General features: G+C 29.9%; 153 protein-coding genes and 2 tRNA genes. 83 read left to right on the top strand and 72 right to left on the bottom strand.

The annotated features are described in order from the left end of the window. The 6 genes from ACXLDF_RS01330 to ACXLDF_RS01305 all read left to right on the top strand — a co-directional run. Positions 1-2364, top strand: a 2364-nt coding sequence (locus tag ACXLDF_RS01330) for a PKD domain-containing protein (protein ID WP_457556686.1), incomplete at its 5' end; no start/stop codon positions are given. Between the two features lie 401 nt (positions 2365-2765). Next, entirely contained in the window at positions 2766-2939 is a 174-nt protein-coding gene (locus ACXLDF_RS01325; RefSeq protein ID WP_457556685.1) for a hypothetical protein, read from the top strand. A gap of 84 nt (positions 2940-3023) precedes the next feature. Then, entirely contained in the window at positions 3024-4229 is a 1206-nt protein-coding gene (locus ACXLDF_RS01320; protein WP_457556684.1) for a Cdc6/Cdc18 family protein, read from the top strand. 9 nt (positions 4230-4238) lie between these two features. Further along, entirely contained in the window at positions 4239-4535 is a 297-nt protein-coding gene (locus tag ACXLDF_RS01315; RefSeq protein WP_457556683.1) for a hypothetical protein, read from the top strand. Positions 4536-5041: 506 nt separating this feature from the next. Beyond that, complete coding sequence (locus tag ACXLDF_RS01310) at positions 5042-7105, top strand: ATPase, T2SS/T4P/T4SS family (protein ID WP_457556682.1); 2064 nt, start codon at positions 5042-5044, stop codon at positions 7103-7105. 1 nt (position 7106) lies between these two features. Beyond that, positions 7107-7535, top strand: coding sequence for a hypothetical protein (locus ACXLDF_RS01305; protein WP_457556681.1), 429 nt, complete (start codon positions 7107-7109; stop codon positions 7533-7535). Between the two features lie 1650 nt (positions 7536-9185). Here ACXLDF_RS01305 and ACXLDF_RS01300 read toward each other — a convergent pair. From ACXLDF_RS01300 to ACXLDF_RS01285, 4 genes are all read right to left on the bottom strand, one after another. Next, entirely contained in the window at positions 9186-9452 is a 267-nt protein-coding gene (locus ACXLDF_RS01300) for a 50S ribosomal protein L23 (RefSeq protein WP_457556680.1), read from the bottom strand. A gap of 2 nt (positions 9453-9454) precedes the next feature. Next, positions 9455-10252, bottom strand: coding sequence for a 50S ribosomal protein L4 (gene rpl4p / locus ACXLDF_RS01295; protein WP_457556679.1), 798 nt, complete (start codon positions 10250-10252; stop codon positions 9455-9457). A gap of 10 nt (positions 10253-10262) precedes the next feature. Further along, positions 10263-11288 carry a 50S ribosomal protein L3 gene (locus tag ACXLDF_RS01290; protein WP_457556678.1) on the bottom strand — a complete coding sequence of 342 codons (1026 nt, stop codon included), beginning with the start codon at positions 11286-11288 and terminating at the stop codon, positions 10263-10265. Between the two features lie 208 nt (positions 11289-11496). Beyond that, positions 11497-13320 carry a ribosome biogenesis/translation initiation ATPase RLI gene (locus ACXLDF_RS01285; RefSeq protein WP_457556677.1) on the bottom strand — a complete coding sequence of 608 codons (1824 nt, stop codon included), beginning with the start codon at positions 13318-13320 and terminating at the stop codon, positions 11497-11499. 103 nt (positions 13321-13423) lie between these two features. Here ACXLDF_RS01285 and lysS point away from each other — a divergent pair, with 103 nt between their 5' ends. Next, positions 13424-15169 (top strand): lysine--tRNA ligase, encoded by a 1746-nt coding sequence (gene lysS, locus ACXLDF_RS01280; RefSeq protein WP_457556676.1) that lies wholly within the window; start codon positions 13424-13426, stop codon positions 15167-15169. A 124-nt stretch (positions 15170-15293) separates the two neighbouring features. Here the strand turns inward: lysS and ACXLDF_RS01275 are convergent, their stop codons facing one another. Together ACXLDF_RS01275 and ACXLDF_RS01270 are read right to left on the bottom strand one after the other, a co-directional pair. Then, complete coding sequence (locus tag ACXLDF_RS01275) at positions 15294-15530, bottom strand: DUF2116 family Zn-ribbon domain-containing protein (protein WP_457556675.1); 237 nt, start codon at positions 15528-15530, stop codon at positions 15294-15296. 47 nt (positions 15531-15577) lie between these two features. Then, positions 15578-19390 carry a S8 family peptidase gene (locus ACXLDF_RS01270; RefSeq protein WP_457556674.1) on the bottom strand — a complete coding sequence of 1271 codons (3813 nt, stop codon included), beginning with the start codon at positions 19388-19390 and terminating at the stop codon, positions 15578-15580. Between the two features lie 117 nt (positions 19391-19507). Between ACXLDF_RS01270 and ACXLDF_RS01265 the strand changes: the two genes are divergently transcribed. Further along, positions 19508-19696, top strand: coding sequence for a hypothetical protein (locus ACXLDF_RS01265; RefSeq protein ID WP_457556673.1), 189 nt, complete (start codon positions 19508-19510; stop codon positions 19694-19696). Positions 19697-19737: 41 nt separating this feature from the next. Continuing rightward, a complete protein-coding gene (locus tag ACXLDF_RS01260; protein ID WP_457556672.1) occupies positions 19738-20130 on the top strand; it encodes a YkgJ family cysteine cluster protein in 393 nt (130 codons plus the stop codon). Here ACXLDF_RS01260 and ACXLDF_RS01255 read toward each other — a convergent pair. Continuing rightward, positions 20077-20901: a hypothetical protein gene (locus ACXLDF_RS01255; RefSeq protein WP_457556671.1), complete on the bottom strand. Its 825-nt coding sequence runs from the start codon at positions 20899-20901 to the stop codon at positions 20077-20079. The two genes, ACXLDF_RS01260 and ACXLDF_RS01255, sit on opposite strands and share 54 nt — an antisense overlap. Before the next feature lie 138 nt (positions 20902-21039). On the opposite strand from ACXLDF_RS01255, the gene pyrI reads away from it, so the two are divergent. The 3 genes from pyrI (at position 21040) to rqcH (ending at position 25216) form a co-directional block, all read left to right on the top strand. Further along, positions 21040-21537 carry an aspartate carbamoyltransferase regulatory subunit gene (gene pyrI, locus ACXLDF_RS01250; RefSeq protein ID WP_457556670.1) on the top strand — a complete coding sequence of 166 codons (498 nt, stop codon included), beginning with the start codon at positions 21040-21042 and terminating at the stop codon, positions 21535-21537. 73 nt (positions 21538-21610) lie between these two features. Beyond that, positions 21611-22999, top strand: a complete 1389-nt coding sequence (locus tag ACXLDF_RS01245; protein ID WP_457556669.1) for an LVIVD repeat-containing protein — start codon at positions 21611-21613, stop codon at positions 22997-22999. A gap of 72 nt (positions 23000-23071) precedes the next feature. Beyond that, complete coding sequence (gene rqcH, locus ACXLDF_RS01240; RefSeq protein ID WP_457556668.1) at positions 23072-25216, top strand: ribosome rescue protein RqcH; 2145 nt, start codon at positions 23072-23074, stop codon at positions 25214-25216. 149 nt (positions 25217-25365) lie between these two features. Here rqcH and ACXLDF_RS01235 read toward each other — a convergent pair whose 3' ends face one another. Beyond that, positions 25366-25536 (bottom strand): hypothetical protein, encoded by a 171-nt coding sequence (locus tag ACXLDF_RS01235; RefSeq protein WP_457556667.1) that lies wholly within the window; start codon positions 25534-25536, stop codon positions 25366-25368. Between the two features lie 99 nt (positions 25537-25635). Here ACXLDF_RS01235 and ACXLDF_RS01230 point away from each other — a divergent pair, with 99 nt between their 5' ends. After that, entirely contained in the window at positions 25636-25800 is a 165-nt protein-coding gene (locus tag ACXLDF_RS01230) for a ribbon-helix-helix domain-containing protein (protein ID WP_457556666.1), read from the top strand. Positions 25801-25835: 35 nt separating this feature from the next. Here the strand turns inward: ACXLDF_RS01230 and ACXLDF_RS01225 are convergent, their stop codons facing one another. Both ACXLDF_RS01225 and ACXLDF_RS01220 read right to left on the bottom strand, forming a co-directional pair. Continuing rightward, positions 25836-26303, bottom strand: a complete 468-nt coding sequence (locus ACXLDF_RS01225; protein WP_457556665.1) for a hypothetical protein — start codon at positions 26301-26303, stop codon at positions 25836-25838. A 2-nt stretch (positions 26304-26305) separates the two neighbouring features. Then, the gene (locus ACXLDF_RS01220; RefSeq protein ID WP_457556664.1) at positions 26306-27130 is read right to left on the bottom strand and encodes a hypothetical protein; all 825 of its coding nucleotides are present in this window, start codon (positions 27128-27130) and stop codon (positions 26306-26308) included. A gap of 203 nt (positions 27131-27333) precedes the next feature. On the opposite strand from ACXLDF_RS01220, the gene ACXLDF_RS01215 reads away from it, so the two are divergent. Then, positions 27334-27516, top strand: coding sequence for a ribbon-helix-helix domain-containing protein (locus ACXLDF_RS01215; protein ID WP_457556663.1), 183 nt, complete (start codon positions 27334-27336; stop codon positions 27514-27516). Positions 27517-27621: 105 nt separating this feature from the next. Further along, on the top strand, positions 27622-28068 hold the full coding sequence (locus tag ACXLDF_RS01210) for a hypothetical protein (RefSeq protein WP_457556662.1): 447 nt from the start codon (positions 27622-27624) through the stop codon (positions 28066-28068). Between the two features lie 44 nt (positions 28069-28112). Here the strand turns inward: ACXLDF_RS01210 and ACXLDF_RS01205 are convergent, their stop codons facing one another. The 3 genes from ACXLDF_RS01205 to ACXLDF_RS01195 are packed head-to-tail and all read right to left on the bottom strand — an operon-like array spanning position 28113 to position 30246. Beyond that, positions 28113-28490: a DUF2095 family protein gene (locus ACXLDF_RS01205; RefSeq protein WP_457556661.1), complete on the bottom strand. Its 378-nt coding sequence runs from the start codon at positions 28488-28490 to the stop codon at positions 28113-28115. A 28-nt stretch (positions 28491-28518) separates the two neighbouring features. Beyond that, complete coding sequence (gene thyX, locus ACXLDF_RS01200) at positions 28519-29412, bottom strand: FAD-dependent thymidylate synthase (RefSeq protein ID WP_457556660.1); 894 nt, start codon at positions 29410-29412, stop codon at positions 28519-28521. 39 nt (positions 29413-29451) lie between these two features. Then, entirely contained in the window at positions 29452-30246 is a 795-nt protein-coding gene (locus ACXLDF_RS01195) for a Nif3-like dinuclear metal center hexameric protein (RefSeq protein ID WP_457556659.1), read from the bottom strand. A gap of 110 nt (positions 30247-30356) precedes the next feature. Between ACXLDF_RS01195 and ACXLDF_RS01190 the strand changes: the two genes are divergently transcribed. Further along, positions 30357-30764 (top strand): HIT family protein, encoded by a 408-nt coding sequence (locus ACXLDF_RS01190; protein ID WP_457556658.1) that lies wholly within the window; start codon positions 30357-30359, stop codon positions 30762-30764. Here ACXLDF_RS01190 and ACXLDF_RS01185 read toward each other — a convergent pair. Then, positions 30757-31005: a hypothetical protein gene (locus ACXLDF_RS01185; protein ID WP_457556657.1), complete on the bottom strand. Its 249-nt coding sequence runs from the start codon at positions 31003-31005 to the stop codon at positions 30757-30759. The two genes, ACXLDF_RS01190 and ACXLDF_RS01185, sit on opposite strands and share 8 nt — an antisense overlap. Positions 31006-31299: 294 nt before the next feature. Here ACXLDF_RS01185 and ACXLDF_RS01180 point away from each other — a divergent pair, with 294 nt between their 5' ends. Next, complete coding sequence (locus tag ACXLDF_RS01180) at positions 31300-32256, top strand: hypothetical protein (RefSeq protein WP_457556656.1); 957 nt, start codon at positions 31300-31302, stop codon at positions 32254-32256. A gap of 3 nt (positions 32257-32259) precedes the next feature. On the opposite strand, the gene ACXLDF_RS01175 is transcribed toward ACXLDF_RS01180, so the two are convergent. Further along, complete coding sequence (locus tag ACXLDF_RS01175; RefSeq protein ID WP_457556655.1) at positions 32260-32748, bottom strand: DUF4430 domain-containing protein; 489 nt, start codon at positions 32746-32748, stop codon at positions 32260-32262. 11 nt (positions 32749-32759) lie between these two features. Next, the gene (locus tag ACXLDF_RS01170) at positions 32760-33674 is read right to left on the bottom strand and encodes a hypothetical protein (protein ID WP_457556654.1); all 915 of its coding nucleotides are present in this window, start codon (positions 33672-33674) and stop codon (positions 32760-32762) included. Between the two features lie 128 nt (positions 33675-33802). Here ACXLDF_RS01170 and ACXLDF_RS01165 point away from each other — a divergent pair, with 128 nt between their 5' ends. Continuing rightward, a complete protein-coding gene (locus ACXLDF_RS01165; protein ID WP_457556653.1) occupies positions 33803-34219 on the top strand; it encodes a roadblock/LC7 domain-containing protein in 417 nt (138 codons plus the stop codon). On the opposite strand, the gene selB is transcribed toward ACXLDF_RS01165, so the two are convergent. Then, positions 34216-35691: a selenocysteine-specific translation elongation factor gene (gene selB, locus ACXLDF_RS01160; protein ID WP_457556652.1), complete on the bottom strand. Its 1476-nt coding sequence runs from the start codon at positions 35689-35691 to the stop codon at positions 34216-34218. The genes ACXLDF_RS01165 and selB overlap by 4 nt on opposite strands. Before the next feature lie 109 nt (positions 35692-35800). Between selB and ACXLDF_RS01155 the strand changes: the two genes are divergently transcribed. Next, a complete protein-coding gene (locus ACXLDF_RS01155; protein ID WP_457556651.1) occupies positions 35801-36718 on the top strand; it encodes a zinc ribbon domain-containing protein in 918 nt (305 codons plus the stop codon). Positions 36719-36792: 74 nt separating this feature from the next. Further along, positions 36793-36939 (top strand): hypothetical protein, encoded by a 147-nt coding sequence (locus ACXLDF_RS01150; protein ID WP_457556650.1) that lies wholly within the window; start codon positions 36793-36795, stop codon positions 36937-36939. A gap of 27 nt (positions 36940-36966) precedes the next feature. Here the strand turns inward: ACXLDF_RS01150 and ACXLDF_RS01145 are convergent, their stop codons facing one another. Further along, positions 36967-37293 (bottom strand): hypothetical protein, encoded by a 327-nt coding sequence (locus tag ACXLDF_RS01145; RefSeq protein ID WP_457556649.1) that lies wholly within the window; start codon positions 37291-37293, stop codon positions 36967-36969. 43 nt (positions 37294-37336) lie between these two features. Here ACXLDF_RS01145 and ACXLDF_RS01140 point away from each other — a divergent pair, with 43 nt between their 5' ends. After that, the gene (locus ACXLDF_RS01140) at positions 37337-38041 is read left to right on the top strand and encodes an NUDIX hydrolase (RefSeq protein ID WP_457556648.1); all 705 of its coding nucleotides are present in this window, start codon (positions 37337-37339) and stop codon (positions 38039-38041) included. Between the two features lie 71 nt (positions 38042-38112). Here the strand turns inward: ACXLDF_RS01140 and ACXLDF_RS01135 are convergent, their stop codons facing one another. After that, positions 38113-39411: an MBL fold metallo-hydrolase gene (locus tag ACXLDF_RS01135; RefSeq protein ID WP_457556647.1), complete on the bottom strand. Its 1299-nt coding sequence runs from the start codon at positions 39409-39411 to the stop codon at positions 38113-38115. A gap of 161 nt (positions 39412-39572) precedes the next feature. On the opposite strand from ACXLDF_RS01135, the gene mtnP reads away from it, so the two are divergent. From mtnP to ACXLDF_RS01090, 9 genes are all read left to right on the top strand, one after another. After that, positions 39573-40436, top strand: a complete 864-nt coding sequence (mtnP, locus tag ACXLDF_RS01130; protein WP_457556646.1) for an S-methyl-5'-thioadenosine phosphorylase — start codon at positions 39573-39575, stop codon at positions 40434-40436. A 27-nt stretch (positions 40437-40463) separates the two neighbouring features. Continuing rightward, positions 40464-41177 (top strand): phosphoribosyltransferase, encoded by a 714-nt coding sequence (locus tag ACXLDF_RS01125; protein ID WP_457556645.1) that lies wholly within the window; start codon positions 40464-40466, stop codon positions 41175-41177. A 6-nt stretch (positions 41178-41183) separates the two neighbouring features. After that, positions 41184-42971, top strand: coding sequence for an adenine deaminase (gene ade / locus ACXLDF_RS01120; RefSeq protein ID WP_457556644.1), 1788 nt, complete (start codon positions 41184-41186; stop codon positions 42969-42971). A 313-nt stretch (positions 42972-43284) separates the two neighbouring features. Continuing rightward, entirely contained in the window at positions 43285-44472 is a 1188-nt protein-coding gene (locus tag ACXLDF_RS01115; RefSeq protein WP_457556643.1) for a substrate-binding domain-containing protein, read from the top strand. Between the two features lie 18 nt (positions 44473-44490). Next, positions 44491-46170 carry an ABC transporter permease gene (locus ACXLDF_RS01110; RefSeq protein ID WP_457556642.1) on the top strand — a complete coding sequence of 560 codons (1680 nt, stop codon included), beginning with the start codon at positions 44491-44493 and terminating at the stop codon, positions 46168-46170. Beyond that, positions 46170-47312: an ABC transporter ATP-binding protein gene (locus ACXLDF_RS01105; protein WP_457556641.1), complete on the top strand. Its 1143-nt coding sequence runs from the start codon at positions 46170-46172 to the stop codon at positions 47310-47312. The genes ACXLDF_RS01110 and ACXLDF_RS01105 overlap by 1 nt, the downstream gene beginning before the upstream one ends. Before the next feature lie 31 nt (positions 47313-47343). Further along, entirely contained in the window at positions 47344-48585 is a 1242-nt protein-coding gene (locus ACXLDF_RS01100) for an ABC transporter ATP-binding protein (RefSeq protein WP_457556640.1), read from the top strand. A 132-nt stretch (positions 48586-48717) separates the two neighbouring features. Continuing rightward, the gene (locus tag ACXLDF_RS01095; protein WP_457556639.1) at positions 48718-49407 is read left to right on the top strand and encodes a DUF47 domain-containing protein; all 690 of its coding nucleotides are present in this window, start codon (positions 48718-48720) and stop codon (positions 49405-49407) included. Positions 49408-49719: 312 nt separating this feature from the next. Next, positions 49720-52017 carry a right-handed parallel beta-helix repeat-containing protein gene (locus ACXLDF_RS01090; RefSeq protein ID WP_457556638.1) on the top strand — a complete coding sequence of 766 codons (2298 nt, stop codon included), beginning with the start codon at positions 49720-49722 and terminating at the stop codon, positions 52015-52017. A gap of 375 nt (positions 52018-52392) precedes the next feature. On the opposite strand, the gene ACXLDF_RS01085 is transcribed toward ACXLDF_RS01090, so the two are convergent. Continuing rightward, positions 52393-52522, bottom strand: a tRNA-Ile gene (locus tag ACXLDF_RS01085). Between the two features lie 52 nt (positions 52523-52574). Next, positions 52575-52736, bottom strand: a complete 162-nt coding sequence (locus ACXLDF_RS01080; RefSeq protein ID WP_457556637.1) for a hypothetical protein — start codon at positions 52734-52736, stop codon at positions 52575-52577. Positions 52737-52994: 258 nt separating this feature from the next. On the opposite strand from ACXLDF_RS01080, the gene ACXLDF_RS01075 reads away from it, so the two are divergent. The 5 genes from ACXLDF_RS01075 to ACXLDF_RS01055 all read left to right on the top strand — a co-directional run bounded on the left by ACXLDF_RS01075 (position 52995) and on the right by ACXLDF_RS01055 (position 57338). Next, positions 52995-53348 carry a hypothetical protein gene (locus tag ACXLDF_RS01075; RefSeq protein WP_457556636.1) on the top strand — a complete coding sequence of 118 codons (354 nt, stop codon included), beginning with the start codon at positions 52995-52997 and terminating at the stop codon, positions 53346-53348. Between the two features lie 129 nt (positions 53349-53477). Beyond that, positions 53478-54104 carry a hypothetical protein gene (locus tag ACXLDF_RS01070; protein ID WP_457556635.1) on the top strand — a complete coding sequence of 209 codons (627 nt, stop codon included), beginning with the start codon at positions 53478-53480 and terminating at the stop codon, positions 54102-54104. A 278-nt stretch (positions 54105-54382) separates the two neighbouring features. Further along, the gene (locus ACXLDF_RS01065; RefSeq protein ID WP_457556634.1) at positions 54383-55297 is read left to right on the top strand and encodes a TraB domain-containing protein; all 915 of its coding nucleotides are present in this window, start codon (positions 54383-54385) and stop codon (positions 55295-55297) included. Between the two features lie 130 nt (positions 55298-55427). Further along, positions 55428-55787, top strand: a complete 360-nt coding sequence (locus ACXLDF_RS01060; RefSeq protein WP_457556633.1) for a hypothetical protein — start codon at positions 55428-55430, stop codon at positions 55785-55787. 126 nt (positions 55788-55913) lie between these two features. Next, positions 55914-57338: a C69 family dipeptidase gene (locus ACXLDF_RS01055; protein WP_457556632.1), complete on the top strand. Its 1425-nt coding sequence runs from the start codon at positions 55914-55916 to the stop codon at positions 57336-57338. 155 nt (positions 57339-57493) lie between these two features. Here the strand turns inward: ACXLDF_RS01055 and ACXLDF_RS01050 are convergent, their stop codons facing one another. After that, positions 57494-57943 carry a hypothetical protein gene (locus ACXLDF_RS01050; RefSeq protein WP_457556631.1) on the bottom strand — a complete coding sequence of 150 codons (450 nt, stop codon included), beginning with the start codon at positions 57941-57943 and terminating at the stop codon, positions 57494-57496. Positions 57944-58082: 139 nt separating this feature from the next. On the opposite strand from ACXLDF_RS01050, the gene ACXLDF_RS01045 reads away from it, so the two are divergent. Beyond that, complete coding sequence (locus tag ACXLDF_RS01045) at positions 58083-58583, top strand: flavodoxin family protein (RefSeq protein WP_457556630.1); 501 nt, start codon at positions 58083-58085, stop codon at positions 58581-58583. 60 nt (positions 58584-58643) lie between these two features. Here the strand turns inward: ACXLDF_RS01045 and ACXLDF_RS01040 are convergent, their stop codons facing one another. Continuing rightward, positions 58644-59987, bottom strand: coding sequence for a tetratricopeptide repeat protein (locus ACXLDF_RS01040; RefSeq protein WP_457556629.1), 1344 nt, complete (start codon positions 59985-59987; stop codon positions 58644-58646). A gap of 167 nt (positions 59988-60154) precedes the next feature. On the opposite strand from ACXLDF_RS01040, the gene ACXLDF_RS01035 reads away from it, so the two are divergent. The 15 genes from ACXLDF_RS01035 to ACXLDF_RS00965 all read left to right on the top strand — a co-directional run bounded on the left by ACXLDF_RS01035 (position 60155) and on the right by ACXLDF_RS00965 (position 77006). Further along, the gene (locus tag ACXLDF_RS01035; RefSeq protein ID WP_457556628.1) at positions 60155-61642 is read left to right on the top strand and encodes a hypothetical protein; all 1488 of its coding nucleotides are present in this window, start codon (positions 60155-60157) and stop codon (positions 61640-61642) included. A gap of 112 nt (positions 61643-61754) precedes the next feature. Then, complete coding sequence (locus ACXLDF_RS01030) at positions 61755-62360, top strand: adenylate kinase family protein (protein WP_457556627.1); 606 nt, start codon at positions 61755-61757, stop codon at positions 62358-62360. A gap of 20 nt (positions 62361-62380) precedes the next feature. Further along, entirely contained in the window at positions 62381-62917 is a 537-nt protein-coding gene (locus ACXLDF_RS01025; protein WP_457556626.1) for a gamma carbonic anhydrase family protein, read from the top strand. Between the two features lie 77 nt (positions 62918-62994). Next, the gene (locus ACXLDF_RS01020) at positions 62995-64152 is read left to right on the top strand and encodes a vWA domain-containing protein (protein ID WP_457556625.1); all 1158 of its coding nucleotides are present in this window, start codon (positions 62995-62997) and stop codon (positions 64150-64152) included. A gap of 105 nt (positions 64153-64257) precedes the next feature. Continuing rightward, complete coding sequence (locus ACXLDF_RS01015) at positions 64258-65037, top strand: FHA domain-containing protein (RefSeq protein WP_457556624.1); 780 nt, start codon at positions 64258-64260, stop codon at positions 65035-65037. Positions 65038-65106: 69 nt separating this feature from the next. Then, the gene (locus ACXLDF_RS01010) at positions 65107-66408 is read left to right on the top strand and encodes a hypothetical protein (RefSeq protein WP_457556623.1); all 1302 of its coding nucleotides are present in this window, start codon (positions 65107-65109) and stop codon (positions 66406-66408) included. A 33-nt stretch (positions 66409-66441) separates the two neighbouring features. Continuing rightward, positions 66442-68073, top strand: a complete 1632-nt coding sequence (locus ACXLDF_RS01005; RefSeq protein WP_457556622.1) for a hypothetical protein — start codon at positions 66442-66444, stop codon at positions 68071-68073. A gap of 66 nt (positions 68074-68139) precedes the next feature. Continuing rightward, on the top strand, positions 68140-69015 hold the full coding sequence (locus ACXLDF_RS01000; RefSeq protein WP_457556621.1) for a hypothetical protein: 876 nt from the start codon (positions 68140-68142) through the stop codon (positions 69013-69015). Positions 69016-69030: 15 nt separating this feature from the next. Beyond that, positions 69031-70362: a serine/threonine-protein kinase gene (locus ACXLDF_RS00995; protein WP_457556620.1), complete on the top strand. Its 1332-nt coding sequence runs from the start codon at positions 69031-69033 to the stop codon at positions 70360-70362. 40 nt (positions 70363-70402) lie between these two features. Next, a complete protein-coding gene (locus tag ACXLDF_RS00990; RefSeq protein ID WP_457556619.1) occupies positions 70403-71236 on the top strand; it encodes a PP2C family serine/threonine-protein phosphatase in 834 nt (277 codons plus the stop codon). A gap of 12 nt (positions 71237-71248) precedes the next feature. After that, positions 71249-72370: a metallophosphoesterase family protein gene (locus ACXLDF_RS00985; RefSeq protein ID WP_457556618.1), complete on the top strand. Its 1122-nt coding sequence runs from the start codon at positions 71249-71251 to the stop codon at positions 72368-72370. A gap of 42 nt (positions 72371-72412) precedes the next feature. Beyond that, on the top strand, positions 72413-73618 hold the full coding sequence (locus ACXLDF_RS00980; protein WP_457556617.1) for a metallophosphoesterase family protein: 1206 nt from the start codon (positions 72413-72415) through the stop codon (positions 73616-73618). Positions 73619-73711: 93 nt separating this feature from the next. Next, positions 73712-75337, top strand: a complete 1626-nt coding sequence (gene tgtA, locus ACXLDF_RS00975) for a tRNA guanosine(15) transglycosylase TgtA (protein ID WP_457556616.1) — start codon at positions 73712-73714, stop codon at positions 75335-75337. A gap of 15 nt (positions 75338-75352) precedes the next feature. Continuing rightward, entirely contained in the window at positions 75353-75874 is a 522-nt protein-coding gene (locus tag ACXLDF_RS00970) for a DUF371 domain-containing protein (protein ID WP_457556615.1), read from the top strand. Beyond that, entirely contained in the window at positions 75864-77006 is a 1143-nt protein-coding gene (locus tag ACXLDF_RS00965; RefSeq protein ID WP_457556614.1) for a class I SAM-dependent methyltransferase, read from the top strand. Before ACXLDF_RS00970 ends, ACXLDF_RS00965 begins: the two co-directional genes overlap by 11 nt. 73 nt (positions 77007-77079) lie before the next feature. Here ACXLDF_RS00965 and ACXLDF_RS00960 read toward each other — a convergent pair whose 3' ends face one another. Continuing rightward, the gene (locus tag ACXLDF_RS00960; RefSeq protein WP_457556613.1) at positions 77080-77910 is read right to left on the bottom strand and encodes a phospholipase D-like domain-containing protein; all 831 of its coding nucleotides are present in this window, start codon (positions 77908-77910) and stop codon (positions 77080-77082) included. Positions 77911-77973: 63 nt separating this feature from the next. Then, complete coding sequence (locus ACXLDF_RS00955; RefSeq protein ID WP_457556612.1) at positions 77974-79311, bottom strand: coiled-coil domain-containing protein; 1338 nt, start codon at positions 79309-79311, stop codon at positions 77974-77976. A 197-nt stretch (positions 79312-79508) separates the two neighbouring features. On the opposite strand from ACXLDF_RS00955, the gene ACXLDF_RS00950 reads away from it, so the two are divergent. Continuing rightward, positions 79509-79919, top strand: a complete 411-nt coding sequence (locus tag ACXLDF_RS00950) for a roadblock/LC7 domain-containing protein (RefSeq protein WP_457556611.1) — start codon at positions 79509-79511, stop codon at positions 79917-79919. 92 nt (positions 79920-80011) lie between these two features. On the opposite strand, the gene ACXLDF_RS00945 is transcribed toward ACXLDF_RS00950, so the two are convergent. Further along, the gene (locus tag ACXLDF_RS00945; protein ID WP_457556610.1) at positions 80012-80560 is read right to left on the bottom strand and encodes a hypothetical protein; all 549 of its coding nucleotides are present in this window, start codon (positions 80558-80560) and stop codon (positions 80012-80014) included. A 152-nt stretch (positions 80561-80712) separates the two neighbouring features. On the opposite strand from ACXLDF_RS00945, the gene ACXLDF_RS00940 reads away from it, so the two are divergent. Next, positions 80713-80818, top strand: a tRNA-Arg gene (locus ACXLDF_RS00940). A 136-nt stretch (positions 80819-80954) separates the two neighbouring features. Here ACXLDF_RS00940 and ACXLDF_RS00935 read toward each other — a convergent pair. The 5 genes from ACXLDF_RS00935 to ACXLDF_RS00915 form a co-directional block, all read right to left on the bottom strand. Beyond that, on the bottom strand, positions 80955-81893 hold the full coding sequence (locus ACXLDF_RS00935) for a transcription initiation factor IIB (RefSeq protein WP_457556609.1): 939 nt from the start codon (positions 81891-81893) through the stop codon (positions 80955-80957). A gap of 257 nt (positions 81894-82150) precedes the next feature. Beyond that, positions 82151-82471, bottom strand: a complete 321-nt coding sequence (locus ACXLDF_RS00930; RefSeq protein WP_457556608.1) for a peptidylprolyl isomerase — start codon at positions 82469-82471, stop codon at positions 82151-82153. A gap of 42 nt (positions 82472-82513) precedes the next feature. Then, on the bottom strand, positions 82514-83236 hold the full coding sequence (locus ACXLDF_RS00925) for a TIGR02253 family HAD-type hydrolase (protein ID WP_457556607.1): 723 nt from the start codon (positions 83234-83236) through the stop codon (positions 82514-82516). Between the two features lie 156 nt (positions 83237-83392). Further along, positions 83393-84565, bottom strand: a complete 1173-nt coding sequence (locus ACXLDF_RS00920; RefSeq protein WP_457556606.1) for a hypothetical protein — start codon at positions 84563-84565, stop codon at positions 83393-83395. A gap of 174 nt (positions 84566-84739) precedes the next feature. Next, positions 84740-85939 carry an inositol-3-phosphate synthase gene (locus ACXLDF_RS00915; RefSeq protein ID WP_457556605.1) on the bottom strand — a complete coding sequence of 400 codons (1200 nt, stop codon included), beginning with the start codon at positions 85937-85939 and terminating at the stop codon, positions 84740-84742. A gap of 148 nt (positions 85940-86087) precedes the next feature. On the opposite strand from ACXLDF_RS00915, the gene ACXLDF_RS00910 reads away from it, so the two are divergent. After that, complete coding sequence (locus ACXLDF_RS00910; RefSeq protein ID WP_457556604.1) at positions 86088-86594, top strand: hypothetical protein; 507 nt, start codon at positions 86088-86090, stop codon at positions 86592-86594. A gap of 257 nt (positions 86595-86851) precedes the next feature. Here ACXLDF_RS00910 and ACXLDF_RS00905 read toward each other — a convergent pair whose 3' ends face one another. The 7 genes from ACXLDF_RS00905 to ACXLDF_RS00875 form a co-directional block, all read right to left on the bottom strand. Continuing rightward, positions 86852-87148 (bottom strand): hypothetical protein, encoded by a 297-nt coding sequence (locus tag ACXLDF_RS00905; RefSeq protein WP_457556603.1) that lies wholly within the window; start codon positions 87146-87148, stop codon positions 86852-86854. Positions 87149-87215: 67 nt separating this feature from the next. Further along, positions 87216-87677 (bottom strand): hypothetical protein, encoded by a 462-nt coding sequence (locus ACXLDF_RS00900; RefSeq protein ID WP_457556602.1) that lies wholly within the window; start codon positions 87675-87677, stop codon positions 87216-87218. An 81-nt stretch (positions 87678-87758) separates the two neighbouring features. Next, positions 87759-88124 (bottom strand): Rpp14/Pop5 family protein, encoded by a 366-nt coding sequence (locus ACXLDF_RS00895; protein ID WP_457556601.1) that lies wholly within the window; start codon positions 88122-88124, stop codon positions 87759-87761. A 20-nt stretch (positions 88125-88144) separates the two neighbouring features. Further along, the gene (locus tag ACXLDF_RS00890; protein WP_457556600.1) at positions 88145-88960 is read right to left on the bottom strand and encodes an RNase P subunit p30 family protein; all 816 of its coding nucleotides are present in this window, start codon (positions 88958-88960) and stop codon (positions 88145-88147) included. A 6-nt stretch (positions 88961-88966) separates the two neighbouring features. Then, positions 88967-89473, bottom strand: a complete 507-nt coding sequence (locus ACXLDF_RS00885; RefSeq protein WP_457556599.1) for an RNA-binding domain-containing protein — start codon at positions 89471-89473, stop codon at positions 88967-88969. Positions 89474-89581: 108 nt separating this feature from the next. Further along, positions 89582-90166, bottom strand: a complete 585-nt coding sequence (locus tag ACXLDF_RS00880) for a 50S ribosomal protein L15e (RefSeq protein WP_457556598.1) — start codon at positions 90164-90166, stop codon at positions 89582-89584. Positions 90167-90326: 160 nt separating this feature from the next. After that, the gene (locus tag ACXLDF_RS00875) at positions 90327-91019 is read right to left on the bottom strand and encodes an ADP-ribosylation factor-like protein (RefSeq protein WP_457556597.1); all 693 of its coding nucleotides are present in this window, start codon (positions 91017-91019) and stop codon (positions 90327-90329) included. Positions 91020-91196: 177 nt separating this feature from the next. On the opposite strand from ACXLDF_RS00875, the gene ACXLDF_RS00870 reads away from it, so the two are divergent. Then, complete coding sequence (locus tag ACXLDF_RS00870) at positions 91197-91424, top strand: hypothetical protein (RefSeq protein WP_457556596.1); 228 nt, start codon at positions 91197-91199, stop codon at positions 91422-91424. Here the strand turns inward: ACXLDF_RS00870 and serS are convergent. Together serS and ACXLDF_RS00860 are read right to left on the bottom strand one after the other, a co-directional pair. Beyond that, positions 91413-92690, bottom strand: a complete 1278-nt coding sequence (gene serS / locus ACXLDF_RS00865; RefSeq protein WP_457556595.1) for a serine--tRNA ligase — start codon at positions 92688-92690, stop codon at positions 91413-91415. The genes ACXLDF_RS00870 and serS overlap by 12 nt on opposite strands. Before the next feature lie 70 nt (positions 92691-92760). Beyond that, a complete protein-coding gene (locus ACXLDF_RS00860; protein WP_457556594.1) occupies positions 92761-94473 on the bottom strand; it encodes a B12-binding domain-containing radical SAM protein in 1713 nt (570 codons plus the stop codon). A gap of 77 nt (positions 94474-94550) precedes the next feature. Between ACXLDF_RS00860 and ACXLDF_RS00855 the strand changes: the two genes are divergently transcribed. Both ACXLDF_RS00855 and ACXLDF_RS00850 read left to right on the top strand, forming a co-directional pair. Further along, on the top strand, positions 94551-95312 hold the full coding sequence (locus tag ACXLDF_RS00855; protein WP_457556593.1) for a hypothetical protein: 762 nt from the start codon (positions 94551-94553) through the stop codon (positions 95310-95312). Between the two features lie 149 nt (positions 95313-95461). Continuing rightward, on the top strand, positions 95462-96118 hold the full coding sequence (locus ACXLDF_RS00850; RefSeq protein WP_457556592.1) for a YkgJ family cysteine cluster protein: 657 nt from the start codon (positions 95462-95464) through the stop codon (positions 96116-96118). Positions 96119-96204: 86 nt separating this feature from the next. Here the strand turns inward: ACXLDF_RS00850 and ACXLDF_RS00845 are convergent, their stop codons facing one another. Continuing rightward, positions 96205-97314: an L-threonylcarbamoyladenylate synthase gene (locus ACXLDF_RS00845; protein WP_457556591.1), complete on the bottom strand. Its 1110-nt coding sequence runs from the start codon at positions 97312-97314 to the stop codon at positions 96205-96207. Between the two features lie 435 nt (positions 97315-97749). Next, the gene (locus ACXLDF_RS00840) at positions 97750-98211 is read right to left on the bottom strand and encodes a hypothetical protein (RefSeq protein ID WP_457556590.1); all 462 of its coding nucleotides are present in this window, start codon (positions 98209-98211) and stop codon (positions 97750-97752) included. 210 nt (positions 98212-98421) lie between these two features. Here ACXLDF_RS00840 and ACXLDF_RS00835 point away from each other — a divergent pair, with 210 nt between their 5' ends. Both ACXLDF_RS00835 and ACXLDF_RS00830 read left to right on the top strand, forming a co-directional pair. After that, positions 98422-98697, top strand: a complete 276-nt coding sequence (locus ACXLDF_RS00835) for a hypothetical protein (protein ID WP_457556589.1) — start codon at positions 98422-98424, stop codon at positions 98695-98697. Between the two features lie 65 nt (positions 98698-98762). After that, positions 98763-98984: a hypothetical protein gene (locus ACXLDF_RS00830; protein ID WP_457556588.1), complete on the top strand. Its 222-nt coding sequence runs from the start codon at positions 98763-98765 to the stop codon at positions 98982-98984. A 416-nt stretch (positions 98985-99400) separates the two neighbouring features. On the opposite strand, the gene ACXLDF_RS00825 is transcribed toward ACXLDF_RS00830, so the two are convergent. Both ACXLDF_RS00825 and ACXLDF_RS00820 read right to left on the bottom strand, forming a co-directional pair. Beyond that, entirely contained in the window at positions 99401-99727 is a 327-nt protein-coding gene (locus ACXLDF_RS00825) for a hypothetical protein (protein ID WP_457556587.1), read from the bottom strand. 48 nt (positions 99728-99775) lie between these two features. Then, positions 99776-100774, bottom strand: a complete 999-nt coding sequence (locus ACXLDF_RS00820; protein ID WP_457556586.1) for a hypothetical protein — start codon at positions 100772-100774, stop codon at positions 99776-99778. 134 nt (positions 100775-100908) lie between these two features. Here ACXLDF_RS00820 and ACXLDF_RS00815 point away from each other — a divergent pair, with 134 nt between their 5' ends. The 3 genes from ACXLDF_RS00815 (at position 100909) to ACXLDF_RS00805 (ending at position 106110) form a co-directional block, all read left to right on the top strand. Further along, positions 100909-103278, top strand: coding sequence for a hypothetical protein (locus ACXLDF_RS00815; protein WP_457556585.1), 2370 nt, complete (start codon positions 100909-100911; stop codon positions 103276-103278). After that, positions 103271-105718: a hypothetical protein gene (locus tag ACXLDF_RS00810; protein ID WP_457556584.1), complete on the top strand. Its 2448-nt coding sequence runs from the start codon at positions 103271-103273 to the stop codon at positions 105716-105718. Before ACXLDF_RS00815 ends, ACXLDF_RS00810 begins: the two co-directional genes overlap by 8 nt. A 113-nt stretch (positions 105719-105831) precedes the next feature. Beyond that, positions 105832-106110, top strand: coding sequence for a hypothetical protein (locus ACXLDF_RS00805; RefSeq protein WP_457556583.1), 279 nt, complete (start codon positions 105832-105834; stop codon positions 106108-106110). Positions 106111-106247: 137 nt separating this feature from the next. Here ACXLDF_RS00805 and ACXLDF_RS00800 read toward each other — a convergent pair whose 3' ends face one another. The 12 genes from ACXLDF_RS00800 to ACXLDF_RS00745 form a co-directional block, all read right to left on the bottom strand. After that, complete coding sequence (locus ACXLDF_RS00800) at positions 106248-107129, bottom strand: hypothetical protein (RefSeq protein WP_457556582.1); 882 nt, start codon at positions 107127-107129, stop codon at positions 106248-106250. Between the two features lie 24 nt (positions 107130-107153). Continuing rightward, complete coding sequence (locus ACXLDF_RS00795) at positions 107154-107912, bottom strand: PD-(D/E)XK nuclease family protein (protein WP_457556581.1); 759 nt, start codon at positions 107910-107912, stop codon at positions 107154-107156. A gap of 222 nt (positions 107913-108134) precedes the next feature. After that, on the bottom strand, positions 108135-108389 hold the full coding sequence (locus tag ACXLDF_RS00790) for a histone-like protein (RefSeq protein WP_457556580.1): 255 nt from the start codon (positions 108387-108389) through the stop codon (positions 108135-108137). A 480-nt stretch (positions 108390-108869) separates the two neighbouring features. Beyond that, positions 108870-110321: a TrpB-like pyridoxal phosphate-dependent enzyme gene (locus tag ACXLDF_RS00785; RefSeq protein WP_457556579.1), complete on the bottom strand. Its 1452-nt coding sequence runs from the start codon at positions 110319-110321 to the stop codon at positions 108870-108872. A gap of 701 nt (positions 110322-111022) precedes the next feature. Beyond that, the gene (locus tag ACXLDF_RS00780) at positions 111023-112129 is read right to left on the bottom strand and encodes a hypothetical protein (RefSeq protein ID WP_457556578.1); all 1107 of its coding nucleotides are present in this window, start codon (positions 112127-112129) and stop codon (positions 111023-111025) included. Between the two features lie 15 nt (positions 112130-112144). Next, a complete protein-coding gene (porA, locus tag ACXLDF_RS00775; RefSeq protein WP_457556577.1) occupies positions 112145-113371 on the bottom strand; it encodes a pyruvate ferredoxin oxidoreductase in 1227 nt (408 codons plus the stop codon). A gap of 14 nt (positions 113372-113385) precedes the next feature. Further along, positions 113386-114366 (bottom strand): 2-oxoacid:acceptor oxidoreductase family protein, encoded by a 981-nt coding sequence (locus ACXLDF_RS00770; RefSeq protein ID WP_457556576.1) that lies wholly within the window; start codon positions 114364-114366, stop codon positions 113386-113388. 245 nt (positions 114367-114611) lie between these two features. Further along, positions 114612-115796, bottom strand: a complete 1185-nt coding sequence (locus ACXLDF_RS00765; protein WP_457556575.1) for a hypothetical protein — start codon at positions 115794-115796, stop codon at positions 114612-114614. A gap of 10 nt (positions 115797-115806) precedes the next feature. Then, the gene (locus ACXLDF_RS00760; protein WP_457556574.1) at positions 115807-116613 is read right to left on the bottom strand and encodes an MPN domain-containing protein; all 807 of its coding nucleotides are present in this window, start codon (positions 116611-116613) and stop codon (positions 115807-115809) included. A 44-nt stretch (positions 116614-116657) separates the two neighbouring features. Continuing rightward, positions 116658-117188: a ubiquitin-conjugating enzyme E2 gene (locus tag ACXLDF_RS00755; RefSeq protein WP_457556573.1), complete on the bottom strand. Its 531-nt coding sequence runs from the start codon at positions 117186-117188 to the stop codon at positions 116658-116660. Between the two features lie 44 nt (positions 117189-117232). Beyond that, the gene (locus tag ACXLDF_RS00750) at positions 117233-118489 is read right to left on the bottom strand and encodes a HesA/MoeB/ThiF family protein (RefSeq protein WP_457556572.1); all 1257 of its coding nucleotides are present in this window, start codon (positions 118487-118489) and stop codon (positions 117233-117235) included. 134 nt (positions 118490-118623) lie between these two features. Further along, on the bottom strand, positions 118624-118992 hold the full coding sequence (locus ACXLDF_RS00745; protein ID WP_457556571.1) for a ubiquitin-like domain-containing protein: 369 nt from the start codon (positions 118990-118992) through the stop codon (positions 118624-118626). A gap of 450 nt (positions 118993-119442) precedes the next feature. On the opposite strand from ACXLDF_RS00745, the gene ACXLDF_RS00740 reads away from it, so the two are divergent. After that, entirely contained in the window at positions 119443-120657 is a 1215-nt protein-coding gene (locus ACXLDF_RS00740) for a coiled-coil domain-containing protein (RefSeq protein WP_457556570.1), read from the top strand. A gap of 669 nt (positions 120658-121326) precedes the next feature. Here ACXLDF_RS00740 and ACXLDF_RS00735 read toward each other — a convergent pair. Next, on the bottom strand, positions 121327-122835 hold the full coding sequence (locus tag ACXLDF_RS00735; protein ID WP_457556569.1) for a carboxypeptidase M32: 1509 nt from the start codon (positions 122833-122835) through the stop codon (positions 121327-121329). A 189-nt stretch (positions 122836-123024) separates the two neighbouring features. Here ACXLDF_RS00735 and ACXLDF_RS00730 point away from each other — a divergent pair, with 189 nt between their 5' ends. Both ACXLDF_RS00730 and ACXLDF_RS00725 read left to right on the top strand, forming a co-directional pair. Beyond that, a complete protein-coding gene (locus ACXLDF_RS00730) occupies positions 123025-124716 on the top strand; it encodes a tetratricopeptide repeat protein (protein ID WP_457556568.1) in 1692 nt (563 codons plus the stop codon). A gap of 23 nt (positions 124717-124739) precedes the next feature. Further along, the gene (locus ACXLDF_RS00725) at positions 124740-126161 is read left to right on the top strand and encodes a hypothetical protein (protein WP_457556567.1); all 1422 of its coding nucleotides are present in this window, start codon (positions 124740-124742) and stop codon (positions 126159-126161) included. Between the two features lie 65 nt (positions 126162-126226). Here the strand turns inward: ACXLDF_RS00725 and ACXLDF_RS00720 are convergent, their stop codons facing one another. The 3 genes from ACXLDF_RS00720 to ACXLDF_RS00710 form a co-directional block, all read right to left on the bottom strand. Further along, complete coding sequence (locus ACXLDF_RS00720) at positions 126227-126571, bottom strand: glutaredoxin domain-containing protein (RefSeq protein ID WP_457556566.1); 345 nt, start codon at positions 126569-126571, stop codon at positions 126227-126229. A 35-nt stretch (positions 126572-126606) separates the two neighbouring features. Next, positions 126607-127581, bottom strand: coding sequence for a hypothetical protein (locus ACXLDF_RS00715; protein WP_457556565.1), 975 nt, complete (start codon positions 127579-127581; stop codon positions 126607-126609). Positions 127582-127718: 137 nt separating this feature from the next. Further along, positions 127719-129716, bottom strand: coding sequence for a tetratricopeptide repeat protein (locus ACXLDF_RS00710; RefSeq protein WP_457556564.1), 1998 nt, complete (start codon positions 129714-129716; stop codon positions 127719-127721). Between the two features lie 137 nt (positions 129717-129853). On the opposite strand from ACXLDF_RS00710, the gene ACXLDF_RS00705 reads away from it, so the two are divergent. Further along, positions 129854-130402 carry a Rab family GTPase gene (locus tag ACXLDF_RS00705; RefSeq protein ID WP_457556563.1) on the top strand — a complete coding sequence of 183 codons (549 nt, stop codon included), beginning with the start codon at positions 129854-129856 and terminating at the stop codon, positions 130400-130402. A gap of 122 nt (positions 130403-130524) precedes the next feature. On the opposite strand, the gene hutU is transcribed toward ACXLDF_RS00705, so the two are convergent. Beyond that, complete coding sequence (gene hutU / locus ACXLDF_RS00700) at positions 130525-132525, bottom strand: urocanate hydratase (protein ID WP_457556562.1); 2001 nt, start codon at positions 132523-132525, stop codon at positions 130525-130527. 123 nt (positions 132526-132648) lie between these two features. Between hutU and hutH the strand changes: the two genes are divergently transcribed. From hutH to ACXLDF_RS00685, 3 genes are all read left to right on the top strand, one after another. Then, complete coding sequence (gene hutH, locus ACXLDF_RS00695; protein ID WP_457556561.1) at positions 132649-134187, top strand: histidine ammonia-lyase; 1539 nt, start codon at positions 132649-132651, stop codon at positions 134185-134187. A gap of 175 nt (positions 134188-134362) precedes the next feature. After that, a complete protein-coding gene (ftcD, locus tag ACXLDF_RS00690; RefSeq protein ID WP_457556560.1) occupies positions 134363-135895 on the top strand; it encodes a glutamate formimidoyltransferase in 1533 nt (510 codons plus the stop codon). Positions 135896-136115: 220 nt separating this feature from the next. Beyond that, positions 136116-136355, top strand: coding sequence for a hypothetical protein (locus ACXLDF_RS00685; RefSeq protein WP_457556559.1), 240 nt, complete (start codon positions 136116-136118; stop codon positions 136353-136355). A 48-nt stretch (positions 136356-136403) separates the two neighbouring features. Here the strand turns inward: ACXLDF_RS00685 and ACXLDF_RS00680 are convergent, their stop codons facing one another. Continuing rightward, on the bottom strand, positions 136404-138287 hold the full coding sequence (locus tag ACXLDF_RS00680) for a radical SAM protein (protein WP_457556558.1): 1884 nt from the start codon (positions 138285-138287) through the stop codon (positions 136404-136406). A 102-nt stretch (positions 138288-138389) separates the two neighbouring features. Between ACXLDF_RS00680 and ACXLDF_RS00675 the strand changes: the two genes are divergently transcribed. Continuing rightward, positions 138390-139535: a Gfo/Idh/MocA family protein gene (locus ACXLDF_RS00675; protein ID WP_457556557.1), complete on the top strand. Its 1146-nt coding sequence runs from the start codon at positions 138390-138392 to the stop codon at positions 139533-139535. Positions 139536-139592: 57 nt separating this feature from the next. Here ACXLDF_RS00675 and scpB read toward each other — a convergent pair whose 3' ends face one another. Genes scpB through ACXLDF_RS00660 form a run of 3 tightly spaced genes read right to left on the bottom strand, consistent with a single transcriptional unit; the run spans position 139593 to position 146274 of the window. Beyond that, positions 139593-140633, bottom strand: coding sequence for an SMC-Scp complex subunit ScpB (gene scpB / locus ACXLDF_RS00670; RefSeq protein WP_457556556.1), 1041 nt, complete (start codon positions 140631-140633; stop codon positions 139593-139595). Between the two features lie 25 nt (positions 140634-140658). After that, entirely contained in the window at positions 140659-141759 is a 1101-nt protein-coding gene (locus tag ACXLDF_RS00665) for a hypothetical protein (protein WP_457556555.1), read from the bottom strand. Positions 141760-141813: 54 nt separating this feature from the next. After that, entirely contained in the window at positions 141814-146274 is a 4461-nt protein-coding gene (locus ACXLDF_RS00660) for an AAA family ATPase (protein WP_457556554.1), read from the bottom strand. Positions 146275-146413: 139 nt separating this feature from the next. Here ACXLDF_RS00660 and ACXLDF_RS00655 point away from each other — a divergent pair, with 139 nt between their 5' ends. From ACXLDF_RS00655 to ACXLDF_RS00645, 3 genes are all read left to right on the top strand, one after another. Next, positions 146414-149158, top strand: a complete 2745-nt coding sequence (locus ACXLDF_RS00655; protein ID WP_457556553.1) for a hypothetical protein — start codon at positions 146414-146416, stop codon at positions 149156-149158. 74 nt (positions 149159-149232) lie between these two features. After that, on the top strand, positions 149233-151314 hold the full coding sequence (locus ACXLDF_RS00650; protein ID WP_457556552.1) for a tetratricopeptide repeat protein: 2082 nt from the start codon (positions 149233-149235) through the stop codon (positions 151312-151314). A 39-nt stretch (positions 151315-151353) separates the two neighbouring features. Beyond that, entirely contained in the window at positions 151354-152151 is a 798-nt protein-coding gene (locus ACXLDF_RS00645; protein WP_457556551.1) for a hypothetical protein, read from the top strand. Positions 152152-152188: 37 nt separating this feature from the next. On the opposite strand, the gene ACXLDF_RS00640 is transcribed toward ACXLDF_RS00645, so the two are convergent. Beyond that, complete coding sequence (locus ACXLDF_RS00640) at positions 152189-154909, bottom strand: tetratricopeptide repeat protein (RefSeq protein ID WP_457556550.1); 2721 nt, start codon at positions 154907-154909, stop codon at positions 152189-152191. 433 nt (positions 154910-155342) lie between these two features. Further along, a complete protein-coding gene (locus ACXLDF_RS00635; protein ID WP_457556549.1) occupies positions 155343-156410 on the bottom strand; it encodes a two-component system sensor histidine kinase NtrB in 1068 nt (355 codons plus the stop codon). Between the two features lie 601 nt (positions 156411-157011). Between ACXLDF_RS00635 and ACXLDF_RS00630 the strand changes: the two genes are divergently transcribed. Continuing rightward, entirely contained in the window at positions 157012-157245 is a 234-nt protein-coding gene (locus tag ACXLDF_RS00630; protein WP_457556548.1) for a hypothetical protein, read from the top strand. A gap of 209 nt (positions 157246-157454) precedes the next feature. Continuing rightward, the gene (locus ACXLDF_RS00625; RefSeq protein WP_457556547.1) at positions 157455-158474 is read left to right on the top strand and encodes a hypothetical protein; all 1020 of its coding nucleotides are present in this window, start codon (positions 157455-157457) and stop codon (positions 158472-158474) included. Between the two features lie 19 nt (positions 158475-158493). On the opposite strand, the gene ACXLDF_RS00620 is transcribed toward ACXLDF_RS00625, so the two are convergent. Further along, positions 158494-159009, bottom strand: coding sequence for a hypothetical protein (locus tag ACXLDF_RS00620; protein WP_457556546.1), 516 nt, complete (start codon positions 159007-159009; stop codon positions 158494-158496). Positions 159010-159232: 223 nt separating this feature from the next. Here ACXLDF_RS00620 and ACXLDF_RS00615 point away from each other — a divergent pair, with 223 nt between their 5' ends. Beyond that, complete coding sequence (locus ACXLDF_RS00615; RefSeq protein ID WP_457556545.1) at positions 159233-160717, top strand: MFS transporter; 1485 nt, start codon at positions 159233-159235, stop codon at positions 160715-160717. Between the two features lie 39 nt (positions 160718-160756). On the opposite strand, the gene ACXLDF_RS00610 is transcribed toward ACXLDF_RS00615, so the two are convergent. Together ACXLDF_RS00610 and ACXLDF_RS00605 are read right to left on the bottom strand one after the other, a co-directional pair. Beyond that, the gene (locus tag ACXLDF_RS00610; protein WP_457556544.1) at positions 160757-163192 is read right to left on the bottom strand and encodes an N-6 DNA methylase; all 2436 of its coding nucleotides are present in this window, start codon (positions 163190-163192) and stop codon (positions 160757-160759) included. Positions 163193-163259: 67 nt separating this feature from the next. Continuing rightward, entirely contained in the window at positions 163260-163904 is a 645-nt protein-coding gene (locus tag ACXLDF_RS00605) for a hypothetical protein (RefSeq protein WP_457556543.1), read from the bottom strand. A 186-nt stretch (positions 163905-164090) separates the two neighbouring features. On the opposite strand from ACXLDF_RS00605, the gene ACXLDF_RS00600 reads away from it, so the two are divergent. Next, positions 164091-166190, top strand: coding sequence for a molybdopterin-dependent oxidoreductase (locus tag ACXLDF_RS00600; protein WP_457556542.1), 2100 nt, complete (start codon positions 164091-164093; stop codon positions 166188-166190). Positions 166191-166222: 32 nt separating this feature from the next. On the opposite strand, the gene ACXLDF_RS00595 is transcribed toward ACXLDF_RS00600, so the two are convergent. Further along, positions 166223-166789, bottom strand: coding sequence for a DNA replication complex GINS family protein (locus ACXLDF_RS00595; RefSeq protein ID WP_457556541.1), 567 nt, complete (start codon positions 166787-166789; stop codon positions 166223-166225). A 91-nt stretch (positions 166790-166880) separates the two neighbouring features. On the opposite strand from ACXLDF_RS00595, the gene ACXLDF_RS00590 reads away from it, so the two are divergent. Next, a complete protein-coding gene (locus ACXLDF_RS00590) occupies positions 166881-170318 on the top strand; it encodes an MFS transporter (protein ID WP_457556540.1) in 3438 nt (1145 codons plus the stop codon). Positions 170319-170362: 44 nt separating this feature from the next. On the opposite strand, the gene ACXLDF_RS00585 is transcribed toward ACXLDF_RS00590, so the two are convergent. Continuing rightward, positions 170363-171955 carry a hypothetical protein gene (locus tag ACXLDF_RS00585; RefSeq protein WP_457556539.1) on the bottom strand — a complete coding sequence of 531 codons (1593 nt, stop codon included), beginning with the start codon at positions 171953-171955 and terminating at the stop codon, positions 170363-170365. Positions 171956-172041: 86 nt separating this feature from the next. Here ACXLDF_RS00585 and ACXLDF_RS00580 point away from each other — a divergent pair, with 86 nt between their 5' ends. The 5 genes from ACXLDF_RS00580 (at position 172042) to ACXLDF_RS00560 (ending at position 179678) form a co-directional block, all read left to right on the top strand. Beyond that, entirely contained in the window at positions 172042-172893 is an 852-nt protein-coding gene (locus ACXLDF_RS00580; protein WP_457556538.1) for a hypothetical protein, read from the top strand. A gap of 99 nt (positions 172894-172992) precedes the next feature. Beyond that, on the top strand, positions 172993-173949 hold the full coding sequence (locus tag ACXLDF_RS00575; RefSeq protein ID WP_457556537.1) for a tetratricopeptide repeat protein: 957 nt from the start codon (positions 172993-172995) through the stop codon (positions 173947-173949). Positions 173950-173990: 41 nt separating this feature from the next. Beyond that, complete coding sequence (amrS, locus tag ACXLDF_RS00570) at positions 173991-175103, top strand: AmmeMemoRadiSam system radical SAM enzyme (protein ID WP_457556536.1); 1113 nt, start codon at positions 173991-173993, stop codon at positions 175101-175103. Between the two features lie 164 nt (positions 175104-175267). Next, entirely contained in the window at positions 175268-177928 is a 2661-nt protein-coding gene (locus tag ACXLDF_RS00565; RefSeq protein WP_457556535.1) for a hypothetical protein, read from the top strand. Between the two features lie 25 nt (positions 177929-177953). Continuing rightward, positions 177954-179678, top strand: coding sequence for a hypothetical protein (locus tag ACXLDF_RS00560; RefSeq protein ID WP_457556534.1), 1725 nt, complete (start codon positions 177954-177956; stop codon positions 179676-179678). Positions 179679-179807 lie beyond the last annotated feature (129 nt).

Below are 179807 nucleotides of genomic sequence, written 5' to 3'. Positions count from 1 at the left end.
GGTAATGATCCAACTCAGTTCTTATGGGAATTTGGAGATAATACGAACTCAACTGAAGCTAACCCCGTGCACGTTTATCTTGTTGAAGGATGTTATAATGTAAGTCTTACTCTTAAAGACAATGATGGAGATATTTCAATTTATTCATCAATTCTAATAATTGAAAAGGATTTACCACCTCAAGCAAACTTCACCATAAACCAAGATTTCTTGTTTTCCAACCAAGAAATTCAATTTAATTTTACTGGAACACTCGGTAATGATCCTACTCAATTCTTATGGAACTTTGGAGATGATACGAACTCAACTGAAACTAACCCTATGCATGTTTATCTTGTTGAAGGACGTTATAATGTAAGTCTTATTCTTCATGATAAAGATGGTGATATCTCAATATATTTAAATACTGTTATAATTGAAATAGATTTACACCCTCAAGCAAATTTCACAATAAACCAAGATTTTTTATTTGCAAATCAAGAAGTTCAATTTAATTTTACTGGAACACTCGGTAATGATCCTACTCAATTCTTATGGAACTTTGGAGATGGAAGCAATTCATCAAAAGAAAATCCAATGCATAATTTTACTGATATTGGAGTATATCAAGTGACATTGGTTTTAAAAGATAAAGATGATCAGATAGATATTTTTTCTACAAATATTTCAATTCAAGAAGATAAAAAACCTCATGGAATAATCTCATTTATTCAAAAAGATTATTTTAATGAAGATATGATTACATTTGATTTTATTGGTAATATTGGAAATGAACCAGTTAAAATCCTATGGGATTTTGGGGATGGCAATTTTTCAAAAGAACTTAATCCTATCCATTCTTTTAAGAAATCAGGTATATATAATGTTTCGATTGAAATTGTTGATGAAAATGGTGATTTCTTTTTAATTTATACAGTAATAAACATAAAAGAAAATAAAATTCCTCAAGCACAATTTTTCATTAGTTCTGAAGCAATTATAGCAGGTCAAATGATATTTTTTTGGTTCAACGGAACTAAAGGCAATGGAAATGCATCTTTTTTTTGGGATTTTGGAGATGGTTTTAATTCAACTTTAGAAAACCCATCCCACATTTATCAGAATCCTGGAATTTATTCAGTATTTCTTTCAGTTATGGATATTAATTTCGATATCGACACATATACTGAGTATAATCTCATTTTAGTTAATGAAGATTTTGATCCATTAGTAAGTATTCAGTTAAATACAAGTTGTATAATTGAAAACTCCCCCATTTTTATTGGAGTGGATATATTACAAGGAAATTTACCTTTCTCATATAATTGGAAAGTAAATGATATAAATAAATCATTTAATGAAAATTTTTTATTTATATTTGAGTCATCAGGAAATTATACTATTTCATTATTAGTCATTGATGCTGATGGTGATAAATTTCAGACTCAATGTTCAATATTTGTAGAAGAAGATTTATTTCCTAAAATTTCTTGTATTCTTAACTCCAGTATTATAATTCTAGGACAATTAATCAATTTTACAACAACAGGAGTATATGGAAATGAACCATATCATTTTTTTTGGGATTTTGGAGATGGTTTTAATTCAAGTAAAGAAACTCCAGTGCATCTTTATCAAACTGTAGGAAATTTCTCAATATTCTTATTAGTAAAAGATTGGGATGGAGATATTCAAATAATTGAGAATATAAGTATAGTTGTATTACAAGATTTATTCCCCACTGCCAAATTTAAAATAAATAAGACTATAGCAGTAGAAAAGCAAGAAATCATATTCTATTTTTGCGGAAATGAAGGGAATGGAGGTTTACAATACAATTGGGACTTTGGGGATGGAAGTAGATCTAATGAAAGAAACCCAAAACATTTTTATAAAACTCCAGGAAACTATACTATTTCATTAAATGTGTCTGATTTTGATGGTGATAAAGATCATTGTCTTTTTAAAAATTTATCTATTGTTCAAGATTTATTCCCAATTTCATCATTTTTCGTAAATACTTCAAAAATAAAAAGTCAAACCTATGTAAAGTTTATATTTAATGGATTTTTTGGAAATTTACCTGGAAAAATTATTTGGTTTATTGATTCTAAAATTTATTCAATCAATACAAGGGAAATTATTCTTTACATTCCAAATCAAAAAAAAAATATTAATATTTCATTGCGAATATTAGATTTAAATGGAGATATTGATGAATATTCTGAAATTTATCATATAGATTTCAATTTTAATACAATTAAGGAACCTATCTCTATATTCATTGGTTTTGGGTCCGCATTATTCGGAGTTTATTTTTTAAAAAAGAGAAAAATAATCAAATGTAAACCAAAAAGAAGAAGAATAAAAAAAATAAAAATATAATTCGTTTATGGATTTAATACCCGCTTTTTTGTGTATATTATTATACTAAGATATCCAACTAGTCGGGACACTCAAAGCAAACTCTTGACAAGTTTTACGCTATTTTTCCCTTTCTTCGAGGATCTTAGTCGTTTCAATTTGATAATTACAGTTCATTTGAAAAATCATTACTATGTAATCTCAAAGTCGTTTCTATTCTAAGATTAGATTCTCATCTATTAATTTCCTCGGTCAAGAATAAGAAGCGAGGTTCCTCATTGTTATAAAACAACGTAAATCTTTAAATCCTAAACAATATTTTTAATGGAAAATTAATTTTAAAATTTCGGAATTTTTATTTTTCTTTAAAATTAATGATTATGATAAAAAAAAAACTTCTTAAGAGATTCGAAAAAATAAGGATGAAAATCAAATTTCTATTAATTGATAATTCAGGAGGATCTATGCTTGAATCTGGATTGTTAATTGCACTGTCTTTAATATTATTTTTGATGTTAATTGGAATTGTAACAAATATATATAATTGGATTGAAGAACAGTTTGTTTCTGTTATTTCTTATTTTGAAGGGATATAGATAATTAAGAAAACTGCCATCCATTTTTTCTTTAATTACTCTCCGACAAATTTCTTAATATTTGTAATTTGGTGAACAAAATAAATGGAGATTAATTATTTAGAAGATCAATTTCTTTCAAAAACACTATTTTTACATGAAGAGTTTTTAGAGATTAATTATATTCCTGATATTTTAATTCATCGAGAGGCAGAATTGATTTTACTTTCCAAAATATTTGTTAAACTTTTAGAAGACCCTTTTTTAATTTCAAGGAAAGTTACAATTCAAGGGGAAATTGGAATTGGAAAAACAGTTATTGCTAAAACATTTGGAAAAATGTTATTAATGTCTTCAGAAAAAAGAAATTTAAGCATTAAATATATTCATATTAATTGTAGAAAAGAAAGAACGCCTTATAACATTCTTAACCGTATCTTTTTTCACCTTAATTGCAATTTTCCCTCACGTGGTTACTCAGTTCAAGAACTTATCACATTTTTAGAAGATTATTTAAAAAAATCGCAAATTTATTTAGTATTAACACTAGATGAACTTAATTATCTGCAGTTTTCTAATTTCAATTTAGTTTATAGCCTTTCTCGTTTAAATGAGACAAATTACGATAGAAAAAATTTCATTTCACTTATTGTTATTGTAAGAAATTTAATCCTTTTAGGGAATTTAGATGATTCAACAAAAAGTACTCTACAAGGCAATATTATTTCATTAAAAAAATATACAAAAAAACAAATTATTGATATTCTTTCAGCAAGAATAAAAATATCAATAAAACAAGATGTATTTTCACCAGAATTAATAGAGTATATTGCATCACAAATTGAAAGTTCAGGAGACATAAGAAAGGGCTTGAATATTATCAGAAATGCAACAAAAATTGCAGAATCTAAAGAATTAGATAAAGTATCAAGGAAAGAAATTGATAGTTCTTTAAGTAATATTATACCAAATTTACAAATTGATATTATCGATTCACTAAATTTACATGAAAATATTTTGTTGTTCTCAATTTTAGATTCTGTTATTAACAAAAGTGAATCAAAAATTACTTTTGTTGAGATAAAAGAGAATTATAGAAAAATTTGTTTAAATTTGCAAAAAGTTCCAAGAAAAAATACTCAATTATGGATATATCTTCAACATTTTGCAAATTTTGGATTAATATCAATTAATACAATTTCAAAAAATATCAAGGGGAGAAAATCATTTATCTCAATTAGCGATCTACCTATTGATACTATATATAAGAAATTAGGCAATAAAATTCGAAGTTTTAATTCCCAAATGTGATTGTTTATCATGCAAACCATAATAAAAGAACCAAGACTTAATATCGAGGATATTTTTGCTTCTAAGGGAAGAACAAAAATAATAAAAATTCTTGTAATTACCCATGAGACAAATATTTCAAATATTGTAAATTTATCCGGTTTAAACCATAATAGTGTAAAAAATCATTTAGAATTTCTAATAAAAGCTAAATTAATAGAAGAGAAATGTTTTGGAAGAATTAAAATATATCGATTTCGCGATGAAAATATAAAAGCACGTGCAATAAAAAACCTAATAGAATTTTGGGATGAGTATGACGATTAATGATATTTTTTTTCTTCTTAATACATCTACTTTTATTTTTTTTATTATATTCAGCGTTGAAGATCTCCTTTTTCAAAAAGTAGATCAGATTATTATTTCAGAAGCTTTTATTGTAAATTCGATTTTATCCCTTTTTTTTATATATCTTCACGATTTTAAAATAGATGTTTCAATAATTATATTTAAAATAATCTTTTTTTTGATTTTTCTTCGATCAAATATAAAAGGAAAATTAGGAGGTGCTGATGTTAAAATAATTCTTTTATATTTAATAAATCCAACTCAAAAATACGATATTTTTTTACTTTTTCCTTTATTTTTATATTCTTTACCTGATTTATTCATCTTCTTTTTCTTTTTTCTATTTATTCTTTTTTTTTTCAAATTATTTTTTATACACAAGAAAATAAAAAGAAAAAAACCATTAATTCCATTTTTTTTGCTTTCTTTAATCTTATCATTCTTATTTTAATTTCGAAATTTTTAAATAATAATAAAGAAGATCCATGATGGATTATTTTAAAATTGATAAATCTGATTTTTCGTTGAAAAATCACGCTTTATGTAAATTAATCCCAAAAGAATCTTCATTTTCTGGAATGTGTTCCGAAAAAGATTGTTTTTATTGTATTTTTACTCAATTTGTTAAATATCATCAAAAAGATTTTGAAGAGGTACAATGTCCATTTGGATTAAATTTATCAAAAGATGATATTGAAATTTTCACTTTACTTAAAAAATTATATAAAAAAATGCAAAAAGTCTATAACAATATGGTAAAATCATATTTTAAACAAAAACGCAGAATTATAAAGATAAATCATTTTAGTAATCGATTTTCAATATCCTTTTTTTTTGAAATTATAAATAAAAAATCAAGTTTGCAATCCCATAATCAAATTTTAGATAATCAATCAAAAACTGAAAATTGTTCACTCAACCAAAATAATATTAGGAAATTTGTAAAACTACTTGAACAATCAAGAATTTCAGAATATTTAAGATCAAACTATGCAATATTTTCTTGGAATATTCAATCTTTAAAAGATATCATTCCGAATTTGAAAAAAAAAGATAATTTGCAATTACATAAAGAAATTTGTTCTAACTCTCAAAATGTAATTGAAAAATATTTGATTTTTCAGGATATGATTATCATTAATATAATCAGAGATGAAGAATATCAAAATAATAAAATATATTATGAAATTAATTTAGGACAATCATTACTGGCAAAATTTGATCAATTTTATCAATTTTTAGAATCTAAAATAAGCAAGTTTAACTTTTTAAATAATAATCATGATTTAACAGAAAGAATTATTGTTATTTCTTCAAAATTTAATCATTTATTAGATGGATATTATAAATCAATAAAGGAAATTTCTCGAAATAAAATTGCTTTTCTTTTGACATTAAAATTTTTAAAAATTGAATCAATATTCATTTTTCTTCAAGATGAAAATATTGAAGAAATATTTTTAGATGAACAGGATAATTCTTTATATTTTAATCACCAAATTTACGGCCGATTAGAGAGCAATATTAAGCTTAATCGAGCAGAACTTGAGGCAATTCAAACATATGTTTGCTTGGAGAGCAAAAAACGGCTAGATTTTGAAAACCCAAGCATTACACATGTTTTTCAATCACAATTCTTTTATGCAAGAATTAGTATTGATATCTACCCTTCTCATTGGAAAAATATTAGTATAGATATTCGCAATCTAAAAAAAAAAACATTAACGTTAATGGATTTACTTCGATTAAATACATTAAATCATGAAATTGCAAGTTTTCTAGTATTTTTAGTTTATTTTAGGATAAATATTACAATTTTTGGCGAGGTCAATTCAGGAAAAACAACACTATTAAATGCAATTGATCTTTTTGTTCCTTCAACATTTAGAAAAATATATTTAGAAGAAAATATTGAAACATTAGAAATTTTCGAGAAAGTCACCCATCAACTTAAATTTAAAGTTGAACCAGAAACTTCAAAAAAGGACAATAAACAAAAACAAATATATAATTTATTGCATAGGTCCGGAGATTTTATTATATTAGGTGAGATTCTTAGTAAATTAGAAACAAAGGCAATGTTTCATTGCTTAAGTGCAGGATTAAAAGGTCTTCAAACCACTCATGCTTCTTCAATTAATGGTTTATTAAACCGATGGATTATACATTATAATATTAATCCATCTTGCTTAAACGACTTAGGTATAATAGTTTTTATGAAAAAGCTCGATTCAAAAAGAATTATTCAATCAATTTATCAAGTTGTATATAACTCAAAAATTAAGGAGATAAAAATCAGTCCAATATTTAATTATAATTTTGAAATGAAAAAATGGATTAAAAATACCAATGAATTTCATTCACTTCTAACAAATAACTATAATTTTCTATTCACATTAGATTTAAGAAAATTAGAATATATTTTTAATGAATTTTTAAAATTTTTTAAATCATTAAGTAAAAACCAGGAATATGATAAATTTCTAATATTTAAGGGAATCAATAAAATTTATCGTAATATTAATAATTATATGATAAAAGAACTTTGATATGAGTGAATTTATTGAGAAAAATCTATTAATAGTTATTGGATTACTTTTAAACTTGGTTTTATTTCCATTTTTTATTCCACTTTTTAACACTTCATACTTGAGAATAAAATTAAACTCTGATCTTGAAATAATTTATTCAGATATTGAAAATTTGAGTCAAAACTATGAAAAGATATCAAAATTATCATTTTCCTCAAATTACAGCCAATTAGTCCAATTTCAATACAGTCAAAAAGGAAAAATTGAAGGTTTTTTTGAAAACAAAAATAGAAACATTACTCTTTTTTTTTATAATAATAATTTAAGTATTTTTATTCAATTTGAATTAAAAATTTCAAAAGATATTCAAATTAGTGGTTTAAATCAAACAATATCTCGATATGCTGTAGAAGTATCTAATAATTCAAAATTCATTCAATTTTATTAGGAAGAGAATATTTTGATTGAAGTTAATGAATATTTCCTCAAACTATACATAAATTTGTGCCAAAAATTCAAATCAAAGCCAATTCTTTTTAAAAATAAAAATCAGAAATTAGAACTAAAAAGAATCGGATTTATTTATGGAATAACAAATGAACAGATCAAAAAAGCTAATTTCTTAATTCTTTTTTGTTTAACATTATTTTTTTTTATTCTTTTTATTTTTTTGCCAAAGAGTACTGGATTTTTATTCTTTTCATTAACATCTTATTTCATTTTATATTTCGATATTAATAATATATTGTTAATTGAGATAAAAAAACAAGAAAATAAAAATATTGATTCTTATCGCTTTTTTCTTTTGTATATCACAATATATTCGCAAATTATTCATAAATCTGAAAATTTTTTAGTTCATATTATTAATTTTTTTGGCTATTTTCCGACATTAGGAATAAATACTTCAAAAAAAATCCAAGAAATTCTTTTTGGAGCAAGTATAAAAGAAAAATTAATGGAAATCAAATTTTTTTCTCAAGAATTTAATTATTTATTTCATCACCTCATTTCAGCAAATAACATTAATAAAAACCATTCTTTAATAGATGAATTTGAAGAAAAGCTTTTATATCGCTTTGAGGTTTTTTTATCAAAATTCGAAACTCATCTGCAGATCCTGACATTTATCACAATTTTCTACCCAATTCTCTTTTTCTTTGCAAACCTCTTCTATATTCAATCCACTCTTGATCGACTTTCGTTTTTGTCAATTTTTCTAATGATACTAGTATTTCTTGAAAAAAGATGGATTATTTCTTTTCCAGTAATAATAACAGAAAATAATAGCAGGCATCATGAGTTAACTCTACTTGAAATTATTAAGTTTCTTGAAAAAATGAGTTATTACCTTCAATTCTCCTCAGCTCAATTTGCATTACTTGAATCGATTCAAAATTCGACTTTTAAGAATATTTCAGAGAGAAATTTAGTAAAAATTTACTTAAGTTTTAATCCTATATCAAAATTTTTTGATCTTCTAAAAAAAAAAGGCAAAGATCAAAAAATTTCAATTATATTAGAAACGTTTCTTCAAATTTTAAATCGAAATAGTGAGAGAAGCATTGATTTTTATTATATACTTAACCATATCTTTAAACAACATTTAAAAATCGAAAAAAAGAAGAATTTAATACAAAAAGAAATAAAGATAAAATCGAATACATTTAAATTTATTTCAACAATAATTTTGAGTATATTAAGCGTATTTATTTTCATTTTCAGATCAATTTTGTCAAAAAGTGAGTTATATTTGCAAAATACACTTAATTTTAGCGCAGTTCGGACAAATTACTTAGGGATTGAGGGTATTTTTCTGATTTCACTCTATTTTTTAATAGTAATTCTTTTTTCTTTCAATAGAATGACATCACAAAATAAATTTCAGAAAATTGATCTTTTCTTTATTATTTTCTTTATTATTTTATTTTTTTCTACAAAATCGTTGATATTTATAAATATATTATAAAAAATATATATTTAAAGAAAATTCTACAGTATAATTCAATTTTAGATGTTCTATTTATTATGAAATGACTTATATTGTAGTTCAGAAAGAAATTAGATTTAATAGGAAAAAAAAGACTAAAAAATAAAATTAGAAAATACCTAATTTAATTGCTAAATCAGCTGCAGAATAATCAGGGTGAAGTTTAACAAATGCTTTTTTAGTTCCTTCTGTATTTATTAAGGTATTCACTTTGGCAACTTGAACATTATAAAGTTTTTCAATTGCTTCTTTAATTTGATATTTATTAGCTTTTCTATCAACAATAAAAACAATTTTATTTTGATCTTCAATTAAATCAAATGTGTTTTCAGTAACCAAAGGTTTCTTAATTATTGTAAAATAGTTGTTAACCATTTTTAATTCACCTCAAATTTCTTTAAACTCTGAAAAGCAGATTGAGTCCAAATTACTAATCTCCCAGGATGTGTTCCAGGTGCTAAATTCTTACTGCTTAAATTCTTGATATTTACTACATCTACTCCTGGAATATTTCGAGCTGCTTTAAAAATGCCAAAATCATCTTTAATTACAATTAAAGGGCCTACTTTCCTTCGGTATTTTCTTCCGCGTCTCTTTCCTTTTCCAGCTCGAATCTGTCGCCCTTCTTTCACACGATCAATTTCAGGAATTAATCCTAAATTGTTAAAAACTTCAATGACTTGATTGGTTTTCTTTAATGTTTGAAGTTTATCATCAATGACTAAAGGTAATTCCATTTCATCGTTTATTTTATGACCGCGGTTTTTAACTAAATCATTTCTAGCAGTAGCAGAAATAGCTGAAAGCAAAGAAAGGATTTTCTCTTTTTTATTTATTCGTTTTACAATTACTTTTTCAGCTCGAGGAGGATGTGCTAATCGTCCACCAACTACACCAGGGGCAAAAGCCGCATTTCTCGAAGAAGGATAACCAGAGCCAGTTAAACGAGGAACTCTTGCTGAAGCATATCCAGTTCCCCAACTTTCAGCAGTATTTCTTTTTCCTGCTAAAGGATCGCGCCCTTGAGGTTGCTTTTGAGCAGATTCAGAAGCAACTACTGCTCTTTGGATGAGATCAAATCTTGGAAAAAGGTTAAACACATCTGGTAATTCAATATTTCCTTTTTCAGTCCCATCTAAACCGAGAATTTTAACAGATTTGGATTTTGTTGCCATATTATTTCACCTATTTCCCCTGTTGACTGAGTTTACTAATATAAGTAATTTCAGGTACTGAAACCTTGAAATTCCCCCGAGGTCTCATGCAATCTCTCAATCTTATTAATCGCTTCTTTGGACCTGGAATTGAACCGAGTATGATTAAATAATCACTTTTTACAAGACCATATCGTAGAAATCCACCTTTAGGATTAATTTCATCACTATCTTCAGAGATTTTTATAATGCGTTTGTTATATTCAACACGTTGGTGATATCCCATTTGACCAGATCTAGCAATAGTATAAAGTAGTTTTGGGGGTTTCCATGGACCAATACATCCAACTCTCCGCTTTCCTTTTCGATTCTTTCGAGACATTAATTTAATTCCAAATTTTTTAACGGCACCTTGAAATCCTTTTCCTTTAGTAACACCAATTGTGTCAATTAAAGTACCTTCTTCAATAACATCCCGAACTCTAATTTCCTGCCCTAAGCGCTCCAATACAAAATTAAATTGAGCTTTTGCACTGCCATTGCCGCCTGTCACATTAATTTCAAGGATGTCGGGTTTTATTCGGGGAACACTAGATTTCCATGGTTGAGTATGGAATAGTCCTCGAATTTCATCATGATCTTGAATTTTAGATTCTAGATCTTTTAATTTTTCCTCGAAATTATAGGTTTCTGGATTTGGAATCTGGATTTTTCGACCTAATTCAGGTTTTAAATCTTTTGCATATAGTTCACCAATAGCATTTAATCCATATTCATCTCGGTGATATACTTTTACTCCAAATAAAACGAGTGGAGGTGTTTCAAGAACAGTTACCGCTTTAACTAATTCTTTACCAAAGAAAGGGCTATGTTCTTGATCTTCTATATATGCAACATGTGTCATTCCTGCTTTAAATCCAGCGAATCCTTGAAATCTAACTTCCTTATCATTATAGTGAAGCCAGTGACGGACACGTCCCTTCCCATATCTTGCTCGTTTTCGTGGTAGATATGCTAAAGATCCATGTCGAGGGGCGGATTGCCTTCTATGTCCCATTTAGTTCACACTCAATAATTATATTCTAATAGATACAAAAATATCTTGCATCTACCTTAGAAAATTGAAAATAAAAGTTAAATTTTTCGATTAATGTCGATAAATTTAAATAATATGAAGTTAAAAAAGGAGTTTTTAAAAAATGTCTTGCTACAATTGTATCTTGAAATCTAAATAAAGAAAACCAAATTATACGCTATATAATTTACTATAAATATGCTTCTTCATCTTTTGTAGGAATATAGTAGTATTCACCAATTTTTCTTTGCATTTTATCAATATTTGATCCAAGTTTATTTACTCTTGGTCGTCCGGTTGATAAATCTCGTCTAAATGTAATGTTCATCATTTTCAGAAAATCATTCATCCCAGATCTTAAATCTTGTGGGGGAGTGCAAAAACAATTACTACCAGGTTCACCTTTAAAGACAATTAGAGAATCACTGATAAAATCTTGAGTAATGATATCATGTTCGACAACGAAAGCGGATTTTTTATTACTTTCTATGGATTTACGAATAATCATAGCCATTGCAAGCCTCATTTCAACATCCAGAAACGCAGAAGGTTCATCAATAAGATAAAGATCAGCTTCTTCAGTTAGACAGTCAGCAATTGCAACTCTTTGCAATTCTCCTCCTGAAAGTTCTTCAATTGTTCGATTTTCGAGAGGCTCAATTTTTAAACCTCGTAATATTCGTTTTTTATACTGAATATCAAAATGTGGAGAGCCTTTAATTTTTTGAATGATATCAAATACTGGTTTTTCTGGATCATATTCAATATACTGAGATTTAACAGCTATTTTTAATTCTTCTGTTTGTAAAGTCTTTCCTTTGGTAGGCTGAATTATACCTGCAATCAAATTTATAAAAGTACTTTTTCCACTACCATTTGGACCTAAAATGCCAATTACTTCACCTGCATGAATTTCTCCAGCACTAATTCTTAAATGAAAGTCACCAAGTTGTGTTTCCATGTCATTATATTCACATACTACTTTTGAAGCATAAAATAATGTATCGGCTGGAGGTCTATCATGAAATTGGATAGGTTCTTCTCGAAATCGCATATTTTCACTTTTAATATATCCATTCAAAAATGTATTTATTCCAACTCGGACTCCAGCAACATTTGAAATAATACCATAAGCACCAGGTTCTCCGTATAATAAGCAAACTTGATCGCTTAAAAAATCGAGAATAGCCAAATCATGTTCAATTACAATTACTCTTTTAGAATCTTGGGGGAGTTTTCGAATTAATCTTGCCATCCTTAACCTTTGGGACACATCCAAATAGGATGACGGCTCATCGATAAGATAACATTCACCATCGCGTAATAAAGCAGCAGCAATGGCAACCCTTTGTAATTCTCCACCACTTAATACACTAATATCTCGATTAAGTAAAATATCTAAATCCAATTCTTTGGAAAGAAATTCTATTTTAGGAGAATCATTAATCTTTTTTAATATATCAATTACTTTACCATTAACAAATTTTGGAATATCTGTGATTTCTTGTGGTTTATGAATAATCCTTATTTTCTTATCTTTTAACAATGTTAAATAATCTTGGAGGATTGAACCTTTAAAATTTGAAATGATTTCATCCCATTCGGGTTCTTCTTCACCAAATTTTCCTAAATTCATCTTTAATGATCCGGAAAGAATTTTTAGAGCAGTAGATTTACCTATTCCATTTTGACCTACAACTCCTAATACTCTTCCTTTTGTTGGTAATAACATTCGAAATAAACTGAAACCATCTGGTGAATATTTGTGAACAACTTCTGTTTCTAACTTTTCTGGAATATTTATTATTGTATAGCAGTGAAAGGGACATTTTTTGACACAAATGCCACATCCAGAACATAATAATGGATTTACATGAGGAAATCCATCATCCCAAAGTTTTATTGTTTCATCGCCAGTGCGATTTCGTGGACAATATTTAATACATGGTTTATTTGGCCCTGAAGCACAGTCGTTAGGCTTACAACTATCGCGGTTAATCACAGCAATTCGCATTTTCTTGTCACTATAAGAAATTTGACTTAACTCTTATCTTTTTTGCTTTTATATTAATTGGCAAAATTCATAATCATGTAATTATTTTTCTAATTGAAGCGAAATGAATCAAACTAATGAAGTTAAAAGCCAAACTCATTTTCCAGATCATTGGCTTGAATCAATTGTAAAAGAAATTGGATCAAGAGATCCAAAAGAAATCAATTTGGCAACAGGAAAAACACCCAGTGGACATATTCATATGGGAATTATGCGTGAGTTACTAATTTGTGAAGCAATTCGGAGAATTTACTCTGAAAAAGGATTTTCTGTTAAGTTTAGGTTATTTATTGACAGTTTAGATGCAGCTAAACGATTTCCATCATATATTTCATCTGATTATGCAAAAAAACATTTAGGGAAACCCTTTGCCTTAATACCAAACCCTTTTAATACAAAAGACACACAAAGTTATGCAGAATTCTTTGGAAATGAACTACAAAATACATTTATAGAGATGGGAATAAATGCTGAAATTATTTGGACACATAATCTATATAAAACAGCCGAAATGAAAGAAAAAATCAGAATTGGATTAAAAAAAAATGAATTAGTCAAAGAAATTGTTGCAAAATATTTAACTAAATCAATGTCTCCAGAACAAAAACAAGATTATATTGAACAACAAAAATCTTGGATGGGAGCCATGGTAATTTGTGAAAAATGCCAATCAACACAAAAGAAACAAAAAGATGGAACAATTAGTCCTAACAGGGTATTAGAATATATAGAACAAACAGATGAATGCATCTACAAATGCCCCAGTTGTGGTTATAATGGTAGAGTCACTGTAGAAAGTGGATTAGTTAAATTAAATTGGCGATTAGATTGGCCTGCAAAATGGACTATTTTTAATACAATTTGTGAACCAGCGGGAAAAGATCACTGCACTCCGGGAGGTTCTTATGATACAGGATTAGAACTATGTCAAAAAGTATATGGATATCAAGGACCAATAAAAGTTGCTTATGAATGGTTGCGACTAGGGGATCGTGACATGAAAACTTCAAAAGGAATAGTTTTTACTCCTTCAAAATTCCTTGAAATGGCAGAAGCGAAAATCCTTCGAATGTTAATCTATCAAACAAATCCAAATAAGCACATCTCAATTCGAATTGAAGAAATGGAGCAGTATTACAATGAATTTCAACGAATTGAACGAATTTATTATGGATTAGAAGAACCTACATCAGAAAGTGAGAAAAGAGAAATAGAATATATTTATCCTCTTATAATTCCTGATGAAATTCCAAAAACATTAAAATATCAAATTCCATTTCGTTTTATAACGATTCTTGCTCAACTTAAACCAATCTTGAAAGAACAAGGTATAATCAATAGAACAAGAAAATATTTGCTAAAAGAATATGAAATTGAAGATTTTAATATTGATTCATTGAATATTCAACTAAAAAAGGCATCAAATTGGATTCAAGAAATAAATGCTTTGATTGAAAGTGAAAAAAATCCTCAAATTAAAAAAAAAATATCGCAGAAAATAATTAGATTTTCTATAATTGAAGAATTGAAACCAGAAATAATTTCACGATTAAATTCAGACCAATTGATGATACTTAAAAAATTTTTCTCAAAAATTCAAGAAGAAAAGGAACTTTCTGAAGAAAAAATCAAGGATATCATGATAAATATAAAAGAAGAATTAAATGTTAAACCTATGAAAATTTTTCAAGCATTTTATTTAATTTTCTTAGGAAATAAGAAGGGCCCAAGATTGGGTCCTTTAATGGCAATGATGGATATAAATTGGATAAAAAACCGAATTCAATCAGTATTATCAAAAAAATCATGACCTTTCACATTAATCTTCACCATCTAAATGAGTGATATTATGTCAGAGTGCTAGATGAGGGAGAAAGATTATCGTGAAACTTCATGAAAAAATAAAAGAAATAACCCCAATTTCATCTTTTTTATTACTTATTTGATAGAATCATCATCACCACAAAAATAACTATCATAATTCCGTAGGATGAAAACATAATAATATAACGTTTTCTTTTACTCTTTTTTTCAATTTTCTTCGTTTCTGCACATTCAGCAGAACAATATTCGCCAAATTCAGTCCCTTCTTCAGGAACGATATTAAAACAAATAGGACAATGTTTATGAGGAAAAATATTATTATCCTTATACTTATCATATTTCGACATAAGTTTCTCAAAAATTCTAAGTATTCATAAAAAAAAAATGAAATGCATTATATATACATTATTTGCTTTTGTTCTTTTTTTGATTTTTCAAAAATTTTTCTAAAAATAGATGTTTTCTTTTGTATTACAATAATTATAATTCCAATAATCCCGTATAAAAGAATTACAGGGGAATAATTAGTCAATTGAATCGGTTTATTGTAAGGAATAAGAAAAAGAGGATAATAATTAACCCCTCCACTAGGATCTATTATTGAAATTAAAGCCATTGTATAAAATATGTAGTAATCAGATTCGCTTGTATATTTTTCTATTCTGTTTATTGAAGGAAACTGATATTCTGAATAAACAACTATATTTCCAGTATAAGCATCTATTGATTGATCAAAAACTAAATTATATTGCCATATTTCTGAAGGAAACATAGGATTAAAAATTCCATGATAAATAATACCTGGAAAGATCGAACATGTAATAACAAAATTATTTCTATTAATTATCGAATCATCATCATCTTTTATATCCACTTTTAAAGGAATCTCTTGTCCAATTGCTATTTGAACTGGAGATACATATTTTCCATCAGAAATATCATTAAATCGAATATCTCCAATATATGATGACATTGGGATTATTTCTGGAAGATAATCTATTAAATTAAACATGATTCGATTTGGAAATAAATCAATTCGATCAATTGTTTCATTTATATCATAATTTGGTGTTAGAATTATTTTACCCGCAGTTTCCAATTTATTAAAATAAAATGAAATCAATGACTTTGTCCCACTTTCTGTTATATTAGAAAAAAGCTCAATTAGATTATTTTTTGAGAAATAAGAATTGGGAAAAATAATTGCGCGCATATTAGCTTTTCCAATCAAATCTGTTGAATTAATTGAAAAACTAGTAAATTGTGGATATATTCGATCAATATTTTTAATTGAACTTAAAATTTTATAAGATGATATGAAATTGGGAGTTTCATAAATATAATAATATTGATCTTCATAAATTCGATCATTTACGAGTAATTTAATTTTAATGATAAGAGGATTTTTACTATAATTCAAATTATTTACCGAAATTGACACCATATACCCAAAGTTGGAAGAGTCCTTAATTGGAATTAACGATATTTCTGTTCCGTTTGGATATATCAGAGAGCAATTTAAAGAAGTTCCAATAGAGAAATTGGAGAGAATGTCTCTAGAAGTGGAATTAACAATATAAAATTTAATTGGGACAATTTCAACATTGGCGCGATTTTGCGTTTTAAATGCAAAATCTACATGAATACTTCGATTCGGTATCAAATAATCAAAAAGATTTTCTGCTAATAAAGAAAAATTAGAATAATATGAATCTGAGGTAAATATTGATGTCGTTAAAAAATGATAATCACCAAAAAGAATACATTTTCCTGATGAATTTATGGATTCTGTTTCTACTGCAACATTTTTTCCATTTACTTCAACTAAAGGAGTTAAATTTGATTGATTGAGAAAAGTAGTTCCAAATCCATAATAAAACTCTGAAATATTTGAAAAAATGGATGAATCTTTATTGATACTGATATTGTTAAAATTAATTGCTTGTGAAAAGAAGCCGTAATTTTTAAGATTTATCATGTTTTCTCCCAAACTGACATTAATTCCTAGTGTTTGAAAGAGTAAATTTATAGAATCGGAGCACATTAAATTGTTTACTGTTCCTAAAAATAAGATTGATCCACCTTTTCTATAGAAATTCGATATCTCTTTAATTTCATACGAGCTGAAAGGGATAACAGGTCTTTGTAAGACTAAAATATCGATATTACTTAGAATTTCACTAGATAGAATTGGAGAATCCTTAGATGCATTATAGAAAGGAGTCCAATGTTCCATATTGAATATTACTTGAAATCCTTGGGAATATAATAAATAAAATAGGTGATACAAATCTATTTGGGAATATGTGCTAATATTATTCGGGAAAAAATCATTCAATCCGTGGTAGGAATCAAAAAAAATCTTAGCCTTGGGAATTTCAACAGAAATATTGAAAAAAATCTGATCTAAAATCATTCCAGATTCAGAGTCCTTAATTGTAAAATTCCCAAAATAAGTACCAGGAATCGCATTATATAGAATTTTAGCATAAATTGGTATACTTATAACTTTTTCATGAAGTGAAGAAACATCCGAAAGAATACTGAAATTAATTCCAGAAATTTGGGGGAGCTCCAATTCTATCGATTTAGCTGAACCCATAATTAAGGTATAATTTAAAAGTACTGCTTCTCCAGGATATTTAAAAAAGTCAAATGGAGAATATGGAAAAATCCGAGGAAATAAACGGGCATTATTATTGACTCCATTGATAGAAGAATTCCATTCATTTAAAATTTGTAAAGACTTACTTATATTGATTAATCCAGCACCATCTCTCACCATCTCACCCTCAAGAGTCTTAGTCTCTAAAGAAGATGCTCCCAAAATCAAGGCGTTTCTTATAGTTTCAGGAGAAGCATCAGGAAAAGCTTCGACTAAAAGAGCAGCAGCACCAGCAGCCATTGGACTAGCCATACTTGTTCCAGATAATGGAATATATCCAAAATTTGAGGACAAACCAACAATTTTATCTCTAATTGTGAATTCAAGATCTAAAATAGATGATTTTGATAAAGGAGCAATAATATAAACCCCCGGAGCACAAATTTCAGGATTTAATTGATTCGAAAATGTTGGACCCCAACTACTAAAGTAAGATACATGATTGTTTTTATCTGTAGCTCCAACAGCTATTGAGTATAATCCACTTGCAGGAGTTCCAGAAGTAAAAAAACCAGGACCACTATTACCAGCTGAAGAAAATGCAAGAATTCCTTTTTTTACTGCCTTTTGAATTGCAAGAGTCTGAACGGTCCAAACATCGGGATTTACATCTCCAAAACTCATACTCATAATATCTACTTGCTCATCTATGCACCATTCAATTGCTGCGACTACATCATCTTCTTGAATAAATCCAGAAGAATTTGAAATTTTTGCATTGTAAAGAAGAGCCTGAGGGGCAACGCCACGATATTCGCCATTTGAAAGATATCCACTCCCAGCAGCAATTCCAGCAACGTGAGTTCCATGACCATAATCATCAAAATAATAATTTTTTTCTAAAACCCCTGCTTCACTGCTAAAATTGACGTTAGCAACTATTCGTGAAAATTTGGGATTTCCATTTTCAAAGAAATCAGGATGAACAGAAATTCCAGTATCAATGATTGCAATTTTTACTCCTTTCCCTGTAAATGGAACATTTTCAGCACCTATTGCATTCAACCACCAGTTTTCCAAATTTTCATCTGAATTCTCTTGATCATCAAGAATTACTGTTTGATTCTCATTTAAATTACTTAAATCATATGCCTCAAACTGTGTTTGATGAACATTAGTTATTTTTTTTATTCCATAAATAAAATTTTGATTATTTACATATATATTGTTGATATCTTGGGAAAATTTAACAGATACTACAGGAAGATATTTATAATTATATTTAATTTCAGCATTTCTATCAATCTTTTCAATAAGAGAGACTCGTTGATCAAATTGTATTGATTCATCAAAAATGATAAAAACGTAATTAGATAAATCTTGATCAACTAAAACTTGGTTTTTTTCTTGGGCAACTATTGATGAAGGAAAAAAATCTTTTAAAAGAGTTGATTGTTTTGATGTATAAGAAATTTTATCAGAAGTATTCTCTGAAATATTATAATTAGAAAAATAACTTAGTTTATAGAATGAAGTTGGAACGAATACAAGAATGAATATTATGATTATAGTAATTTTTACTTTTTTTTGTTTTTTTTCCATATAAGATCGATCCAGATTATTTCCTTGTGTGATTAAAAAATACACCCAAAAAAGTTAAAATTTATGTACAATTTAATTTCTTATAAAATTATAAATACTTGATCAAAGCTGAATATTATGGGTCTTTACAATTTAATTGAACAATTATTACCAGAAAACTTCTCAATTTATCAATTTATGGCTGTACTCGATATGGAAAGAGAAGATGCACGGGAAGCACGAAATATTTTGAAACAATTTTATAAACGTGGATATATTCATAGAATATCTAAAAATATGTATCAAAAAATCATTTCTAAACAATAAATTCTTTTTTAAGGTATTTTTCCCATTTTTTCTTACTAATCATGAAAATTTGTCAATCTTGTGGAATTTGTTGTACACACACTGAAATGATACTTTCTTCTGATGATGTTCAGCGAATTTTAGATTATTTTTCTAAAAAGTCTCAAAATATAGATTTTTTTGAATTTGATGGTCGATTTTATCGATTAAAAAATATAGATGAACATTGTGTATTTTACATTCCAAACGAAAAGAAGTGTTTGATTTATTCCATTCGACCAATGGGATGTCGTTTTTATCCAATGATCTTTGATCAATCAAGAAATAAATGTATATTAGATGATGAATGCCCTCACAACAGAATTTTTTATAGTAATCCTTCTCGATTTAAAGCAATTTGTTTATCTCTTCAGAAATGGATTTTTTCTCATATACTCAATCAAACAAGAAGTTAAAAGAGATTCCATTTTTGTAAAGTATTCTTGATTTAATTTTAGATTTCTACGAGTAGCAATTTTCTTTAGACTTTGCGTAAAAATATTTATCCAAAACAAAGAAAATTCGTAAATTTTTGATGATACGGCCTCTTTTGGAAGAATATTCTTATTTGAATTAAGATTTGTGTAATACTGTAAGAATAAGATCATTTTAGAAAATGCATAAGGATTGAGATATCCTTCGAATATTCCTGGTGTTAAAGTTATAAATGAACATAAAATTTCTCCAAGATTGGAAAGAAATTCAGAATTTAGGGAGATTTCTTCAAGATCAATTATGTATAAATTGTTATGATTATCACTTAAGAAATTAATCAAACGAGCATCTTTGAATATAAGTTTTTGCTGGTGAAGATATGAAAACCATCTAGATAGAGATTCTATTAAATAATTATTCAAGTTTTGCTCGATAAGCAAATTTTGTAAATTTTTTCCTGGAATATATCGAAGAAATAAGAGAAAAGGATGTGAATATAATAGTTGAGCTGTTTTAATTTTTAAATCATAAGGATTTTTTAAAAAATAACTATACCACCACAATTCATTCCTCCATCTTGATTCTGAATCTGGAATGGAACGATCAAAATATTTTATAATTATATTTTTAACATGGAATTTTTCTTCTAAATTTCTTGGTAAATTAAAGATTTTCAAAACATAATTTTTTTTGCTCTTTTGAAATTCTACATTTTCTATTTTTATTTGTAGATTCCAATTCATTTTTTCCATTAAAGAATTAATTTCCTCAATTATTTCATTTCGATTCTTGCGAATAATAACATCCACCAACGTATTAATTTTGAAATAAAAGAATTAATATTTTTAGAATATTTTGATATTACAGATATTATTAATTAGTTGAGAAAAATGAATTCAGATAAATTAAGTAAAGATGGAAAAAGGCTTTATGTTGAGAAAATTCAGCGAGGGACAGTAATAGATCATATTAAAGAAGGATTTGCATTTTCAGTGTTGAAAATTCTTGGATTAGAAGGAAAAGATGGTAGTTTAATTACAGTTGGAATAAATGTTAAATCAAATTCATCTCAAAGTGGTAAAAAGGATATCGTAAAAGTCGAAAATATTATGCTAGATCAAAAGCAGATCCACCAGATTGCAATTATTTCGCCTAAATGTAAAGTTTCTTTTATCGAGGATTATAAAGTGGTAAAAAAATTTGTTGTAAAAATTCCTGATATCATTCAAGGAATAATTAAATGCCCAAATGAAAAATGTATTACAAATGTTGAAAGAGAACCAGTTATGACAAAATTTAGGGTAATTTCTGATGATCCTCTTAAAATTGCGTGTACTTATTGTGAACGTATTGTATATCAAGATGAAATTTTACGAACAAGCTTTTAAGAAAGTAAAAATTAGAATTTCCTACATTTAAGAAAGCAACAAATTTTTTTGATATTTTCTATTTTTATAATGTATGGTAAGAAAAAGAAAACCCAAATATCTTGTTAAAACAAAAAAGAAAGCAATTGAAGAAGAAAAAAATAAAAAACGAACAATAGAAGAGAAATTTTATTGGGTTAAAGTAATTGTTGCTGTAGTTTCTGCATTATTTGGTGTTCTTGTTTTCGATCTACGTGGATGGTGGATGTTTCTTTATTTAGTTGGATTTATATTAATATGGCCATTTATTCAGAGTTTTCTAATTTTTCGCCTTCCTTATAAAAAAGATCAATGGGATTGGAAACAAATACTTAAAACTGGAATTGGCGCTTTCTTTTTTATATTTATGCTTATTTCAACTGCATGTTTCACTTTAGTTACTTATAGTGACTATAAAGACCGAGTTACTAATCCTGCAGATACATATGATATCATTATTGAAAATAATACTGCTTATGTTGCTGATGGAGAAAATGGATTGTTAATTATTAATATTCAAAATTATAATCATCGGGAATTATTAGGAAAATATTATATTAAAGATATTGACGCACGTTTGATTGAGAAAAGCGGAACTACGCTATATTTGGCAGATTATAATTATGGAATTCGAATTCTTGATGTTTCAAATCCTTCTGTAATTATTGATTTAGGAAGTATTCCAACAAATAACTCTATAACTCAAATGCAATTTAATAATTCAAACCTAATATTTGGAACTGAAAATTCAGGATTATTTGTTTATAATTGTTCAAGTTCATTAAATCCTTCACAGATTATTCATATTGAGTCGAATAAAACAATTTCAAGTATAGAAATATCAACAAATCTTTTAATCTATTCTGTTCCATCTGAACATGCTTTGAGATTTCTGAATATCTCGAATATTGATTCATCTGAAATTATTTCTACTATTTCATTAACAAACGATACATTTAATGATATTGAAATAAAAAATAATTATATCTTTCTTTCAACAAGCTATAATGGATTACTTATTTACAATATTTCAAATATAGTCTCTCCGCAGTTAGTTAATGCAGTAAATTTCACATTGAATCCAGGTCAACAATTATTATTACATGATAATATTCTTTTCTATAACACACCTGATAATGGAACCTTTTTTATAAATATTGATAATCCCTTAGATCTCACTAATAAAACAAATGTTGTCTATAATTCTTTAGGAAATGCATATAATCTTCAAGTTGTAGGAGATTATTTATATATAGCAGATGGTGTTCGAGGGATTGATAGAGTATATATTCCAGATCCAGGTCCTTCCCCAGTTGCAAATGATACTACAAGTAAAAGAACAGTTCCTTTCGGTTGGGAAGGTATTATATTTGCGGGATTACTGATTCCAATAATTGCTGGAATTACTGGAAAATATCAAAAAAAGAGCTCTAATCAATATTAATTTCAAAGTTTACAACTATTTTTTATATCAATAATTTTTATTTTTATTTTTAATTTATTCTATTTGAGTTAAATGAATCAAAATGGAAAACAAATACCCAAAAATATAATTAAAAAGAATATTAGTAATATTGATCTCACAATCCTTGCACATGAATTGAATGAGATTCTACTAGATGGTTTTATATCAAATATCTACGAAATTGAGACAGATCGACGTATTTTACTTTTAAAATGTCGATCAAAATCAGGTCCTCAAAAAATAATTATTGATACAACCCAAAGAATCAATATAACACATTACGATTATCCTGTACCAAAATTTCCTTCTCAATTTATACTTTCCCTTCGAAAATTTATGAAAGGACGCCGAATCACGAAGATCTATCAATACCATTTAGATCGAATATTAATTATAGAATTGGGTTCAAAAGAAGGAAGCGCCTGGAAATTTATAATTGAGTTTTTTGGAGGAGGGAATTTTATTTTAGTTAATGGTGAAAATCAAGTAATTATTGCCCAACATTATAAAAAATACCGAAATCGGGAAATTCTTCCAAAAAGGGATTATTCTTTTCCAGAATCACGTGGTATTGATGTTATAAACTTAGATGAAAATCAATTTTTAGAAATAATTCGAAAACAATCAGGTCAAATTGTACGAAATTTAGCACGCTCATTCAATATGGGAGGATATTTGGCTGAAGAAATTTGCTTGAGAGCAAATATTGATAAAAAGGAAGATATTTCGAAATTACCAGATTCAGCATTAAATGAAATTTATCAGAGTATTAGAGAAATTATTGAAAATTTGAAAAATTTCAAAATCACACCGTATGTTGTTAAAAGTAATACTAACGAGGATGTTCTTATAAGATTTGAACCTTTTAAAATGAAATTATTCTCTGAATTTTCAATCCAACCAACCGAATCATTTAATGAAGCACTGGATTTGTTTTTCTCTGCAATTGATTCAAATGTTTTATTTTCTGGAGAAATTGAAAAAGTAAAAAATCAATTATCGAAATCAGAGAAAATTTTATTACAACAACAGAAAAAAATTAAAGAATCTGCAGAATTACGCCAAAAATCATTAGAATATGGCCATTTAATTTACCAATATTTACCACAGATTGATAATTTAATCTCGATCATCATGAATAAAAAAAGAGAAGAAGATTATTCATGGGATTTAATCCATGAAAAACTTATTCAAGGAAAAAAAATGGGAATTGCAGAGTGTCAAATTTATGAGAGAATTTTTCCTAAAGAAGTAAAGCTTCTGGTTAATTTAGAAGGACATGAATTTAAATTGGACCTAAAAAAGAATGCAGTTGAAAATGCCGATGAAATTTATCAAAGAGCGAAAAAGGCAAAAAAGAAAATAATTGGTGCAAAAAAAGCCTTAGAAAATACGAAAAGGAAGGTAGAACAACAAAAAGAAGAGCGCGTAATTACAGAATCTCAGAAAGCAATGTTGATCAAACGCCCTAAATTAAGATGGTACGAAAAATTTCGATGGTTCATATCCTCAGATAATTTTTTAATTGTTGGAGGTCGAGACGCTTCTTCTAATGAAAAATTATTCAATTCTCATATGAATAAAAATGATCTTTTCTTTCACACAGATGTTAGAGGCGCTGCAGTTTGCTTAATAAAAAATGATGAAAATATGGAAATTCCACAAACTACAATTAAGGAAACGGGACAATTTGCAGCATGTTATTCATCTGCATGGAAACAAGGATGGGGAAATGCTGATATCTATTATGTTTTTCCAGAACAAGTATCAAAGACACCAAAATCAGGAGAATATTTAAAAAAGGGATCATTTGTAATTAATGGAAAAAAAAACTATTTAGAAAAACCTTTTTTGGAAATATCAATAGGTGTAAAACTAGTTCCTATTGAAAATTCAACTCAAAATAAGGATGAAGATGTCTCATTTGAAAATTCTGATGAAAACAAAGAAGAAAAACAATATTTTCCTCAAGTTGTGTCAGCACCTGAATCTGCATTTAAAAATAAAGGTATTTTATACGTTAAAATCAGACCAGATAAAGGAGGGAAAAAAGTTAGTGATTTAGCAAAAGAGATTCGATCCATATTTATATCAAAAGCTGATGATAAATTCAAACCTTGGATTCGATTAACATCATTGAATGATTTAATTCGCACGATTCCTCCAGGAAATGCAGTAATTGTAAAAAAGAACTAGGATTTATGATTACTTCTTTTTTTTCATGAGGTTTCATAATTATCTTTCTCACTTCTCTATCACTCTGATATAATACCATTCATTTAGATCTGATATAATACCATTCATTTAGATGGAAAATTAATGTGAAAAATCATGTTTTTTTAATTTTAATCATTTGATTCGTTTACATTTTTTTCAAGAGCATCTAAACGTGATTCTAAAGATTTTAATGTCTTAGATAAAAGAAGCATAGTACTTTTTAAATTTTCGGCGATTTTTTCAAAGTTTTCGATTTTTTCAATAATATCTTGTTCATTTTCGATTTTTTTTGATTTCATATATATTCCCCTTAAGACTTACATCCAGATATCATCATTATATATTTCAAGTGTTGCCCTCATATAGATAGCTGTTCCTTTTCTTCTTTCTTGATAACAATGAAATTAATTACATTAAATCTTCCAGAGGCATATATTGACGGAATCGAAAAGTTAGTTCAAGCAGAAATCTACCCAAATAGATCTGAAACAATTAGGCATGCAGTTCGAGATTTAATTATTAAAGAAAAGGCATTTATTCCAATAAAAAATAAGAAAAATTAAAAAAACTAGAGCTCTATAAAACCACAATTTGTTATTTAATAATCATCAGAGATTTTTGCTTGAATGAAATAGAAATAAACTAAAATAATGATAACGCCAATCGTGGAAATTAAAAAAACAGTTCCATTAATTGTTGCTTGAATTAAGGTCAATATAATCAAAACAACCATTTCTTTCCAAGTCATAATATATCCACGCAATTCTTGGAGATTTCCCCAAGAAATAAAAGCGAAAAGAAAGAAAAGAATTATAGAAACAGATTTAATTGCAATATCAACCACTCCCAATACAGTTGGTCCTTCAGCAGAACTTGTAGCATTTTGTACTAAATCATTCCAAGATGTAATAATTAATCCATTAAAAAGAAAGGAAATAATAAAGAAAATCAAAGCAAGAATATATGAAATCTTTGCTGAGTTAAACATTTGTAGTTTAAGGTTCATTCTTTGATTTTCATGAATTTGTTTCCTGGAAATTTCTGCAGTATTACTGTTATTTGACACTATTATACATCCTCCTCTTGTTCAATATATTGAATTCCTTGTTTTTTCTTCGTTGCTAATAACAATCCTCCGTAGCTAAGAACGAAAACAGAAACAATAATTAAAACAATTAAAATAAATAATTCTGAATCAAAATTATATTCTCCAATTTCACCTTCAGTACTTGCAGAACTTTTAGGTCCTATTTGAACTAATAAAGGATCAGAAATCTTTACTTCATCACTATTAGAATTATTATACCCAAGTTCAATTGCATAGTTCTTATAAACATTCAAAGTTACGTCTTCAGTTGTACTATTTTCTTCAGGTTGTAATAGAATTTTAAATTCAAAAATTCGATACCCGTTCTCTCCTATTCCAGCAGCACCATTAAATCCTAAATCAAATTGATCTACCACATAAGAGTCTGAATTCAGGTAATAATCAGAAAATGTTGACGATTCATTCCCAGATTCTGAAGCATTAAAAATAGTAATTTGCTTTTTATCTAGAAAACTAATTGTTTGATTGGATTGAGATAAAAATAAAGACACTGTTTCATTCTGGACCTCTGTAGTAAATCGTGCTTCAACTAAGAAATAAATATACTGATTATAATGTTGTACAAATACTTTAAACTGAAGTCCATCTAAGACATACGAAGATGAATTTACTTTAAATCCCCAGCTTTCTTCTTTAACTCCGTCAATCACCGCTTCAAATCCCGGATTAGAAGTAACTTCCGGACGACTCCACGTTTCATCCTGAGCTGAGACGACTTGGATTAAAGCACCAAGAAAAAGTGAGAAAATTATCAGAACGAAGAAAGAATTGCGTTTTCTCATCATTATGCCCACACTTCAATTTCAATCTTCCACTTTTTTAATATTTTGTTGTGCATTTGTTTTTGTGAACTAGCAGAGAATTAGGTGGATGCAGTTTTTAGAGACTTCATTAATAACATATATATCCAGATCATATAATTAATTAATAGGAAATCTACTTGAATCTTATTTAGGTATTATCTAAAACTATATGTTGGTAATTAAAAATGCGATTAATCACAGTACACTTACCGGAAGCCTATTTGGCAGGAATTGATAAATTAGTAACCAATGAAGCATATCCAAATCGATCAGAGGCAATTAGAGTAGCAGTAAGAGATTTACTGAAAACAGAATTGGGAGGATTTATTCGTTATCAATCCAAAGAAGTCCCAGACTTGCTAAACTAAATTCTATCAAAATACTATCATGTATTTTGATAATATTTTTTACTTTCTTTTCCTAATATCATACATATCGAGAGAATATTATAGTTTTTACTCGGAGTAATAAATATGAAAAAATGGAGAATTTCGCTTAAATTAGAAGAAAATAAAGAAGATCTTGTTGAATTAACAGATGTTAAAGAAGTGATGGATGGATATTTGAATATCAATCGGAATTTCTACGTTGAATTACTAAATATTACAAAAATATTGAATCGCTATATGATTGGAAAAGGAATTGAATCAGTAGTTGATCCAAATGGAAAAGACTGGTCCCTAAATCCATGGATATTATTAATGATTAAAGATAATGAAAGCGATATTCCCTTTCGATTTTTGATGAAACGTGAAAAAGATTTATCCGGATTCCTTGTAGCGGTAGGACCCGATAACTTTATTTCATACTTAAAAGATTCAAAAGAAGAAGAAGATGAAATAAAAAGATTATTGGAATATATTATTGCATATCCTCAAAAATTTCGGATTTCAATGATAATCCCCAATTTTATTCAGTAATTACTAATGTATGTTCAATAACGATTTGTTTTTTCTATATTGTTCTATTGGTAATTACGGAAATTTCTTTCATAATGACCATATGTCTTTAAAGGTCCAAAGGATCGAATTCCATTTTTTTTTATCTGAATGATTAGATTATTTGCTTTCTTATGATCAATTTCTCCCTGTTTTTCAAGAAAATTGATTATTTCAAAGGCTTCTTCTACGGTTTTACATCTTTGGATAAAATCAATTACTCCTGGATCATTTGGTTTTTCTTCTTTACGAATTCCTTCAATAATTATCTCAGATGATTCTCTTTTTTCGTACAATTCCTTAGCTAAATTTGGTAGAGATTTGTTAAAATCATTGAGATCATATTCTATTGTTAGTTTATCTTCAGAAATTTGAGCAAAATCTTTAGTTCGTTTTTCCTGCATTAATTAAATAAAAAAATTTTAAAATTTATTAATTTCCTTTTCCTAAATAGTTTAAATCTAATTCTTCATCTAAGAGCAATCGAATCTTATCCATAAATTCTATTTGTTCTAATTTTGCAAGTTGAATGGAATTTTGTTTTTTTTCGATATAATCATGAACTTTCTTTTTAATATCCATATTTTCTTGCAAAATTTCTTTTAATATTTTCAATTCAGGTTTTGAAAAATTTAGAGCATTTTTTTGATAATCCCGCCATGCTTCTATTACTAAAGGAAAATATTTCTCAACCATCTTCTCCATTATCAAAGCATATTGGCGAATCTCAAATTGTGCGTGTGGATCTGTTCGTAATGTAAGAAAATGTAAAAGATTTCTTATATCCATTTTAAAAGCAAAAGTAGTGTATAATGATAAAGGTAAATTAATTCGTGCGATCTCGCGGGCAACACCCATATTTAGATAAGAATTATAGTGTTCTAGTAAAAGATTTGCATCATTTTGTAGCATTTTTTGAATTCTTTGAGCATCTTCAATTTCATTTTGTGTCCTAGCTTGGCGATTTCTTCTATCTTGAGTTGTAATCCACTCATGATGTGGAATATAAAATTCTTCTTGAGCTTCAGAATAGCGCAGACTTATTTCATTATATGATGCAGTTCTATGACGAAACCACTGACGCGCGACAAAAAGTGGACAACGAATACGAAATACACAAACACCAAACTCAAATGGACCAGAATGATTGTGACGAAGTAAATATCTCATTAATTGTCTGGTTGAAGATACTTTTTTTGTTCCCTTATCATAAGATGTACGCGCAGCATTTACTATTGATTGATCTGAGCCTAATACATCAACTAATTCCACAAAACCATGATTAAATATTAATTCCCGCATCAAAACTTCAGATTTTTCTTCCATAATAATTTTAATATATTTGAGACATAAAGAAAGAATTTATTATTCGATTACTAAATTTCCAAATTTTGGAGATAAAAATTCGATTTTAATGCGAGGTAACAATAAATTAAGCTGCTTATGAAAATTTTGAAGAGCATTTGACAAACAATAATAACTATTTAAATTTATTACATTAACTCCAATATTAAAGTATCTCCAAATCAAATTTAATGGTAGATCATATGAGATTACTAAATCAATTTGTTCTAATGATAAGAGATCTATATCAAGTTTTTCTAAAGATTTAGGCTCAAAAATACCAATGTTCCTCACAAATGTGAGAGGATCTCCCCAAAGACTGATATTTTTAACTTTAAAATTTTTTTTTAAGTTTTGAGTAATAATTTTTAAATTAGTCTTTTCCTGTAGAGTAGTGCACTTTCTACCTATTGGAATTGCGGTAGTATCTCCATCAAGATAAATATTCTTTACCCTATTTAATGAAGCATTTCGAATAATTAAATCTAATACTCCACCTTCAATGTAATTAATAAGATCACCTATTACAAAAACTGAAATATCTGCTAATGTCATAATTTTTACAAGTAATATATAAGAATCACTAATTTTCTGAATTGGATTAAGAAAAGGAGAAAAATATGTAATTAAAAGGTGAATATTTCTTTTTTTCGCTGATAAAAGAATATCTTTTGATGGATAAAGCGAGATTCCCAAAGTGCGATAGACTTTATTACTGTTTTTTTGCCCAAATACGAAATGTGCATGAGAATTATTAAAAGTCCAATCAAATGGAAAATTCTTTTTTAATACAGTCTCAATTTGATTGAAAAACATTAATTTTCTTTATATTAAAATACTCATAAAATATGACACCTTGAATGATTATTATAAAATTTAAAAGGTAATAAAATGGTATTTAATTGATAATACGTGGTGATTTATTGATGGAAACAGATTGTATTTTTTGTAAAATTGTTAAAAAAGAAATTCCTGCAAGAATTATATATGAATCAAATTTTTCTGTAGCAATATTGGATATAGCCCCTGCTACAAGAGGACATACAGTTGTTATTCCTAAAAAACACTTCTACAACTTAATAGATATGCCAAAAGATATAATGGGTGGTTTTTTTGAGGATATTCAAAAGGTTTCTAAACTTATTATGGAAAAACTTAAGGTAAAAGGTTTCAATTTAATCCAAAATAACTTTGAAGTTGCAGGGCAAATTGTTCCTCATGCACATTTTCATATTGTTCCAAGATATGAAAATGATAATTTCCCCCATTTCAAGAAAGATCCTATTCAAGCATCTTCTGATAAATTAGATGCAATTTTCCAGTTTTTTACGTAATTTTTCCTAATTTTTTAATTCTTTGTTTACGAACAAACCATTCAGGCACAAAAATCTTATTGAAATCACCTACTTTTATTACCTCATTATTTTTTAGGAAAAAAATAGGGATAAAAATGTATCTTTTAGAATTTTCAATTCGAATTTTAATAAAATTATTTCCGATTGATTCTATATACCCGCTGATTTCAATAAAATGATCTCCATAAAAAATCATATTTAAAAGATTATTTTCCGACAAAAATAAAGGAACACCTCATGAGTTTATTGAATTTTTGTAAAAAATTAAAAAGAAAAATCCTATTTCTTGAATTTCTGTGGTCTAATCTCGGTGTAACTATAACTTTGATTTCATTAATCATTATGTAAATGATTTCATTTTATTTTTTTTCGTCCTAGAAAAGAACCATTTCAGATCAGTGAAAATAGGATATATTAATAATCAAGAGAGGTGAGTGAAAGTAAAAAATTTTTTCCATTGTTTTTCTGGATGCAACTTTTTTAAGGAATCATGTAAGATTTGAATTGGGCAAAAATGGTTGAAAAAAAAAAAAATTTTCTAAAAGAAAAAACTGAAGAAAAAATGTGGGAATCAATCTATTCTCAGACAGAAAATGAAATTCAACAAAAAAATCTTGAAAATTTAAACTCAAAAATAATAAATGAGGACATAGTTTTTTGCAAAATTTGTGGAAATCCAATTTCACCTTTGCAAATTATAAATAAATGCATTCATTGCGGTCTTCCCACATGTAAAGAATGCAGATCTAATTTACTTTGCGTATATTGTTTCTTAAATTTGGAGCCTTTTGCTCAAAAAAGCCTAAAAAGCACTAGAGCCTTTATTTTCTTAGGACCCTTACTCTTCTTTCTCAGTACAATACTATTTCTTAACTACTCAATAATATTAAAATGGAGTGCAATAATATTTATTCTTTTTACAATTCTTTATATCTTTATTTTATTCAGCATAGTCTATCTGCCAAATAGATTCTTCGATCCAAAATGGGAGAAAATCATTGGGTCTAATAAATTTAAAGCGGTAATTAAAGACAAACAACCAAATAAATTTATTTCTGAAGCACTTTATCAAGATTTTCAGATTTTACACCAAAAAAGAATAAATAAATTGCAAAATTGGATAAATCAAGCAAATTTAAACTTTGAAGCACCTATTCCTCTATATTTGCAAGATGAAAAAGGAAAATTAGGTGAAAATGCAGAAAAGGAGCTAATTAAAAAGGCAAAAATAATTGAATCAAAAGAACCAGCAGTAAAACCTAAAAAATCCTTTAGTTCCTTAGAAAATAATTTTAATTTTTGTCCCAAATGCAAAAACAAATTTAGTTTCGGAACATTTTGTGTAAAATGTAATAAAAAATTTTGTCCTGAATGTCAAATTGATACTGATCCATTTTCTACTCGCTGTATTTGTGGATATCAATATCCTGATATACTTGTTCAATTTAAAAACAAAATTAATCAGGATTAATTTCTAAAATTTGAAATCTTGAACTTCATTTGCATTTCTATACGCCCAAAAAACAGAATCAGAATCATTTAAATAAACTGAAGAAGCCCCTAACATTGAATATTCTTCATTTACCCAGAAAAACCAAAATGTATTTGTATTCACATCATTTTTTTTTCCTTCAATTGAGGTTATTATAATCCCAAATGAATAACTATCATAACCTACTTTATAAAATAGAGTTAGTAAATCATAAACAGTGCTGGAGTTTTTCCAAATAGTTATATTCTTATGAATATCAATAGTCCCATTATTAAAATCAACTGTAAGACTAATATTTCGAAAATGTAGTAAAGGATCATATTTAATAATTGAATCTTCAGATTTTTCTTCGATATTCTCATCCTTTTGTAAAATAGATGGAAGAATAAATGAAAGACTGATGACAATAAAGAAAAAAAAACTTAAAATTAATATATTTCTTATATTTTTAGATTTTCCTTTTGAATCCATAAAGATATCCCTTAATCTTTCTTATTAACGGCTTGTTTTTTTAGCATTATAATAGTAAATAATGCGATTATAAAAATTCCTGTAGTTGAGAATGAAGGGATTCCATAAGGTTTTTCTTGATCAATATCATCATTATCTGAAGTTGTATCATCTGAAGTTGTATCATCTGAAGTTGAATCATCTGTAGTTGTATCATCTGTAGTTGTATCATCTGTAGTATTATTATCGTCAGATGTAGTATTTATTTGCAAATTTAGATGGGAATTTAAATATGGAGGTTGAGACTCAAAATAAAGAATTCCATCAAGAGAATAATTTGCAAATTTAGATGAAAATTCATATAGTAAACCAGAAGACTCTTCATAAACCAATCGAGTTTCTTGTGTTCCATTTGCAGGATTCTGTTGATATTCATAAACATGTCTTCCATATTCAGAAGTAATGTTTAAAGTTCCATTTAATCCAGGCCATGGTGCGCTTGAAGGTGCATTAGCAACAGAAAGCGCTAAATTATCTTGAGCATCCCAATCCGTATCACTTAAAATATTGGGAGAAAATCCACCAAAACCCAAGATTAAATTCATTCCGATAGTAGATTGTGAAACATTCGCAACTGTTGAATTCAAACGACCATCACTATAATAAAAACTCACATTATAAAATGGTTGTTCTGTTCCCCACTCATTGTAGAATCCAGTAAAATCTAACCGAATTTTACCACCTACTTGAGTAGAAACCATACCAAATGGGTAAAAATAGACTTCACCATTTGATGAAGTAATGATATAACTAAAATTATATTCCACATCCTCTACTCTTAGATTGTTTTCTTTATCAATGGCCAACGATGCTGGTAATTGATGAACAACGTTCATCATTACTAAACAAATTAGAAAAATATAGCCAAATTTATGCATGTTCTTCATTATTCAAGATCTTTTGATAAAGATCATTTAAAAATATTGGGTAACTTATCCTATATTATTTAAGAAAAGATCAAAATTTTTTTGTAGGGAAAAATAATTAAAGTATGAATTAACCTAGTGGATTATAGATGTCGGAAATTGATCTGGATAAAGATTTACAAATTGATCTTCATCGTATGCTTGAGGCGTTAGAAAGTTCTACGGATTTAGAAGGGACTGCTTTAGTTACAAAAACAGGTTTACGGATTGCAAGTTCTACTCATGCACGAACAGATGTCGATCAACATTCTGCATCCCCAGCGACATTAGTTTCCTTAGCATCTAAAGTTTCTGAAGGTTTAAGGTATGGAAAATTAAGTCAAATTGTCATTACTGGTGAAGATGGTTATACAATAATAACTACTTCAGATGATAGTAAATTTATGTTATTGTCTCATAGTAAGCGTATTTCTAAATTAGGTTACTATTTTCATAGATTAAGCAAATATTATACAAAATTAACAGAATTATTAAGTAATATTGCTATTGGTGAAGCAAATTATTAAAAACGATAGGATTTCTTGAAATCAAGATTAAAAGGTTTTAATATCTTTAACATAACAGGTAATTCAGTTAAATTTTCTTCTTTATTTGATGTTTGGGAGAAGTAATTAGAATCATAGGTAACTTCAACATAACCTTTTGTCCCAAATGGTGCCTTTATTTTAATAAAAGGATATTCAAGTTTGTGATTTATAATTGTTTGAGCACCAATTAGAGATTGTGCTAATCCAGATACAATAACACTATTCAATGAATAATCTGGTTTTATTACTTTTCCAATTTTTATTTTTTCTCTGAAAAGTTCAATTGGCGGATTAAGACTTAAATGAAATTCAGCAACTCCAACGATTCGAAGTTGTTTAGGAGGAAGGTCCATCCTCATCAATAAAAGTTTATCATTTTCTTGAAAAAAGGCTTCATTTTCAAACCAAATTATTGCTTGAAAGTGTTTTTTTTCTGCAGAGTGTGGGAGATATTTTAATAACACAGAATCTTCTGTACGAATTTGAGCAACTGGATAAATTTTAGCATTATGAACTCTCATATTATGAACAATTGTCAAATGTTGACCAAATCTGCATATCTGAATAAAGAAATCATTAATAAGAACATCAACTAATATAATTCTAGTACAAATAAAATGACTAATATCATCAACAGCGATGGCACCTCTATGAACTGAATCAGGATTTAACCCTTTAACGGCAATTCCACATCGATCTCCCGCTTTAATTTCATTTACTGGAGTTTTCCATTTTTGTATCGATTTAATTCTATACGTTTGATTTGAAGGTAAAATTGTTATGTCTTCACCAACTTTTCGTGAACCAGTAATTACAGTTCCTGTTAAAATTGTTCCTTTTCCTTTAATGTAAAAATGATGATCAAATAGAAATTTAAAAGGAGGTGAATTGTCTCGAAAAATGGGGTTTTGATGTAAATATTCTAAAAGATAATCCTTTACTGCTTCAAAACCTCTATTTTGCTTTGCAGATACAGGAAAAACGGAAATTTTATTATGATATCGAGTTTTTTGAAAAATTTTTAGTACTTTTTCTTCTAATTCAGCAAATCTTGCCTGATTAATTTGATCAATTTTATTTATCAAAACAAATACATGTGGAATCCTCAACATATCAAGAATTAATAAGTGTTCTCCTGTCTGCACTTGGGGCCCTTTATTGGCATCTATCACAAGTATCGCCATATCGATAATTTTTGCAGCACTCACAACACTTCTAATTAAATCAGCATGACCTGGAGCATCTACTAGAGTAATCATGTATTTTTCTAATTGAAAAAAAGTAAATCCTAAATCAATTGTGATCCCTCTCACTTGTGATTGAGAATGCTTATCCAGTCCAGCAGTTGAAATAATTTCTGTAAAACAACGAGCAATTGCGGTTTTACCAGCATCAATATGACCCATTAATCCTATATGAATTGGAATTAAATTTTTGTTAGGTATACTCATTTTTTTCAGTATCCACTTACATAATTATCGGTTCCTAAAAATATTAAATATTCAATCACCTATTAGCTCACATTGAGAAATTAATTTAGTATAATTGGTGGAAAGAATATTGGCGAAATATCAAGAAATTCAATGTCCATTTTGTGGCCGTATGATAAGGAATACAGATAAATTCTGTATCTTTTGTGGTTCAAAAGTTCAAAAATCTGAGCCGAAAATAAAATATACTGCTGAAGAGCGCGATGAACTAGAAAAAGATCTTGACTCTTCCAAGAGCAAGGCAATTAAAAGATCGATTTCATCTTCCAATCTCTCAGAGTTTCAAGTAAAAGATATATCTAAAATTGGAGAAAAAGATCAAAATAAAGCTAAAACAGAAAATTTTCAGACAAAAATCGATTTACCACAAAATATTATAGAACAACTTGAAGCTAAAATGGAATTGGCAGTTATTGAAAGTAAAAAGAAAAAACTTAAAATAAAACTCCAAGATTTGAAGGAAGAACTGGATTCATTTCGATTTGAAAATGATATAGATTATGCAAAAAAGATGAATGCGAAATTTCAAGCATTTAAATCAATCAAAGAGGAATTATTGAGTAAAGAAGAAGAAATCCGTCAAAAATTAGGACCAAAAGGACAATTTCGAATGGATGAATTGGAAGATCAAATGGAAATTCAACGAGAACAATTAATTGAATTAAAACGACAGTATAAACGACGAAAAGTAAAAAAAGAGATCTATGAGCAACTTAAACTGGAATATTCTTCAGAATATCGAAAATGTGAAGAAGAATTGCAACAATTAAGGGATAATGTAATTATTTGGATTTCCAAAGAGAAAGCTGAGAAAAAAAGGCTCCGTAATAAACTTCAAATGATTCAAGCTCGATTCAAAGCAAGAGAGATTGATGAAAACGAATATAATGAACAAAAAAAGAAAATTGAAAAAGATCTTGAAAAAAAAGAGGATAGACTTAAAATTTTAAACAATTATGCTCAACCCCGAAAGTCACGTTGGATTTAAAAATCATTTTTTTTATTATTTTTCAAGAATCGCTAAATAAAAAATATAAATCTTCGTAAACAAATAGGATTGATATGCGTAAAATTGGTATGAGTATCATTGCATTGTTGATTGTTACAACCTTCATTGCGATTGGTTTACGAAACGGTCAAGTATCATTAATATCAAAATATTTTGAAGAAATGGCCGCAAATGGATTTATTTTTCCAGTGTTTGGATAATAAAGCAGAAAAAAATAAAAAATTCGATTATTCAAGAAAAACATTAGATTTATATTTAGAAGGCTTTTTTTCTAGGCCGAAATCACGTGGTCGAGTAAATTTTTCTTCTTTCTTCTGAATCTTACGGTATTGTTTATAGTGTTCTTTGCATAATCCAATTTTTCGAGTCTTCTTTACACTCCCTTTCAATTCCCATTTCAATTGAGAAGAGTATTTATCAATATTAGCTTTCGCAACATGCTGCTTTATCTGATTGCTACATTTATCTACTCCACAAGTGCCAGTGGATTTCTTTATTCCCATTTTAGGAAGATCTGTGATGGGTTTTCGATGCTTAGGATTTTGTTTCGGCATAATTTTCCACATGGTAATAAAGCAAAAACACCTATTATAGTTGATGAGTAAAAATTTTTCAGACACTTCTGATTTAATTTTGAGAATTAAAAATCAAATTCAAAAGTATAAAGCAAACAGTATGGAATTCCCATATTTAACTCCTGCTGCTGTATTAATTTTAGTATTTAAGAAAAAAGAAGATCTATTTCTCATCATGACTGCAAGATCTAAGCGATTACACCACCATAATGGTGAAATGAGCTTTCCAGGGGGAAAATTTGATAAAAAAAAAGATCTTAATTTTCTAGAAACTGCATTACGAGAGACTCAAGAAGAAATCGGAATCTCTCCAAAAAACATTGAAATATGGGGCAAAATTGATAACCTTCCCACTTTAACTGGCTATAACATATACCCCTTTGTCGGTTTTATAAAAAAGAATGTTCAAAAGGGAGATTTTGTTTTAAACCATAATGAAGTAGATGAAATTGTCAATATACCTCTAAAATTCTTAATTCACCTCCCAAAATTTGATGAAATTCCTTTTAAAACCCATAATGGAAAAGAATATTATGTTTTAAGTTTTAATTTTCAAGATCAGAATTCAGGTCGTGAATATAATATTTGGGGGGCTTCTGCGCATATACTAGCAAATTTCTTAAAAATTACTATAAATCAGCAGAAATATTCAACCCATTATGGACGCCCTAAATTATCAGAAATACAGGAATTTATTAATTCAAATAGACAAAAAGGTAATTTTTAAACAAATAAGTATCATTAAATTAAAAAAAAATGTGATCAATTATGAATAATCATTTTTTTTGTAATTTACAGTTAAAGGGAATATTTCTGATTTATATAGGGACAATAAACATTGCATCCATGATTTTCCACTTCTTTTGCAAATCCTAATAGAGTCTCTTCGTCCCCATGCACACAAAATACATCTCTCTGGTTTTGGTTTATAAATTTGATTCCATCAATAAATTGCAACAATTCAGTTTGTCCTGAATGAGAACTAAAATCTAAATGATATACTTTAGCTGCAATATCAATCATATTTTCATGCTTATTTAATTGATATTTATTAGTGTCTAAAAGAATTTGACCAGGAGTGTTTTCAACTTGGTATGAAACCAAGAAAATTGCATTTTTAGGATCATTAATTATATTTTCAGCATAATATCTTGCAGTTCCACCTTTTAACATCCCAGATGGTGCAACAATTACTCCAGAACGACTTGCAGCATTTGATCGTTCGATTTTTTTCCGGTATTGATTTATAATATGAGCGTTTTCAAAAGCTTGTATTAATTCTTCAAAATTTCTAAACATTGAAGGGTAATTAGAATATTGAGAAATAATAGCTCTTGCCATACCATCTACTGTAATATTATAATCAACATGATTTTGTTTGTTTAACACCATTAGAATTTCTTGACTTCGTGCGACACCAAATGCAGGAATTAAAGCAATTCCACCGTTAGTGATAACTTCATTTACTTTTGATATTAATTTATTTTCAGTATCAACACGAGGTGGATGTGAAGTTAAACCATATGTTGTTTCAATTATAAGGGCATCAATTGAAGGGATTTCAGATGGATTAACTGGATTTAATAATTGTGTCTGAATTAAATTAAAATCACCAGTATATAATATACTTTTTCCATCCATCTCAACTAAAATCATTGCAGAACCAGGGATATGTCCAGCATTATAGAGAGTTATCCATGAATTTTTTCCAATTTTTTTTCGTTTTTTATAAGATAGGTATTGAACATATTGATGCATTTTTTTAATTTCTCTTTTTCCAAAAGGAAGATATTGTTGATTTATTCGGAGCATATCATTAAGTAGAATTTCTGAAACCTTATATGTTAATTCTGTACAATAAAGAGGAACAGAGCCAGAAATATAAAAGAGAGGAATTCCCCCACAATGATCAATATGTGAGTGGGAAAGAACGATAGCACTTAAATCACGACCGCTCACATGCTCTGGAAAGATTGTAGTATGATCAGATTTAATCCCATAATCAAGAAGAATTCTGTCTCCTGATTCTTCAGATTCGATCAGAATTCCACTTCGCCCTACTTCTCTACAAGCTCCAAGAAAACGTAATTTTACCATTTTATTTATCCATAGATTAGTAATACTAAATAATAATGTGCCGTACTTTATGGATTTTTCCCTATATTAATAAGATGATGAAATATATAGAATCATTAATTAGCATTATCACTTAAATATTAAGTAAGATCTCATATTTATAAGAAAAGGTTGCTGAAAAAATGAGTTATAATAAGCATGACATCGAAATTGGAATAATTGGTGGAACTGGGGCGGATATCCCGCTAGAAAATGCAAAAAAATATAAAATTTACACCCCTTATGGTGCACCATCAGATTTAATTACCATTGGCACCTTTAATGGAAAAAAAGTAGCATTTTTATCTCGACATGGCCCAAATCATCAGATTCCACCTCATCAATTAAATTATCGCGCAAATATTTGGGCGATGAAGGAAGTTGGAGTAAAAAGAATCTTTTCTCCATGTGCTGTAGGGGGACTAACAGCAAAAACAGATAAAGGAGTCTTTGTGATCATTGATCAATATATTGATCGCACAAAAAGTCGAAAAGATACTTTTTACGATGGCGGAGAAGTCTGTCATATTGGACAAGCAGATCCTTTCTGTCCTGAATTGAATGATATATTTTTCAAAACAGGAAAAGAATTAGGGTTAGACATTCAAAATGGTGGCACATATGTATGTATTAACGGCCCTCGCTTTTCAACCCGTGCAGAATCTCGAATGTATGCAAAATGGGGGGGTGATGTTGTAGGAATGACTGTTTATCCTGAGGTAGTATTAGCCGCAGAGCTAAATATGTGCTATTCATCAATTGCAACAGTTACTGATTTGGATGTTTGGGCATGTGAATGTCCCAATTGTGGAATTGTTATGTATGGAGATTCTTGTCCAAAATGTGGTCAAAATATCAAACCTCTTGCGGTTAGCGTCGAAGAAATATTAGGAACAATGGAAAAAAACGCTGAAAACCTTCGTAAATTAATTGAACTTGCACTTCCTCAAATTCCAGAAGAACATCATTGTGAATGCGCTCATGCTAGAGACGGTGCAATTCTATAATTAAAAAAGAAGGAATGAAAAGCAGCTATGGCACCAAAAATATTAACATTACCAGATTATGAAAAACCTATTGAGGTTCCTTTAGATGGCGTAATAGATCATCTAAATCCCAAAGCTTTTGAATATTTTTTATCCAACAGATTAAATCACGATGAACGATGCAGAAATTTACTAATCCCTGCAGATGTAATTAAAAATCGCATTCGAAAATTAGCCGTTGAAATTATTGAAGACAATAAGGAGAATAAAAAATATAATTTTTTAATAGTTCTTACTGGAGCCTTTATGTTCGCCGCAGACTTGGGTCGGGAAATATATCGTCAAAGCGGTCAAGAGATTCAATATTTTATCATGAAATTATCAACCTATCGGAAAGAGATTAAAAAAGAGGGTGAAACAATTCGAGATGTAGACATCCAATTGGATTGTGGGGATCTTTCTGGAGAACATATAATTATCATCGAGGATATTATCGATCAAGGCTTTACTTTATCTGAATTGGAAAAATTTTTACTAGAAAAGAAAAAAGTAGCATCAGTAAAAATTTGTACCCTTTTATATAAAAACTTGGAAAAACCAACTACTGAAGTCCAAAATCTGCGATCAAATCTTAAAATTGATTACATTGGATTTACAGTCCCTGATGTCTGGGTTGCAGGATATGGAATAGATTCAGGAGATGATTTTCGTCATCTACCTTTTATTATTGCTGTAAATGAAGAGTATTATCTCAGGAAGTGAATTATAATGAAAAATATCTTATTAAAAAACTGTAAAATTATTGATGTCGAATCTATGAAAATTTTAAAAGGTTCTATTTTAATCGAAGAAGATATTATTAAATCAATAAATCCTAAAAAGTCAGATATTCCATCAATTCATCTATCTGTAGATTTGCAAGGAAAATACTTAGTACCTGGTTTTATCGAAAGTCATATACATATTGAAAGTAGTATGATGCCTCCATTACAATTTTGTTCTGTAGCAGTACAACACGGAACAACCACAATATTAGTCGATCCGCATGAAATAGCAAATATATCTGGAAAATCTGCTTTAGAGATTTGGATTGATCAAGCGCAAAAAGTACCTTTAGATATGTATATAGGAATTCCTTCATGTGTTCCTGCAACCCATATGGAACATTCTGGTGCAACAATATCCATAGAAGATATAAAAGAGCTAATTTCAAACGATTTAGTTTACGGTCTTGGAGAAATGATGAATTTTCCTGGAATAATTAATAATATCGGTGATGCTCGTGAAAAGGTTGATGTTGTATTTAATTCAGGAAAGATTGTAGATGGTCATTGTCCAGGAGTTCTTGGCGACGATTTAAAAATATATACTTCAAATGGCTATAATGATGGTAAAAATCGTATCATGAATGATCATGAATCTACTTCAGCCTCTGAAGTAATTGAGAAACTATCTATTGGTATGAATATCGCTCTTCGATATGGTAGTGCTACAAAGGATCTTGACAAAATTCTTCCAGAATTAATAAAGCAAAAAATTAATCTTGATAAATGTTCTTTATGCTCAGATGATCTTTCTCCCAGTGATTTATTTCATCTCGGACATATTGATAGAATAATTCGTCGTTCTGCTGAAATATTCAAAGAAATCGGAACAGATACCCATGAGAGTGCAATGATTAAAGCAATTCGACTGGCGACTTATACTTCTGGGAATTACATTCAAAAATTTTTAAAATTGACTAATCGTCCCCCTATTGGGCAATTGAAACCAGGATTTAGTGCTAATATTGTCGTTCTTGATAATTTAGAACTGTTAAAAATCCATTCTGTATACCATCATGGAAAAATTGTTTATCAAAAATCTAAACCACCCACTTTCAATCTTGATTATGACTATGGAATTCTTCTGAAAAGCATGAAAATAAAAGAAAAATTGACCGCCTCAGATTTTACTGTTAAATATACAGGAAAAAACAAGGTAGCAAAAGTAAATGTGATTGGAATCACCCCTATTAGTTTGGTTACTGAAAAACTAATCAAAAATCTCCCTATTTCAAGTGAAGGAACATCAAAAATTATTAAAAGAGATTTTAATCAAGATATATTGAAAATTGCTGTAATTGAACGACATCATTATACAGGTAATAAATCTATAGGGTTTATTCATGGTTTAGGATTTTACAAAGGTGCATTTGCTTCAACTGTCGCACATGATAGCCATAATTTGATAATAGTTGGTGCATCAGATCAAGAAATGGCAGATCTAGGTAATTTTTTACGAGAAAAAGGAGGAGGAATGGCAATTTTATATCAAGGAAAATATACTTATCTCCCTTTACAAATTGGTGGACTCATGTCCACAGAATCACTTCAAGAAATTGTTTCAAAATATGAGAATATTAAAAATACAGTCAAAACAATGGGTGTTATGGAACAAAATATTTTTATGACCCTAAGTTTTATGGCTTTACCAGTTATTCCTTCTCTTAAAATCAGCGATATTGGGCTTATAGATGTGGAGAAATTTTGTCCAATTGACTTAGTCATTGAATAATTTATTTTAACATTTTTTCTTTTTTTGTCTATTAATTAATCACTTTATATCTTTTCTTTTTCTCTTAAATCATTATTTTATTTCAAAATTGCTCTAAAGGATAAGATGAACAATATCATTTTCATGTGCTTCCATATGAATAATATTCATAATTTTTAGATTGACTCATGAATTTATATATTTGTGAACCAATATAAAGAAATGAATTTATTTCGGATTAAAATATTCTTGATTTTCTTTTTTGGATTTATTTTCGGTTTGGGATTTGCCTATATAAATAATTATATTCATTCAATAATAGGATGAGAATGCAATGGCAAGAAAAAAACCATCTTTTGGAACAAAAAACTATTTACATCGAAAAATTCTTCCTTCAACAATCCTAATCTGGATTCTCTTTGGTTTCTTTGCTGGAGTGATAATGGGCAAAATTATTTTTGAAGAGAATGAAAGAGATGTAATTGTTTTATCAATGAGTTATTCTAGTGAAAAATCTTCCTGGATATCTCAGTCTTCTGAACTTTTCATGCAATATTGGGCAGCTCGTCAACAAAAAGATCCGTCCCTTAAAGATATTGCTTTAGATTTTCAACCCTATGGTTCTGGAGATTCCCTCATCGCATTATTAAATGGGGAAATAAAACCAGTTATATGGTCCCCTGCCTCCAATCTTTGGATTCCATTATTAAATGCAAAATGGAACGATTATACAAAAAAAGATATTCCTTTAGTTCCTAATTATACCAGAATTATCTATTCTCCTGTTGTTATTGCAACATGGGAGAACTTTTACACCACACATCATCTCAATGGATTAAATGATTTACATGATTTGATTGTTTCCAATCCAGGATTAGTTCATTTAGCTCACACAGATCCAACTAGTTCAAATAGTGGTTTTATGGCTACAATCATGATGGTTAGTGCTTTTTTAGGAATGAATCCTGAAAATATTACCTTAGAAGAGATTTATGATGAATCTGTAGCAAAATGGATGACAGAAATTGAAAGTGCAGCCGTATTATATGGGAAATCCACTGGATTTTTAGGTACATATATGTTAACTCAAGGACCTGATGAATTACAAGTTGCCATTTTATATGAGAATTTAATTAAAGACAATGCGATTAAAGCCATGGAAAAGTGGAATCAGAAATTAATCTCAATATATCCCGAAGAAGGCGCTCTGTTTTCTGATCATCCATTTTGTATTCTAAATGCAGATTGGGTTAGTGATGATCAAAAAATGGTGGCTCAAGAGTATTTAAGATTCCTACAACAGAAATCTCTGATTGAACGAGCTATCAAAGTAGGATTTCGTCCAATTAATACTACTTGGTTAAATGATCCTGAGATTTCATCAATCTATAATGCTTCATTTAATTGGATGAATGGAGTAACGCCTGATCCTTCTCAAATAATTGAGTCTTTTCCCCCTACAGATGGAAATGTTATTGCACGTATTCCTGATTTGTGGTTAAAGACAAGAAATCGTACTTAATATTTCGGAGCCAATAAAATGACCCCAAAACTAAATACTTCTATATCAAAAGTAAGAAACAAGAATATCAAGCGTAGATCAATATTATTATTAGTTGAAAAAGAACTTTCTAAACCAATTTATCGCATAATATTAGAGATTATCGTTATTAGTTTCTTTATTTTGGTTATCGCTGCCCCAATTATAAATATAATTTCCAATGTGATCGATAATATTCGTGAAATTCGATCTCGATTATTTTTTGATGAATTATTAGGGAATCTACAATGGCAAATAATGAAAACCGCTTTATGGAATTCATTCTCAACTGCATTCTTAGCTGTTGGAGTAGATATAATAATTGGATTTCCAATTGCAGTATTACTTACAAGAAATAATTTTCGTGGAAAAAAAATTCTAGATACATTAGTAGATTTGCCAATGGCAGTCCCTACGAGTGCTTTAGGATTCTCGGTTTTACTGTTTTGGAGAATTTTTGGAGTTAATCCTGGGATAATTTTAGTTATTTTCGTTCATGTCGCATTTACATTCCCCTATATTGTCAGAAATCTGAAGTTGGCAATTGAAAAAGTTGATCCTTTATTAGAAAAAGCAGCAATGACATTATCTGCACCAAAAATTACAGTATTTCGGACAATATCGTTTCCATTGATAAAAGAAGGTTTAATTGCGGGTGCAATTCTTGCATTTACTCGCAGTTTGGGAGAAACGGGTGCAACAATGATCTGTTCTGGATTAATTGAAACTGCACCTATAGTGGTTGTTAGCCTTAGGAAACAGTTACAACTTCCCAGTGCTTCTTTCCTTTCATTAATTCTAATTGGAATTTCTTTGGTCTTGCTGATTATCGTCAAGCTATTAGCTCGGAGAAATGTTTCTACTAAAAAATTCTGGCAAATTCATTATGATATTGAATATTCATTTTCTCGTAAACCATTTACAATTGGCTTGAAAGTATTTGCTGGGATTTTAATGATTATTTTTATTTTAATCCCCTCATTCTACATTATTTCAAAAATTAATATCAACGAAATCCATCTTGAATTGTTTGCAGCAGATAATAAATGGGCGCATCTATGGACGAGTTTAGTAAATTCATTTCAAATCGGATTTTTTGTTGTAATAATTGATGTTATATTTGGTATACCATTTGCTTTTATATTGACTCGGGAAAAATGGGGAAAAATGAATGCAGTGTTAGATACAATTTTAGATATCCCTTTAACAATCCCCTCAGCAGCACTTGGATTTGCAGTATTTCTTTTTTGGGGTCCTGCAGGATTAGATTTTGCAAGTCCAGGTATTGAAATGATTATTTTTGTCCATATGACTTTTACTTTCCCCTATGTTGTTAGACCTATTGCAGCGACTATTCGCACGGTGAATATTGGTCATGAAGAAGCAAGTGCTACATTAGGGGCAGTTAGTCTAACTACTTTTCGAAAAATAACATTCCCGGCAATAAAAAACGGAGTAATTGCAGGTATGATTGCTGCATTTACGCGCAGCTTAGGTGAAACAGGAGCAACCTTGATTGTTATGGGGGCAGATCGTACCATTCCAGTGTTAATTGTTGATTGGGTAGAAGAAAACAGCTTTTCATCAGCTGCTTTTGCTAGTGTATTAGTTATAATTTTAAGTGGAGTGTTATTGTTGCTACTGCGTTTATTTTCACCCACCAAGGAGGAAGGACTGTAATGCCCGAAATTCGCTTAGATCATATTACCAAAATATTTGACAATGGAAAAGTAATAGCTGTAAATGATGTAAATTTAATCATTCGAGACGGTGATTTTGTTTTTTTATTAGGTCCAAGCGGTTGTGGAAAAACAACACTACTACGTACAATATCTGGCTTAATCCAACCCACACAAGGGCGAGTTTTTATTGACGGTCTCGATGTTACAGATTCACCACCTCAATCCCGTGGAATTGCTTTTGTTTTTCAAAATTTTAATATTTTTCCCCTTACTGTTTGGGAAAATTGTACATATGCACTTAATGTTCAAGGATATTCGCGAGATTATATAATCGAAAAAGGAGAACGTGCATTAGAGATTGTTGGATTATTAGAGCGTGCTGACGAATATCCAATCGGCTGGGGAAATGGAGATCTCCAAAGATTAGGAATCGCACGTGCTATTTGCAGCGGAGCACGAATTTTAATTATGGATGAGCCATTAGGATCATTGGATCCAAAGATAAGTGCAGAATTTAGATGGGAATTAAGAAATATAATTAAAGACGCTCATTTGACAGCAATTCAAGTTACTCACAATCAGGAAGAGGCAATGGCAATAGGAGATCGCATTATAATTATGAGAGATGGCCATCTTCTACAAGAAGACACACCAGATGAATTATATAAGTATCCTACATCATTATTTGTAGGAAATTTCTTGGGAGGAATCAATATATTAGAAGGTTATGTTATTCACATAGATCATCCAGATGCATATCATGTAAAAATCCGTCTTGGAGGCCCAAAATTCATAATCAATGCTCATTACAATAGATTTACTTTAGATGAAAATATAATTGTTGCTTTCCGCCCCGAAGATGTTTATTTATTCCCTCTTGAATATGATTTTGAAAACTCTCAAGCCGATTGGACAAGCATTTTCTTAACAGATGCAATAATTAAATCTAAATTCCATACTGGAAAAGAACGACGTTTTATTATCGAAATTGATAATGGGGATGAAATCGAAATTTCAAAGCCAGAAACTTTCAAATATCGATTTTGTGAAGGCGATAATATTCAAATAGGATTATTTATGGAAGATGTTCGTTTATTCAAATATCCAAAAAATCTTCAAAAAGAAATGGACCTACAATAGAGGAAAAACTATTATATAAACTGTGATTAAAATGGTTAGAGTAGAACTCAGACACGTATCATTTATTCAAAACAAAGTTGAAATCTTACATGATATTAATTTAATTATTGAAGATCAAGAATATATAACAATTGTAGGACCAACTGGAGCAGGAAAAACAAGCTTAGTTGGTCTTTTATCTGGACTTTATCAACCAACTGAAGGTCAAATTCTATTTGACGGTGTTGATATAACACATTTTCCACCATATGAACGACATTGTGGAGTGATGTTTGAATCTTATGCTCTTTTTCCACACCTTACTGTTTTAGATAATATTTGTTATGCTCGTCATATGCATGAATCAAATCATACTGAAACATATGCAATTGGAGAAGCAGTTTTAGAACTAGTAAGATTAGAAGGTCGCGGCTCTGCCCTTCCTCATGAATGTTCTGGAGGAATGCAGCAGCGAATTGCTCTTGCTCGAGCAATAATGGCTTTAGAACAAAAAGGATTGCTTATTTTAGATGAACCATTTAAAGCACTAGATGCTGGACTTCGAATGAATTTACGGCGAGAAGTCCGCAAGATTGCAAAAAGTAAGGAATTACAAATGACAACTGTGCACGTCACGAATGATATGCAAGAAGCAATGATGGGAGATCGGATTGTTGTTTTAGATCAAGGAAGAATTCGTCAGATTGGAACACCTCAAGAGATACTATATGAACCTATTGATTTGTTTGTAGCTAATTTTTTCTCAACTGAAATGAATTATTTCAATGGTAAAGTAGTAGAAGTACGCATGGTGGAAAAGATTGGATTTAAAGGTAAACCCTTACAGCGTGTTGTTATTCAGACAAAAGAAGGTTTCTTTTTATTTGCCAAAACAGAAAGACATTTTGAAATCGGTGATAAAGTCACTTTTTTGATTAGATCGCAATACTTTCAAGCACGTCATAAACGACGTCAAGATAAGACAAATAGTATTGTTGGAAAAGTAAATCGAGTAAAGTTCATGGGCGCGTGGCTTAGGATTGAAATGTTAGCACCATATCAGTTGGAGACTTTTGTAAATGGTAATAAAACTCATTCAATGAAAAATCATTGTGATGAATTATCTTTAGAACCGCCTAAAAAATTGATAAAAATTGAAATTCCTACTACAAGAGTAGCTGTACATAATTTTCAAGTAGGTGAAACAATTACAATATATTATCCCAGCCAATATGTAATAGTTTTCCCCCAAATTCCCCAGCCAGAATTAGAAGCTGCCCTAAGAGTAAATTAATTCTAAAAAATGAATGTGTAAAATCAATAATCAAAATTATTAAAGCAATTAATCATAATTTTTTATCTTGTATCTCTATAATAATAATATAATATTTTTCGAATAATTCGAATCTTATGCACGGTGAACCATATGTCATTAAAAATATTTTTACAAAAACGAAGTAGCGCCAATATCTATGAAATGGCGAACAATCATATGCAAAAAGTCCTTGAAACGGTAGTAGAATTTGAACGCGGCTTTTCAATATATGTGAATGAACGAGATGTTGCTTTAGCCACTGAAATATTTAAGCGAGTGGATCATCTCGAAAATGAAGCTGATATTATTCGTCGGGAAATCTTAGTGCAAATCTCTAAAAGTGAATTAACCACTCAAATGCGGGAAGACTTATCTCATTTAGTAAAGCGTATTGATCGAATTGCAAATACTACAGATGGAGCCGCGCGTCGCTTAATGGGATTAAATTCCGAACATGTTTTCAGTCTAGGAATACCCATACTTGAGAAATGTACCCACATCATACAGCGATCTGTAGAAGCAACTAAAATCTTATACAACCTGATTAAAAATCTTCCATCAATGGATGATCGCGAAACATTCCAAATTTGTGAAAAAATTCAAAGCATGGAACATGAAGTAGATGTCTCACATTCCCAATTATATGAAGATTTAAATAAAATTCCAAATTTGGAGTTTAACGCATTTGTAGCATTGCAGATCTGTAATTTTATTGATATGATGGAAACTATTTCTGATAAGGTAGAGGATGTAAGTGATTATATTGAAATTTTAAAAACCGCCAAGCGAACAACAGGTTAACTTTATTGCTTCCTATTTTTGCTCTTTTTCTGCCTTTTTCGAAATTTCAAATAAAATTGCTATTTTCATTTTTGTTATATTCTTTTCATTAGTGCTTTTCATTAGTACGTTTCATTTATTATTTTAATTATAGCATGATGTTCATTCAATTTTCTTCAAGAATTCTCAAATTTAGAAAAATTCTTCCAAAAAAAATATTAGGGAAAAGTGTTGATGTCATTTCATAGATCATTTAACGGATTGTTGAAATAAATGAAAAAAAAAATACTAAAGTATTCAAGAATATTTCAAATTGGAATATTTCTCTTTTTAATGACCGGAAATCTCCCAATCTTATTAGGAAATACATCAGTTGAATCAGAATTACTTACTATAAAAACCTCTGCTGAGCACTCACAAATCATTATTTCAGGTAATGCTGAATTAGATGCTTTTTGTAGTGGAAATGGAACAACAGGAATGAGTTGGGAAACAGCTCATATAATTGGTAACTTCACGATCGATACATTTAACGAACAAGAATCATGCTTTTCAATAAAAAATACTGACCGATATTTAATTCTTAGAAATATTTCGTTAAGAACTTATCCTGCATATCTTCTATCAGGCCTTCTTCTTGATAATGTTTCACATGTTAGAGTTGAAAATATAACTATTATTGATGGAGTATATGGTATTAACTTACATAATGTGCAAAATTGTTCTGTAATTAACAGTTCCTTATCTGCTTATTCGTATGGGCTTTACGCAACCTATACTTCAAATATTCATATAGAACAAACCATTGCAGATAATTTCGATAACCAACGTGGGTTCTATTTCTTATCTGGAACGAATATAACTCTTGAATCATGTTCTATTTATTCTAGCAGAGAAGGAATAACTTTTGTCAATTCACATCAATTTTCCATACAGAATTGTATCTTTTGGAAAAAATTAAATAGCATTATTGACATTTCAGGAGGAACTGCGGGAAATATAGTCAATAATACTTTAGAATCTTCTCTCTTTTCTAATAGTAGGTTGATTATAATAGAAGATCATTCAAATTTTGTTATTAATTCCAATAATTTTACAGCATCTCCAATGGACACAGTATACATTGCTACTTCAGATAATGGACAAATTAATGCGAACAATTTTTCCTCACAAGGCATTCTTTTCGGAATAATGAATCGTAATTTTTCAATTCCTCAAAATAATTTGATTGATGGAAAACCTATAAAATATTACGAAAATTTGACAGGTTTAAATGAAGTCGGAGGATTGTTTGGACAGATTATTATTAATAATGTCAATAATTCGATTTTTTCACATTATCAAGTGCAAAATACAGGATATACCGGAATCCAGCTCGTGGATTCATTTAATGTTACTTTTGATCAATGCTTTACAAATGGATCAAGTAATAGCGGATTTTCTATTTATAATTCAGAAAATTTCATTATTCAGAATTCTACAATTTTAGGAAGCCCTAATGGTATTATCATTAAAGAATCCCATCTCAGCCTGATCTTAAATTGTACTATACAAGCTCTTTCTGAACAAAGTGGTTATGGATTATATGCCCTCATCTTCTCTAACCTTACATTACGTTATAATCGATTCAGTAATGTTTTAACAGGAATTTATCTACGAAATACTGAAAATGTTTCAGGTTATTTTAATACATTTATTCATTGCACGTTTGATTTCAGTAGTACGACAAATATTATATTCGATGATACTAACACTCGAGATGGTAAGCCAATGTACTATTTCTATGGCGTTTCTAATAAGATTATTTCACTAAGGGAAATTGGTGAATTATATATCACACATTGTGAACATTTTCTTATTCTTGATGCTGTTTTTGAGGGCACAAATAATGGAATACAAGTTTACGACTCAATAGATATTGCTTTTTTTAACGTGTCGGTATCAAATTCAACTAATTATTTAATGCAAGCAGGAAATATTCTCAATTTGACTTTAATGAATTCTTCCTTTTTCTATTCAGCCGATTCGGGGCTCAATTTTTGGAATATAACTAATTTAATTATCCAAAACTGCGTTTTTTCTAATATCTCATCATATCCCCTATCTTTTTCAGAAGTCACCAACGTAACTTTTACTAATAATTGGATTGTTAATTTTTCAAATCCAATATACCTTGAAGATTTTGAAAATGTTTCAATTGCAAATAACTGCTATGTAAACAATGAATCTGTGTGGTTGGAGATTTACTATAATACTGGTAATGAAACCATTGTAATATCCAATAATTTAAACCAAAGCTATTTCGATCCAAACTATTTTCCACAAGTTTCAATGGAAGATCTTATGAATTATTGGAATCGCACTGCCAGCACAAGCTCAGGCAATACAAATTCAAACCCAGACTCAAGCTCAAACACCACCAATACAAATACAACAACTTCTCAAACGGATACTACCGATTCAGTTACACCTCCTTCAAATGATGATGATCTTGATCTTGGACAATTATGGCAAATTCTGGCGATTATTGCAGGTGCAGCTATAAGCATTTCGTTATTTGTTATGATTATCATTCGAATGCGCAGGAAACAACATCAATCAAAAATATCTTCTTATTCTGGAAAACCCTAAATCTTAAAATTTTTCAAAACCAAATAGCTTTTTTTCTATTTTTTAATTTTTTGTATATCATTCTGTAATTCATCTTTTTTGAAAGATTTATATCCATTATATATCTAAAACTCTTGAAAATGACAATCAAATGTGAAATTTGCAAACATCAGGATTTATTTTTAAAACAACAACAAAACAAGCACAATTTGATACAAAGATTCTCCACATTCCAGATCTGGAGAAATTTTCCTCCAAAATTACTCAAAAATTTGATATTTCTCTAAAGCGTGAAAAAAAGAGTATGTTTTTTAAAATTGCTTTTTCCAAATGATCTTTGAAATTAATGATAAAATATTCTATTGAAGGTAAATTGTAACCTAAAGAAGAAAATAGTGGGAGATGGGAGCTTCGAACTCCCGACCTCTGCCTGTCAGAAGTCAAGATTTCAAATCAGATTAGATACCGATCTCTTCAAATCTTGACGCTATCAGGGCAGCGCTCGACCAGGCTAAGCTAATCTCCCAATCTATACAAATTTCATAAGTAAAAACACTTCGAAAGATCGAAAGAAGGTTTTAAACAACTACAAATGAAATACATACGGGATTTAATAAAAATGTAACTAATTCGAGCATGGGCCTAGCGGAAGTGCCATAAACTTTAAAAGAAAACCCAAAGATGGGTGCATGAAGATTGACAGAAGGGATATTGAAAAAGAAATTCATGAATGGTGCCACTAATCTTCACTTAAGATAATAGAACAAATAGTAAAGTGAATGACAAAAAAAGATATAAAAAGTAAATGAATTGAAAATGAATATAATAGAGTTGTTTAATTAAAAATTGAAGCAATATTTTGTTCGATATTGTTATTATCAAATAAAAAATGACCAACATTCCATTTAACTCTCAAGAGATTTATTGAATATAGACTGATTATAAAGACAGTTTCCGACACATTTATGTGCATGAAGTGACTTAATGATGGTACAGAAATGAAAAATGTTTCGAAATTAAAACTAAGAGAAATTAACGCCTTTATATCTTCAAGTCCAGAGAAAATAATTGCGTTTCAGCATATGGTTGAGCACTTAAGCAAAGAATCAAACCTATGTCGCGCTGCTATTAACGACATGGGCTTGACTGCCATTGTAAAATGGGAAGAACAGAAAGGAGTTGCTCTTCATAATTTATTAAAAATTAAACCAACTCAACGAAGTATCGAATTGAACAAGTTGCTTTCTCAATTTAAATGTTGTATGGAAGAAAATTTATGGTCAGAGCAAAAAATCCGCAAAAACTTAATCATAGTGCGCCAAACCTTTGAGAAAATATTCGAAATTTCATAATTAATCAAGATATAATTAATTATTTTTCAAGTGTTCATCGCATGGAAAAATATTAAACAAAGCGAAATAATTGATCTATATAAATAAAAAAACCGTACTGTGTAAAGCAGTAAGAATGGGGAATAACTAATGGCAATTCTGGGATTAATGGGTGCGATGAACGTTGGTAAAACAACGGTCTTGCAGATGTTTGTGGATTATGTTGAAAAAGCCAAGATAGGGAAGATCAAGGGCGGTGTAGAGTGTCGAATAGAGAAACAAGATTTTAAAGGCGAAAGTGCTATTGAAGTTGAAGATGGAGAGGGTTTTACCAAAACTATCACCCCAAATAAAGTAGTTTTTGTTGAAGAAAAAACGGGGACATCTCATACACTGTTTGCACCTGGCGGAGATCGAGATCGAGCAGTAATTCGTATGGGAATTATCACAATTTCCCGGATTGCCCGCCAAATAGTTGGATTATTTGCCTTAGATCAACCATTAAAAGAACAGTTTAAGCTTTATGATTTAATTCGATACATGCCTAAGACGATTTATATTTGTTTGAACAAATATGATTTGATGGAAGGTAGCGAGGATGAAAAAGAAGCCAAAATAGCTGAAATTAAAGAAAAAATCACAGAATATTTCAAAAAGCGCCGAATTACTGTCAAGGAATATTTCCAAACTTGTGCAATTGAGAAAGAAGGTTTTAAAGAATATAACGACAATGTGGCGCGAATGATTTTAGATTTAGTTTTGAATCGAATAAAGTGAAATAATTAAAATAATTAAAAAAGTGTCTGAATTTGTAATAACTTTTAAAATAATTATATAATTTGCAAGTTAACTAAAAATTTTTAGTATTGCTTTTTTTCATTGATATTTCATTTAGAATTTTAGTTCTTTTTTTCTTAATAATCTCGAATTTTAACTAATTTTAAGATAAAAAATGAAAATTGTGTGTTGTTTCTTCTAAAAATAAAGATGAATAAAAAAAAAGAGAGAAAATGAAAAAGAATACTACATTTAAAATAAGTATAAAGTGAAGATCCATGGCAGTAAATAAAATTCGATGCATAGATCAAACAATTTATATATTAGGAACAAATCATTTGGCTCACTCAAGCCGAGAAATGGTGGAGAGAACAATTAACGAGATTCATCCAGATATAGTCATGGTTGAATTAGATGAAGAACGTTTAACTTTAATCCAAAAAAAAACGAAGACTATTCGATCAGAAGCTAAAGTTATTAAAACAACCTTGAATAGAAATCAAAATTCAATGATTAAAAATGGAGTACAGATAGAATCTGTTAACTTAAAATTAATTAACGAAAAAAAAAAAAAGGAAAATTTAGTTGAATCTCATAAAAATCAAGAAAATTATTCGAAAAAAGAATCAAAGAATGAAATAGAGAAAGAATCAGATCACAATTTAAGAAAAAATATAAAACTAAAACAAAGATCTAAAAATCTAGAAAATGACAGTTTTTTCACAACACTAGAACAAATCCAACAACAATTTGGTCAAATTATGCAGATAATGCCAGGAGAAGAGATCTTGACAGCTTTTGATATCGTACAATCAAATCAAATCCCAGTGAAACTAATTGATCTTCCTATATCTGAGTTAATGCTTAAAATTTCAGAATTGGAAAATCAGTTAACAAATAGATCTGAACCATCACTTTTATTACATGCTTTAGAAGAAGAAGAAATGCCTGCAACACGCTCTGAATTGGAAGAGCTATTTACTCTTTTGGAAGATGAAGAAGGAATGAAACAATTACTCGCTGAATTTACAAATGAATTCCCTCAGTTAACACAAGCCCTTATTACTGATAGAAATATATATATGGTTGCACAAATTGGTCAATACCATAAAGAATTTCCTAATAATCGAATTTTGGTTATTTGCGGCGCATTTCACGTTCCAGGTATTATTGAACTTCTAAGTGATTTGTAAAATGTAAATCCAAAGGAAAAGCAAAACATATAATAATCCCATGGGCGTTAATTACACTAAGAACATGGGAAAGTTAATCTTTAATATCACCGGGTTGGAAGAGTTTGTAATTTCCTTTCAAGAGTATTGCGTGTCGTGCGAATATCAAGGGAAATGTAAATATGGGAAAAAACAGCCATTTCAAGTAACATTAGATTGTAAGGAAATTGCTACAGCAGCTGAAAAGAAGAAAGCAGAAAAGATGGAGAAACTGGGGAATAAACATCCTGAATGGGATTGGGATATGCGTGAAAAAAAGGCAAAAGTGTCTAAAAGTCAAGTTTACTCAGCATTGTGGGCAGAAAAGGTAAAAAAATTGAAGGACGAAATATTTTGTTTAAATAGTCGCAAATTAGATAGTATGTTGACAGGACAACGTGGAGAAATCTGGTGGTCTGATTTTCGAGAAATATTAACTGAAATCGATAAAGAATGTTCAAAAATCTATTAAAATTGATTATGATAACTTAATTCATCTTTTTTGATTATACTTGAATGTAAAAATTTTTGATAATTAAATAAACAATAAAATCTAAACTTATTCGCACTCAACAAACAAAAGAAATAGGAAAAAATTATGTGTGATACAATTATTGCGGCACCTGAAGCCACAAAACAAAATCGGCTTTTATTTGGGAAAAATTCAGATCGGGAACCCGATGAAGTTCAGAATTTGGTTTACTATCCACCCAAAGAATTAAAAATTGATGAAGAGATTAAATGTACGTACATTTCAATTGTTCCACCCTCACTAGCACTCCAGAATTCTAATCAAAGTTCCATTAAAACACATGGAATTTTGCTTTCACAACCATTTTGGATGTTTGGTGGTGAAATGGGAATAAACGATCAAGGGGTAATTATTGGAAACGAAGCTTTAATGACTAAGGTAAAACCGGCAAAAACAGGGCTAACTGGAATGGACATGCTTCGAATTGCTTTAGAAATAAGCAATTCAGCACGAGAAGCACTGGAAATCATCATTCAACTTCTTGAAAAATACGATCAAGGAGGATTATGCGGATATCGCCACAAACTCCAATATATGAATAGCTTTCTTATTGGTGATGCAAAAGAGGCATATGTATTGGAAACTGTTGCAAAAGAATGGGCATGGAAAAAAATTAAAGATGTATGGTCCATTTCTAACAGTATTTCACTAGAAAAAGATTATGATCAATGCTCAGAAAACTTAGTTGAATATGCAATTCAACAAGGATGGTGCAATTCAGAAAAAGATTTTAATTTCTATAAATGTTATTCTGATAAAATTATCACGTGGGGAGCACGAGCGAAGAAAAGAGAAAAATGCACTCGACAACAATTACAAGCAAAAAAAGGACAACTTACTATTAAAGATTTCATGCAAATTCTTAGAACTCATATAGATCCGCCTAATATCAATAACACATCAAGAAATTTCAATATAGAAAAGGAGAAACCTATCAATTTTTCTGATAAATGGATTCCAATGAAAGGATTAAGAATGACTGTTTGCGCTCACGCGACAAATAACCTAACACGAGCAACACAATCGGTTAATTCGATGGTAGTTGATGTGTTTAACCCCCAACCATTAATTCTTACTACAGGTTCATCAAATCCGTGCATATCGCCATATTTTCCTGTAACTATCCATCCAGATGGGCTTCCAAAAGAATACAGGAATCATCCTGGCAAGAAAAAATACAATTCAAAGAGTTTTTGGTGGAAAAGTGAAAAGTTACATAGACAAATTGTGCTTAAATATCAAAAAATGCATCCAATAATTGCAAATCAAATTGAAGAATATGAAAATGATATGCTTGAACATCTTTTGGGTTTGTATTCTCAAGGGATTTCAGCTTCTCCAGATGAAATTGAGAAATATTTTAAAAAAGTTGAAGATTTTCTTGATATTTGGGAAAATGAAATTCAAGTTCATCCCTATGATCGATTTAACCTTAAATTACAGTTGTATTGGAAAAAATACAATAAAATAAATGGAATTAGTGATAATTAGTTCATTATTAATGGAATCAAATCATAAGATGACTTAAGTTGGTTGTAGCAAAGTGCTTTATGATTATTATGAAAATACTTTAATCATCAGTAATCTGTTCTTGACAAAATTAATGCAAACTTATTCGCACTTATTAGAAGCATCTTACTGCAAAATTACTCTAATTCATATATACAACTCTTAATTTGAGCATGAAAAAGTAGATCGAGCTCATTTAAATTAAAGGGCATTTCTATTGCTCCTGTAATACCATGAAAAAGATAATAACTAACAAGATCTGATGGCCCAGCATCTACAATCATAAATAATTTAGGACGAATTGGGAATTTTTGAAGATTTTTCAATAAAAAATCAATTTTTTGACGAGATAAAGAATTATAAATTAGTACGATAGAACTTTGATTGTTGATTAATTCTTTTTGGAGTTCATCAATTGAATAAACAAAATGAAACTCATAAGAATTGGAGTGCCCATGAACTTGTTTATTCCATATTTTTTCCTTATTTTCTGAAAAAAGAAGGTCTTTAGGAACATAGATAGGAATAATGACTTTTTTAGCAATAAATCGTGTTGAATGCAGTTGTGAATCATCACTATTATTCATATATCAAATTTTGGCAAATTAATATATTAAATACTTTGTATTTATATTTGTAAAAAAAGTGAATAGAAAGAATTCACAACTAAAAATTCCAAAATTTGGCCCCTAAATCATATTTGAATAAAGCTACATAAAATAAAATATGAAAAAAGCAGTCGTTTTATATAACTCACGAACTGGAAATACTGAAAAAGTAGCAAAAAAAATTTCTGAAGGTTTAGAAGCAGATTGTTTTAATCATAAACACATCCCCAATCTCCAAAATTATGATTTGGTGGTTATTGGCTCTTGGGTACTAGCTGGACATATTAGTTTTGCAGGCTGGCATTACATGAAAAAACTTTATAAGAAAAAACTTGCTGGGAAGAAAGTTGCACTTTTTTTTACCAGTGGCGCGCCAGAAGATATAGATCCTACCTCTGATAAGGAACATCCACTTCAAATAAAAGATGTAATGTTTAATCGTATGGAAAAGCTCTTAAAGAAAAGAAATGATATTTGTATTTTAGAAAATCGGTTTTACACGTTAGGAGAGGTTCATATAAATAAGAATAAACCTCCAAAAGGAGCACTTGGCCATCCAAATTCAGAAGATTTGGATCGCGCGAAAAATTTTGGTGAAAGCTTGAAGCAGTATTTATAATTAATAAAAATTGATATTAAGTAGAAAAATATTCGAGAAAAAAAGGTAAAAATTACTTATTTAATCTGTATTCATTTTTTGAAGTGCTTTATTTCGTTCTTTGCCGTATTTTTTAACTTTAGAAGGATTTTCAGCGATTTCAGCTAATTGAACTGATTTATCATATAACTTAAAGGCAGCTTCATAGTCTCCTGCTTTATATTTTTCATCTCCACTGCGGTTTATTTCGTCAGCAAGTTTAATACAAGCATTATGATATTCAGATGTGAAATTTTTAATTAATCCTTTATTTCTGGTGCGAGTAATAATAGCTACAGATTCCTGGTATTTTTTCATTGCCTCATCAAACTTTTTCTCTTTCATTGCTGTATCGCCTAATGAATTTATTTCTCGCGCCCATTTTTCCAAAGCTTTTTCGTATTCTTTAGTGAAATTTTTAATTAATTTTGGATCATTCGACTCTCTTGCAACTTCAACTGATTTTACATATATATCTGCTGCTGCTTCCCATTTTTTTTCTTTAAACAACTTATCTCCTTGAGTATTTATTTGTTTCGCATACTCACTGTAAGCTTTGAACATTTCTTTAGAAAATCTTTCGATTAACTTCTCATTTCCAGCTTCTTTTGCAATTTTCACACTTTGGGCATAAATATCAGCTGCTTTAGCAAAATTCTTCTCTTTCCATAAACGATCTCCCACATTATTCACTTCTTGGGCGTGTTCTTGAAATGCTTTGGAGAGTTCCTTTCTAAAATTCTTTTTCTTCTTTTCATTATCCGATTGCTCAATTAATCTTACAGATTTAGCATAAGATTCAATTGCAGCTTCATAATCTTTAGATTTATACTGTGTATCCCCTTTAGCATTTACTTCATCAGCCCATCTTTCATAGACTGTTGATAGATCATGCAAAAACATTTTATTTTTCTTTGCATCTACACTTTTAGGAATCAGTTTTAAAATTTGTTTATATTGAGAAACAGCACTTTCCCAATTCTTTTCTTTCACAGCCGATTCAGCAGCTGGTTTTAAGACTTGTTCAGCATATTGAATTTTACTTTTATTCAATTCTTTCTGGAATTCATTTCCCTTCTTCTTAATCCATTTTTCTCCTGCTTTTTGTAACATTTTCCAAGCTTTTTCATATGTTTCAATAGCTTTTTCAAAATCTTTATTTTTTAGTGCAGCATCGCCTTCATTGTTTAGTTCTTCTGCTTTTTTTCCAATTGCTGCATCTAATTCTTTTTGATATTTCTCTGCCATTTTAGTATTGTTAATAGACTTCATTAGTTTTACAGACTCAATATAATATTGAATAGCATCATTATATTGTTTCTTTTTAAACATCTTATCGCCCATTTTATTCAAGGCTTTTGCTTGTTTTACAATTTCATTTCCCATTATTAAAAAAACCTCCTTTATTATAAAGGTCTAATCAAGATACAGATATAATTTTTACTCAAGCTTTATATTGCTTTTAGTGAAATGTGATCGTATTTTCTATTACTATATTATCTAACCAAATATTTTTGTAGGTAAGCGTATATTTTTTTTTCAAGGTTAAAATTATGGCGAAAAATGAAAAAGAGAGTGAAAGTGAAAACCAACAATCCATGGAGGAACAGCCCAATATATCAGAAAAAATAGAAGTTTTTGAGAAAAAGGCATATCTTGAAAGGGCATTATTCGGTTATGCTAAAAAGTTTTTAAGTCAAGGTTATAAACGCCTAACCGAACGGCAATATATCTTTTTCTTTTATTGGACTGTTGGAATCATGGTTAGTTCCATTATCATCAGTATCCTTTACGCAATGAATTACATAACAGCAATCGAAATAGTAAAAACAATAATCTTCCTTTGTTTAATCACGGCAGCAGCCTTAATAATCGGAGGTTTAGTTGGAGGTTTATCCCATAACCGCCAATTTTTGAATATTTTCACCATTACATTAATGGCATTGGCACTGATTATGACATGTTTCTTTGCAGGGTTATTTCCAAGTATTTGGGTTCCAAATTACAATTCAATATTTTTACAGTGGCTAAAAATCTTTTATTTTCTAATTTACGTAATTATTAGTAGTATATCTATGTTTTCTATAATTTGGAATTTTCAAACTTCTTTTGCTTATCGTTTTATTAGTTTGGGAAAATCACCAAACCGATTATTATTTCAAGGTATCATCCGATTAGGGACAATAATTGCTATTCCGATGTATCTTTATATTTTCATTCAAAATTCATTAGATGCTCAGATTTTGGCAGTAATGGGGATATTTATTACTGGTATTCTGATTGTTCGTTTTTATCATCTCCCAAAATTTTATAAAAAAGATTCTTTTCAAGAACAAACAGAAAAAATCGCGATAATGAATTATAACCAGATATTAGGTTTTTATAATCTATATTTAATTTATCGTCTCTCACAATCATTTGACACTGGAGGAAATATAACTAATTTAACTGTTGATCTCATTTTACTTGCGTTAAACTCTTTCTTTATTATGAACACATTATCAAAGAAAATTGACAATATTGGAGATGAAGAAGATGTTCAAAAGTCTTTCATATTTCAGCGTAATACGGGTTTCATGCGTTGGTTAAAGAGAACTATCAGCGAAAAAGGATTAATATTGGGTGTGTTAGGATTAGCTCTTGGATATCAAGCAGTTTATATGGATTCGTATTTAGATTCACCGATAGTAATAATTCAAATTCTTTCAGATCCAAACCGAGTCACTCCATTAAACGTCACTTACAATCGAACATTTTTAGGTATTGCCTTACTTTGGATGTTAGGAACTATGATTGCGTTTCAAACAAGCTCAAAGTTCCGAAATATGGTTATAAATCGATATTCTGTGCGACATGTTCTAAAAATGTTTGGTGATCTTTTTCGAGTATCTGATGAAGGAAAAGTAGGTGCTGTTCTCGAAGCATATGAATCAGGGATAAAAAAAGTAGAAAAAAAAATCGCAAATGCCAGTAAAAAAGTCAAGGGAAAATGGAATAGATTCTTTTCTTTTGGAAGTTCATCAGATGAAGAAAATCAATAACTCTAATTATATCTGATAATATTTTATTATTGAAATGCCCCTATTTTCTTTCTTTTTATTAATTTTTTTTTCCGCAATTATTTATGGATAAGTTGAATTATTATTGATTAAGTTGGATCCCACAATAAATACATCTTTGAAAGTAATTTTACTCTCTGGAAATCCTGGAACTGGAAAGACTAGTGTCGCTAACAGACTAAAGAAAAAAGGAACATACGAAATCATTCATATTGGAGATATTGTCATTTCTGAGCATCTTTATAAAGAAATAGATGAAGAACGTGATACTAAAATTGTTGATGCAGAAAAATTAAATACATATCTTGTGGATTATCTGAAAAATAAAACAGGAAAATTTATCTGTGAATCACATTATACTGACCTTATATTTCATCCAGCGGTGAAAATGGCAATAATTTTGCGGGTAAAACCAGAAATAATCATTAACCGATTAAGATTAAGAAATTATTCTACAGAAAAAATTCGAGAAAATGCTGAAGCAGAATTTTTAGGCGATTGCACTTCATTCATGCTAGAACGAGAAGAATTATATCAATCTAATCGTATTTTTGAAATTGATGCCACAAACCTTTCATTGGATGTTTTAACTGAAATTGTGGATAAAATTATTAATCAGCCAGACAATTCAACTCAATATCTTGCAGGACAAATTTCATGGCTATCTAATGATTCTGTAAATATTAACAACTTTATATGAATTAAGCACTACAGTAAAATATGGCAATATATGCTTTCGGTAAACGAGTACCAAAGATTGATCCATCTGTATGGATTTTTCCTAGTGCTTCAATAATTGGAAAAGTATCCATTGCTGCTAATGTCTATATTGGCGCCGGTGCAGTAATTCGAGGAGATTATGGAAAGATTGAGATTGCAGAAGGCGTTTCAATTGAAGAGAATGTTACAATTCATGCAAGACCTGGAGGAAAAACAGTTATTGAAAAAAATGTAACAATCGGTCATGCGGCAATGATTCATAATTGCACCTTAAAGCACAATTGTGTTATTGGTATGCATGCGACAGTGTCTGATTATGCTGTAGTCGGCGAGAATGCAATTGTTGGAGAAGCGGCTTTAGTAAAAAGTAAACAAATCATTTCTCCAAATATGATCGCCGTTGGAATTCCTGCCAAAGAAATTAAAGAAGTACCACAAAATATATTGGAATTCTGGCATGGTGTTAAAGAAATCTATCGGGATTTAGCTGAAAAGTACCCAATAAAGCTGAGGAGATTGGATGAGTTTCCTTATTAAGTCAAAACATATTAAGGAATCTAATTTAATATTAAAGTGAACTTATGACCAACAAAAATCGAAGGGAATGAAATAAAATGTCAAAAAAACAACCCTATTTAAATATTTTACAATCTGCAATTTGTATTCCTATTCCATCAAATAAAGAAGTACCAATTGCATTGGATATTAAAATTCTTCCAGATAAAAATATCCCTCCTGAAGCATTTTATGGCATTTGGCTTTTAGATATTTCAGGAAGCATGTCTGGAAAACCATTAGATAATGCAAAGCAATCCCTAATTGAGCAGATAAATTTATTACCTGAAGGAACAATTTTTACACTTATTACTTTTGAGACAAATATTCATGAAATTATAACAAATGAACGAATTACAGACAGATCTAGGAAAAAAATAATTGATGAGATACAAAAAATCAGTGACAGAGGCACTACAGCTCTTTATTCTGCTTTGAAGAAGGCAGTAGAATTAATGAAAAAATATGTAAAAAATGATAATTCTCTTAAAATCAAAAAAATTTTCCTTCTTAGCGATGGTGATCCTACTGATGTAGAATTGGAAAGTGGAAATGAGAAAGATCCAAATTATGATAAGTATTTTCTATTAGCGAAAGAAGCACTTGAATATAAATCTTCAATTGATACAGTGGGCGCTTTAGGTGATCATAATGTATATTTAATGTACGAATTAGCAAAGCGTTCAACAGGTAAATATATCTTTGCTGAAAGCGAAGAAGAAATGAAAACAAAAATGATTATTGCCACAGAACAAACTGTCCGTATTGCTTTCAGCCAACCTCAAATTATAATTAAAAGCTATCACCAAGAATTACAACTAGATGATGCAGCTCAATATAAACCAACAGTCATTAGAATGCCTTTCAAAAAAATTTCAAGTACAGAATTTAAAACTTATTTACGCAGTTTTGAAGCAGGAGATACTTACCAAATCTTGATTAAGGGAAAGGTAATCATTTCTCCCGATAAAATTCAATTAGATGTTCCTATCAATTTAGTTCAACTGGAATTCAACTTTGGTGATGGTCTAACTGATTCAAAAGATATTAAAATACAATTTTCTAATGATTCATCTAAATTTAAATTAAATCAAGATATTAACAAAAAATATGCTAATGTCTTTTCACAAGCTGAAGAAATCGCCGATTGTACAATTCGTGGAGATGCTCAAGCGACACAACGCATTCAAGGCGATGAAACAAAAAAAATATCTTAAAATGCCGAAATTTTTTAAGAGTATTTCTTCTCCAATATGATAGAGAAATTAATAATTTATATTTTATATAAAAATTAACACAACACATCATGAAGGTAAAAAAAAATGTCATATCATTGTCCTAACTGCGGCAAGGAAATCTCGTATGGAGAATCGATCTGCCCAAATTGTAAAGCTAATGTTACTGATGTTTGGGAGCAAACACCTCAACCGAAAGATTCTCAACCAAAAGTTGCACCTGGAATGGGTACACCTAATTCTGTAAATAATAACCCTTTTCCTCCACCAATATCGAATAATTCAGGAACTCCTTTTCCTCCACCTGTAGAGAATAATGTGGGTGCGCCATTTCCACCACCAGCAGCAAATTCGTCGCCATTTCCACCACCAGCAGCAAATTCATCGCCATTTCCACCAGCAGCAGCAAATTCGTCGCCATTTCCACCACCAGCAGCAAATTCATCGCCATTTCCACCAGCTAATGACTCCAGTTTAAGCAGTCCAGTTACTCCAGTTGCATCAATTAGTACAGCATATTTAGAAATTCCACGTATTGGCGCAAAAATTATGATCCCTCCAAATGTTTCGCGATTTCGTATTGGAAGAAATGAAATTCAAGGTGCAGCTACACAAGCTTTACCTGATCTTAATGCATATAAAAATATTAGCCGTAAACGTGAAAATAGTGAGCATTTTATAATTCATTATCAAAATGGACAATATAGTATCGAAGATATCCATTCTACAAATGGTACTTATATAGGAACAATGAAGCTAGGTCCAGGGGTTCCACCTCAACCTTTAAAAGATGGAGATAAAATTATTGTACCTGTTGAAGAGTTTGGAAAAATGGTGCAATTAGAAATATTCTTCAGAATGCCATAATAATAATTTCTTTGTTTTTTTTCATTTCTTTCAAGAACTATTAAGATTAAAATAGAATAGATGAACATTATGAATTCACAGACAGTGCAAACTTCAGAATCGTCGAAATTTAATTTACGATGTCCATTTTGTGGTGAAATTAACGAATTTAATATTGAAGAGATTTATGAAATCTCTCACAATGGAAAAAAATTAAAAGAAAAGTATTGTACTTTCTGCGGAGAACCTTTAATTGTTAGATGTGAAACGTGTACAACCACTTTTTCTCTAAACGAAAATTTCCAGAAGAATCCTTTTATTCAGATCGGTCCTTCATTTTGGGAACCCCAAGAATCAATTATGGATAGTTTACTTCCTACTATTGAGAAAAAACTAAATGATTATTCCCATTTTGCAAATACTCTAAAATCGGAAGACTTTAGACTTCGTCAGAAGGAATTCTTACAAAATCTACCAAAATTAAATGAAAAGGCTTCTTTACTATTGGAAGATATAACAACTTTGGCAAAATTATCTAATATGTTGCATCTTTCTAAAGAATCTAAAAATGTTATAAAAGGAATTGAAAAAGTTCAACAAGAAATCTCAGAAATTTTGAATAGTATTGATCCAAATTATAAGGATGTAATAGAAAAGAAAGCCAAGCAGCTTAAAAAACATGTTATTTTCATGGATTTTATTCCAAACTTAGAAGATCTTATGGAGAGAGCTAAACTAATTCGAGAGTTAGAGATTTCTCAAGAAAAAGAATCTTTAAAACCAGGTTATGAAAAATTAACTTCTCATTTATTAGTTGATTCATCATTTTATAGAATCATTTGTCCAAATTGCAATAATTCAACTTTTTATATCAATAAGCAAATTTATCAATGGGATCATACATTAAAGCAATTAAAATATCTCAAAAAATTACCCTCTTTATCAGGTGGGAGAGAAAGTCTCTCTGATCAAACAACAAATATCACATTAGATGTTAATCTTCATTTGGAAATACCAAAACAATATGATTTTCACGGTCGTGTGAAATTTATCTTGAATGATAAGAAAGAGGAAGTAATTGGAAGAAATTTTATCCGCGAAATAGATTTTGTTGAAGAAGAAAGTGAAGAAATTTTGTATGATCAGAAAGATCCCTTAGGAAGGATCTCCAACAAGCAGTTTAGTTTGAAAAAAGTTGGTCCAAATATTATATTAAAAGCAATGCCATTTGATGAACGTAGAGTGGGTACTTTTCTTAACAACTTAGCGACTGACATACGTATTACAAATCCAGATGGAGTAACCCTCACTTCAGGAGATACAATAATAATTCCTTTAATTAATGAACCTAACAACCCAAATATTCTTAAGATAACAGTAAAATTGGATTAAAATTTTATTAAATGATTACTAATGGAGAAAACAATGAATTTGCACAAAACCTTTTATTATTGTTCCGAATGTATGCATGTTTATTTTGATTTACCTTCTTCAAAAGAATGCGCCATTTGTCATAATGAAATGTCTGAGAAAAATGTAATTACAGATTTAGATATTTTGATTTGCGAAACGTGCAATCATATTTACACGATTCAATTTCCTGATGAATTAATTCCTCCCTATGAAAATAACGTTCATAATCTCTGTGGATGTAAAAATAAATGCCCAACAACAGCCTTTCTAGCTGTTGGTGAACAACAATCCTATTATGGTAATATATTAAAAGCGGATATCTATAGATGTCAGAATTGTGGCGCTATTACCTTTCGAAATATGGGAACTCAAAAAAAATCATGTTATGAATGCGGATCGAAATATTTAGAACCATTACATTGGGACTCTTCTGCAAATCGTATTATCTATCAATGTGCAAATCCAAATCATGGTATTCGGCTGAAATTGCGGGATTTAATCGCAAATAATAATAATATTATCGATGAAAAAATTAAGCAGATTCAAATTGCTGAAGTTGATTTACAAAAAAGATATCAAATTCAACTTCATGCCATTAACAATGAGTTTTCAGGAGGGGCATTGAAAAAACAATGGCAGAAATTACAAGGTAAACTTACACCTCAAGAATTAAAAATTAAACAGCTAAATAATTGGGCTTTTCAAGAACGAAAAAAATTATATACTGATTTATATCCATTAGGTTTACGTTGTGCGGTTTTCCAAGAACAACCAGGAGATCTTCATCCGATTTTGATAAAAACAAGTGATGGATGTGGAGCTCTAGCTCAAATTAAGATTAAAAAAGTTGTGATTGCACCAGATGGAACAATTATTGATTCAGAACCGAAAAAGATTCAAGAATCTGCAGAGGAGAAACAAGAAGATGATTTCTCCACGATTTCTAATCAAGACCAACAGATAAACATATTAGATCAAAATCATGAATCAATTTTTACCACCATATTAAGGACGCCATCACAAGAAATTGATAATAATATTAATAAAATAAAGACAGATGAGAAAAACGATTTAGAAAATGCAACATCCGTAGAAGCGAACTTAGAAACTATAGAGACACAAGAACTTGCAGAAATTTCCATTACGGACGAAATTTTAGGAGATCTCCCCACACTTCAACCAAATCAAGTTTTTCTTATAGTTTTTTTAATGGGAAGAAAGAAATCAGAAAAGAATTTCCATTTATTAAATCATGGAATTATGCCGTTAGAATTTTCTTCAGATGATGAAGAATCAGTAAAGATTTTAGTAGGAAAAGAGCATTTTATTGGTATGTATTGGAAGAACATCGATGTTTTCTCTTTAAAACCCAATTACTTTGAGAATATTCTTCCAATTGGGGGGAAAACATTCCATTTTGCAGTTATAAAAGAAAAATTGGATTTCTTTATTGAACCGAATTCCTTAAACTTTGAACTTAGCATTAAAAACAAAGATTCACCAATTCCCATCCAAGTAACTAATAAAATGCCATTGCAAAATTATTCAGAATTGCAATTTTCAGGATATTACTCAATGTTAGAATCAAATCCTGATGAATATCACGAATTACAATTTAAAATAATTTTTATTAAATCGAATTAAATAAAAAAGAAAATCAAACTTATTCGCACACAATTATTCATATTTATTATGCAGAGGAAATAAAAAATGAGCGATTCATCGGAAAAAATAAAAATTTGTCGAAATTGTCATTCAATTTATAAAAACTTCACCCAAAAATTCTGTGGAAATGGGTGCGAGTTAAAACCTCCTTATTATTTCGATGGAAAAACAAACTCAGAAATCATTCCTCGTGAAGTTATTTTGACTAAAACAGATCCACTGAAAATCAGATGGGTTTGTAACCAATGTAAAAAAGAATTTTCACAAGAAGATTTGGAAAAGCGTGATTTTATTTGTGATTGTGGAAGTAATAATGATTTTTACCCTTTTACAGAAAAATTCTGTGGAAATTCTGATTGTAAATCCGACGGATTTTATCGAAAATTACCATTAGAAGCAAAGGTTTGTGATCTCTGCGCGAAATCGGATTTCTTTTATAATCATTCTATATTCAAATCAGAGTTAAAACCTTCCTTATTAATTCAAGATGAATGTTGGGAAGGTCCTATACCATATAATTTTTACCAGGAATTTGAAGAAAAAGAAAAAGATACATCATTACTTTCATGTAAAATTACAATCTTGAATAATAATGTAGAATACTTGCTATATGGGGAGAATAAGTTAATTACGGTTAAAAATTTAATCAAAGACGCAAAAGCATATATGCCTGAAGAAATATATGAAGAATTGCTAAATACCTATGGAGATAATACCGCTTTATTTACAATATTATATAATTCTCAAAATGAATCATTTTCAATGTCTACTATTTTCCAAGGTGAATTTGCGGAATTGGATGCCAGATATTTCCAAAACAAAATAAACAAATTTAATAAACAAGAACAAATTCCACTGAAAGAAAATATTTTGACTCAAATTCATGCAGGATTCTTTAAAATCCATGTTTGGATCTATTAAAAGAAGGGAAAAAAAATGACTGATATACCTAATGGAGAAAAGTTAAAACTAGGCCAACTTTACCAGATTATAGAAAAAATTGGGGATGGTGGATTTGGAGCCGTCTATAAGGCGAAAATGGTAAAAACAAAAAAAATAGTGGCAATTAAACAGTTTAAAAGTGTTGCCTTTTCATCTGTTGCTGAAGCTCGTATGTATTGGGAGCGAGAGCGGGATTTAACTAAGGCAGTATCTGGATATTCTGGACCACACATGGAATATATTGAAGCATTTGAAGATAAAAGTGATCGTAGTAATCCAAAATTTTATTTGGTTTTTGGTTTCGTAGAGAATGCCACTACTTTAAAATCTTGGTTTAACGATAATTTACGCTCGAATAATCCTTTAAATATCGATGAAATTGTGGAAAAAATTTTTCTTCCCTTATGTGATTTTATGTTTTACGCTCAGAAAAAGGGAGCAATTCATCGCGATTTCACATTTAATAATATTATGATTACAATAAAAAATGGTGCACCTTATCCCATAGTAATTGATTGGGGAGGTGGTAAAGTTTTTGATTCTAAGACCCTTATGGACGAACCTCCTTTAATAGATGAAATGGAAGGATCAGGAACAGTAATAATTACTCCTGGATTTTTTGCTCCAGAAATAATCATGCAAAAGCCTCCATTACCTCAAACAGACATATATATGTTTGGTGCAGTTTTATTTTATGCACTAACAAATGGTTATACTCGAGTAAAACCGACTATTAATTCAGATTATATTCTTCATCCACAAGATTACAATATGAAGATTTCTGATACATTAAACGATGTTGTAGAAAAGTGTACTCAATATGAACCTAAGGATCGTTTTAGAACCTTTTTAGAAGTTAAGCAAGCACTGGAGCAACACCTTTCTGGAAAAACAGGAGGTTTGGATCAACTTCCTTCTATTGAAACAGGTAATATGTTTGTTTTAAGGATAATTAATAATAATGCAATTATTCAGTTAAACCCAATGGAAATGGTATTAGAAGAAAATAAAAACCGTAGAATTGGTAGAGAATTGATTGTTGAATCAGCACCATGGAAACAAGAATATCGAGGTGTTTTTAGGGGGATTACTCGTTGTTTTAATAATGGTATAGATCGCAATCGTGAACAATTCTTTTTAGGATATAGTCGTGAGAGAAATCTCTTTTACATTCATGAAGGGAGGAATAGCAACCCTACTTTACTTGATGGGAGAGAATTGCCACCAAATCAATGGGTTCCTATTCAAATAAATCAACAAATATCAATAAAACATACCACAGTTCGAGGTATATTTGAATTAATATCAGTTCTTGATTTAGACTAAAAAATCATAAAAAGTTGAAATTCATGGGAGGAATAAAGGATTGAGCAAGGATTACGGGTTAATCTGTGATATTGGAGGAAAAAATAAAGGAAATCAAGATTCGGCTTTTTTTATTCAATTTGATTTAAAACTTGCTCCTGCTTCCACTAAAGAAAAATTCTTTTCACATAATGGAATATTAGCTTTGGTTTGTGATGGAGTATCTGCCTCACATCATGGTGATGAAGGGTCAAGTTTTGTAGTAAAAACTTTACCAACTAAAATTTTACATTATTTTCTCACTGAAAACGTCGATTTTGCTCAAATCCAAAATATCATAGTAAATGCAATTAAGGAAACAAATAATGAATTAATTAACAAGTTTTCCTCAGAAATCCAAAAAGGAAATATACCTAAAACCACTTTAGTGGGATTTCTGATTATTGGTCCTTGGATATGGGTTTTTAATTTGGGAGACAGTAGAGCCTACTTAATCAAGGATAATGAAATTCGCCAGATAAGTATAGATCACATTGGAACAGGAGCGTCTCATGAAATTACTGAAGCTATGGGTCAAAAAACGATACATCCATATATTAAAACTTACAATTGGGCATATAATCTAAAAAGTAACACAAAACAAAAGATATATCAGAAACAATTCTATGGTATTCTCTGCTCTGATGGTCTTACAGATAAAGTATCTGATTCAGAAATTAATGATTTTTTGCAAAAACGCACTAAAAACGAATCACTGCAAGATATTGTGATGAAACTATATAATCTCTCAATTGAGAGGAAAATTGAAGATAATATCTCAATAATTATTATTGATATGAAAGAGTTTTTTGAAAAAATATCTGAAATTGAAAAAATTCGGTTAGATTATTCATAAAGAGGGAATATTATGGAAGAATTTACACTAATTAAGAAAAATTTCTTTGCACTAGAGACAAATAAATTTCACCGATTATCTGAACAGCAATTTTCTTCATTGAAAAAAAAAAATAACACAATTAATCCGATTATTCGGGAAGTTTTCGACCATTTAGTTCAATGCTGCCTAAATGGTTTTAATTTTACTCAAGATCCCCTCTCTTTTGAAAAATATCTCAAATTTTATCAAGAAGTTAATCGTCTTATTCCCACATTAGAAAAAAAAATAGTTACGGATGATATTTATGGACCAACCTATTTTATTGGAGATACTCACGGTGCAATTCATGAATCATATTTAATAATCGAATTTTTCTATAAATTGATTCAGAAAATTCCCGAAAGCAAACTTATCTTTGTTGGCGATTATGTTGATCGAAATCCATACGATTTAGAAAACCTTACATTAATCGTCGCTTTTTCTCTTTTATGTCCAGGGAAAGTTGTCTTAATTCGAGGAAACCATGAAGATAGAAAGATAAATGAACATTATGGATTTATTGATAATCTACTTCGTGCATTTTGGGAAAAAGGTGAAGAACTCTACGAAGAAATAATTCAATTCTTCACGCACCTTCCCATTGCTCATATAAGTCAAATACACTCTGGCTCCAAAATTGCTCGTGTATTAACTGTTCATGGTGGAATCCCTATTGATCCTTATCATTTTATGGAACCTTTAATCCTTAGTGAAATTGAATCAAAATTGGAATGTGACAAACCAGAAAGCAGTTTAATGGATCCCCTTTCTGTTTCTATGTTATGGTCTGATCCAGATGAAATGATTCAAAAAGGGATTTTAACTGGAGATCATTTTAATGGAAGATTACAATTTGGAATAGATGTTTTTAATGCATTTATGTCTGCAAATAATCTTGATCTTCTTGTTAGGGGCCATCAAAAATGGCCCGATGGATGGAAAGCATTTTTCAACAGTCGTTTATATTCTTTATTCAGTACTGCATCATATGATGGAAGAATTCAATTTTCTCCAAAAATATTGAAATTAGAATACGGAAAACCACCTAAAATTATCAACATATCTGAAGATGGATTAAACTTGGAGATTTCTGAATTTCAATCAAATAATTAAAAAAAGAACGATATTAATTAAAAACCAAATGAAGGTTTGAAAATGAACTCTGATGAATTTCAAGAAGAAAATGAATATAATGAGCGGACACACAAGATTGGACAGAAATATCACACAAGCTTGCAATCTACATTCATGTCAATTGAAAAAACCCAAACCCAAATGATTATGGAAGGTAGAACCCAGCGTATCGGGGAAACTGAAGAGCAATCCATAATTGATGAGTTTTGGGATTATTATCGTCAATTTTCATCTGAAAATCCACCTCATGAGGCAGAATACTACGGAGATGATGCATCTGAATTAAAAATGACAATTTTAATTCGACAGTTCCAAGATTTTTATTTAGAGAAAATTTATCCTTTATCTTTTCCTGTGCCCATTATTCAGAAATCCTATAAATCAACTAAAAATACTCGAAAACGACCTGCAAAATTTTTCATTGTTGGTGATACTCATGGTTCATTTGCGGATGTTGCAAAATTAATTAATTTTTTTGTCCCAGCGATTGAAAAAGGTAAGCAACTTGGTTATGATGTTAAAATAATCATAATTGGAGATATAGTTGACAGAGGAAAATGGGACTTACATAATTTACTCTACTTAATGACATTTAACTTAAAATATCCCACAAATGTGCTTATTTTACGGGGAAATCATGAAGAAATGTCTATTTCTGCAAATTATGGATTTGGAAGACGTGTTATGAAATATTTTTCAGAAATATTATTTGCTTCTTTTTGCCATATGTTTAAGGATTTGCCTTTGATTTCAATTTTTCATTGCGAAAATGGCAGTTTTCTTTGTCTTCATGGGGGAATTCCTATTACAATTGATCCAAAAACTGGAGATTATGATGTACCGCTCTTAAATATATATAATTTTAACAATCGACAAGTTTGGATTGATGAAATGGACCCAGTATCTCAACAAATCTTGTGGAATGATCCCATTATAAATTATGTGCCGGGTGTTTCTGAGCAATTTTTTGATAATCGCCGTGGGATTGGATATACATTTGGTGAAGAAATTTTTCGGACTTTTTGTGTGAAAAATCATATAGATTTGGTTTTCAGAGGCCATCAAGTGTTTTCAGAAGGGTTTCATCGAGACTTTGATGACAAATTTATTACAGTCTTTTCAGCAAGTAATTATGTAAACAAAAATATTCAAGCCAGATTTGTAGAATTAAATTCAACTGATATCTTCAATTTTGCAATTCATCTTATTCAAGATATGCCGGGTTAATTCAAAATATTCGAATATTTATATAATAAGTGGAGAATTATTGAAGTTGTAGTGAGCGAAAAACTCATTTAATAAGGAAAATTCGATAATTTAATGAGTTATTCCTATGAAATTAGGGATTTTGATGCAGCTGGAAGAATTGGACGCTTTAAATTAGGGAGTAAGGTACTTGATACACCAAATCTTTTTCCAGTTGTTAGTCCTTTTGCAAACCTTATATCTCCAAAAGATTTGTTTGAACGTTTTAAAGCCCAAAGTATATTTACAAATGCATATATCTTATATAAGAATCAAGATAAAAATCAAGAGATACTTGATAAGGGACTCCATAAACATCTCGAATTTCCTGGAATTATTGCGACAGATTCAGGAGCATTTCAAGATTATATGTATGCTGGAGCAGTAAAAGTCAAACCTGAAGAAATCGAACCCTTTCAAGAACAAATAGGATCTGATTGCCCGGTAATTTTAGATATTCCTGTTCAAACAACTGATTCATTGGAAGTAGCTGAAAGGAAAATTAATATTACATTACGACGCGCCCGTGAAAATATTGCGAGAAGAATTCGAAAAGACACCGCATGGTTTGGTCCAATCCATGGATCAATTTATCCACAATTATTAAAAAAAAGTGCAATAGAAATGTCGAAATTAGATTTTGGAATATATGCAATTGGCGGCGTTGTGAAAACTTTTATAGATTATCGTTTTGATCTTGATGTTGCCATTCTTTTAGAAGTTAAAAAATGGCTGAGAGCAGATCGGCCACTTCATATGTTTGGATTAGGTTTACCGGCTTTTTTCTCATTGGCTGTAGCATGTGGAGCTGATCTCTTTGATTCTGCGGCATATATCTTGTATGCAAAGGATGAACGCTATTTTACTCTGACAGGTACTAAAAACTTAAAGGATCTTCACGAATTCCCGTGTCATTGTCCGGTTTGTACTAGCTATACTGTAAATGAATTGCGAAAAGAAGATAAAGCTACACGTATAAAAGCAATAGCAGAGCATAATCTTTTTCATTCATTTTCTGAGATACGTACGATTAGAAATGCGATCAAGGAGGGGACATTGTGGGATTTAGTAGAACACAGAGTCCATGCTCATCCAAAATTTCTCAAAGCATTGAATATCGTAAAAAAAAATCCAGATAATTTCCTTAATTTATTGAATTTGAACCAATCAAGAGGTCAAATGATACTTAGTTCTTTTTCTTTGTATCGCGCTCATTTTCATAGATTTCGGAACAAAGTTGCGAATTATAGAATTCCAGAAATCAAAAATCATCTATTCTTAATCCCAGAATTAGATCTACCAAGTATTCAAAGTCGATCTGTCAAAAATTGGATAAAAACTTTAAAACAAAGAATAGATTGGAAATCAACACAGATTTGTATTGTGAGCAATGTACTTGGCTTGATTCCTTTAGAATTTGCAGAAATCTATCCAGCGAGTCAACATGAAGGGACACTTAATCCTATTCACAATTTGGAAGTAAGAGAAGTTTTAATGAAATCGATAATCCCATTTTTAAAAAAAAATCTCCAAGATAATATGACAATTTCAATCCTTATACCTGATGTCTTCATCAACGAATATAATGAAATTGAGAAATTTTCAAGCGATACACATCTAATTTCATTGTTTGATGATATAATTACTACCCATTTTCCTTCAATTAAAATTTCCATACTAAATGAAATTAGGATGGAGTAAACAAGATGAAAGGCTATGATTAAACTTAATGATGGAATTTTAAAAAATTCAGCAAAATATTCGTCAGAAGAAGTCTTCAATGAAATAAAACCATATATCTTAGATAAAGTAGTATCATACGGTCATCCAAATGTGCAAGGGACACATTCAACTACTTTAGAAGTTACAACGGAAGATTTCTTGACATTACGGGGAACGTGCATAATAGGAATTAATGCAACAAAATCAGTTGCAGACTTAAGTAATGATTTACAAAATTTAATTCAATCAGGGAAAGAAATCGGTGTTTTTTTAAAATCGGGTGTACATTGGGACCATTTCATAGGGTTTGGAGATTCAAGACTTTCTTTAACTAATAAAGTCTCGATTGTCTTTCGAAAAAGTACATTTTTAAGTTCCCGTACAGTGTTGATTGCATGTTCTAAAAGTGCACAAGACATTAATCGTAAATTAATTAAAAACTTGCAAAATCCAAGTAATCACTTAGAACTTTATTTCCATCATATCCCATCGGAGATGAATTTACATGGAGAATGATGATTATCCTAAATGGATTGCACAAATTCCCAAGGAAATCGGAAATGAGATTCTACCATGTTTACATGAAAATGGATTAGTAGATAAACAATTTCGAATTTCCCATCAAGAAAGCTTTATTCTTGTTCCTCTCAAAAATACGGCTTTAAATGAATTAAATGATAAATCTAAAGTTCAAATACTTAAGAATATCAGAATTATCTCTAATTCTAATAAGCAATTTACCTTTAAATTACGTAAAAATTCTCGAGAAAGGATAAAACAACAAATTTTTAAATCCATTCCTTCTGAATTTCATGATCTTATTCCACATTCATTTGATATTATTGGTGATATTGCCATTATTGATATTAATCGGGTAGAATTGGAACCACTACGCCCTTATTTATCCATTATTGGAGATTTTTTACTTAAAAGCAATCCTAATTTAAGATCTATTTTTGAAAAAGCAGGAAAAATTGAAGGGGAATTCAGAACAAGGAAATTAAATTTCGTTTGCGGCAAGAACAACACACAAACAATATATAAAGAAAATGGATGTAGATTTAGATTAGACATTGCTACCACCTTTTTTACACCCCGTTTATCCTTCGAAAGAAATCGAATAGCAAGCTTATCAACGAAATTTGATCATTATGGTGCACTTTGGGATATGTTCTGCGGAGTAGGCCCGTACTTCATCCAGATTGTGAAAAATAATCCAGAAATGGAGGTTTTTGCGACAGATATTAATCACAATGCAATTAAATATGCTTTACAAAATATCCAATTGAATAAAATAAATACACGGATCAATTGTTTCCAATATGATGTAAAACAAATCAAATCTTCATCATTCTTTAATCAAATGCAAGGAAACATATCCAGAGTAATAATGAATCTCCCTGAAAAGAGTGCACAATTTCTTTCGATATTACCAGATTTTATCGCTAAAAAGGGATGTTTACTTCATATATATCAATTTTCTAAAAAAAAAGATGCATATCAAAATGCAAAACAGAGTTTTCTCTCAGCTCTTAATAGATCAGGATTAAAATTAGAAAAAATAGTTTTTTTTCGCTCAGTTAAGCCTTATTCACCTGCATTAGATACTACTGTAATTGATGCAGTTATTAAACGTTCAGATCATTAATCTTTTTATTTCTAAAAGCCTATAAAGAAAAAAAAGTAAAATAAATTTTAAAAAAATTGTCACTATTCATATATTACAATTTCTGTCCTTTTATGAAAGGATACATTAAAGCTTGATTGAAAATCGTTACTAAATCTGAAATATTCGAATAAAAGCCAGAAATTTGGGCTCCAGAAGTGAATGCAATGCAAACATCTGAACCGTCAGCACTTATCATAAAGAAATTCTTTCCGGGATAATTAGTTACTATCCATCCACGTTCTTTCCACGAATCTATCATTGGTTGATGTTCACTCAAATCCAAAGAAGTAGCAATATTGATGACTGAACTTTCAGGAAGTTGCTCTAACATATCTAAAATTTCATTTTGTTCTAAAAATTCCATTGTTGGAACTACAAGTCGTAAAGAACGCGTGGCATTTTTTATCCGATCTTTAAGATATTCTACCGCAATATCCATATCATAAAGGATTCCAGTTAAGCCCATTGAAACTGAGTCTGCCTTTTCTTTAATTTCTTGGATTTTACGCTCTTTTTCTGCTACTTCTTTTTTCATTCGATCTACTTCAAATGATGTCCCAATTAACCCATCTTGAGCTTGTCTTTGCTTTTGCTTTAATTTCTTAATCTTTTCTTCTTTTTCAAGTAATTGCATTTTCAATTCTGTGATTTCTCTATTTTTTTGCTCACGTTCAGCTGCAATTTCTTTCATTAATTCAATTTTTGCCCATAAAGCTTCATCTTTTTCTTTTGAAGCAGAAACTAATTTTTCTGTTAAACTTTGGATCCTTTCGTCTTTAGATTGAATTATTTGATCCTTTTGAGAAAGGTAAACCCCAAATCTAGAAAAATTTTCGTTAATCTCTTTTATTTTTTGAGAAATTAGTGACAATTGATCTTCCATTTTTTTTTCCCCTAATATATCATGTTAGTTATTAACTCATTTAAAATATATTCTTCGATAAATCTAATTTAATTTTGTTCCTTTTATAAATGGAGTCATTATTGATTGTGATAAAAGTTTAACTAATTCTGGATTACTTGAGAATAATCCAGTTAATGTTTTTGAATCTTCATCATATACAGCAACAGCAGCGTTTACATTATCAATTGTCAATGCAAAAAGCTTAGTATCTTTGTAGTCTGTAATTTTGAAATTCTTTTCTTTTAGTTCATCTAAAATCGCTTTATCACGTGATTGATCGACATTACATGCAATATTTTTCAAGACAATCGGTGAAATATCAAATAATGTCTCCTTTAATCCATAATCTTCAATAAAAGATAATTCAGGTAATATAATACGAATTGATCGATTTACATTTGCCATTTGAAATTTAAAATGAGTGATTAATGTAGAAATATTATGATATGTTCCTGTTTCACGCTCAAAAAGATCTTCTGGTGTCTCAATTGGGCTGGATACGCCAGATTGTGCACCTAATTTTTGCCATTCTTTCAATTTTAGCTCCAATGAAGCTAATTTTTCTTTATATTTCTTAATAATCCCAGGTTTTGAACTTTCATCATTTATCTTTCTCAGTAATGCCAATTCTTTTCGTTGTTCAGGTGTTTGATTGATTATTTGCTGCATCTTTTCCAATTCTTCTTTCAACTGTGCAATTTCTTGATTAGCTTCTTGGAGCTGCATGGCTGCTTTTGAAGAATCCTCCCTGATTTTCTCCATTTCTAATGAAGCTCCCAATAACCCGTCTTGAGCATCTCGAGTTTTTTTCCTTAAGTTTTTTATTTTACGATCTCTTTCTTCTAATTCTCTCTCTAATTTTCCGAGTTTCTCCACTAATTCAAGTTTCTCATTCGAAAGTTGTTCCATAAAAGCAAATTTCTCTGCTTGATATTTCTCAGTTGCTTCTGACATTTCATCAAACTTACGACGGAAATCTTCAATTTTTTCATCTTTCTCAACTATTAGAAGATCTTTTGACTGTAATTGCTTTTCTTTTGATAAAAGCATTTCCTCTTTCGCTTGAATCGTCTGATTTGTTGTTTCAATCATATGAGCAAATTGTTTTAGTTGAGTATTTAGTGCATCTACTTCTTTTATTAATCGATCACGCTCTCGTTCTAGATTTTTTTTATCTGTTTCCAAAACCGACATCATACTTCGAAAATGGCGTGTATCTGATGCAGCTTTTACTGCATCATTAGTTAGTTGATTTATTTTCTCGCTCAATTTCAAAATTTTGTCATCTTTTTCGCTAATTTCATTCTCTTTTGATTTTAAAAGATTTTCTAACTTGGTTACTCTATCTTGTAATTCAAGAAACTCTTCTAATTGGCTCATTTTAATTTCGTTCCTTTTTCAGTTTCCATTGCACATTAAAGTGATTAAATTTGCGCAATATTATAACTATGTTATAAATAAGTATTGAACATCCCATATTAAATAATTGTGTGTGTGATGATTTATTTAGGCAAAACACTTAGTATTATATATATTATAGAACTACCTTTTTGATCACAAAAAATTGGTGAAACAGTATGACACAATTCGGTAGCGATATCGGACTTAACCCTGAAGATATTTTGAAACTTGAACCTGAAATTACGTATATAACATCAAATTGTAACATTGAAGCAATCGCATTGACCACAGACACTGGATATCAAATTGCCTATGCTGCGCTCCCTACTTATCAAGTTGACAGTGATGCCTTAAGTGGAATTGCCTCAGCACTAGTAATGACAGGAAAAATGGGAATGATGAGTATGTTTGAAGAACCCCTTTCTGAAGCTATCATTCGTGCAGATAATGGATATATAGTTGTTACAAATGCAGGTAGGTTTGTTCTAATTGGCGCAGGTCGAGATATTAAAAATCTAATGAAGACAGTAAAAATTTTTAGGATTGCAGCTCAACGGATTGCAGTTAATTTTCCAGCAATTGCATAAGTACATTTCATACTTAGAAATTATAAAAGCAATTAAGGATTTATTCAAAAGAGATTAAAAAAAAAATTAAAAGAAAAAATACATAATAAATACTACCAAGGATCCCAGTCTGTTTCTTTCAAACGTTCTTTAGTTGAAGCTTTTGAATTTCTTGAAATTTGAACTGCACTACCTGATATTTTTGAACCAATTTTAACTTTTGATTTTGGGATTTTTTGATGTATTTGACTTGAACGTTGGATAGAATGCTTTGAAGAACTTACTGTTGGTGGACTTATATCGGAAAAATTTTTAATCAATTGTTCAATCTCATCCTCCTCTGAATGAGTTATTGATGGAGTCCATGGCCTTGATTCTGCAATCGCTCCTTCGTTAGGAATATAATGATTCTGAATTGAAGTGGGTTCAATATTTTCTTCAAGAGGTGCCTCGACTAGAGTTTTAAAATTAACTAAAATATCAAAAAAACTCTGAAATTCTTGAGGAGACATGTCAAATTCAATTAATTCATCCCCCTTTTCCAACGCAATGGATACGCGCGTAATTATCCCCCCCATTTCGGTAGAACGACATATAAATTTCCCCGGTTTATCCTTTCGTCTTATTGCCCAAACCGTTTCATTAGCTTTTTCGAGTTTCACACCCAATCACCATTTTTCTTCTTGTATTTACATTAGTTGAAGCTCGATAAAAAATTTGAGATTCATATAAAATAACGAGCAAAAAATTCAAAATTAATGCAATATTTTTTTTTATTAAATTAAGGTTAAGGTAAAATTTATAGTACAAACAAGGAACCGTTGCCTAGCCAGGTGAAAAAACAATTTAGTTTTTTTCGGGTATATATGGCACCAGACTTCTAATCTGGCACCTCACAGGTTCGAATCCTGTCGGTTCCGCTATTTTTTCAAGACATTGATAAAATTTTATTCCTATCCTCGATTTTTTAATATTTCTTATCATTCAAAGAATTTCTTTAAGTGCGAATAAGCTTTTTTAAAAAAAGTAAAAAAAGTGAAAAATGAAATGCTTGTGTTATCGTGCATGAAGAGTAGGAACAGCAGGAATTTTTACGAATCGGTTGATTTCTTTAAAACGGCTACGTAAGGTTACTTCAGTTACTTTTACAGTTTTAGCAATTCTACTCTGTGATCGTGGTTGTTGGTGATATAAACTAGCAACATATATTGCTGCAGCGAGTATTCCTTTTGGATCTCGACCTGCAACATTGTAGCGTTTGCGATAATGATTAATTATTTTTATTGTGGTTTTTTCAACATCATTGTTTAATTGCAAAGATGTAATATATTTTGGAACTAATAATATAGGATCTAAAGCAGGTACTGATAATTTTAGCTCACGTATAATAGTACGGTATGCTCTCCGCACATCACGTGGGTTACTATCAGAAAATTTCAAAATTTCTTGGAGAGTTCGTGGAATTCGCTCGGATCGACAGGCATAATAAAGACATGCTGCTACCATAGCTTTAATCGAACGGCCCCGTAAAAGTTTTAATTTAAAAGCCCGACGGTAAATTTTTGCAGCATATTCTTTTACCCTAAGTGGTAAATTTAAGAGCCCTCCGATACGTTTAATTTCAGTGGCAGCAATGAGCATATTGCGGTTGCTCCAGCTCATTCGTGTGTTCCATTTAATAATTCGCTTCATGCGATGAGATAATTGAGAACTAGTATCAATTACAGTAGATAATCCAAGATCTGGTAGTAGGGATGATACAGGACTTCCAGTTTGATCGCGTTTACTTTTTTCAATTTGTGAAAATGCTCGGCGACCTTCTCTGGCATTGTCTATAATATGATGAGATAAAACTAAGCCACAGGTAGCACAGACATTTTCTCCTCGAGCTTGATCAACAATTATATTATAAGAATTACATTCAGGGCATTGTGAAATATCTCCCAACAAAGAAGATGAATTATATGAAGATTTAAAGTTTGTAGTGTCATTCATGGTTTCTGGTTCCTTCCAAAGTTACTTTCGAATTCCATTCGAAGAACAAATTGAAAACGATGTTAATAAAAAATTGGCAAATTTTTATGAACACTATATGTATGAATTCAGAATGAATATTTAAAAGTTGTAAAAAAAATATCCGCAGATTTATTTATTTGTATTTTTTCCAATTTTTAGATGTTATTATTTGGAAATTTTCCAATTTTTTTTTATGTTTTTAGAAATTTTCCAAATTTGGTGTTTTTCTATTCTTCTCATTTCGTCCGTTTGATGATATGATAACCAAATTGGGTCTTTACTGGTTCAGAAATTTGATTTATCTGCAGGCGTGTACAGGCATTCCAAAAACCATCAACCATTTTACCTTTCGGAAATTCACCCAAATTTCCGCCTTTTTTTTTGCTGGGGCATTCACTATATTTTCTGGCCATTTCAGCAAAATTCGCCCCTGCATCTAATTCATCTCGAATTTGTTGAGCTAAACTCAATTTCTTCACCAAAATATGTGATGCTTTCATCTTACCATTACGAATCGGTGCACCACCAGCTCGACTTTTATTTGAAGGTTTTCCCATTGTTTTCTACCTTTATTTGTTAATACATTAAAAAAATTAATTTCAATTATATTTTTCGATTATAGAGAAGAGATCATATAAATTGTTTAAGTGGTAATCTGGTTTTACTGAAAATTTCTCTTTCGTGATATTTGGATCATATTTTGTACCACGATGAATGAGAACAGTAATAATTCCAACTTTTTTGGCTGGTTTTATATCTTTATCAATCCGATCACCAATATAAATAACTTCATTGGGTTGTAAATGAAACTTATTTAAAAATAACTTAAATAGTAAAGGATGTGGTTTACGAACAGCTACCTCATCAGAAATAACAATTTCATCGACCAGATTTTCAAGTTTTAAACGCAAAATCTTTTCATACTGCTTTTTAGGAGATCCATCAGTAATTATTGCTGTTCGGATATTTTTTTCACGTAATTTTTGTAAAGTTTTAGCCACATCTTTAAATAGATGAAAATGCTTAACTTTTTCTCGATGATAACCCATGACTCCTGCAGCAACAAATTTATTTATATTAAAATTTAGGCTTAATTGGATTTTTGGATCGTTTTGTAATCTAATAAGCAAATTATCGAGATGAAATTCGCTGTTACTACCAAATTCAAGAACAATTTCGTTCAACATCTGCGTAGCATAATCTTCTGGAACTGGAAGCCCATAATTAATCATCATTTGGACTGAAGCATTTCTCGCTTTTTCTACTAATAAAGTCCCATTGAACAGAGTATCATCCAAATCAAATGCCACGCATTTAATCAATTTTTACACCTTTATTATTTACAATGGAGATAAAACGGGGTTATATAAGAATCATACTTATTTTTAAGAAAAAATAGATCACACTTGATTGTAAAATCATTAATAAGATTTAATTTATTTATATTTTCTCTCAGCTATGAATAAGAGAAAAAATTTTTATAAACTCTCTTTTGAAGAACTATCGAAATCTGGCGAAATACTACGGTATGAATATGCTCGTGCCACATATCCTTTAGTTTCTTTAGGTAATAATTGTTTCAAGTATTTAGGAAAGCTTGCAGTTAAAATGATATCTGTCTTTAAAAGAAAAAGATGCTCACCTGCATAAGAGAAATCTTGGATAACATTCTTTTCTTTAAGAAATTCTAAATTTTGAAGCATTAATTTTGATGAACTTTCTGAATAGAGGGAAAGAATTTTTTCTTTTGGAAGTGGTCCATTTCTTAATTGTGTAATAATTATATATTTCTTTGGATCATCAAAAATGTTAAATAATTCTAATGAATCCATTGAATTCGGAGAATATGTTTCAAAAAAATCTCTAACCTCATTAATGTAAATTTCAGTAAGATCAGCCATTTCAGGTGAATCCTCTTCTAAATCAATTACACAATTAGGTGGAACGCGCATTATTGAGACTTCTTTGACTAACAAAACATATGTTTCTTGTCCAATAGAGTTAATAAAAATAAATTTCTGTTCCTCAAGTTCATTTATTATTTTTTCTAAAGAATAGTTAGGAAATACAACTTTAAACCATTTTTGTAAATCTTCAAGTGCTAAGGGTCCTTTAGAAAGTTTCTTTATTACTTTGAAAATCTCAGTTTTACTCATAACAGAAGCCCACTTTTCTTCTTCAGTTCGTTCTCTTAATTCGTCAATCCCCAACCAGTATAATTCTTTTAACCAAAAACGAATATCTGAAATATTTTCTTTAATTTCAGGATAATCACTTTCAGAAACTTGAGAATCATCTAAGTTATAGAATGCTTTAAAGAGATTGCTTTTTTTTTTCATTTTTTCAGCAAATTCTTGTGTAAATTCTTTAAAAATTGCTTCTTCTAATTCAGTGGGAATCTTATCTATCACAAAAGAAACCATTAACATTTCTTTGTTTCCACGAGCCCATTCACTTTCAATTTCGAAATAATAATTCATTGAGGCAAGATTTCCAAATTTATGCGTAAAAAATCCATCCTCATAAATTTGATCCATGAACTCTGCTAATCGACTTTTATCTTCTTCAGTTAGAATTTCCTCTGGAAAGGCATAGAATACAATTGGTCCAATTTTTCGATGAAAATAGCTAATGGCGACTGATGCTTGCATAATAATGGCTCATATCTTTATTTTATATCCTATATAATTTTAATTCCGAGAGAGCTTAAATAAATATTCCTTAGAATATTATATTAAAAAATAATATCATAAAAACTTATTCGCACCAAAAAAGATAATGAAAAAATATTGCTATTCTTCTTTTGAGATAATTATAAAAATATTTTATCGATCACGCTTACCTTCGATAAATTCTTTGACCCATTGCTTAGCAATGACATCAGATGGTGGTTGAATATGTGGATGTTTGAAAGAAAAAGAGCTTATTGATTCGAGACGACCAGAAATTTTTCGATCAAGAGCTAATTTCATGACTCTAATGATGTCGCAGACAACTCCTGCACTATTTGGTGAATCCTCAACACGAAGTTTCATATCAGCAATTAAGGGAAGTCCACCAAATGTTTCTCCTTCAATTCGTATATAGCAGATTTTTTTATCTCGTAAAAAGGGGACATAATCAGATGGTCCAATTCTACAATCAATGTTATAAGGTAGAACACTTGTAACTGCACTAGTTTTAGATTTACGCTTAGTTGTTAGTCGACTTTCCATTTTCATATTTTCAAAGTCCGTATTACCCCCAATATTTAATTGATAGGTATTTTTTACAATTACTCCCCTATCTAAAAACAGTTTTGTTAATACTCTATGAGAGATTGTAGCACCAACTTGACTTTTAATATCATCTCCAGCACAAGGTAGTCCTGCATTTTCGAATTCAGCTACCCAATCAATATCTCCTTCAACATGCTCACTTACAATAAATTCAGGAATTGCATTTATAAAACCACATCCAGCATCTATAGCCGCTTGAGCATAAGCACGTGAAGCATGATATGATCCAACAGGTAGAAAATTAACTAAAATATCTGCTTTTGCATCTTTTAAAATTTGAGCAACATTACATGGTTGAATCTTATTTGGATCATAACAATAAAAACTTTCAACCATATGAGAAGCGCAACCATCTAATATTGGTCCTGGTTGGACAACTACCCCTAATTTAGGCATTTTTTCATGAGGAATAATGGGTTGGACTACATTTGGTGGTTCATATATTGCATCAGCAACGTCTTTGCCAATTTTCAAAGAATTAATCTCAAATGCTGCAACAATTTTAATATCTCGATATAGGTAACCACCAATGCTTGGATTCATCAATCCTTTTATATATGAATCTGCAGGACTAATGTCTTTATAGTATTCAGTCCCCATAACTAAGGCTGCTGCACAATTCCCTAATCCTGCAATAGCAACGCGAATTTCTCTCTTTTCAGAAGTTTGAGGAGGAGCTATGCTATCACCGATAGTCATTTCTGATTGTTCTGCAATTTTTTCTATTATATTTTTCTCATCCATCATAATTCACCCTATTTTTACAATAAACAAGCGTTACCAGATTATTTCAAATATGATAAAAAAAGATTTATCTTTCAATGATCCCAAAATAGGATCAATATAGGAAATTTCATTATTCATAATAAGCATTTTACATTAAGGTGAGTAAATTTTGTCTTCATCAATTATGGTTCGATTAAAACTCTATATTCCCCTTAGAAAATATAAATTATGGGAAGAAATATTAAAGGACAGCAAAATTAATTCATTATTCTTCACAAATTTTAGTCAATGGATAAGAGAAGCCCTTAAAAACCTTCCTGCTCCTGGTGAAACACCTTTGTATCCAAAAGAAAAATCCAATGAAATTAAAGAGAATTCTAAAGAAATATCAGATTCCGAGCGATCTACACAATCTGAACAAATAAAACGACTAAATTTAAAAAAAAACATAGAAAAGGTAATTTGGATAGAGGAATCAATAAAAAATTCGTTGATAGAAAAAAAAGGACATCTTTCGCTTAATAGTTATGTTATTTTAATATTAGATATGCATGTATTTGGAAAATCCTCATATCAATCTTTGATTTATCAAATTTTTCAATTACAAGATCGTGTGAATTTCCTTGAAAAGAGACTTCAAAAAATCATGGAAAATATCTCTTTTATTAAAATCTAAGGAAATGAATATTAATTCGATTAATAGAATAAAAATCACTCTTTGCCTTTAAACTAAAAAATTTTGATGAAATCAAAGTGTTAAAGACAAAAACTTATTCGCACTGTGATAAAAGAATTAGGCTCAGCGTGGGGCGACAATGTCATTGCGTTCGCTCATTTGTCATAGGATCATCATTGCCTAAAAAAATTATAAATTAAAAATAATGAAAATTGTCACTAATAGAATAGTTCACTTAATTACAAATTACTATATCCTTAAAAACATTCTTTAATACATTTTAAAAATTCATGCCCTCTAGAAGTTAACTTAAAGAGATCTTCTCCTTCTTGTTTTAATAATTTTAAATTAAGAAGAACTGGCATCCTTCCAGTAATGCATGCATGAGGAACTCCAGAAAGCATTTGAATTGAAGTTTTATTTTCTGCTCCCCTAGCGACCGCTAAGAGCATTTGAACGCCAAATTCACCCAAAATATACTTATAACTTCTTAGTTCTTCTACGTCATAATGTGTTTCAAATGAAGTTCCATCAGAATAGTCAGCAGGATGCATAATATTTAACCAAAATTTGAATCGTTCTAATAATAATTATATATGATAAAAAAAAAATTTAATCATTCTATGAATGATCTTGAAAACGTATAAATTCTCCACTGCATCGCAAAGTTGTTCTACTTAAATTAATGAGATCAATAATATCTTTAAATTTATCCCATTTCTCTTGTTCTTCTGAGCCTTCCACATAATATTCAACTGAGTAATGCGAATTATGCTTACTTAATCCCGTTGTATGAATTACATTATAGGAACTGATTTGCTGAGAATGTACTTGATAATCAAGAAGACCATCTTCTTGAAACTCTAGATAAATTTTATAAACTGCAGAAAAATTACCAGGATAACAAGTGATACGCGAAAGACGGGGATAAATGGCATAAACGCAAAGAATTGAGGAGAATTCATCATATAAACGAGGTAATTCAGATGATCGTAATAAACTATAATATTCAGAAATTGAAATTAAAAAACCATTTGTGATTGGAGTATTAGGTGAATTAGTGGGGTATCGATCCCGTTTCATATTAATCATATCGACTTTTAGTTATATTTTTCTTAGCATTTTGTGATCAAGTGACTAAATGATGAAAATTCTACACTTAAATTATTTATCACGCGAGGGTGGAATACTTTTAAATATTTTGCGCCAAATTTTCAATGTTTTCTTAATAGTTCCTGAAGTTTTACGAGAATGAAATATAACGGGGATTCGGTTAATTTTTGAAACAAATGCCATACTTGCAATAAGCTCCCATTTTGATACATTATCACAGCGAATAATTCCAATACGATGCTCAGGATCCCATCTTATCATCCAAAGCCCTGCTTTAAATGTCCCTTTTTGTCCGTATAAATTTTGAACTTGATTCCACAATTCACGAATAATTTGATCGGGAGAAATATGAACTTTTTCAAATTCAGATGGAGTAAGTATTTCAAATAAAACGTATCTTTGTCTTATGTATTTCATTTAATTTTCTCCAGAATGATTCATTCTTTATTTATAATTTCCACTCCTGGTTGAATAAATACATGTTGATCTCTTTTTACAAATAACAATGCTAAAGCTTCAATATTCTCTCTTAGTATCGATTTTACATGTTTTTCTGGCAAATCCAATAATGAGATGAAAATTGCCCCGATTTCTCGAGGACCTCTTAAGAATTCAACTTGCTTTTTAGAAGGATGTTGTCCTGTTCCAATAATATATTTATAAGAAAAAGGTTTTGCTTGTTTAAATAATTTATATAAATTACGCAAAATTCTCGTACGTTTGCTCCCGTAACTGGTGATAAGTTCGTTATAATGAATATCCAAATATATTCCATTTTGTTTTAATAATGATAAAATTCCTTTCGATAGATCCTTTAAATAAAGAAGAGAGGGTAGAGTAATCATATCAACTCTTCCGTCACGAGCTGCGACTTCAAGTATTTCTTTACTATTTGACTGAACGCCAATTACACATCTTCTTGAAACCCACTGATTCAATTCCTGTTTTAATGCTTGAATATTAGCTGGTTCTAAAGTAATCCGAGGAAATAATACTATTGGTGAAGAGTCTTTTTTATAGGCATTAAGACTTGATATTTCAATAGGAAATGATATTTCAGGGCGTTTTTTTGGAAAAAATTCAGAATCAATAAATTCTTTATATTGTTTTGAATCAGAAACATTCACAAAAGCCCCCTGATAACCGCATTTATATAGAAATTGCAAATTTTTCTGAAATTCTGAGAGATCAGCATTCCATGGAATAAAACTATTTATAAACATGACTGCACATCGTGTTATTTTTTTACACATCAAGAATTAGTTATCAAGAATTAGTTCATTTTCCCGTAAATATTTTTTAATATATTGGGAATTAATAGGAACTTTTGGATTTTTATTATAAAAATATATAATGATCTGAAATACATCAGAATGATTTACTAAAGAAAATTGACCTATAATCGCTTGTTGTTTATCAAATCGTAAAAATAACTTAAATTTTGGATCTAAACGCCGATCTAATTCATAATTTAATTGATGTTTGCTTTGATCAGTCATTTTTTCTTTTAAGAAGGATAGAAATTGTTTAATTAATTTTTGAGTTGAAAATTGAATAACAAGAGGGAATATTTTTTGTCCGTGAGTCCCTTGACAGTGATCTATCTCAATATTAGCTTGAATATCCTTATTTTCAAAGTTATCTTGAAATATCGACATAATTTTCTCTAAAGATTCAGTAGCATGAATGAAAGTTTTTATTTCTATCAATCGGATTTTGAAATTGGGTTGATTTTGAAATTTTGTATTATCTAATGATTCAGTCATTTAAAGAATTACCCTCCTATGATAGATTAACCTTATTTTGACAATTTATATAGTGGAAAGAAGAAAAAAGAAAAGTAGAAGAGATAAGGGAATAAAAGAGATAAGAAATCAGTGTAGATTCCGATTTGCTCTAAGAGATGGTCGGATTTTTTCTGTCCCTTTCCCTTTACGATGTAATCCTCGGGATTTCTTTCCTGCTGAAGTTAAACCCCGATAAACACGAGAATGATTGTTAGATTGCCCAATCCAATTAATTTTAGGATCATTTTTAATTACAGGATGATTAGGATCAACCAAAATGACTTCAAAGAAGTGGCTTCTTCCATCAGATCCTATTTTATAGGAGTTTAGAACTTCTAAGTTTGTAAATTTTTTTGCAGTTCTCTCTTCTGCTATCCATTTTAAGGATTTTTTAGGTGTAATTCGGCGAACTCCTAAATTCGCAGGTTTACGTCCCATTTTTGGCCGAATTTTGTGTAAGGTCCCACGACGCACTTTGGTGACAGCTACCACATAACCTTGTTTGGCACGATATCCCAATGAGCGAGCACGAGCAACATTAGTTGGATGTTCTAAACGTATAGTAGTGGGGCCTCGTCGAAGTTTTATCATTCGTTTCCAATATTCGGATTGATAAGATTCTTCATGTTGCTTAAAAGTTTGTGAAACATAACTATATCCGGATTTGACCATAATACATTTCGACTCGAACTTGCTAATATGTGGTAAAAATCGACAAATATTAATAATTTTACGATTCTTGTGTGAACTTCAATTAGTCAAAAAATTTAATAGGATTCATTTTCCACTCAAAATGAAAAGCAAGAATCAAAAAAGTGCCATTCTTCTTCTATTATAAATCAGGAACGTTCTTTGATAATTTTACAGGTTTTGTGGTATCTGGTGCTTTTCCATCACCAATTGCTTGATAAATTGCTGTTCTGCGCGCTAGTTCAGAAAAAACTTGATAAACATTCATCGCATTTTCATAAAGAGCAATTGTTTCATATACAATAGGGTTCCACATATGTAAAGGATGAGAAGGGGGATAAAATAGATTTTCTTGAATTAATATCTCTTCTACTTCTTTTTTCTTCATTGTATTAGGTAAATCTTGTTTATTGACCATTACAAGAAGAGGTATTTCAGAGATCAGTTTTCCATTAGCGACGTTCTTTAACTCCTTTAAAGCATCAATGTTATCATTTAATCGGTTTCGTTGTGCATCAAAAATTAATATTACTCCATCTGTTCCAGTAAAAATTTTTTTCCGTAATGGACTGAATCGTGCTTGTCCTGCGGTTGTATAGACATGGTAAAAAATCTGGTTTTCTTTTTTTGATTGAAAGATTCCTCTATCAAAATAAAGTGTTGATCCACTGGCCATCGCTATTTTTGTTAAAGTACCTGTTGGTTCAACCATATCATTGTATTTTTCTTTACATAATTTATAAAGACTGTCAACAGCTGTAGTTTTACCACTTCCAGCACAACCCCAATAAAGTAATTTGACAAAAACTTCCCCGCTTTTATTTAGCCGAACCATTTATATTAAACCCCAGTGAAAGAAATCTAAGTTTTTGCAAAGATAAGAATAATTAACTAATAATTAACGATCTTTAAAGATTTATCTCTCATTTTTATAATTAGTTAACCTTAATAATCATATTTTTTTTTAACCTATAAACTTTTTAGATCAAATAAACAAATCGAAGGAAAACTTATGAATCTAAATCAAGAAAAAAAAGGGTTCTGTATTCAATGTGGAGTAAAAATTCAATGGAATCCAAAAAATCCCTATTGTGCTATATGTGGTACCGCATGTAATGCTTGTAATCGATTTTCGGGAACTGATAATATTGCTATGTACTGTCATATGTGCGGTGAACCAGTATATGTTGAAGAAAAGAATCCTATTTGTGACGAATGTCAAAAAGAATTAACCAATTAATCTTTTTCCATTCATATAAGGTACTAATACATCAGGAATTTTGATAGTACCATCTTCTTGTTGATAATTCTCTAAAATGCAACAAATTGTTCGTTCAGTGGCAATAGCTGTGCTATTCAAAGTATGGAGAGATCTATAACTCTCTTTATCTCCTAATACTCCACATCGAATATTTAATTTACGCGCTTGAAAATCTGTACAATTTGAGCAACTTACTAATTCTCGAAATGCTTGACTGGCAGGAAAATAGGCTTCTAAATCGTACTTCTTCGCAGCATTATCATTTAATTCTCCACTTGCAATATTTACAATTCGATAAGGAATCTTCAATTTTTGATATATTTCTTCCGCATTTGCAATCAGTTCATCTAGTAATTTCTTGGATTCTTCAGGTATAGAATAAATAAATTGTTCTATCTTTTCAAACTGGTGCACCCGGAATATCCCTAAAGTATCCTTTCCATGTGATCCTGCTTCTCGGCGGAAGCAAGTTGATATCCCACAATACTTTAGAGGTAAGCTACGTTCATCTAAAACTTCTCCACGATGTAATGCAGCAAGAGTCTGCTCACTTGTAGCAATTAAATATAGATCTTCACCTTCAATCTTATATAATTGTTCATCAAAATCATGCAATTCAGCAGCTTCAGCCATAATCTCACGTTTCATCATGAAAGGAGTCCAAAATGGAGTATAACCCTTTTCAATTAAAATATCAAGCGCAAATCTAAGTAGTGCAAGATTTAATAAAACTAAATCACCCTTTAAGTAATATGAGCGTGAACCAGACACAACTGAAGCTTTTTCTAATTCAACACCGTCAATTTTATTAACCAATTCTACATGATTCAATGGAACAAAAGAAAATTGGGGGATAACACCAAATCTACGTATAATTTCGTCTCCTTCTTCATTCTCCGCTATTGGAACATCATCCATTAAAATATTTCCTACTTTATATCGATATAAATCTCTTTGTTCTTGATATTCATTAACTAACGGTTCAAGCCTTGATATTTCATTTTTTATTTCAGACGAACGCTCTTTTAATTCTTGTAATTTCTCCGGGTTTGTTTTAATCACAACTTTAAATGATTTTGATATCTTATTACGTTCAGCACGCAGATCTTGTAATTTTTGCAATACATCGCGCCATTTTTTATCATATTCAATTACTTTTTCAACATTTTCAATTGATCGAAAACGTTTTTTTTCCGAATCGCGAATTATATCGGGATTTTCTCTGAAAAGTTTGATATCCAGCATTCTATTTTTTTCAACTCAAATTATGTAATTTTCGGATTCTTTTCAATTTTTTTTATCTTTTGAATCGAACCTATTTTAAAATTTCAGCGAGTACAAGACGATCGCTTAACACCTTGATAATTCTCACATTTTGAAAGCTGCCAATATATTTTGATCCATTGACAACTGAAACTTTTGGACCCCCTTCTAAAATCCATCCCATTGCATCAGATGGGTATTGTTGATTAATTTCTGTGAGATAAACTCTAAATTCTTCACCAATTATTTGCAATTTCTTAGATTTATTAAAACTGATTACCAATCGCTTAATTTGCTTATATATGCTCTGAATCTCTTTAGTTGGGGGTGTTATTTTCTCTGAAATTTTCCAAAATGGAGATCCAGGTAATTCTTGATATTTATATAATGTTATTTTATCTATATTCAGAATCATGAAATCCTTAATTAATTTTAAGGTTTCTCTTGCAAATTTCGGAGTATCACCAGGAAGAGAATGAATAAAATACACATGCACTCGAATACCTTTAGCTAAAGCTTTCTTAACAGCGCTAACTATTTTTTTAGGGTCACTTGGTCTTCCAAGAATATTAGCAAAATTACTGGAACCAGTTTCACAACCTATGGAGAATATTGGAGATGGTATTTTACTTAAAATAGTCAATGCACGTTCGGTACAAAGACTGGCTTTTACATTTTCATAAAAGATTTGAACTTCATGGTTCTTAATTTTTGGATTTTTTAATAGACCATTAATCAAAGTTTCCAAAGCACGGTAATTTGGTTCAGGATGGTTCGGATTGATTAGGGGTTCTTCAACTACACGATCCCTATAAAAATCTAAAATATCAGGCCCTCCAAGAACAATTCGTTTTGCTCCTATCTTGATTAAGTAATTTACTTCTTCTATAATTTTTTTAATATTGCGGGAAACAACCCATCCAAATTGATTTATGGTGGAGCAGAACCCGCATCCAGGAGGAATTCCCACTGGACAATTTAATATTGTTGAGAAGGAAAAATTTCGACAGATTTGGCAATTTGAATCACTACATTGATTTCCATTAAACAACTTTAAAGATGTCCGACGAAAATTTGAACATCCTCGCAAACATTCAACATAAATTCGTGAAAATGCATAATCCGGATAATTAATAATTTTTTCAGGAAATCCTGTTCCATTCTTAAACCACTGCAAAATTTCTTTTCGAATTTCTTTGGATTTCATTGTATTTAAGATTACCCGCTGATTTTTTGGATTAAAATAGGTGATTCCAAGAATTTCAGTCAGTAAATCAATTTTCCAGGATTTTTTGATTGATGTCTGATTTTGATTATCCTGTTGTGTGTTTATAAGCGATTTTGTTAGGGTTTCTATATTCTGTGAAAAGATTGAATGGAGTGCTAATTCTGCTTGCCCAATTATTGCAAAATCTACCGATATTTGCTTTAGTATATATTCATCACATGTTATAGGTCCACCCAAAAAAGAGAGTCTATTTTCAGATTGGGGATGTACTTTTTTCCATTTGGTTAATATTTTTTTTACAACTGGAATATCCATTGTCATGGCTGAAAAACCAATAATTGGATATTTCTCCAAAAAATGAGAATTTTCTTGAAAAATATAATCACTTCTGACAAGATTGCACTGTACCATCTTTTTACTGATCATTTCAATAAATCCAGAGACATATCGCGGACCTGATCCAATAAAATCACGTGTAAATTCTCGCTTACCTCTCCCAGCAGTTAAGCAATCAATAATTAAAACTCGAATCCCCATAGATATACATAATAAAATACGAACGTATAAAGAATTTTTTTTAAAGAGATAGATATTTTTACTTAGGAGAAAATTTAATGGTTTCAAGTATTACAATTAAAACTGATATTATAATTACTTTTTTCGCATTAGCTTATGTTGCAGTAACTATTTTGATCCCAAAAATGCTTAAAGAAAGAAAAATCATCTCAAAATACACAGCAAGAAAGCTAATTCATAGTTTCTCTGGATTAGCTATTTTTATCGCTCCTTATTTAAAATATCCAATTATTGCAACCTTTATCGCACTTCTGATGACACTTTTAACTAGAGAAAGTAAGGAAAAAAGCAAAACTAAGCCACTCCGAGAACTTTTTGAGGCTATAAGTGAAGCAGAAGAATTAAATGTAGGCTATCTTCAAGGACCTTTTGCTTATTGTTTATCCATTACAATATTGATGTTTATTTTTGCATTATTTCCATCCAAATATTACTTTCCAATCGCTTCTATCTTAATAATGATGTTTGCGGACACTTCTGCATCCTTTTTTGGTAAAAAATATGGAAAACACCATATTAATATTCCATGGGTTGGAAATAAGCGAACTTTAGAAGGAAGTTTAGCATTTTTCCTAGTCGCTTTAGGTTTTTCGTTTTTTTCCTTCTTCTTTTTTGGCCAATGGCTTCTTGGAAATTCAGATTTATTACACTTTGACGAAATTGTGATATATAGTATATCATTAAGTATTATATCTACCTTATTGGAACTAATTAGCCCCTCAAAATTTGATGATTTAATCATTCCCTTAGGAGCAACCCTTCTTATTAGCTTTCTCTCTGTTTTACTCGAATTTTGGTAAGTTATATTAATATACTTGTCTGTTTTTGCATTATTTCGATTTATTTTAATAAATTTTTTATTTTTCGATGACTTAGACTTCCTTAATTATATAGTATAGTATATAGAAAATCAGTAATTATCATAAATAATCATTTAGAGATGATGTGAATGAGTAGTGAAGCAGATTCAGCTCCAAGAAAACAAAAATTTGTATTTAACTGCACCAGATGTGGAACTTGCTGTGCAAAAAGAGGTCCAATTCCTTTAGTTATGAGTGATTTAATAATGTGGGCAAAAAATAACGTTGTTGCAAATATGATGCCCTATTTAAAATTCCTTAAAACACCACAAGGAACAGTAGACTTAGTTTTAGCTCGTAAAGATCAAGATCCATACGCTTTTCTCCAGCAAGACAAGAAAGATAAAAAGAAGAAAAAAGAAGAAGATCTTTCCTGTCCATTATTTAATAAGGAAAAGAAAGAATGTTTAATATATTCAAATCGCCCATTGAGTTGTAGAACCTATCCATTAGAATATGATGGAAGCAAATTTATGGTTGTTAATGCTGATGAATGTCCTGGAATTGGAAATGGAGAAATGACTAAAGAAGCAAAGTTGGAAATGCGAGACTTGGCAAAAAGAATGAATAAGGAATTGACAGAAATGAGAATAGCAATGCCAATTTTATCACAAGCATTTCAACCATTCATTTTACAAGAATTGATGGAAGCTCAGCAAAAATTTATGGAAGAGTTAGAAAAAATGCCACCAGAAGAACGGGAACGAATTGAAAAAGAAATGATGAGGCAGCAAATGAAAAAATAATTTCTAATTTTATCTATTTCTTATGAATCAATCAATTATCTATCATTCAATGACAATTTTTTATTAATTATTTGTTTGTTAATCACTTACTTTTTTATTATTTTCCATGCTGCTTTTCTTAACCGATTCATCACTGCTAATCCTGAATACTGCTCTGAAATTCCCTCAACAACAATATACTTGACTTTTTTTGAATCTAACATTCGTAAAGCCCAAAAAATTTTTTGAGCTACGTTGGCATAGATTTCTTTTTCAATTACAATGGTTTTTAATGCTTTTTTAGTCAAATCAACGAAATTATATCCCAATTTTTCTAAATATAGAGCTTCAAGAACTATTTCAGGATTTGTATGAATATAGCCAATTTCACTCATATTTTGAGCAAAAGAATTTAGTATTTCAAAGATAACTGATTGCATATTTTGTTGATTTTGTTCAATTAGAATTACACGAGCACTAGGTGAATAATGTCTGTATTTTAAACCTGGAGTACTTGGATGTTTTTCTAAATCTTTATTTTTATAATGCTTATCATATATTTTCAAATCAGGAATAAATTTTCGCAATTCTTCATAATCTAGTCCACCTGGTCGAAGGATTAGTGGAGGAATACTATTTACATTAATTACGGTGGATTCTACTCCAACTTGACATTGACCTCCATCGATAATCAAAGGAATTTTTCCATCAAAATCATCTTTAACGTGAGAAGGTGAAGTAGGACTTGGTTTACCTGAAATATTTGCGCTAGGAGCTGCCAAAGGAAGACCAGATAAATGAATTAAACGTTGAGCAATCCGATTTGATGGCATCCGAATAGCTACTGTTGGAAGTCCTGCAGTAACACAATCAGGAATTTTGGAATTTTTTTGGAAAAGAATTGTTAATGGACCTGGCCAAAATTCTTCACATAAAGACCTAACATTCTTTGGAACTTCTAAAACGATTGACTCCAACATTTCCATTGAATCTATATGAACAATAAGGGGATTATCTAAAGGACGACCTTTAGCTCTAAAAATTTTTTTTATAGCTTTTTCTGAAAAAGCAGATGCCCCTAATCCATATACAGTTTCTGTGGGAAATGCAACAATTCCTTCATTCTGAAGTATAATCACTGCTTCACGTAAATCATGATTATTTATTTTTTCAGGATCAATTTTAATAACTTTTGTGATGAATGAAGGATTGCACATTATCAAATTCCATAAGTATTAATGAAAAAAAACTTTTCACTCTTTTCTTAATACCAAAATTAGAAAAATTATTCAGAAGTTAATGGAGTGAATAATTTAAGATTTAACATAATAGAAAGCATCCAGACTACATAAAATATAAGAAAACTGATGAATAATCTAGCAATAAATGCTGATGTTTTCAATTCTGAATTAATTTTTTGAAAAAATGTCCAGAAGAAGCTAAAAACTCCTAAAAATATCAATCCCCAAATTAAAAGTATAATATAATAGTCAATATTTTGAATAAAATCAAGTAAGAACTGCGAGAATTTTCTAAAAATAACATTTAGTATTATTATTAAATAATTTGAATGTTTTAACATCGCTATTTTATTTAAAAAATATTAATAAAGTGCGAAGGAACTAGTGTTGCTAATTAGCAACTGAAATTAATTATATTTCAGCTAAAAGTTGATCAAGTTTTTGGCTATCTCTTGTTCGTAGCTGTTCAACTTTTGAATAAATTTTATCTATTGCTTCAATATCTTCAACAGATCTAACTCTTTGCCACACATCCATAATTTTATTAAGTTCAGGATAATTGGGTAAATAATTATCAATATAAACAATTTTTTCCTGAATACTTTTTTCAAGTTTATCGGCTGCCCGTTTTCTTACACTGATTATTTTATCCCATTTACCGTCATCATGTAATTCCTTTTCGTGTTTTTCTAAATACTCATCTACCATTTTCTCAATTAATACAGATTTGCGATTTGATCTTACTTTATCAGGTGAATCATCAGCCAAAATGTCTAAAATCTCTGCATATTTAGTAGTTAATGTAATCCAAATCTTCTGAGTATCTTTTTCCATTTGTGAAGATTGGGATTTAGATTTTTGTGCAGAGGGCATTTTTATTCATTTCCTGTAAGATCATATTTATTAATCCGATAATAATCGAATTAAATCATGTCAATCCGATAATAACCGACATATTTATATATGCAATACACCTATATAAATATAATGAATGAGTTGCTTATTAGTAGCTTATTGTTGCTAACAAGATACATCTCAAAAATATCGATGTTCTTATACATATCTTTGAGATAATACTCATGAATGACAATGATAAAAAAGAGTGTGTTGATGATGGTAGATTTATCAAAATTTGAAGATGGAATGATTTTTAGTCCACTACAAAAAGAATTAATTGAAGTTTTGGAAAAAAATGGTCCAATGACCCGAGCCGAACTAGTAAAGCGAGTAAGATCTCCCAGAACAACTGTATATGATAATTTGATGCGATTAAATAATTATAATTTAATTAAGAAATTTTCCCGCCCAACCAATTCTCGTGGAAGACCTTTGGTTTTTTTTAAATTAACAGAAGAATAATTTGTTTTTTTTTATCTTTATTTCCCTTTAAAAAATATTATGTAAATCAGACAGAGATGTGATCAATGGGCTATATGGACTCCTTTCCTGAAAAATTCGATTATAAAAAAGAAATCGACAAATGTCAAAAAATTTTAAAAAAATCTCCTATTAATACCAGCAGCATATACTTAAAGCAGGATCCGTATGCCCGTATGGAAAACTACAATAATTTAAGACAAACCTATATAAAAAAAATAATGCAAAGAGAAATCATATTTTCAATTAAAAAATCACATAAATCATAACTACAAATTAAAAGATATAATTGAGTGTTTTTTAAAATACAAATGTTAAGAAACCCTCAATTAGCAATTTACTTTTTCTGAAATTACATTTGGAAGGGTTTGATTTCCAGTGGAATATAAAATTTTTATATTTCATTTAACATATTATGCGTAGATAATTAATAATATTTAAAAATAATGAAGTAAGCTATTAATGGGGCTTTAATTTTATTAATTAATATTTATTATAATAAATATATTTTATATTTTACAATTTCCAATGGAAATACAACCCTTTTTCTCTTTGTTAGAAATTGATTTTAATTAATGAAAATTTTTAATAAAGATAACAGCAAATAACTTGTGAATAGATGAATATGATTAATAATATTAGAAAAAGCAAAAGAATTAACAACGAAAATGAATGAATTTTTAGTTTAGGATGATTTTATAAAGCTTAGAGCTTTTTCTGTCAAAAAATAATTTTTTCTAGATTTTGAGATTGAACACTGAGAGATAGAATTAAATGGGCAACCTTTACAACCATTTTGACAGATATTCATGGTTATAGAATTTTCCATTGAATCCTTTTTATATATTTTTTCTTTAATAAAACCTTGAATAAAAAGAAAATCAATCAATTTTTGAGCATTTTCAAACTTTATTTTTAATTCATGCTGCAAGATTTCAGGTGATAAAATACCATATTTTTGAATAATTATGAGAGCAGCAGTTTGATATTCCTTCTTGAAAAATTGGGCCATTTTTAAAATATCCTTTTTTAGAATGATCAAAATTAAAAAATAGAGCGACTAAGATTTCAAATACTTTTTTATTTCTGAGAATTTTTCAATATCTTTTTGCATATGCATTTTCTTAGCTGAATTGATTCTTTTATTCAAGAGTTTATTAAGTTCAATTTCAATTTTTTTTTGATTTTCTTGGTCTTGATTTTGTAAACTTGATAAGGATTCTTGTAATTCTCTAATCTTCAAAAAATCTTTTTCTCGCTCGGCTATATAGCGTTTTTTATTAGTTTTTTTCAATAATATAGTAGCTTCAGAAATATTTTCCCGTTTTTTCATTTTTTTTGATATGTTTATAAGTTGAGATGATTTTTTCTGAATGATTTTTAAATAATCAATTGCTTTTTCAAATTTTTTATCATCGATTAATCCATTAACTTTTTCCTGTAATTGAATAATATTTTTCCTTAATTTTGCATAATTTGTCGATTTATATTCCAGAAGTTCTTCAACTTCCATAAGATCTTGTAACTTACTTTTTTCCATCTTATATACTAAATAGTATCGATATACTAATAATGAAAGTGCAAACATGGAAATTAAATTAAAAATAAAGAGAGAAACACTTTCATATAAAATTCGCCAGGTTGAAATAAAAAGAATAGCAACACCAATATCGATTAAAATAAAAAATCCAAATTGTTTAAAGCTGGGAAGTATACCTTTGACCTTTTTGTCAAATAAAATCATAATTTCTTTAGGAAAAAGAAGAATTAATCCCACAGAAAAAAGAATTCCAATTTGATAGATGATTATAGTTGAAACAATAAAAATTCCATTTGCTATATGAATTATAAGCGAATTTAGTAAAAAAAGTATTAAAGTAATCGAAGGAACACTTATCAAAATTTTAAATTGACGATTATAATCAGGATCATCATAGATTTTTTCTTTACTCTTTTTTATCAAATCAATTAAAGATATTATTATAGCGTAAACTAAAAGAAAAATAAAATTAAAACCCCAAAAAATTGCGATTAAATTTTCAATATTTTTTTTTTTCATTTTAAGCCACTTGATAAATAAATAAAAGAATAAACACTAATTAAAATCACCCAAAGAAATAAAGCAAGAACTTATAAGTACTTGAAATATCAAACATTATTATATACAAGAAATAGCCAGATGGATTTTTTAGTATGAGTTTAACTACTTCAGATGAAATTCAAAAACAACTTACTGTTGTGTTTGGATATAAAGGTTATCACCAAATCGAAATAGGAGAAATTCGAGGCATTGGTAAATTATCAAAACATCACTCTCAACACTTAATAAAAGAGATTTTGGAGTATTTAAGTGGATTTACAGGAATGTTAAGGGATTTTGCCGGATGTGAATTGTATTCATTAGAATTTGAACTACTATCTCATCATAAATATTTTGAAACAAGAATAATGCCAAATTCAATGCTTTTTATTCCTGGAATTTATAAGGATTCAGTTTCATTTTTGTTACTTTTAGCTCCACAATTAGCTTTAATGGATAATAAAAAGCCAAAAGAAAGTATAAATCATATTAATGAATTATTATATGAGATTGAAGGAGCTATTGATATTCCAGAATTAAATAAAGAACAACGCGCTCTTATTTTACAAAAATTTGCAACCAGATTTACTTCCAAACTTCAAGCTGAAGTAATTGAAACAAAATGGAATCGAAAGATGGTTGGATTACGTGAAGAAGATCGAAATATTTCATATATTAATATGAATTTAGAATATTTTAAAAACTGGAAAGATAGAATTATAGAAATACGTAATCCAAGATTTGGATATCCTCGTCTTCGATTAAGTGAAAATGAGAGATTTGAATTTTCAAAATATGAAATCCATCCAAGTATTGCTTATATAATTGCTCAACATTTTTTTAAACTTGGTGCAAATCTATTAAAAATTGCAAATACAGGAACAACAGATGACACACAAAAACAAATTATTACATTAATTCTTAATATTTTTTTAGAAAAGACTGAAATTAAGGGAAAATCCTTAGATTTTGATCAATTCATAAAATATTGGAGTAAATACTTGCAAGAAATTGAGCATTGGAAAGTGATTTTCAAAGAAAATTATCAAAAATATATTTATAAAAAAGCTTTTAAATCTTTAGATGAGATTAAAAAGGATTATGATAGAAAATTGCGATCTTTCAATGATTTATCTAGTATTGATGTTTTCCAAAATATAATGGGAAAAATAATTATTCATCACTTGAAAAACTATAGATACTCATCCATTACTTACGATAAAATTAGACCAATGGATTTGCAGGCACCTTTTCTATATATAGAAGAAAGTTTAAATCAAACACTAAAGAAAATCAGAAAAACTTATCGTCAGTATATTCAAATCTTTTATTTTGATGAGATGAAAAATAAATTAATGGAATTACTTGAAGAAAATCTTCATTCAATCAATAAAAAATCGACAATTCATTTAGGTAGGAAGATTTTAACTAATTTCAAAAAGTATCTTGAAACTCAACTTCAATTAAAAAATACTCAAATTACTGCTCGAAGTCAAGTTCATTTATTAATGGAATTTAAAAAGATTGTTAAAGACATGCTTGAACCTTTCATTAAAAGAAACACTATCAATATAGTTGATCTTCTTGAATTTTGCAAAAAGCAATTTGAAGCCAATGATAATTTCCAGACATATATTACAAAATTGGAACTATTTCCAAAAGAAATTGAATTTATGTGGGGTTTCATACTTCGTAATTCAACATTACAACAGTTTTTAAAGAAATTTCCTTCAGATTTAGAATTTACTCCAAAATCATTTGGAGATGAATTTATTAAATATCTTTTAGAGAATCGGATGGTTATTTTGAATCTTCATTGGCGTGAAGTGTTTTTTGTATATATTCGAGATTTTATTCAAAAGTATGAAGAAAATTATCAAATTGATAAACAAAACGAGGTAATTTGGCCTAAAAGCAAAATATTATCACTTTTTATGGATTATGTTAGTAATCGAGTTAAAAAAGATACTAGTTTAGATGGATTTATCGAACCTATGAAAAATTATCTCCATAAAATTGCAATGTCAAATATTCAACTCAAAGATTTGGTGGAAATATATTACACTTATATAGAAGGTTTAGAAATCATTAATGAATTCTCTGATTTTCTTCGTCAAATTGTATATATTTCATTAGAATCTTTTCAAAGGTTTCCTAATTCATATTCAGCAAAAAAATTAATTGGTCCAGTTCGTTCAAATGAAGAAATGCTTTCAGCTGTAATTCAAGACATGCGTGAAAGTTTTAAGATTGAAAAATCTTTTTATGGATTTGTTGTAGAAGAAGAGATGAAGTACTTCAGTTCAATTTTACCTTTTCCAAAATTATTAATCCTTAAATCCGCTGAACCTTTATTACCATCCAAAATTAAAATTGATCATATTTTGGAATTTCAAAATTTAAAAGATAAATTTGTTAAAGTATCTATTTCAACAAACTTTGATAAAATTACTCCTTTTCTTAGAGGTGAGAATCATGCCTGAACGTTCTGTAATTATTAAGCCCTCAACTGCAGAAGAAAGCACTCAGAAATATTTTCAAACAATTCAATTAATCTTGACCAGATTTAAGAGAGCTTCTAATCGAGAAGAAATTTATAAATTAACAACAAAAGAAAATACTCTTTCAAATTTATTAGTTGGTGCTTGTGCAATCCAATGCTATCATTATCTAGGAATTCGAACACAACCAAAAGAAAGCATGATTTCTCGAGAATTAAATGAAAATCTTCAAGAAATTCAGGAAAAAAAGGATCTTTTTGATGAAATAACACTTCTTTTTAACGATATGTTAACAAAAGAATTAGACATATTACTTAGCTTTAGTAATTTCGAACTTCAAATAATGGAAAACTTATTAGATCAAGCTGGAATGCAAGATTTCTTATTAGAAAAACATGGTCGGGAACACATTAAAGATTTTATCTATGAAACATTTCAGATTTATCCAGATATTATATGGCTCGATATTATTGGTAAGAATATTGGATATTTATCCTCAATTAAGGACTCTATTTCCCAAGCAGGAACAAAAATAAGGGCAACCTCTATCGATTTAGAACAAGAACTGGTTAGTGATGGAGGAAATGAGAAGTATATTGAGTTATCCACTATTCAAATTCTATTAAATCGATTAAAAGAGAATTTTAAATTTAAATCTTTAAAAGAAATTCATATTAATCCAGAAATTCTTGAAAGCTTAACTGATTCAATTTTACAATTTCAAAGTGCAAATGTTCCTAGAAATCGGAAAGCGTTAACACAATACCTTATTGGTATTAAATTTAGAATTGCGTTTTTTGAAAAATTGAAACTAGCTAATAATCAAAAAGTTAATTTCGAAAAACTAGAACAAACTCTGAAAGAGTGGATAATTCAGCAAATAAAAGAAAAAGCAGTGAATGACATTGGAAATTTTAAATTCTTTCTACAAAAAATCTTAGATTTTAACTCTAATCAAGTAAAATCATTCTTGAAGCGATATGGATTTGATGATCTTCAACTTTTTGGTGAAATTCAATCTATTGATTCAAAGAAGTTTTTACATGATATTATGCTTAACCAATTAACAAAAGAAGATTTTGTTCAATTTAATTTCTATCTTTCTAAGTTAGAGAAAGTTCAGCGCTATATTGATGAAATTTATACAAAAAATCAACTAAAGGGATCGAAGTTAATTGCTGAAATATTAAAAAATAATGATGAATTTGAAATTGAAATATTACATCAAGCATGTGATCTTGCAAAAGTAGATTACACTCAATTAAAATCTATATTTATGAAAAAACTAATTATTTCTTCATCTATTCAGCCTAAATATCCATTGAGTGGCGAGATTGAAAATTATATTTTTGTCTTTGATATAGATCGAATTAATAATATGATTGCAGAGGAGATTTTTTTTAATCTTTTCTCAGATATTTGCGTCCAAATAGCAAGAATTTATGAAAGTTATGTAAAAGTCAAAAAAGATAAAAGTGTTATACTTCTTGGGTTGAAAAGGATCTTTGATTCATCAGAAGAAGAAAATTGGGTTAGAATTAAAATTGAAGAATTAATAATACATAGACTTATCAAACGTCAACAAGAACTTGCATTTATTTTTGATATAGAAAATGATAGTTTTTTAATTAACGCTTTTATATATGCCCGTTTATTCGATTGTAATATCCAAGATGCAATCAAAATTTTTACTGATGAACCTGCATTATTTTTTTCTGATGTAGGAAAAATTAAATTTAAAAAAGAGAATTTTTCTCCACGCTCTTATGTTTTTGCTTATGAAATTTTAGAAAGATTCAAAACCTCCAGAATCGCAATTCGAAAAGAACGGATCGAAATTAAAAAAGTCGAAAAAGAGAAAGAACAAGCAAAACGAAAAAAGATAAGTGAAGAACAACAACTTAGTACATTTAATTGGATTGAGAAAAAAATTACCAGTGCTCTGATTTCAGTTAGTGCAATCACTGTGAATCCAACTTCTATTTATTGGACTGAAAAAGACAACCGTTTAGCGTTAGAAAGCTTATTAATCCATGCAAAATTAAGTCATCGAAGAATTTGTATGATATGTGGGAAGGATACTACTACAAATTCTTGCCAAGAACATTCAGATAGCAGTGAAAAAGCTACTCCTCTAGATCTAATAAGTCAATACTATTATTTTGCATTATCTAGAATCCAAGAGTTATGGTCTAAAATAAAAATACCAACATTTGAAGAAATTCACTCTAAAGTTAAAGAAATAATGGAGGAAGAAACAATTTCTCGGTTAAATCAGCCAATGACTCGAGATTTATCTACTCAAATTCTAGACGGTGAATTACGAAATGTAGGTCTTAGAATAGTTAAAAAGATTGGAAAACAATTGGATAAAGCAATTTACAAAAAATTCAAGGCAAATTTAAGAAAAAATCGGGGGTAATTCCTTTTTTCAATCAATGAGAGATTTCCTAAAAGAAAAGGAAAAGTATACTTTTCTAAATTTTTTGTTCAAGAAAATTTTTATTAAACGTTCCCTTGCAAAACTCGATAAGAATGGCTGATTCAAAAAAAAATATGTATATGATTAAGGGGATAATTGCTGGATTGCTTCTAATAATCGCTCCTATTATCGGAGTTTTCCTCAGAATTCAAGGTTCTAATGGTTATGTGATTGGCACTGTTGTTACAGTTATTAATCTTGTAGTCATTTTAGGAATTGGGTATTTTCTAAAAAATGACTTTATACCCAATGAAGAAGAAAATCAAGAAGAGATTGTTTCTGGTAAAAAAAAAAGTAAGAAAAAAGGTAATAAAGAAGAAACAGAGGCTTAATCTTAATCATATCTTAATTATTAATATTTTTCCTAATTTCTTTTAATACAGATAAAAAAAAATTTATTCGCACAAATACGATTAAAATTAATATGAACCCTGATAAAATATTAAATAAAATTCTTTTTTATCAAATCTTATTTATAGAACGATTTAACAATTTTTCTCCATTTTAAGGAAGGGTTTCCGTATTGTTCCAACATTGGATTAATGTCTTCAATTAAAATTTGTGGTGAATATAACCATGCTTCATCTTTATTAAATGATAAACATAATATTTTTGGTAATTCTAAATTCTTTTGCAATATTAGAGCATAAACTGCCACTTGAGGAAGCGATCGAAGAAAATATCCTTCTGGCTTGTAATCTGCTACTATAAAGCACTGTGTTGAAGAATCCCAGAGCAGAAGATCGATATGCCCTGTCAAGGAATACACAAAGTTGCATGAAAATGGTTCATTCTCACTATTTTTAACAAGGAATTGTTCTAACGAAGATTTTTTTCGAGTCCAAACAGGAACTTCAACTGAAAGGGCGCCATCATGCTGAAGAAGTATTGAAGAAAGAACTTCATCATGTGATGGTTTATAATCGTTATATCCTTGTTCCCAATAAGATACAAATGTTTTTTCAGTGATTTCCAATATTGAATTTAAAAATGCAGAATTTTGTTCAGTAAGTTTATTTATACTTTGATTATTACTTTTTCTAACTATTGGAAAAATCCTACTATTTTCTATTAAATATTGTGATATTTTTCTTTGAGCTCCTCGCTGTAAATTTTTCACTCGAAATTTAGAACATCGCAAAATAAAAGGATTATTGAAAAGATCAATGGGTACAACACCTTGTGCGATTATATTAAAGTAATTTGTAATTTTCATGCCAATATCTGGAGGCATTTGCTCTAAAACAAATTGCTTTTTTGCCCATTTAAATACATATTCCATTCCATTATGAATAAAACGTTTTTGTTTGAAATTTTGAGTGTTTTTGTATGTAAGTTTTCTATTTACCACTTTTTTCATCCGAAATCTTTTTTTTTACAATGAATAAACAAGATCCCGCCATTCCAATTGGGGATCACCATAACTTTTAATATATTCCATCACAACAGTTCGAATTATTTCAGGATTGTAGATCCATGCTTTCTCTCTACTAAACGACACACATTTAACTTTTGGATAATTCAATATTTGTTTCATAACCAAGCCGTAAATTGCCACTTGTGGAAGAGATCTCAAGAATTTTTCTTCGGGCTTATAATCTGCAACAATAAGAGATTGATCCTTTTCATCAAATAACAATAAGTCAATATGACCTGTAAATTCTTCAGAAGCAATACAATTATAAGGAGATGAACGAATCCTATGACTTTTTAAGCTATGAAAAGTAGCAGTCCAGACTGGAACTTCTGAAGCTAACGCCTGATGATGTAACTCCAAAATTTTCTGAAGAATAGGTTCATGACCTGGATTCTTATCATGCAATTGGCAATTGATTTCATACCAAATTTTGGCCATTTTTGGTAAAACTTCAATAGCTTCTGCTTTAGATGCGTGAATGTCATTTATCCTAATTAAGCTTACATGTTTTTGACTTATTAAAGCTAAACTGATTTTTTTCTGAGCATCTTTAACTAAATTTCTTATTCTAAATGATGAACAACGAAGCCCATATCGATTATTAAAAAGATTATTAGGAAATTCAGATGATTGAGTAAATCGTATATATTGAAGTAATTTACGGCCAAAATTGTGATAAATAACAGGATGGTGGAATCGGGGTTCTGCCCATGACAATTTATATTCTAATCCTTGGTGATAAAAAAAAGCATTTTGTACATTAATCAACTCAGTTCAAGTAATAAAGGAATATGGTTTTTAAAAAATCAACTCGTTAAAGGGTTAATGGCAAAGTTAAATCTTCAAATAATCAAGTTATTTTTTAAAAAAAGTGGAATATAATAGAATAAAAATTGTGGTATTTAATAAGATAGAGAAAAAAAGGCAGAATAAAAAAAATTATTCTGCAGCGCTAATATCGGCAGCAGTGACGCGCTTGCGTTTATCTATTTTAACCAATTTAATAGCAGCTTTGGTTTTATTTTGAGCAGCTTTGGTTAAAACATCAATTAACAATTCTAGTGCATCTTCCGCAACTAAAGATGCGCCTTCATCTTTCATTAAACGTCGAATAGGTGCCTTCGCGATATAGGATTTGCGATTAGCTGGTTTCTTTTTCTTTGGAGCTGGTTTCTTTGATTTTTTCTTAGCCATAATAATCACGTCAAAAACTCTATATCCTCCGCGGATATATTGTAATAATAACTTTATCCTTATTTAAATGTTTTGGATAAATCCTACAATTTGGGTAATTTATTCTGCCGAATTCATGCTATCATAAATTTTTTTCCCACAAAAAATAAATGAAGGTCATCAAGAAAAAAATCTTTGCTCTCCTCTCTTCAAATATTTTTCAGTTAAATAAAGATAGTTAAAATTCGATACTGGATTTTTTCCCACAATTTTAGTAAAGATATTTTGTCGGGATCACATTTTCATCTTGTTTTTTCTCTAATTTGAAGAATAGATAAAAATTTTGGAATATTTTGTTAGAATATTTCTAATAATCTTCTTATTAAACTGCTTTTACTGAGAAAAATCAATGAAAAAATTTTGAGGAAAAAATTTCAATAAAAAAGTATAAACAAAAAAAGCAGACAAGTTAGAAAAAGTTGTAGTGAAAATCCTGGAAAATTACATAATTTTATTTTCATCAATATGTGGAAAATCTTCCATAGCTTTTTGGATATCCATATCAGGGTATTCATAATCTATCATTTTACCTTCATGATATATTTGATATGCGTGTGTATCAAAATATCCATGCCCAGAGAAATTAAATAATATCGTACATTTCTGATGATTTTCTTGAGCTTCAAGAGCTTTATCAATTACTGCAGCAATTACATGATTAGTCTCTACTGCAGGTAGTATTCCCTCTGTTTTTGCCATTAAAATTCCTGCTTCAATAGTTTTAGTTTGATGGACCATAACTGATTTCATTTTATTATGATTTTTTAGCATTGAAACCAAAGGGGCAGCACCATGATAGCGAAGTCCACCAGCATGAACTGTTGGTGGAATAAAATTTGCACCAAGGGAGTACATTTTAATGATAGGGGCCATTTTTGCTGAATCTCCGTAATCCCAAGTATATCTTCCTTTTGTCAATGATGGACAAGCACAAGGTTCTACTCCAATAAATTCAAGTTCGTCTCGTTCACCAGTGAGCTTTTCTTTAAAGAAAGGAAAGCTTAATCCTGCAAAATTACTTCCACCTCCAATCGATCCCATTATAACAGATGGGTGTTCCCCAATCTTTTCCATTTGCAGCTGAGCTTCCAAACCAATTACTGTTTGATGCAGTAACACGAAATCTAAAACAGATCCTAAAGAATATTTATAACCAGGATTTGTCATTGCCATTTCAACTGCTTCTGCTATTGCAATTCCAAGACTACCAGGATGGTTTGGATTTTTTTGATAGAATTTTTGACCTGTTTTAGTAATATTTGATGGAGAAGGATGCAATTCTGCACCAAAATTCTGCATCATTACTCGTCGTCCTGGTTTATCATTATATGAAGCACGAACTTGAAATACTTTTGTTTCTAACCCCATCATGGAATTTGCCATTGACAATGCGGATCCCCATTGACCTGCTCCAGTTTCGGTAGTAAAGCCTTTAATTCCTTCTTGTTTCCCATAATATGACTGAGCTATTGCAGTATTCGTTTTATGAGACCCTGTAGGGCTTACAAATTCACATTTAAAGAAAATTTTGATGCGATCACTGTCTACCCCAATTGCCTTTTCTAATTGAAAAGCTCTTTGAAGGGGTGTAGGGCGATTACAAAGTGCATATAACTCTCGAATTTTTCGAGGAATTGGAACAAATTCTTCTTGTGATCCTGCTTGTTTTACACATTCTATAGGAAATAATTGACTCAATATTTCGAATGTTGCAGGTGTATTGTCAGCTAATACTGCTGGGTAAGGCTTTTCAGGAAGATATGGTACAATATTAAACCATGCTTTGGGAATTTGGTTGTTGTCAAGTAAGACTCGATTATTAAGTTCAGAAACAGATTCCAGAGTAATTGGTTCTTCTAAACTTTGTTTTCGCTCAGCTTTTTTAAATAACATTATTTCTTTCACCTTTTAAATATATTTTATCTTAATACTTTTTCTCAATTAAGATATTCATGATTTGCTTCATCAAGTAAATCGAATTATATTCCAAATTTAGCATTATGCACTTCATAGTTCATCTAAATAAAACCTAAGAAAAATTATCAAGAAAAAGCATCAAAGTCGAGACACCAAGTAACCTTTTATCCATTAATACAATCAAATAATTCCTGCTTTTATAACGATTTTGCAAGAATATTTTCTAATTTTAAATTAAATTTATAGAAAATTTTGACAGATTTTAAAATATTAATGAATAATACCAAACAAAACCAGGCGCTCTAAGATAGCTTTTACTTTAATAATTAATCCTAAGCTCTCTTAGAGCGAATGCCAAGCCATGAATTTGCACCATAGAAAGAACAATGACACTTTTGATTTATACATAAATCTCTGGTATTCTCTCATAGTTCTCATCTATAGCAAATTTACTTGATAGGATATTAATGGATTATTTCATTTTTAAGGTTTTGGTGAAATTTTGAATAAAGAATATCGTATATAGAGTAGAGCAAAAAAATAGAAAATCAATTTGTATTTAGATTAATATCAAAATTAATCTACACAAGTAAAAATATGAAAAATAATAAAAAGGTATGAAAAAATAAGAAATTGGAAAAAATAAGAAATTGTATAATCGGTTAAATTAACTTGGATTATTCAATTTTTAAATCTTCATTCATGATTTGATAACCAGAAGCCCGAACTATTGCAGATTTTAAGAATTGATACCCAATATTGACTGTAGATCCATCACCACCTATATGGATGACATATGGGACTTCATTCTTAATTCCTTTATTATACATAATTCGATAGGCAGTTGAAATTGCATCTGCTACTGTAGCCCCTGATTCAAAGAGTTGATGCATCCATGAAACATTCCAGCTGGTTACATCATCTTTACTTGTTGAAACTTCCACACAGCAAGTATTATTTACATAAATAATATTCTCTTTTGCAATCATGTATGCTGCTGAGGTTAATTGATTCAGCATAAACCCTGCTCCACAACCACCGCATAATCCGTGTCCTGGATTAATATGTTTTTGAGGTGGAATTTTGGAATGGATTACTGAATAACGAATTTTTCTATCATCTGTTCCAAATTGGCGAAGTAAATTATTTAGATTAGCATTACGGGCTTTAATTTGTCCAAACAATTCGTCTATGTTCTTCTCCAAAAATTCAGGTTTCAATAAATGGCGGAATTTGCCTTGAGATTTCAGCAACTCTAACAATTTTTCATCATCAGTTCCAATAAAATCTACTTCATTTTCAGGTTTTGCCATTCCAGGTACAGTTGTATAGTAATATGTTGGTTGTCCATTCTTAACTTTAACAGTTATTAGTGGCCAATATCCAGATTCAACCGCAATTTTAGCAATACGATTAGTGTCTCCACCATCATGACGCCAACCCCTAGGACATGGCGCATATACTTGAATAAACCCTCCACCTGGAGTTTTCATAGCATCCATTACTTTTCCTATAAAATCTAATGGATAAGCGACACTTGCTGTGGCAAAGTATGCACTTTTATGACCTAATAAGGTGAATCCTGGAAGATAATCTTCTTTAATTCCAATTTTTCCTTTAATTTTTTCTCCACCTGGTCCTGTTGTAGTTGATGCACCAAAAGGAGTTGTTCCACTTTCTTGAATCCCTGTATTCATGAATGCTTCGTTATCGTATCCGATATATAATACCGTATTTCGCTCTGTCCGAGCGAGTAATTCATCCATTTTAATTATCAAAGTCATAATAATCACCTCGAATTAAAACTTCGCCTCCCATAATTTCCCTTTGGATTCTCGTACTCCGAGATAATCATATAGCCGTCCTCGGTTATCATTCACATCTTTCATTTTCCTTGCTGCGTATTCAATTTCATCTTTGGTCACATCTCGTCCACCTAATCCAACAATGAAAGATCGAAGAATTACAGGTAAACCTACCAAAGAAGAGCTAATTGAAGAAGCTACAGGCGGTAATTGTCCAGAAAGATCATCATCTTTTTCTAAGATGAAAATTTTCTCGATATTATGCTCTTCTATAATTTTACGCAGTTGGTCTGCTGGGAATGGACGCCAAGCTCGAAGTTTTATTAATCCAATATCTTTATTGTTTTGCATCCAAGTAAGAATATTTCCTGCCATTGAACCCATGGTTATACAAACAGTCTTAGATGGATTATCAAGATTGTATGTTTCTATTAAATGATAAGCACGACCAGTTATTTTTTCAAATTCACGGAAAGCAGTTTCCATTTTATCCAATACAGTACGTTTTTCTAATTCTAAAGCAAGCCGCGCTTCCATGAAATAATCTGGTGTTATTATACTTCCCCATGTACCAGGTTGTTTGGTATTAATATGATGTCTTGGTTTTTTTGGTGTGTACTTTAATACATCTTCATCTGGGATTGCGAAGAATTTTTGTGCGCTATGGGAAATGATAAATCCATCATGCACAAATTGAGTCGGAAAGAGAGTCTCTTCAGCAATTCGACTGGCAATAATAGATGCATCATATGTTTCTTGTACATTTTCGGATACAATGCAATTCCATCCAAAACTTGATAAAAGAGTAAATTCCCATGAATTCCAAATTGATAAATTTGGAGAATTAAATGCACGAGCTGAAATCAACATAGTTAGTGGTACTCGCCAACCAGGTGCCATAGGAAGTGCTTCAGTCATAAGTAATAATCCTTGAGACGCTGTAGCCGTAAAGGTTCGAGCTCCTGCGGCGCAAGCGGCAGTACTATATGCACATGCAGCTAATTCAGATTCTACATTTACAAATGCTGCTTTTAATCTACCATGATTGACCACATCAGATAATCCTTCAACTGATTGAGTTTGTGGTGTGATAGGAAAAGCACAAATTACATCTGGATCGGTTTGTGTAACGCCCCCAGCAACAGCATAATTCCCAGTCATGGTTAATTCGACTGGTTCTTTTATTTCCCTAAAGAAAGGATTCATTGGTTGTACTGACATTTTTTTTTCACTCCTTAACATTTCATGACCATGGTTAAAGCTTTATGCTTTTCACCAGTTTCCTTATCCTTTTTACCAGGACAGACAGAAACACAATTACCACAGCCTTTACAGTGGAATTCATCAACACCTACGACTTGCCATTTCCCATCAACTTCTTCTCGAATGATGCAGAAATCTGGACAAACAAATACACAATTTCCACATTGAATACAGTATTCAGGATGATACTGGGCAACAGAGACTCCCCATGCTCCAGTGTTTACTCGTTTAGATCCTCCATCCACTTTATCTACATACCATACTCCTGCAAGGTCCCATTCTTTTACACCAATTAAATCTGGTTTTACATGGCTCCATTGTTTTTTATAATCTGTTTCGTATGAGATTTTGATATCTTCTTCTGCTGGGTAAATTATTGTTGCATCAGGAACGACTTTTATTGCATCCATATTTTTTTGGGCGATTTTAGGATTAAATTGATCTGCAATTGCATCAGAGAGCTGTTCGATAGTAAATAACTCAGGAGCAACCTTCAATAAAGCGCCTAAAATTAATGTATTTGTTATATTTCGGCCTAAATATTCCAAAGCAATATTGGTTGCATCAATTAGCGCAATATTTATTGCTGGTGGATTGTTTTTTGAAATAATTTCTTTAACTTCTTCGATTGGACGGCAGGTATTAATTACTAAAAATCCTCCAGGGACCATTCCTGCAGTACAATCAACGTCAGATAGCAGTGTATCATCTAAAACTGCAACATATTGTGGCGAATATACTTGCTCATTCGTTCTGACTTTTTCAAAGTCTTTTGAGAGTTTTACAAATGACGCAACTGGTGAACCCATACGTTCTGCGCCAAACGTAGGCATACACGTTGCAGGGCCATCAAATGCCATTGCACACAACTGTGCTGCTGTTACGGCCCCTTGTCCTCCACGTCCATGAAAACGGATTAAATAACGGGGCGCTTTTTTAATATCATCAGACATAGCAATCACTTACAAAATGCAAGTTTTGGTAGGAAATAATTGCGAAAAAATGATCGCAATATTGTGTTACGATAATGAAGAAATGAAGAAAAAGGATCTGTTCATAATAATTTAAAAAAATTAGGAATAAATTGAAATATTTCTCTGAAATATCAAAAACAAGCCATATCTTTATTTTTCATCTAAGATCTAGATATTTTTTATAGAATAATGTATAATTTGATGAAATATTCGAATGGACAAATCTATTTAAATTTTCGTTTCCAATATTTGTAAGCTTGTAAATATTGTCGAACAGAAATGACCTTAGGATTTCTTCTAAAGGATGCGGGAATTTCTCCATCACAGCGACTACATAAGTTTGAATGCTTAACCCACTCTTTAAATTCATCAACATGGGCGGGATAATTGCAATTTGGACATAATACAATTCCCTGCTTTTTTACTGAATGGAAGGGTAATTCAAAACAAAATATGCATTTAAAATCATCTTCAGTTAAAGTTCCTGTTTTTGGTTTCATTTGTAAAAGCAAATGCTTATTATTTTTGGAAGATTTCGGTTTGCCAACTTTTACATTTGTTGATTTTATTTTTTCACGCGCTTTTCTCTGTTGTCTTATTCGATTCTGTTCTTGTTGTTTCCTCTTTCTTTCTTCTTGTTGTTTTCTTCTTGCTTCTTGTTTTTGTTGTTCTTGTTGTCTTCTTCTTCTGGCTTCTAATTCACGTTGTCGAGCTTGAGATGCCAATCTATCAGCATCAGCGATTTGTCGATCAATGTCATTAAGTCGGCTTGTTACTCGTGATACAGAATAACTCGAAATGGATGGACCTCTTGAGGCAATGTTGTAAATAAACAGAAAAAAGAGAATTACTGTTTGTACAAGCAATAAAATATTAATTCTATAGGGTTGAAGCATAATTGAGGAATAATTGTTAGTTTTTGGGGAAAAGAAATAAATTATGTTAACGATAATGAAAAAAATTTCCAAAAAAGAGGCAAATTTTTTTGAATTTATAGATTTCGCTCCTAAATATATAAAGAGATACTTTTTTATACATAGAATTAAGAAAAATATTCCGATGAGAAGATAAGGCAGTCCAAAAATAAGATGCCATACATTAAAATTTAAATCTCCATTATTACTATCGATAGAATTTGAGAAAATTAATGTATAATCTCCCCAAATTGCATAAAAAGTTCCAATTGCCAGACTACCAAAAATCAAAATAAATTGGTTCTGACCAGCAAGATTTTCTCGATTTTTTTTAAATTTACCTATGAATTCCCCAGAAAGGCAAATCCATAATCCAACAAAGAGATATGATAAAATAACACCTAAATCTCCATCAATAGGATATTCACGAATAAGTCCTATGGTAAAACAAATTAAAAAAATAAGTATGTAAATGCCGATCTTAGTTCGCTTCATTGTTCACCGTTTACCCGTTAAATGTATCATATTCTAGATATAGAGGTTTACCATCAATTAGAGGATCAATAAATTCTAAGAGATCAGGTAATACTTTCGTTTCTATTTTACTCGAAAAAGAAAAGGGTATTTTAGACCATTTTTTAGTTTCTAAATTAGCCCGGAAGATACTGAATCCATAAGAAGATCCATCAATTTGATAAGGATCAATTACTAAGGCCAAGGATTTTTCCCATAGTTTTTGGTATCGGGCTTGAGTTCCCATATCTTCAGAACTAAGGAATAATCCATATGAAGGGTGTGAATGATACCAACCACAGATGAAAAGACCTTTCTTTTTTAAATCATGAAATGCACGGGCAAAATTTTTGTAATCCTTAATTTCTGCATAAACAGCATTCCCATGTCCCATGGGGTAAGCATCTTCAATAACTAATATTCCTTCTTGATCTTCATTTTTAAATTTCCCTGCTAATAATCCTATAACTTCAACCCATCTACTTTTAGGAATTTTATCGTTAGCATATTTTTTTGCATGACTTGCAATCTTAAGAAAGGCTTTTACTGTAATTTGGATTTTTTCTTTTGGAGGATTTATCTGTTCTATTATTTCTAATTGTTTTGTATCTTTTGGTTTTCCTTCTCTTTTTAATTCAGATCTCTGGATTTCTTTCGTTGTACCTTCTTCTTTTAATTCTTGATAAATTTCAGTAAGAAGTTCTTGTTTAATTTCATTTTTAAGTTGTTTAAGTAGTTCTGCTTTTAATTTTTCCCGCATTTTTTGATATTCGCGGTTATTTTCTTCTGGATTACTCATGAATTTATCACATCACTCATCTTCACACATCTATTGAATAATATTTATTCCCATTTTTTATTTGCATACTTTTTAACCAGATTTTTCACTTTTTTATCAAATTTTTTCGGATTTTCCATCATTTCAAGGGCTGCTTTTTTGTTAAAGACATCTGTTGGGTTAATATATTGTCCGTGTGTATTCAACATCGCTATAATTGCTTGAATAACTGTTACTGCCGTTTTTGAAGGACTCCATCCTCCTTTCTTTCCAATAAAATTTGGATCGACTAGAGCTAAACAAATATTACGCTGGCCAGGATATTCAGAGGGTTTTGGCCAAAAGTTAGGATGCCAGATTGGTGTGTGAAGTCGAACAAATGGGGGTTGATGCGGATATTCTGGCGGAAATTTCATCTCTAAGCGGAATAATCCTCCACTATAAGCTGTTCCTTTGGGTGCTTTCAAGAGAATTTTAAGATGATCAATACTTTTTTTTTTTGGATTAAATGCTTTAAGCTGCTTTATAGTTCCTTCTTTATAGAGTTTTTTTAATCTGGCAAAATCTTGTGCAATTCTTTTTTGACGTAAGCTCATATTTAAATCTCTCTTTGTTTCGGTAAATAATTTTGGGTTAATTTTTAATTATTATGATGACTCTTTTTTTTCACTTTATCTTTAAATAATCTAATTGTAACGTATATATCTCCCTCTTTGAATCCTGAAAGTGTTAGCAATGAAAGAGAATGTAATTTATTTTCTTTAGCGGTTTTATCCAAATCTAAAACACGAAGGGTATCAAAATCTGGAATTGTTAAAATTGGTTCCATTTCTTCATCAAGAGTGTATTCTTTCATCTGTAAAGCTGAAATAATTGTTTTTAATGGCTGATCTGGTTTTAGATAAAAGGTTTCTCGTACAATATTATCCCCACATTGACTGCATCTAGGATTTCGTGGTTTATCAAATGAATAAAATTTCCCTGTCATTCCATTATAAATTAAATATTGTTTAGAAGCTTGTCCTATTGCAATATTTCCGCGTAAATTGTATAATATTTTAAGAGTTTCCTGAGATTGTATACTTGCAATAACAGCATTTATTGTAATGATTCCTGGTTCATGATGGTCGATAATATTTATAATTTCCTTCTCTTGAAAAAGTGGTTTAAAACCATATTTCTCTGCCATATCATTAGTATATTGTTGAATATTCAAGACATCTTCTTTGAACTGGGCATTTGGTTCTCTCTTGAATTTTTCCTCAAAAAACATAATTGCTTTAAATAAACAGTGAATTCTTTTCCTAGGAATTCCCACTACTGTGCAAGCTGCCATTTCATCGCTTTCTGTTGAAGATGTTGGATAGCATTCATAACAAGCATTTTCATAAGGAAAAGTGGTATAAACATGGCCATTGAATTGGTTTACACCACCGTCTACTAAAGGTTTTTTAAAGCGTATTGCTTGTAAATTAAGATTTATTCTAGCTTGCTTGGAATCAAGCCCACCAACAATTACATCCGCTTTCTTAAATAAAATTGGAGGTAGTTGTTCAAGAGAAGAATGATATCCTTTGATAATAATGTTTGGGTTTATTTTTTGTAACATCTTTGCTGCAGCAATTGCTTTAGGTTGCGCAATAGGTGCTTCTATAAAAAGGATCTGCCGATTTAAATTTGAATGTTCAATTACATCCAAGTCAACAAGATCGAGATGTCCAACACCTAACATTGCCAAGTTTTTGGCGATTTCACAACCCAATCCTCCAATACCAGCAATTAGAACCCTAGAATCCTTTAAAATTCGTTGATCCCATCCATCTAGCCGAAATTGCCGATTATAAAGTAGTCGTTCTTCCTCGGTTAATTCTTTGGAGAAGAAATTCGAATCTTTCATGTCTTGCACCAATTATTTTTATTAAGTTAATTAATTTGAAAGAATATCTATTTCAATTGAATATTTTCTTTAAAGATACTAATGTTTTTTCCAATTTGAAATATTAAAAATAAAAAAAGATATAAAAAAATCAATTATTCATGGAAACCAGCTGTGCTTGCAGGAATTAGTAGAATAGTATCTCCATCCTTAACTGGATAATCCATCACGTATTTTCCTTCATCCATAGTTACCCCACCATGAGAAAGATGGAAATCATTTGAGTCTATCCCAAAAATACTTCCTACTGTGGTTTTTATATCACCTACTGCATTTCCAGTATTAATTAACAATTTTTGTTTTTTCTCACCGGGCCCAATAGTGCTCATAAAGAATACTGAAATATCTTCACCTCCTGCTTTTGCAGGTGTTCCTGGTCTTTTTGAGGCTATGGCAGGTGTTTTCTCAACTGGAGTTTCTTCAAGATCTTCATCCAGATCTTCATCAAAGTCGTCTTCACTCATTTTAGATCACTAAACTTTCTTCTTTTAATTTTTTAAAAAAAGCTTATAATATCTTTCTTTTTGAATTTTAAATAAATTGCGGTTTTTAATAAATTGAAGTTAAAAATATTTTATTAGAGAAAGTGAAGAGAAATGTGGAATAAATGAATAAATTTCCCAAAAAAGCCCTTTCTACCCTTATTCGTTTGAAAAATTTTATTTAAATATAAAAATCATTAATTCTATGGGCTTTTGAAGAAAATTTTTATTTATGTTTTTATATTATAGTACTAAATAATCCTTTTTTGAATTCACCTAAACAAACTTATTCGCACCAAAAATAAACAGGTTCTGGTGAAAGCCCCATCTTCGAGAAATCTATGTTCTATCCAGATATGAAAAATGAAAAAAAACTTTATTATATTTAAATAATCTTAATAAAGAAAATAAAAAATTCAGGTAAAGTAATTTATGCAAAAAAAAAAAATTCCTTCTCAAATTAAAACAAAGACTCCAGCAATTAAAAACAAAATCCCAAATGAAATGGAAGTTTCTGAGCTAATTACCGAACGAAAAAAACTCATTCAAGAACGGAAGAATTTGGAGAATGAACGTGAAAAATGGCAGAAGATTTTAACTAAAATGGAAGAACAAGGCCGTTCTCTTGAAGAGCTGGAGCAAGCAAAAAGAGATTTGATAGAAGATATAAAATATCTTAGAGATGAGTACAAATCCTTAAATAAATCTAATAATGAATTACATAATTCAATAAAAAATCAAAAAGATCAATTAGCGCGTCTTAATCGCGAAATTTTAAATAAAGAAAGTGAACTAAATCAGAAATTTCGAAAGTTGAAAGATCAAAGGAAAGATATTTTTGAACAAAAAACTAAATTGAAAGATTTCGAAGATAAAATTCAAAAAGATATCCGTGATGCAAAGGAAAGGGTTTATTTTCTAAATTCTGATAAGCAAAAACTTGAAAAGGAAATTAGAAATCTGTCAAATAAAAGAGAGAACATCAGAAACGATATTCAAGATGCTAAAAGTAGATTAAATCGTATAAAACGCGAACAAAATAAATTAGAAAATGAGAAAAACGAGTTACAGAATGATATTCGAAATTTAGAAAAAGAAAAAGATCTAATTCAGAATGAACGAAGGAAATTAAATCGAGAGAGAGATGATTTAAATCGCCTTTATAATCAAATTCAAGATGAAAAAAATAGACTTAAGAAGAAACGGGATGATGAAGCAAGAAAATTACAAAAGATACGCAAAAATACTCAAAAAGATTTGGATGCGATAAAAAAGAAAGAGCAAGAATTGGAGCGACAGTATAGACAATTGGAAACAGCAATTCCCAAAAGAGAAAGAGAGTTACAGAAGTTACAAAACAAAATTCAAGATGCCAAACGTGATTGGGACAGATTAAAGCATGAAAATGATCGTATTTCGAGTAAAAATCGCCAATTAAGGAATGATAATCAGAGAATTGAAAATGAAAAGCAAAAACTTCGAAAGGAGCAAAAAGCGCTTCAGAAAGAGAAAAATGTAATGAAAAATATGGAAAAAGAATTAAATAATAGGTTACAAAAAGTTAAGAGATTGCAAAATGAACTACAAAATCAATTGCGAGATATTAAAACAAAAAGTCCTGAAATTCGTACCAAAACACCACATTGATTGTAATTAGATTAATTAAATTAAAAGGAAAAAAAGAAAGTAATAAAAAAAAGAAAAGAAAATATTAAAGAAGAATTTATGATTACTCAATCTAATGGCTGATTTATTCGATTATCTTGCTAAAATACCGAGATTAAATGCCATTTAATTATTTTTTCACTATATTTTAATGATATCTTAACATATTTAAGAGAAATTGTGTGGACGTCACAAAATCATAGTGAAAAATTGTCATTTTTGTGCGATAAATCATCCGTCATTAAGGGGTAGTGAACTTTCCTGATTATATATTATCAATAAATGCCACACTTCACCAATTCATCAATTTTACATATTCTTATCAGATTAATAATCTGCTTCTCTATCAAAATTCTATAAATACCACGAATTAAAGGAGTCTTGCTTCGAAACAAGGGTATATAGTTAAATAAGTTGTTAATTAATTCAATTATAAATTTATATCATGGATACAGCCCCCTTTCCAGTAGTTGAGCCTACTAACGGTGGCATGATTTATGAAGTTATAGATATAGAGGCAGATTTTTCCATTAATTAGGAGTTAAGAGAGAAAAATAATTTAGTTGCTAAATTTCAATTTATGGCAATAAAGATAAAAAATAATCGAGAATAACTCAGTCAGGGGTCATTTACTCCGTAGAAGCAGAAAAATTAAAAATCAAAGATTTTCCCAAATTTCATTTCTGCATAGTCCAAGAAATAATGAGGATTAAGTGGTTCTCCTGAAAGTTTCTCGATAAACGGTAAAGGATCATACATATTTCCCACTTGGTGAACATTTTTTATTAACCACTGCTTGATGGTTCCAAATTTTCCTTGACTTAACTGTTCTTCCCAATCTGGAATTTGATGCTCCATTATATGTAGCATTTGGCTATTGTACAAGTTACCCAATGCATAATCAGGAAAATAGCCAAATAACCCGGCGTACCAATGAGTATCTTGCAGAACTCCTTCAGCATCAGATTGTATCTCTTGTTGTAAGTATTTCTCCATTTTTTCATTCCATACTTGAGGAAGTTCATCAACTGTAATTTTATCAGAAAACAAATCGCGCTCGATTTCAAATCGTAGAATTATATGTAAACTGTAGGTTACCTCATCAGCATAAATTCGTATTTTTGTTGGTTGAATTGAATTTAAAGCGCGAATAAATTGCGTTGTATTAAAAGCAGCAAATGGAGGGATAATTTTTTGAAGTTTAGGGAAAATATATTCCAAGAAAACAGGATTTTTACCGACTATATTTTCCACAAATCTGCTTTGAGATTCATGAATACCCATCGACATATGCTGTCCACGCAGAGTGAATTTTGCATCACGTGGGAGATTCATATCGTACATACCGTGACCTGCTTCATGCATAAGCGATGTAAATGAAGCCATGGGCTGTCCAGTTAAATAATGAGTTGTAATCCGCACATCATCAAGCATTCCAGTAGTAAAAGGATGTTCAGTTTCATCTACACGTATTCGATTCCGATCCAATTGTAAGAAATCAAGAATTAAATCGTTAACCTGCATTAATTGAGCTTTAGTAGCAGGAGCATCCAAAAGAGAAGGATTTGGAACATCATAACAATCTTCAATGGCTCCACGATATTTTTTAATTAATTTAATGGTTCCATCACGAACAGGGTTAAAGAACGCAGTAATTTGATCTGCAGAAACATTTGGTTCATATTCATCTGCAAGCACATCCCAAGCAGCACGGGAAGGATCAATAAATTCTGCTTTCTTTTGTAATAAATTCACCATTTCATGCAGATCCTTCTTTATCATTGAAAAATCGCCTTTTTGCTTAGCGGTAACCCATATATGCTCCATTGTACTCGATTTTTTGGATATTTCTCCAACTAAATCCGTGGGTACTTTTGTTTCGCGAAGATAATCGCGCTCAAATAATTCTAATTCACGCATTTGAGCTGTTGTCAAATTTGGAATGGATTTACTCGCTTTTAGCAAATCTCCCATTTTGGGATTTGTAAATTTATCATGAATTAATTTTTGTAGTATAGATATTGCTGTTCCACGTTGCGTAATGCCTTGTTTTGGCATATAAGTACGCATATCCCATGCAAGAATTGAGGTTGCATATCCAAGATGTAAAATATCTGAAATACGCGCTTCTAATTCTTTAAAACTGCTGAAATCAGTCATATAAAATAGAGTATATGGATCATTAAATAAATTTTTACTATTCTTTTTTGATAATGACTTTACAATTATTGATGCCCAATAATTATTAATAATCAGATAGGTACTCACCAAATAATATTAATAATTGAATATTTTTTTTGAATATTCAATTTGAATGAAATTCCTATATTCAGCTAAGTAGTGTAAAAAATGGAAAATTCAGAACAATATCTTCCTTATCAACAATCGAAAATAAAATTACAAAATGCTCCTATTCAATTAGATCCCCATTATTCTTTAACTACAGCAGTATCTGATTTAAAGCGAGGAATTGCATATTATAAAAACAAAAGATGGAAGCTTGCATTTAAGCCTATTCAACATGCACTATTTAAATTTCAATCTGAAAATCAAGCTAAATTGATTTTAGAATGTGAATATTTACTTGGGAATATTTACATGCAGATGAATAGCTATAGTGAAGCATATATTCATTTTCAAAAAGTTGAATTATTATCTAGTCAGTTAAATAACCCTCATTATTGGCAACAAGCGATCATTAATATGGGATTTCTCCAGTATAAACTTAAAAACTTTTCAAATGCAGTAAAGTATTTTAAAAGATTAACACCTGAAAGCTCTCAATATATTAACTCAATCCATTTGATTATTTTTACAGGTCGTTCATTCCTTCACCTAAAGAAATATAAAGAGGGAATAAATTTATTAATTCAAGCAACTAAAGCAATTAATCATTCAAATCAGAGCATAGGACAAAACGATGTGAATTTTCAGAAAGAACGAAGTTATCTTACTCAACTAGCTCAGATTTATACTGAAATTGGGAATGGATTTTTCTCATCTACACTCCAAGAAATCAAAAAACAAGGATTTGAGATATTTTATAGAGAACAATTTATTCACAAGATTAATCAGTCAATTGAATATTATCTTAAATCTGTTGAAATATGGGAAAAATTGGAAGAAAAAACCAATCAAGTTGAGATATTCTGGATAATTGCTAATATTTATGGGTTTCTCTGTGAATCAACTTTACAAATACATTATTTACAAAAAGCCATAGAAATTACTGAAGAAATACATGATTTTCCAAAAATGATATCTCTTATTCGATATTTAGCGCATTACTATGAATCTTTAGATTGTTTTCAAGAAATAATTTCCCTTCTTTTTCATACACTTGAATTATTCAGCCAGTACGTATATATAGATCAAGATGTGATTGCAGAATTTCAATATTCGCTTGGAAATGCCCTATTTCATTTAAAAGAATATGATTTAGCGTTAAAACAATTATTTTCTGCGCTAAATACATACCAAAGAAAAGAAATTACTATCCAAGAAGAATTAAATACTCTTTCACTTATCGTCCAAATATATACTCAATTTCAAGATAAGGATAACCAAGATTATTATCAGAAAAAATTTGAAGAAGCAAAATTAAATTTAAAATCGCTTAAGCTAATATCAATAAAATCAACAGGACCTTTAAAGGATTTTTGGATTTTTACCCAGACAGGGATTGAACTCTTTTCTTTCCATCCAGATGTAGATTTAAAGCCTTCACTGTTTGGAGGATTTGTAAGTGCTCTCCAGTCTATATCACAAGAAATTGCAGAAGATTCATTAAATTCATTTGTAATTGGTAATGACCGCTATACTATATATGTAGATCCTCGAGAAAATCTTTACATTTTAGGACGGTCATTACAATCAACTCCTGAAAAGCAAATTCAACATATTTTAAAAATCATAAATCAAAAATTTTATGAAACATATGAAGCTTATATTGAGAATTTTAGCGGAAATGTATCTATATTTTCAAATTTCTCTCAAATTCTTGCAAATATCGATTTTTATTATGATGATATAAATCTTTAATAATAATAATACGAGTGAATCAAATGTCCGAACAACCTAGAATTTCTCTTAATAAAAAATCAAGACTTTCAAGGAAGTATAAGGATGATTCAAGTTCTGGGAATTTTCTCAGATATAATGCATTTTTTGACAGATTAAACAAGCTTGAACAAGGATTTCAGCAGTTAAATCAAGAACAGCTTATAAAAGAACTTGATTATTTACTCCGCGATTGTATTAATAATGAAGAATATCTCGCTGCTTTGATGAATTGCAAGGCTTTAATTTCACTGCAATCGCAATTCAAAAATTCTAAATTGGATAATAAATACTCTAATTTATTAAAACAACTTCAAAGAATCCAACAAATTATAAATAAACAAAAATGGGCAGAAATCAAAAAAGTAAATCAGATTATTTTAGAATTAGAAAATAAAATTAATGTTGATGAAGATATTGCACCATACTTGGCTACAATTCCTTTGGAAGAACTAGAGATAGATGATTTTCAACTAGAAAATATTCTCAATGATTTAGATAAACTCTTAGAAACTCATAGAGTTACGCAAAGCAGAGAAATTTCACGCTCAGGAGTTATTCAACTTCAATCAGGTAAAAGTTATCCACAACATAATCAAGCAAATATTATTCTGAATAAAATCACTGACAAAGATTCTTATGATTCAATGAAAGTAGAGTATACAGCAGAATTTTCACTTAATTTTAAAGCAACACATGATGATCCTATTGAAAATGCTTTTATTCAAGACATTATTCCATATAATTTTGAAGTTTTAGAAGTGGAAATTAGTGGAGAATCAAAAAAATCTTCTTCCAATCGATTTTCTAAAGCATTTTTAAAGATAGTAACCAACATTGCTCCAAAAATAGTTTCAAAAATAAAAGCTAAAATATCTCATAAAAAAGTGCTACGTCAACAAGGACTTGAGCTAACGTTTCATCTAAAAGATATTCCCCCAAATACATCAATAAATTTTAAATATTTTCTTCGTCCTCGAATTTCTAGAACCATTTTAGTCCCAACTAGTTCTGATCTGAAAGTTATCCATACACATTCTAATTTACAAGAAGAAAATCCAATTCAAGGGACATATCACACCTTTCTTGAATTTAAAAATGAATTTTCTCAAGAATTAGATAATGTCCTTATGGAAGATATCATCCCTGAATTTTATTCTTACGAAGTTCAAGAAAAAAAAAAAGGAAATTTCTTATCCAAAAAGGAGCTTTCCCCATTTTTAGTTAAATGGCGTTTATATGATATGGGTTTGAAATATGTTAGCGAACATGAGTATAAATTGACAGAATATGAAACAATAGAACGACAAAGACGAGAAGCAGAAAAAATTTTGGCAATTTCTCCTGATAAAATTCCAAGAAAAGAGCGAGAAGAATTACTCTACCTTCAACAAGCTGCAAAACGATTTTTAAACCAAATTCATTAAAAATTGTCACGATTTTTCTATATAATAATTTTAAAAAAAAATATAGAAACTAATCTACACAAAGATTAACGAATTTTAGATTTCCAATATTGAGGATCGAATCCATTTGAGATAAAATCTTGATTTTGAGTACGGAAAATAACGAATGGAGATCCCATCCGAGTTCTAAGTTTATAATGATTTTGAATCCAATTTTTAATTCTCTGTTTTTCTTCAAGATCTAACTTATCTAAATATAGCCATTTAAATTTTACACCATGATTACGAAGCCAGTCTAAACCCTTTCTACAATGAGCACAAGTAGTTAAACTAAAATAGAAAATTTCAGTCTTATGATCAATATTTTTTGTTGGTTGTTCTAAAGTCCATGGTAATTCAGGTATAATATCATTAGTAATTTTATATTCCATGCTAGATCTAATAATTAAAGAATCAAAAAAAGAATTTATCCTTTTATTTCATAAATCGGAGTTTTAAACAAATCCCATAAAGCACGCTGTTCGTAATTGACTTTTTTAATCGCTTGTTTAATATTTGGATATTTTTTCATAATTGTACTTAATTCATTTACAACACTTCGACCTTCAGAGAGTAGGTGAATCAAGCCAGTACATAAATCTTCAGGAACATCAAAGTACATTGCTTCATTTAAAATTAGTTTTTGATAGAGTTCAAAGGTTTGTTTTCGGAATTTAATGAAAATTCGATCTACTGCTTTAGAAAAGGCTGAAAACTTATTAGGATTGAAGACACCATTATTGAATGTTGATGCAATTTCATCATCAAACTCTGTTTCAAATGAAATAGATAATTCTACCGCTAAATCCTCTAATATTGGTTCAATTAGGTAATTTATTTTCATATTTGTATTTGAAAGCAATGCAATAATGATTTTTTTACCTTTATGAAAACGAACTTCAACATTCTCTGCTCGAATAAGATTCAATCCTTTTTTCCATCCCATTTTTTCAACGAATAAATTTATTGCGCTAAACAATCCAGATACTAAGTTTTGATTAATTATTTCATGATCTGGTTTGCCATAGAATTCAAAATGATATAAGCACAACCCTGAAGGAGAAAAAATATAAATCTCAGGAATTTCAATTGAATCAGGAAGAATAAGAGGAATTGTTTTTTCAATAGATGTTTTAGAAGCAATTTTAGGTTTTTCATTAAGAGTGTCTTGTGAGATATGGGATTCAAAGGTATCATTAACATTATTCATTGGAAATAGAGAGCGAATATATAAGAGATATTTTAAATAGTCTTGAAATTCAGAAAAATTAAGACAAAAATCTGCTTGTTTTAATTGGAATTTTGGTTCTTCTCCTTCCTCTTCAATGGTGATTATTTCTATAGGAGATAATTTTTCATCCCGAATTTTCCAATGTGTAATTTTTTTTTTCTCTAATTCCAAATCAATCCCTCAATTTTTGATGTTCTGTTTATAGTAACTAAATTTAGTAAGATTTCATAGTTGAAATTTTGCTAATAATATTGTCAATATCATTCATCGTTAATTTTTTTTAGGAATATAAAGTAATTTTACAATTATTAAATAAATATTGAATCAACCATTGAATCAAATTCCTTTACGTTAATTAACTGAGATGTTATTTGAAAATCATTTTCTAAGTAATTCATTAATTTTTCATCTTGTTTAAGGGTATCAACAAATTTATTGATCTTTTTAACTGCAAAATATGATTCTCCACGAAATACATAACAAATAAGGAATTGTTTTACCTGATGAACAATTATTGTATATTCTTGATGCCTAATGCGTTCAATAGAGCCTTGAATTTTGAAAACTTCCTTCATGAATGAGTTAATTGCTGTAATAAATCCACTAATTAATTGCTCGTTTGAAGGCTCATTTTGATTAAAAAAACTCTTAGAATAAATATTTAATCCTCCTTTATCAATTAGCATCAGAAGAACTGGGACTTCTTCATTAGGTTTAGGTAGATCTCTCTTCTGTATTACAAAATTTAAAAGTTGGTCAATTTGTGAAAAATTAATTCTGTCTTTAAAAGAAATTTCGCCTTGCATTAATTTACTTAAATCTTTTAAAAATTTTAACATTGAGTCATATTCTTGAGAGACTTTAATATTTAAAAGATTCAGACCTCGTTCTTCAGCTAAATTTTGTGCTAGATTTAGTAAATCGCGCGCTTTTTTGTGATTTAATTCTAATAAGGATATTTTTGCTTCAAGAAGATATATTTCTCCCAATAAAACATAAGAATTTTGACTTTTTGCGATATTATACAGTTTTCCAATTAGAGTTTTAATTTCTTTTAATATTTCCTCCTTTCCTGTTGATTTTAACTCAAGAATTAGTAGTTCACATAAATTTAACATAGCAGAGACTGTTAATTCATGTTCAACAATTTCTTCTTCAGCTATTTGTTGAAGAATTTCTTGAGCTTTTGCTTTATTTACTAACCTTTCACTCTTTTTTAAAATAAATGCCTCTGATAGTCGATATTGCTGATTGATAATCTTATTTTTCTTTTTTTGATCTAGATTTCTTAATTTTTCTAAGTATTTTTGGATTTCTTCATCTGATTTTTTATCGATTTCTAAATACAATTTTATCAAATTAAAGATGGTTTCTGCAATTAACGGGTAAAAATCGATTTGTTCACCCAAAGTAAGGCTATCGAAAAAATATTTTTCTGCATCATCATATTGGCCTTTAGCTTGAAGAATTAAGGCTATGTTATGTAATGTTACTGCCATACCAATTTTATCTTCATATTTTTGAGAGAGATCTAAACTTTTTTGATAATATTCTAAAGCAAGAGTCAAATCTCCTTTTGTTCTATAACATTCTCCGATATTATTAAATGATGAAGAGACTTTTGATTCAAACCCCTTTTCTATACATAATTCTACATTTTTTTTATAATAATCTAGCGCATAATCTAATTCTCCAGAATAACCCCATGTTACCCCAATATTATTTAAATTTAAGGAAACTAAAGAGTAATCATTAAATTCTTCGCTTATTTTAAGGCTTTTTAAAAAACATTTGCGAGCTTTTTCTAATTCACCTTGTTGTAAAAGAAAATCTCCTTTTAGATTTGCAATCTTACCTTTTAATTGGGTAAGGTCTTTTTCTTCGTGATATTTAATTGAATTAAGAATTTCTTCTGCAATTTCTATAGTATTAAGTCCTTGAGTATTTTTTCTCAACTTATTTAATATTGTTGCTTTCAATATCAAAGCTTGAACATATAGAAAAGAATCTTTTGAAATTTTTTCTTTTTTAAGTTCATTTTCAACAATTATTAAAGCGTCAGAATAATTCTGGGTTTTTTCAAGAATTCTTGCTTTTAACAATTCTCCTTGTATATTTATTACTGGATTTTTGAATTCCTTGTAGTATTTTTCTTTAATTTTTATTAATTTTGCCTCCGCCTCATTAACTCTATCATGTTGAATTAATTTTTCAATATTTTTTAGTTGATCTTCTAATTCAAAAATATCTTTTTTAGAACTAAATCTAACCATTTTCATTAAGAAAGAAAAGAGATTTTTGGTCATCAGTTTCACTGCATTAAAGGTTAAAGTATAGAGATAATTTATTCGATATCACAATTGAATAATTAATAAAATTGTTCTTTAATAATTTTAGTGAGTAGCTATTTCGTTTTTTTTATAGATATAATTACTTTAATGATATGGATAAAAAAGCGATAAAGAAGATCATTCTTGCAGGAGATGGTGGAGTTGGAAAATCGAGCTTTTTAGCTACAAAAACAACAGGGAAATTCAGTTATAGTTCGAAAATTACAGTAGGAGTTGATTTTTCGTGTGTATTAGTTGAAAATGATCAATATCCTGTTTCATTTTTAATTTATGATTTAGGGGGTCAGCAAAGATTTCATTTCTTGCATGATGCATATTTGAAAGGAACCAAAGGGGGAATTATTATGTATGATATTACCCGTCCAAAGACTTTTGAGAATATTTCGCATTGGGTAGAGCTTTTAATGAGTGAAAATGAAGAAATCCCTCTTATTCTAGCTGGATCAAAAATAGATCTCGCACAACTTGAAGATCTTATATATTATCAAAAGCTATGGAAAAAAATGGAATATACATTCCCACATTATTCCAATATAGTGGCTCATTTGTTTATTTCATCAAAACAGAATATTGGAATTGATGAAGTATTTTCAACTCTAAAAAAGTATTATCTCTCTACCCGAAATTGTGTTATAAATTGAAATTTATCTTGAAATCACAAGTTATCATCATAGATTATTAAGTACATATTGAAAAAGAAAAGATAATATAAAAAAAAAGATAGAATTAAAAAGAATTGAGAAAAATTGAAAGAAATCAATAATTACAAAGATTTTTTAATAATTTCTTCAATTAATTCATCGCTTGCTAAAAATGGCAAAGTAATATGTCCTTTCCCTTGATTGCGTTCATTCCATTCCTTTGCTGTTTGTATTGCATGCGGATTACGTGCCCATGCGCGACGCGCTATTCCTGAATGAACATCCCAATCTAGCGCCATATCAATAATTGTATCAACACGAGAACTTCCATCTAGCACTAAACCGAATCCTCCATTTATTACTTTTCCAGTACCCACTCCTCCTCCGTTTGATAAAACACACATGGTCATTCCTCGCGCAATGTTTCCTGCCCAAGAATGATGCGCCATTTCTGACATAACATTACTCCCATCTTTTATATTGGATGTCTCACGGAATGGACTATCAGTTCCAGAAACATCATGGTGATCACGACCAAGCATAACTGGGCCGATTTTACCTTCTCGAACTAATTGATTAAATGCTTTCGCAATTTTTACTCTGCCTGGACCATCTGCATATAATATTCTCGCTTGTGTTCCAACAACTAGTTTATTTTTCTCTGCATCGCGAATCCATACATAGTTATCTCGATCTTGAGCCCGACGGTTAGGATCAATACATTTCATCGCTGTTTGATCTGTTAAAATTAAATCGCTGTGTTTTCCACTAAGGCAAACCCAACGAAATGGACCATATCCATAATCAAAACAAATAGGTCCCATTATATCTTCTACATAGGATGGAAATATAAAACCATTACGAGCATCCTCATTTTTTGCAATATTTTTTGCTCCAGCATCAAAAACAGCTTTCAAAAATGAATTACCATAATCCCAAAATTTAGTTCCCCTATTACTCATAACTTGAATTAATTCAAACTGCTTCTTTAAAGATTTATCCACTAGTTGCTTAAACTTTGCACGATCAGATTTTAGCAAATCTCTACCTTCATCAAAAGTGATTCCTGCTGGAGTGTATCCACCTTCATATACTGCATGACAGCTGGTCTGATCTGAAGCTAATTCAACCTTAATATCATGATCCACAACATACTGCCACAAATCTACAATATTACCATGATATGCAATTGATAAATGTTCTTTTTTAGTTCGGTATTCTTCAACCCATTGGAATATTTCCTCTAAATTGCTTGAGACTCGTGAGACCCATCCCTGCTCATATCGGGTATCAATGCGAGATTTATCAACTTCAGCAGTAATGCTGATCGCTCCTGCAATATCAGCAGCTTTTGGTTGTGCTCCACTCATCCCCCCCAATCCTGAGCTAATGTATAATACACCTGTCAGATCTTCATCAGATTTTTTACCAAGATACAATCTTCCTGCATTTAATAAGGTAATATAGGTTCCATGTACAATTCCTTGAGGTCCAATATACATCCAACCACCTGCAGTCATTTGTCCATAATTTGCTACACCTAATGCTTGAGCACGATGAAAATCCTCTGGGTTGTCATACATTCCAATCATTAATCCATTTGAGAAAATTACTCTAGGTGCGTTTCTTTTAGTTGGAAATAAACCAAGAGGATGGCCAGACATAACCACAAGTGTTTGGTCTTCTTTCATTATTTCCAAATATTTCTTAATTAGTCTGTATTGCATCCAATTTTGACAAACTTGGCCAGATTCTCCATATGTAACCAATTCATAAGGATAAAGTGCAATATCAAAATCTAAATTGTTATCAATCATAACTTGAATTGCTCTTGCTTCTAAAATTCCTTTATATTCATCAATAGGTTTACCTTTTATGGATCCATGAGGGCGATATCTGTATCCATAAATTCTTCCCCGCGTTTTTAATTCTTTTAAAAACTCAGGCGCTAATTTTTCGTGTAAATTCTCTGGAATGTAACGAAGTGCATTTTTTAAAGCAATTTTCGTTTCTTCTTTATTTAGATTATATCCTCGATTAGGAGCTCTTCGATATTGAGGATCAAATTCAGGATCTGGCGGTAATTCTGATGATAATTGAACATTAATAATCTCATTTGACATGATTCTCGTTTAGAAAAGAAGTTATATCTCCATAAAAAGTTTGGGCTCGATGAAACAAATATTCCCCTTTTGAACCCATTTAAATAAATTTTAATTTAGGGGAAAGTATTAAAATAAACGGAGTTGGTAAAGCTGCAAATTTTTCAATATGGAATCGATCAAATGGATATCACAAAAGCTTTGAAAATTTGTTCAGGTAAAATAAGAGGTGTTTTGAGTGATGAAGCAAAACTTAAAATAACTCGATGCTATGATGCTGTTCAAAAAATGGCAAAAGGAAATAAACCTATATATTCTATAAATACAGGTTTCGGTTCTTTATGCACCACAAAAATTTCAAAAGAAGATGCAGGAACATTACAAGAAAACTTACTAAAATCTCATAGTGTTGGAGTAGGAAAACCAATCGATACAGATATTGCCAAATTAATGATGATTCTAAAGGTTCATGCATTGTCTCAAGGATATAGTGGAGTATCCCTCAACTTAATTGAGCGAATCATGTGGCATATTGATATGAATTATATCTCAAAGGTTCCTGAACAAGGATCTGTGGGGGCATCGGGAGATTTATGTCCATTGGCCCACTTATTCCTCCCATTAATAGGATTGGGTGAAATCACAAAAGATGGCGGTGAGTCCTACATCCCTGCTGGGGATGTACTTCAAGATCATGGGATGAAACCTTTATCTTTAGGTGCAAAAGAAGGATTGGGTTTAATAAATGGTACTCAATTTATTGCAGCACATGCCATAAAAGTTGTTGAACGGCTGGAAAACTGTGTCAATCATGCTGATCTTATTGGAGCGTTAAGTTTGGAAGGATACCTTGGTTCTATCGCACCATTTGATTCACGTTTACACGAAGTTAGGCCTCATCCAGGGGCTCAGATAGTGGCGCGGCATCTTCGTGAATTACTTACAGGTTCTGGATTTGTGGAATCTCACAAAGAATGTAGTCGCGTGCAAGATCCCTACTCTTTTAGATGTATGCCGCAAATTCATGGTGCTTGCCATGATGCATTACAACACCTTAAAGAAGTGGTAATTCGTGAAATTAATTCCGTAACAGATAATCCAAATGTATTTACGGATGGAGATGAGCCAATTGCTATTTCTGGTGGTGGATTTCATGGAGAACCTTTAGCTTTACCCCTAGATTATGCTGGATTAGCTGCATCAGAATTAGGCAATATCTCAGATCGGCGTGTTTACCTTCTTTTAGGAGAAACTGGAGAATATGGAATCCCTCTTTATTTAATAAAGGGATCTGGGTTGAATTCTGGTTTTATGATTGCTCAGTATTGTACGGCAGCCCTTGCAAGTGAGAATAAGACAATGTGTTTTCCAGCTAGTGCTGATTCAATTCCTACCAGTAATGGAGTGGAAGATTTAGTTTCTATGGGCTCAATTGCGGCTCGTAAAACTTTGCAAATTATTAATAATTTAGAACAAATTCTTGGAATTGAATTAGTGAGTGCCTGCCAAGCCATTGATTTACGACGTCCTCTAAAAAGTACTGAAAAAGTGGAAAATTGTTATAATTATGTTCGGAAGTTTATTCCATTTATTGAAAATGATGAAATTCTTTCTCACCATTTACAGAAAGGTGCAGAAATCGTTCGATCGAAAAAACTTTTGGAAATTGCTCAATTTAATTAACTTAATTCCCTTTTTTTTTCTATGATATAACACAATTTATAAAATTTTAAAAGTTGACACTGAATTAACGGTGAAAATTTTGCTCAAAAATCTCCATTAATGTGGGCGGATCATTTTAATTTCATCTCAAATTCATAATGATACCAATCACTCTATGCTTATTGTGTGATCTATTATGCCATTAGTTGAATTAGTACCTAATTTTAGTGAAGGGCGAAATCAAGAAGTTATTGATAAAATTTTAAATGCCTTAAAATCTGCAGGTTCGGCTAAAGTACTCGACGCTCGTGCAGATCCGGACCATAATCGCTTGGTTGTTACTATGGTAGGGGAACCTGATGCTTGTTTTAATGCAGCATTTGCAGGAATAAAGATTGCTGCTGAATTAATTGATATGGATAAACATTCTGGAGAACATCCACGAATTGGTGCTACTGATGTTGTGCCTTTTGTTCCTGTCTCTGGAATAACTTTAGAAGAATGTTCAGAATTAGCCCGAAGATTAGCTGAAAAAGTCTCATCTGAACTTGGGATTCCAACTTATCTTTATGAAGCTGCAGCTACTCGACCTGATAGGGTGAATTTAGCAAATATTCGAAAAGGTCAATATGAAGGCCTGAAGGAAGAAATTGAAACAAATCCTGATCGTAAACCTGATTTTGGGCCTTCAAAATTGCCTAAGGCTGGAGCTACTGTAATTGGTGCCCGAGAATTTTTAATTGCTTATAATATCTATTTGAATACAGACAATGTTGAAATTGCAAAAAGGATAGGAGTTAATATTCGCCATAAAAATGGTGGATTTCGATATGTAAAATCAATGGGCTTTGAAACGAAACCATATGTTCAAGTTTCCATGAATTTAACCAATTATAAAGAAACACCAATGCATATGGTAGTTGAAACTGTCCGGAGAGAAGCTGCACGTTATGGTGTAATGATTACTGAAACAGAAGTTTATGGTATGATTCCAGTTGATGCTCTTTTAGATGCTTCTGAATTTTACCTTCAATTAAATGATAAATGGGAAAGAAATCAAGTTATTGAGAAAAAATTAGAAGAAGTATCTCGAAGTGAGAAAGCAGAATTGAAAAACATATCTGTTCAAGGATTTATAAAAGAACTTGCATCAGATTCACCTGCACCTGGTGGAGGTTCAGTTGCTTGTGTTGCAGGTTCAATGGGAGCTGCTCTTGGAGCAATGGTCTCTCGGTTAACCATTGGAAAGAAAGGGTATGAAGATGTCTCTAATTATTTTTCAGAAAAAGTAAAAGAATTAGATCAATTACATCATCAACTGACTTTACTTATTGATAAGGATGCTAATGCTTTTAATGGAGTAATGAAAGCTTTTAAATTACCAAAGGAAACTGAAGAAGAAAAATCACTACGTTCTGCAAAAATCCAAGAAGAATATAAAAATGCTGCTTTGGTCCCATTAGAGACTGTGAAAACATGTAAATCAGTTTTAGATATCCTTTTAGATATTGGATTAAAAGGAAATAAAAACGCACTTTCAGATATAGCTGTTGGTGCTATGAATGCTTTAACTGGTTTAAAATCGGCAGCCCTGAACGTGGAAATTAATTTACCTGCAATTAAAGATGAAAACTTCAAGAATGAAGTTAAAGCGGAATTATCTTCAATTCTTTCTGGTTTAGATGAAAAAGTGAATAATTTAGTCGAAGAAGCAAGGAAGAATTTTTAAAAAATATAAGAACTGTCAAATAGAATTGTGGTTTATTTTATTTTTTCATATTTTTTCATCATTCTTCAATTTTAAAAGATAATTAACGCTAAATTCAAAGTTTAAAAGAATTATCTTTACTTTTTTAGAAGTTTGGTGAATTACTTCTTAAATATTATAATGATAAAATTAAATAGGTTCTAAAAATGTACTATTTTATTCATAAATAATACGTGATTTCATGAGCCCAGACTATAACCAAGATTTAAAATCGTTTTCAGAAATTCAACTTCCTCAAAGCTATCATAATATGCCTCGATGTGAATGGTGTAACAAGCCCTTACCTAAGAGGTATATCAGCCATGTAAATTTACAACAAGATCCTCCAGAACATAAGTTTTGTAGTCGTTCGTGTAAAGAAAAATGGTGTGCAAATGCAGGAAAAACAAAAGTAAAACCAAAAAGTAAAAAAAAGAAATAAATTCAAAATCCTTTCAGAATAATCCTTTTTTTCTCAATATTCCCATACTCAGTTATTCTTATTCAATATACGACGAATTTCACGGATTTTTTCATCCATTTGAGACCAATCCTTTTCTGTTTTAGGATTTTTTAATTGGATCGCTTGAGCGCGGTTTTTTCCGATGCCATTAATTGCTTCTAATTCTTTTTTGCTTAAATTGGTAAGATCTACTGGTAATACTAGGCAAACTAATGAGCGGGAGCCGTGATTTACAACCACTAAATCATAGAATCTATATAAAGGTATTTTTTTTGGAATAAAACATCTAATTGGATACGTTCCAATTTGCCGCGCTAAAGTTCCATTTCCATCGTGCTTTTCTGCATAAACTTGCTTCAAAATGCGTCCAAAAGGATATAATCCTTTTAATAATGGGATATCAATATTAATTCGAATATCTGCTTTCCAATGGAAATACTTGCTTTGAAATTTTTTTACATGCTTAAGAACCCACTTTTGAGTGGAAGGATCCATAGTGAAGGGAACCAGAAATTTTCTTAAATTTATCCGTCGAACCAAATAACCTTTTTTTAAAATTTTTTGTAAGAATTCATAATTTTGCTGCAAACTTTCGTTAGATTCTCCTGGAAGACCCATGATGAAGTTTAATCCAGGAAGAAATAATGCATTTCCATTCTTTCCTATTTTAGAACCAAATTGATTAATTACAGCAATTGCATTTTCAATTTCATCCGCAGTTGCTTTTAGATTATTGGCGCGAATTACTGTGGGATCTACTGATTCAACCCCAATTGCTGCGATATTTCCTTCAGTACAGTATTCAACAATTAATTTAGTAATTTCAATTGCTTCATTAGGATATAATGAGAAATTTAATGCATTTACATTATCGATATGCAGTGTCTTAAGATCTGGGCATTTTTCCCAAATTTGACTCAGCAATTTCTGAATAGCTGCTGGATTGGGTTTAGGATATTTTGGATGAAGATACTTTCCATGATGAAATGAATAAAAATCTGTTTGGGCACCAAGGCGAAAATGCCTTACACCCGTTTTATATAATTCATATATTTCCTCCACAACATCATCAATTTTTCGGTGTTGTGTCGGACCTTTTAAGGGTTCAATGCAAAATCTACACCCTCCGGTGCGATAGCGTGGACAACCTTGAAATGTTTCGATCTCACAAATAAGATTTCCTTCTGGTTCTTGTTTGAAATTTGGATGTTGATGAATTAACCGTGATGGGCCCCTTGTTGCAAAAGCATGAATTGAATGAATGGAAGGACGTCTTATTTTTTCAAGTGTTTGAAGTGTTTGAGATGTCTTAAGGTTTTGATCCGCTTGAAATCGCATGAAAGACTGCTTATTTTGTTTTCTTTGTTTGTTTCTATTATTTTGATTATTTCTTATTTCTTGAATTGTCTTAGTTAGAGTTTCTAAATATTGTGAAAACAATTTGAATAGTGCCCATTCTGCATCATCATAGAGAATTAAATTGAAATTTAACCGTAAATTCTCCGTTTGTCGACTAACTTGCCCACCGCCTTCACCAATCCCATATTTGGTGGCAGGACCACATAATATAGAAAATGAATTCTGAAATAATGTTGAAAAATCTCGTAGTTCTCGAAAACTGATTGGCGTTCCTCCTAAATATTTTCCTGGAACGGATACTCCGGATAAAAATATTACTATATCTATCTGGGATTGTAGTAATTCAATTTTATGACTGCGAAATTGATCAATCGTTCGATATAAGAATTCAGATTGAATATTTCCAATTTCTTCAGCTAATTGGATCGCTCCTGCAATATATCTCGGTAGAGGTGCTAAAAATGGAGGAACACCTAAACATCCTGGTTCATCGATATATCCATCTATTAGTAAAATGCGAAAGAACGGCGCTGAAGAAATATTCTTCCCCATAGGTGCTTAAATATTTGTTCCTTTTTGGAAATTCTGATTTTAAGAAAAAAGCCAGAGAAGATAACATTTTTTTATGTTCACTGTTTTTTTCGTATATAGAATATGAATTTGAATCATTCTGCAAAATCCAGAAAAAAACGTGCATTAATTGTTGGAATTGGTGGACATGCCCATGTTTGGCGAAAGGCAATAGAAAACCATCCACAGTGGGAAATCGGAGCAGTTGTTGATACAAATACCGATAAATTGGAGCATGCTCCGAAAATATGGGGGATTCCAAAAGGTGAATGTTTTACTTCCATGGAAGAAGCAATCCAATTCGGCAAAGGGCCTTATGATCTCGCAATTTTAGTTACCCCTACTTATACTCATCATGTATTATCCATGGAAGCTCTGGATCTCGGTTTAAATGTGTTAAGCGAGAAAAACATGGCAAGTACAATTTCTCAAGCGCGTGAAATGGTAAAAACTGCAGCAAAATATCCAGAATTATGCACCGCTGTAGGAACTCAAACTCGTTTCTTTCCCCATAATTGGTCTGTAAAGAAAACTTATCTTGAACGTAAAGATTCGCTAAAATCGATCACATCCTTGAATCTTACTTATCTGTACAATTGGGGAAAAACACGCCAAGGGTGGCGCCGATGGCTACGCGATCTATTTTTAGAAGATATGGCTCCCCACCATTTGGATTTAATTAGATATCTTACAGAGATGGATGTAGTACAAGTTCAAGGTGGAGTGAATTTTAAACCAAGCTTTTCGTACTTTAAAGGATCTTCAACCACATTTGCGATTTTTGCCTTAGCGCGCCCACAAGATTATTATAATCCTGATAACTGGATTTACGCAACATATAGAGGCGATTGGCAGAAAAAAGGAGAATTATATCATCGTTTAGATCTTAATTGTGAAGAGGGTGAAATCAATTTATTTGAGAAAAATAAAGAAAAACAGCTCTCGTTAACTGAATTTGAGGATCCTGAAGGATTTAAATATCACACGACTGAGATTCCCATTACTTCAGATGTGGAATACAATGCACAAAATTACTCCTCAGAACTATTCCTTTTAGAAGAATTTTATCAAGGAATTGAATCTTGTGGAAAAATACAACCTCAAACCAATTTTAAAGATGCAATTAAATCATTCGCAATTACACGTGGTATTGTGGATAGTTTTGAGCAAAACCGTGCAATTTTCCTTCCTGATTACTGGAAAAATCTAAATCTCGATGAAGGAAGATAGAAAAAACCAATTAGAAAAAAAGAAAGAAAGAAGATAGAAAATTGGCAGAAAAATGGCTTATTTCCCATCTTGCACGCCTAATTGTGCAATTAATTGTTTTTTTTGAGTTTCAATATCTCTTGATAAACCAAATGTATCTGCAAATTGATCTGTAGTATATAATTCAGATGAACGTCCCTTTTTTCTTGCTTCAATATATCCTCTATCAACTAAAAACTTCACATGTTCATAAGCAGTAGAACCGCGAAGTTTAACCAAAGTAGATTTCATTAAAGGTTGCTTTAGTGCTATGATGGTTAAAGTCTTCAGTATTGCATCTGGAATTAAACCACCGCTGGCAAATTTTTTCACTCGTGGAGTATATTCAGGTTTAATTTGCAGACTGTATTTATCTTGAATTCGAATTATTTCCAAAGCAGTTGAACGCATTAAATAATCCATGGCTAACTCATCCAACAATGCTTCCAAATCCCGTTTTTTGATATCCGTTTTCACATTTAACTCTTCTAATGAGACTGGGCGTCCAGCAACAAATAATGCACCTTCGACCACATTTTTTAAATGGATATGTGCCTCTTCTTCGTCACTCATTGGGGCAATTTTTGAATCATCTAGAAAAGCATCATCTTCTCCTTCTATTTCTTCTTCAGTTTCTATTTCTTCTCCTTCTTTTTCTTCAGTTTCTATTTCTTCTCCTTCTTTTTCTTCAGTTTCTATTTCTTCTCCTATTTTTCCTTCAGTTTCTATTTCTTCTCCTACTTTTTCTTCAGTTTCTATTTCTTCTCCCACTTTTTCTTCTTTACTTAATTGAATATTTTCATCAATCGCGTCTAATTTCTCTTCTTCTTCAACAGTCTCTTCATTATCCTCTTTCTCTGTGGGTAAATCTAAACTTTCATCTAATTCTTCTAAGTCTGAGAGTATTTCATCATCGAATTCGTTGTCATTATCCAAAGATACTTCTAAGTTATTATCACTTTCTGGTTTGTGATTATTATTTGAACTTATATTTTGATTTGTGTTTTGGATTTCACTTGACTTTTCTGCTAATTTTTCAGATAATTTTTTATCTTGATTTTTATTCTCTTCTTCTGACATGTTTATTGCCTCTTAACTTTATATTTTAGAATTCAATGCTGGTTTGATCAACTAATTTTATATATAATGGTGATTTGGTGTCATTTTGATGAAGGACTACTTTTCCTAGTGATGCTAAAAATAACATTTCTTCAAATGTCTGAATATACTTAACCTTCTTTTCTAACAACTTCTTTTCTTGATCATTATATATCATTTTTTTAAAATATTTCATTGAAATTGTGCGATCGGGTGGATTTTCCATACGAACAATTTCAACTAATTGACGATGCCGTTTCTTAAGTCGCTCTTCAATTGTTTCTTCACTTCCTGTTATATGTTTGAGAATTTCTGCAGGAAGCCTTCCTTTACCCCGTTTTCTTACTTCCTTCTCTCTTTTTGCTTTTTGTTGCTCTCGGCGAATTCTCAGCTTTTCTCGTTTTTGCATGGTTTCTATAATAGCTCTACGCATGGCTCCAAAAAGCTCTTCAGAAGTTGCAATTTTGCGTGCCTCCCGTAATGGCTGTGCAATTGCTTTTGGAATTTGCCGACGAATTCGTTCACGCATTTCTGCTTTTTGAATTTCCTCTTCTTGCTTTATTACTCCCGTAATTTTCGTGTGATATAATTGAGCTGAAGAATATATTGCTAACCCTGAGATCCGAAAATCTATCAATTCTTCAGCTACCATTTTAGCAGTAAAATCTTCAATTAGTGAAGATAAATCGAATTTAGTAAAGTCTACTGTTTTTGCTAAATCAGGATCTAACAGGCTGCGATAAGGTTCTTCCAACCACCACTTCTTTATCTGGGGTTCCTCTTCTATTATTTCTCCCTTATTCGCCTCTTGTTCTTCTAAATCATCCCCAATCGAAATTACTTCCTTTATTACAGGTTCTTTTGGAATAGATGAAGATTTTTTCTTTTTTACTGTAGTTTTTTTCATCTTTTTTGATGACTTTTTCTTTAGCTTTTTAGTTGAAGTTTTCTTTGAAGTCGATTTTGGCGCTTTTGGAGTTGATAAAGTTGCTTGTTTGGTTGTTTTCTTTGATTTTGTTGTTTTCTTTGTTTTTTTTTTTGTTGAACCTTTCTTTTTTGAAGTCTTCTTTCTAGAACGTTTTTTAGATGTGGTTTTTTTTTTTGGCATTTTTCTCCCCATTTAGATTATTCTTTTTTATTTTATTTTTTATTCTGATTTTTGTTAAGATTCGGGATGATCTTTAACAACTTCAACTTCTGTCTCAAAATCGTCTCGTTTCTTTTCATCCTCCAAATTTACGGTAAATATATCAGTAATACCATCATTCATTGCGACTCCATAAATTCTATCTGCGTTTGTAATATTTTCTTCACGATGACTAATTACTAAGAATTGCGATGATCTAGCATATTCTTTGATAACCATTGAAGTGCGATAAACATTTGGGCCATCAAGAGCAGCATCAATCTCGTCCATAATATAAAATGGGGCAGGATAGAAGTTTTGGATAGCAAAGATGAAAGAAAGTGCAACTAGTGTTTTTTCTCCCCCTGAAAGAATATCCAGTGAAGAAATCTTCTTGCCACGCGGGCGGGCTTCAATACTAATTCCTCCTTCAAATGGGTGTGCTGGATTTTCGAGGATCATTTTTGCTGAGCCACCTGGAGAGAGTTTTTGAAAGATAGAACTAAATACTCGATTAATTTCATGATATGCCTTCATAAAATTGCGAGTTTTCTCTAATTCAATACGATCGATTGAATCTAATATTGCCTTTCTTTCACGTTGTAATGTTTGCCTGCGCATATCGATTTCGTCCCATCTTTCCTTAACTTGGTCGTATTCTTCAATTGATTTAAGGTTTACTGGTTCTAATGCTTTTTTCTCTGTAGTAGATTTACCTATTTTTTGGTTTAAGGATTCTTCAGAAAGATCATCAGTAACTGGTGGAAGTGTTCCGTAATCCTTTGATTTTTCAAATAATTCATCAATTTTCTCTTCAACTACAATTTTCCGGGTTTCTAATCCATTAAATTTAGCAGTATTTCGGGAGAAATCAGCATTTAAATCGCCCAATTCGTCTCGAAGCGCTTTTTGTTTTTCCCAAGATTCATTTTTTTGCGATTGTAATTCGTTTAATGATTCAATTTGTTTTGAACGAGTTTCTTCCAAAGAAATCAAACTTTCGGTAATTTTTTGAATATCTTCTTGATAATCTGCTATTAAATCGCCCAATTCACCTTGTTCATCCTTAAAATTTTCTATCTCTTCTTCCCGTGCTTTCATCTGTTGTTGTTTATCTAGTATTTTTTCAATATTATTCATTTGTGTGGATAATTCTTTAGTTTTAGTGCGAAGTTCTTTTTCTTCAGATTCCAATGATTGTCTGGATGTTTGGTGCTCTTCAATCAATTTATTTTTACTTTCAATATCTTTTTCAAGTTTTGCAATATCTTCTTCCAAAATTTCATTCTGTTTTGTATTCTCTGCTATTTTTTCAGTATTTTCTTCAATTTCTGTCGTTAAGTTTTCGATATCAGTAATTAATTTTTGAACATTTTCGAGATCTTTAATTCTTCCATTAACTTCAGAAAGTTTATCATTTTCTTCATCAATTTGTGTTTGAATGTCATTACGAGTATCTTCAGCTTTTTCTCTTTGAGCTTTAATTTTAGCTATTTCTTCAAGATTTGCATCAATATCCTTTTGGATGTTTTTACTTTTTTCAGCAAGATCTTGAATTGTTTGTTTTTTATTTTTGATTTCATCTCGTAATCGAGTTTGATCTTGTTCAGCATTTTCAATATCATCGAGCAATCGCTTAACATTGCTTAATTTATTTAAATTTTCGGTAATTTGTGAAAGAATTTCTGTTTTTTTATCGATTTCAGTTTGCAGGGATTTTGTATCTTTCCAGAAATTTTCAGAAGCCTTTTTTATATCTGAAATCGCGGTTGTTATTTTTGTGATTTCACCCTTTATTTCTTCAGATTTTTTGGTTTTATCTTCATTTTCTTTTTTACATGCTTTGGATTTCTTCTCTGATTCATCAATTTTTGTTTGTAGCTGTTTTAATTCCGAATTTACTTGTGATAATTCGCGTTCTTTTTGTTCTAGTTGAGCTATGATTCGAGTTAACTGAACTGATATTTTGGATAGATCTTCAGATTGAGAACTAATAGCAGAATTCAGATCTTCTAAAGCCCGATAATGTTCTGATGTATCTGCCACAGCAACAGCTTGTAAAGCAACACGAATTGAATCGAATTTGTCGGTAAAATCTTGTATAAATCCATCGAAATTTCCAGTAGATTCTTTTAATGCTTCATCACTCGCATCTTGTACTACTTCATTAAGTTGAATCAATGGTTGTTCTGCATTTTCAATTAATAATTTTAAAGTATTAACTGCAAAATTTAGTTGTTCTTGGATTTCTTTTGGATCTTCTGGATTCATTTCTGATATTTCTTCTATAGATCGCAACATATCGGTAACATCTAGCACAAATTCTTTGAAGACTTTACCTGATTCATCAATTGCTACTTGACTGACATTTTGAATATCAGATTTGATATCACCTGCAGAACGATCAATATCTTGAATCAAATTAGTTAGATTATCTAGTACTGTGTTTAATTCGATTTGAGTTTGGCTATATTCTTCTTCCTTTTTATCTATTGTTTCTTGAAGTTTGGTTCGCTCTTCTTTCATCTGGTTGATTTTAGCTTGGAAATTTTCAACTTGATTTTGCAATTTTTCTTTTTGTTCTTTTTGGGTTGTAATTTCTTTTATTAAATTTCCCTTGATAATTTCTTTATGCTGTTTTTCCCGTTCTGATGTATGAAGTTCTGATTCTGCAGTTTTTAATTCAACACGTAATCCAGAAAGGCGTTTTTCAAGATCGGTCAATTCTCCTTCCAATGCTCGTCGTTTCAATTCCAAGGTTTCTTGTTTATTTTGACTTCGTTTTTGTTCATCATTTGCAGAAATAAGTTTTTCTTTAAGCTTTTTTAACTGTTGAGAGATTTCTTTTTCTTCAGTTTTTAATTTTTTAATTTGGTCTTCAACTGCTTGACCTTTGGTTAGTTTTTCATACTCGTTTCTATAATCCTTTTTCTTCTTTTCAAGTTCTTGTATACGGGTTTCAAGCATGTTAATTTCTGCACCTGCAGAAGAGATCGCAGCTTGAATTTCTGCTTGCGATTTCGATAATTTGTCGCGTTTCATCTCCGATGATTGAATTTCCCCATCAAATTGTTTTTGTAGTGATTTTTGGACAGTAATTTGCTTTTTCAATTCTAAAATTTTTTCTTGGATGGATTTTGCTTCACTTTTTGCTTGTTCCATCGCTTCTGTTACACTTTCTGCATTTTTTTGTAACTTTTTTAAATCTTTTTCAAGTTGAGATTTTCTTTTCTCATTCTTTTTAATAGTTTTTTCTAGAATTTTGATTTCAGTAGTTAAAGCTTTACCATCTTGCTTGATTTTGGAGATTTCTTTATTAATTTGAGCTTTTTCATTGTTAATTTGTGCAATTTTTTGTTCTTCTTCTTTCTGTTTCGCTTTATTTTCATCAATTAATCCTGAATTTTCATCTAATGCTTGTTGAAGATTTTCAATTTCTTCTTTTGTCTTATTAATTAAATCATCATAAGTTTGACCTTCTTCCAGTTTTTGCTGAAGTGCTTCCAATTTTGCGATATTTTGTTTAAGTCTTTTTAAGTTTTCTTCAGTTGCTTTTAATGTTGCTTCTTTGGCTGAAAGTTCTGATTTTTGAGATGTTATTTTTTCATCCATTTTGGATTTTTCTGTCTCTTGCAATGCAATATCTTCTTCAAGACCTTTCAAATAGAGTGCTTCTGCTTCAATTTTATCTTTTTGTCGCTGAATTCGATTCTTTAGATCTTCGATCACTAATTGAGTGGATTCCATTTCTGCAGCAATATCATCTTCTTCTTGACGCATTTTATGGATCTTTAAAGCAATTAATTGTGCGTTGAATAGATTTACTTGATTATCAAGTTCTTTCCATCGTAATGCATCATTTTTTTCTTTTTCTACTTTTTTTAATTGAACAGATACTTCTTTGAAAATTGCTTCAAATTGTCCCAAATCTTTATCTGCTTTTTCTAACTCTTTTAATGTTTTATCTTTCATTTCATCATATTTACTTAGTCCAATCAACATTTCTATGAATTCTCTACGTGCATTTGGGCTCATGTGGGTTAGCTCTACAATTTTTCCTTGGAGAACAAATTGATTTGAACCATCTGGATCGATATTCGCTTGAGCTAGTGCATTTAAAATTGCTGTTCGAGTTGAAGCTTTCCCTTGAATTCGGTATCCACTAGTACCACTACGTTTAATCCATCGAGAGACCTTAAATTCATCAGAATCTGAAGGAAAGACCCGATCTTTATTGTCAAAAACTATTTCAACTTCAGCTCGAGTAGCGGGTTTTACTTTTTTAGATCCCGCAAAGATTAAGTCTGTTAGTTTTGTTGCACGCATAGTTGATTTTGCCAGCCGCCCTAAAGCAAAACAAAGTCCATCTATAACATTGGACTTACCATTTCCATTTGGTCCGACAATACATGTAAAACCTTTGGCGAGATTAACTGATACTGTTCGGTTTCCAAAGGATTTGAAACCCGTCATTACTACTCGTTTAATATAAGTCATTGAAATGTAGAACTCCTATGATGAAGTAAGTGTAATACAAGAATGTGAGATTGATCCTAAAATAATTTAGCGGTTGTAGGCTAAAAATTTATTAGCTGAAATACTAAAAGCGCGTATTACTTAAAATTAGTGACTACAAATGAATAGTAAATCAAAATATCTTCTTTTGTACATTCTCAAACTTGATGGACAAATTGAGGAATTGGATTTAGATGATCTCCCAGATAAGCTAATTTCTGTTAATGTAATTTATTTATACCATAGTGAAAAGAAGCGTTTGTATGTTTGGGTAGGAAAAAATGCTGGACAAAAATTAAAAAATTCAATTCCAATTGCGGAAAAAATAATATTGGAAAAAAACCCTGAGATATCAATAATCCGACATTTTACAGTGGATGAAGGGAATGAATCAAGTGATTTTTGGGCAGATACACAACTTGATCAAGAATTAATCAGAAAAAAGCAAAGAAGGTGGGCTGAATTCCGTCTTGAGAAATATGCTTTTCTAAGCGATTTAAAGATAAACATTACATCAGCTAAAAATGTAGGAAATTTCGAAACTGCGTTAGATTACATAGAACAACTTATTCAAACTGCCCGCGAAATTTATGATTGGGATATTATTGAAGAATATACTAATTTAAAAGAACAAATTCTTCGTGTTAAGGATTTGAAATCAAGAAAATCTGAGATAAAAAGTCAAATCCCTCACATGATTGCAAAACTTGACTCTCTAATTAAAGATAAAAAATTCCTTGATGCTCATAGTATTTCTGAGGAGATTCACGAATATTATTCCATTCTCTTCAATGAATCAATACCTTCAAAATTTCAACGTTCATTAAATTCTGAAAAAATACTTTATGATAATTATTTACGGCAAAAAAAAGATTTTCAAGAACTCTTAGAACAGTTTGAAACACTTTTTCCTGAAAGAAATTTAAAAGATCTTCACCGAATTGGCCAGAAGATATTACGAATTCATGAAGAAATTCCTGAATTAGAAATTAATTCTTCAACCAAGGAAAAAATTGATAAAATTGAAGATGATTATAAACTATGGGAAAAAGAAGAGCAGAAATTTAATCAAAAATTAAAAAAATTTAAAGAAACCTATGAACATGCAAAATACAAACATGAATATGAGCAAGCATTTCAAATTATTAATCAAATAATCGATTTTCTTAATTCATCCAATCATTCTTCTGAATTAGTCCGATGGAAAAAGGAAAAAGAAACATTACAAGAATTAAAAGATGCATGGAGTAAACAGGAAAAGGAGACACAATCAAAAAGAAGTAAAAATATTGAATATATACAAAATGCAAAAGAAGAAATCGAACAATTTTTGAATAACCATCAATTTCCAGAAACTTTTACCCATGTAGAAAAGCTTTATTTATTTGCGCTTCAAACTAATGATGAAGAATTACAACAAGATGTATCAGATTATCGAGATCAAATCAATGAAAGAGTAACTAGTCTCAAACTCTTAGAAGATCTGGTTAAAAAAATAGATTCTTGGGAAGAAAATCTCCTTGAACTGGAAAATAAAAGGCAATATAATAAAATTCTGAGTGATCTTGCAATTTTTCTTTCAAACGATATTATATCTAATTCTCCAGAGAATAAAGAACATTTAGAGAAAATAAAAGCATCAATAGAGAAAAAGAAGGCAGCATATGAAGAAAACCTCTCTTTATATAATAGGCTTCGTAGTGAAATTAAAGAAAATGAGAAAAATTTTCAATGGCGGGCATTGAAACGAAATACGGAACGCATTATAGAGATTCTCCCATTAATTGAAAAAGATGATGAGATACTAAGATATAATGATCTCCAAAAACTTGCTTCGACGAAAATAGAGGAGATTTTGACACAACGTGCCAAAGAACAGGCAAAATTACTTGAAAAAGCCAAAGAAGTTGAAGAAATAATCAAAGTAGAGAAAAATATTCTTCCTTTAGTTGAAGAATTACCTTTAGAAGATCTTTTACCGAACTTATCCGATGACGTAAATGAAGTTCTTGCTCAAATAGGTGCGTTATTAGATGAACAACGTGTAGATGTTAAGAAAGAAATGGAAAGTTCTTTATTACTCACAAGTAAATCAGGTGAAACAATGGAAATTAAATCAAAATCACAAATATTTATGTATTCTTCAGATTTAAATAAAAATTCCGAAGAAACTTTAAAAACTTCGTCATTTAGGGTTAATTCTGGTTTTGATAATCCATTTAATGATGCGATTACTGAAGCTATTGTTGAAGACATTATTCCTTATAATTTTGAAATTTCAGAGATAACAATAGATGGAATCGAAAATGAAGTTCAACCAAGTGAAGAATTACAGAAAGAAGGATTGGTTCTTCATTGGAAATTAAGTGATATCCCCGCAAAAAAATCAATTAAGATAAATTATGAATTACGGCAACGTGTATCGCGAACTATTTTAGTTCCATTAAAAAATCAACTGAAGGTTATAAAAACCCATACAAAAATTAAAACTTATTCCCCCGAGGGGTTGTTCCAAGCAACAATGTATTTCAAAAACAAATTTCCCCAAGCAATTTTTGGGGTTATAATTGAAGATATTATCCCTACTTTTTATCACTATCAAATAAAATTACCAAAAAACATTCTTCCTGAAGCGCAAAATGAACAACCAGTTGGTGCATTGATTAAGTGGGCATTTAAAGAAATTCTGCAAGAAAATGAGATATTACATGAATATCAAATGATTGAAATGACTCAATTCGAAAATTTGAAGATTATTGTAGATAATCTCTCAAGAAACGCTCAGAATATTTTGGATCAAGGAGATATCGAAAAAACTGCAGAAATCTATAGCCAAATATTGAAACGCTTAAATAAATTTATATAATTAAAGATTAAATCTTTTTTAAAATAACTTATATTATTAATCTTTTTTATTTTAACTAAAAGGAGTTCATTGATTTGACAGAAATCTCACAAAATTCCCCTCTTGGAGTGATTTTTGCCCATTGGGATGAAAATGAAGGTCCTAAAATCGATTTACTTGAACCAAACCCTTGGAATTTTGGAAATCCAAAAATTATTACTCGCCAAATATTTCTAAATGCAAAATCACTCTTATTAGAGAAATTTTGGAGCGATTTTTCTTCTTTTAACATTTCAATTCCTTTTAATTTATATGAAATAAGGGGAAGGGTACTTATTCACACAAAACAAGAGTCATTTTCAATGAAATGGCAACCATTTTGCATTGCTGTTGTTTTTCCTGATGAATACTCAGAACTTATTCTTCCAGAATATGACGAAATTATAGAGCAATTCGCTTTACAAATCACACTTAAAGGAATTGGTGAATTTCAAGACAGCATTTCATCTGATAAAGTTATCTCAAAATTCTTAAAAGTGTACCAAACCCTAGAGAAATCACTAGAATCAGAAGTACAAATTGATTCAAATTATTCATTTTCTGTTGCAGTCGAGGATTTTAAAAAAGCTCTTGTAGAGTTTCAAAATAGAAATTTCAAATATGCGTACAGATTACTTCAAAAACCTCTTGAAAAATTCAACAGGGAAAATCATGAAAAACTTTACATGGAAGCACTTTATCTTAAGGGAACAATGATAATTAAAGAAAAGAAATTTAATACTGCTGTAAACATATTTCAGAATTTAATCCCTATCGCAAAGCAATTAAATCACCAAAAGTATCTCGAAACAAGCCAATTTTTATTGGGCTTTTCTCTATATTCAAGCTTTCAATATTCAAAAGCAATTAAACAACTAAAATCACTTTCACTTCAAAGAACTAAATATATTTCATTTTTTCAATATCATTTTATCCTTGGTAGATGTTATTCAAAATTGAATCTTTATAGTAAAGCGATTGAGGAATTTATTAAATCAAATCAATTTTTCAACTCTAATCAAATTCAAAATCTTAGTCAAAATATGCTTAAACAAAAAGGGTTAATTAATTATCATCTAGCATTGCAATATTATTACCGCACAATAAATTCCATTAAAAATGCAGGAATTAAAAAATGGCAGCAAATAAACATCCATGAAAATTCAGATTTAAAAAATTCTCTTGAGTATCTCGCCCAAGCTGCAGAAATCTGGGAAAAACTAAAAGATTATAACCAATTGATCATGATTTACCCCCTTATTTCGCAAATCTATAGTTTTGATGATAGTTATTCTGAACAAGTGTATTATCTTGAAAAAGCTATCGATTCTTGTGAAAAGATAAGTGATTTTTCTAATAAAATTAGATTTCTACTTCAAATTGTTCAGATTCACGAAAAATTTGGACATTTCGGACAAAATGTTAATTTATTGCAGTTTTTCATGCAAGATACGGCAAATTTTATTTTATTAGATCGCTTATCTATTGCAAAATTCCATTTTATCTTAGGAAAAAACCTTCTCCTTTCAGAACAAAAACAAGAAGCTATTATCGAATTAATTACTGCGCTTAATCATTATAAAAAAATAAATAAAGCTGTTGCAGAAATGGAAGAAATTTTTGATCTCTTAAGTATAATTTATAATGATGATGTAGAAAAAAAACATTACTACCTTAGGCAAAAAGAAAAGTTAAAAGAACAATTATTGGCGAGAAGGAGTGAGCAGACTTCAAAATTGGGTATTTTACGTGATTTATGGATATTCAGCAGTAGTGGGATCGAATTATTTACATATGCCCCAGAACTTTCTTTTGATTCTATTCTTTTAGGTGGATTTCTTTCTGCTCTTCAAAATTTTAGTAAGGAGCTTACTAAACAAGAGATCAAGAGTATTCAGATGGGAGAAAGCCGATTTGATTTCTATTTAGAACCAGATAAAGAATTTTTCATTTTAGGTCGTTGTTCGATTTATTCAACAATTGATGAATCAAAAAAAATATTATCCTTTATTTATCACAGATTTTATGATATTTATAAGCAAGAACTCGCTAATTTTTCAGGAAATGTCGTTTGTTTTGATAAATTTTTGCAAGAATTGCTTAAAATGGATCTTGATATGGTGAAAATATTAAAATAGGTGAAAAAATTTACAAAATGATTTCTTGGTGAACCACATTTGATTCAAAAAAAAAATAAGAAATCTCATGAATATTCACCAGAAGAAAAAGTTCTCAAAAATTTTGAGAAAGAGTTAATTACACAGAAAAAATATTTGGTTGCGTTGGAATTGTCTATTAAGTACCAAGAAGAATTACAAAATGAATTAACACAATTGATTAATTCTGAATTTAAATCAAATAGTGAGTTATTTCATATTTATTTTAAAAATCATTCTGAACCAATATTTGCTTATGATATTGAAGAAATACATAAAAAATTGCTTTGTTTTTGTGCAATTGAAGTATTTCCTTCATTAAATTACAAAGTATATATTAAAGTGGTGAAAAATATTTTTCGTTCAGAAAACAAAGATCTCGTTTTGCAGGCAAAGATTAGAAGAATTTTTAGTAAGATTGACGCGAATATTGTAATATCTCACGGATGTAATATAAAAGAACGACAACTAGCTTTGAAATCAAAAAAAAGGTTAGAGAATTCTGAATTGTGCTTGCAAAATGCTTTAAAATCCAAAAATGATGCTTATTGTATATCAGGGATTGGGTTATCAGCATTTGAAGATTATTTTGGATATGAAAGAATAGCCTGTAAGTTTTTTAAGCATAAATGGCATTGGAAATCCTTTTTCCGAGCAATGAATTGGAGTTATCGAAATCTTTTACTTCAATCAGAGCACCATATTTGCTTAGATTGCCATAAAACACAAAATGTACTATTGTATTGCTTGGAAGATGCCTTTGTATCTATGATGATCTTTATATGGTATGAAAAAAATAAAGAAAAAATTCTTGGATAATTAGATCTTTAAAAATTGTCATGTTTATAGAAAGATGTTAACTTTCTTTTAATATTTTAATTCTATTTTTTATTTCTTCCATTTTAGATATTTGATTCATGTTTTGATAAGTTTCAGCGGCCATTTCCAGATATTTAATAGATTCTGGAATCTCTTTTTTTTGTTTTTCATAGATACTTGCCAAATGGAGTAAAATTCGGACTTTCATAGAAAAATCCTCTAGATTATTTGCTAATTTTAAAGATTCTAAATAGTATTTTAATGCTTTATTATAATTATTCCGATTTTCATATGTTGTTGCTAAATTGGATAAATAACTTTCCTTTTTCCATAATTCATTCAATTTATTAGCAATTACAATAGCCTGAGAAAAAAAATTTATACATTTTTCAAATTCTTTCCTTAGAAAGTGAATTATTCCAATATTATTAAAAATATCTGCCTCAAAAGATAGATTTTTCCATTTTTTATTTACTTTCAGACTCTGGTTAAAAAATTGCAATGCTTTGCTGTATAGCTTTAATTTTTTATATAATTCGCCTATATTATTGTTAATTCTTGTTTGATATTCTAAATTACTAACTTTTTCATAGATCTCTAGTGATTCTAAATAATATTGAATTGCTCTTTCGTCTTTGGATAATGATTTGTATATGTTACCTAAATTTCTGAGAATATCTGCTTGATGGTAAATATTCCCTGTTTTTTTTTCAAGCTTTAAAGATCTTGATAAATTTTGAATCGCGTCTTCATATTGTTCTAATTTATAATTAGTCAATCCAATATTGTAAAGTGTATCTGCTGAACCTTCTATATTTCTAAGTTTTTCTTGAATTTTAAGCGCTTCTGAATAATATTGAAGTGCTTTTTTGTATTTTCCACGTTTAAAGAATATCGAACCTATATTATTTAGTGCATCTGCTCTATCTGATAAAATGTCTGATTTTTGAGCTAAATTAGATGATTCTATATAATTTTTAAGAGCTAAATCATCAGATCCCTTATGTGAATAAATAAGGCCAATATGATTATGACAAAAAGCAGCCATTTTCAAACTTTTTGAACTTTTAGCAATCTTTAGTGCATTAAAGGCCTTGTCTAGAGCAGTTTTATAATCTTTTAATACTTTATGTACAATCGCAATATTAATGAGAGTATTGATTTTTCCTTGAATATCACTTAGCTTTTCAGAGATTGCTAATGATTCTGAATAATATTTTAATGCCTTTTTATAATGATTCAATTTATAATATGCATATCCAATATTGTTTAATATTTCTGCTTTGATAACGAGATTTCCTACAGAATTGCCTAGTTCTAATGCATTTTGGAAAATTTTTAAAGATTTTTTTATATCATTCTGCAATAAATAGACCGTTCCAATGCGATTAGTCAGAATTTCTTGTTCTTCATAATTTTCTTTTTTTTTCGCGATTTTTAACGCATTTTTATAAAATTTAAGTGCTTGTGCCATATCTCCAAGATTCTGATATAAAAACCCGATATTTGTAAGAATCATCGTTTTTAGACTTGAATCGTTGATTTTTTCTGCGATTAATAGAGAATTTGAATAATTTTCTAAAGCAATATTAAACTTCCTTTTATAATAGTATATTGTCCCTAAATTGCTCAAAATTGCTGCCTTTAAATGTTGGCTATTGCTTGATTTCAAGATATCTAAACATTTACTAAAACATTTTTCAGCTTCATTTATTTTATATAACCCTACATAGAGATTACCTGCAAAAGCATACTTTTTTTCTAAGGAGATTGAAATATAAGTGGGTAATGTTTTAAGCCATGAGTTAAAATTTTGTGGTTTTTGAGAAATATCCCTTTGAATTAGATCATAAAAGGTTTTTTTATTCGAAAGGTAATTTTTAATAAAATTCACTGTGTTTGCTTCAATTTCTATAATCGGAAATTTATTATTTACGCAGATTTCTGCCAGTAAATCATTTGTTCCTTTATATTTTGAGTCTATTCGATTTACTTTGATAAGATCACTATTTGAATGAGTAATCCAAATTAACTTTTTCAAATTGTGGATCCTTTTTAATAAAGGGCTGATATCAAAATCATCGTTGCCGGAATATCCCATTACAATTAAAATTCGCTGATTCAATAGATTTCTTAGAGTTTCTTGTTTATAATTCTCTACAGCGAAAGTTTTACCTATTTCGCGATTTTTCCCTAAAGCATCTATAGTAGTAACCAAGAAGTCAGAAGTATTTTTTCCAGTTATAATATTTTTTTTACTTCCATGAATTTTATATATGGGATATTTTCCAGATCTATAAATCTCCTCAGGTTTAGAATATTTCTCAAAATCTTTTCTTGTAATTATAACTTGAATCTTTTTTTTGTTCTTTTTTTTAAGTAAGCGGCAAAGAGCGATTTCAATCATATAATCAAAATTTGTGGTTAACACATAGGATCCACTTTGAATTTTGTCTGCTAAATAATAATGTATAAGATTTGGTTCTTTTACTAAATCAAAATAATCTAAAAAATCTAAATTATGATCAAAGCTATCTTGAATTGATTCTACCAACCGTTCATAACTTAAATTTTTTAGATTTTCTAAATTCTTCTTCTCTTCATTGGGTGCACAGATCTCAATTAAATTTCTTGCAATTTCAATAGCTGATGGTAAATTTGTTGGAGCTTCCATCGAGATACCTGCACCAACTAAATAAGTTATTTCTCCCTTCTGCGGAATAATGGATCTTATTTCTTTAAGAATTTTACTTATCATTTTTATCACACATCCTTCTTTTAAAAATCATAAATAAAGATAAAAATCACATTATTATATAGTCATTTCTAAAAAATATAATTATATTACTTTTTTGTCTCAATATGTGTCTTTTCTCGACTAATTTACACCCTTAAGTGTGGATTATTTTTTAAATCTCTTGCTTGAGAAATCAAAAAATATTGCTATAATTAATATGAATTAGAAATTCTCTTAAATAGAATAATATAAGGTGTAGATTTGTGATTTTACTTAGAATATACATTAGTATAAGCAACTTTGTATATCAAGTATGAGTGCGAATAAGTTCAAGAAAATTTGGAATCTCCCTGATATAGGGGTTTTGTCTAATTGGATGTTTGATTTCGTTGGGTTTTAATATTTATTTGTCATATTGGTTGTATATGTGTATGTCTTTTCGGAATGTTCATGTTTAAGAATTATTTTGTTTAGTGATTGGCAAGAAAACAAAAAATGTTGTTCCAATGCCTAGTTTTGTGCTAAATGCGATTTCTCCATGATGTCTTCTGATTATCTCACAAGATGATACTAATCCAAGACCATTTCCTTCATTCTTTGTTGTTACGTTAATATGAAAGATTTTTTCCCTTATTTCAGGATTAATTCCTGGGCCATCATCTTGAATGGAAAAACATATGCAAGGAAACTCTATTTGAATCTTTTTTGAATAGTTTTTTTGATTGTTCCCCTTCCAATTTACTAAATCAATATCTCCATAACGTTTGAAGAATGAATATTCAGATTCATAATAAGAAAGTTCAATATACAAATTTCCATGATTACTCATCGCTTGTTTTGCATTCAACACTAAATTTTGGACAACTTGACTAATCTGGTCTGGATCAAAATCAATAGGTGGGATATTTCTAGAAATATTAAAATGATTCGCAACACTTGAACCAGCTAAAATAAATTTAGTTGAATCTTTAATTATTTCTTCTAAAGATGAGTTTTTTCGAATTGGTTGTCCTCCTTTTGAGAAGCTTAGCAATTGTCTTGTTAATCCAGTAGCTCTATGTGTTGCTTTTAAGGCAATATCAAGATTCTCCCGTAAAATTGGGATAAGATCAACTTGTGATTTTTCTTGAATATCTATCAACGAAATTGAAAGTATTCCTGAAAGAGTTGTAAGAATATTGTTAAAATCATGTGCAATTCCTCTAGTTAGTTCACTGAAATCTCTCTCATCCATTTTTGGATTACTATTTTCAATATTTATTGATAAATTTGTTTTTTCTTTTGATTGAATAAAAAGAAGGTATATATTATTTGCTAAAAGAAAGATGCACCCTATGAAAATTAAAAGAAACTTGTCTTTATAGTGGATATCAGTACTTGCAAGCAAAATAAAAAGAAATAATAAAATTACTCCTAAAATTAAGTTAAAAATTATAGGAATTTTCCACCTTAAGGTTGCTATTTTGCTTGATTCTTGTAGAGAGTTCACATTATATGAGTTTTGCATCTTTAACATTGCCATTTTATATTATTCCTGTTTTTTTAGGATATAACCGAAAATTGTTTTTTAATAATGTCTAAGCTGTGAAAATCATCCATTTTTATTTCCTTTAATGAAAATATATTGGAATAGTAATTTTTTGCATATAGTAATTTGAATTAATTAAATGTGGATTTCCTTCTTCTTTTATTTCTAAACAATGCATCTCTTTTAACTCTGTCTGCAAATTCCTTTTCTCCTTTCATAGATCTTTCAAGATAAAAAAATCATTTTTCCGTTTATTGTCGAATAAACAATATTAATATTCCTATAAAAAAATTTGGAAATCCGAATTATATAAAAGATATTCTGAATAACCTACCAATACTATACTATCTGAAATACAATGTTTCCTATGAAGATATTAGAAAAATATTAGATTTTCAAAATAAACTGTTGATTTCATAAAAAATTATGGGGCATTAACGAAAATAATAAAATCTATTAAGGTAAATAGAAATTATCCATGTAATTTAAGAGATTATAAAGGAAATAAAATGTGAATTCTTTTATAAATAATTGAATTTTTTCGCAAGATTTATATACTCATTTCCTCTCAATTAAAATGAGGGTGACCCTCATCATGAATGGACAAACAATAAAAAAATGGACGATATTCTTTTTCTCTATAGCTTTAGTCGGTGTATTCATAGGTTTTGTTATCACCGCAATTGACCACTCTGTTTTCTCCCAAGGCTTTTCAAATCTTGACATAAGTGGAAAAATAGGCGAGATTTGGATGCAAATTCAATCATTCTTTTCTGATTTCTCCTTATTGGAGAAGGAAGCTGGGGGTGCAGGAGGGACTCCTGGATAAATCGAATAGGTTTTTCTATTCCACAAATTCCTAAGGAGAATCCTGTTATTTTGCATCAATAATTTTTATATTACTCAAAATCCTTTTTTTTTATGAGTTAATTTAGAGGGATCAAAATTACAAAAAATATTTTACTTGATGATATTACATTCAAAGATATCCAAATTCTTCTTCATATTCATCGTAGACCTTTTGCAACATATGAAGAATTGGCAGGACTTACCAAAATACCAAAAACCACCGTATATGACATCGTTCAAAAATTACAACCTGCATTTTGGGTATCGGCAATTCCTAACTTAAGAAATTTAGGATTAACTACTTATGATATTTTTTCAGAAGTTAATTCTCTTTCAAATTTGCACTTTTTAGAAAAAATGGGGAGAATTCATCCATATATTTACTATTTTGCACGAATTTATGGAAAAATTACAGGTATTTATTTTCAATTTCGTAGTCCTATAGGATCAGGAGACAATCTTGAACTTTTATTTCGAGAATTAAAATTTCAAAATAAAATTGAAAACTTTTCTTTTTTACACTTTTCAAAACCATTCAATATTACACCATTTGATTTACGATATTGGAGTCCTGAGAATTATTCTTGGAATTTCGAATGGAAAAAATGGTTTCAAATTTCAATTTCAGAAGATTTTAGTAATCCAATTAAAAACCAAAAATTCCGCGTCAAATCATGGATTCAAAGAAGAGACATTGCTCTTTTAAATAAACTTGTTGTGAATGCGCGCCGTCCTAATACAAAACTTAAGGAGGAGCTTCGTAAACAAAATTATGATATAAATGATTCTACTTTAAGTCGAAGAAGAAAAAAACTCGAAACAGAAGTTATAAGTGGATATAAAGTTCAGATTGATCCAAAATTATTTGATATTGTTAATACTGTTTTAATCTGGGGATACGGTCCTGAAGAAGAATTAAAGTTAATACATCACCGAACAATTTTACATCCCATTCCTTTTTATTCTGTTTTTAATTATGAAAAATTTACCATTTATTGGTACCTTCACCTACCGACACATCAACTTTCTGATTTACTTCATATTTTACAAGAGAAATTATATGAACTTCATTTTGTCTATGTTGACTATCCAAAAGCAGAAGTTTTTAGCTTTGATCCAGATGGATTTAATGAGGATCTTCATGAGTGGAACCAATCAGTGGATTTCATTGTCCATGATGTTTTAAAAAAAATAAATAAAGAAAATTAGGTACGGTATAATTTTAAAATTAAAAAAGAAAGTCTTCTTGTGTGATTGTAACATTAATATCTTGGTTGATTTCAACAATTATTCCCATAACTTTCACATTTGTTATTTGAATTGTAGCAACTTTTGAATTCCCGAATAAAATGAGATCAGCTAAGAGCAAATATTGTGAACCACCAATATCATCTAATAAAGTATTGATTTTCATAGGAGAAGGGGTCTTTGTCGCTGTAAATGAAGATGTTTGACCATCTCCTGAGTATAAACCATCGAGATATATCTTAAATTGGGCATAATCTACTTTAACAGCAATATTTGTTGGATTAGAGATTAAAGCATTAATTTCTAAATTAACATCCATTGTTGGATTTAGTAGAGATCCTCCTATACTATAATTCGTAATATAAATATGTTCTACATCCACTTTAATTTGGTTAACTGCTCGATAATACAAGCCACCAAAGGTGCCAGTTCCTCCAAGAACTGTTATTATTATTCCTATTATCATTAATGTTCTATTTTTTTTTGAAAGCGTCATGCTTATATCCTTTTAAAATTATGTTAGTTGAATTAATTAAATTTTATTTTCTAAAGAAATTCTTTTATCTTAAAAGAAGAAATGATAGTTCGGATTTTACTGAATGTAAAAAAGTATCTTTAAATCCTCAAAATAATTCTGTCAATCAAAGATTTTTTTTAAATGCAACAAAAATTAAATTGAATAAAATAAATCCAAATAATTCTAAAAGGCTAATACCCACATGAATAAAGCATTATCACCGCTTCCTGAACCAAATTATTCAAATAATCTTACATTTCAAAAAAGCGAAGAAATTTCAATTTCAAAAAATAAAAAATATCGAAAAAAGAAGAAAAATAAACATGAATTCTACAGATTTTGCACTCCTGATTTTGATCAAATGAATAACATTGTATTTTGGAACAGCTTGGGTTTTTTCCTTTATACATTTTTGCTGAGGTTTGCAACTAATCAACTTTTAAATGGTTCCGGGACAGAGACAGGATTTGTTTTTGCTGCACAAACTTTTGGCGGTCTATTAATGACACCTGTTGTAGGTTATTTGACAGATCGAATATCAAAAAAGAAATTAGTCTTTATTGGTGCTGTGGGAAGAGGGATTTCTTATATTTTTCTTTATTTTGGTTTAGGATTTAATAACTTGATTCTTTTTGGTGTTGGTGTTTTTTTTCTTGGATTAGCTGTTGTATATTTTTGGACTCCATTGAATGCATTAATTTCACAAAAAACTTTTAAAACTGTGCGTTCAACCGCTTTTGGAAAGCAAGCGGGAATGATTGGTTGGGGAAACTTAATTGGAGCAATTTTTACGATATTATATTATTATAGTATGAATTTACTCATTCCAAATAATGCTTGGTTGTTATTTCTTCCATTAGTTTTATTCTGTGCATTTAATATCTTTGCAGGTATTCGCTTCTATCTTCGTGTAAATGAAAATGTTAATTTTGAGACATATAAAAAAATATATAGGAATCAAGAACATATTCAAAATTCAAGTAATTTTTTTTCTGAAACTAATTTTGCCAAGAAAATATTAAACAAAAATACTGAAAAATCGCATGTCTCTGAATCTTTCATTACTAAACCTTCCTTAAAATTGAAAACCAAACATTCCTTTTTATTGGGGATGTCAGTTCTATTAGTTACATTCATGATTTCAGCAATTAATCAAAGTCTTGCATCTCCTTTTCTCCAAATTTATATTACTGAGACTTTTTTTGCATCCCAAGATGCTTACCAAGTAGGATTTAGTATAATGCTTATTTATCTTCCATCTGAAGTTCTTTCTCAATTATTTGCCCCAAAGATGGGAGAATTAGGAGATAAAATTAATCCAAAAATCGCAATTTCAATTATTTGTGGAATTGGAAGCTTAGTTACCTGGCTTTTAATCAATACTTATTCGATTATTTTATTTGTTTTTATTTTATTAATTGATACTTCTTTAGCATGGGCAAATGGATTGGTTTTGGCAAATTTAATGAGTAGAATTTCTAAATCTAATCGTGGAAAGATATTTTCAGCTCGTCAATGGGTATCTCTATTTGGTGCCGCTATTGGACCAATATTAGGAGGATTTGCATGGGAATATTTAAATCATTATGCCCCTTTCATCATCTCAATTTTTGTTGAACTTTCTTTAATTCCTCTTTATTTGTTAGCAATTAAATGGCTGGATCCCTATATGGAAGAAAAGCTTTAAAATATAATATCGTTGATACTTCTTCTCTTGTAATTACTTTCAAGTATGCTTATTTTCAGAAACAACTAACCGAACAAGATGATTCAACCTTTTAAAATCTTTAGAAATGCTATCTTTTTTTGGATTCCAACCTAATGAATTATAGATTTGGGATTGGATTTGACGTGCTTTAATTGTCTTTAAAACGGGTACATTATAGAATTCTGTAATTTTCAGTTCTGCTTGATTTTTATTCAAAAAGGAATTTACTGCAGATAAGGCGATTTGTTGAGCTTTTTTTTCCATGATCTGGACATGTTTTATAAGATTTTGATGGTTTTGGTCGTCTGGATCAAATTTGGGTAAATAGAATGTAAAGGGAAGCTTGTGAATATCGCGTGCAGATTTTTCGATTTGAATTGCTTTAGTTATATCTGGGGCATTTAGGAAGCCTAATACATAATATGCTTCATCTAATCTCGAGAAAGAAAGAAAATAATTCGTTGTATCGATAATAACTTTTGGTTCCTTAATAATACAAGCCTTTACATAAGATCCGCTCCGTTGATAAACAACTTTATATGGACTTCGATGCCTAGGCTGGATTAAATTATTATGATAGTTAATTCTTTCCCATAAAGTCCGAATAGATGCACCCGTCTTGAAATTTTGTTGGAAAATTTGTTCTAATACTTGATAATAGCGCCAAGCCAATGTTTCTGATTCTGAAATACGAGTATATCCCCCAGTCGCTTTATTTTCCTGAATAGGAATAAAGGCATAATCCCAGTAAAGATAAGCAAAGGGGACCAAGTGTTTACTTTTCAAAACAGGAAAAATATAGGAAGAATCCATGATTATTTTTCCTTTTTTAATTATTTCGGGGAATTCTTCTAATTTTTTTTCAAGATCGAAATCCCAAGTCAATTTAGACTCATTTGTCATAGGTTGAATAAACATCCTACCAGAAGAACTTTGTTTTGGAAAGATAGAAAGTAAAGCACGGGGAAAAATATCTGCTCCACGATAGCATGAATTCTTATATTGATTTATTCCGTGAGGGAGTAGCTCTGTTAATGCCTTTTTTTCTTTTAATCCTATTAATTTAGTAACCAGCAGCTGGTTTTTATGCTTTTCAATTCTGTACGGAACCAAGAAGATACGATTTAATTGTTTAATTCTTAGGCTTTGTCCTATTTTTTCAATTTGAAACTGAATTTCTTCAATTTGTAATTCTTTTAATTCTTCCTCAGTTCTCCTCAAAGGAGGATTATATCTTGCAAACAAACATATATTTGATATAGGAAATAAATTTTTATCAAAAGTCCAAATTGAAATTTCATCAAAATCTGTGAATTTCCGCGTTAATGCATGATTGCTTCCATTAATAAAAGCCTTACTAACAATAAATCCTATTTTACCTTTAACTACCAGATAATCTCGACATTGATAAAAGAAAAGTGCACTGATTTCAATATTAGGTATTTGATGAGTTGATGGTTTTAATTCCAGTATTTTTGCAAGGTTTTTTATTTGCTCCTTATATTCTAAATCTTGCATACTCTTCACTGTGATCCAAGCAGGATTTCCAATTATTAGGTCAAATTTCTTTTGTATCATAGATATTGGAAAGAACTTGTTTTTCCAAAATAGTACGCTTTCATTATAAATATGAAGTTCATTAATTGGATATTCTATCCCATGAAAGTGAAGAGTCAGTAAAAAATTCAATTTGGCAAAAAGACATGCAATAGGATTAATATCAAATCCATAGATTTGTTTAAGAGCACTTAGTTTTTCTTTCTTTGAACGATCTGATTTGTTGATTATTTTTTTTATAATTTCTATCAAAAATACACCAGTTCCACATGCTGGATCCATAATTTTTTGTCCAAACTTATAGCGATTTTTGATCATTTGATTTGCTAGTTCAGGTGGAGTATAGAACTCTCCCAGATTATGGCGAACTTCTGAACTGATTAAATTTTGATAAAAAACATGAAACAAATCAGAAGGTATTGATATTGATGAATTCTTAAGTCGATTAAAACAATCTGCTTGAAAAAGGTTTTGAATTATTGAGTACAACTGATTATCTTGAAAAATCCAAGAGAAAAAATCTAAATCGAATATTTCTGGAAAAAATTTATCTACTTTAGTAATATTTTTCCTGTTCACTTTTTTGTTATCTTTCTTTTCTTCTTTCATTTTCTCTGTTATATCGTTTAAATCATAATCATAAAAAAAAATAAAATGCAAATCTTTTACCAGAATTACACAATAAATATGAAGTAAATAGAGATTTTTACTTAAATTAACCTCACTATAGAAAGATCGGAAGAATAATTTCCATTTTTTATATCCAATGTCAAATTTCTCTTGAAAAATAGTATCTTCTTTCTGCTTTAAGTTAATCAAAGATCTAAACCTTTGAAACATGGATGATTTTATCCCGAAAAATTCATCTACTTTTTCTGCAGAAAGCAAAAGAGCCATATTCTATTATTATTTCCAGAAGAAAAAAAAGTGTTGATAATTTTAATATTATTTTTAAAATGCTTTATTAATGATCTGTTGGATAAGGAATTCCTCCTTCCATTTTAAATTTCTGACCACAAGCTTCGCAAAAGGCTGCATTTCCTTTTTGTAAGAGAGTTACCATTGAAGGAGGCATTTCAGCTCCACAATTGGAGCAGTGAAATTTTGGAATTTCCTCTATTTCATCTGATTTTTCAGATGGTTTTTTTTCTTTGGAAGTGCTAACTTGTTCCTTCTTCTCTCTAAGCATTCCTTTTTTATCTTTTTCTGTTATTTTTTTAGCGATTTCTTCTTTTGTCATTATTAGATCCTTTTTTGCTTTTGGATAAAAGAAGTACTTCAATCGTCTTAAGGTAATTTTATATATTTCAATCACTTCAGTAAATTTCTTATAGCGGAAAAATCCGAATGGGCATATAAAAATTAACCAGGCTAAAGAAAAGAGTAAAACCACAATTAAAAACACAATACTCTTTAAAAACCAGAAGATTCCTTTGAATATAACTGCAATTCCATCTAGTATTCTATATAAGAAATAAAGTAATGTTGCAAAAAGAGCAAAGACGACAATTCCAATAATTACTTTCTCAGGAGTGCCCATTTCCAAATAGTTCTGCCATAAATCTGCAAACCCTAATAAGGATGATAATGATAACAAGAATCCTTTCATTTTTTTATTCACCAATTTGATAAATTAAATCACTTGATTATTATATACTTGATTATAAATTACTTGAACGTTGGAAAATGGTTTCTAATTATAAAATATTATACCTTTTATTTCAAATAACTTTAGGCCATAACTTAGCATCGTTTTTCCCATAACTTAATTTGGATGTTTTTTTATTAATCATTAATGGAAGACTCACCCAAAATCTTGAATTCGTCTTCGAAAATCTCCCGATTTGCAACTTGCACAAAAGATTGTTATGGCGCTTGCGTTTATATGGGAATATGGGATGATAATAAAATCGCTCATCCTCTTATACAAACGATTCCCTCAAAAAAGCACCCTTTTACTCAAGGTGTTTTCTGTGCGAAGTACACCAATAAAATAGGTTCTATTTATCATAATTCAAGATTACATGTTCCACTTATCCGACAAGCTCCCAAACCCTGCCAAAATTTTAAAGAAATTTCCTTTTCAAATGCTTGGGAACAGTTGTTAATGAAATTAAAAGAAATCTATTATCAACATGGAGCAGATAAGATCCTTGCGGCATTTTATTCTGGAAATACGGGATTACTTTCTCAATTTTCCCCATTACGCTTTTTTAATAAAATGGGGGCCTTAATTACCACAGGAGGGATTTGTAATGAAGGAGGAATTGCAGGATTACGTCAAATGTTTGGAACTTACTCTCTTTCTCATCCTCTGCAAATTACCAATCCTGAAACACACCTCTTAGTTATCTGGAATTCAGATCTAACAAATAATAATAATCATGCTCATCTTTTGGTAAGAAAAGCAAAGAAAAATGGAATGAAAGTTGTTGTAATAGATTCAAGAGAAACCAAAATTGCAAATCAATCTGATTTTTTTTTGAAAATTACGTTAAATACTTCTCATCTATTAGCCATTGGAATAATTAAACAAATTCTTCAATTACATGCGGAAAATCATCGATTCTTATTTGATCATGTGGATAATTGGGATTCTGTTAAAGAGATAATCAAGAAAGTTAATATTATTGAATTATGTAATAAAATTGGCATTTCTTTAGAACAGTTAAAATCATTTGCTTCTCTCTTAGTAGAAAATACTTCACATACTTTATTTTTAATTGGATATGGTACCCAAAAAGATAGATATGGTGGATATTTTGTTCAATTTATTTCTTTAATCCAAGTGGTATTAGGAAATATTGGAAAACCTGGAGCGGGAATTATTTATTCACTAAGTGATCATAAAAGAGATATAAGAGAACGTATTATTAAAAAAATCACATTTAGTAATTCAGACTCTTTAAATCAATATAATTCGCATGAAATTATTAAATTAGCTAATATTCTGCAAGATCATGAAATAAAATTGTTATTCGTCTATAATTTCAACCCTGCCAGTAGTTTACCGAATCAAAACCTTCTTAGATCCGTTTTAAAGCGCGAAGACTTATTTGTTGTTGTTTTAGATTGTTTTTTGAATGAAACATGCGCTTATGCTGATTTAATTTTTCCAATGAAAATGGCCCCAGAAACGAATGATTTGGTAAGTTCTTATTATATGCCCGGTCTTTCGATTATTCAAGCAGGACCATGTCCATATTCGAACTGTCTTTCAAATCATGAGTTTTTTGATCGCTTAGGAATTGATTTTGGAAACCAAATTGGGTGGTCTTCTTCTATATTGGAACAATTTAAGATATCTTCAGAACAAATGGTTAGAAGTTGCATGAAAATTTTAAATTCTCAACAAAGAAAGGAAATTGAAAAAAACGGATATGTTTTATTTTTTAATCCAGATGAAACTTTCTTTTCTGATTTACAATTTCCAACATCCACTGGAAATATACAATTACACTCCATTATGGAATATTTTATTCATCATCATGAATTATTTCTTAAAACCCTGCATAAAAATCCAGGAGATTTTTATCTTTATACTCCTCACCATCCACATTTTATTCATTCACAATTAGGAGAAATAAATTCTCAGTTTAATTCTGATTTTTTAAAAGTATTTCTAAATCCTTTAGAAATTGAATCTATTGACTCTCAAGTAGGCGAAAGAGTTAAAGTTTCAAATCAATTTGGAGAAGGAATATTTATTCTTGAAGCAATGCCTTCATTAGGAAGAAAAATGGCTTTAATATATTCAGGTGGTCCAAATCGAAATCCTTCTTCTTTAAATGCCAATCATTTCACAAATTCAATTCCTGAAATTCTTGGTCATTCGGGCTCCTATTTTTCTGGAACTGTTCATATTAGTGCGGTAAAATCAGAAAAGGAGAGATAGGTATGTATTCAATTATGAAATTAATAATATAATCAATTATATTTCGAATTAACCTTTCCCAAAGCAGTTTTCCATTCATTTATTTTACTTGCAATTTCTTCAAAAAGGATGCGCTCTTCCTGTGTTAAATAACGCTCAGATTGACTTCTCCCTGTTTGTACAGCAAGCCGGTTAATTTTTGCTAAACGGACGCGAATTAAATCGTTTACATCACTGAGCAATTGTTTAAACTCTTGTCGTGGAATTTTCCCTTGTTCGTAGAGTTTATTCATAATCTCTAATTGTTCTCGCGCTTGTGTATAAATATAGTTTTCAGCGATTTTTCCCAATTCAGGATTAGTAGATTCTTGAAAATTAATTTTCTGAATTCCTTTTCGATTTAAATGCTTTGTATCATCAAATTTTACAATTCCTTCTTCAACTAAAATTCGGGCAATGTATTGGTCGATTGTCATTGGATGCCCTAATTTAAATGGACCAATATGCTTCCCTAAAATATGAAAAGAAGGAAATTCTTTGATTACAATTACATCTATTTTTTGATGTATGTATTTATTTTGATCTCGTTTTAATTTATTTTTAATTGAAAGCGGGCTCATTTCTTCTAATATTGTAATACCTACAGCTTAAAAAAAATCACTTATTATAAGATCAATAAAGCCATTAAGGAAAATCACCAATAATATACTAATGAAATTTAAGGATATCTGGGAAGTATTTAGTATTTCTACTTCAATAAATTCATGGACCATCGGTCTAATTATATTTCTTATTCTTAGTTTTCTTGCTGGTTATTATTTAATGGCATCACAAGTAAAATTGGTAAAAAAGGAATTTTGGAAATGGAAGGATACAGTAAAATGTATTATTTTCGCCTTTTTCTTTGGAAATGGCTTAACTATTGTAGCAACAACAATTGTGTCCTTTATTCTTGATTTAAATGATTGGGGTTATCAAGATCAAGCAGTATTTCTTCTAATTCCGCTAATTTTCTGTTTGTCCTTTATTTCTATTTATCCTCTTATTGAATTTATTTTTATGGCTCATTTTTCTCACGAAATCAGTACAACTCCTTTTCAACAACCTTTTGAAAAAATCATTAAACACTTTTCAAAACCTTGGAGTTATGTTTTAGCGATATTTATCTATGGATTAGCAATTGTTCTTCCCCCTGTGTTATTAACTTCAGTGTTTCAAGTGAAATTTATTATTGCGTGGATTAGTTGGCAGCTAATTTATCCAATGATTATTATCCTTTATTATGCATCAGTGGGGTATATAATCGCTTTTGGTATATTTACAATAAGTCTTCCTCATCTACCTCGTTCTACCTTTCTACATTTTGATCGAAGTAATCGTGCAATGAAAGAATTCTTTAGAGATCCTATGACCTATATTGTTTACGGAACTCTTTTCTATTCCTATATTTATTTTATTTATCGAACAATTGCAACTATTTCTCGATTTGATATTAACTATGTTCCATATACAGTATCATGGTATAATGTAGATTGGTCGATTCCCATTTCTCTTGCTTTAGCCATTACTGCATATTTCAATCGTTATTGGAAAAGAAAAGTAAAATCTTCTACACAATCTATACTTTTTTCTACTTTCTTAATTGCAGCGATGGGAGTTAATATTATGCTTAATTATTTAATTGCTAGGCCTTATGTTTTCCAAGATTTATTTATGAAATGGGACGTTACTGCAACTTTTTACGATTTACGGGGGATTAACAAATACGGGAATCGTGTTGAACTCTATACTGAGTTGAATTTAATTGGAGTTATTGAAGAATTCATGCTTTTTATAATAATTTCCTATTTCTTTTTTATTCAAAAAAACCATAAAGCAATTCGTAATGCATTTATAGGAACAGTTACATCGGCAGAAGAGAAGTTTAATCCAATTCCTGGTTTTAATATGATTCGTTACCAACCAGAATCTGAACAAAAATTTGCCTATGAGTCACTAGAACGAATGTATTTAAGGATTCCAAATAAACGGGGATTAAGTTTTGATCAAGATCGATTTAGAGATCCTCTTTTTGATGCTTTATCTGATAGAACATTTATTTATGGGTATAATTGGAGCCAAAAACTATTCACAAGGTTAATGATTGAATATCCTGAGAAATTTTTCCCGGTTGTTGAAACTGGGCTTAAATCAGAGAATCCTGATATGATAACTTCAATTTTAGAATGTTTTTCTAATGATACTCTTCAATGTCTTCAAAAAATCAATGAAGATTTGTTTCTTCGTATTCTTTCAACTAGAAATCACTTTCACAAAGAGTTATGTCTGCAAGTATTAGTTTTAAAATATTCAACAAATGATATGAATCAAAAAATAAGTTCTAAATTACTACATATTTTACTTTCTCTCTTAGAATATCCGGATTATAATATTCAAGGGAAAGCGCTCCGTATTCTTGCTACATTTCCAGATCAAGTAGAACATTCAATTTTCATTTCTCGATTAAATGATCCACATCCCCAAATTCAAGAAGCAGTAGCTCGAATTGCAGGTGAAATTGCAACAATTGATATAGAATCATTAAGTGTATCGAAATTAATAGAAATGGCATCAAGTGTCAATCCAAAAACTAAAGCAATAATATTGGAAACTCTTGCTAAGATTGGAAATTTCGAAAAAAATCATATTCCCCTTGATTTTTTCAAAGATCATTTGTTTGATCCAAATATTTCTATAAGAAATGCCGCTTTTCTGGGACTTAAATCGTATCTTCAAGAAAAACCATTTGGAGTTTCTATTGATTATTTGCTAAACGCTGCAAAAGGAAAATCTTTCGAGATTCAGAAACTTTTAATTTCGCTTTTTCCATCTATCTGGAAACAGTCACCCTTAAAAATTCTTTCGGTGCTAAAATTATACATCAAATCCAAAGATGGAGATTTTGCAAGAATTGCTCAAGCTCAATTAATTGAGATGGCTGAACAAGATCCAAAGTTTATTGTTTCAGAATTAATTAAAGAATCCGATACTGAAAGTATTTTAACACGTGGGAAAGTTGTACAGACTATATTAAGCATTACAAAGCAATTTCCAAACCAAATTATTCCCTTACTTGTTCAAAACATTTCTTCAAATAATGATAATTCAAAAATTAATGCTGTACGTGTTTTATCTGATTACTGTAGTATATGTTCTGTTGAAATTTCTCCAAAAACTTTATTTGAAATTTGGAAAAAGGAATCTTCAGATAAAATTAAAATTGAATTGCTAAATATCATTCAATCTATCAATTCCACAAATTTAGCAGAATTGAAGCCCTTTATTAATGATCTTTTAAAGACTTTTAAGACATCAAGTAAATCCTTAAGGATCTCCATTGCAAAAATGATTTCAAGTTTGGTATTACAAGATCCTGAATTAATCTCAATGAAATTTATCAATATTATGATAAACGATGTCGATTCCTCTGTAAAAGAACAAGGTTATAAGATATTGGGAATAATTGGAGGTTCTTCTCCAAAAAAGGCAATAAATATTCTAATGAAAGGATTAAAAGAAGATGATTTCAGCGTAAAAAATACTTGTCTTAAAAGTTTAGTCGAAATATCTCTGAAATCGCAAGACATCCTTGTATTTTCAAATCTTCTAAAATTACTTGAAGATCCAAACAAGTGGACCAGAAAATCCATTTTGAATATTTTTGAATCTTTAGATGAAGACCAAAAAAATATGGTAAATGTAGAGTCTGTTCTTGAAAGAATTCATATCTCTACTGAGGATGAAGATGTTTTACTCGCATTTGTGAAATGGATTGGGACACTAAATCAACAAAATTTTAGCCTTATTTTTCCAAAATTTATTAAACTCATGGCTGATCCAAGGGAAACTATTCGAACTGCAGCAGTATCTGCCTTAGTTCGATTATCTAGAAAAATCGATTCAGAAATACTTATACCACAATTACTTTCTCATTTATCAGATGAATCTCCTATTCATTTGGAAGAATCTGTTGTTCTTGCCTTAAAAAGAATTGTGAAATATGAAAAGAAAGAAATAAAAGATAGAGTTATTGCCATTTTAAGTATTCGAGCTCACCATACTCAAAATAAAATTATGCAGGCTGCGCTTTCTGAATTAAGAAAAAAGTAAAAATATAGAATAAAATTAGAATCTTTCATATTAATAGTAATATGTTATTCTATTGAAGAGAGAATGGATGAATATTTTTGTTTCATTTTTATATTAATCAATCCCCTGTTCGATAGATTTTTAATTCCATTTTGAATGTTTTTCTTATAATCTTGAGATTTTTCACTTGTAAATTCAAAATTACTACGCAATTTCATATTATCTTCTAAGATTTCAGAAAGAGATTTTTCAAATTCAGGGATTTTTTCAGCGAAATGTTTTCTTTGAAGATTTTGACCAAAAATGGAAGGAAACACAATTTCTATTCTTTCTTCAAAATCATTATCTTCAATCAAGGCAATTCCTATGGGAATGTAAAATTTACTTGTTGGATTTCTGATTTTTGTTATCTCATCACTAATTTGCCACTCCTTGATCTTTTTCTCGTGGATATTACACTCTTTCATCTTTTGCTCAATTATTTTATATATTTCTTGCTCTAACTCGATTAAATCATTAAGATTTTTTTGAATTGAGATGATTTTTTCTTCTTTCTCTTTCTTCAATTCTATAATCTTTTGTTCTTGGTTTTTCTTTTGATCTTGTAGTTCCTTTTGAAGTAATTTAATCTTTTCTTCTGCAGTTAAATTCGTTTTTTCCACATTTTCTCTAATTGTGTTAATTTTTGAAGAGATTTCATCCAATTCCTCATTTGATTTCTCCAGAGTTTCTCTGAGGAAGGCAATATTTTGATAAGCATCAACCACGACATCTCCAACTTTTCTGGTTTTTAAAATATCTAATTGAAGAAAATCCTTGTTTTTCTCATTTGCCTTTTCAAATAAAATATTTATACCTATGAAAAGTTTACCTATTCGCTCAATAATAGATTTTTGTTCCTGTAGGACCCAACGATCTATATTATTTTTCGCTTCATCTAGTTTTGTTTTAATCATTGTATCATCAATTTGATCAAAATGTCGAATTTTCTTTTTATAAAAACTCTTTACATCTTTAAGTTGAACCTTTAAATCAAGTTTCCATTTTTCTATAGGTTCCTGAATTAATTCTTTAAGTGATTTCCAACGATGTCTGGTTCCTCGAATGAAATTTAGTAAATCTAGCCATTCTTGGGCAAAATCGATGGCATCATCAAAAGTATATTGGCTTTCTAGAAGATTAAATTTCGATAAATTGATTGGTTGAACATATGGCATCATTTTTCCAATACAATTTAAAAGAAATGGAGGAACAAGCCCACGGATCTTTCTGAAGATATATTCTTCCTCTGAAATCTCATTTTTCTGACTAGAAAGTTCGAATGATTCTTGAAATTGAATTATAGATTTTACTTTTCTTAATCGCTCTAAATAAAATAAATCTTGATTTCTTAATATATGACCTACTTGAGCAGTTCTAGGTGCGTTTACTATTTTTTCTTCAAAAAATAAAACCCCAACATTATCTAAAACGAGTTTGGCATTTGGCTCAGATTGGATGAACATAACTGGCCAGAGTATTTCTGACATTTTAACGATGTGTTCTATATCTAAATTCATCCGATTTAAGATTGTGATAAAATTTGCTGCAATGCTCTCGTCAAAACTTAATTCTTGTTGGGTTTTTTCCTCTATTGCAAATGGAAATCTATTTACCATATAAAGTCGCTCATTATTAGTAATTATACTATATATCCTTCCTTAACCAAAAAATATTTATTCCTTCCCAACAACAACAAAAAATAATGCAAGATTCTCAAGAAAGTATCGAAGTTTTAGTTGAATGTCCTAACCTTAATTGTAATAAAACAAAGTATATAACAGTTCCAAAATACTTGTTTGGAAATAAAAAAATGGGGACATTAAAGGTACAAGTCCATGCAGGGATATGTTGTGAACATGAATTTATTGCTTTTGTATCAAATGACGGTAAGATTCGAGGATATGAATCTATAGATATGGCAATTGATCTTTCCAAAATAAAGAAAGCAGCGATAGAAGGAAAAATATACATTCGAGATTTGATATCCACATATGGTGATTATGCTTTAAGCTCCTGTCTTCATGCAATTTTATGTAATTTTCCTATTATTTTTTTGCGAAATGAAAGTGAAAAAAGTAAAACTGCAATGATTTCTCATTTATTCAATCAATTCTTGCCTGAAATATATCAGAAAAATTTAGTCCAAGTTTCTACAATAAAAGAAGAAGATTATTTAAAGACTCAGATCAGTGAAGCTTTAGTAATAAGTCCTACTGGTGTTTTGGCAAATTCACCATGGGAGCATATATCTTTAAATATCGAGAAAGAACTAATTAATAATGCTTTATCAATTCTAGATGATTCTTCTCAAGAAGTAATAATACAGCAAGGGATTGAAAAAATATTCACTCATGCTGAATTTATTGCTAAAAAAATTGAGAAAAAAGACATATATGAAGAAGATCTAATGAAGAAATTCAAGAAAGAGTTTAAAAAACCCCTTCGTGAAGAATATCTAAATCTGCTGAAAGATATTGTCAAGTATAGATTTAAAAAGGACATAACGCGCATAAAAATTCGGAGTTTTGATACTTTGAAAGAAGGATTATGGTGAATTCTCGAGATTAATTAAATTTTATGATTGTTAATTTCTATTAAAATATTTTTAGAGTTCTTTTTTTTTGATTTTGCATTAAATACCCTTAGTTGAATTATGAGTAAAAAGCAGGATAATTCTGAAGATTTAGATCATTCTATTTATTTAGGATTACAAGAATTAAAAGAAACCTATAAACAACATGAAACTCCACAAATTCAAGAACGACGGGCATTAATCTTAGCTGATTTGGGGATTTTTTACTGGAAAAAGGAAAAATTAACTGAAGCCCGTAAATATTTCTTATTAGCTTTATCTGAATATGAGAAATTACATGATGAATTCAAAATTGCAAATGTTAAGGGGAGTTTAGGATCATTATTTATTCAAATGGGTGAATTTGGGCTTGCACTTCGTTATAATGAGGAAGCGTACGAGTATTGGCAAACACATAATTATTTAAACGAAAGAATTGCAACTTTACAGAATTTAGGAATATGTTATTTGAAAATGAAAGAGGAGGTTAAAGCAACAGATTTTCTTTTGAAAGGTTTGCAAATGGCTATATATTTGGAAGATGAGTTGCAGTTTGCTGCAACTATTCAAATTTTACTTGAGCATTATGAAAAACTCGAAAGATATGATATGCTTTTAGAATTAAAGCGAAAGGCCCTTGATTTTTGGATCCAAATAAAAATACCCAAACGACAATTTAAGACACTGATTGATTTAGGCGTAATTTGTCAGATTCTTGAAGAATATAATACTGCTGTCAATTATTTTAAGAGAGCTTATAATATTGCTTATAATTTAGGCGATTTAGAGAAAATGTATTTGGCAGAAGGTTTTATTGGTGAATGTTATGTTAAATTAGGTGATATGGAAAAAGCTAAAAATGTGTATCTCCAAACTTTCAAATTAGCTGTATATCTTAATACAATTTCAGATCATAAAGAAGCGGTTGAATCTATGCGCTTGCTTCTACTAACTTTAGGATATAGTCAAAAAGAATTAATGCATGAAGAACGTAAAGCATTACATGAAGCACATAAGGATCAAGCAGAAAAGCTTTAAATGTTATTCGCTCCCTTAATTCTAATGAAAAAGTGGTATCAATGAAAAAAATAGCAGAGTTATGGGAATCTTTTGGAAATCCACATGATAAACAGGTAAAATGTAATGTCTGCTCTCACTATTGCATCATTAAGCCTAATAATCGGGGTTTCTGTAGAACTCGAGTTAATTTAGATGGAACACTTTATTCTCTTGATTATGGCGCATTAATATCTCCTGGAACCAATGATCCAGTGGAAAAGAAGCCATTATATCATTTTTTTCCCGGTAGTCAAGCGTTTTCAATTGCAACAATAGGATGCAATTTTAAATGTAAGCAATGTCAAAATTGGGAAATTTCTCAATCATACCCTTCAGATGATGGTAAAATGGCATTATTTTCTCAGAAAGATCAACATGATTTTGGAATTCATTCCTTTTTATTAACAGAAAGGACTCCAGATCAAGTTATTTCCCAAGTAAAAAGAATAAAATCAACCTCAATTGCATATACGTATAATGAGCCAACAATTTGGTTTGAATTTATTAAAGATACTTCTATTTTAGCTCATAAAGAAGGAATTAAGAATATTTTAGTTTCAAATGGATATTCTTCCCCAGAAGCTAACTCAGAGTTGATTAACTTTATTGATGCAGCAAATATTGATATAAAATCAATGGAAGATTCTTTTTATAAAAGGGTTGTTGGAGTTCCATCTGTTCAACCTGTATTAGATACATGTAAATTCTTTAAAGAAAATAATGTTCACTTGGAAATCACTAATTTATTAATTCCTGGTGAAAATGATTCTCCTTCTGTAATTCGTGCTTTAATAAAGTGGGTCTTAGAAAATTTGGATCGTGATACTCCTTTACATTTTTCGGCTTATACCCCACGATATCGGATGAATCATCCTTCTACTTCAAAAAATATTCTGAAATTTGCCTGGAAAGAAGCCAAGTCTGCAGGTTTGCATTATGTTTATATGGGAAATGTATATACTACTAAAGGAAATAATACATATTGTTCTAAATGCGGTGAATTGATTATTTCACGACAAGGATATAATGTTACTGCACCAGGATTATCTTCCGAGAATACTTGCTTAAAGTGTGGTGAAAAAATTCCAATTGTTGGTAATTACATAAAATCTTCAAGATTTTCCTTTTTCTGAGTGTAATCGACAAATTCCTTTATTCAACAATACGTTCTATAATCTTTTTATTTTTTTATTGCTTGAACTTTTTGATATAGATTCGAAAACATTATAGGTAGAATTTAGGAATGACACCACAGACGTTGCGGAAAAACGTAAAAATAGGTTTTTTGGGGATTGTAATGGTGCTTCTTCTCCTTCCCATGCTAATTCAAGGAGGATCTCCCAATATCCCAATAGATAACAATTTAAATCCTGATTCACACTTTGAATCAACAACTCTCTCTGACCAAAGCAGTTCAGATTATACTACATTACCATATTTACGCAATTCAACTCCCTATCTTAATTGGGTAGAATTGTTGATAAATAATGCCACACTCCCAAAATCCCCTGCTGATCAATATTTACCTCTATATTATTCTCAAACAGATCGTTCGGGAGAAAATATTACAGATAATCATCATTATTTTGAAGATACCGTCGTATTTTTAGACGGATTAGCAAGCTTAGTTGGATACTCTAACAACCAAATTCTTGCTTATTTTCAAAATTTAAAAGATTACCCATTTTGGGACGAATCTACTAATGATCCTGGCTTTTATTCTTATATAACTGCAGATACACAATCAAATTCATCAGTGAAAGAAGTAAAAGGAAATGCCCAATATATCTTATCACTAAATAAGTTGTTAGAAGATACTTCCACAAAATCACAAGCATCTGGTTTAATTCATAATCAGTGGAATGTTTTATCTGAATCATTTTTAGATACTGATAATTTATTGTATAATCACTCTAATTATAACGGACAGAAATACATAGAAGATCAATTTTTAGTTGCTTTATCTGGATTTTTGATTAATAAATATAGTTTAGCTGATGCTGCAGGGGCAAAAGCTGAAGCAAATAAAATTATGGAAATATTAATAGATGAATATGCAACTGAAAACTATTTGATCTATAGTGAAAATGCATTTGATTATAAAAGAGATGTTGACCTTAGTACAACTATTTCTTCATCCATTCGAGATTTAGAAACAAATGCTTATGGAATTTTAGCTCTTCTTGAATGGTTCCTTTCTGATGAACTAGTTGAAAACAGCAATTATCAACGAGTAGAGAAAGCTGAGGCAATTTTTAGTAATTTCTATCGCCATCTCTGGAATGAAAATTACTCCTTGTTTATGAATGCAATGTCTAAAGCGGGTTCAGTTGTTATTGACCATACTATTAGCGTCGAAGCCAATGCAATAATGATGCTGGCTATCGAAAAATTATTCCAGATTACAGGTAATTTTACATATTACCAAATTTGTATGGAAATGTTTCAAGGAATACAAAAAAATCTCAGAGATCCTGTTTATGGAACTTACTATACCTCCTTAAATAGTACTTCATCCCAAATTAATATCACAAAAAGTTTGAAGACTCATAGTTATTTATTAAGAACCTACATAGAATTAAATGAATTTGCTCAACACTCTTCAGTTTCATTAAGTTTAAATCAAACAGAGTTCATCAAGGGAGAAGAAACTCCATTAAACGTTTCTGCAGAATATCTTTTTGATTTCTCATTAACTGCTGGTGATTTTACTCAGCAAAAATCATATGAAATCATAAATGCTTCTTTCTTTTACGTTTTTCGGTCACCGAATGGAAGTATATTAGAAACATATGATATTTTTGGAAACAATTCAGGAAAAAGTTCACTGCTCTTTAATTTTAGTGAAGATATGGATTTTGGAGAATATTATATTGATTTACGTGTAAATTATACCGGAATTTCGACTAAATTTGATTCCGCGACGTTTATTTTACAACCTGGAATTGATATTATTAATCTTGTTCTTCAAAATAAAAAAATACGATGTGGAACAGAATTAAATGTATCATTTTCGATTAATTCAGAGAAATTGACTAATTTCACTGTTGATATTGATATTGAAGGTGATTTCATTACGAACGAGACTTTTAACAATCATCTGATTTTAGCTGAAACACTTAATAATTTTAGTTTTATTGTAGATGTAGATCAAAAAGCAGATTTTGGCGATTCAGAAATTCTCATTAAAATTTTAAATAACTCATTGCTTTATGATGAAGCAAGTATTTCATATTCCATTATTAGTTCTATAGAAGTAATTTCTGTTCAACAAGATGCTACAGTTTTTCGAGCACGGAATTTTTCCACTATTGTAACTGTGGAAAATACAAAAAACTTTGCAGAGTCAATAATTTTAGAGTTTTCAGGTGAATTCATTAGTACTGTTAATCAGACTATTGATTTAGTAGCATTTCAATCAATAACTCTTGATTTAATCTCATTCATAAATCAAGAAGCGCCCTTGGGTGATTTAAATTATGAATTAAAGATTAAACGTGAATCAGATAATTCCTTAATTGAATCTTATTCATTATCTTCAACAATAAAGAACCCAATTGAAATTCTATATTTGACTCCACCAGAAAGCTCTTATCAATGGCGAGAAAATAATATTATATGTGCTGTGCAAAATAATATGGATTCTATTCAAGAAATTAAAGTCTATCTTAATGGAGATCTCATTTCTTCTTTAACTAAAGTGGCACCGGGTGAAAATATTTTAAGTATACCAATTGGTGAAACACTCCGTAATCCTTATGAATTGGGAATGAAATCTTATACTATCGAGATTTATGACATTAATGGTATGATGTTATACCAAGACACAATTTCTACAAATGTGGAACCTTCATTGGGAAGTATTTTACTTGGATATGTTCTTCCTTTAGCAATACCAATTATTGGAATTGTAGTTGTGAAACATATGGCTCTTGAAAATAAAAAACGATTAATGTAATGAAAAAGTAAATGAAGTGAAGAAAATGAACAAAAATCAGAAAATAATAACTATCCTTGTTTCTATTGCAATTTTTGGAATTATCTTTCCAACATTGATTGGATACACTGGACATTCTTATAATCTAGCTTCGACTCATCCAGTATCTGCAGCAGATCAAATCACATCAGATGATGTATCAATTGATCGTAGCACTATAAAACGCGTTTTACAATCGGTGAATATTACTTTCAATAATTCTCATTTATTAAATTCTCCTGGATTTAACGCTAATATTACTTTTGCAGATGATTCTAGTCTTTTGTTACCGATGGCTAACACTACAAGTAATCCTCAAATTTGGTCTGTTATATTTACTCCAGATGCTTATAATATCACAGGTCAAGCTAATGTCTATATTCAAGGAACTTCTGGGGGAATTGAAAACAATGATCCAGATGCTTCATTTGTTATTGAGAATAATAAACCATCTGTTTCAGTTCAACTAGATAAAGAAGAATATTATCGGGAAGAAACCATTTCCATGAATTTTTTCCCATCAGATGTTGAACAAGCTGTTGGAGAATTAACTTGGATGATTAGCTTATATAGATCAGGTTCAGCAACACCTCTCCAGATTTTAGTAAACAACGAGTCTATTTTTGAGTATTCATATGATATTGCTAATGATACTTCATTGGGAAATTATTACATCAATGCAACTTGTTGGGATGCTGATGAACGGAATGTAGATTTATATTATTTTGAGATCTTGAATAATGATCCTATAATTGATGCCATGCAATTGGAAATTGGTGAAAATATATATAACGAAGTGAATGCTACGAACATTCCCGTATATCGGGGAGAAAACTTTAAGATTCGACTCAATGCTTCAGATATTGATGGTCATTTTGAGAATTTCCGAATTACAATTACTGCTAAAGATCCAATTACAGGAACTGCAATTTTCTTCAGTGATTACAACGATATTTTACCAAATTTAACTAAAACTTCATGGTTATTTGAAAAAGATGTTGTTTTTCCTACAACCATCAATATTGGAGTAGTTTCTATGAATGTTGAATTAAGAGAATATTCTACTGATAATGAAACTTTAATCGGTAAAACAAGTGAAATCATCGAAATTCAACTCAAAAATAATGCACCTGAAATAAATAAATTTTATATTAATGGTTTATATGGAGTACCTTTAAGCTTTACTCAAAATGAAATCCTAAACTTCACATTTGATGTAATTGATGATGAAGATTCTAGTATTATTGCTCTGAATCAAGAAAATAATAAAGATGTTTATGCTTATATTACCATTATTTTAACTCATGATGCAACAGGAACTCAAAAACAATATACTATTCCTTACCAATATTCTAGTACAGAAAAATTTCAATTAAATACTGCAGAATTAGCTGCGGGAACATGGACAGTCCAAATTCTTTTACAAGATACTGATGGATTAACTTCTGGGTTATCTGATCCAGTTAAATTTGAAATTGAAACAACTAATACATTTAATTCCATGATTTGGCTCATGTTTGTTATTGGAATTATTATTGGTGGAGTTGCTGTTTTTGCAACTTCTTATACAGGATTGAAGATACGTTTAATGCAAAAGTCCCAAATTTCTGAAACAGAAAGTAATACAGAGAGTTCAAATAATGTTGAAGAAAATAAAGCACCACCTAAAGTAGAAAAACCAGAATCGAAACCTAAATTGAAAAGAAATAAAAAATTAATCAGAAAATTATAATTTTTTGATGAATTATTAAAACGAAGGATCTCCTAATTCACACCACTTTTTTAATCTTTTTCACATATTTTTCTCACACTATGAGTTTTAATATAGGAGATTTACGTATCATTGTATTTAAGAAATTTG

Source organism: Candidatus Harpocratesius sp., assembly GCF_054039255.1.
Note: the sequence above shows the minus strand (reverse complement) of the source record. Positions and strands in the feature narration are given on the sequence as shown.

Excerpts from the sequence above, each read along its gene's own strand:
- scpB (WP_457556556.1), bottom strand. The coding sequence starts at position 140,633 with ATGTCAGAAGAAGAGAATAAAAATCAAGATAAAAAATTATCTGAAAAA.
- ACXLDF_RS00980 (WP_457556617.1), top strand. The coding sequence starts at position 72,413 with ATGAACTCTGATGAATTTCAAGAAGAAAATGAATATAATGAGCGGACA.
- ACXLDF_RS00960 (WP_457556613.1), bottom strand. The coding sequence starts at position 77,910 with ATGGAAGATCAATTGTCACTAATTTCTCAAAAAATAAAAGAGATTAAC.
- ACXLDF_RS01050 (WP_457556631.1), bottom strand. The coding sequence starts at position 57,943 with ATGAATAATAGTGATGATTCACAACTGCATTCAACACGATTTATTGCT.
- ACXLDF_RS00640 (WP_457556550.1), bottom strand. The coding sequence starts at position 154,909 with ATGATAAGTAAAATTCTTAAAGAAATAAGATCCATTATTCCGCAGAAG.
- ACXLDF_RS00745 (WP_457556571.1), bottom strand. The coding sequence starts at position 118,992 with ATGAGTGAAGACGACTTTGATGAAGATCTGGATGAAGATCTTGAAGAA.
- ACXLDF_RS00890 (WP_457556600.1), bottom strand. The coding sequence starts at position 88,960 with ATGTGTAAAAAAATAACACGATGTGCAGTCATGTTTATAAATAGTTTT.
- ACXLDF_RS00805 (WP_457556583.1), top strand. The coding sequence starts at position 105,832 with ATGGCTGATTCAAAAAAAAATATGTATATGATTAAGGGGATAATTGCT.
- ACXLDF_RS00590 (WP_457556540.1), top strand. The coding sequence starts at position 166,881 with ATGAAATTTAAGGATATCTGGGAAGTATTTAGTATTTCTACTTCAATA.
- ACXLDF_RS01270 (WP_457556674.1), bottom strand. The coding sequence starts at position 19,390 with ATGGAAAAAAAACAAAAAAAAGTAAAAATTACTATAATCATAATATTC.
- ACXLDF_RS01275 (WP_457556675.1), bottom strand. The coding sequence starts at position 15,530 with ATGTCGAAATATGATAAGTATAAGGATAATAATATTTTTCCTCATAAA.
- tgtA (WP_457556616.1), top strand. The coding sequence starts at position 73,712 with ATGAGTTATTCCTATGAAATTAGGGATTTTGATGCAGCTGGAAGAATT.
- ACXLDF_RS00765 (WP_457556575.1), bottom strand. The coding sequence starts at position 115,796 with ATGAAGCGAACTAAGATCGGCATTTACATACTTATTTTTTTAATTTGT.
- ACXLDF_RS00830 (WP_457556588.1), top strand. The coding sequence starts at position 98,763 with ATGGGCTATATGGACTCCTTTCCTGAAAAATTCGATTATAAAAAAGAA.
- ACXLDF_RS00920 (WP_457556606.1), bottom strand. The coding sequence starts at position 84,565 with ATGCAAGCATCAGTCGCCATTAGCTATTTTCATCGAAAAATTGGACCA.
- ACXLDF_RS00770 (WP_457556576.1), bottom strand. The coding sequence starts at position 114,366 with ATGTCTGATGATATTAAAAAAGCGCCCCGTTATTTAATCCGTTTTCAT.
- amrS (WP_457556536.1), top strand. The coding sequence starts at position 173,991 with ATGAAAAAAATAGCAGAGTTATGGGAATCTTTTGGAAATCCACATGAT.
- ACXLDF_RS01095 (WP_457556639.1), top strand. The coding sequence starts at position 48,718 with ATGTCATTAAAAATATTTTTACAAAAACGAAGTAGCGCCAATATCTAT.
- ACXLDF_RS01215 (WP_457556663.1), top strand. The coding sequence starts at position 27,334 with ATGCGATTAATCACAGTACACTTACCGGAAGCCTATTTGGCAGGAATT.
- ACXLDF_RS00675 (WP_457556557.1), top strand. The coding sequence starts at position 138,390 with ATGAATTTGAATCATTCTGCAAAATCCAGAAAAAAACGTGCATTAATT.
- ACXLDF_RS00870 (WP_457556596.1), top strand. The coding sequence starts at position 91,197 with ATGAATCTAAATCAAGAAAAAAAAGGGTTCTGTATTCAATGTGGAGTA.
- ACXLDF_RS01220 (WP_457556664.1), bottom strand. The coding sequence starts at position 27,130 with ATGATGAGAAAACGCAATTCTTTCTTCGTTCTGATAATTTTCTCACTT.
- ACXLDF_RS01025 (WP_457556626.1), top strand. The coding sequence starts at position 62,381 with ATGGCAATATATGCTTTCGGTAAACGAGTACCAAAGATTGATCCATCT.
- ACXLDF_RS01065 (WP_457556634.1), top strand. The coding sequence starts at position 54,383 with ATGGCAGTAAATAAAATTCGATGCATAGATCAAACAATTTATATATTA.
- ACXLDF_RS00785 (WP_457556579.1), bottom strand. The coding sequence starts at position 110,321 with ATGTTATTTAAAAAAGCTGAGCGAAAACAAAGTTTAGAAGAACCAATT.
- ACXLDF_RS00825 (WP_457556587.1), bottom strand. The coding sequence starts at position 99,727 with ATGGCCCAATTTTTCAAGAAGGAATATCAAACTGCTGCTCTCATAATT.
- ACXLDF_RS00600 (WP_457556542.1), top strand. The coding sequence starts at position 164,091 with ATGGAAGACTCACCCAAAATCTTGAATTCGTCTTCGAAAATCTCCCGA.
- ACXLDF_RS00885 (WP_457556599.1), bottom strand. The coding sequence starts at position 89,473 with ATGACTGAATCATTAGATAATACAAAATTTCAAAATCAACCCAATTTC.
- ACXLDF_RS00905 (WP_457556603.1), bottom strand. The coding sequence starts at position 87,148 with ATGCATCCTGCTGACTATTCTGATGGAACTTCATTTGAAACACATTAT.
- ACXLDF_RS00575 (WP_457556537.1), top strand. The coding sequence starts at position 172,993 with ATGAGTAAAAAGCAGGATAATTCTGAAGATTTAGATCATTCTATTTAT.
- ACXLDF_RS00855 (WP_457556593.1), top strand. The coding sequence starts at position 94,551 with ATGGTTTCAAGTATTACAATTAAAACTGATATTATAATTACTTTTTTC.
- ACXLDF_RS01190 (WP_457556658.1), top strand. The coding sequence starts at position 30,357 with ATGGAAACAGATTGTATTTTTTGTAAAATTGTTAAAAAAGAAATTCCT.
- ACXLDF_RS00900 (WP_457556602.1), bottom strand. The coding sequence starts at position 87,677 with ATGAAACGGGATCGATACCCCACTAATTCACCTAATACTCCAATCACA.
- ACXLDF_RS01070 (WP_457556635.1), top strand. The coding sequence starts at position 53,478 with ATGGCAATTCTGGGATTAATGGGTGCGATGAACGTTGGTAAAACAACG.
- ACXLDF_RS01090 (WP_457556638.1), top strand. The coding sequence starts at position 49,720 with ATGACCGGAAATCTCCCAATCTTATTAGGAAATACATCAGTTGAATCA.
- ACXLDF_RS01230 (WP_457556666.1), top strand. The coding sequence starts at position 25,636 with ATGAAATTAATTACATTAAATCTTCCAGAGGCATATATTGACGGAATC.
- ACXLDF_RS00620 (WP_457556546.1), bottom strand. The coding sequence starts at position 159,009 with ATGACGCTTTCAAAAAAAAATAGAACATTAATGATAATAGGAATAATA.
- ACXLDF_RS01290 (WP_457556678.1), bottom strand. The coding sequence starts at position 11,288 with ATGGGACATAGAAGGCAATCCGCCCCTCGACATGGATCTTTAGCATAT.
- mtnP (WP_457556646.1), top strand. The coding sequence starts at position 39,573 with ATGAGTTATAATAAGCATGACATCGAAATTGGAATAATTGGTGGAACT.
- ACXLDF_RS00820 (WP_457556586.1), bottom strand. The coding sequence starts at position 100,774 with ATGAAAAAAAAAAATATTGAAAATTTAATCGCAATTTTTTGGGGTTTT.
- ACXLDF_RS00935 (WP_457556609.1), bottom strand. The coding sequence starts at position 81,893 with ATGAATGACACTACAAACTTTAAATCTTCATATAATTCATCTTCTTTG.
- ACXLDF_RS01145 (WP_457556649.1), bottom strand. The coding sequence starts at position 37,293 with ATGCCGAAACAAAATCCTAAGCATCGAAAACCCATCACAGATCTTCCT.
- ACXLDF_RS01265 (WP_457556673.1), top strand. The coding sequence starts at position 19,508 with ATGGGTCTTTACAATTTAATTGAACAATTATTACCAGAAAACTTCTCA.
- ACXLDF_RS01285 (WP_457556677.1), bottom strand. The coding sequence starts at position 13,320 with ATGCGAATTGCTGTGATTAACCGCGATAGTTGTAAGCCTAACGACTGT.
- rpl4p (WP_457556679.1), bottom strand. The coding sequence starts at position 10,252 with ATGGCAACAAAATCCAAATCTGTTAAAATTCTCGGTTTAGATGGGACT.
- ACXLDF_RS00995 (WP_457556620.1), top strand. The coding sequence starts at position 69,031 with ATGACTGATATACCTAATGGAGAAAAGTTAAAACTAGGCCAACTTTAC.
- ACXLDF_RS00915 (WP_457556605.1), bottom strand. The coding sequence starts at position 85,939 with ATGATGGATGAGAAAAATATAATAGAAAAAATTGCAGAACAATCAGAA.
- ACXLDF_RS01235 (WP_457556667.1), bottom strand. The coding sequence starts at position 25,536 with ATGAAATCAAAAAAAATCGAAAATGAACAAGATATTATTGAAAAAATC.
- ACXLDF_RS01005 (WP_457556622.1), top strand. The coding sequence starts at position 66,442 with ATGAATTTGCACAAAACCTTTTATTATTGTTCCGAATGTATGCATGTT.
- ACXLDF_RS01170 (WP_457556654.1), bottom strand. The coding sequence starts at position 33,674 with ATGAAGAACATGCATAAATTTGGCTATATTTTTCTAATTTGTTTAGTA.
- ACXLDF_RS01180 (WP_457556656.1), top strand. The coding sequence starts at position 31,300 with ATGGTTGAAAAAAAAAAAAATTTTCTAAAAGAAAAAACTGAAGAAAAA.
- ACXLDF_RS01040 (WP_457556629.1), bottom strand. The coding sequence starts at position 59,987 with ATGGGAAATGAAATTGTAAAACAAGCAAAAGCCTTGAATAAAATGGGC.
- ACXLDF_RS00660 (WP_457556554.1), bottom strand. The coding sequence starts at position 146,274 with ATGACTTATATTAAACGAGTAGTAATGACGGGTTTCAAATCCTTTGGA.
- ACXLDF_RS00835 (WP_457556589.1), top strand. The coding sequence starts at position 98,422 with ATGACAATGATAAAAAAGAGTGTGTTGATGATGGTAGATTTATCAAAA.
- ACXLDF_RS01115 (WP_457556643.1), top strand. The coding sequence starts at position 43,285 with ATGGCAAGAAAAAAACCATCTTTTGGAACAAAAAACTATTTACATCGA.
- ACXLDF_RS01210 (WP_457556662.1), top strand. The coding sequence starts at position 27,622 with ATGAAAAAATGGAGAATTTCGCTTAAATTAGAAGAAAATAAAGAAGAT.
- ACXLDF_RS01205 (WP_457556661.1), bottom strand. The coding sequence starts at position 28,490 with ATGCAGGAAAAACGAACTAAAGATTTTGCTCAAATTTCTGAAGATAAA.
- ACXLDF_RS00630 (WP_457556548.1), top strand. The coding sequence starts at position 157,012 with ATGAATGGACAAACAATAAAAAAATGGACGATATTCTTTTTCTCTATA.
- ACXLDF_RS00685 (WP_457556559.1), top strand. The coding sequence starts at position 136,116 with ATGAGCCCAGACTATAACCAAGATTTAAAATCGTTTTCAGAAATTCAA.
- ACXLDF_RS00725 (WP_457556567.1), top strand. The coding sequence starts at position 124,740 with ATGTCCGAACAACCTAGAATTTCTCTTAATAAAAAATCAAGACTTTCA.
- ACXLDF_RS01055 (WP_457556632.1), top strand. The coding sequence starts at position 55,914 with ATGTGTGATACAATTATTGCGGCACCTGAAGCCACAAAACAAAATCGG.
- pyrI (WP_457556670.1), top strand. The coding sequence starts at position 21,040 with ATGAATTCAGATAAATTAAGTAAAGATGGAAAAAGGCTTTATGTTGAG.
- ACXLDF_RS00810 (WP_457556584.1), top strand. The coding sequence starts at position 103,271 with ATGCCTGAACGTTCTGTAATTATTAAGCCCTCAACTGCAGAAGAAAGC.
- ACXLDF_RS01015 (WP_457556624.1), top strand. The coding sequence starts at position 64,258 with ATGTCATATCATTGTCCTAACTGCGGCAAGGAAATCTCGTATGGAGAA.
- ACXLDF_RS01175 (WP_457556655.1), bottom strand. The coding sequence starts at position 32,748 with ATGGATTCAAAAGGAAAATCTAAAAATATAAGAAATATATTAATTTTA.
- ACXLDF_RS01045 (WP_457556630.1), top strand. The coding sequence starts at position 58,083 with ATGAAAAAAGCAGTCGTTTTATATAACTCACGAACTGGAAATACTGAA.
- ade (WP_457556644.1), top strand. The coding sequence starts at position 41,184 with ATGAAAAATATCTTATTAAAAAACTGTAAAATTATTGATGTCGAATCT.
- ACXLDF_RS00580 (WP_457556538.1), top strand. The coding sequence starts at position 172,042 with ATGCAAGATTCTCAAGAAAGTATCGAAGTTTTAGTTGAATGTCCTAAC.
- ACXLDF_RS00605 (WP_457556543.1), bottom strand. The coding sequence starts at position 163,904 with ATGAAAGGATTCTTGTTATCATTATCATCCTTATTAGGGTTTGCAGAT.
- ACXLDF_RS00730 (WP_457556568.1), top strand. The coding sequence starts at position 123,025 with ATGGAAAATTCAGAACAATATCTTCCTTATCAACAATCGAAAATAAAA.
- ACXLDF_RS00720 (WP_457556566.1), bottom strand. The coding sequence starts at position 126,571 with ATGGAATATAAAATTACTAATGATATTATACCTGAATTACCATGGACT.
- thyX (WP_457556660.1), bottom strand. The coding sequence starts at position 29,412 with ATGGAAGAAAAATCTGAAGTTTTGATGCGGGAATTAATATTTAATCAT.
- ACXLDF_RS01325 (WP_457556685.1), top strand. The coding sequence starts at position 2,766 with ATGAAAATCAAATTTCTATTAATTGATAATTCAGGAGGATCTATGCTT.
- ACXLDF_RS01110 (WP_457556642.1), top strand. The coding sequence starts at position 44,491 with ATGACCCCAAAACTAAATACTTCTATATCAAAAGTAAGAAACAAGAAT.
- serS (WP_457556595.1), bottom strand. The coding sequence starts at position 92,690 with ATGCTGGATATCAAACTTTTCAGAGAAAATCCCGATATAATTCGCGAT.
- ACXLDF_RS00880 (WP_457556598.1), bottom strand. The coding sequence starts at position 90,166 with ATGGTCAAATCCGGATATAGTTATGTTTCACAAACTTTTAAGCAACAT.
- ACXLDF_RS00595 (WP_457556541.1), bottom strand. The coding sequence starts at position 166,789 with ATGAGCCCGCTTTCAATTAAAAATAAATTAAAACGAGATCAAAATAAA.
- ACXLDF_RS00655 (WP_457556553.1), top strand. The coding sequence starts at position 146,414 with ATGAATAGTAAATCAAAATATCTTCTTTTGTACATTCTCAAACTTGAT.
- ACXLDF_RS00840 (WP_457556590.1), bottom strand. The coding sequence starts at position 98,211 with ATGCCCTCTGCACAAAAATCTAAATCCCAATCTTCACAAATGGAAAAA.
- ACXLDF_RS00985 (WP_457556618.1), top strand. The coding sequence starts at position 71,249 with ATGGAAGAATTTACACTAATTAAGAAAAATTTCTTTGCACTAGAGACA.
- ACXLDF_RS01305 (WP_457556681.1), top strand. The coding sequence starts at position 7,107 with ATGAGTGAATTTATTGAGAAAAATCTATTAATAGTTATTGGATTACTT.
- ACXLDF_RS00680 (WP_457556558.1), bottom strand. The coding sequence starts at position 138,287 with ATGGGGAAGAATATTTCTTCAGCGCCGTTCTTTCGCATTTTACTAATA.
- ACXLDF_RS01315 (WP_457556683.1), top strand. The coding sequence starts at position 4,239 with ATGCAAACCATAATAAAAGAACCAAGACTTAATATCGAGGATATTTTT.
- hutU (WP_457556562.1), bottom strand. The coding sequence starts at position 132,525 with ATGTCAAATGAGATTATTAATGTTCAATTATCATCAGAATTACCGCCA.
- ACXLDF_RS00875 (WP_457556597.1), bottom strand. The coding sequence starts at position 91,019 with ATGGTTCGGCTAAATAAAAGCGGGGAAGTTTTTGTCAAATTACTTTAT.
- ACXLDF_RS00610 (WP_457556544.1), bottom strand. The coding sequence starts at position 163,192 with ATGGCTCTTTTGCTTTCTGCAGAAAAAGTAGATGAATTTTTCGGGATA.
- ACXLDF_RS01310 (WP_457556682.1), top strand. The coding sequence starts at position 5,042 with ATGATGGATTATTTTAAAATTGATAAATCTGATTTTTCGTTGAAAAAT.
- ACXLDF_RS01010 (WP_457556623.1), top strand. The coding sequence starts at position 65,107 with ATGAATTCACAGACAGTGCAAACTTCAGAATCGTCGAAATTTAATTTA.
- ACXLDF_RS00895 (WP_457556601.1), bottom strand. The coding sequence starts at position 88,124 with ATGAAATACATAAGACAAAGATACGTTTTATTTGAAATACTTACTCCA.
- ACXLDF_RS01100 (WP_457556640.1), top strand. The coding sequence starts at position 47,344 with ATGGTTAGAGTAGAACTCAGACACGTATCATTTATTCAAAACAAAGTT.
- ACXLDF_RS00635 (WP_457556549.1), bottom strand. The coding sequence starts at position 156,410 with ATGGCAATGTTAAAGATGCAAAACTCATATAATGTGAACTCTCTACAA.
- ACXLDF_RS00705 (WP_457556563.1), top strand. The coding sequence starts at position 129,854 with ATGGATAAAAAAGCGATAAAGAAGATCATTCTTGCAGGAGATGGTGGA.
- ACXLDF_RS00755 (WP_457556573.1), bottom strand. The coding sequence starts at position 117,188 with ATGAGCTTACGTCAAAAAAGAATTGCACAAGATTTTGCCAGATTAAAA.
- ACXLDF_RS01140 (WP_457556648.1), top strand. The coding sequence starts at position 37,337 with ATGAGTAAAAATTTTTCAGACACTTCTGATTTAATTTTGAGAATTAAA.
- ACXLDF_RS00710 (WP_457556564.1), bottom strand. The coding sequence starts at position 129,716 with ATGACCAAAAATCTCTTTTCTTTCTTAATGAAAATGGTTAGATTTAGT.
- selB (WP_457556652.1), bottom strand. The coding sequence starts at position 35,691 with ATGAGTATACCTAACAAAAATTTAATTCCAATTCATATAGGATTAATG.
- ACXLDF_RS00565 (WP_457556535.1), top strand. The coding sequence starts at position 175,268 with ATGGTGCTTCTTCTCCTTCCCATGCTAATTCAAGGAGGATCTCCCAAT.
- ACXLDF_RS01035 (WP_457556628.1), top strand. The coding sequence starts at position 60,155 with ATGGCGAAAAATGAAAAAGAGAGTGAAAGTGAAAACCAACAATCCATG.
- ACXLDF_RS01020 (WP_457556625.1), top strand. The coding sequence starts at position 62,995 with ATGTCAAAAAAACAACCCTATTTAAATATTTTACAATCTGCAATTTGT.
- ACXLDF_RS00930 (WP_457556608.1), bottom strand. The coding sequence starts at position 82,471 with ATGGGAAAACCTTCAAATAAAAGTCGAGCTGGTGGTGCACCGATTCGT.
- ACXLDF_RS00850 (WP_457556592.1), top strand. The coding sequence starts at position 95,462 with ATGAGTAGTGAAGCAGATTCAGCTCCAAGAAAACAAAAATTTGTATTT.
- ACXLDF_RS01195 (WP_457556659.1), bottom strand. The coding sequence starts at position 30,246 with ATGTTTTTCAATCAAATTGAGACTGTATTAAAAAAGAATTTTCCATTT.
- ACXLDF_RS00860 (WP_457556594.1), bottom strand. The coding sequence starts at position 94,473 with ATGGGGATTCGAGTTTTAATTATTGATTGCTTAACTGCTGGGAGAGGT.
- rqcH (WP_457556668.1), top strand. The coding sequence starts at position 23,072 with ATGAATCAAAATGGAAAACAAATACCCAAAAATATAATTAAAAAGAAT.
- ACXLDF_RS01245 (WP_457556669.1), top strand. The coding sequence starts at position 21,611 with ATGGTAAGAAAAAGAAAACCCAAATATCTTGTTAAAACAAAAAAGAAA.
- ACXLDF_RS00845 (WP_457556591.1), bottom strand. The coding sequence starts at position 97,314 with ATGTGCAATCCTTCATTCATCACAAAAGTTATTAAAATTGATCCTGAA.
- ACXLDF_RS00790 (WP_457556580.1), bottom strand. The coding sequence starts at position 108,389 with ATGGCTAAGAAAAAATCAAAGAAACCAGCTCCAAAGAAAAAGAAACCA.
- ACXLDF_RS00735 (WP_457556569.1), bottom strand. The coding sequence starts at position 122,835 with ATGACTGATTTCAGCAGTTTTAAAGAATTAGAAGCGCGTATTTCAGAT.
- ACXLDF_RS01000 (WP_457556621.1), top strand. The coding sequence starts at position 68,140 with ATGAGCGATTCATCGGAAAAAATAAAAATTTGTCGAAATTGTCATTCA.
- ACXLDF_RS01150 (WP_457556650.1), top strand. The coding sequence starts at position 36,793 with ATGCGTAAAATTGGTATGAGTATCATTGCATTGTTGATTGTTACAACC.
- ACXLDF_RS00665 (WP_457556555.1), bottom strand. The coding sequence starts at position 141,759 with ATGCCAAAAAAAAAAACCACATCTAAAAAACGTTCTAGAAAGAAGACT.
- ACXLDF_RS00970 (WP_457556615.1), top strand. The coding sequence starts at position 75,353 with ATGATTAAACTTAATGATGGAATTTTAAAAAATTCAGCAAAATATTCG.
- ACXLDF_RS00965 (WP_457556614.1), top strand. The coding sequence starts at position 75,864 with ATGGAGAATGATGATTATCCTAAATGGATTGCACAAATTCCCAAGGAA.
- porA (WP_457556577.1), bottom strand. The coding sequence starts at position 113,371 with ATGTCAGTACAACCAATGAATCCTTTCTTTAGGGAAATAAAAGAACCA.
- ACXLDF_RS01320 (WP_457556684.1), top strand. The coding sequence starts at position 3,024 with ATGGAGATTAATTATTTAGAAGATCAATTTCTTTCAAAAACACTATTT.
- ftcD (WP_457556560.1), top strand. The coding sequence starts at position 134,363 with ATGCCATTAGTTGAATTAGTACCTAATTTTAGTGAAGGGCGAAATCAA.
- ACXLDF_RS00750 (WP_457556572.1), bottom strand. The coding sequence starts at position 118,489 with ATGAAAGATTCGAATTTCTTCTCCAAAGAATTAACCGAGGAAGAACGA.
- ACXLDF_RS00780 (WP_457556578.1), bottom strand. The coding sequence starts at position 112,129 with ATGACTTTGATAATTAAAATGGATGAATTACTCGCTCGGACAGAGCGA.
- ACXLDF_RS01260 (WP_457556672.1), top strand. The coding sequence starts at position 19,738 with ATGAAAATTTGTCAATCTTGTGGAATTTGTTGTACACACACTGAAATG.
- ACXLDF_RS00815 (WP_457556585.1), top strand. The coding sequence starts at position 100,909 with ATGAGTTTAACTACTTCAGATGAAATTCAAAAACAACTTACTGTTGTG.
- lysS (WP_457556676.1), top strand. The coding sequence starts at position 13,424 with ATGAATCAAACTAATGAAGTTAAAAGCCAAACTCATTTTCCAGATCAT.
- ACXLDF_RS00585 (WP_457556539.1), bottom strand. The coding sequence starts at position 171,955 with ATGGTAAATAGATTTCCATTTGCAATAGAGGAAAAAACCCAACAAGAA.
- ACXLDF_RS00955 (WP_457556612.1), bottom strand. The coding sequence starts at position 79,311 with ATGAGCCAATTAGAAGAGTTTCTTGAATTACAAGATAGAGTAACCAAG.
- ACXLDF_RS00560 (WP_457556534.1), top strand. The coding sequence starts at position 177,954 with ATGAACAAAAATCAGAAAATAATAACTATCCTTGTTTCTATTGCAATT.
- ACXLDF_RS00760 (WP_457556574.1), bottom strand. The coding sequence starts at position 116,613 with ATGAGTAATCCAGAAGAAAATAACCGCGAATATCAAAAAATGCGGGAA.
- ACXLDF_RS00740 (WP_457556570.1), top strand. The coding sequence starts at position 119,443 with ATGCAAAAAAAAAAAATTCCTTCTCAAATTAAAACAAAGACTCCAGCA.
- ACXLDF_RS01255 (WP_457556671.1), bottom strand. The coding sequence starts at position 20,901 with ATGGAAAAAATGAATTGGAATCTACAAATAAAAATAGAAAATGTAGAA.
- ACXLDF_RS01105 (WP_457556641.1), top strand. The coding sequence starts at position 46,170 with ATGCCCGAAATTCGCTTAGATCATATTACCAAAATATTTGACAATGGA.
- ACXLDF_RS01165 (WP_457556653.1), top strand. The coding sequence starts at position 33,803 with ATGTCGGAAATTGATCTGGATAAAGATTTACAAATTGATCTTCATCGT.
- ACXLDF_RS01300 (WP_457556680.1), bottom strand. The coding sequence starts at position 9,452 with ATGGTTAACAACTATTTTACAATAATTAAGAAACCTTTGGTTACTGAA.
- ACXLDF_RS01075 (WP_457556636.1), top strand. The coding sequence starts at position 52,995 with ATGAAAAATGTTTCGAAATTAAAACTAAGAGAAATTAACGCCTTTATA.
- ACXLDF_RS00615 (WP_457556545.1), top strand. The coding sequence starts at position 159,233 with ATGAATAAAGCATTATCACCGCTTCCTGAACCAAATTATTCAAATAAT.
- ACXLDF_RS00950 (WP_457556611.1), top strand. The coding sequence starts at position 79,509 with ATGACACAATTCGGTAGCGATATCGGACTTAACCCTGAAGATATTTTG.
- ACXLDF_RS01125 (WP_457556645.1), top strand. The coding sequence starts at position 40,464 with ATGGCACCAAAAATATTAACATTACCAGATTATGAAAAACCTATTGAG.
- ACXLDF_RS01135 (WP_457556647.1), bottom strand. The coding sequence starts at position 39,411 with ATGGTAAAATTACGTTTTCTTGGAGCTTGTAGAGAAGTAGGGCGAAGT.